At 54.9% G+C, this 230,686-nt stretch carries 180 protein-coding genes and 1 tRNA gene (2 of these 181 cut by a window edge); 70 read left to right on the top strand and 111 right to left on the bottom strand.

Annotated elements, in window-relative coordinates; all coding sequences use genetic code 11:
• On the bottom strand, positions 1-1,527 hold the start of the coding sequence (locus tag EJ361_RS09450; RefSeq protein WP_240646599.1) for a SusC/RagA family TonB-linked outer membrane protein. It extends 1,716 nt beyond the left edge of the window; 1,527 of the gene's 3,243 nt are visible here — the first part of the coding sequence; the start codon lies at positions 1,525-1,527; its stop codon lies beyond the left edge, outside the window.
• A 613-nt stretch (positions 1,528-2,140) separates the two neighbouring features.
• Between EJ361_RS09450 and EJ361_RS09445 the strand changes: the two genes are divergently transcribed.
• The 3 genes from EJ361_RS09445 (at position 2,141) to EJ361_RS09435 (ending at position 3,706) form a co-directional block, all read left to right on the top strand.
• Positions 2,141-2,704 (top strand): Crp/Fnr family transcriptional regulator, encoded by a 564-nt coding sequence (locus tag EJ361_RS09445; RefSeq protein WP_205686968.1) that lies wholly within the window; start codon positions 2,141-2,143, stop codon positions 2,702-2,704.
• Between the two features lie 82 nt (positions 2,705-2,786).
• On the top strand, positions 2,787-3,209 hold the full coding sequence (gene yiaA, locus EJ361_RS09440; RefSeq protein ID WP_126245233.1) for an inner membrane protein YiaA: 423 nt from the start codon (positions 2,787-2,789) through the stop codon (positions 3,207-3,209).
• A gap of 251 nt (positions 3,210-3,460) precedes the next feature.
• Complete coding sequence (locus tag EJ361_RS09435; RefSeq protein WP_164714151.1) at positions 3,461-3,706, top strand: glutamine amidotransferase-related protein; 246 nt, start codon at positions 3,461-3,463, stop codon at positions 3,704-3,706.
• Positions 3,707-3,762: 56 nt separating this feature from the next.
• Here the strand turns inward: EJ361_RS09435 and EJ361_RS09430 are convergent, their stop codons facing one another.
• The 13 genes from EJ361_RS09430 to EJ361_RS09370 all read right to left on the bottom strand — a co-directional run bounded on the left by EJ361_RS09430 (position 3,763) and on the right by EJ361_RS09370 (position 22,116).
• Positions 3,763-5,274 carry a redoxin domain-containing protein gene (locus EJ361_RS09430; protein WP_126245231.1) on the bottom strand — a complete coding sequence of 504 codons (1,512 nt, stop codon included), beginning with the start codon at positions 5,272-5,274 and terminating at the stop codon, positions 3,763-3,765.
• 37 nt (positions 5,275-5,311) lie between these two features.
• Positions 5,312-6,844 carry a RagB/SusD family nutrient uptake outer membrane protein gene (locus EJ361_RS09425; RefSeq protein WP_126245230.1) on the bottom strand — a complete coding sequence of 511 codons (1,533 nt, stop codon included), beginning with the start codon at positions 6,842-6,844 and terminating at the stop codon, positions 5,312-5,314.
• A gap of 32 nt (positions 6,845-6,876) precedes the next feature.
• Positions 6,877-10,329, bottom strand: coding sequence for a SusC/RagA family TonB-linked outer membrane protein (locus EJ361_RS09420; protein ID WP_164714150.1), 3,453 nt, complete (start codon positions 10,327-10,329; stop codon positions 6,877-6,879).
• A gap of 226 nt (positions 10,330-10,555) precedes the next feature.
• Entirely contained in the window at positions 10,556-11,674 is a 1,119-nt protein-coding gene (locus tag EJ361_RS09415) for a FecR family protein (RefSeq protein WP_126245228.1), read from the bottom strand.
• Between the two features lie 68 nt (positions 11,675-11,742).
• The gene (locus EJ361_RS09410; protein ID WP_126245227.1) at positions 11,743-12,360 is read right to left on the bottom strand and encodes an RNA polymerase sigma factor; all 618 of its coding nucleotides are present in this window, start codon (positions 12,358-12,360) and stop codon (positions 11,743-11,745) included.
• A gap of 162 nt (positions 12,361-12,522) precedes the next feature.
• On the bottom strand, positions 12,523-13,419 hold the full coding sequence (locus EJ361_RS09405) for an OmpA family protein (RefSeq protein WP_126245226.1): 897 nt from the start codon (positions 13,417-13,419) through the stop codon (positions 12,523-12,525).
• A 165-nt stretch (positions 13,420-13,584) separates the two neighbouring features.
• Positions 13,585-14,499, bottom strand: a complete 915-nt coding sequence (locus tag EJ361_RS09400; protein WP_126245225.1) for a hypothetical protein — start codon at positions 14,497-14,499, stop codon at positions 13,585-13,587.
• A gap of 92 nt (positions 14,500-14,591) precedes the next feature.
• On the bottom strand, positions 14,592-15,143 hold the full coding sequence (locus EJ361_RS09395; RefSeq protein ID WP_164714149.1) for a helix-turn-helix domain-containing protein: 552 nt from the start codon (positions 15,141-15,143) through the stop codon (positions 14,592-14,594).
• Between the two features lie 187 nt (positions 15,144-15,330).
• Entirely contained in the window at positions 15,331-16,131 is an 801-nt protein-coding gene (locus EJ361_RS09390) for a hypothetical protein (protein WP_126245223.1), read from the bottom strand.
• Between the two features lie 11 nt (positions 16,132-16,142).
• Entirely contained in the window at positions 16,143-16,922 is a 780-nt protein-coding gene (locus EJ361_RS09385) for a hypothetical protein (protein ID WP_126245222.1), read from the bottom strand.
• A gap of 26 nt (positions 16,923-16,948) precedes the next feature.
• Positions 16,949-20,395 (bottom strand): TonB-dependent receptor, encoded by a 3,447-nt coding sequence (locus tag EJ361_RS09380; protein WP_205686967.1) that lies wholly within the window; start codon positions 20,393-20,395, stop codon positions 16,949-16,951.
• 159 nt (positions 20,396-20,554) lie between these two features.
• Positions 20,555-21,487, bottom strand: coding sequence for a FecR family protein (locus EJ361_RS09375; RefSeq protein WP_126245221.1), 933 nt, complete (start codon positions 21,485-21,487; stop codon positions 20,555-20,557).
• 80 nt (positions 21,488-21,567) lie between these two features.
• Positions 21,568-22,116 (bottom strand): RNA polymerase sigma factor, encoded by a 549-nt coding sequence (locus EJ361_RS09370; protein WP_164714148.1) that lies wholly within the window; start codon positions 22,114-22,116, stop codon positions 21,568-21,570.
• A 209-nt stretch (positions 22,117-22,325) separates the two neighbouring features.
• On the opposite strand from EJ361_RS09370, the gene EJ361_RS09365 reads away from it, so the two are divergent.
• Genes EJ361_RS09365 through EJ361_RS09355 form a run of 3 tightly spaced genes read left to right on the top strand, consistent with a single transcriptional unit; the run spans position 22,326 to position 24,104 of the window.
• Complete coding sequence (locus EJ361_RS09365; RefSeq protein WP_126245219.1) at positions 22,326-22,814, top strand: MarR family winged helix-turn-helix transcriptional regulator; 489 nt, start codon at positions 22,326-22,328, stop codon at positions 22,812-22,814.
• Entirely contained in the window at positions 22,811-23,572 is a 762-nt protein-coding gene (locus EJ361_RS09360; protein WP_126245218.1) for a hypothetical protein, read from the top strand. Before EJ361_RS09365 ends, EJ361_RS09360 begins: the two co-directional genes overlap by 4 nt.
• A 28-nt stretch (positions 23,573-23,600) precedes the next feature.
• Positions 23,601-24,104 (top strand): CPCC family cysteine-rich protein, encoded by a 504-nt coding sequence (locus EJ361_RS09355; protein ID WP_205686966.1) that lies wholly within the window; start codon positions 23,601-23,603, stop codon positions 24,102-24,104.
• 110 nt (positions 24,105-24,214) lie between these two features.
• On the opposite strand, the gene EJ361_RS09350 is transcribed toward EJ361_RS09355, so the two are convergent.
• The 6 genes from EJ361_RS09350 to EJ361_RS09325 are packed head-to-tail and all read right to left on the bottom strand — an operon-like array spanning position 24,215 to position 33,979.
• Positions 24,215-25,063, bottom strand: coding sequence for an ROK family protein (locus tag EJ361_RS09350; RefSeq protein WP_126245217.1), 849 nt, complete (start codon positions 25,061-25,063; stop codon positions 24,215-24,217).
• 10 nt (positions 25,064-25,073) lie between these two features.
• Entirely contained in the window at positions 25,074-26,402 is a 1,329-nt protein-coding gene (locus EJ361_RS09345) for a glucosidase family protein (RefSeq protein ID WP_240646592.1), read from the bottom strand.
• Between the two features lie 48 nt (positions 26,403-26,450).
• On the bottom strand, positions 26,451-27,647 hold the full coding sequence (locus EJ361_RS09340) for a DUF4998 domain-containing protein (RefSeq protein WP_126245216.1): 1,197 nt from the start codon (positions 27,645-27,647) through the stop codon (positions 26,451-26,453).
• Positions 27,648-27,672: 25 nt separating this feature from the next.
• The gene (locus EJ361_RS09335; RefSeq protein WP_126245215.1) at positions 27,673-28,839 is read right to left on the bottom strand and encodes a DUF5000 domain-containing lipoprotein; all 1,167 of its coding nucleotides are present in this window, start codon (positions 28,837-28,839) and stop codon (positions 27,673-27,675) included.
• A 47-nt stretch (positions 28,840-28,886) separates the two neighbouring features.
• A complete protein-coding gene (locus tag EJ361_RS09330; protein ID WP_126245214.1) occupies positions 28,887-30,794 on the bottom strand; it encodes a RagB/SusD family nutrient uptake outer membrane protein in 1,908 nt (635 codons plus the stop codon).
• 44 nt (positions 30,795-30,838) lie between these two features.
• A complete protein-coding gene (locus tag EJ361_RS09325; RefSeq protein ID WP_126245213.1) occupies positions 30,839-33,979 on the bottom strand; it encodes a SusC/RagA family TonB-linked outer membrane protein in 3,141 nt (1,046 codons plus the stop codon).
• A 256-nt stretch (positions 33,980-34,235) separates the two neighbouring features.
• Here EJ361_RS09325 and EJ361_RS09320 point away from each other — a divergent pair, with 256 nt between their 5' ends.
• From EJ361_RS09320 to EJ361_RS09305, 4 genes are all read left to right on the top strand, one after another.
• Entirely contained in the window at positions 34,236-34,970 is a 735-nt protein-coding gene (locus tag EJ361_RS09320) for a GntR family transcriptional regulator (RefSeq protein WP_126245212.1), read from the top strand.
• Between the two features lie 74 nt (positions 34,971-35,044).
• A complete protein-coding gene (locus EJ361_RS09315; RefSeq protein WP_205686965.1) occupies positions 35,045-36,850 on the top strand; it encodes a class I mannose-6-phosphate isomerase in 1,806 nt (601 codons plus the stop codon).
• 16 nt (positions 36,851-36,866) lie between these two features.
• The gene (locus tag EJ361_RS09310; RefSeq protein WP_126245211.1) at positions 36,867-38,210 is read left to right on the top strand and encodes a sugar porter family MFS transporter; all 1,344 of its coding nucleotides are present in this window, start codon (positions 36,867-36,869) and stop codon (positions 38,208-38,210) included.
• Positions 38,211-38,622: 412 nt separating this feature from the next.
• Complete coding sequence (locus EJ361_RS09305; RefSeq protein ID WP_126245210.1) at positions 38,623-38,931, top strand: erythromycin esterase family protein; 309 nt, start codon at positions 38,623-38,625, stop codon at positions 38,929-38,931.
• An 84-nt stretch (positions 38,932-39,015) separates the two neighbouring features.
• Here the strand turns inward: EJ361_RS09305 and EJ361_RS25585 are convergent, their stop codons facing one another.
• A complete protein-coding gene (locus EJ361_RS25585) occupies positions 39,016-39,183 on the bottom strand; it encodes a hypothetical protein (protein WP_164714147.1) in 168 nt (55 codons plus the stop codon).
• 149 nt (positions 39,184-39,332) lie between these two features.
• On the opposite strand from EJ361_RS25585, the gene EJ361_RS09300 reads away from it, so the two are divergent.
• The 5 genes from EJ361_RS09300 (at position 39,333) to EJ361_RS09280 (ending at position 44,240) form a co-directional block, all read left to right on the top strand.
• A complete protein-coding gene (locus EJ361_RS09300) occupies positions 39,333-41,612 on the top strand; it encodes a hypothetical protein (RefSeq protein WP_205686964.1) in 2,280 nt (759 codons plus the stop codon).
• Positions 41,613-41,880: 268 nt separating this feature from the next.
• Complete coding sequence (locus EJ361_RS09295; protein WP_126245209.1) at positions 41,881-42,393, top strand: hypothetical protein; 513 nt, start codon at positions 41,881-41,883, stop codon at positions 42,391-42,393.
• A 359-nt stretch (positions 42,394-42,752) separates the two neighbouring features.
• A complete protein-coding gene (locus EJ361_RS09290) occupies positions 42,753-42,971 on the top strand; it encodes a hypothetical protein (RefSeq protein ID WP_126245208.1) in 219 nt (72 codons plus the stop codon).
• Positions 42,972-43,079: 108 nt separating this feature from the next.
• The gene (locus EJ361_RS09285; RefSeq protein WP_126245207.1) at positions 43,080-43,502 is read left to right on the top strand and encodes a DUF2971 domain-containing protein; all 423 of its coding nucleotides are present in this window, start codon (positions 43,080-43,082) and stop codon (positions 43,500-43,502) included.
• A gap of 51 nt (positions 43,503-43,553) precedes the next feature.
• Positions 43,554-44,240 (top strand): homing endonuclease associated repeat-containing protein, encoded by a 687-nt coding sequence (locus tag EJ361_RS09280; protein WP_126245206.1) that lies wholly within the window; start codon positions 43,554-43,556, stop codon positions 44,238-44,240.
• Between the two features lie 256 nt (positions 44,241-44,496).
• Here the strand turns inward: EJ361_RS09280 and EJ361_RS09275 are convergent.
• Positions 44,497-44,570 (bottom strand) — tRNA-Asp (locus EJ361_RS09275).
• Between the two features lie 139 nt (positions 44,571-44,709).
• Here EJ361_RS09275 and EJ361_RS09270 point away from each other — a divergent pair.
• From EJ361_RS09270 to EJ361_RS09255, 4 genes are all read left to right on the top strand, one after another.
• The gene (locus tag EJ361_RS09270) at positions 44,710-45,222 is read left to right on the top strand and encodes a hypothetical protein (protein WP_126245205.1); all 513 of its coding nucleotides are present in this window, start codon (positions 44,710-44,712) and stop codon (positions 45,220-45,222) included.
• 20 nt (positions 45,223-45,242) lie between these two features.
• Entirely contained in the window at positions 45,243-45,758 is a 516-nt protein-coding gene (locus EJ361_RS09265) for a class I SAM-dependent methyltransferase (protein WP_126245204.1), read from the top strand.
• 140 nt (positions 45,759-45,898) lie between these two features.
• Positions 45,899-46,885, top strand: coding sequence for a hypothetical protein (locus tag EJ361_RS09260; RefSeq protein ID WP_126245203.1), 987 nt, complete (start codon positions 45,899-45,901; stop codon positions 46,883-46,885).
• Positions 46,851-49,184 carry a hypothetical protein gene (locus tag EJ361_RS09255; RefSeq protein ID WP_126245202.1) on the top strand — a complete coding sequence of 778 codons (2,334 nt, stop codon included), beginning with the start codon at positions 46,851-46,853 and terminating at the stop codon, positions 49,182-49,184. Before EJ361_RS09260 ends, EJ361_RS09255 begins: the two co-directional genes overlap by 35 nt.
• 178 nt (positions 49,185-49,362) lie before the next feature.
• On the opposite strand, the gene EJ361_RS09250 is transcribed toward EJ361_RS09255, so the two are convergent.
• Together EJ361_RS09250 and EJ361_RS09245 are read right to left on the bottom strand one after the other, a co-directional pair.
• Positions 49,363-50,622 carry a DUF2264 domain-containing protein gene (locus EJ361_RS09250; protein ID WP_126245201.1) on the bottom strand — a complete coding sequence of 420 codons (1,260 nt, stop codon included), beginning with the start codon at positions 50,620-50,622 and terminating at the stop codon, positions 49,363-49,365.
• Complete coding sequence (locus tag EJ361_RS09245; RefSeq protein WP_126245200.1) at positions 50,623-51,726, bottom strand: glycoside hydrolase family 88 protein; 1,104 nt, start codon at positions 51,724-51,726, stop codon at positions 50,623-50,625.
• Between the two features lie 315 nt (positions 51,727-52,041).
• On the opposite strand from EJ361_RS09245, the gene EJ361_RS09240 reads away from it, so the two are divergent.
• Positions 52,042-52,407, top strand: a complete 366-nt coding sequence (locus EJ361_RS09240) for a thermonuclease family protein (protein ID WP_164714146.1) — start codon at positions 52,042-52,044, stop codon at positions 52,405-52,407.
• A gap of 3 nt (positions 52,408-52,410) precedes the next feature.
• Complete coding sequence (locus EJ361_RS09235; protein WP_126245198.1) at positions 52,411-52,887, top strand: acyl-CoA thioesterase; 477 nt, start codon at positions 52,411-52,413, stop codon at positions 52,885-52,887.
• Between the two features lie 3 nt (positions 52,888-52,890).
• On the opposite strand, the gene EJ361_RS09230 is transcribed toward EJ361_RS09235, so the two are convergent.
• On the bottom strand, positions 52,891-53,514 hold the full coding sequence (locus tag EJ361_RS09230; RefSeq protein ID WP_126245197.1) for a redoxin domain-containing protein: 624 nt from the start codon (positions 53,512-53,514) through the stop codon (positions 52,891-52,893).
• Between the two features lie 152 nt (positions 53,515-53,666).
• Positions 53,667-54,239 (bottom strand): YceI family protein, encoded by a 573-nt coding sequence (locus tag EJ361_RS09225; protein WP_126245196.1) that lies wholly within the window; start codon positions 54,237-54,239, stop codon positions 53,667-53,669.
• A gap of 142 nt (positions 54,240-54,381) precedes the next feature.
• On the opposite strand from EJ361_RS09225, the gene EJ361_RS09220 reads away from it, so the two are divergent.
• The gene (locus EJ361_RS09220; protein WP_109693981.1) at positions 54,382-54,753 is read left to right on the top strand and encodes a winged helix-turn-helix transcriptional regulator; all 372 of its coding nucleotides are present in this window, start codon (positions 54,382-54,384) and stop codon (positions 54,751-54,753) included.
• Here EJ361_RS09220 and EJ361_RS09215 read toward each other — a convergent pair.
• Positions 54,750-55,346: a hypothetical protein gene (locus EJ361_RS09215; protein WP_126245195.1), complete on the bottom strand. Its 597-nt coding sequence runs from the start codon at positions 55,344-55,346 to the stop codon at positions 54,750-54,752. The two genes, EJ361_RS09220 and EJ361_RS09215, sit on opposite strands and share 4 nt — an antisense overlap.
• A gap of 581 nt (positions 55,347-55,927) precedes the next feature.
• Here EJ361_RS09215 and EJ361_RS09210 point away from each other — a divergent pair.
• The 3 genes from EJ361_RS09210 to EJ361_RS09200 all read left to right on the top strand — a co-directional run bounded on the left by EJ361_RS09210 (position 55,928) and on the right by EJ361_RS09200 (position 58,043).
• Positions 55,928-56,869 carry a helix-turn-helix domain-containing protein gene (locus EJ361_RS09210; protein WP_164714145.1) on the top strand — a complete coding sequence of 314 codons (942 nt, stop codon included), beginning with the start codon at positions 55,928-55,930 and terminating at the stop codon, positions 56,867-56,869.
• A 194-nt stretch (positions 56,870-57,063) separates the two neighbouring features.
• Positions 57,064-57,510, top strand: a complete 447-nt coding sequence (locus tag EJ361_RS09205) for a MauE/DoxX family redox-associated membrane protein (protein ID WP_126245193.1) — start codon at positions 57,064-57,066, stop codon at positions 57,508-57,510.
• A gap of 263 nt (positions 57,511-57,773) precedes the next feature.
• Positions 57,774-58,043 carry a hypothetical protein gene (locus EJ361_RS09200; RefSeq protein WP_126245192.1) on the top strand — a complete coding sequence of 90 codons (270 nt, stop codon included), beginning with the start codon at positions 57,774-57,776 and terminating at the stop codon, positions 58,041-58,043.
• On the opposite strand, the gene EJ361_RS09195 is transcribed toward EJ361_RS09200, so the two are convergent.
• The 5 genes from EJ361_RS09195 to EJ361_RS09175 form a co-directional block, all read right to left on the bottom strand.
• A complete protein-coding gene (locus tag EJ361_RS09195; RefSeq protein ID WP_126245191.1) occupies positions 58,044-59,438 on the bottom strand; it encodes a RagB/SusD family nutrient uptake outer membrane protein in 1,395 nt (464 codons plus the stop codon).
• A gap of 2 nt (positions 59,439-59,440) precedes the next feature.
• The gene (locus EJ361_RS09190) at positions 59,441-63,031 is read right to left on the bottom strand and encodes a SusC/RagA family TonB-linked outer membrane protein (protein WP_164714144.1); all 3,591 of its coding nucleotides are present in this window, start codon (positions 63,029-63,031) and stop codon (positions 59,441-59,443) included.
• Between the two features lie 207 nt (positions 63,032-63,238).
• Entirely contained in the window at positions 63,239-63,733 is a 495-nt protein-coding gene (locus EJ361_RS09185) for an RNA polymerase sigma factor (protein WP_164714143.1), read from the bottom strand.
• Positions 63,734-64,036: 303 nt separating this feature from the next.
• Complete coding sequence (locus EJ361_RS09180; protein ID WP_126245188.1) at positions 64,037-64,240, bottom strand: hypothetical protein; 204 nt, start codon at positions 64,238-64,240, stop codon at positions 64,037-64,039.
• Between the two features lie 42 nt (positions 64,241-64,282).
• Positions 64,283-65,431 (bottom strand): FecR family protein, encoded by a 1,149-nt coding sequence (locus tag EJ361_RS09175; RefSeq protein ID WP_126245187.1) that lies wholly within the window; start codon positions 65,429-65,431, stop codon positions 64,283-64,285.
• 130 nt (positions 65,432-65,561) lie between these two features.
• Between EJ361_RS09175 and EJ361_RS09170 the strand changes: the two genes are divergently transcribed.
• Complete coding sequence (locus EJ361_RS09170) at positions 65,562-67,880, top strand: GH92 family glycosyl hydrolase (RefSeq protein WP_317126927.1); 2,319 nt, start codon at positions 65,562-65,564, stop codon at positions 67,878-67,880.
• Between the two features lie 87 nt (positions 67,881-67,967).
• Here EJ361_RS09170 and EJ361_RS09165 read toward each other — a convergent pair whose 3' ends face one another.
• The 13 genes from EJ361_RS09165 to kduI form a co-directional block, all read right to left on the bottom strand.
• Positions 67,968-70,259 (bottom strand): GH92 family glycosyl hydrolase, encoded by a 2,292-nt coding sequence (locus tag EJ361_RS09165; protein WP_126245185.1) that lies wholly within the window; start codon positions 70,257-70,259, stop codon positions 67,968-67,970.
• Between the two features lie 105 nt (positions 70,260-70,364).
• Complete coding sequence (locus tag EJ361_RS09160) at positions 70,365-71,999, bottom strand: RagB/SusD family nutrient uptake outer membrane protein (RefSeq protein ID WP_126245184.1); 1,635 nt, start codon at positions 71,997-71,999, stop codon at positions 70,365-70,367.
• A gap of 23 nt (positions 72,000-72,022) precedes the next feature.
• On the bottom strand, positions 72,023-74,953 hold the full coding sequence (locus EJ361_RS09155) for a SusC/RagA family TonB-linked outer membrane protein (RefSeq protein WP_205686963.1): 2,931 nt from the start codon (positions 74,951-74,953) through the stop codon (positions 72,023-72,025).
• Positions 74,954-75,906: 953 nt separating this feature from the next.
• Positions 75,907-76,947, bottom strand: a complete 1,041-nt coding sequence (locus tag EJ361_RS09150) for a LacI family DNA-binding transcriptional regulator (RefSeq protein WP_240646591.1) — start codon at positions 76,945-76,947, stop codon at positions 75,907-75,909.
• A gap of 151 nt (positions 76,948-77,098) precedes the next feature.
• Positions 77,099-77,344: a hypothetical protein gene (locus tag EJ361_RS09145; RefSeq protein WP_126245183.1), complete on the bottom strand. Its 246-nt coding sequence runs from the start codon at positions 77,342-77,344 to the stop codon at positions 77,099-77,101.
• A gap of 383 nt (positions 77,345-77,727) precedes the next feature.
• Entirely contained in the window at positions 77,728-77,937 is a 210-nt protein-coding gene (locus tag EJ361_RS09140; protein WP_126245182.1) for a heavy-metal-associated domain-containing protein, read from the bottom strand.
• Positions 77,938-77,961: 24 nt separating this feature from the next.
• On the bottom strand, positions 77,962-80,178 hold the full coding sequence (locus EJ361_RS09135) for a heavy metal translocating P-type ATPase (protein ID WP_126245181.1): 2,217 nt from the start codon (positions 80,176-80,178) through the stop codon (positions 77,962-77,964).
• An 84-nt stretch (positions 80,179-80,262) separates the two neighbouring features.
• Positions 80,263-82,497 carry a cation:proton antiporter domain-containing protein gene (locus tag EJ361_RS09130; protein ID WP_126245180.1) on the bottom strand — a complete coding sequence of 745 codons (2,235 nt, stop codon included), beginning with the start codon at positions 82,495-82,497 and terminating at the stop codon, positions 80,263-80,265.
• 146 nt (positions 82,498-82,643) lie between these two features.
• Entirely contained in the window at positions 82,644-83,831 is a 1,188-nt protein-coding gene (locus EJ361_RS09125; RefSeq protein ID WP_126245179.1) for a glycoside hydrolase family 88 protein, read from the bottom strand.
• 7 nt (positions 83,832-83,838) lie between these two features.
• Entirely contained in the window at positions 83,839-84,882 is a 1,044-nt protein-coding gene (locus EJ361_RS09120; protein WP_126245178.1) for a LacI family DNA-binding transcriptional regulator, read from the bottom strand.
• A gap of 13 nt (positions 84,883-84,895) precedes the next feature.
• Complete coding sequence (locus EJ361_RS09115; RefSeq protein ID WP_126245177.1) at positions 84,896-85,666, bottom strand: SDR family oxidoreductase; 771 nt, start codon at positions 85,664-85,666, stop codon at positions 84,896-84,898.
• A 17-nt stretch (positions 85,667-85,683) separates the two neighbouring features.
• On the bottom strand, positions 85,684-87,843 hold the full coding sequence (locus tag EJ361_RS25580) for a glycoside hydrolase family 88 protein (RefSeq protein ID WP_205686962.1): 2,160 nt from the start codon (positions 87,841-87,843) through the stop codon (positions 85,684-85,686).
• 19 nt (positions 87,844-87,862) lie between these two features.
• Positions 87,863-88,705, bottom strand: a complete 843-nt coding sequence (kduI, locus tag EJ361_RS09105) for a 5-dehydro-4-deoxy-D-glucuronate isomerase (RefSeq protein ID WP_126245176.1) — start codon at positions 88,703-88,705, stop codon at positions 87,863-87,865.
• Between the two features lie 234 nt (positions 88,706-88,939).
• Here kduI and EJ361_RS09100 point away from each other — a divergent pair, with 234 nt between their 5' ends.
• On the top strand, positions 88,940-90,586 hold the full coding sequence (locus tag EJ361_RS09100; protein ID WP_126245175.1) for a UxaA family hydrolase: 1,647 nt from the start codon (positions 88,940-88,942) through the stop codon (positions 90,584-90,586).
• A gap of 76 nt (positions 90,587-90,662) precedes the next feature.
• Here EJ361_RS09100 and EJ361_RS09095 read toward each other — a convergent pair whose 3' ends face one another.
• From EJ361_RS09095 to EJ361_RS09070, 6 genes are all read right to left on the bottom strand, one after another.
• Positions 90,663-95,543 (bottom strand): PKD domain-containing protein, encoded by a 4,881-nt coding sequence (locus EJ361_RS09095; RefSeq protein ID WP_126245174.1) that lies wholly within the window; start codon positions 95,541-95,543, stop codon positions 90,663-90,665.
• Positions 95,544-95,674: 131 nt separating this feature from the next.
• The gene (locus EJ361_RS09090) at positions 95,675-96,967 is read right to left on the bottom strand and encodes an MFS transporter (RefSeq protein ID WP_126245173.1); all 1,293 of its coding nucleotides are present in this window, start codon (positions 96,965-96,967) and stop codon (positions 95,675-95,677) included.
• A gap of 35 nt (positions 96,968-97,002) precedes the next feature.
• Positions 97,003-97,665 carry a bifunctional 4-hydroxy-2-oxoglutarate aldolase/2-dehydro-3-deoxy-phosphogluconate aldolase gene (eda, locus tag EJ361_RS09085; protein WP_126245172.1) on the bottom strand — a complete coding sequence of 221 codons (663 nt, stop codon included), beginning with the start codon at positions 97,663-97,665 and terminating at the stop codon, positions 97,003-97,005.
• A gap of 3 nt (positions 97,666-97,668) precedes the next feature.
• A complete protein-coding gene (locus EJ361_RS09080; RefSeq protein ID WP_126245171.1) occupies positions 97,669-98,667 on the bottom strand; it encodes a sugar kinase in 999 nt (332 codons plus the stop codon).
• The gene (gene uxaC, locus EJ361_RS09075) at positions 98,667-100,061 is read right to left on the bottom strand and encodes a glucuronate isomerase (RefSeq protein ID WP_126245170.1); all 1,395 of its coding nucleotides are present in this window, start codon (positions 100,059-100,061) and stop codon (positions 98,667-98,669) included. Before uxaC ends, EJ361_RS09080 begins: the two co-directional genes overlap by 1 nt.
• Positions 100,062-100,067: 6 nt before the next feature.
• Positions 100,068-101,537: a tagaturonate reductase gene (locus EJ361_RS09070; protein WP_240646590.1), complete on the bottom strand. Its 1,470-nt coding sequence runs from the start codon at positions 101,535-101,537 to the stop codon at positions 100,068-100,070.
• Between the two features lie 276 nt (positions 101,538-101,813).
• Here EJ361_RS09070 and mnmA point away from each other — a divergent pair, with 276 nt between their 5' ends.
• Positions 101,814-102,905: a tRNA 2-thiouridine(34) synthase MnmA gene (mnmA, locus tag EJ361_RS09065; RefSeq protein WP_126245168.1), complete on the top strand. Its 1,092-nt coding sequence runs from the start codon at positions 101,814-101,816 to the stop codon at positions 102,903-102,905.
• Between the two features lie 55 nt (positions 102,906-102,960).
• Here mnmA and EJ361_RS09060 read toward each other — a convergent pair whose 3' ends face one another.
• The 3 genes from EJ361_RS09060 to EJ361_RS09050 form a co-directional block, all read right to left on the bottom strand.
• The gene (locus EJ361_RS09060) at positions 102,961-104,124 is read right to left on the bottom strand and encodes an RsmB/NOP family class I SAM-dependent RNA methyltransferase (protein WP_164714141.1); all 1,164 of its coding nucleotides are present in this window, start codon (positions 104,122-104,124) and stop codon (positions 102,961-102,963) included.
• Positions 104,125-104,391: 267 nt separating this feature from the next.
• Positions 104,392-105,963 (bottom strand): 2-oxoglutarate dehydrogenase complex dihydrolipoyllysine-residue succinyltransferase, encoded by a 1,572-nt coding sequence (gene odhB / locus EJ361_RS09055; RefSeq protein WP_126245166.1) that lies wholly within the window; start codon positions 105,961-105,963, stop codon positions 104,392-104,394.
• 95 nt (positions 105,964-106,058) lie between these two features.
• Positions 106,059-108,806: a 2-oxoglutarate dehydrogenase E1 component gene (locus EJ361_RS09050; protein WP_126245165.1), complete on the bottom strand. Its 2,748-nt coding sequence runs from the start codon at positions 108,804-108,806 to the stop codon at positions 106,059-106,061.
• Positions 108,807-109,080: 274 nt separating this feature from the next.
• On the opposite strand from EJ361_RS09050, the gene rpsT reads away from it, so the two are divergent.
• Positions 109,081-109,335: a 30S ribosomal protein S20 gene (gene rpsT / locus EJ361_RS09045; RefSeq protein ID WP_126245164.1), complete on the top strand. Its 255-nt coding sequence runs from the start codon at positions 109,081-109,083 to the stop codon at positions 109,333-109,335.
• Positions 109,336-109,500: 165 nt separating this feature from the next.
• A complete protein-coding gene (locus EJ361_RS09040; protein WP_240646589.1) occupies positions 109,501-111,258 on the top strand; it encodes a M14 family metallopeptidase in 1,758 nt (585 codons plus the stop codon).
• A 12-nt stretch (positions 111,259-111,270) separates the two neighbouring features.
• Here EJ361_RS09040 and EJ361_RS09035 read toward each other — a convergent pair whose 3' ends face one another.
• From EJ361_RS09035 to EJ361_RS08990, 10 genes are all read right to left on the bottom strand, one after another.
• Positions 111,271-112,287: a beta-ketoacyl synthase chain length factor gene (locus EJ361_RS09035; protein ID WP_126245163.1), complete on the bottom strand. Its 1,017-nt coding sequence runs from the start codon at positions 112,285-112,287 to the stop codon at positions 111,271-111,273.
• Positions 112,277-113,491, bottom strand: coding sequence for a beta-ketoacyl-[acyl-carrier-protein] synthase family protein (locus EJ361_RS09030; RefSeq protein ID WP_126245162.1), 1,215 nt, complete (start codon positions 113,489-113,491; stop codon positions 112,277-112,279). Before EJ361_RS09030 ends, EJ361_RS09035 begins: the two co-directional genes overlap by 11 nt.
• Positions 113,492-113,506: 15 nt before the next feature.
• The gene (locus EJ361_RS09025; protein WP_262707067.1) at positions 113,507-113,794 is read right to left on the bottom strand and encodes a phosphopantetheine-binding protein; all 288 of its coding nucleotides are present in this window, start codon (positions 113,792-113,794) and stop codon (positions 113,507-113,509) included.
• Positions 113,795-113,842: 48 nt separating this feature from the next.
• Positions 113,843-115,135, bottom strand: coding sequence for an ABC transporter permease (locus EJ361_RS09020; RefSeq protein WP_126245160.1), 1,293 nt, complete (start codon positions 115,133-115,135; stop codon positions 113,843-113,845).
• A 12-nt stretch (positions 115,136-115,147) separates the two neighbouring features.
• On the bottom strand, positions 115,148-115,894 hold the full coding sequence (locus tag EJ361_RS09015) for an ABC transporter ATP-binding protein (RefSeq protein ID WP_240646587.1): 747 nt from the start codon (positions 115,892-115,894) through the stop codon (positions 115,148-115,150).
• 11 nt (positions 115,895-115,905) lie between these two features.
• Entirely contained in the window at positions 115,906-116,904 is a 999-nt protein-coding gene (locus EJ361_RS09010) for a BtrH N-terminal domain-containing protein (protein ID WP_126245159.1), read from the bottom strand.
• 9 nt (positions 116,905-116,913) lie between these two features.
• Positions 116,914-117,336 carry a hypothetical protein gene (locus EJ361_RS09005; protein ID WP_126245158.1) on the bottom strand — a complete coding sequence of 141 codons (423 nt, stop codon included), beginning with the start codon at positions 117,334-117,336 and terminating at the stop codon, positions 116,914-116,916.
• 121 nt (positions 117,337-117,457) lie between these two features.
• The gene (locus tag EJ361_RS09000; RefSeq protein ID WP_126245157.1) at positions 117,458-118,594 is read right to left on the bottom strand and encodes a beta-ketoacyl-ACP synthase III; all 1,137 of its coding nucleotides are present in this window, start codon (positions 118,592-118,594) and stop codon (positions 117,458-117,460) included.
• Between the two features lie 107 nt (positions 118,595-118,701).
• A complete protein-coding gene (locus tag EJ361_RS08995; protein WP_126245156.1) occupies positions 118,702-119,628 on the bottom strand; it encodes a dialkylrecorsinol condensing enzyme in 927 nt (308 codons plus the stop codon).
• A gap of 57 nt (positions 119,629-119,685) precedes the next feature.
• Entirely contained in the window at positions 119,686-120,399 is a 714-nt protein-coding gene (locus tag EJ361_RS08990) for a head GIN domain-containing protein (RefSeq protein WP_126245155.1), read from the bottom strand.
• A 135-nt stretch (positions 120,400-120,534) separates the two neighbouring features.
• Between EJ361_RS08990 and guaA the strand changes: the two genes are divergently transcribed.
• The 5 genes from guaA (at position 120,535) to EJ361_RS08965 (ending at position 127,280) form a co-directional block, all read left to right on the top strand.
• Entirely contained in the window at positions 120,535-122,073 is a 1,539-nt protein-coding gene (guaA, locus tag EJ361_RS08985; protein WP_126245154.1) for a glutamine-hydrolyzing GMP synthase, read from the top strand.
• A 105-nt stretch (positions 122,074-122,178) separates the two neighbouring features.
• On the top strand, positions 122,179-123,504 hold the full coding sequence (locus EJ361_RS08980) for an ABC transporter substrate-binding protein (protein ID WP_126245153.1): 1,326 nt from the start codon (positions 122,179-122,181) through the stop codon (positions 123,502-123,504).
• A 104-nt stretch (positions 123,505-123,608) separates the two neighbouring features.
• Entirely contained in the window at positions 123,609-124,616 is a 1,008-nt protein-coding gene (locus EJ361_RS08975) for a ligase-associated DNA damage response exonuclease (RefSeq protein WP_126245152.1), read from the top strand.
• Positions 124,616-126,214, top strand: a complete 1,599-nt coding sequence (locus EJ361_RS08970) for an ATP-dependent DNA ligase (RefSeq protein ID WP_126245151.1) — start codon at positions 124,616-124,618, stop codon at positions 126,212-126,214. Before EJ361_RS08975 ends, EJ361_RS08970 begins: the two co-directional genes overlap by 1 nt.
• Positions 126,215-126,464: 250 nt before the next feature.
• A complete protein-coding gene (locus EJ361_RS08965) occupies positions 126,465-127,280 on the top strand; it encodes a sulfite exporter TauE/SafE family protein (RefSeq protein ID WP_126245150.1) in 816 nt (271 codons plus the stop codon).
• A gap of 76 nt (positions 127,281-127,356) precedes the next feature.
• On the opposite strand, the gene EJ361_RS08960 is transcribed toward EJ361_RS08965, so the two are convergent.
• A complete protein-coding gene (locus tag EJ361_RS08960; protein ID WP_126245149.1) occupies positions 127,357-128,676 on the bottom strand; it encodes an NCS2 family permease in 1,320 nt (439 codons plus the stop codon).
• 47 nt (positions 128,677-128,723) lie between these two features.
• On the opposite strand from EJ361_RS08960, the gene EJ361_RS08955 reads away from it, so the two are divergent.
• Together EJ361_RS08955 and pdeM are read left to right on the top strand one after the other, a co-directional pair.
• Positions 128,724-131,168, top strand: a complete 2,445-nt coding sequence (locus EJ361_RS08955; RefSeq protein ID WP_126245148.1) for a ligase-associated DNA damage response DEXH box helicase — start codon at positions 128,724-128,726, stop codon at positions 131,166-131,168.
• A 58-nt stretch (positions 131,169-131,226) separates the two neighbouring features.
• Positions 131,227-131,877: a ligase-associated DNA damage response endonuclease PdeM gene (gene pdeM, locus EJ361_RS08950; protein WP_205686961.1), complete on the top strand. Its 651-nt coding sequence runs from the start codon at positions 131,227-131,229 to the stop codon at positions 131,875-131,877.
• Positions 131,878-131,884: 7 nt separating this feature from the next.
• Here pdeM and EJ361_RS08945 read toward each other — a convergent pair whose 3' ends face one another.
• Positions 131,885-132,250, bottom strand: a complete 366-nt coding sequence (locus tag EJ361_RS08945; RefSeq protein ID WP_126245146.1) for a VOC family protein — start codon at positions 132,248-132,250, stop codon at positions 131,885-131,887.
• Positions 132,251-132,962: 712 nt separating this feature from the next.
• A complete protein-coding gene (locus EJ361_RS08940) occupies positions 132,963-133,718 on the bottom strand; it encodes an XRE family transcriptional regulator (protein ID WP_126245145.1) in 756 nt (251 codons plus the stop codon).
• A 111-nt stretch (positions 133,719-133,829) separates the two neighbouring features.
• Between EJ361_RS08940 and EJ361_RS08935 the strand changes: the two genes are divergently transcribed.
• Positions 133,830-134,294: a hypothetical protein gene (locus tag EJ361_RS08935; RefSeq protein ID WP_126245144.1), complete on the top strand. Its 465-nt coding sequence runs from the start codon at positions 133,830-133,832 to the stop codon at positions 134,292-134,294.
• Positions 134,295-134,392: 98 nt separating this feature from the next.
• Here EJ361_RS08935 and EJ361_RS08930 read toward each other — a convergent pair whose 3' ends face one another.
• Positions 134,393-135,067: an SdpI family protein gene (locus tag EJ361_RS08930; RefSeq protein WP_126245143.1), complete on the bottom strand. Its 675-nt coding sequence runs from the start codon at positions 135,065-135,067 to the stop codon at positions 134,393-134,395.
• A gap of 128 nt (positions 135,068-135,195) precedes the next feature.
• Between EJ361_RS08930 and dinB the strand changes: the two genes are divergently transcribed.
• Together dinB and EJ361_RS08920 are read left to right on the top strand one after the other, a co-directional pair.
• Positions 135,196-136,422: a DNA polymerase IV gene (dinB, locus tag EJ361_RS08925; RefSeq protein ID WP_126245142.1), complete on the top strand. Its 1,227-nt coding sequence runs from the start codon at positions 135,196-135,198 to the stop codon at positions 136,420-136,422.
• Position 136,423: 1 nt separating this feature from the next.
• Positions 136,424-139,399, top strand: coding sequence for a DNA polymerase III subunit alpha (locus EJ361_RS08920; protein WP_126245141.1), 2,976 nt, complete (start codon positions 136,424-136,426; stop codon positions 139,397-139,399).
• Between the two features lie 93 nt (positions 139,400-139,492).
• Here the strand turns inward: EJ361_RS08920 and EJ361_RS08915 are convergent, their stop codons facing one another.
• The 10 genes from EJ361_RS08915 to trpS all read right to left on the bottom strand — a co-directional run bounded on the left by EJ361_RS08915 (position 139,493) and on the right by trpS (position 153,122).
• The gene (locus EJ361_RS08915; RefSeq protein WP_126245140.1) at positions 139,493-140,815 is read right to left on the bottom strand and encodes an aspartate kinase; all 1,323 of its coding nucleotides are present in this window, start codon (positions 140,813-140,815) and stop codon (positions 139,493-139,495) included.
• A gap of 20 nt (positions 140,816-140,835) precedes the next feature.
• Positions 140,836-141,912 carry an Ldh family oxidoreductase gene (locus tag EJ361_RS08910; RefSeq protein WP_126245139.1) on the bottom strand — a complete coding sequence of 359 codons (1,077 nt, stop codon included), beginning with the start codon at positions 141,910-141,912 and terminating at the stop codon, positions 140,836-140,838.
• A 13-nt stretch (positions 141,913-141,925) separates the two neighbouring features.
• A complete protein-coding gene (locus EJ361_RS08905) occupies positions 141,926-142,237 on the bottom strand; it encodes a DUF3467 domain-containing protein (RefSeq protein ID WP_205686960.1) in 312 nt (103 codons plus the stop codon).
• Between the two features lie 86 nt (positions 142,238-142,323).
• Positions 142,324-143,190: a BT_3044 domain-containing protein gene (locus tag EJ361_RS08900; protein WP_126245138.1), complete on the bottom strand. Its 867-nt coding sequence runs from the start codon at positions 143,188-143,190 to the stop codon at positions 142,324-142,326.
• Positions 143,191-143,216: 26 nt separating this feature from the next.
• Entirely contained in the window at positions 143,217-144,704 is a 1,488-nt protein-coding gene (locus tag EJ361_RS08895; RefSeq protein WP_126245137.1) for a SusD/RagB family nutrient-binding outer membrane lipoprotein, read from the bottom strand.
• 11 nt (positions 144,705-144,715) lie between these two features.
• Entirely contained in the window at positions 144,716-147,922 is a 3,207-nt protein-coding gene (locus tag EJ361_RS08890; protein ID WP_126245136.1) for a SusC/RagA family TonB-linked outer membrane protein, read from the bottom strand.
• A gap of 428 nt (positions 147,923-148,350) precedes the next feature.
• The gene (locus tag EJ361_RS08885; protein WP_126245135.1) at positions 148,351-150,453 is read right to left on the bottom strand and encodes a ComEA family DNA-binding protein; all 2,103 of its coding nucleotides are present in this window, start codon (positions 150,451-150,453) and stop codon (positions 148,351-148,353) included.
• Positions 150,454-150,617: 164 nt separating this feature from the next.
• Complete coding sequence (locus EJ361_RS08880; protein WP_126245134.1) at positions 150,618-151,328, bottom strand: hypothetical protein; 711 nt, start codon at positions 151,326-151,328, stop codon at positions 150,618-150,620.
• 124 nt (positions 151,329-151,452) lie between these two features.
• Entirely contained in the window at positions 151,453-152,085 is a 633-nt protein-coding gene (locus EJ361_RS08875; RefSeq protein WP_126245133.1) for a deoxynucleoside kinase, read from the bottom strand.
• A 32-nt stretch (positions 152,086-152,117) separates the two neighbouring features.
• Complete coding sequence (gene trpS, locus EJ361_RS08870; RefSeq protein ID WP_126245132.1) at positions 152,118-153,122, bottom strand: tryptophan--tRNA ligase; 1,005 nt, start codon at positions 153,120-153,122, stop codon at positions 152,118-152,120.
• Between the two features lie 148 nt (positions 153,123-153,270).
• Between trpS and gatC the strand changes: the two genes are divergently transcribed.
• The 4 genes from gatC (at position 153,271) to tyrS (ending at position 156,260) form a co-directional block, all read left to right on the top strand.
• The gene (gatC, locus tag EJ361_RS08865; RefSeq protein WP_126245131.1) at positions 153,271-153,561 is read left to right on the top strand and encodes an Asp-tRNA(Asn)/Glu-tRNA(Gln) amidotransferase subunit GatC; all 291 of its coding nucleotides are present in this window, start codon (positions 153,271-153,273) and stop codon (positions 153,559-153,561) included.
• Between the two features lies 1 nt (position 153,562).
• Entirely contained in the window at positions 153,563-154,273 is a 711-nt protein-coding gene (locus tag EJ361_RS08860) for an ABC transporter ATP-binding protein (protein WP_126245130.1), read from the top strand.
• 86 nt (positions 154,274-154,359) lie between these two features.
• Positions 154,360-154,920, top strand: a complete 561-nt coding sequence (locus tag EJ361_RS08855; protein WP_126245129.1) for a cob(I)yrinic acid a,c-diamide adenosyltransferase — start codon at positions 154,360-154,362, stop codon at positions 154,918-154,920.
• A gap of 59 nt (positions 154,921-154,979) precedes the next feature.
• The gene (gene tyrS / locus EJ361_RS08850; protein ID WP_126245128.1) at positions 154,980-156,260 is read left to right on the top strand and encodes a tyrosine--tRNA ligase; all 1,281 of its coding nucleotides are present in this window, start codon (positions 154,980-154,982) and stop codon (positions 156,258-156,260) included.
• Positions 156,261-156,466: 206 nt separating this feature from the next.
• On the opposite strand, the gene EJ361_RS08845 is transcribed toward tyrS, so the two are convergent.
• The 3 genes from EJ361_RS08845 to EJ361_RS08835 form a co-directional block, all read right to left on the bottom strand.
• Complete coding sequence (locus EJ361_RS08845) at positions 156,467-156,820, bottom strand: rhodanese-like domain-containing protein (protein ID WP_126245127.1); 354 nt, start codon at positions 156,818-156,820, stop codon at positions 156,467-156,469.
• A gap of 129 nt (positions 156,821-156,949) precedes the next feature.
• On the bottom strand, positions 156,950-158,254 hold the full coding sequence (locus EJ361_RS08840; protein ID WP_126245126.1) for an amidohydrolase family protein: 1,305 nt from the start codon (positions 158,252-158,254) through the stop codon (positions 156,950-156,952).
• Position 158,255: 1 nt separating this feature from the next.
• Positions 158,256-161,363, bottom strand: coding sequence for an amidohydrolase family protein (locus EJ361_RS08835; protein ID WP_240646586.1), 3,108 nt, complete (start codon positions 161,361-161,363; stop codon positions 158,256-158,258).
• 201 nt (positions 161,364-161,564) lie between these two features.
• Between EJ361_RS08835 and EJ361_RS08830 the strand changes: the two genes are divergently transcribed.
• The 3 genes from EJ361_RS08830 (at position 161,565) to uxuA (ending at position 164,495) form a co-directional block, all read left to right on the top strand.
• Complete coding sequence (locus EJ361_RS08830) at positions 161,565-161,990, top strand: hypothetical protein (RefSeq protein WP_126245125.1); 426 nt, start codon at positions 161,565-161,567, stop codon at positions 161,988-161,990.
• Entirely contained in the window at positions 161,987-163,258 is a 1,272-nt protein-coding gene (locus EJ361_RS08825; RefSeq protein WP_126245124.1) for a glycerate kinase type-2 family protein, read from the top strand. The genes EJ361_RS08830 and EJ361_RS08825 overlap by 4 nt, the downstream gene beginning before the upstream one ends.
• A 73-nt stretch (positions 163,259-163,331) precedes the next feature.
• Positions 163,332-164,495 (top strand): mannonate dehydratase, encoded by a 1,164-nt coding sequence (gene uxuA, locus EJ361_RS08820; protein WP_126245123.1) that lies wholly within the window; start codon positions 163,332-163,334, stop codon positions 164,493-164,495.
• 96 nt (positions 164,496-164,591) lie between these two features.
• On the opposite strand, the gene EJ361_RS08815 is transcribed toward uxuA, so the two are convergent.
• Genes EJ361_RS08815 through EJ361_RS08805 form a run of 3 tightly spaced genes read right to left on the bottom strand, consistent with a single transcriptional unit; the run spans position 164,592 to position 168,513 of the window.
• Positions 164,592-165,866 carry a TolC family protein gene (locus tag EJ361_RS08815; RefSeq protein ID WP_126245122.1) on the bottom strand — a complete coding sequence of 425 codons (1,275 nt, stop codon included), beginning with the start codon at positions 165,864-165,866 and terminating at the stop codon, positions 164,592-164,594.
• 18 nt (positions 165,867-165,884) lie between these two features.
• Positions 165,885-167,465, bottom strand: a complete 1,581-nt coding sequence (locus EJ361_RS08810; protein WP_126245121.1) for an MDR family MFS transporter — start codon at positions 167,463-167,465, stop codon at positions 165,885-165,887.
• Between the two features lie 4 nt (positions 167,466-167,469).
• The gene (locus EJ361_RS08805; RefSeq protein WP_126245120.1) at positions 167,470-168,513 is read right to left on the bottom strand and encodes an HlyD family secretion protein; all 1,044 of its coding nucleotides are present in this window, start codon (positions 168,511-168,513) and stop codon (positions 167,470-167,472) included.
• A 142-nt stretch (positions 168,514-168,655) separates the two neighbouring features.
• Between EJ361_RS08805 and EJ361_RS08800 the strand changes: the two genes are divergently transcribed.
• The 3 genes from EJ361_RS08800 (at position 168,656) to EJ361_RS08790 (ending at position 170,393) form a co-directional block, all read left to right on the top strand.
• Complete coding sequence (locus EJ361_RS08800) at positions 168,656-169,147, top strand: MarR family winged helix-turn-helix transcriptional regulator (protein ID WP_126245119.1); 492 nt, start codon at positions 168,656-168,658, stop codon at positions 169,145-169,147.
• 50 nt (positions 169,148-169,197) lie between these two features.
• On the top strand, positions 169,198-169,689 hold the full coding sequence (locus tag EJ361_RS08795) for a tetratricopeptide repeat protein (RefSeq protein WP_126245118.1): 492 nt from the start codon (positions 169,198-169,200) through the stop codon (positions 169,687-169,689).
• A gap of 263 nt (positions 169,690-169,952) precedes the next feature.
• Positions 169,953-170,393, top strand: a complete 441-nt coding sequence (locus EJ361_RS08790) for an Hsp20/alpha crystallin family protein (protein WP_126245117.1) — start codon at positions 169,953-169,955, stop codon at positions 170,391-170,393.
• 190 nt (positions 170,394-170,583) lie between these two features.
• Here the strand turns inward: EJ361_RS08790 and EJ361_RS08785 are convergent, their stop codons facing one another.
• From EJ361_RS08785 to EJ361_RS08765, 4 genes are all read right to left on the bottom strand, one after another.
• Positions 170,584-171,756, bottom strand: a complete 1,173-nt coding sequence (locus EJ361_RS08785) for an alginate lyase family protein (protein WP_126245116.1) — start codon at positions 171,754-171,756, stop codon at positions 170,584-170,586.
• Complete coding sequence (locus EJ361_RS08780) at positions 171,753-174,302, bottom strand: glycoside hydrolase family 95 protein (protein WP_126245115.1); 2,550 nt, start codon at positions 174,300-174,302, stop codon at positions 171,753-171,755. Before EJ361_RS08780 ends, EJ361_RS08785 begins: the two co-directional genes overlap by 4 nt.
• A gap of 597 nt (positions 174,303-174,899) precedes the next feature.
• Positions 174,900-176,366, bottom strand: coding sequence for a sulfatase family protein (locus EJ361_RS08770; protein WP_126245113.1), 1,467 nt, complete (start codon positions 176,364-176,366; stop codon positions 174,900-174,902).
• A gap of 85 nt (positions 176,367-176,451) precedes the next feature.
• A complete protein-coding gene (locus EJ361_RS08765; RefSeq protein ID WP_126245112.1) occupies positions 176,452-177,825 on the bottom strand; it encodes an alpha-L-fucosidase in 1,374 nt (457 codons plus the stop codon).
• A 288-nt stretch (positions 177,826-178,113) separates the two neighbouring features.
• Here EJ361_RS08765 and EJ361_RS08760 point away from each other — a divergent pair, with 288 nt between their 5' ends.
• Positions 178,114-178,326 (top strand): hypothetical protein, encoded by a 213-nt coding sequence (locus tag EJ361_RS08760; RefSeq protein ID WP_126245111.1) that lies wholly within the window; start codon positions 178,114-178,116, stop codon positions 178,324-178,326.
• 390 nt (positions 178,327-178,716) lie between these two features.
• Positions 178,717-179,004, top strand: a complete 288-nt coding sequence (locus EJ361_RS08755) for an HTH domain-containing protein (protein WP_240646585.1) — start codon at positions 178,717-178,719, stop codon at positions 179,002-179,004.
• Positions 179,005-179,354: 350 nt separating this feature from the next.
• Here EJ361_RS08755 and EJ361_RS08750 read toward each other — a convergent pair whose 3' ends face one another.
• Positions 179,355-179,915: a hypothetical protein gene (locus EJ361_RS08750; RefSeq protein ID WP_126245110.1), complete on the bottom strand. Its 561-nt coding sequence runs from the start codon at positions 179,913-179,915 to the stop codon at positions 179,355-179,357.
• An 81-nt stretch (positions 179,916-179,996) separates the two neighbouring features.
• Between EJ361_RS08750 and EJ361_RS08745 the strand changes: the two genes are divergently transcribed.
• From EJ361_RS08745 to EJ361_RS08710, 8 genes are all read left to right on the top strand, one after another.
• Positions 179,997-182,420: a glycoside hydrolase family 95 protein gene (locus tag EJ361_RS08745; RefSeq protein ID WP_205686959.1), complete on the top strand. Its 2,424-nt coding sequence runs from the start codon at positions 179,997-179,999 to the stop codon at positions 182,418-182,420.
• 142 nt (positions 182,421-182,562) lie between these two features.
• The gene (locus EJ361_RS08740) at positions 182,563-183,627 is read left to right on the top strand and encodes a sensor histidine kinase (protein ID WP_126245109.1); all 1,065 of its coding nucleotides are present in this window, start codon (positions 182,563-182,565) and stop codon (positions 183,625-183,627) included.
• Positions 183,624-184,334, top strand: coding sequence for a LytR/AlgR family response regulator transcription factor (locus tag EJ361_RS08735; protein ID WP_205686958.1), 711 nt, complete (start codon positions 183,624-183,626; stop codon positions 184,332-184,334). The genes EJ361_RS08740 and EJ361_RS08735 overlap by 4 nt, the downstream gene beginning before the upstream one ends.
• A 30-nt stretch (positions 184,335-184,364) precedes the next feature.
• Positions 184,365-185,564, top strand: a complete 1,200-nt coding sequence (locus EJ361_RS08730) for an erythromycin esterase family protein (protein WP_126245108.1) — start codon at positions 184,365-184,367, stop codon at positions 185,562-185,564.
• A gap of 41 nt (positions 185,565-185,605) precedes the next feature.
• The gene (locus tag EJ361_RS08725; RefSeq protein ID WP_126245107.1) at positions 185,606-187,156 is read left to right on the top strand and encodes a mechanosensitive ion channel family protein; all 1,551 of its coding nucleotides are present in this window, start codon (positions 185,606-185,608) and stop codon (positions 187,154-187,156) included.
• Between the two features lie 29 nt (positions 187,157-187,185).
• Positions 187,186-188,004, top strand: a complete 819-nt coding sequence (locus EJ361_RS08720; protein ID WP_126245106.1) for an alpha/beta hydrolase family protein — start codon at positions 187,186-187,188, stop codon at positions 188,002-188,004.
• A gap of 40 nt (positions 188,005-188,044) precedes the next feature.
• Positions 188,045-189,178 (top strand): sensor histidine kinase, encoded by a 1,134-nt coding sequence (locus tag EJ361_RS08715; RefSeq protein ID WP_164714140.1) that lies wholly within the window; start codon positions 188,045-188,047, stop codon positions 189,176-189,178.
• Positions 189,175-190,239, top strand: coding sequence for a response regulator (locus EJ361_RS08710; protein ID WP_240646584.1), 1,065 nt, complete (start codon positions 189,175-189,177; stop codon positions 190,237-190,239). Before EJ361_RS08715 ends, EJ361_RS08710 begins: the two co-directional genes overlap by 4 nt.
• Before the next feature lie 87 nt (positions 190,240-190,326).
• Here EJ361_RS08710 and EJ361_RS08705 read toward each other — a convergent pair whose 3' ends face one another.
• The 5 genes from EJ361_RS08705 to EJ361_RS08685 all read right to left on the bottom strand — a co-directional run bounded on the left by EJ361_RS08705 (position 190,327) and on the right by EJ361_RS08685 (position 198,429).
• Positions 190,327-191,718, bottom strand: coding sequence for a sialate O-acetylesterase (locus EJ361_RS08705; protein ID WP_126245104.1), 1,392 nt, complete (start codon positions 191,716-191,718; stop codon positions 190,327-190,329).
• Between the two features lie 149 nt (positions 191,719-191,867).
• The gene (locus EJ361_RS08700; RefSeq protein ID WP_126245103.1) at positions 191,868-192,779 is read right to left on the bottom strand and encodes a metallophosphoesterase family protein; all 912 of its coding nucleotides are present in this window, start codon (positions 192,777-192,779) and stop codon (positions 191,868-191,870) included.
• 127 nt (positions 192,780-192,906) lie between these two features.
• The gene (locus EJ361_RS08695) at positions 192,907-193,293 is read right to left on the bottom strand and encodes a hypothetical protein (protein ID WP_126245102.1); all 387 of its coding nucleotides are present in this window, start codon (positions 193,291-193,293) and stop codon (positions 192,907-192,909) included.
• A 33-nt stretch (positions 193,294-193,326) separates the two neighbouring features.
• Positions 193,327-195,120, bottom strand: coding sequence for a RagB/SusD family nutrient uptake outer membrane protein (locus EJ361_RS08690; RefSeq protein ID WP_126245101.1), 1,794 nt, complete (start codon positions 195,118-195,120; stop codon positions 193,327-193,329).
• 27 nt (positions 195,121-195,147) lie between these two features.
• A complete protein-coding gene (locus EJ361_RS08685; RefSeq protein ID WP_126245100.1) occupies positions 195,148-198,429 on the bottom strand; it encodes a SusC/RagA family TonB-linked outer membrane protein in 3,282 nt (1,093 codons plus the stop codon).
• Positions 198,430-199,049: 620 nt separating this feature from the next.
• Between EJ361_RS08685 and EJ361_RS08680 the strand changes: the two genes are divergently transcribed.
• On the top strand, positions 199,050-199,634 hold the full coding sequence (locus tag EJ361_RS08680; RefSeq protein ID WP_126245099.1) for a TetR family transcriptional regulator: 585 nt from the start codon (positions 199,050-199,052) through the stop codon (positions 199,632-199,634).
• On the opposite strand, the gene EJ361_RS25745 is transcribed toward EJ361_RS08680, so the two are convergent.
• The 4 genes from EJ361_RS25745 to EJ361_RS08660 all read right to left on the bottom strand — a co-directional run bounded on the left by EJ361_RS25745 (position 199,618) and on the right by EJ361_RS08660 (position 205,868).
• The gene (locus EJ361_RS25745) at positions 199,618-200,037 is read right to left on the bottom strand and encodes a CBU_0592 family membrane protein (protein WP_205686957.1); all 420 of its coding nucleotides are present in this window, start codon (positions 200,035-200,037) and stop codon (positions 199,618-199,620) included. The two genes, EJ361_RS08680 and EJ361_RS25745, sit on opposite strands and share 17 nt — an antisense overlap.
• Positions 200,038-200,140: 103 nt before the next feature.
• A complete protein-coding gene (locus EJ361_RS08670; protein WP_126245098.1) occupies positions 200,141-201,970 on the bottom strand; it encodes a BamA/TamA family outer membrane protein in 1,830 nt (609 codons plus the stop codon).
• A gap of 191 nt (positions 201,971-202,161) precedes the next feature.
• Entirely contained in the window at positions 202,162-204,684 is a 2,523-nt protein-coding gene (locus EJ361_RS08665) for a family 20 glycosylhydrolase (protein ID WP_126245097.1), read from the bottom strand.
• A 41-nt stretch (positions 204,685-204,725) separates the two neighbouring features.
• On the bottom strand, positions 204,726-205,868 hold the full coding sequence (locus EJ361_RS08660; protein ID WP_205686956.1) for a glycoside hydrolase family 18 protein: 1,143 nt from the start codon (positions 205,866-205,868) through the stop codon (positions 204,726-204,728).
• A 38-nt stretch (positions 205,869-205,906) separates the two neighbouring features.
• Here EJ361_RS08660 and EJ361_RS08655 point away from each other — a divergent pair, with 38 nt between their 5' ends.
• Positions 205,907-206,626, top strand: a complete 720-nt coding sequence (locus EJ361_RS08655; RefSeq protein ID WP_126245096.1) for a hypothetical protein — start codon at positions 205,907-205,909, stop codon at positions 206,624-206,626.
• On the top strand, positions 206,623-207,273 hold the full coding sequence (locus EJ361_RS08650) for a DUF2306 domain-containing protein (protein WP_126245095.1): 651 nt from the start codon (positions 206,623-206,625) through the stop codon (positions 207,271-207,273). Before EJ361_RS08655 ends, EJ361_RS08650 begins: the two co-directional genes overlap by 4 nt.
• Here the strand turns inward: EJ361_RS08650 and EJ361_RS08645 are convergent.
• Both EJ361_RS08645 and EJ361_RS08640 read right to left on the bottom strand, forming a co-directional pair.
• Positions 207,239-208,390, bottom strand: a complete 1,152-nt coding sequence (locus EJ361_RS08645) for a TPR end-of-group domain-containing protein (protein ID WP_126245094.1) — start codon at positions 208,388-208,390, stop codon at positions 207,239-207,241. The genes EJ361_RS08650 and EJ361_RS08645 overlap by 35 nt on opposite strands.
• A gap of 108 nt (positions 208,391-208,498) precedes the next feature.
• Positions 208,499-209,335, bottom strand: coding sequence for an energy transducer TonB (locus EJ361_RS08640; protein WP_164714139.1), 837 nt, complete (start codon positions 209,333-209,335; stop codon positions 208,499-208,501).
• A 177-nt stretch (positions 209,336-209,512) separates the two neighbouring features.
• Here EJ361_RS08640 and EJ361_RS08635 point away from each other — a divergent pair, with 177 nt between their 5' ends.
• The 3 genes from EJ361_RS08635 to EJ361_RS08625 are packed head-to-tail and all read left to right on the top strand — an operon-like array spanning position 209,513 to position 215,140.
• A complete protein-coding gene (locus EJ361_RS08635) occupies positions 209,513-210,841 on the top strand; it encodes a TolC family protein (RefSeq protein WP_164714138.1) in 1,329 nt (442 codons plus the stop codon).
• A 10-nt stretch (positions 210,842-210,851) separates the two neighbouring features.
• Positions 210,852-211,952: an efflux RND transporter periplasmic adaptor subunit gene (locus EJ361_RS08630; protein ID WP_126245091.1), complete on the top strand. Its 1,101-nt coding sequence runs from the start codon at positions 210,852-210,854 to the stop codon at positions 211,950-211,952.
• Between the two features lie 8 nt (positions 211,953-211,960).
• Positions 211,961-215,140: an efflux RND transporter permease subunit gene (locus EJ361_RS08625; protein ID WP_126245090.1), complete on the top strand. Its 3,180-nt coding sequence runs from the start codon at positions 211,961-211,963 to the stop codon at positions 215,138-215,140.
• On the opposite strand, the gene EJ361_RS08620 is transcribed toward EJ361_RS08625, so the two are convergent.
• From EJ361_RS08620 to EJ361_RS08590, 7 genes are all read right to left on the bottom strand, one after another.
• Positions 215,137-217,002, bottom strand: a complete 1,866-nt coding sequence (locus EJ361_RS08620; protein ID WP_126245089.1) for a monovalent cation:proton antiporter-2 (CPA2) family protein — start codon at positions 217,000-217,002, stop codon at positions 215,137-215,139. The genes EJ361_RS08625 and EJ361_RS08620 overlap by 4 nt on opposite strands.
• Before the next feature lie 18 nt (positions 217,003-217,020).
• Positions 217,021-217,635, bottom strand: coding sequence for a glutathione-regulated potassium-efflux system oxidoreductase KefF (gene kefF / locus EJ361_RS08615; RefSeq protein ID WP_126245088.1), 615 nt, complete (start codon positions 217,633-217,635; stop codon positions 217,021-217,023).
• A gap of 78 nt (positions 217,636-217,713) precedes the next feature.
• Complete coding sequence (pgl, locus tag EJ361_RS08610; protein WP_126245087.1) at positions 217,714-218,439, bottom strand: 6-phosphogluconolactonase; 726 nt, start codon at positions 218,437-218,439, stop codon at positions 217,714-217,716.
• A gap of 3 nt (positions 218,440-218,442) precedes the next feature.
• Positions 218,443-219,951, bottom strand: coding sequence for a glucose-6-phosphate dehydrogenase (gene zwf, locus EJ361_RS08605; RefSeq protein WP_126245086.1), 1,509 nt, complete (start codon positions 219,949-219,951; stop codon positions 218,443-218,445).
• A 15-nt stretch (positions 219,952-219,966) separates the two neighbouring features.
• Entirely contained in the window at positions 219,967-221,382 is a 1,416-nt protein-coding gene (gndA, locus tag EJ361_RS08600; protein WP_126245085.1) for an NADP-dependent phosphogluconate dehydrogenase, read from the bottom strand.
• 52 nt (positions 221,383-221,434) lie between these two features.
• Positions 221,435-221,992: an NADPH-dependent FMN reductase gene (locus EJ361_RS08595; protein WP_126245084.1), complete on the bottom strand. Its 558-nt coding sequence runs from the start codon at positions 221,990-221,992 to the stop codon at positions 221,435-221,437.
• A 335-nt stretch (positions 221,993-222,327) separates the two neighbouring features.
• On the bottom strand, positions 222,328-222,507 hold the full coding sequence (locus EJ361_RS08590; protein WP_126245083.1) for a hypothetical protein: 180 nt from the start codon (positions 222,505-222,507) through the stop codon (positions 222,328-222,330).
• A gap of 95 nt (positions 222,508-222,602) precedes the next feature.
• Here EJ361_RS08590 and EJ361_RS08585 point away from each other — a divergent pair, with 95 nt between their 5' ends.
• Positions 222,603-223,052, top strand: a complete 450-nt coding sequence (locus EJ361_RS08585; RefSeq protein ID WP_126245082.1) for a VOC family protein — start codon at positions 222,603-222,605, stop codon at positions 223,050-223,052.
• 9 nt (positions 223,053-223,061) lie between these two features.
• On the opposite strand, the gene EJ361_RS08580 is transcribed toward EJ361_RS08585, so the two are convergent.
• From EJ361_RS08580 to EJ361_RS08570, 3 genes are all read right to left on the bottom strand, one after another.
• Positions 223,062-224,387 carry an SGNH/GDSL hydrolase family protein gene (locus tag EJ361_RS08580; RefSeq protein ID WP_126245081.1) on the bottom strand — a complete coding sequence of 442 codons (1,326 nt, stop codon included), beginning with the start codon at positions 224,385-224,387 and terminating at the stop codon, positions 223,062-223,064.
• A gap of 50 nt (positions 224,388-224,437) precedes the next feature.
• The gene (locus EJ361_RS08575; protein WP_126245080.1) at positions 224,438-225,319 is read right to left on the bottom strand and encodes an alpha/beta fold hydrolase; all 882 of its coding nucleotides are present in this window, start codon (positions 225,317-225,319) and stop codon (positions 224,438-224,440) included.
• An 81-nt stretch (positions 225,320-225,400) separates the two neighbouring features.
• A complete protein-coding gene (locus EJ361_RS08570; protein WP_164714137.1) occupies positions 225,401-225,985 on the bottom strand; it encodes a TetR/AcrR family transcriptional regulator in 585 nt (194 codons plus the stop codon).
• Positions 225,986-226,262: 277 nt separating this feature from the next.
• On the opposite strand from EJ361_RS08570, the gene EJ361_RS08565 reads away from it, so the two are divergent.
• Positions 226,263-227,396: a glycoside hydrolase family 88/105 protein gene (locus EJ361_RS08565; RefSeq protein WP_126245078.1), complete on the top strand. Its 1,134-nt coding sequence runs from the start codon at positions 226,263-226,265 to the stop codon at positions 227,394-227,396.
• A gap of 135 nt (positions 227,397-227,531) precedes the next feature.
• Here EJ361_RS08565 and EJ361_RS08560 read toward each other — a convergent pair whose 3' ends face one another.
• Positions 227,532-228,248 (bottom strand): DUF4198 domain-containing protein, encoded by a 717-nt coding sequence (locus EJ361_RS08560; protein WP_126245077.1) that lies wholly within the window; start codon positions 228,246-228,248, stop codon positions 227,532-227,534.
• Between the two features lie 183 nt (positions 228,249-228,431).
• Between EJ361_RS08560 and EJ361_RS08555 the strand changes: the two genes are divergently transcribed.
• The gene (locus EJ361_RS08555) at positions 228,432-229,532 is read left to right on the top strand and encodes a hypothetical protein (RefSeq protein WP_126245076.1); all 1,101 of its coding nucleotides are present in this window, start codon (positions 228,432-228,434) and stop codon (positions 229,530-229,532) included.
• Between the two features lie 31 nt (positions 229,533-229,563).
• A protein-coding gene (locus tag EJ361_RS08550; protein WP_126245075.1) for a chloride channel protein crosses the window boundary here: on the top strand, positions 229,564-230,686 show its 5' portion. The gene runs 260 nt beyond the window's last position; 1,123 of the gene's 1,383 nt are visible here — the first part of the coding sequence; it begins with the start codon at positions 229,564-229,566; the stop codon falls past the right edge of the window.

Here is a 230,686-nt window from a genome sequence, read left to right as displayed (position 1 = left end):
GTTGGCCATATTCGAGTTTTCCTTGATCTGGTGCTCCATCGACGATTTCACGTACCGCAGCGCACCCACGAAGTCCAGTTTCAGATCGTTGGTGATCTTGAAGGAGAAATCTCCCTGCAGCCGGATATCGGCCACATTGATGTCGAGATAGTTGTTCTCCAGCTCGGAAAGGATGTTGAACGGCGCGTAGTTCCGCTGAAAGTATTCCCGTTCTCCGTTCTCGTCGTACGGGGTCATCGTACGGCTGGCGTTGAGGGCGAAGCTGAAGGGATTGATGTCGAAATCGCGGTCCATCTGCCCCTGCACGGGGTTCGGGTTGCGTTTGAGCGACCCCGGCGCGCGCTGCTGGCGAACGGAGGCCAGCGTGGAGAAGCCCACGGAAAAGCGGTCAGACAGTTTATAGTTGTTCCGGAAATTCAGGGTATACCGGTTTACGCGGTCGGCGATCGTCCAGCCGTTGTCTCCATAATAACTGGTGGAGAAATACGACTGCGAGCGGTCGGTACCGAAGGAGATGCTGAGGGAATGCTCCTGGAGGAAGTTGTTTTTGAACAGCTCATCGTACCAGTCGGTATTGGCGGCAGCGTATCTTTTCAGGAAATTCCGCCGGCCTTCGACGGTATTGGGCACCTTGAAATTCCCGTTGGCGTCGGCCTGCAGGCCCTGGTACATTTTCCCGTATACGCCCCAGTTGGCATCATTGAGGCGCCCCACGTTCAGGAAGCCCTTTCTCTCCAGCTCGGCGAGCACAGACATCTGGTCGCCGGAGTTCATGATACTGTATTCCCCGTAAGAAGGAACGAGCTGCGTGCTGAAGTTGCCGGTGTAATTCACGACGGGTTTGCCGATCTTGCCTTTTTTGGTGGTGATCACCACTACCCCGTTCATGGCGCGGGCACCGTACAGGGCGGTGGCCGCGGCATCTTTCAGGATGGCGTAGCTTTCGATATCGTTCGGGTTGAGCCCTGCCACGGCGGAGCCGAGGAGCGTTGTCGGGTCGCCGGAAGAAAGCTGGTCGTTGGAGATATTCACCACATCTTCGAGCACCACACCGTCTACCACCCAGAGCGGTTTGTTATCGCCGTTGATGGAAGTGGCCCCGCGCACGCGGATTTTGGGAGCGGAACCGAAGGTGCTGGACACGTTCTGGATCGTTACGCCAGCGGCGCGGCCTTCGAGCATACGGCTGAGGTCGGCCACACCATCGATCTTGACGTCATCTGCTTTCAGTGTGGTGGCGGCGCCGGCGAACTTGCGCTTTTCCAGGTCCTGGAAACCGGTTACCACCACTTCAGACAGCTGGCCTTCCTGTTTACGAAGACTGATGTTCAGCGCCTGTCCACGAAATATAGCCACCACCGGCCGTTTGCCGAGGAAGGTGAACCGGAGGCTGTCGCCGTTGCGGGCGGCGAGCGCATAATAACCGTTGACATCGGAAAGCGTGCCCCTCCGGCTGACAAGGTTTTCGACGGTGACGCCGGGGAGGGGAAAATTTTCTTCCGCGTCCATGACGCGGCCACGGGCCATGGGTATGGAGTCCTGGTAAAAGGACGACCGTGGCACGGCTTCAGCAAGTTTCGGTGCGACGGCCAGTAAAGGTAATAGAAGAACTGCCGGGGACTTTTTCAGCCAATCCCGGACAATTGTATAGGATTCCATCATATGCATGGGTGTACATGATTTAAAATATTTCGATCTGGTTGATATGTCAGTCGCTCAAATTTCTATCTGCCCGGGGTGCTTCGACACAATGAGTTTAACAGACAATCAGGGGCGGTACTACATCATTGCAGACATAAGTTACGCAAATATTGTCAGGAAACGGGAAAATGCGACGGCTTTTTTAGCCCCCGGAAACCGGGCATAACACGTTATTATATTTCAACATATAACTGGTAGCCAAAGATGGGCGAAAGCCTGGTGGCCCATCCGTGAAACGTGGTATCTGGGAGGTATCGGGCGGGTTGTACGAGGAACCGTGGACGGGATTTCTGTCATAGGGAATAATGGTTTAGGCGTGTAAGTTAGTGCCTAATGTCTGCCACACAAAGCATCTGTTGGAAAAATCGTTTTTGCATAAGCGGCACATCGCTGTAATTTTATCGGGCCTGACCGACGGCAGGTGTAAATTTGTATTTCGATGGAACAGTTATTCGCGCATCTTTCCCGATACCACCCTATCAGCGACGCGGCCCGCCAGGCAGTGGCGGCCTGCTTCCGGGAAGACGTTCACGCCAAAAATGACATGCTCATCACCCAGGGCCAGGTCTGCCGCCGGCTGTATTTCGTGGAAAAGGGCTGCCTGCGCGGGTATTACCACCTGGAAGACAAGGAAGTGACGCATTGGTTCGGCTTCGAGCGCGACTTCGTGACATCGTTCCACAGCTTCACGACCGGCCAGCCTTCGGTGGAGAACATCCAGCTGATGGAGGGGGCGGTGCTCTGGTCGGTTTCGCGGGAGGATCTTTTACGGCTGCTCGACACTTTCCATGAACTGGAGCGGCTGGTGCGCATTGCGTATGAAAAATACTACCTCCGGCTGGAGGAACGCTATGTGAATTCGCAGTTCCGTACTGCGGCGGAGCGTTACGAGCAGCTGCTGGAACAGGCGCCCCACATCCTGGAGCGCGCCCCGTTGGGGTACGTGGCCTCTTACCTTGGCATTTCGCAGGAAACGCTGAGCCGTGTGCGGGGTCGCATTTAACATTTCCCGTTTTGTTTTTTGACGGATGTCAAAAGTCTGCCGGAAAGGCCGCCATACCTTGGTACCATAAATCAACACCTTTATGGAAACTAAACAACAACAGCCCTCTTCCGCATTCGTAGCCGCATCCTGGATAGCCCTGCTCGCCGGCATGGCAGCCTACAACATCGGTTTGTGGAATGCTGCCACCATGCAACTCAACGAAAAAGGATATTACTTCACCGTGCTGATGTTCGGCCTGTTCGCCGCCGTTTCCGTGCAAAAATCCGTGCGCGACCAGATGGAAGGCGTCCCCGTTACTGCGATATATTATGGCCTGTCGTGGTTCAGCACCATACTTTGCATCGTACTGCTGACCGTCGGGCTGTGGAACGCCGATCTCACCAGAAGCGAAAAAGGCTTCTACGCCATGTCTTTCGTACTGGCCATCTTCGGCGCCATCGCCGTGCAGAAAAACACCCGCGACGCGAAGTTTTTCCGCAACGAAGAAGCACCCAAACAGTGATTGTTAACCCGATATACCCGAAAACCCGGCCGCTTGGCCGGGTTTTCTTTGCCGTAAACTTGCCCTTCAACTCCCCAATTTCAGCAATTTCAACATCGACAAACCATTTCAACCGACCCTATTCACCCCCGAAGACCCTGCAAATCGCTATCATCGGAGACTACAATGCGTCTTTCCGGCCACATCTGGCTACCAATGAAGCCATCTCCCACGCACTCCCTCATTTCACCCGCCCAATGGGCTGCAGCCGGATGTCTACCGAAAGGATCGATCGCGAGTTCGACGACATCTTTCAACGGCACCAGGGCTTCCGGATCGCACCGGGAAGCCCGTACAACAGCATGGCCGGCGCTTGGCGGATCATAAAACATGCCCGAAAAAACAATATCCCCACACCCGGCACCTGCGGCGGATCCCAGCATATGGTCATCGAGTTTGCACGGAACCTAGCGGGCATCGCCAGCAACAACTGCATCCGCTCGTGCTGGCGTTCCTGAAAAGGATTTCCGGGAAATTAAGAAGCCTCCCGGTCCGGGAGGCTTTTTTCAGCTTGTTATTTATCCAGCAATTCGTTGATCATCAGTTCCAGCGTCCGGTGGTTGTGCTCATCTGTCCGGAAGTTCGAGAAAACGATGTTCCCTTCCTTGTCGATGAGGTAATTGGTCGGAGCGCCGCGGGCCACGAGGTTTCCGCGTTTGGCCGGCTCGTCGCGCACGGGCGTGAACGAGTAGCCGCTTTGATTGATGAAAGGCACCACGTAAGGGTCCTGCTCATGGGCGATGTTGATCCCGATATACGCCAGCTGGTCTTTTCCGTATTTCCGCACCACCGCTTCGAAATGCGGGAATTCCCCGCGGCAGGGGCCGCATCCGGGGAACCAGTACGTTACCAGCACCACTTTCCCTTTCAGGTCGGCCAGCGAAGTTTTACCGCCGGTCAGGTAGTTGTCCAGCGAAAAAGACGTAGCGGGTTTGGCGGCGGCTTTGCGCACTTTCCAAACGTCTGCCTGGATGGCATCGTTGTTCTTGCCCAGTTTGCCTGCGTACTTTTTCATGAGACCATACACTTCGTCGGTGGGATCTACGGCGTAATATTTCAACAGGCTGTCGTACGATCCGGCGGGATTGCCCATTGCGTCGTTAACGAGGGCGATCTCTTTGAGCAGTACAACTTGCGAGCTACTGTAGCGGATTTTCGGTGCGGAATTCAGCATCGCGATGGCATCTGCATGATCCCCCCTGGCCGCCAGTATGCGGCCGGCGAGCACTTTTTCTGCGACCGACCTGTTCTGCAGCCATTGTTTGTTTTCGCGCAGGGAATCGTTCTGCAGCATTTCGTTCGCCAGTTGCTGCGCCTTTTGCGCGTCTTTGGGAAGCAGGTAACTAAAATAGCTGCTCATGGAGCTGGATGCCCAGGACGATTTTCCGGGATCGAATTGCCTTCTCGACTGTTCCCACACCTTCACCTTCACTGCGGCGTTGGTGGAGCGCTGGGCCAGCCAGTAGAGCGCCTGCGCGCCTCTTTCCGTGCCGGGGAAACGGTCGGGCATGGAAAGCATGAGGTCATGGTGTTTCGCCGAATCCACATCTTCATGCGAGCTGGCGTAGTAAAAAGCGAAGTTGGCGTTTTTGGGATCCGATTCGGTGGCTTTGCGCAGGTATTCGCGTCCGGCGGCGAAATCGCCCCACCTTTCGGCGTCTATCCAGAGCATTTCATACGTTTCGCCGTTTTTGGGATCAAGCTGGATCACTTTCTCGAGGTAGGGTTTGGCGGCGGGAAGTTCCGCGTCGTACAGCGCCAGGGCGAAGGCGAACGGGATTTCCACGGATTTCGGGTGCGCCTTGATCCATTTATCGTACTGCGCCTTCACTTCAGCGCTTTCCACGCCGGCGAGGTAAATGTAGTCTTCATGCGCTTTCGCGTTCTTGAAGTTTTTTTCCACTGCTTTCCGCGCGGCGGCGATCTCGGCGGGCGTACCTTTTTTCTTTTCGGGAACCGGCCCCTGTGCGTGGGCGTTTATGGTTTGCAGACCGGCGATGGCCAACAATATGATGAGTTTTTTCATGATGGGTCTGATAAATTATATGTTACGGAACGATGGATCAATACGTGTTTTGAATGATGGCGCCGTTGCTGGCGATGATTTCCGTTCTCGGCAGCGGCGCTGCGAACCGGCGGCTTCCTTTCGGCAGGGAGTACATGATCTTCGGCTGATCTTTCTGCACCGCGGCGGAATTGTAAGGATAGAACTCCCGTGTGAGCGACACATCATCATTCGGATAGTTGTTGTTATTATACCGGCGGATGTCGAACCAGCGCTGTGCGAAAGGCATTTCGCGGCGGCGTTCCTGCAACACTTTGGCGATGGCATCGTCATCCGAAGTGGCGGAAAGGTTCACCCATGCCCCGGGTTCCATGCGTTTGGCACGCAGCTGGTTAACGGCCGCCATGGCGTCTCCCGGCTTGCCGGTGCGGGCCAGGCACTCGGCCTTGATGAGGAGCATCTCGGCAACGGTCGGGCCATTGAGCATACGGTCTTTAAAAAAGCAGATATACCCCGGGTAATCGTATGCCGGCTTGATCATGCCGCGGTCGTAGGAATAGCCTTCCACGATATGGTAACGGTAACGGAGGTCGTGATCCTTGTCGTAAAGGTCCAGCAGCGCCTTGCTGGGGATGAACCACCAGCTGTCGATACCGAGCACACGGAGATAGAGGGTTTCCTTCCAGCCCATGAGATCGGTCTGATCGGATTGGTTATCGTGGGTGTAGGGATATTGCAGCGTAACTGTTTTTGCTTCCGGCGTACCGGCGTTGATGGTCAGGGTTTGCGCTCTGCCGTATCGCATGTCGGTATTGTAATCCATCATGGTGCTGTATTCGTCTAGCGCGCCCTGCGCAAATTTCAGGGCTTCTGCGTAATTGCCGCGGGTGAGGTGGTACCTGGCGGCGAAAGCTTTCGCGCCGGTTTTACTGGCGCGCCAATGCCGGGGGCGGCCGTTCTGCACGAGGACCACATTGGTCTTGAGGGCTTCCACGAGGTCGGATTCGATCTGCTGGTACACTTTCCCGATGGGCGCACGGGCCATGGGCTCGTCGAATGAAGTAGATAGTTTGATGGGCACGTCGGGCTCGTTCTTCGTGGCGTCGTTGTACGGGAGGGCGTAAGTGTTCACCAGCTGAAAGTAGCTATAGGCACGGATGAGGTGCGCATCGGCCGCCAGCGAGGCTTTCTGTTCCGGGGTTCCGGAAACGGTTTCCAGGAGGTTCAATACCATGTTGGCCGTAAAGATTTTCTTGTACTCGTTGGTCCAGAAAAGCTCCCGGTTATCGTCTGGCAGGTATTGCCAGTCCCAGGTCGCGAACTGGACAACCGCCATGTTGAAAGGCGTGGGCGTTACGGCGTACATCTCCGCCAAAATACCATAGTCATCGGTACTGATTGCCGCCGAACGATTGGTTTCGGTGATGAAGCTGTTGTGCGAATTCAGGAGCGACTCCAGTTGTGAAGCGGTTTTTACTTCCAGTGCGGAAGTCTTGCTGGGACGCTCTTCCAGGAATTTATCGCAGGCCGTCAGGCCAAGGGCGCCGCAAATCACGGCGGTTCGGAATATATGTTTGAATTGGATCGTCATTTGTGAGCGGATTTTACATCTGAAAAAACAGGTTAGAGACTGCACTTGATACCAAGGGTAACCGTGGGCTGCGGACGAAGGTTGCCCATCGGGTATTCGGGATCTTCCTTCGCCTTGTTCGCATACACGGTAAACAGGTTGTTCCCCTGTGCAAAAATCTGCACCTGCTGGAAGCCGATCTTAGCCAGCTTCGCCTTGTCGAGATTGTAGGTGAGGTTCATTTCCTGCATCCGGATATGCCCGGCGTTTTCTACCAGGTAGCTCATGTAGGGATAGAAGCGGTCCCAGAAATAATAGCGGTCTTCCACATCGTTCTGCGGCAACGGCACTACCTGCTGCATATTACCGTTCAGCACGCCGGAATACTTGTTATTCGGCAACACACGGCCCCAAACGGCGGGATAGTTGAAGCTCATCCGGTCGAACACGTGCCCGAATTTCCCGGTCACGATGAAAGACAGGTCGAAATCATACACCCGGAAAGTGTTCATCAAGCCCAGTGTATATGGCGCCACGGTGGTGCCCATGTTTTGCAGGTAATTGCGGCCGTCGCCCGGCGTGAATGCGAAGAAATTGTATAAAGTCCCCTTGTCGCCATATACCATCGGCTGGCCGTCGTGCACGCCGGCGTAGCGGTAGCGCCAGATGTCGTTGGCGTTGGCGCCCTGCACGTAGGAGGCCGATCCGCCGTTCACCAGCGTATAAGCGGAATAGTTGGCGATGAACAGTTTCTCGATGCGGTTTTTATTATACGCGAAGTTCACGTTCCCCTGCCAGCTGATCCGTTTGGCGATGCGCTGCTGCGTACCGATTTCCAGTTCGATACCGCGGTTGCTGATCTCCGCATTGTTCAGTTTCTGGGTAGTGGTACCGTTGATGGCGGGGATCGTCACCTGCGCCACCTGGTCTTTCCCGTACTTGCTATACACATCGATCTTGCCGAACAGTTTGTTCCCGAAAAGGCCATAATCCAGCCCGAGGTTCCAGGTAGCGGTTTTCTCCCAACGCAGGGAAGGGTTGCCGAAACTGGAAATGGTAGCCGTGTAATCGTTGGTAAACACGTTCGGAACCGCGCCAATGGCGATGAGCGGTTTGAAGGAGGTTGTCCGGTCTTCGTTACCGTTGTAACCATAGGTGGCGCGGACGTTCAGGCGGTTGACGAACTGCAGGTTTTCCATGAAACGCTCGCGGTGCGCCGCCCATCCCAAACCGGCCGACCAGAACGGAGAATACCGGTATTTCGGATCGTCGGCGATGATGTTGGACGCATCCGTACGGAAGCTTCCGGAAACGGTATACCGGCCCCGGTAAGTATAGGCGAGATTGGCGAAAGAAGAGAAATAACGGTTGGTGTTGTACGCGAAAGTATTGCCGTATGGGATGGTGAAATTATTCCCCTGCCAGTTCTGGATCGTTTTGAACGTTCCGCCCGGCCCGTTCGGGAAAATCCCCGAAGTCAGCGTTTCATCGTTATACCCGTACGTGATCGGGCTTCCGAAGAATTCCGTCACCTGGTTGGCGATTTCCACACCGGCGATGATATTCACTTCATGGTCCCGTTTAAAAATGTTGTTGTAGTTCACGGAGTTCCGCCAGTTGTAGGCCTGGGTCCGGTATCGGTTCTGCTCCAGGATGCTGCCTTTGGCGATATTGGGCGTCAGCGCGCCGGAGCTTTGGTTCCACGATGTGGCTTCGTTGATCCGCTTGCGCACGGCGAACGTGTTCTCGTTGTTGAGGTTGCGGACGAAGTTGTTGAAGATCTCGTACTGGAACTTGCTATCGAACGTAAGCCCCTTCATCAGTTTAAAAGTCAGCCCGGCCATGAAACGCGCGTTCAGCTGCGTGCGGGTCCGTTTGCGGTTATTGATCTCCTGCACGGGATTGTACGTCCAATCGGCATAGGGGAACCTTCCGGTGGGTACCGACCGCTCCAGGATGGGCATGTAATATTGTGCGATATTGGCGTACGACCCGTCGGGATTCAAGAGCATTTCGTACGGGGTGAACTCCTGGATGTCCGACAGCCGGATGCCGCTGGAGTCCTGTTTATTGTAATGTACCATCCCGCCGATGCTCAGGTCCAGCCATTTGGTCAGGTTGGCCATGGAGCGGAAGTTGAGGAGGTATTTTTGGTATCCGGTGTTCCGGAAGTTGGAGTTGTTGTTCTCGAACAGCAGCGAAACCATGTTGGTCATTCTCCCGGTGGAGCCCGACAGGCTGAGGTTATACTGCTGTGTGGCCGGGTTATCGAGCAGCAGGTCGCGGATCTGGCCTTTGTTGCTCTGGCGGCTCAGCTGGGCGAGGATTTCATCACGTTTTGTTTCTGAAATGATACCGAGGTAATGCTCGCTGAGGGCAACGAGGCCCGGCGACCATGCTAAATCGGCCTGGTCTACGGAACCGGAATTGATCTCGGCGCTCCATTTGTTGAAAGCGCGTTTTTCATAGTCGATCGTTTCGGCGGAAGTGGCCAGCGGGTTCACGTAGTCGAGGTCCATTTTGCCGCCCATTTTGGTGAAAGCGGAAAAATCGATCCGGAGCGGCGTGTTGCGCTGTCCCCTTTTCGTTACCACCACGATGACGCCGTTGGCGGAACGCGCGCCCCAGATAGATGCGGCAGCCGCGTCTTTGAGGACGGTAATGCTTTCCACATCGTTGGGGTTGATGGTATTGAAGTCGCCGTTGATGGGGAAACCGTCTACCACCACCAGCGGGGCCGCCGTGGCATAGAGGCTCGATTTGCCGCGGATTTCGAAAGTGGGGTTGCCGTCTACGTCCAGCTTGGCCTGCACGCCGGCCGTGGTGCCGATGATGCGGCTGCCGATATTGGTGGCCGGACGGGCCAGTTGTTCCTTGTCGATATACCCGAACGATCCCGTCGCACGTTCCTTGTTCAGCTGCTGGAAGCCGGTGTTCACCACGGTTACGGTGCCCAATGTCCGCGCGCCTTTCATCACCACGCTGATCGTGCTGCGGCCGTTTACCGGTACGATCTGCGTTTCCAGGCCCACGTAACTGAACACGAGGCTCGAATTGCGGCTGGGTACGCTGAGGGCGAACTCGCCGTTCCGGCCGCTGAAAGTTCCGCCGCTGGAGCCTTTTACGGAAATGCTCACACCTTCGAGCGGCTCCCCGGCAGCGTCCGTGACGCGTCCTTCCACGCGGACCATCTGGCTGATAGCGCGCCGGTCGGCCACCACGATCATATCGTTTTCCAGCATCCTGAAATCGAGCAGGGTGCGGCCCAGCGCATGGCTCAACACTTCAGACACGGCGGTGTTCTGCACATCTATGCTAACCCGGTAATTGCGGGGAATAACGTCGTTGGAAAAAACGAACCGGTAATCCGTTTTCTTCTCGATCGAATTGAACAGTTGCTGAACAGAAACATCATTCAGTCTCAAAGTCACTTTAGTGTCCTGCGAGTAGGTGCTCGCACTTACGTGAAGGCAAGCCATCACCATAAGGATAATGGTTAGTTTCATACACATCAACAATTTGACGGGGACCCATGGCGCCCCCTTTCCCCAGCCTGGAAGTTGGTTTTTTTGCATACTTTCGTACAGGTTTAAAGTGAATAAACAGGAAACAGGTTACCGCGTCAACAGTGTGCCTGTCTCCCAGCTTTTACCGGGGGGAATGCGTCACCATTCCCCCTTTTTTATGTCTTGATGCAGGGCAGCAGCGCGTCACCGCTCCTTCCCTTCCATCCTACTGTTGCAATACCACGGTATGGTCGCCTTCGAACCGGAACCGGAAGCCCCTCGATAACTGCAGTACTTCGAGCACCCGCTGCAGGGTTTCCTTGTTGAAATGCCCGGTGAAGCGGTACCCGCGCAGTTCTTCGGATTCGAACCGGATCTGCACGCCGTACCAGCGTTCCAGCTTCCGGGCGATGTCCCCGAAAGTGTCGTCGGCAAAAATCAGCCGGTTGTCGACCCATGATAGTTCAACAATTGCACTGTCGTGTGGAATGTGTGTGAGAGAGTCGATAAGATAGTGGCGCCCGGCCTTTTTCGTATCTGCCTGCCGGGGCGTTAATGGTTGAATGTCCTGTATTTCTTTGTTCCTGGCGATCACCAGTTTTTCTTTCGGCCGGAGGTACACCTGGTGGCCGGCGCGTGTGTCTATCCGCACCCGCCCCCTGATCAGCGATGTCTCCACCGTCTCGTCGTCTTTATATGCTTTTACGTTAAAAGCCGTGCCCAGCACGGTAATGTCCATGTCTTCGGTATGGATCACGAATGGCGAAGACGCGTCTTGCGCGATGTCGAAAAACGCTTCGCCTTCGAGTGTGAGCGTGCGCTTCCCTTGCTGGAAGCCATCGTCCAGCCGCAGGGTACTGGCGGCGTTGAGCACTACCTTCGTACCGTCCGGCAACTGGAAAGCCTTCCGCTCGCCGGGTTTACTGGCATACATGGCCGTTTCCCCGATTGCCGTTCCCGCCGGAGGCGCATCTTTTCCGGCCTGGATCCACATCATCGTCAGCACCAGCCCCGTGAGCGTGGCCGCCACGGCGAGCGCGTACCACTTCCAGCCGTTGCCCCGTGTCACCGGCCGCAGCTGCGGTGCCTGCATCCCCGGCCTGATCCCTTCCGCCAGCAATGCGTCTGTGAACCGGCGGTGATGACCGGCGAATGTTTCCGCATCCAGCCCACCGTTCAGCCGAAGATAAATTACCCTGGCGGCCTGCACCAGCTCCCGCTTCTCGGGATGCGCGGCCAGCCACTGCTCCCAAAACCGCACTGCCACCGGGTTTGTACCGGTACAGAACTGCTGGAAAGACTCATCCATCACCAGGTCCTCCGCTTTATGCCGCAAGTAATTCATTCCGCTCTTTATCCTATAGAGGAGCAGATCACATCGATTTACTATGAAAATGTTAAATTTTTTTTCCGCTATTGCAAAATCAGGAGCAACGCCGCGGAAATGAGGGCTTCAAGTGGCAGCCCCGATTGCTGCACATGCCCCTTCAGCTCGTTTTTCAGCTGCTTGAGGGCATCGTGTATAATATTATAGGCGGTCCGTTTGGTAATGCCGCAGGTGAGGGCGATGTGGTCGTAGTCGAGATCTTCGAAGAATTTCATCCGCAAAAGCTGCTGCTGGCGCTGCGTGAGCCGGCGGAAAGCCTGGGAAAACGCCTGGGTGAAAGCGTCGTTCCCTTCGATGGCCGTGAGGTAATCTTCATGCGACCATTCGGGACCCTGACCATCAGGAACGGCCAGGTGGCGCTCCTGGCGCTTCTTCCCGGAAGCGATCTCGTGCATGATCCGGCGGTGCTGGCAGGTGATGAGGTAGGCGCGCACATTGGCGACCTCGGGCAGCGTGTGGCGCTTTTCCCAGAGGTCGAGCAGCACGGCGGTAAAGCAATCGTTGGCAAGATCGCGGTCGCCTGTGAGTTTTACCCCGTAATTGATCAGTCCTATATAATGCAGCTGGTATAAAGCGGACAATGCATCCGTGTTCCCGTCCCGTAGCTGGTTCCAATACTCCTGCGTGTGCAAATTCCCGTTCATGCTCGTTAGTTGGTTGATAAGGGGCGGATGAATCGCTTCGAAAAATGATGTTACCAAGGTAAGGCATTATGCCGGAATTTGCAACCGGGGCCCGGCTTGCCTGCCGGAATTAAAAAAGCCCGCGCCATTGCGCGGGCCAGTAAAAATGTTCGTTTACCAGGATCAGGAACCCGTAACCGGTTGGCCGGCGGGCGATACCGAATCCGCTTTTTCCGGCGCCTTGTCGATCAGCTCCATGAACTGGTCGAGCTTCGGCGTGATAATGATCTGGGTGCGACGGTTGCGGGAACGTCCTTCTTCCGCGTCGTTGGACGCGATGGGGTTGTACTCGCCGCGGCCACCTGCGGTCAACCGTTTGGGGTCTACACCATAAGTGGTCTGGAGGGCCTGTACAACAGACGAAGCGCGCAGGGCGCTGAGGTCCCAGTTGTTACGGATGTTCTTCTGACTGATGGGCACATTGTCCGTATTACCCTCGATCAGCACTTCGTAATCGCGGTAGTCGGTGATGATTTTCGCGATTTTGCTGAGCGTTTCGCCGGCGGCGGGAGAAATTTCGTAGCTGCCGGAGCGGTAGAGCATTTTGTCGGACAGTGAAATGTACACAACGCCTTTCAGCACCTGCACGTCCACATCACGCATTTCTTCGCGACTGAGGGAGCGGGTGAGGTTGTTGGTGAGCACCATGTTGAGGGAGTCGCTCTTGTTCTTGGAGTTCACCAGCTGCTGGATGTAGCGGTTGGATGCGTTGATCTCGTCTACCAGTTTGGAGATATTCACGTTCCCCTGGCTGGAGGAGTTCAGACATTTGTTCAGCGCGTCCTGCAGGGAGCGCAAGCCGGCGCGCTGCTGCGCGATCTGCTCTTCCAGGCTGCGAACACGGGTGGTGGAGCCGGACATTTCGCGCTGGCAATCCTGGTACTTGTCGTTCAGCGCCTTGTAGTCGTTCTGTAATTCACCGTATGTACCCTGCAATGCGGCGAACTTCTTGTTGCTGACGCAACTGCTGCCGAAGATGGCGATCGCGACGACCGCCGTCGATATTCCTATAATTTTCATACAAAAGGATTAAGATTCATATTGTTACAAAGGTTGTACCATACTCTTGCGGATAGCACATTTTATTAACAATCAGTCAACAAGAAATGTTCGACGGGTATAATGTGTTAGAAAACCGCGATATGTAGCAGCGGTTCCCGGGGTTTCCCGGGGTGCAGCGAAGGGTTAGGGCGCCAGTCCGAATCGTTGATGTTTCGTATCCAGTACCAATATATTATGGAGGAAAAGTTTGTTCCCCGTCATCCCCCCGATCCCGAGTTGCGCCATGAAAGCCGCCTGCCGGGGGTCCGTCCCTTCCATGCAGGAAACCGCACGAATGGGGATCGACACGCCGGCCAGCCGCACGTTCCCTTTTGCTGGAAAAGTAAAGGCAGTGAGCGTTCTACCCCAGGAACCGACGGGGAAGCGGCGCGCTTCGGCGCCGGGGCTCGCCATCCGGCTGCACGTTTGCGGGTCTGTAAGCAGTTCGAACATACTGGAGCCGGTATCGAAAAAGAGAAGCGTTTCCCTGCCGTCGATGCTTGCGGGAAGCAGGATACGGTTGTGTGCGTATGTAAAATCAAATAGCCCGATGTTGGGCGGGACAGACGAACGCAGGGTGATGCGGCGTTTCGGGTAATCTATGACGGCGACGCGGTTTAACAGCAGATCGCCACCAATGGTGCCGATGATTTCCGGGCGGCGGGATCGCCAGTCGATGGAAGTGGAATCGAACTGTTTGACGGCGATAGCCGGGGCCGTGATGGTCGCTTTCCCGGATTGGAAAGTAAAGCGCCGAAGGGAATCGGTATCCGGCATTGCAGCCGGGTACCTGGCACGGATGGCGTCGATCTTGTTTTTGTACAGGATGGAAGCGGGGGCGCCGAGATCGAACTGCATGAAAAATTGCCGTGGACAGTGTTGTAATGTAACCGGGATGAGCATGGCGGCGTGGGGTTCCCATTCCCCGTGGATGGAATCTCCCTGCCATCGAAACCCGACGGCGGCACCATCCCGCACATCCATCGGAATGATGTTTTGGGCTACAAGGAAAGTCAGTGGCCATACGGCGAGGCAGGCGGTCCAAATCAATTTTCGCATGAATTATTTTTCGTGCAAACCTATCCCGCCGGCGGCGCCTTTCCACCGGCATTCCCCCGACATTTACCCGACATTTATTGATAATCAATTAATTATAACGTATCCACCCGGCGCACATCCCGCAGCACCAACACCGCATTCACCGCATACATGGCAAAGAGCGGCCAGAGATAATGGAGCTTGAACGGAGGCCCGAAGTTCCGCACAGCGATGAAATTATACAGGACGGTCAGCAGCATCACGCCGTTCGTGGCCACCACCCAATACATCTGCTGCCGGATCACTTGCCGCGCGAAGCGGGTGAACTTCGGCTCGGAGAAACGATATTTCCGGAGCAGCGCCACCGGCAACATGAAGTGGACGATCGGAACCAACAGGAAACTGAAGCACGACAGGCACAGCATCCGCAGGTTGAATCGCTCGGCATCGGTATCCGCCGTATCGGGCAGGGCGCCTCCGGAAAGCGATTCGAACGTTACGCCCAACGCCTCGGCCAGCGCCTTTACCGTAAAAGCCCTTGGCACACTGTCCCCGCTTTCGATCCGCTGGATGGTGCGCACGGTCACGTTGGCACGGTCTGCCAGCTCCTCCTGCGTGAGGCCTTTTTGCTTCCTGGTCTGGATGAGTTGTTGGGAGATGCTCATTGTGGCGAAGGTAACACCAATTCTTACTTTCAGGTGTAAAATCGATGCATGGATTTTGCCTGTTTCAATGCCAGTCATGCCCGCAAAACCGGCATTGCCTTGCCACCGGGCTGCGGGTGATCTTCCCGCACGACGGGCAAAAGAGCCGCCTCGCGGCGGCTCTTTTCAGGATATATAGGAAACAGTGTTACCGGGCCCTGTCCGGGACAAAGAACATCCGCGACACCTCAAGCCCCCAGGCGCCGGGGGTAACCAAATACTGCTGCACCAGGCCTTTTTCACCGGCCAGCGGCAGGAATAACCCTGTGGCGGACAAACGGCTCTGGCTTTCATCATTCTGGAAGGCCCACTGGTCCGTGGTCCCGGTTTTGGTGAAACATATGAATGCTTTGTCTTGCATGTTTTTGGTGGTGAATTGTTCCGCCGCCAGGTAATCGACGTACGTCCAGCCGTTGGGCCGCACGTTTTTGGCGAGGTAGGCGCGGTGTTCGTTCCCATTCTCTTCCGTCCGGTAGAGGAAGATGTCGATCGGCTCGTTGCTGTCCGGGTTGCGCGCAAAGAAACCCAGTTTGTTGGTGTTGGGATCAGCCGCAGGCGGTTGCGAAGGCACTTCCTTTCCATCGATATACACAAAATTGATATGGGCCCTGGAACCGGATTCGGGAAGCACCTGCCGGAAGATCACCGCTTTCGTCACGGTATCCGTAATCACGAGGGTTTTGTTCTTCCTGTTTTGCGGATAGTTGTACATCGCGTAGAAATGCAGTACGGAAACGGGTTTTACGATATAGTCGCCGTTTCTGACGCTTACGTCGAAAACCGTGGTGTCGATGGAAAACTGCAAGGCATGTTCAGAACCGTTGTACCCCGTTACCATGACCTGCATGGCCCTTTCCATGTTTATATCGTCTTTGTTGCAGGAAGTCATTGCAAAAGGCGCCAACGCCAGTAGCACGACGAAAATTCTATTCTTGATAAACGTTTGCATGATGTTCGGTTTTATATTTCCAGGTTCTTCACGAATGCCATGAGCGAGCCCGCCGGATTCTCCGAAAAAATGTACATCCTCGACGAAGCCACGTTGGCAGAGGGTTTCGGCGCGGTAGTGGTAATATTCCAATTATATTCGGTACCATTCGTATAAAACTCGTTGGTACCGGCTTTGTAGATGTAGATCACAAACAGCACGGGGGTTGGCTGACCGTTATAGGTTTGCCCAGCCGTCGGGAAGGGATCGATGGAGATCGTTTCGCTGAATTCACCGGGTTTTACGTTTTTCACACGGGCCAGTTCTTCGAACACTTTCGGTATGAAATACAATTTGCCCACGGCGATGTCTACCGGTCCGGTATAATTCGTTTGTATCGGCATCCACATGTACTTCAGTTTGATCTTTCCTTCCTCAAACGGAGGCGGCGTGGGCATGTCGCCTACTTTTCCGTTCAGATAAAAGAAATTGAGCTTGAAAGTCCCTTCTTCTTTTTTTACTTCCTTTTCCAGGATCACTTTTCCAGACTTCTCACTAACCGTCATTTTTACTGTATTTTTTCCTTCCGGAAAGGTATAAGCCGCATTGGCATTGAATTTCCCTTTGGAGAGATAAAACTTTTTCTGGAGGGTATCGATCTGAACTTCGAGGTCCTGACCGCTGCCGTTGTAGCCAGACAAGGCGAAAGACAACATTTCTTCCTTGTACAGGAAATCATCCCCTTTATCACAGGCCGCCGCAAAGAGCGCCATGGTCGCCAGCAGGATAAACCCGATATGTTTCGTTTTCATGATTTGCATTTTGATACGCGAAAAAATTAGAATGTATAGCCGACAGACAAGCTGAACGAAGTGCCCACTTTCCGGATGAACGTGTCCTGGTCGCCGATCCTCCGTTTCCGCTTGCCGTCTTCCGTCATTTCCAGGTATCCGGCTTCGTATTTCTGCGAGAAGCCGAATTTCCATTCGTAGATCTCGTTCCATTCGGTGGTGGTGATGGCGGAGTGGGCCATGCCTTTCCATTTGTCGAGGTATTTGTAGGTATCGTCGCTGTTGATATAGAAACGGTACGCGCTGTTGGTGAGGTTGCTCATATTGAGCCTTACCATCAGTTTTCTGTTTTTAAGGAAGGCGTAGCTCACTTGCGCGTCCAGCTGGTCGCGGGGGCGTTCGTACTCCACGATGTTCGGCGTCATGCCGGTGGTGAAGGTTTTGTATCCCATGTGGTTGAAGGCCAGGTTGGCGCCGAGGCGTTTGCCGGCATATTGCATGGCGATGTTGTAGAGGATGGGCACCTGGCCGTAAAGGGGCCGTTTCTCCTTCAGCTGCTGCTTGGTACGGTAGCGGTATTCGTAACCGTATTTGTTGGTAACGAGGGTTTGTCCGCCGAATTGCGCCGCCTGCACGGTGGAGTTTTGCAGCGTGAGGTTACCGCTCAGGTAAAAATCCTGGAGGAATTTCCATTGCGGATACACGAACCCGAGGCTCTTGCGGATATCGAATTCCCAGCCGTGCACTTTGGCCCATTCGGAGTTGTTGGTTTTGACATAAATCCGGCCGGTAGCATCGGGCTGATCGCGGTAGATTTCCACGGGCTTGTCGAAAAATTTATAGAAATAGCCGAATGAAATCACTTCGCCGGGCCTGGGGTACCATTCGAAGCGGAGGTCGTAATGGTCGATGAGGGTAGACAAAACGCCTTCGTTCATGCGATACGCCGCAACGGCGGGATCGTAGCGGACCATACGGGAATTCTCGATCAGCGAAGGGCGCACCACCGTTTGCGCATATGCGGCGCGGATATTGAAATCCTTCGCAGGAGAGATCGTCAGGCTGGCCGACGGCAAATAACGCCAGGCCTTTTCTTCGTTCACAGGATCGGCGAAGGCGCTTACGACCTTGCCGGTTTCGGGGTCGATGTACCGTACCCTTTCCCCTTCGAGGATGAGGTTGTTGATCTGCTGGTCGTTGGCGCCGTTCCTGATCCTTTCATAATTGTAATATTCGGCGCGCAGCCCCCATACCAGGCGCATCCAGTCCGTAAACCGGTTATCGAGCATGAGGTAACCGGCTTTATTGGTGTTCTTGCCTTCGTAGCCGCTGCGCGAGAATGCGGCGGGGTAATACAGCAGGTCGTTCAACGGATCTTTATATTCCAGGAACTTGTTCCATTCCTGTACCGGTTCATAGCCATACAGTCCGTTAGACGTCAGCAGCGCCCCGATCGGCAATACCATCCAGTCATAATAACCATGCCTGTCCATATACTGCACGCCGGCCTTCGCGATCTGTTTCCGGCCGAACAGTTGGGTTTGATAGCTGAGGGCGCCTTCGGCGATGCGGTTCGTTTCTTCGTAGAGGTACTGCGCCCTGTTGAACGTGCCGGTCCCCGGGTTGGTAATGGCCGTGGGCATTACGTTGTACATCATGCCGTTGAGGGTGTAGACGGGTTTGAGCCAGGCTTCCACCGCGTCTTTCTCGCGGTTGGTGACCTTATTGCGCGCCACGTTCCATTCGAACCGGAATTTCCCGAAAGTATGGTCGCCGTTGATGCGGTTCTGTACCATATCGAGGAACTTCGGGCGGTCGTACTCCCTGACAGCGGGCATATCGCCATACCCGATCTCGTTCCCCCAGCCCACGAGCCGGGAAAACTGGTTATTGAACACGCGCGAGTAGAAATTGCGCACCGTGATCTTGTGGTCCTTCGCGCTCCAACCGGCATTCAGCAACGCGCCCCAGGCCGTACTGAAATTGTAATAGTTCGCGTAAGTAGGCTCTTCTTCTTCACCGGTAACGGCATTGTACATCCGGTTGTTCAGCTTTTCCCAGTTCCCCCGCTCGAAATGGGAAACATCGTCGATCGACTGCTCATTCCGGTAGCTCACGGAGCCTACGAACCCGATGCGGCTGTTCTTCACGTTATAACTCCGCCCCAAACTGAACTGGTAATTCTGTCCCGGAGCGGCGGTGTATTTGCGGGTGCCCAGGCGCTCCAGGCCCCCGATCCTTCTGTTTTGCTCCGCCACCTGCGCCGGCGTAACGAGCGTGGTGCCGGGAGCGGGCGTTGCGTTGGGATTGGAAGGGTCGTAATTCCGGCCGTCGAACAGGATCATGTTGTCGGGGAAGTGCTCGCGGCTGCCGTCGTCGAAACCGAGAAAATCGTTTTTGCCACGGCCGTACCCGAGAAACTCCTTCCCGGTAACGCCGGAGATGTATTTGCTGCCGATGCTGACCGTCGTGAAATTTTCGTGGGGAATGGCGAATGTATTGATCTGTACCAATCCGCCGCCGAACCCGAAACTCATGTCTGGCGTAGCGGTTTTGGAAACGATGACGTTATCGATGAGGTTACTGGGAATGATGTCGAACTCGAAATCCCGGATCTGCACGTCTGTACTGGGAAGAACGGCGCCGTCCATCATCGCCAGGTTGTACCGCTCCGCGATGCCGCGGATCACCACCCGGCGGTTATCGTTGGTACTAACGCCGGAAATGCGTTTCAACGTTTCGCCGACGTTCTTGTCTGGCAGCGCAGAAATCTGCTCCCGGCTCATCCCGTTCGAAATACCGGCTTCGTTCTTCTGCCGCGCGTACAGCGACGCCACGGATTCCTTGCCTGCGGAAGACGTTACCACGACCCCGCTCAGTGTGCTTTTCTGGCGTTTCAGGGTGGCGTTCAGCTCGAAGGTTTGGCCATCCTTCACCTCGATCCCCGTCACGCGCTTGGTACCATACCCGATGGAGGAAATCTCCACTTCGTATTTCCCCGGAGGCAGGCTGAGCACGAAGGAACCGTCGATTTTGGTGGTAGTTCCCTTGCTGCCGATGCGCACCGTCACGAAAGGCAACGGTTCGCCGTTCGATTCGTCGATGATCTTGCCGGAAATGCGCCCGTCGGCCCTAACCGCTGCCGTGGCAACTGCCGGTGTTTCGGGGATCGCGCCGGGTTTGAGGATCACGGCGCCCATGTCGCTGGCGCTATGCGTGATGCCCAGCGTGGATTGCAGGGTTTCGAGGACTTCCTTCACCGAAGGGCTCGCACTCCGGAAATGGACCGGCTTCTCCAGCCGCCCGCTCACTTCCTTCCCGAATGTGAACTGGACGGATTCGGATTGCTCGATCAACGCGATCACTTCCTTCCCTTTCAATTCCTTCTTCGGAAGCGGGATCAGTTTGGTCATATCCTGGGCCCGGAGCCCGGAATTACCAGGAAATATCAAAGGGATAATAAATGCAGCGATACAAAGTATCCTGTTTTGCATAATTTTATGGATTAAATGTTGCAGACTCATGTTAGTACTGTGCGTTTAGCCGCTGCATGGGTGGTGAGATACCCTTGCGGCACGGACCGGACTGTTCGCGCAGGCCGGTTTTTTCTTTGGTAAATGTTAAGGCATGCGGTTGATCGTTGGTTTGAGCGGTTAGTAAATGATGATCCTGTCGTTTTCCCTTTTATACCGGAAGCCCAGTGTTTCCGACAGCAGGGCGATAGCTTCCGTGCAGGACTGGCGCCGGATGCGGATGGTCACGGTTTCCTGCTGCCAGCGGGTGTTACGGATTTCGACCGGAACGTTGTACCAGTCGGAAAGCGACTGCACCACTTCGGCGAGCGGCGCCTGGTCGAACACCATCCCCCGGCTCCACCATTCACACAGCAAAGCCGCGTCTACCGCATCCACCGTATAATCGCGCTGCTGCGCATTATACCGCAAACGCCTGCCCGGCGTAAGGTTGGCCAGGTGCTTCCCGTCGAACGCGACGCCCACTTTCCCCGTGCGTACGATCACGGAGGCGGAAAGACTGTCGGTCGATTTCACTTCGAAGGAAGTGCCCAGCACCTGCGTGGTCAGTTTCCCTACCCGCACGAAAAACGCCCGGGAAGGGTTTTCCTTCACGTCGAAGAAGCCCCTTCCGCTCAGCGCGATGCGGCGGTCTGTTACATTATAATTATCGGGGATGGTGAGCGTAGCGCCGGGAAAAAGGTGGACCACGCTGCTATCGGGCAGATACACGGTTTTGGGCGAACCGGGCTGGGTGACGATCGTTTGGACGAATGCGGCGGGAGGCGTTTGCCGGGACAGTAACATCCAGGCAGCGGTGGCCACCAGCAAAGCCGCGGCCGCAGCGTACGCCAGCCATTTCCGGTGATTGTTGACGGGGCGGAGATGGAGATTCGTTTTCCGGGAGACGGATTGCCAAATGGCAGAATGAACCGCCTGCCGGTGGCGGGGCTCCAGGGCATGGTGGTCTTCCGGCCGCTCCTGCAGCCACTTCCCGATCCATTCCTTTTCTGCTGCCGATGCCGTACCGGCGAGGTATCTTTCAAACGTTTCTCCGAGTTGTTCTACGTTCATATCGTTGCGGGAATTTTCCGTTCCCACCTATATGCGTATCCAACCATCGTTTTCAACTATCGCGGAATGTTACCAAATTATTACCAAAGGAAAATGGCGCTGAGGATGGCTTCCCGGAGCTGTTTGCGGAGTTTCTGGTAGCTGGTGTTCAGCTGGTTGCGAACGGTTTGTTCCGACACGCCCAGCATCCCTGCGATCTCTTTCACAGAAAAATGTTCTTCCTGCCGAAGGCGGTACACCTGCCGCATTTTCTCCGGCAGCCGGGCTATCTCCTGTTCCGCCAGGGCCTGGAGCTCCTTAAACCGCAATGGATCGGCAAAGGCGGTGATGTCCGGTAAAATGTTTTGTTCCAGCTCGCTATAGCGCCCCGCGTTTTTTGCCGCACGGGCCACCTGCGCGATGGTCTCGTATTGGACGGCCGCGTGGAGATAGGCCGCCAGTGTGGTTTCTATGGAAATGGAAGCCCGGCGCGTCCAGACGCGGATCATCACATCCTGCACCACGTCCTGCGCGTCGGCTTCAGACTTGATCCGGTTGTAGGCATACACGTAGAGGCGCTCCCAGTAACGGTCGAACAGCTGCCTGAACGCCGCACCATCGTCTTGCCTGACCCGGCCCCATAATTCCATATCCGTAAGTTCGCAAGTTTCCATTGAGCAAGGGCATGGCGCCCGGTGTAAAATTAAGCGGGTTTGCGGGATGCGGGGGTTATGGTTTCTTTAATTTTTGACGGCATGAAAACAGCGACGCGTTTTTCCGTCCAAAAATATTTATGTAGTAAACTATATATTTAACTATATAATCGTATATTCGCGGATAAACAGCCAAAGCCATACAGATGGATTTCATTAAAGAATTGGGCTACAAGGCGCTGGACAGCCGGCTGAAACGCATCAGCGACCGCATCGCGCACGACGTCCGGAAGTTCTACAAGGAACAGGGGCTAGATATCGAACCGAACTGGTACCTCGTTTTCATGTTGCTGCGCCACGGCGAAGCGGTCCCCATCGCTGCCATCGCCGAGCGGTTGGGATATGCGCACCCGTCGGTTGTGATGCTGGTGCGGAAAATGGCGGAAAAGAAATACCTGCTGGTGAAGCAGGACAGCAAAGACAGGCGCCAGCAGCTGGTTTCCCTGTCCCCCAAAGCCGCAAAACTGCTCCCGCAGCTGGAAAAAATATGGGACAGTTGCGAAAAAGCCATCCTGCAGGTGCTGGCAGGGGATCTCGGCATCCTCCAGCACCTCGACCGGATCGACATGGCATTGAAAACACGATCCTTTCACGACCGCTTCCAACAAGCTTACCTGGATTCCAACATATCATGAAGACACTCACACTATTTTTCGCACTGCTACTCCCCCTGGCAGCTTCCGCCATCGAAACCAAAGTAATGGTGCGGGCCAGGGCGCGCGACGCCAAATTCATCGGCAGCTCCCTCGGCGGCGCTTACGTTATTATCCGCAACAAGGCCAACCAGCGCATCCTCGCAGAAGGAAAAACCGCCGGTACGCCCGGGAACACGCAGCTCATCATGAAGAACCCCGTGGCTAGGGGCACCGCTATCAGCGACGATCAAACGGCGGGATTCCTGGCAACCATCGATATCGACGAGCCTACGTTCGTCAACATCGAAGTGATTGCACCGTTCAACCAGAAGCAGGCGCAAACGATCGTCAGCACGGAATGCTGGCTCCTTCCCGGTAAAAATGTGCTGGGCGACGGCATCATTCTCGAAATCCCGGGGTTCATCGTAGACATCCTCAAACCCCGCACGCATCAGTTCATATCGTTGAAAACCGTGAAAGACCAACCTTTCCAGTTCCAGGCGAACATCGTCATGATGTGCGGCTGCGTGATCGACAAGGGCGGGCTCTGGAATTCCGATGAAATGGAAGTGAAAGGTGTGTTGAAGAAAGACGGAAAAGCGATCCGGGAAGTGAAGTTTTCGCTGGTTTCGGCAAACCTTTTCGAAGGGGATTGCCCCATCACGCAAACCGGGAATTACGAACTGGTGCTGTATGCATGGCATGAGAAAACGGGGAATGCCGGGGTCGACAAGATGAATTTCGTGTTGTATGAATAAATATTTTTTATCATGGTATTTTTAAGGGATGGACGACGTTGAAATTCTTGCGGCTTTCCGCGCCCGCAGGGCGCATTACGACACCTGGCTGCAGGCGAACGATGTACCCATGTGCACCTGTCCGGGTTGTGGATTCCCCACGCTGGAAACACGCTGCGACTTTGAGATTTGTGAAATTTGTTATTGGGAGGATGATGGGCAGGACGACAATTCCGGCAGCATCCTGGACGAATTGCAGGCATCGGGGATCAAAGTTTCCGGTCCCAACGGCCCCCTAACACTCATGGAAAACCGGATCAACATCGGCCGGAAAATTGAAGTGCATGCGGATCTGATTCGGGGCGAAGTGGACACCGATACCGGGCGCGTGATGCAGAAAATCGCATTCTACCGGCAACGCAAATCCGATATCGCTGACCGGATGACGGGCGACGAACACATCCAGGACCATATCTGGATCGAATGGAAGGAAGTTTCGAAAGATTTGCTGATGGATTTGATGGTACCCAAGGAAACCGATGTCGGCGAATAAAAAGAGACCCGCTTCCAGTGCGGGTCTCCGTAAAATCACAGGCCCGGAAGAGCCCGTGCGTACCAAATCAAGATTTGCTTGAACTAACCAAGATCTTTATTGTCATATTCTTATCGTTCCGAATTCACCGGCTCCTGTTCCCGCAAAGCCGCCGCGCCCAGCAAAATGCCCTCTTCGCCGAGTGCGGACACCTGGAACCGGTATTCCCTTCCAGCAGCGGCCAGTCCCGCTTCCAGCGCATCCCCGAACAACGGGTATGCCTTCGCGATATTGCCGCCCAGCAGGATGGTATCCACTTCCGGCGCAGCTTCCGACAGAAAATCCGCCAGGTTCGCACCGAATTTCCGGAATACTTCGCCGCTGTTTTCCCGGGTTGCCAATTCCCGCACCGATGTCAGCCGCTCTCCGCCCTGCGTCGCAAATGCGTGCAGCAGCCAGCGGGAAGAAAAGTAGTCGTCGGCCAGGGAATCCCCGAAAGACCGGCACCAGTAATCCGGCGAAAAATATCCTTCACCAGACCGGATCACCGATCCAAAACCCGTTCCCAGCGTCAGTCCCAATACATTTTCGTTTTCCGGGAAACAACCCGCGAAGTAATGCCCGCGGAGGAAACAGGTGGCATCGTTATCGAAAAGGATGTTGCCGGCAGCGATCTGCAATCTTTCCGCCAGCGCGTCCTTTACATTCACGCCGTACAGCGCATCAAACTTCGCCTGGTCACGGATCCAGGAAACGCCGGCCGCATAATCGAACGGCCCCGGCATCGCCACCGCGACCTGCGCACCACCGTGCGTTTCCATGCACCGGGCGATGGCGGCGGCCCAGCAATCGAGGATCTCGCCTGCCGGGCTCCGGGAATCCACCTGCATCCGGGAACCTCCGTTGCATGTCCTGCTTTCCATATCAACGGCCGCTACGGTAATGTGCGAGCCGCCAATGTCCACCGCTGTGATCTTCATTTTCCTGTAATTATTGGTTTTTTACCGCCCATTTGCGCAGCAGCTGGATCGCATCATATAATACACCTGCTTCGCCGCGGAAGTCGCCGGAGCCGGAAGGTTTACCGGAACGCACTTCGTACCACTCGTGGAACCCGTACCGGATCACGCGGTCGAGCATGGGGCTCATTTCCGCGTACGCCTCATTGTTAAAACCGTTGAGGTGCAGTGCATGGATCATCCGGCCGCCGAACCAGGTCCAGTCGCCGGCGTTCTGGTAATGGTACGCCGCCATGTTGGGGAATACTTCCACCGGGTAGGGCGGGTACACCGTCATCCCGATCGTCGCGAATTTCTCTTTCTCCGCCGCGTTCAGGAACTGATCGTTAATGGCGCGGATCTCCGATTTGGAGTGCAGCCCGGCCAGGATGGCGCAGGCGGTACCGCCGGTATACAAAATCTCATTTTCGTCGAAATCCGCGGGGAAAGGGCTTCCGTCCAGGTAAATATGCGGGATGTACTTTTTCTTCTCCGCGTCCCAGAGGTGTTTGCGGACGTTCTTTTTAATATCGCCGGCCGTCTGTTTCCATTTTCTGTACATCTCCCCTTTCGGCAATAGGGTCATGAAATCGTTCAGGGCGATGATGAACATCGCGTTGTCGTAGATATCGATGGTCCATTTGGTTTTATCGTTAAGCGCAACGCCCCAGCCTTTTTCGGGCTGAACATCACCCCAGTCGATGGTAGTGGCGCCTTTGATGAGGCCGTAATCCGCGGCCCAGCGTTCTTTGAGGAGAAAGTCCATCGCGGCCTCCATGCGCTGAAGCACGGTTTGCCCGCCTACTTTTTCATCGAGGATGTCTGTATCGCCGGTGGCGTCGATGTATTTGCGGATGGCCTGGATGAGGGAGGTTTCCTGGTCGGTTTCCACGGTATTTTTGTGGCTCACCCATTCCGGAGCGAGGTCGGTGCTGGCGTATTTGTAAGCCAGCGCGGCATCTTTCCTGGCGGTGGCGCCATCGGGAATGTTACCGTCTGCCCCCTGGAGCTTGCAAAACAGGAGCAGCGCCTCTTTCACGTCCTTTTTATCGCGTACCCGGAGCGATCCGGTGATGAAGGTATTGAGGTCGCGGATCCAGATCTCACCGTATCCGTTACCGGCGTTGAACCCGTTGAGGATCCGCAGGGCGCGGGTTTCCACGGTATCCAGCCGGCTGTCGCCCAATATCTGCCTGGCCAATGCGCGCTTTCCGATGCTTTCTTCTATCCTTCCCGGATAAGACACCAGTTTCAAATCCCCCGTCTGCGCAAATGATGCCGCCGAAGCGAATAAAAAACTCAAAAAAATCAAACGTTTCATGCTACTTGTTTGTGGTTCCTGTTGATTGTTGGTATATCCAGACCGGCATTACCGGTCGTGCGTGAATAACGAAATTTCTCCCATGGTAAAAAATGCACTGTTCCCCCAGTTGGTGAGCAGTTTGAAACGGTAATACCGGAATTTGGCGGTGCCTGCGGCCACGGCGAAATCTTCTCCCGCCAGCGCATAATCCACGTCTTCCTGTGTATTCTCCCCAACGGGCCTGCCGGATGGCTTCACCGATGCGAAGGCGCCTATTTGGGTCCAGCTGTCCCAACTTCCGTCGCCCGCCGGACCGTTGCTCCCGTATACTTCGAACGTTTTCACGTTCTCGATTTTGTACAGCCTGTCTGTTGCCTGCCAGTATTTGATACGGCTCAGCGCGGCCGGTTGCCCCACGTCGATGGTAAACCATGCCGGCACCTGGTTGGCCGTGGCGAAGCCTGAATGTATGTTCCCGTCCCACAGGTAATGCATCAGCCAGCCGTGATTGCTTTTGATATCGGTCGGCAGTTCCAGCACACTGAACCCTGATTTCGCCAATTGCCGCTCAAAAACAGGCAGCGTGGCGGAAGACAGGGGCGGATAGAAAAACTCGAACGCCATGGTATCGGGCTTGTATTGCGAGCGGTACGTCAATTGCGACCTGCTTTCGTAGTCGGGTAATGTTGTCACTGATTCGGTGGAAGGTACGATGATCGTCCTTTCCACGCCGTCGGCGCCTTTATATTTCACTTCCGTGCCCAGCTCCCCGCCGGCCGGCTCTCCCCAGTTCAGGAGCACCTGGCTCCCGTCGGCCGACTGTTCCACCGAACGCAACGTACGGTTCACCAGCGAGCTGGTGTAATTCTGGCCGTATGCCACGCCAAAAGCGTTGACCACTACGGAAATATGGCCTTCATCATCGTATGTATACAAGGCGAAGTTATAATTCCCTTCTTTCAGGTCCGGCACCAGCACATCGATGGTATCAATACCGGACGTGCGTTTGACGGGTACGGTGACAGAATCGGCGTTATTGCTCCAGAACACGCGCAGCTGGCTCACCAGCGGATCGTTCCCCAATACGACGGACAATTTGATCCGGTTGAGGCCCGGCTTCACGAGCACGGTGTCTGCCCGGCCGGGATAGATGATTTCCCCGCCTTTCATAAAGTCTTTGTATGCGTCGCGATTGTCTTTGGAGCAGGATGCGGCGGCCAGAACGATCATCCCGATTAACAGTGAAATGCGTAAATCTTTCATGATTTTGATTGGTTAATGGGATGGATTAATGGGTATCGCCGAACATTTTGATCTCGTGGAAATTCACGTATGTACCGTTCGACCAGTTCTTCAGCGTTTTGAAGCGGATGTACCTCACTTTCGGCGAGTTTACCGGGAAGCTGACGGTGTGCCCGAGCAGTGCGGCTTCCTGGTCGGCCTGGGAAAGCTGGCCTTCGGGCAGGCCGGAAGGTTTGATCTGCGTGGACCGGGCCAACAGTACCCAGCTATCGTCGAAGCTGCCGTTGGGATTGGGGGCGTTGCTGCCCCAGATTTCCACTTCTTTCGGGTTGTGCAGGCTGAAGAAGAACCCCGGGCGCATGAACCACACCAGCCGGCTCAGTTTGGCGGTAACGCCCATATCGTAGGTAAACCATTGCGGCATGCGCGCATCGTCTGAAGAGTGATAGAAACCTGCCTGGGTATTGCCGTCGAACAGGCCGGCAATAGAGCCGAGGTGCCCGATGGGCGCGTCTCCGGGCAATACCACCCCGTTCATTTTGGTACGGTCGAGCTGCTCCTCGAAAAGCGGCGTGAGCTCGGTAAGGAGGGTGTCTGACAGGTTGCCCCAGCGGTCGCGCACGTACACGCCGAACCGGGTGGGTTTGTTAGGCATGTTCCGGGTGGAGAAATCGCCTTTCTTCAGTTTGGTGTATTGTGTGGCGCGGGGAGAAAACTGGCCCAGCGAATCGATCGACAATACCACGATGGCGAGATCTTTCTCTTCTTCGTTTTCGAAAGAAACGTTCACGCCGCCGAAGTCGGGTATAATGTCCAGTGTTCTGCGCACGATCCAGACAGGCGGCTCCAGGGGCTTGACGGTGATTTCCGTTGGGGCGGAAACGTTTTCGCTCCTGTCTACCGCAAACAGCGTGACGGTGTAGGAATTCGTATCGCCGAACCCTTCCATGACGAGGCTGCGGTTGAAACGGCTCACGCGGGTTTCGCGCACTGTGCCTCCCGGAGTGGTGTAGCGGGCTTTGATATACTGAAGGTCCTTATCCCCGGGCAATTCGAAACTGATCCTTGCCGCGCCGTGGAGGTTTTCCACGGTGAGGTTACGGACGGCGCCCGGAGGCGTTCCGTCCTTTTCCACAGGACCGGCCTCGTCCCTTTTACAAGCGCCCGCCGCCAGTAAAATGGCCAATGCGGCGAGGGTGATTTTGTTTGGCATACTGATATTTTTAAACTGCTTTCGCAAATGATATCATGAATTTTTCGTTACCATCCGGGGTTTTGCACCAGGTTGGGATTGATCTGCAGGTTACTTTCCGCGATGGGCCAGAAGTAATCGCGCGGGGCGATGAACTGCGGGCTGTACAGGAGCACGCGGCGGTTGTAGTCTTCGTAAGTGGCCTGAATGATATCCCAACCGTAAATCGCTTTACTCAGTTCCTGCGGCGCGGTTTTCCAGCGGCGGAGGTCCCAGAACCGGCTGCCTTCGAACGCCATTTCGATGGTGCGTTCCTGGCGTACGATCTCTCGCAGTCCGTCTTTGGTGGTGTATTTGGTGGGATTGGAGGAATAGGTGGACCAGGCGCTTTCCACCGATTTCAGCCCCGCTCTTTCGCGGACCATGTTCAGGTAGCGCAGCGCGCCGGCAGCATCGCCGGTTTCGTTCAGCGCTTCGGCATACAGCAGGTACAGATCGGTCAGGCGGATAACCGGCCAGGGATAAGACTCTACGGTAAGGCTTGTTTTGTCGAACACGAGGTTCCAGTTCACGATTTTTTTCGTGTAATAGCCGGTGATGGAATAAATGCGGCTTTGTTTTTTGCCCGCCCATTGTTCGGATTTGCTCTGGACCCTGAATTCCCCGTTGCGCATGAACCATTTGGAACCGTCGAAAGCGATGTCTGCATAGAAACGGGGCTCGCGGTCGAAATGAAGCCCTACCGACTTATACCCTTCCTGGATACCGGAATCGAGCGTGGTGGCCGTGCGCAGTTTGAAACGATTGGCATGGTCCCAGGTTTTGTCTTCGGTGATGGGCACGCCGTTCTTCGTGTAAAACAGCTCCGCGATCTTCAGGGGAGGGGCCAGTTTGGCTTTCAGGGCGATGTTAAAGTTGTTGGGATCGAGCTGGGGGCAGGCATAGGTTTGGAGCCAGTAGGTGGGAGTGCCGCCGGCCGTATTCCCCCAGATCAGCTCGCTGTTCCATTTCTCGCCCACAGCGTTGCGGATATTGAGCTCCGTACGGGTGAAATTATTGACTTCCACTACCGCCGAATTGAAATAATACAACTTCAGCCCCGCTGCCGCAGCCACGTCGATAGCCGCTTTACAAGCCTCACGCGCGCGCACCCATTTCTGATCGTCGGGCTGCGGGTTGAACAGCAGCTGCCCGTTATTGTTCCTGAAATTTGCAAAATCGTTATTGCCATTGAACAAAGGACTGGCGGCCGTTACGAGTACCCGCGCTTTTAAGGCCAGCGCCGCTGCTTTGGTAACGCGCCCCAGTTCGGTGGTAACGCTGGTAATTTTCAGGGGCAACGCTTCGCCGGCGGCGGCATCGTCGAGCATCTGCACGATGTAGTTCACAACGGAATCGGCCGGCTGTCGGTACACTTTCATATCTGCCGGCGGCGCATCGATCGGGAGGTTTTTATCCATGATGGGGATAGGTCCGTACATCCGGAAAAGGTACCAGTGCATGTAAGCCTTCAGGAACCTGGCTTCCGCGATCCAGCGGTCTCTTTCATAAGGCTGCAAGTCGTACACCTTACCCACGTTCTCCAGGAAAATGTTGCATATGCGGATACCTTGCCAGAGCGACTTCCCATCGAACCCGTCCCAATAATTCATATACGGCGAAGCCTTTTGCTGGTTGCCGCGGGCGATGTTGTATGGATCGAGGAAAAAGTAATCTTCCTGCATGGGCCAATACGTCCACGCCTCATCTCCGCCGCTGAAGGCGGGATTCTTGTCGGGATGGCCTTCCTGCGGGAGAAAGGAGTAGCAGGTGAAAAGATATTTTTCGGCTTCGAGGCGGCTCGCGAAAGCGTGATCCAGCGTGGGCACGTTGTCTGGCACCATATCGAGGAACCCTTTCATACAGGACCCCAACATCGCCGCAACTCCCAGCAGCACCATGGCCACCATCCGGCCCTTTAATATTCTAACTGACATGAAAATGTAATGTTTCAGGTGATTGAAATGTATGGCGCCAGGGATTACAGCTGTACGTTGATACCCATGTTGAACGTCCGCTGGACGGGGTATCCCAGCCCGTTGCCGCCCTGTTCAGGATCCCACAGCTTGAAGGCGCTGATCACGAAAAGATTGACGGCGTTCGCATAAATGCGCAGCCCGTTGATGCGGTATCTTTTCAAACCCTTGTCGCCGATGTTGTACCCGATCTCGGCGTTCTTCATCCGGAGGAAGGCGCCGTCGCGCATCCACCAGCTCGACATCTTGTTGTTGTTGGCGCTCTGCGTCATCCCCAGCCTTGGCCAGAAGGCGTAAATGTTGCGGTTGTCTTCAGACCAGTGGTCGTCTGCGATCGCTTTGAGCAATCCGTTTTCGTTGGGCCCGTTGGCCACGAAAGGCGAAATCCTGGCCGGGTCGATGTAGAAAGAAGAACGGGCCGATCCCTGGAAGAAAGTGCTGATGTCGAAATTTTTGTAGCCGAACGAGAAGCCGAACCCGTATATGATTTCCGGGGTAACGGGATAGCTCATCCCGTTGATCATGTCCAGGTCGGTGATCTGGCCGTCGCCGTTCAGGTCGCGGTATTTGATGTCGCCGCCGCGGGTTTCGCCGAAATGCTGCTTGGGAGCATTCTTCACGTCTTCATCGTCTACAAACAATCTTTCCGCCACCAAACCGTAAGCGAGGCCAACCGAGTGACCAACGCGGGAGAGGTACTTCATGCTGGCCGCATATTCCGGCTCTTCGTTCACCAGGATTTCGCTGGTGGCGTAGGTGAACGTACCGCGGGCCTGCAGCCAGGCTTTCCCGAAGGTTTTGTTGTAATCGGCCTGCAGCTCAAACCCGCGTCCTTCGGCCACGCCTACATTGGCAGACACCGGCGCCGTTAAGCCCATGGTGGTGGGAACGTAAGCCCGTTGCATGAGGATGCTGTTGCGGCGCTCCCTGTAAGCGTCTATGGTAAAGTTCACCGAGTTCCAAAGGCTGAGGTCCATGCCCACGTTCGTCTTGAGGGCACGTTCCCAGGTAATCAGCTCGTTGGGATATCGGGAGATCAGCACGCCCGGCCGGCCGTACCCGTAATGCTCGCCAAACGTTGCCCCGTACGGATTGTAGTTCAGGTTCACGTTGGAAAGATAGAAGAACCGGTCTTCCGCCCGCCCGATCTGGTCGTTGCCGGCCAGACCGTAAGTGGCGCGAAGTTTCAGGCGGGAAATGGTATTGGATAAACCGGAAAAGAAATCTTCGCTGCTCACGTTCCAGGCCACGCCCGCAGAGGGGAAGAAACCGAACCGGTTCCTTTTCGCGAAACGCTCGGAACCGTTATACCCGAAGTTGCCTTCAAACATGTAGCGGTCGTCGTACCCGTAAGTCACGCGTCCGGAAACGCCCTGGTTGCGGAAAGGGAGCGATTGCTGCAGGTCGGTGGAGTTGCCGTTCAGATAGTTCCGGCGGATACCGATCAGCAAACCGCCGACATTGTGCACTTTATTGAAGGTGCGGTTGTACATGATAGCAGCTTCCGCGTAGGTGGTGGTATTGACGATCTTGGCGCCGGGGTTGTAGCTGAGGTATTCCGTCCCGGTTTTCTCGTTCAGGAGCGACAGCGTATAACCGCCCGGTTCGTCGAGCGAGGGATTGGCGGAATAATAGAAGGGCGAGAACTGGCGCGAAAGGCTGAAGCTCGAATACCGTTTCGTATAGATCATCATGCGGGCCGTGAGGCCGGGCGTCACGAAGTTGAAGTCCTGCTTCAGTTCCAACTGCACGTTCAGCGTGGAGGTATTGTATTGCTGGAAGCCCGAAACCATGTCGGCGTATGGGTTCGTGAATACTGCGCCGTCTGTGCCGCGGGCGGCGTTGCCGAACAGCGGGTGCTTTACCTGCGGGCGGTCGCTGGCCGGGAATATGGCGGGAAAGCGGACGGGATTTGCGTTGAGTACGCTGCCGAAGATGGCGCTGCCGCCGCCGATCGGCCCGTTGTAGTCGTCGAAATTACCCGTGGTACGGAAAATGGCTTCTGTGGTTTTGGTGAGTTGGAGGTTCACGTTGGAGCGGACCTCGTAGCTGCGCAGCTTGATGTTGCTGTTGAAGCCGCTGCCGCTTTGGGACTTGAGGATGCCGTTGTCCTGGTTCACGGTGGCGCCCACATAATATTGCGCTTTGGGGCTGCCGCCGCTGAGATTGATGTTGAGCCGCTGGTTGTTCGTATTCTTTTTGATCATCTGATCTATCCAGTTGTTGTTCGGATAGAGATAAGGATTGTCTCCCGCCAGGGTGTGGTCGATTTTATTCTGCGAATACGGGAGCACGCCGAGCGGGTCGCGGGTGAGCATGGCTTCGTTGGCCAGGCGCATGTAGGTGATATTATCTGCCAGTTTGAAGTTGCGGGAGTTCGATGTTATGGAGTTCTCCAGCCGCACGTTCATTTTGGTAGCGCCGCTTTTCCCGGACTTGGTGTTGACGAGGATCACCCCGTTGGCGCCGCGGGCGCCGTAGAGCGAGGATGCGGCGGCGTCTTTCAGCACGGAAAACCCTGCGATATCGTCGGGCTGGATGCGCGCCAGTTCTGTGGCAGTGGATTCCATCCCGTCGATGAGGATGAGCGGGTCGATTTTACCGGAACCGAAAGAGGTGATGCCGCGGATAAAGAACTGGGCGTTGTCGGCCCCGGGCTCGCCGCTTCGCTGGTAGGAGATCATGCCGGAGATGCGGCCTGCGAGCATGGTGGTGAGGTTACTGGTGGGGCCTTTCAGCTCTTTGGGGTTGATGGTGGTGATGGAGCTCACCATGCTTTGTTTTTTCTGATGGCCATAAGCTACGATCACCACGTCGTCGAGATCGTTTTTATCTTCCAGCAGGGTTACATTGACGGTGCTCCGGCCGCCGGCCACGATTTGCTGGGATTGAAATCCGACGAAGGAGAACACGAGGGTGTCTGCGAGGGATTTCAGCTGGAGCGTAAATTTGCCGTCTGGTGTGGTGACGGTGCCGGACTGTGTGTTTTTGATGCGAATGTTTACGCCGGGAATGGCTTGTCCTTTCGTATCGGTCACACTGCCGGTTATTGTCAGTGCCTGTCCTAAGGCTGAGTTGGCGAGCAACAGGAGGAGCCATTGGAAGAGGTACCGCTTTCTACATAACAACGGGAAGTTCTTCTTCATAGTGAACGGGAATGTGAATATGTTTTAATTGTGTGTACATATTTACATATAAACCCGGGAAAGTACAAACATTTTGACCGGAAAAATTTTAATAATTTCATAATATATTGATAATATGATAATTACGCATGATTCGCTATTCTCCTGAGTGATGCTTTTTTTGCACCCTTCAGACATTCGGGAGGAATCTGCCGGCGGAATGGGTTGGCTACGGATTTTATTTTCTAATTTGCAGGTAAGTTATGTTTATACATGTATGCGATTAAAGATTGACCATCAAAGCGCCGTGCCGCTGCATATCCAGGCGGAGAACCTGTTACGGGAGCTCATCAAGCAGCCCGAATACCAGGCCGGGAAGTTGTTGCCTAACGAAGTAGAGCTGGCCAAACGGCTGGCCATATCCCGCACCACCCTGCGCCAGGCCATCAACAAGCTGGTGTATGAAGAACTGCTGGTGCGCAAGAAACGCCTCGGCACCAAAGTGGCCAACGCCAAGATGAGCTCCAAATCCATGAACTGGCTTAGCTTTTCGCAGGAAATGCAGGCCCGGGGGATCGCCATCAAAAACTACGAGCTCCACATCAGCTGGGTGTTCCCCGATGAAGCCGTGGCCGGCTTCTTCGATATCAAAACCGACCAGAAAGTCCTCAAGCTCGAACGCCTCAGAGGCAATACCCAGGAACCTTTCGTATACTTCATCTCCTACTTCCACCCAAGGGTGGGGCTCACCGGCGACGAAGACTTCAAAATGCCCCTCTACGAAATGCTGGAGCAGGAACACTTCGTCATCGCCACCCTGTCTAAAGAAGAGATCAGCGCCCGGCTGGCCGATAAACTGATCGCCCAAAAGCTGGAAGTAGATGTGGACAGCGCCATCCTCCTCCGGAAACGCTTCGTGTTCGACCAGGCAGACCGCCCCATCGAATACAACCTCGGCTACTACAAAGCCGAAAGCTTCATCTACACCGTCGAAAGCAGGCGCTCTACCTGATCCGCCGCTTCCCAATGGTTTGGAATTTAATTTGTTTTGGTATATGTTTGTACATTACTACATTTATATACCTTATGTCTACCATTAATCCAGCACAAACCCAAGAGAAACGCCGGTTCAGGGCCACGGAACAGTTCCTGGCGCCGCATATCAAGGAAAAACGGGACCCGGCAGGCTATGACATTTACCCCTGCTTCCCCGCAGCAGGGCCCATCCACGCTGGGTTCGACTCCCTCCTCACCTGGATCCTCCAACGCCGCGCCAACATCATCATCGACGGATACGTTGGCGTTCAATGGGACGATTTCATCTCCGCCCTCCAAACACGCCTCGCCGCCATTCAAACAGACGCCCGTTTCGTCAACGTCAACGCCGCCCTGCTCCCGCCTGCAGACCGCGAAGCGCTCGTTGCGCCCAGCCTCGGCAATGGCGATCCCCTCTTCGGGAAAGTATTCGGCGGCCAGCTGAGCGATTTCTTTTCCCCCGAAAAACTCCGCAACATCCAGCCCGAAAACGGCCAGCTGAATATCCTCTATGGCTGCGGCGCCTCGCTTTGCGGCTGGGAAGGCGCACTCCTCTATATCGATCTCCCCAAAAACGAGATCCAGTTCCGCTCCCGCGCCGGGCAGGTCTGCAACATCGGCCACCACAGCATTTCGGGCGACGCGCGCCAGCAATACAAATCATTCTATTTCGTAGACTGGCCCGTGCTCAACCGGCATAAAAAAACACTGCTCCCTTCCGTAGAACTGTTCATCGACGAGCAGCGCCTCAGCGAGATCACCTGGTGCGAAGGCGATACGCTCCGCAATACGCTGCACGAAATGTCGCGCAATATGTTCCGCGCCCGGCCCTGGTTCGAACCGGGCGTATGGGGCGGCCACTGGATCCGGGAAAACATCGCGGAGCTCAACCCCAACGTCGTGAATTATGCCTGGTCGTTCGAACTGATCGCCCCGGAAAACGGCATCCTCCTGGAACACGAAGGCCTGCTGCAGGAAATATCCCTGGATACGATGCTCATGCTCGATAACGCCGCCGTGCTCGGTAAAGCCGCGCCCCGCTTCGGCACCACCTTCCCCATCCGTTTCGATTTCCTCGATACCTTCGATGGCGGCAACCTCTCCATCCAGTGCCACCCCAGCGTTCCCTACACGCGCGACAATTTCGGCGAACCCTTCACGCAAGACGAAACCTATTACATCCTCGACGCCAAACCCGGCGCCAAAGTATATCTCGGCTTCCAGGACGATATCGATGCAACCGCTTTCAGAAGTGCGCTGGAAAACAGTGCGGAACAACACCAGGCGGTCGACATCGAAAAATACGTACAGGTATTCCCCTCCAACCGCCACGACCTTTTCCTCATCCCCAACGGCACCGTGCATAGTTCCGGGAAAGACAACCTGGTACTTGAGATCAGCGCCACGCCCTACATCTACACCTTCAAAATGTACGACTGGATGCGTACCGACCTCAACGGCCGGCCCCGCACGCTCAACATCGCGCGGGCGTTCGAGAATCTTGATTTTGACCGGAAAGGCGATGTGGTAAGGGAAACCCTGCTGTCGGCCCCGGTTACCATCCAGCAGGGGACCAACTGGCGCCTCCTGCACCTGCCCACCCATCCCCAGCATTTCTACCGCATCGAGCGGGTGGAATTCTCCACCGCCATACAGCTCGATACCAATAACCAATGCCACGTGCTGAGCCTCGTGGAAGGCGAGCGTATCCGCGTGGTGACGAACGGCCGGGAGCAGGTGGTACATTATGCGGAAACCTTCATCATCCCCGCTGCCGCCGGCGCTTACTCGCTCCTGAACGACAGCGGCGGGGAAGTGAAAGTTGTCAGGTCTTTCGTGAAAGAAGAATGTTGTTAACCTCTATACCGATAACATGAATCCATCCGCCAAGTACGTAGGTCTCGCCACATTTACCGCCGCCCTCGGCGGGCTCCTGTTCGGCTTCGACATGGCCGTTATTTCAGGGGCGCTGCTTTTCGTCAAAGACCAGTTCCGGCTAACGGACGCCGTTCAGGGCTGGTTCGTATCGTCGGCCCTTGTGGGTTGTATTGCCGGCGTCGCGTTTTCCGGCGTGCTGAGCGACCGTTTGGGAAGAAAAAAGATGCTCGCCGCCGCGGCGGTGCTGTTTCTGCTGTCGGCCGTCGGCAGCGCGCTTTCTCCGGGTTTTACCGTTTTGGTGCTGGCGCGCATTGCTGGCGGCGTGGGCGTGGGCATCGCGTCTATCGTTGCGCCGCTGTACATTTCCGAGATCGCGCCGGCGCATATCCGCGGGCGGCTGGTTACCCTGTACCAGCTGGCCATCACCGCGGGCATCCTCCTCGCCTACCTGACGAATGCGGCCGTTCTCCAATATGCGCAACTATTGCCTGGCGCCCATCTGCTCGTTGCCGAGCCCTGGCGCGCCATGATCGGCATCGGCGGCATTCCTTCGCTGCTGTTTATCATCTGCATCGCGTTTATCCCGGAAAGTCCGCGCTGGTTGCTGCAAACCGGGCGTACGGCCGAAGGGATGGCCATTTTACAGAAAATGAACGGTAGTATGGACGTTGGCGTTGCGCCTGCCGCGGCTTCCCGGAGTTCTTTCCGGGAACTGTTTTCGCCGGCCTTGCGTAAACCCATGCTGATCGGCATTTTACTGCCTTTGTTCTCCCAGTTCAGCGGCATCAATGCGGTGATCTATTACGGGCCGCGCATCCTGAACGAAGCCGGGATCAACATTTCGAACGCATTGCTGAGCCAGACGATTTTCGGGATCGCCAATTTCGTGTTCACGCTCATCGCCATCTGGAAGGTAGACAGTATGGGACGGCGGCCGCTGTATCTCGCGGGTTCGCTGGGTGCCGCCGCCAGCCTCATTTTCGCGGGATACTGCATGCATACCGGGGCCACGGGGAACCTGGCGCTGGTGGTGGCGATCATCCTGTTTCTCGCCTGCTTCGCGTTTTCGCTGGGACCGCTGAAGTTCGTCATCGCTTCCGAGATATACCCGACACATATCCGTGGACAGGCCATGGCCGTGAGCCTGATGACCATGTGGGTCGCCGATTCCATCGTGGGGCAGCTCACGCCGGTGCTGCTGGGCAAATTCGGGGGCGCCGCCACTTTCTGGTTCTTCGCCTGCTGCTGCCTCCTCGCCTTCTGGACCGTTCTGCGGATGGTCCCCGAAACGAAGGGGCGATCGCTGGAAACGATGGACGATGTTTTCAAGGCACACTGATCTGACGCTATTTATCCACTCCCGATGCCTTTCGGCACATATGCCAGATGAAAAGGCTTCCTCCCGGGGAAGCCTTTTTTCTTTCCCGGGTTACGGTCCAGGAGGCAACTTCAGCAATCAGTCGAAAATAATTTTATGGAAATCACATCGTTATGCATCCTCCTACCACAACCGTCTTCATATCTGATATAAAATCAAACCACCATGCATGTTATGAAAAGAGGAATTCCAGCCATTTGTTTTTCCCTGTTTACACAGGTGATGACGGGCTTTGCACAGGATGCGGGCGACAAATGGCTCCGGGAGAACGCGTGGGCGCTGCAGGCCGATACGGTTGCCTCCACGGCGGACCTTGATTTCCTGTCGCAGGAGCTGAAAAACAATACCGTCATCGGTTTGAGAGAAGCTACCCATGGCACGAAGGAACACCCGCCAGCCTGCATCCGGCAAAGTCAGGATCTTCGGGTTCGACCGGGAAGAATACGCCGCCGACCCGTTGACGCGGGATAAATTCATGGCGAAGCATATCGTCGCGGAACAGGCCGCCAGTAAAGCCAGGATCATGCTTTGGGCGCATAACGTTCATATAGCGAAAGACCTGGAAATGGGCGAATTCAAGACGGTGGGATATTATATGCAGCAGCAATACGGTGAAAAATATTATGCGTCGGGAACGGATACCTACAGCGGCTCCGTGCATGTAATACAACCCTCCCGATAGTTCCCGGCGTCGATTTCGACGCGATCCTGTTTATCAACAAAACCACGTCATCAAAATTATGGGAGCCCGCCAATTGATCTGCCGTTACGGATGCTGCATGCATGATTTCATGCCGACGGTGAAGTCTGCCCGCGGATAATTCAGGCGATCGTTGCTTTTCGCCGTATTGACGATGATGGCGTCCAGCCCGGCGACGGCAAATAAAGCATTATAAAAGATCAATTTACCGGTTGTACCCCACTGATATTTCATGAAAATTTACCCTGATGAAATTCCGGCGCCGGATGGCGTCCGGGAAGCCGGTTATAGCCATTCATGATCAATCCGGGGCAAATTCGTAAATTCAATCACGCGGCACCTGGCCGGGCGCTCAGCCGGCGGGCCCGCTTCGCATCATTCATATGAGAACGGTATTCAAAAAAGGTATTTTCCTGCTCCTGTCCACCGCATTGGCCGGCGGCGCTCGTGCGCAGCACGATTTCCAAACGGATTATTTCAGGATCCACATCAACAACAAAGGGTGGATCACCAGTATGAAAAACATCACCGTTCAGCCGAACCGTGAATTTAGTCCGAAAGACAAGCCATCGCCCCTGCTGAGCCTGTACGACAGTAAGAAGAAGCAGTATTACCAGCCCGTAAAGGCCAGCTACGCGAAAGGGAACAACACCCTTGCGCTGCAATACCCCAACGGTTCGGTAGCTACCATCAGCATCCAGCCACAGCGGCAATACTTCAGGCTCGTGTTGCGGTCCCTTTCCCCTCGCAAAGGGATAGACGCGGTACAATGGGGCACCATCCACACCAATATCACCAACCTCATGGGCGAGATCATCGGCGTGAGCCGCGATACGAGCGATGCGGTCAACTACGCGATCGGGCTGCTGGCGCTGAACGATAATACCCTCGGCGGAACGGCCGAAACCATCGGCGACGCCGCGCCCTTCCAATACATCATCCATACGCCAGACGCGAAGCGGTTCCCCTTACCGGATTCCCTTCACGAAGGACAGGTTTTCTCCCTCGGCGGCAACGGCATCAGCGATGTGGCGTTTTACGCACATAAAGAGCCCTGGTTCCGGATCATGTACGGAAATGCCGCGATGGTAGACCCCAAAGGCAGGATATCCATCGCCTACCAATCCCGCGACCGGACGTTCGAACGGGAAGTCTACTTTTCCCTCATCCCCAATATGGCCGCCAATACGCCCAACCATTTGCAGGTACAACCCTTGCCCGGCGTGGATTACATCGGTTCTTCCGTGGCGCTGTGGGGAAGCCCGGACAGTACCGCGCTGCTGGATGTCATCCAGAAAATCGTGCTGGCCGAAAAGCTGCCCTACCCCACCATCAACGGCAAATGGGTGAAAGACCCCTCGGCCTACGTTCCCGACGCCATTACCGCCGGCGGATTGTACGACAGCATCATTTCCTACACGGCGAGGCTCGGATTTAAAACGATCAGCCTGTACGACCAGGGGTTCCTGCGCCCGGACAGGGGAAATGCCGGTTACATCGACGGAAGGAATTTCGAGCAAAAGCGCATTAAGCTCACGAGCGGCAACCTGTCTCATAAAGAATTCGCCGATATCGCCGCCAAACACGGCATTACCATCGGCCGGACGCCCATCACGAACTCCCTCGCCCCGGGAACACTCGATGCCAGCCCGGTTCCCAGCGACAGCCTTTGCTACCAGCAAAAGCGCCTGCTGGCCAAAAGCATCAGCGCCACAGATACCATTATTATCGTGGACGATCCCAGATACCTCGACGAGATCGCCAGTTGGGAAGGGCATTGCGCCGATCTGAACATGATAAAAATCGGCAAAGAGCTCATTTACTACATGGGTGTTTCCAAAACGAAGCCCTACCGGCTCTTGCAGGTAAAACGCGGGTATTGGAAAACCAGTCCCGCCGCCCATACTGCCGGAGATACGATTTACAAACTGCAGGTAACGTTGAATTACGGGTACGACGGGCTGATCCCGAATATGGAGCTGCAAGACGAAATTGCTGCGCATTATGCGGATGTGTGCGCCATTAACGGCCTTCGCTATTACGATTTCGACGGACAGGAGTTCCTGTTCAACAACGGGCACGGCTATTATTCCGCCAAGCGTTTCTTCCGGAAAATGTTCGAGAAAGCCGAACGATCGGGCGTAGGCACGATCCGGTTTACGGGGGCTACCTTGTCTGAGGGCTCGTGGCATTACCAGAGCATCTGGAACGTAGGCGGCGGGAAAAACCTCTACGACACCGACACCCGGGAATGGGGAAGCGCCACCAGCCAGGGAAAAGACCTCCGCGACGTTACCTATGCCAATTTCTTCCCGGTGGGCATGGGCGGCAATTTCCCCATCAAGGCGAATTCGAAAGCCGCCGATTACGAGCATGTGCAGGCCATATCGGTGGGCGTGGGCACCACCTACAGCCTCACGCTGAATCAGAAGGATGTGGAAAGCTGTCCGGAGAAAGAAAAGATCTTCGCCGTCATCAGGACCTGGGAGAACGCGAGGGCAGCCAATGCTTTCCCGCGGTGGGTGAAGAAAGAATTATCGGATGCAACACAATCGTTCCACCTGGAAGAAATCGACGGCAACAACTGGAATCTGTACAAGACAAACCGCGATGGATCCTCGCCGCGGCTGTTTGTGAAACTACGCAGCGGCATGGGTAAGTGATGGCGATATGCTATAAGGAAACTCGGAAAAAGGGGATGATCAATCGCAAGATGATGTCCCCTTTTTAATTTCGGTTATGGAGGATGGGAGCGCCCGGTAAGATCCCCTTATATTTGATCCTAACGGGATTAGAATTTGCAAATTTTATAAGTGTTCAAGAAGTTATGATTCAGACGTATTCTAGGGGTGGAATAAAGCCGAGTGCCTGGTGGGCCTCGAAAAGTTAAATTCCTGCTGCCTTATAAACAATACCCTTAATTTAGTCATCATGAAATTAAAGTTCGTAATTATTGTTAGTGTAATAGTGATTGCTATATTGCTTTATTTATTCACTATGAAATGTTACAAAAAACTACCTGAAGTAACAAGCTATAGAATTGTTAGCAACACTGGTAAATCAATACCCGCAAAATTATATTTAAGAACTAAAAAAGATAATAAAGAGCAGGTGATTAACGAACTAATTTTAAGTTTTAATGATTCAATTGTTTCAAGTGAATTGAACATATCAGGTGAAGATGCAGTTTATAAATATCTCGTTATCGTTCCTGATTATAAGTTGATCGGATTGGTAGAACAGATGGGATCCCTCGAAGAAAAGGAGGGATATATATGTCAATCAAATGATGCTGCAAATAAATTCACTCCAATCAACAACAATTATGCTTTTTTTACTAATCCACCGATAAAGGATGCAAGTTTTACGCCTAATAGAATTGCATTTAACACATACGGCGTTTTGAAACAATTTGGAGATAGTGTAATTATTGAATTAAAGTAGGCAATACGTTTTTCAATGTGTACGTGACGTTTCAATACTAAGATAATATTGCGAATTGCGCAAATAAGCAGAAAAAGTAATTCTAATATTATACTTCAATTAATGAAATAATATATTTTGTAGTTCTACTTATATATATTCGACACTATAACAAAAATTGTGTAAACATATAAAATCGGAGTTCGTAAGAGCTCCGATTTTTTTACTTTTAAACTTTACACAGTTTTTGTTATAGTGTCGTAATTAACCGGCGGGTCAAAGATGAAAAAGGTCTTCAATCTCACTAATAAATCTTTCATATGTCAAGTCATTTTATACTAATTTACTTAATTATGTAAATAGTACAATCATCTATTTTTATGATCCTATATAAGTTTATCAACTTAGCGAATGCTAAACTTTTGTTGTCAAACGCAACCTTCAAATTCACACATCCTTCTAATTTCAATGATCCATTTGATTGTTGTGAAGATTTGCTGGAGTATAATATCGAACAAATCACCAGTAAAGAAGTAACTGAAGATTTAAAAACAATCGCTCAAAATTTGAACATTCCTTTGCAAACGCTAATAGACTAGGCTGAAAAAAATCCAAATCTAATACCAGATGCGTATAGATTTTCAAATAAAGGCAAATTCGAAAAAACTTCAGTTCTATGCCTTACAGAAACATATAATAATATTGTAATGTGGGCGCACTACGCTGATTGTCATCAAGGAGTTTGCTTCGGATTTGATGCTAGCATTCGACCTTTTCTTTCTGCCGACAAAGACAAGCTATTGGGCTTGAATAAAGTTTCATATACTGAATTTTCAACAATGAACTATTTGACTGATAAGGAGAAAGCTTTGATAAATATGTTTTCGACTAAAGCCCCTGATTGGCAGTATGAAAATGAGTATCGATTTTTACTTTCATTGAAAGAAGGATTATATAATTTTAATAAATCGATTCTTAAAGAAGTTATTTTTGGCTGTAAGTGCAGTGATGAAAGTATATCTGAAGTAATCAATTTATGCAATCAATTTGGGTATGAAAAGTTATCTTATAGAAAGGCTAAGCGTGTGAAGTTAGAATTAAAGTTTGATCCAATCGTTGAACACGATTGACGGATCCTTATTCTTGGTTGTTTGCATCTCAAATAAAGATATTTTATCGTTATGAAGTATCAACTAAAAGAATTTAATAGGAATATTCCAGATGAAGAACTGCTGGAAGATATTAAGCGTATCGCTGGAAAATTAGGAGCAAATTCACTTTCCTCAAGAGAGTATAACGACAATGGCGGTAGATATACGTCAGGGACAATTGGAATTAGATTTGGTAGTTGGAATAAAGCATTAAAAAAAGCCGGTTTACAGCTTATTCTTCAACGCGAGGTTTCAATAGAAGAGCTACATAAGAACCTTGAACATGTCTGGATTGACCTTGGCAGACAACCTGTATTTAGGGACATGCAGAAATCTTCCTCCAAATATTCGGTTCGTCACTACATGTCTAAATTTGGAACATGGAGAAATGCACTTAAAGCCTTTATTGAATATATTAATTCGGAAGACACAATAGATAATGACATTAAAACTTCAAAAGAAGCAACTTCGGAGCCTACCCCTGCTGCCGAGTTGCTTTTTAAGCATAAAACTAAAAGGTTCCCTAGCGAGCGATTAAAAGTTCAGGTATTAATGAGAGATGGAAACAGGTGCAGGCTTTGTGGAATTACTGTAACAGGAGAAAATATACACTTTGATCATGTAACCCCTTGGTCTAAAGGAGGGGAAACAACCCTTGAAAATCTTCAGGTATTATGTGATGTACATAATCTCGCCAAAAGCAACTTGGAATACTAATCTACGCGCGCTACGCGCAGGTCTTGTAAATTTCCAGTGATCCCGCTGGGATAATTTAAGAAGGTTTTCCCATTAAACTGAAGGAAGCATAAATTTCATGGAGTTCTTCCAAAAGCTCCATTAGAAGAATAATTCTTAAATTCAATGTGCATTTGTTAACCTCAGTAAAGATCATTGAAAACAAAAAGGGAACTCGACTAAATACTCGACTAAAAACAGAAAACCCGCGCCAAGCGCGGGTCTCTTCTAAATCGTGCGGACCGGACGGGACTCGAACCCGCGACCTCCGCCGTGACAGGGCGGCATTCTAACCGACTGAACTACCGATCCATTCCCTACAAAAAACCCGAAGGCTGTTCCGTTTTGGGATTGCAAAGATAAGGACAAAATTCCCATAAACGCAAATCTTTTACCCGAATTTTTTTTCGACCGGAATTGGCTAATTTCATTCATGCTCAATCCGTGATATATGAAAAACCTCCTCCCCATAACCCTCCTCGCCATTTTCGCATCCTGCAACCAGGCCGCAAAGCCCCCAGCTCAAGACTCCTCCATCGTCAATGACGTCAAAGACCTCGTACCCGTGGCGCCCCCTCCCGCCATTAACGTCACCACCACCCAAATCCTGACGCCCGACTCCGTGTTCGATGACGGATCCATCCCCACCAGCTGGGAAAACGCAGGGTTCGAAGACCCCGCAGATTTCAAACAATTCATCGCCCGGTTTAAATCCTGGGTCCGGCAAAACCAGGCAGACAGCATCGCCGCCGTCATCCGGTTCCCCCTTCGCCACTACCCCTCCGCCACCGACTTCACCTCCCAATATCAACAGGTATTCGACCCCTCCCTCAAAAAAGCCATAGACACCCTCCGGCTCGACCGCATCTTCCGCAACGCCCAGGGCGCCATGATCGCCGGCGGACGCATCTGGTTCGCGCAACTCCCCGAAGGCTACCGCATCATCGCCATCAATCCCGAATAACCGTTCCATCCTTCACCAATATGACCGCTGAAGAAGCCCTCCGCCTCATCCGGCTACCGCACCCCGCCTCCACCGAACCACAAACCTGGGCCGACCTCGGCGCCGGACAAGGCCTGTTTTCCCAAGCCCTCCTCCGCCAACTCCCCGCCAACAGCCAGGTCTACGCCGTAGACCGCGACACCACGCCGCCGAAATCGCCCGGCATCGTGCCGCAAATCATGAATTTCGTAACCGAAGAATGGCCGTTCCCGCCCCTCAATGGCATCCTCATGGCCAATTCACTGCATTTCGTACAGGACCAGCATGCGTTTCTTCGTCGCGCGGCGAAGCATCTGTTGCCGGGAGGCATTCTTCTCTTCGTGGAATACGATACCGACACACCCAATCCCTGGGTACCCTTCCCCCTCAGCTTTTCCACCTTGCAGGCGCTGCTGCGCGACCTGGGCTTGCATCCGCTGCAAAAAATCCACACCATGCCATCGAAATTCGGACGGGCGCAACTTTACTCGGCCTGGCATGAATACGCCCGCCAATAATCCCATACACCACAACACAACCGCCACTCGCTGAACGCACCTTTACAGAATATCCCTGATTCCACTGATTTTATTCTATGGCTGTTTTCCGATATTTGCAGCGGATGCCGATACACCGATATATATGGTTACCCCTTCTGATGGCGGCCTTCGCCTGCCACCAACCCCGCGAAACGCACCGGGCGTTCTACCACTGGAAACAGCGGTACGAGCCCGCCCCCGGCGAATCGCAGGCGTTGCAAAAACTCGGCGTTACAAAGCTCTACGTGAAGTGCTTCGACATCGACCGGCAAGCGGGCAACGCCGTACCGGTAGCCATCACAGACCTTCGCGCCCCGTTCCCGGACAGCGCGCGCATCATCCCCGTCGTGTTTATCATGAACGAAGTCTGGCAACGGCAAGACAGTAATTTTACCATTGAAATCGCGCGGCGGACCGCGGAGCTCCTCGAACAGGTTTGCCGCAATATCCCGCAGGAACGTATCCCGGAAATCCAGCTCGATTGCGATTGGACCCGCAGCACCCGCGAACCGTATTTCGATTTCCTCCGCGCCATCCGCCGGGAACCTTTCTTCCAAAACCGCCAGCTGTCTGCCACCATCCGCCTCCACCAGGTGAAATACTCCGCCGGCAGCGGGGTCCCGCCGGTTGATAAAGGTTTACTGATGTGCTACAATATGGGCGACCTCCGAAAACCCGGCGACCACAACTCCATCATCGATCTCAACACCTTACGCGCTTATACCGGCAAAGACCGCATCTCCACCTATCCGCTGCCGCTCGACTTCGCGTTGCCGCTCTTCGAATGGGACGTGCTTTTCCGGAAAGGGCGATACGCCGGCCTCACGCGCAACATGCCGCTGCAAAACGAACAGGTGTTCCGGCCCGCGGGCGAATTCAGCTACACCGTTGTGAAAGACACGGCCATCGGCGGCGTACGGCTGCATCCCGGAGATGTGATCCGGCACGAAGACAGCCCGCCGGATGTTTTGAAAAAGGCCGCCAGCCAGCTGTCTGACCAGCGCCAGCCCGGCGAGCCCACCATCATATTCTATCATCTCGAACCTGGAATTCTCAAAAAATATGACCTCCATGAACTGGAAACGATTTACCGTCTATTCGGGTAGCGCCCTGGCGATGACGCTGGCAGGCGCGGCCTATGTATGGTCGTGCGGCGGAGAAGCCGACCCCTACGATTATTACACCTCGATGTTCAACCCCAACCTCGCCGAAAAGCCGGGATTCGAACCCTTTTATTACACCGCGCTCACGGATTATTATGCCGCGGAAACACCGGAACAAACACTGAACCTGCAGGAATGGGGCGCGTTTTTCAACGGGAAAGTGACGAAAGATGACCTGACCGAATTCATCTACACTTACTCCCGGCCGCAAATGAGCACGCTGTACAATCATATCGAAAAAAATCAGCCGCTGCAACTGCCGGACAGTGTACAGAAAAACGGGCTGACGAAATATTTCCTGGAATCGAAAGACCGCGAAACGCTCGGCTACCTCATGTACGCCAAGCAATGTGAAGCCAATTCCGGTTCCGACAACGCTTGGGAGGAACCTAAGCGCGACTCCGCCGTCATGCTACGCCTGGCGAAAAACGGGATGCAATTGTACCGCGCCGCCCAAAACCCGCAGATCCGCGAGCGATATGCTTTCCAGTCGGTACGCATGGCCCACTTCGCGAAGAACTACAGCCAGGCGCTCCAATATTACGATTCCCTTGCAGCCCCGCTGAAAGGCGAATCGCTCATCCACTACCGCACCCTCGCCCTGAAAGCCGGCGCCCTCATGCGCACGGGCAAGAAAGCGCAGAGCGCCTACCTCTTCTCACAGATTTTCGATAAAGTGCCCAGCCAGCGCAGGCTGGCCTTCCTCAACATGAAATGGGCCGGCGTTTACGAAAACAGCGTGCTGCAACTTTGTAAAACCCCGTACGAAAAAGGCACCATCACCGCCATTTACGCCATGCGGCAAACGGATTATTATCCGCAGGGATTGGAACAAACCTACGCCCACGACCCGAAACACCCGCTGCTGGAAGTACTCCTCAGCCGGGAGATCGCGAAGCTGGAAGAAAATTACCTGACCGCCGCGCTCGGCAAGGAAAGCGGATTGTTCAAAAACTATTATGAATCTTCCGAATACGCCCCCGATAAAGTGGAAAACCTCCGCGACGTGGTGAACCGCATCGCGAAAGAAGGTAAAGTGAAGGAAACCTCACTGTATCATATTTCCAGCGCGTACCTGTCTTACATCATGCACGATTTCAAATCCGCCCGCGCCAGCCTCGCCACCGCACAAAGCCTCCCGGCGAGGCCGGCCGTGAAAGATCAGTTCGAAGTGGTGAAACTGTTGCTGACCATCGCGGAACAACCGAAGCTGGACGCGCCCTTCGAACAGGCCCTCCTCCCTTCCCTCCGCTGGCTCGATACCAAACTGCCCAAACAAACCGATCGCGAATACTGGTACGATCCCGCACCCGAATCGCTCGACGGCGATTTCTATTCCCGGCTGTACCGCAACCTGATGGACTTCATCATCGCCCCTCGCTACGCCAAACAGGGCGATCCCGTTCGCCAGGCCCTCGCCCTTTCCATCCGCGACCGCGTGAAACCGTATCAATATTACTGGACGTTCGTTTCCGCCAAAAACTATATTACCGACAGCCTCAGCACCAACGCCATGATCTCGCTGTACAACGGCCGGAAAGCCCGTAACCAGTCGCCCTACGAAGCGTATCTCTACCAAAGCCTGGAACTGTCGGAAAACGAGCTGGGCGAAGCCATCGCCATCAGCTACGTGCGCATCCACCAGTTCTCCGACGCCGTGGAATGGTTCAAACGCAGCGGCAGCAGCCGGAAAACGGAACTCGCGCTCCGCCCGCAATTGCAGGATTATGGCTACACAGATCCCGACTCATTGGCAACGCCTGTAACGGAATTGCAGTTCGCGGAAAAAATGGTGTCGCTGGAAAAGGAGATGAAGAAATCGAAAGTCAACCCGGAAACGTATTTCGAATACGCCAACGGACTTTTCAGTTTCTCCTATTACGGCGCAGCCTACCATCTTGCCGCGGATTACCGCCCCAGCACCGACTGGTGGCAGCCGGAGTACGACAGAACGCCCTGGCTGAAGGAATATTACGGTTGCTACCGCGCAGAAGAATATTATAAAAAAGCGGCCGACGCGTCCTCCGATCCGGAATTCAAGGCCAAAGCCCTGTTCCTGGCCGCCCGCTGCGCCCAAAAGCACCTGCCTTATTCCGAGCAACTGGAATGGCACATGCAGGCCATCCGTCAAAATCCGTATTTCCCCGCATTGCAGACAGGTTACAAAAACACGCGCTTCTACCAGGATATTATCAGGGAATGCGGGTACCTCCGCGATTTCGCGAAGGCCCAAAAGCCATGATCGACCTGATAATCAACGCATAAAAATGGGCTGGTATGAAAATACCAGCCCTAGTTTTTTTTCATCATTACTACTAAATAAACAATGCAGAACGGCGGCACGATGAGGCGCTCGCCATTCCACATCCAATATAATACATTTCGGCCATTAAAAGTTTCGATTAGGCGTAACCGTGACATTAAAAATTTATGGCGTGATCGATCCCGAACGATTCGCCTTTCCAGGCCTTGCGCATCGTCCAGTCTGCGAAAGGCGCCGCCCAGAACGGATGGCTGGCCGGCAAACCCAACGGCAGCAGCGCCACCGCCGCCAGGTACATGCTTCCGGCGTTGGAATAGGAATCCGCCACACCCGGCTGATGCCCTATCACACCCAGCGTGAGCCAACCTTTCCGGTCGAAGGTGCCGGGGTGGTTGAACTGGCGTTTCATCACCGCCGTCATACCGCAGCGTACCTGCGCGGGAGTTAGCTCGTCCGGCAGTTCGCCCGTGAGCGCCAGTTGCGCCAGCGGCTGAAAAACCGCCGCCCGGTAAGTGGCAGACCGGCCCACGATCGGGTATGTGCCTTCCGGGGAAATCTGCCGCTCCAGGATCACGGCATACCGCTGCATCCGGCGCAGCGCCAGATCGTACGCTTTACGGTAAGCCTCGTTTTTGCCGGCCATCACTTTCAAAATATCCACATACATCGGCTGGATCACGAATGCATTGTAATAGTCGAAGTGGAAAGACGGGCCGTCGCCGTACTGGCTGTCGCCCTTGTACCAAGATGCGGTTTTGTCGAGCGCCTCATCGATCCGGTCTTTCCTGTAATCTTCCCCGATTTGGCACAAAAACGCCTCCACGATCCCCGCGAATAAAGTCCAGTTGTTTTTGAACCCTCCCAAGCGGCGGAACTGCTGCAATTCTTTCACGAACCGCGCCTTGGTAGCAGCAGAAAGCGGCTCCCACAGGGCTTTTGGCGCGCGCAGGAAACCATGTACGAGGAACGCGGCGTCAACGAGCGGTTGCCCGCCCACAGACCAGTTCATGTAATCCGGGCTGGAGGGGTCCACGCAGTGGTCGAGGCTATGGAGCATTTGCGCGCGCAGGGTGCTGCGCAGTTTGCCTTCGGCCGATGCATCGTCCGGAAGGGCGAGCCATGGCGCGATGCCGGCCGTCAGCCGACCGAACGCCTCCAGCCAGGCGGACGTTTTTTCACGATTGCCCCATTGCGGCGCGTATTCCATCTCCCAGTTTTTGCGGAGCGTTCCTGCACTGAGGTTCCCCAGCACCGGCGCCGCCATCTTCCGCAACAGTTCCACCCAAAATGCACGATCGCCGGCGGGTGCCGGTAATGTTTCAGGCGAAAGCCCCAAAGCCGCAGCGGCCGGGCCCACCGGCACGGCGGCCGCCGCACCGAAAAGCGATGTCCACTTCAAAAAATTCCTTCTCTCCATTTACAAATACCATTTTTTATAGCGCAACAGGCCTTCCACAAAATAATAATCCGCATACGTCAGCGGCACATCCACTTCCCCGTTGGCAAGGAAATGCCCTACGCTGTTCTTCAAAATAAATCCGCCGTTTTCACCCAGCTTCGCGCGGTAGGCCGGCGATGCGAGCGACCGCAGCATCGTGGCCGCGGCAGACACGTATTCCTGCCGTTCTTTTTTATCGACATACTGGCCCAGTTCCAGCAGCGCGGATGCGGCGACGGCGCCGGCGGAAGCATCGCGGGAAGTGGGGATTTGCGGCGCGTTGTAGTCCCAGTACGGGATTTTATCGGCCGGCAGGTTGGGATGATGAAGGATGAACTTCGCTACGTGGCGCGCCTGATCGAGATATTTTCGATCCCGGGTGAAACGGTACATGATCGTCCAGCCATACAATCCCCAGGCCTGGCCGCGGCTCCAGGCCGACGTGTCGTGCGCGCCCTGGCCGTTCACTTTCTGGATCACGGTGCCTTTTTCCAGGTCGTAATCCACGATATGGAACGTGCTGTGGTCGGGGCGGTAGTGGTTTTGCAACGTGGTGTTGGCGTGGGTGACGGCGATGTCGGCAAAACGTTTGTCGCCACCCTGTTGCGATACCCAGAGCAATTGTTCGAGGTTCATCATGTTGTCGATGATCACCGGGCAGTTGAGGCGCTTGCTTTTGTTCCACGACTGGATGGAGTGGATGGAAGGGCGATAGCGGGTGATTTGATACACCGCTGCCGTGTCTACCACGTCTTTATATTTTTTATCGCCGGTGATGCGATAGGCGTTGCCGAAGGAGCAGAAGATCATGAAGCCGATGTCGTGATTGCCGGTATAGCGTTTTTCCTTTTCGAGGATGGCGAGGCGGCGTTCGGCTTCGGCTTTCACCATGGCGTCTTTGGAATATTCGTAGAGGTACCAGAGGGTTCCGGGATAAAAGCCGCTGCACCACCATTCGGTGTCGGAGGTGACGGAGCGGCCATGCTGGAAGGTGCGCGGCATGCGGTCCGCCGGCGTACTGTCTTGCAGCACCCGGTACTGCTGCACGGCGAAATCGAGATTGTCGGCAATAAGTCGGCGCATGTCGTTTTTCGACTGGGCCTGGACTGTGGCCGGCATCGCTAGGATTGCCAGCGTGGAGGCCCATTTTCCGAAGGTGGAAATCATGAATAACAATTTAAACTGTAAACGCGTAAATGGAACTAAAAACGTGCAAACGTTTGCATAAAAATAGGAAGCCATCCGGATTATCCAAGGATTTTTTTACATATTGCATCCATGCGTTTTGTTTTATTATTCTTTTTAATATTTACTGGCTGCGCAACCAGCGCACAAACAGGGAAAGTAGTTTCGGTAAAGGATGGCGATACGATTGAAATGCTGATAAGCGGTAAGTCTGTGCGCATCCGGCTTTTCGGGGTAGATGCGCCGGAGAAGGGGCAGCCCTTCGGGGAGAAATCCCGGCAATACACGGCCGATCTTTGTTTCGGAAAAACCGTCCGCATGGAGAAGAAAGACAGGGACCAGTACGGGAGGATCGTGGCGGAAATCTACCTGCCAGACGGGACCTCACTGAACCACCGGCTCGTGGCGGCGGGGTTTGCCTGGCATTATACCCAGTTCAGTAAAAACCCCGACCTGGCGCGCGCCCAGCAGCAAGCGCGGACCGAACGGAAAGGGCTCTGGGCACAACCCCAGCCCATGGCGCCCTGGAACTGGCGGAAGAAACACCGCCGCACGTCACAGTTTCACGCTCAATTATAATATATGGAAACATCATCCCCCCACACCGTAACCCTCCGCTTCCTCGCCGAACCCTCCGACGTTAATTTCGGTGGCAAAGTACACGGTGGCTCCGTGATGAAATGGATCGACCAGGCCGGGTTTACCTGCGCCGCCAACTGGAGCGGACAATACTGCGTGACCGTCTACGTGGGCGGCATCCGCTTCTACAAGCCCATCGCCATCGGCGACCTCGTAGAAATCGATGCTTCCATCATCTACACCGGCAATACCAGCATGCATATTTCCATTCATGTGTATGCCGGCAGCCCGCGTCAAAAGGAAAAAGTGAAAACGACCCACTGCATCATGGTATTCGCCGCGATCGACGAAAAGGGCCAGACCGTGCACGTCCCGAAATGGACGCCGCGCACGGAGCAGGAGAAAAGTATGGAGAAATACGCCCACCGGTTGATGGACCTCCGCAAGAACATTGAAGATGAAATGAAGCCCTACCTCTAGGCCTTACGCAATGGCCCGGCTGAGCGCCTGGGCCTGGCCGGCGGTATAAACGGCCGTGAGCAGCTCGCGGCGGGGAATGCGCTGGTCGAACAGGGGGTCGGTAAACGCCCAGGCGATGCGCTGGCTCTGGCCGAGCACGTAAGTTGCCGGCAAGGGCGCATTTTCCTCGAAACCGGACAGTCGCGCCCAAAGCGGGTCCGTTTCCGCATAAATCCCCGCGCTCTTCGCAATGCGGTAATCTTTGTCGTACGCCAGCGGGAACTTCGCGCCGAGGGCTTTCAGCGCTTCCACTTCATCGCCCGAAACTACCAGCAACTGCCCTCCCATCACCTGGATATCCGCATACAAATCTTCCAACTGCCGTACAAAACCAGGTGCATACCCGTTCCAATGGCGGGAATAAAAAGCCAGCACCAGTGGCTGGTTCAGCAGTTCGCTGCCCGGAACGTAAGCGCCTTCCGCGCCCAGGAACGAAAATGGTACGATGAAATCTTCCCGCTGCAAATGGGAAAGCGGTAAAGCCGATCCTTCAGTAACGGGCTGGATGGGGGTACGGTCTTTGGGACGGGTCGAAATGATTTCGTAACGGAAGGGGAGCAAATCTGCATAGCGGTTGGTAGTGAACATGATCGTAGGTTGGTTTTTGATGCTGATTTTCTGATGACGATACAAAGATAGGGAGAAAATCAATTAGTCCACCACATTTGTAGACTTTTATTTAAGAAAAAACAAAACCCGCCGTAGTGGCGGGTTTTTGAATATCGGGAAGGGGAAATTCCTTATTGTTTCACGAATTCGCCGTCGGCATAGATGGCGATATCGTCGCTCAGCATCTGTGCGGGGAATTTGGCGCCGATGCCGAAATCGCTGCGCTTGATGCTGCCGGTTACGCGGAAACCTGCGGTGGGCTTTTTGCTCATCGGGTTTTCGATGGTGCCGCGGTACCAGAGCTCGAGGGTCACGGGTTTGGTCACGCCATGGAGGGTGAGGTCGCCGGTGATGGTATATTTATTATTACCCGCGCTTTTGAGGGAAGTGCTCTTGAAAGTGAGGGTGGCGTTATTAGCTGCGTCGAAGAAGTCGGGGGATTTCAGGTGGTTATCGCGCTGTTCGATGCCGGTATTGATAGAACCCGTTTCTGCGGTGAGGGTGAATTGTCCATCGCTGAAATCCGCTTTGGATGCGGTTACTGCTGCTTCGAATTTGGTGAAGGAACCGGATACGGTGGAGAGGCCCAGGTGCTGCACATCGAATTTCAGTTGGGAGTGCGCTGCGTCGGATTTCCAGGAGGATTGTGCGAAGGCGCCAACAGATACGGTGACTGCCAGCAGGAGGCTCATTACTTTTTTCATATTGTGTGCTGTTTGGTTATTAACAGGATTGCAAACTTATGTACATTTGCTTTCAACTTGTTAGTAGTTACCTAAAGGTAAGCGGTTACTTTGAGGTAAGTTTGACAATGTTACTCGATTAGATATAAAGATCGACCCGGTTATGTTAAAGTTACAAACTATTTCGGCAGAATGGGAAACCTGTACGGCTTTATCGGCGGTGCAGGATGCGTTGTACGTGTTGCACGGAAAATGGAAGTTGCCGATCATCGTGGCCCTCAGTTCGGGCAACAAGCGTTTCAACGAGCTGCAGAAAACCGTGCCCGGCATCGCGGCGAAAGTCCTTTCCCACGAATTGAAAGAACTGGAACTGAACGGGTTCGTGACCCGGCGGGTCCACGACACCACGCCCGTGCTGGTTGAATATTGTATTACCGATTACAGCAATACCCTCGGCGAAGTGGTGGACGCGCTCCGCAAATGGGGCACCCAGCACAAGGAAAACATCCGCCGGCAGTTGAAGAAAGCCGATTAATCGAGCCGCTGGCGGAGGTAGTTCCCCAGCTCCTTCCCTGCTTTGGCATAGGCGGCGCCGATCCGGGGGCCGCCGGTACCGTTATCTTCCTGATTGCTTTCGCCCGTGGCTTCGTCGATCTGGATTTTCACGAGCGGTTTGGCCGGGTTTTGGGTATCGATGACGGTGATGATGCCTTTCAGTTTGGCGGATTTCCGGATGAGGCCGCCTTGGCCCGGCTCGATGTAGGTGGAGCTGAGCACCAGCTGATAGCGGGTGCCGGGATAGTCGCCGATCTCTATTTCCGAGAATTTCCGGATGGATTCCAGGAACTGGGGCTCGTAATATTTCGACCGGTCGCCGATCCACATTTCTTCCCAGGCGTATCCGCTGCCGGGGGCCCTATTTTCGGCGTCGGCCTTTTTCTTCCGGATATAATTCGATTCTCTTCCCAAATCCCCCACCATCAGTTTATCGTATTTATATATGATCTGAAAAGTATCGATGCCTTTGAGCGCATCGATCTTGCCGGAGGAAACGTCGATTTTCTGGGCGGCGGCCAGGGCGCTCAGCGCCAGGAGCGGGAACAGGAAAAATAAAGTACGGGATCTCATGGTTTTCGGTTATGCCGATAAATATAATTCATTTCGATCAGCTGCAGCATGAAAAAAGGGCACCCCCTAAGGATGCCCCATATGGCTGCTTTTTTGCGAATGTGCCGGTTGATTTTCGTTTACGTGAACGGGTGTTCCGCCCGTCCGAACAATATAGTGTAGCATCTTACGGCTTGGGGCCTTTAAGGGGTTTTCACTATAGATCGGATAGCTTCGCACAAGATACTCACCACCGGAAGCAACACGAACGGCTTCCGCAGAAATCTGAACAGCGGATGACATTGCGCAGGCGGCCGGAAGCGATCCATCCACCGGAAATGAACAAATCCACCTTTACAGCCTTCATCAGGCCAACTTTTTGAACACACCGCAGCGGAAAACAAGAGAACCCGGGCAGAAGGGCCCCGCTTCGGCTGACGAACCAATGACATACTAATTTGGGTCAGGGCACAACATTTCCCACTGCGGTATTGTTTCAGTAGAAGTTTCATCCATCGCTCCCAAAAACCGAACAGCTATCTGTCGCGCACAACCATATCACGACACCTATTTCATTACTAAAAAGTAGAATTTCCATGCCAATGAAAACAACCGCAGGCATCCTGCACGGGGCCAACTATGATTTTACCATGCAGATTCCGCCGAACTACCGTGAATGCCTCATCGAAGAAGCCATCGCCAATCACAACAGCAACGCCGGCGGCGAGATTCTCACCCAGTATTTTTCAGATCAGTACCTGCATGCCTGGGTATACGAAACAGCGCAGGCGGAAACCCAAATCCTGTCGGTCCTCCTTGCCACTACCGCCACTGTGGCCATGTACAATCTAAACGGTACTGCCTGGCTGCACACCCGTGGCCGGGGCGCGCTGGAACTGGAGCCCAACAGTTTCCAGATTTTCAACCTGCAGCCCAGCACGCACCGGCTGGAATTACCGGAAGGCAAACATCGTTTTCTATTCCTGTTCTTTTCCCCGTCGATGCAATCGCTGGTGCAAGAAGAATCCATCGCGTTCCCGCATGAGGAACCGGACCGCGTGCTCCTCGGCCCGTTAGACCTGGAGCAGCTCCAGGGCCTTTACCAGCGCGGGATGGAAGGCGATATCTGGCGGCTGAAGCGCCAGGTGTTGCTGCTCGGCCTGCTGTTCCGTTCACTCGGCCAGGCAGGTGTGAGTTTCCGTGCGGAAGACCTGGCGGTGTACCATCGCGATTACCAAACGCTTAACAATGTGAAGAGCTATATCGCCGAAAACATTGATAAGAAGTTGTCGATCCAGCACCTGGCAAAGCGTTTCGAGATACAGCCCACGCAGTTGCGGCGGGGATATTACAGGGTGTTCCACCAGCATTTGTGCGATTACATCCGTGATCTGCGGTTAGACAAGGCACGTAAATTGCTGACGCAGACGGGGCTTCCGGTGCAGGAGATCGCGTGGGAAGTGGGATATGAGTCGGCAGCGGGGTTTTCGCGGGTGTTCGCGCATTATTACCAGCAGCCGCCGATGAATGTTCGAAGGGAATAAAATTGTACGGATGAAAAAAATGCAAAGAAATCCGTCAATTTGGTGGTTGGAAAATAAAATTAGAAGAGTAGATTTACATACAGAAGCATGAACGACATGAGAATGCACAACAGACCAACACGATTCATGCTCCGCTGAAGAATGTCTACACGAGATAGGACTAGCATCTGATAACCGTCGTTAATTATGTATCTATGAAGCACAAGAGGCTGCTTGAGGGTATTATATTTTTCCTGTTTTTATTCTGGATATATGCCGCCGTGGTGAAGTTGGCGGACATCAGTTTATGGAGGTTCCGGTTACGGGAGCAACCGTTCGACGATATGTTCGCGGAGCCGTTGGCCTGGGGGTTGCCCTTACTGGAATTTGTTATTGCCGCGTTAATGATTTCCGGGAGAACGGTGAAGTGGGGATTGTGGATGGGGGCCGGGCTGCTGGGGGCTTTCAGCGTGTATATCGGGATGATCCAGCTGCACGTATTTTCGCATATTCCATGTAGTTGCGCCGGCATTGTGAAGCATTTCGGCTGGACGGAGCATCTCATCTTCAACATTGCAATCTTGACAGTTACTGTATATGCCATCTTTCAGGTTAACAAGCCGCAAAGTGATATAACTCCTTCGGAGGTACAGCTATCCTGAAGCTACACACAACGTTTTCTTCTTTCTGTTTTCGCCAACTTTCCCCTTCCCTTTAATATTTATTCGCAGCGTCTGAAGTAGATAGACTATGAAAATGGTCTGCGCTTGAAGTATCGCTTTTTTGTTACGTATTGATTCTTGTCTCTTGTTTAATCGCGTAATGTTTTTTTGTCTCGTTTCTTAATCACGTATTGTATTGTCTTATTTACTTGTCAGCATCTAAAATTTAAAAAATCGTATTGATCTCACAAAACCGTTTTATTATGAAAAAGCTTAAAATTGGCTTAATTGCAATCGCGTTATTAATTGGTGGTGTTCAGGCGTATGGGGGGAGGTATAGCCAAACTTATTATTGTGCACCCAATACCTCACAATCTGCCAGCTTCTATTATACAGCATCAAGTAGTCCTGCTATGTTTTGTACTGGAGGTCAAGATTACGACTATGTTTGTACATTCAGCACAGAAAATGGCCTTCCAGTTGGGCATCCTGTCGCGCCGTCACAAGCATTTATTCTTAGCACTTATTTCTAATCACCTGGGGTTTTGTACAATTCCTGCTTTGTCAATTTCAATTTGAGGGAAGGGGAATACATACTTAGGATCATTGGGCTTAAGCTCAATAACTTCTGAACTAACCTTTCGAAATATTGAAGTGGCAAGTCTAGGCTCCAAATTGGTACGTCTTAGATCTTGCCACCTTATCTGTCCTGTAAATGGCAACTCCTTCCTTCTTTCCAAAAGTACCTTATCAAGAGCGACCTCACTATCCGAGGTTTCGAAATCGACATAGGTTCCTTTTCTAAAGCGACGCGCTAACAAGCTGTTCAAGTCTACGAGCCCTTCTTCAATACGATTTAACCGAATCAAACATTCCGCTCGGATTAAAAGAATCTCATTCACAGCAATACCTGAAAAATTCCTGTCCTTACCGGTATAACCACCCAAAAACTTTACCAAGGATTGATCCAATTTCTTATAAAAATAGACCTTCCTTAGGTCGTTGTCATCATATGCTTTGTATAAAATTGTATCCACCCCACTGAATCCAGGAACCTCATTTGGAAAAACTAAGGCGTATCCATTGGCCTCTGCATACCAAATTATTTCACTATTTACCGATTTAAAATCCGGAAATCTATATGGTAAATTAAGTGAGGGTACAATATTGAAATCAATAATCTCTGCGTTATACTTCAAAACTGAATCTGCAAATGTGAGCGACTTCTCATAGTTTCCCATATTTAGATAAACTCGTGAAAGTAACCCCCAACACGCAATTTTTGTTGGTTGTGTCTTAAAAAGAGACTTAGACGATAGTAACCTTGATGACGCCAGAGCGTCAGAAATTATTTGATCATAGCTTGCTTGAACGGTTGATCGTTGCGCAATTTCATTTACATCCGCACTTAATTTAATACATATACCAAGGTCATTTGCCGCCGTAGCCATATCGTAGGGCTTACAAAATAAGTTTACTATTTCGCTATACATGTACGCCCGATAAAAGTATGCTTGTCCTTTAACCTCATCGAACTCAGATGGATTAGAAGCTTCACCTTTTAATCTATCTGCATACTCCAATACGATATTTGCATACAAAACCCCTTTGTAAGCAGTGAAATAATCATTAGAGGCCTGCCCCTCATATATATCACTTCTCCATAAATAGGAATTTTTTTCAACCGCTGGTACCTTAACTAATTCTGATTCCCTTACCCAGATATTATCAGTCCCAATTAGTCCGGACGCAGGTATTGATAGGTTAAAAACTGAAGTATTATTTAATAGTTCTTGTAAATCCCTAATGGACTTAATGACAACATCATCCTTCGTTCTAGGTTCTTCCAGCCATTCGTTTTGCTTCTTACAGCCAGCAAGGACCAACAAGATTAATACAAGCAGCAATAACGGATTATGTAGCTTCATAGCTAGAATTTTAGCATTGTTCCAATGGAAACTGATAATTTCAGCGGATAACTTTCTAGGACTGCTGAATACTGCACGTCTGGATCCAAACCTAGTTTATTTGCTCTCCAAAGAATTCCAATATTGTTTAAATAGGAATAGAATTCAACATGCTTAAAAATTGATTTACTATTGCCCATTTTACTAACAACATACGATACTCTAATATCTTGCAATCTAATATTATCAGCTTTTTCAACCCAGACTTCAGATTTCTGATAGAACTGGTAGCGTAAATCATCAATTGAAAAACTTAATGAAGGAACACTTGTAAATCGTTCATCACCTGGCTGCTTCCACCTTTTTACATAATCCTCATGAGGTACCTTCAAAAGATTTACATAGCTCGTTGGCATTCCTGGTCTCCGGAAATAGTACTTAAATTTGTAAGCCAAAGTAAATGACAGTGTCCAATGTTTGTATGATACGTCATTCATGAATGTCCCAAAAATTAATGGAACTCCCGACCCATGGTACACTAAGGAATCCGTATGAAAATTATTGAGAATTCCGCTATAGTTTTTGCTAACTTGGCCATCAAGATATCCTTGGGGATCGCCTGTCTTGGGATCAAGTCCAGCCCATTTATAACTGTACATACCTTTCGAGGATTTTCCCTCCACTCTTAACATATTGTTCCTGGCGTCCAATAAAATTATAGTTTGCCTGATAGGTTGTTGATCATACTCTAATAACTTATCCGAAAACCAAGATAAATTAAATCTTGGCCGCCATCTTGTCGTTTTACTAGGTTTCCAATTGCCTTCAATTGATACTTCTCCACCTCTTGTTTTGCTTTGTGCAGAATTTAGCTGTGCATTTGTAAACCCTGTTTGTGGCGCTAGATCAAATCGTTGCACCAAATCAGTGCTCCGTTTGCTAAAAAGGTCAAAACTTGCCTCAATATGATTATTGAATAATGCAATTTCTATCCCCACATTTTTCATTTTTGTTCTCTCCCATCTTAAATCCTCGTTAGGAGGATTCGAAATTACGCTAGTTGGTAGGCCAGTAAGCGGATCAAGATCTGGATTCTTTCGGACTGTAAGGTATGCAGCCCCATGATAAACGTTTCCACCTGTCCCAATTGAAGCCCGGACTTTCAACCTATTAACTGTCTCAACATTCCAAAATTCCTCCTTATCAATAGCCCAGCCTCCACCGACAGACCAAAACGGTGAAAACTTATGGTTAGTACGAGCACCAAAAAGATTCGCTCCGTCCCGTCTCGCCACTAAGTTAATTTCAATCTTCTGATCCAGATTATAGTCAGCCACAGAATAATAAGAAATGTACCGATTTAATAAACTCGATGCAAAGCCATCAAAATCCAGGTAATTATTAAATTTGCTTAACCCATTAGGAGTTATAGGGTACGAAACGTTAGGATTTATGTTTGTTACTGGAATTCCATTAATATCATTGTACCCAGCTTGCGCTCGTTCTGATCCATCTGCTTTTAGTTCCCTTAGCTCGCTCCCGACTAATAACCTAAACGCATGTCGCCTAATCTTGTGAGCAAATTCTAGCGACGTCCGAAGATTATTTGCTCTCCAATCAAAATCACCTAAAATCATAATACCTCCATTAGGTAACTGTTGTGTGACCTTTTTAGTAATTGGATTAAAAGTCGAGAAAGTATTTACTAGATCCCTTACAAAATATGATTCAGCGTCAAAGTAATAATTACTACTTATAATTTGGCGTTGATTTTGGTATGATAAATTCGCCTTAAATCGTTTCAAAAAATTATACGTAATGGATGCTCTCAATATAAGATTTTGCAAAGTGATCTTATTGCTCTTATTCCCAATTTCATCAAGTGGATAATAGTTCCAATCCAGAAAACCGAGTTTCTGCAGACTATCTGTATATTCGACATTAAAGTCTTTAACAATCGGAACCTTTTCATTTTGATTATTACTAAAACTTGCATAAGGATAAAGCTCGGTAAACTTCCCGTTTCGGCTTTGCAAACTTCTAAACATTACGACATTCCCATTCTGCAGATTGTTCTGGGTATAGTTTATGTAGGCGTTGATTTCTAGATTTTTAGTTGGCTTTATAAAATTGTTGTAGATAATACTGGTCCTATTTTGATAATTATTTACCAGTTTTGTCCGATTTCTATCATGACCCAGCGATAAGTAATAAGTAAAATCCTTTGTACCGCCTCTGATACCTATGGAATACTGTTCTCCTAGAGAATTACGATAGGAATACTTTGAAAAATCACGTCTAACATCATTCTTTTTCAACTCATTTAATTGAGTATCTAGCTCCCTCAATGATATATCACCATTCTTGTTCTTTTGCATTAGTGAAACAACCGGTGAAAGTGCTGGCCTATTAAAAGTGTTATTAATGTCCTGGTCATAAAATCCTTTTGTAAAAAGCGAACGTTCCATTTCAACATAATCCTTTGATTCAATAAAATGAATATCATCGTTCAAATTTGGCTTCAATCCTAAAGTCATGCTCATATTGAAGTCGATTTTCATCTTTTCCACATACTTTCCTCGTTTCGTCGTCAATACGATTACACCATTTGCACTTCTAGCTCCCCAAATACTTGTTGCTGCGGCATCCTTTAATATGGTAATAGAAGCAATGTCGTTTGGATTGATGTTCGTCAAATTTCCTTCATAGGGGAAGTTGTCCAAAATAATCAGCGGATTTGGATTTACCCTATTGGGAGAAATTGTATTGAATCCGCGAATGTAAAATCCGACATCAGCTCCATCTGGCATTTTTGGAAACCAATTAATCATCCCTGGTGTACGAAATGTTAACATCCCGCTTCCAAGTCCTTCTAAACGGTCAAGAATATTTGGACTGACTGGTCTATTAATTAGTAGGCTATCAATCACCGTATAAGTCCCCGGCGTCTCCTTCTTCTTCAGCACCTGGTACCCCGTGTTCGCCGTTACCTCCACAGGCTCTATCTGCGAAACCGCCGGCTCCAAAATGAAAGTCACCTTCCGCTCCCCGTCTAACCGGTACTGGCGGCTCAAAAACCCGATGGAATTGATCACCAAAGTCGATTTCGGTAGCACCTTCTCGATCCGGAACCGTCCTTCCCCGTTAGTGACCCCGCCCTTGGGCTCTCCTTTCACCATGATCGTGACGCCTGGCAACACCACCCCGTCATTATCCATCACCAATCCGGTGACGGTGATCGTCTCCTCCTTCAACCGCACCGGGTTGGCGCTAGGGAATAACACAATATCGAGCCCGGTGATCATCCAGTCGATCGGCAGATCGCCCAATACTTTATCCATTACCTCGCGGATAGGCGTACTGCGGAAATGCACCGTCAGCTTCCGGGTAAAATCGATGATCGAATGATTGCGATTGATGTAAATATTGGTCTGCCGGTGCAACTGGTCGAAGATCTCCCCGACGGTAAAGGTGCCCGACAAGGTGAAAGTCAGCGCTTTGGGAACGTCTTGCGGAGGCGGTGGCGGCTCCTGTTGGGCGCGTGAAGGACTGCCCACGCTCAAAAACATGGTAACCAATAAGGTGTGGACCAGAATCGCTGCAATTTTCCCCATGCGAATCATTTACAAATTTTGGTTGTTTGTACTTCGTTCGTTCTGGCAGCAGACTCCGGGGTACTTAACATGGAGATGGACCATGTGGGAAACCGGGGGTTGTCTCATAAAATGAACAAAAATCCTATTGTCAAAAATAGGATTTTTGTTTTTGTCCAAGCATGCTAACAAGTTTGTGTAGATGACAGGCCCAACCATAAGGGCAATTTATCGCAGGTGTTTGAGGCGATCGCGCAGGTTTTTCAGCGCAATCTTGATGTGGCTTTTCACGGTTTCCAATTTCAGCTCCATTTCCAGCGCCACTTGCCGGTGCGGTTTCCCTTCCAGGTACGTTTTCTCGAACGCTAACCGCCTTTGCTCCGGCAATGCTTTCACCGCATCGCGTAAACGCTGACGCGTATCCCAGGCCTCCAGCATCTCGCCGGGCTCGAACCTGGGCTCCGTTTCCTCGAAACGGTCTTTCTTACGCTTATCCGCCACCGCCTTCCGCTGTGTGCTCAAACAATTGTTGCGCACCGCACGGTACAGGTAAGCATGGTATTTATCCGGCTCCACCTTGCTCAGGTGGCCGCCTTTCAAAATCACTTCGAACGTATCCTGCACCACATCTTCCGCCTCCCAGATATTTTTCAGAATAAGCGTAGCTTCCACAATCAACGCCTTGCGATGTTGTGCGAACAAATCACGGACCAATGCCAGCATTGCTCCAGACGTGTGATCCTGATGTGATGAGAACGATTCTTCCGGCATATAAATTACGGTACAATGTTTTTAATCTGTTAAAAACCACCCGCTCATATCCCCGAACGTCTATTTTCCGGGAATCATAGCAGATGCTTCAATCATATGCTTATACGGAAAATTTCTTCACTGAAGTTAGTGAAAAAACAGCATGCAATAAAAAGCGAAAATGTTAATCTCGCGTTAATGGACATCGGTCATGTCTAACATGCACCCCCGTAAAACAAATATAATGGTTAACTCAGGGAATAACTAACAATCAGGTTAGAGAATATGCTCATTATTCTTGATGATCTCCAGGTGATAACCGATCCTGGACAATAACTCGCTGGACTCCTCCAGCAGATCCAGCAGCTCCTCCCGCAGGTTCGAACCATTCTCTCCCGCACGATGAACGAAATCGTCCCAACTCAGGTTATCCGTCAGGAATATGTACTGCAACCGGTTCGTCAGATATGAATTTTCCATAATGAAAAAATTAATATATGGTCGTGATTCGCATGAAAAACATTAGAAGATATGCAGCTCCTTCCCCTCGATCCGGTAATCCAGCCCGTTCATGACCTTCAAAATGTTCATGAACTCATCGATCGATTTGTTCTTATCCATCCTGACATCGAACTTCAGCGCCGACAGCTCCGGTTTATCCACCACCAGCTCCAGCGAATACCATCGCTCCACCATCTTGGCGATCTCCCGGAAATCAGCCGCCTTGAAATAATACACGCCCTGCATCCACGACAGCTTGTCCCGCTGCTCGAACTTCACCACTTCCAGGGCTTTATTCTCCGTCCACACCGCTTCCTGGCCCGGCTTCAAAACCGCCGTACCGCCGTGCCCCGCCGCGCGAACGCTTCCGCTCACCAGCGAAGTCACCACCTTACCGGGCTCATAGGTGTTCACATTGAAGCTCGTTCCCAATACCTGCACTTCCCCCTGCGGCGTAAGCACCACGAATGGTTTGCCGGCGTCGGGAGATACATTGAAATATGCCTCGCCCGTGACCTCCACTTCCCGCCTGTTGCCGGTAAACGTGAAAGGAAAACGGATCGAGCTCCGGGAATTCAGCCACACTTCAGTGCCGTCAGACAGCACCAGCCTGCAATCCAGCCGCTGTGGCACCTCCAGCTGGTTCCAGCCGTCGGCCTGCCCGGTCGGGTCTTCATATTTGATGGATTTGTCTCCCTCCATCCGCAATTTCACCCGCGACACCAGGCGCGACGAATTGGGGGAAAGGGGAATCCGGTCTCCGCCGGCCATTTTGATCGTCACCTCATCGGAAACGTATTCCGGGGAGAGGCGGGCCATTTCCCGGATTTCGGGCTGCGGATGATGGATGTACCGGGTATAAACGACCGCCCCGATCATCAGCACAACGGAAGCCGCGGCCACGTACCGGAAAATCCGGATCGTCCGCCCGGCACGCCCGGCGCTTTCCATCGCCTGCGTCGCCAGCTCGTCCCACCGCTTATTGGTGGGCCGCTCCCGTAACAGCTCCCTCATTTCGGGCGACTCATAGAGTTCGTCCAGCTCGTCGCACATTTTCCGGATCCGGGGATCGTTCAGTGCCGCAGCCAGTTCGGCATCCTCACTTTCGGTGGTAGCTCCTGCCAGTTTCTGGAGGTACAACTGCCTTATATGATCTAAATTTTCTGCCATAGACTCAGTGGTGTTACATTAATAGATGGAATTTGCATCCCCGCAGGGTGTATCGTCCAGAAAAAAAAATTCAACCGGTAATCTAACAAATCATCCGCAATCCGCCTGAATTATCGGTGCAAAAACGATTTTGTTATCTTTGGATACAATCATCAATTCTTCCTTACACATGCGTTTATTCATTACCAGCCTGGCGTTGCTGGCCCCCGCGCTCCTGTCTGCGCAGGACCCGGCCCGGTTCGTCAGACCCATTATCGGGACCGCCAAAATGGGGCACACTTACCCCGGCGCCACCGTTCCCTTCGGCATGGTGCAGCTCAGTCCGGACACAGACACGATCCCGTACGAAATGAACGGGAAATACAACCCGGACGTGTACCGGTACTGTGCAGGCTACCAGTACCAGGACCCCACCATCACCGGGTTTTCCCACACCCACTTCAGCGGTACCGGCCATTCCGACCTGGGCGATTTCCTGATCATGCCCGCCAACGGCCCCGTCCAGCTCAATCCCGGAACGGCCGGCCATCCCGAAAACGGCTACCGGTCCGGGTTTTCCCATCAAAACGAAACCGCCGAACCGGCCTATTACAAAGTGCTGCTCGACGAAAGCCGCATCACCGCCGAGCTCACCGCCACCAACCGCACCGGCATGCACCGGTACACCTTCGCCTCCGCCGATAACCCGCATATCGTGCTCGACCTCATGGCCAATATCTACAATTACACAAACAAGAATGTGTGGACGTTCGTACGGGTGGAAAACGACACCCTCGTGACCGGTTACCGCCAAACCAACGGCTGGGCCCGCACACGGACGCTCTATTTCGCCATGACCTTTTCCAGGCCCATCCGCCGATACGGCCATCAGAACCTGGCCACCGACGTTTACAAAGGGTTCTGGCGCAAATTCAACCAGACGGAAAACTTCCCCGAAATGGCCGGCCGCCAGATCCGCGCCTGGTTCGGGTTCGACGCGCAACCCGGCGAAGCCCTGACCGTGAAAATGGCCCTTTCGCCCGTGAGCACGGAAGGCGCCCTGAACAACCTCCGCGCGGAGAACCCCGGCTGGGACTTCGACGCCGTACGCCGCCAGGGCCGCGACGCCTGGAACCGGGAGCTCTCCAAAGTAAAGGCAGACATGCGCAAAGAAGAAGATCTCGTCAACTTTTACACCGCATTGTACCACACATATCTCGGCCCTACCACTTACGCCGACGTAGACGGCGCTTACCGCGGCATCGACCAGCACGTCCATCGCGCGGAGGGCTGGACGAACTACAGTACTTTCTCGCTGTGGGACACCTATCGCGCCCTTCATCCCCTTTTCAACATCCTTCAACCCGCCCGGAATGCCGACATGGTGAAATCGATGCTGGCACATTATAACCAAAGCGTGCACAAAATGTTGCCCGTCTGGAGCCACCAGGGCAACGAAAACTGGTGCATGATCGGTTACCACAGCGTTTCGGTGATCGCAGACGCCATCATGAAAGGCAATATCAAAGGGTACGACGCCATGCAGGCCCTCGAAGCCTGCGCCGCCACCGCCCGCTACAAACCTTACGACGGCATCGGTTATTATATGGAACTGGGCTATGTGCCGGAGGATAAGAACGGCTCTTCCGTTTCCAAAACCCTCGAATATGCGTACGACGACTGGTGCATCGCGCAGGTGGCGAAAAAACTCGGCCGCAACGATCTTTACGCCGAATTCTCCAAACGCGCCGAAAACTACCGTAACGTGTTCGACGGAACTACCGGCTTCATGCGCCCGCGCCTCAGCGATGGCACGTTCCGCAAGGATTTCGACGTACTGAGTACCCACGGCCAGGGCTATATCGAAGGGAACGCCTGGAACTACAGTCTTTATGTGCCGCATGCGCCTGCCACGATGATCGGTATGATGGGCGGGAAGCAACAGTTTACCCGCCACCTCGACTCACTGTTCACCATGCACCTGCCCGACGCGTTTTTCGCCGAAACGGAAGACATTACCCGCGAAGGCATCATCGGCAACTACGTTCACGGCAACGAGCCCGCCCATCACGCGGCCTATCTGTACAACTGGACGGACGCACCGTGGAAAACGCAGGAACGCGTGCGGATGATCATCGAAAAAATGTACAAACCCGCGCCAGACGGCCTTGGCGGTAACGACGACTGCGGACAGATGAGCGCCTGGTACCTTTTCACCGCGCTGGGCTTTTACCCTGTTTGCCCAGGCTCCACCGAATACGCATTGGGCAGCCCGGCCGTTGTTTCCGCGGAAATCAAACTGGAAAACGGCCGTACTTTCAGTATCAAAACCGTTAACCAGGGCGCGAAGAACGTGTACGTGAAGAAAGCCGAACTGAACGGCAAAGTGTTGAACCGGTTCATTTCGCACGAAGATATCATGAACGGCGGCACGCTGGTGTTCCACATGAGCGCGAAACCGGCGAAGTAGGCACAAAAAAAACATCCCGGAGAACCGGGATGCGAAATTTACAGTGAACAATGAAATAGCATAGATTCTACTATTCCAGGATCTTGATTATTTTCCAGTTGTTGTGAATGAATAAGGATAAGCAGACTCGTTTGTGCCCCGTTGTTTATTTGGGTTAGCCCCCATCGATACTTTCATCACACCGCCCTGCTGGATCGCCGAATGGCTGATCCAGTTCGTGTTGAGCGGTTTCCCGTTCAGTGTAACGTTTTGGGCGTATACGTTCGTTTTGCTATTGCCCGGTGCTTCGATCACGAATTTCTTGCCGTCCTGCAGCGTTACCGTCATTTTCGGGAAGAGGGGCGCGCCTAACACGTACTGGTCCGTTCCGGGGCATACGGGGTAGAAGCCCATCGCGGAGAACACGTACCAGGCGGAAGTTTGACCGTTGTCTTCATCGCCACAGTAGCCATCGGCGCCGGAATGGTAGAGGCGGTCCATCACCTGGCGCACCCAGTACTGGGTTTTCCAGGGCTGGCCGGCGTAGTTGTAGAGGTAGATCATGTGCTGGATGGGCTGGTTGCCGTGTGCGTACTGGCCCATATTGGCGATCTGCATTTCGCGGATTTCGTGGATCACGGAGCCGTAATAGCTTTCATCGTATACGGGCGCCATCACGAACACGGAGTCGAGCATCTGTGCGAATTGCGGGCGGCCGCCCATGAGGCGCGCGAGGCCTTCCACGTCGTGGAATACGGACCAGGTGTAGTGCCAGCTGTTGCCTTCGGTGAAGGCGTCGCCCCATTTGAAGGGATTGAAAGGCGCCTGGAACTTTCCGTCCTGGTTCTTGCCGCGCATGAGTTTGGTTTCGGGATCGAAGAGGTTGCGGTAGTACTGGCTGCGCTTTTTGAACCGTTCGATCTCTTCCTGCGGGCGTTTCAGTGCCACGGCGAGTTTATAGAGGGTGAAATCGTCGTACGCATATTCGAGCGTGCGGGCGGCGTTTTCGTTGACGTTCACGTCGTAGGGCACGTAGCCCAGGCTGTTATAATATTTCACGCCTTTGCGGCCTACGGAGCTGAGGGGGCCTTCGTTCTCGGAATTCTTCAGCAGCGCCTGGTACAGCGTTTCGATGTCGTATCCGCGGATGCCTTTGAGATAGCTGTCGGCGATGAGGGATGCCGAGTTGGAGCCGATCATGCAGTCGCGATGCCCGGGGCTGGCCCATTCCGGCAGCCATCCGCTTTCCTTGTAGGTGTTGGCGAGGCCTTCCATGATCTGGCCGTTCAGTTCCGGGTACATGAGGGTGAAGAAGGGGAATACGGCGCGGAAGGTATCCCAGAACCCGTTGTCGGTGAACATGTAGCCGGGGAGCACCTGGCCATTGTACGGGCTGTAGTGCACGATCTGGTTTTTTGCGTCGAATTCGTAGAATTTGCGGGGGAAGAGCAGGGTGCGGTAGAGGCAGGAGTAGAAGGTGCGCACCTGGTCGGAGGTCCCTCCTTCCGGAACGATGCGGCCCAGTTCCTTGTTCCATGCCTGTTTGGCTTTCTGCCTGGTGGCATCGAAGCTGTCTGCCCCTACTTCGCGCTGGAGGTTGCGGGCGGCCTGTTCGTGGCTGATGAAGGAGGAAGCGGCTTTAACGTGCACTTTTTCTCCTTTGGACGTGGCGAAGCCGATGATGGCGCCGGCGTTGCCGGCTTTCAGTTCGAGCGTGTCTTTGGCCAGGCGGCTGCCGTCCCAGGTATGGGCGAGGGCAAAGGGCTTGTCGAACACGAGCACGAAATAATTTTTGAAATTCTCGGGAACGCCGCCGCTGTTGCGGGTGGAGTAACCGATAATTTTCCTTTCGGAGGGGATGATTTTGATATAGCTGCCCCGGTCGAAGGCGTCTACCACGATGAATGCGCTATCGGTCTTGGGGAAGGTGAACCGGAATTGCGCGGCCCTTTCGGTGGGGGTGATCTCGGTGGTGACGTCGGCGTCGGCGAGATAAACGCTATAATAATAAGGTTTGGCGGTTTCCGCTTTGTGGGAGAACCAGCTGGCGCGTTCGTCTTGCGAGAACTTCATGCGGCCGGTGACGGGCATGAGGGAGAACTGGCCATAATCGTTGATCCAGGGGGAGGGCTGATGGGTTTGTTTGAACCCTCGGATTTTGTCGGCGCTGTATTGATAAGCCCATCCGTTCCCGTTCTGGTTGGTTTGCGGCATCCAAAAGTTCATGCCCCAGGGGGTGGCGATGGCGGGATAGGTGTTACCGTTAGACAGGCTGCCTTTCGAATCTGTGCCCATGAGGGGGTTTACCCACTCCACGGGATCTGTGATCTTTGTTACGGTCTGCGCGTTTGCGTGAAAGCCTGCACATAATGCGACAAGGCACCAGCGAAATGTATTCATGTTGCAAAATCGATTTTGTAAAAGAAAGGGGCCGGCCCAGGAATGGGCCAGCCGTTAGATGCTACTCTTTATTGTTTGTATGATAAGCACTTATTCATTCGACGCCTATTTATAGCCTTCATGTTGTTCCAGATTGGGGTTTAGCCTGATCTGGCGGCCCGGTATCGGAAATAATTCGGCTTTGGCGCTCGTCGCAGCATGGTCCCACCACGTTGCGGTCGTAAATTTACCAAACCTAATCAAATCTTGGCGTCTTTTCCCTTCAAAAATAAATTCCCTTCCGCGTTCTGCCAAAAGTTCGTCCAAAGTTAATGTCGCGGTTGTATAAGCCGCTGAAGGCCAATCAGTTGACTTAAAGGCTCTTTGACGTACCGAATTCACCAGCGCCACAGCCTCCGCATTTGCGGCCCCGCCGTTCTTCCGCATGATGGCTTCGGCCTTGTTCAAAATGATCTCCGCCAGGCGGTACAGCACGAAATCGTTATTCCAGTATTCGGCATCGTCTTTGGCGCCGGGCAGGTACTTCGAGAAGCGCGCACCGCTGTTCTCCTCCCCTCTCGTCATGCCACCAGCGCCGGTCTCGCCTTCCGAATTGCGGCGTATTTCCTTCACGAACACCAATGGCTTGTTTTTATACTCTTCCGTCGCCATCACTACCGAATCCGCTTCGCTGGCGCGCACAGACGGGTGTTTTTTCAGCGTGTCGATCAGCATCCACTGCTTTTTCCGGAGATCGTTATCCGCAAAAGCGTCAAACGCCGTAGGGATCACCACGATGCCGTTGTTCCCGCGCTCGGTGGCGTTGTATGCCTGCCGCTGCTCGTAATGCCAGAGGTCGCCGTTCCAACCGAAACGGAATTTGCCCAGTGTAAAGTTATAGGCAATCTGGAACAGGTTTTCGGGTGAATTGTGATTGACATTATTGAAAGGTTTCATGATATCGGTCTCCAGCGCAGGCGCCGCACCTTTCAGGCTCCCCCCTTCGCCATTGATGATTTTATTGCAGACGGCCACACATTCGTCCCACTTCGTTACCCCCGCCCATTTCTGTGCGTTCAGGTACAATTCCGACAGCATGGCGTATCCCGCTGCCTTGCTTACCCGTCCTGCCATCGACGGCCCCAGCGGCTGCAGTTGCTCCACATTCTCCCGGATCTCCTTTTCGATGAACTCCCAGACTTCCTTCCGCGGCGCTACTTTCGGCTGTGCCGGCACGCCCACTTCCGTTACGATGGGAATGTTCCCGTAAAGGTCCATAAGGCGGAGGTAATGCCATGCGCGCAGCACCTTCGTTTCCGCGATGATGGATACTTTATCCGCCTCCGTCATCCCGATCTTGGTGAAATCGACTTTCTGCAGGTCGCCGATGGTGCTGTTGCAGAACCCGAGCCCCCAATACATGAGCCGCCAGGGGTTCCAAACCACATCGTCGTCTACCGTCCAGGTATGATTATGGAGCCGGATCCACTGTCCGCCGTCGAACCCGTGGATGCCTTTCTGCGGCCAGGCCAGCTGGTCGCCGGAAAGTTCGCTCACGCGCCAGTACCCCACCTGCCCCGTGGGGGAAGCCCAGGCGTTGGCGTGGGTGAAAGGCCGCAGCACGGCCGTCATCACTTCGGTGCGGTTTTTATAATAATTGTCCGCAACCAGTTCGGAATAAACTTTTTCGTCGAGGTTGGTGCAGGAAGCTCCTCCGAAAAGCAGCGAGGTGAGCCCCAGCACGATATGTTTCTTTTGCATAAGATTTCTTCGGTTTCGGTGAATTAAAAGCCCAGGTTAATACCAACGGTGAACGAACGGGTGCGTGGATAGAAACCGCGGTTGTCGATACCGGTGGTCATCCCGTTGTCTTGCAGCTCGGGGTCGAGGCCGGAGTATTTGGTGATGGTAGCCAGGTTCCTGCCGGAAACATATGCCCTGAGTTGCCGGATCACGCCGGATTTCACGGGGAATTTGTAACCGATGGTCACGTTGTCGAGCTTCACGAACCCGCCGGGTTCCAGGTAATAATCGGAATACTGCGGGGGCACTTTCACCTGAGCATGTTTCGTCAGCGCCACCTTGAGCAGGTTGTTGGGCAGCCAGCTGCGGTTGCCGAAATACATGTCTTGCAGGTTCAGCAAATCCACGCCCAGCTTGCCGCGCCAGAACATGGTGAGGTCCCAGTTCTTGTATCGGAGGTTGTTGTTCCAGGAGATCATCATTTTCGGAACGCCGTTCCCGATCACGGAAAGGTCTTCTTCCTTGATATCGCCCGCCTTGCCGGTGGAGCCGTCTTTTTTGTAGAAGAGGAAATCGCCTTCGGCGGTGAACCCGGCGAAACGTTTTCCGTAGAAGTTGCCGAGGGCACTGCCTTCCACCACGCGGATCGCAGGACCGAGGTTGCCCGGAGACGGCAATCCCCCGAAAGTCAGCATTTCGATCCGGTAACCAGGGCCCGAAATTTTGGTCATGGTGTTGTTTTGCCGGTTGAACGTGATGTCTGTGCTGTAAGTGAAATTCCTTTTCTGCACCGGAACGGCGTTCAGCACGATCTCGAAACCCTTGTTCCGGATGCTGCCCAGGTTATACCACATTTTATCGTTCACGTTGGAGGGCAACGGCACATCGTAGTTGCCGAGGAGCGCGCCGGTCGTTCTCCTGTACACGTCGAACGAGCCGCCCAGCCTGTTGTTGAACAGCGAGAAATCGAGCCCGAAGTTCCATTCCGACTTCGTTTCCCAGCCCAGCCGCGGGTTGGGGTTGCGGGAAAGGCCCACCGTTTCGGGATAGCGCCCATCCAGCGGATAAGCGCCGCCGGTGCTCATCAGCGTCAGCGAGTTATAGTTGGCGAAGCCGGAATTCCCCGTTTCACCATATCCCACACGCAGTTTCAGCTGATCCACCCAGCCGGTCGATTTAATGAAATGTTCTTCATGCAGGTTCCAGCCAGCCGAAATGGAGGGAAACTTCGCCCACTTATTGTCTTTCCCGAAACGGGTAGACCCTTCATACCGGAAAATGGCCTGCGCGAAATACTTATCGTTGAAAGCGTAGTTTGCGCGGGCAAAAAACGCCACCAGCGAATGTTCGGCCTTATAACTGCCCATTCCGGCCTTGCCTTCGCGAAGGAAGAGGCCGTTGCCCATGTTCCAGTCCTGGAAACCGTCTGTCAGGAAACCGGAGTTGTTCATGTTGAACGTTTCGTAAGTGCTGTTGAAGTAGCTATATCCCGCTACGGCCGTCACCTGGTGCTTGTCGATCCGTTTGAAGTAATCGAGCGTGACGTCCAGGGTTTTGTCGAGCGACAGGTAATTGCCTTTGTAAGCGTACCCGCGGCCTTCGTAGGAGTCTACGGACGACTTCGAGTCTTTGGTGCGGAACTGCCGGTCGTTATAGGTGTTGCGTGTAATCCCGCCGAACACGCTGGCGCGGAGATCTTTGATCACTTCGAAGCTCAGTTTGGCATCGCCCTGGAGCGTTTGCTGGTCGCGGTAATACAGTTCCTGCTCCAGCCGCGCGATGGGGTTGTACACGTTGAAACCGTTCGGGTTTACGTATTTGCCGTCTTTCATGAGCGGAGAAGTGGGATTGCGCTGCACGGCCTGTTCGAAGTCGCCGTTATTGCCGCCGAGGAGGTCGGCTTTGTTGAAGTTCACGGAGAGGTTCGATTGCAGTACCAGCCTGCCGTTGACGCCCGTCTGGTTTACATTGATACGGCCGCCGTACTGGTCGCGGTAATTGCGTTTGGCGATGCCTTCGCCTTTGTTGTAATACACGGCCGCGCGGTAGTTCGACTTTTCATTGCCGCCAGTGGCGCTGAGCGTGTAATACTGGGAAAGGTTGTCTTTGTTGAGGAGCATATCGTACACGTCGGTGTTTCCGCCTTCGTCGGCATTCGGTGCGATTTTGCGGAATTCGTCGGCGGTGAGGAAGCGGGGCTTTTTGGCTACGTAGTCGCGTTGCACGAAGGTGGCCAGGTTGAACTGGGGAGCGCCGCCGCGGCCTTTTTTGGTGGTGATGAGGATCACGCCGCCATTGCCGCGGGTGCCGTAGATAGCGGCGGCGGAGCCGTCGCGGAGCACGTCTACGGAGGCGATGTCTTCCTGCTGGAGGAGGTCGAGGTTGCCGCCGGGGACGCCGTCGATAACGATGAGGGGCTCCTGGGAACCGTTGAGGGAGGTGATGCCGCGCATCTGGAAGGTGGCGCCGCCGTTGGGGTTGGTGCCGTTGGCGCGGGTGATGGAAAGCCCGGGCACTTTACCCTGGATGAGATCGAGCGGGCTACGGGCTACGCCGGCGTTAAAATTTTCGGGTCTGAGGGAAGTGACGGCGTTGGTGATTTCCTTTTTCTTGAGGGTGCCGTATCCGACTACCACTACGTCTTCCAGGTTTTTGGAAGACAGGGGGAGCCCTACGTCGAGGGTGCCGCTGGCGCCGGCGGGGAGGGTGAGTGTTTCGTAGCCGATGAAGCTGAATTCCAGCCGCGAGCTGGCGGAGGGAACGGAGATGGAATAGGCGCCATCTGCGCCGGTGACCGTTCCGGTGGTGGCGTTGACGATTTTCACGGTAACGCCGGGAAGCGGAGTGTTATCCCTGGCGTCTGTCACTTTCCCCCTGATGGTACGGGATTGGGAGAAAGCCACGGAGCAGAGGAGCGCGAGCAAGACGCTCATCCAGCCTACACGCCTGGAAAACGTGGATGCGGTGTTCATTGCAATTTATTGATTTGGTTAAGAAAATACAGGCATAGGAAGTCCTGGTCCCTGCGGACAGGAATTTATTTACTTTGCTAAACGATCCGTGTGTGCGGGTTTACGGCCCGGGCGTTCTGCGCATTTGCATTGCAGGATTGCAGACGCTGTAAACGCTACAATTCTTTACCGGTGGTACTTTCCATCGGAACAATGGGGCAATGAATCCCCATGTCCCGGCTTTGCGTTGAAGCAGTAAAGGCAATAGTTCCCCGTGTGCGGACATTCCGTCGAATCGGCAAGGGAAAAAGAACCCTGTGCGCAGACTTCCGGTCCGAACAAATCGGGCAGCAAACCGCAGAGCGCCTGGCGATCGCCAGGTACAAAATCGTTTTAGCTAAATGGTTTTAAAAGGCGTTTTGGTTTTGGGAAGGCATCCTGGATGCCGTTGGCTAGTTCGTCATCGATAAGTGAAATTGAGTTTTACAATGGGAGATTGCCTTGGATGTGTGTAGCAAATCTTCCTGTGTGTTACAAAAATCAAGCTGTTTTCGATAAATCTTTTCCTGGTCAGCAAATGTTTACGGACAGGCACCGCCCATCCTTTCATAACCGATCGTAGAATTTGGTGCGGGGACAAAGCGGTAAAACACTTCATCCCCCGACTGTTACATTCATTGTCAGGTCCCACCCCGCTATCTCCTCTCTTTTCAAACGCATTGCTAAACAGCAAAATCGATTTAGCAAAGGGTTTTAAAAAAAGCCTTGATGAGGAGGCATAACGTAAATGTAGAATTAATTTATTGATTCCAAAAATTTTTGGGCAGAATTATGACGAACGGGAACTGCTGACCGACGGCAGCGAAATGGGTATATCCGCCTGATCATTTTAATCCGTTTCATGCTACCGGAAAGATGTAATATCGGAAAGGGAGTTTCAAATAAATGCCGATTAAAATAGAAGGAGGCCACTATCAGGTAGATCCCCGCTTGATGAACTTGCCCGGCAGTTCCAGTTTCGTTTTGCGCAGCGCGCGCTGACTTTTGTCTAACTGGTTCATGAGCAACAGCATGGCCGTTTTCGCGATTTCCTCGATCGGCTGCTGCACCACCGTGATGCCGGGCGGGTACAACCGGAAAATATCGTGATCGTCGAAACACACCACCGCCATATCGTCGGGGATTTTGAGGTTCAGTCCTGCAAGGGCTTCCAGCCCGAGGATGCCCAGATAGTTCGTGGCAAAAAACAACGCATCGATCCCCTTGTTCGCCTGAATGAACTGGCGGATCTTGCGGACGGATTCGTCTTTATCCCCATTATAAGGCAATTCCAGCACGAGCTTGTTCTTCACGGGAATCCCATGACTGCGCAGCGTTTCGCGGTAGCCTTTGATGCGCTCTTCCATCTGCACCAGTTCCATATTTACCGTCACGAAACCGATTTGCTTCGCGCCACGGTCTATCAGGTGTTCGATACCTTGCTTCACGCCGGCGTAGTTATCTATCAACACATGCGGCGCCTGTACCTCGGGGAAGTAGCTGTCCATCAACACGAGCGGCCGTTTGTGGGCGATCAGCTGCTGGATGTCTTTCTCCATACCGGCGGCGGGGGTGATCAGGTAGCCGTCTACCTGCTGGCGGCTGAGCATTTTAATCAGTTCTCCACCTTTCTGGGCATTATTCTCCGTGCTGCAATACACGATATGGTAGCCGTAGCGGTCGGCTTCCGACTCGATGACCCGTGCCAGGGCGGCGAAGAAGCTTCCGGAGATGCTTTCCACCATGAGACCGAGGGTTTTGGACTGGCCCGTCCGCAGGTTGACGGCCACGGAATGGGGTTGATAACCGGTCTTTTTCACCACCGCCATCACTTTTTCGGCCAGTTCTTCGCTGATGCGCATCTGCCGGGCCTTTCCGTTGAGAACGAACGACACGGTAGAAGGAGCAACGCCCGCCATGCGCGCTACATCTTTCAGGGATAATCTTTTCATTTCCTGGCCTTTCTGTTCTTTCATTTGTTAGTGCGGTTTGACCGGGTATCCTTCCGGCAAGAGGTTGATAATATGCTTACATCCGGGAAATTAAGGTAAAATGCGGATTTCCGTATCAGAATCATGACAATTCCGTGCCGGCAGTGCCGGCGGCGCCAGGAAAGGAAGGGAAAGGTTACAGGCCAACCGAGTTATCGACCCGGCGATAGTTCATCCGCCACAGGATGTTGGCGAGCCTGCGGGCGGTATTGGTGATAAAAGTTTCGCTCTTTTCGGGGAAATACACGTGCAATGATTCATGAAGGCTCACTTCGAGATGTTTGCGCCCTTTCAGCCTGCTGTCTATTACAATCGTATTAGAGCCGTAGTCAGAAAGCCCGAAGGCCTTTTCGCGCCCCAGTTTTTTATAAATGACTTTCATACGCCTGTATTTTGATGCAATTAAAGGTACGAAGATGCCCGGCGCCCCTCCGGCACTGCGTGTATCCGTTGCCTGCGGCGGATTTCCCGTCAAAACGCCCCGAAAGGAACCACCAGCCCGCATTCCCCGCTGCAATTTCCGGAGAAGCGCCATGACGGAGATTCCCGGCGCGGAAACGCCGCCGTCCGCGAAAACAAATCCATCCATTTTATCATAGCGCAATTATTATGGTATTGCCTGCAAGATGCGGTTTCCGGCGAATTTCCATATTCCTGTCCGCATCATATATTTTTTTCCCCTGAACGGAATCCCCAAAACGAAAACCGGCTACGGCCAGAAGGCCGCAACCGGTTTGATGTCACACTATACATTATGCGTTTCCGTTAGATCTTCTCTGCTTTAAATCCTGCCTTTCTCACCGTTTCCTCCACTTCTTCCGCCGTCAGCGTACTGGTAGAAACGGTCAGTATCTTATCGGGATTGTTGGTATCTACTTCCCAGTGTGCGATTTCCTTTTCGCCGTTCAGCGCCGGGCTAACACCTTTAACACAGCCACTGCAATTGATATTCGTCTTGAATTTGAGCGTTTGCATGATTCGATAGATTTATGTGTTTGATTATATAGCTGATAATTTCAGCCGGAGACTGTTGCTCACCACCGATACGGAACTCAGTGCCATGGCCGCTCCGGCCAGCATGGGATCGAGCGAAAAGCCGATGACGGGGATGAGGACACCTGCTGCCACCGGGATGCCGATTATGTTGTAAATAAAGGCCCAGAAAAGGTTCTGGCGGATGGTGCGCACCGTTTTCCGCGAGAGGCGGATCGCTTTCGGGATATGCCGGAGGTCGGAGGAGATGAGCGTCATCATGGCCACATCCATCGCGATGTCTGTCCCCTTTCCCATGGCGATGCTCACATCGGCCTGCGCCAGGGCGTGACTGTCATTGATCCCGTCTCCCACCATCGCTACCACTTTGCCCTGCCGTTGCAGTTCCTGAACGAAGGCGGCTTTCCCGTCGGGCATAAGCCCGGCCTTCACGTTGCTGATCCCGGTCTGTGCAGCCACTGCGGCGGCGGTGCGGGCATTGTCGCCCGTAAGCATGTACACTTCGATGCCCATGTCCTGCAACTGCTGGATGGCTTCGGGGGACCCTTGTTTTATTTTATCGGCGATGGCGATCACGGCCAGTGCTTTCTGTGTATCGGCGAACCAGATCACGGTGTAAGCGGCGTTCAGCCATTCGTTGGATTTTTCTTTGAGGGATTCCGCGATACGGATGCCGTTTTCTTCCAGTAGCGGCAGGTTGCCGGCGAAGAACCCTTTGCCCAGGGCGTTTCCTTTCACGCCACGGCCGGTTATGCTTTCGAAATGTTGCAGCTTTTCGGGCGTGATGCCCTGCAACTGTTTCACCACGGCTTCGGCCAGCGGATGTTCGGATTCGCGCTCCAGCGCCAGGAATGCGCCGGAATATATGAGGCGGTCTTCTTCCGACAGCCAGGCCTCGCCGGTTACCGCGGGCTTCCCTTCGGTGATGGTGCCGGTCTTATCGAGGACCAGCGCTTGTATGCGATATGCTTTTTCGAGGCTTTCCGCGTCTTTGATAAGAATGCCGTTTTCAGCGCCTTTGCCCATGCCCACCATGATGGCGGTGGGTGTGGCGAGCCCCAGCGCACAGGGGCATGCGATCACCAGCACGGTCACCAGCGCCAGGAGGCCCTGGGTCAGCCCGTTGGCCCCGCCCCAGATGAGCCACGATGCGAAGGCCAGCAGTGCGATACCGATCACCACCGGTACGAAGATCCCGGCAACTTTGTCGACGAGCTTCTGCACGGGGGCTTTCGATCCCTGCGCTTCCTGCACCTTGCGGATGATCTGCGCCAGCAACGTGGCGCCGCCTACCTGTGCGGCTTCCAGCCGGAAGCTGCCTTTCTGGTTCAGTGTTCCGGCAAACACTTCGGAACCGGGCGTTTTCGCTACTGCTACTGGCTCGCCGGTGATCATGCTTTCGTCTACATATGATTTTCCGCCTACCAGTTTCCCATCCACCGGCACCTGCTCACCGGGCTTCACGAGCAGCACATCGCCCACCTGCACGTCGGCGAGGGAGACTACGGTTTCCTGTCCGTCGGCCGCGATACGGACTACCGTATTGGGTTGCAGGCCCATGAGTTTTTTGATGGCGGACGAAGTGGAGGCTTTGGCCCTTTCTTCGAGGAGCTTGCCGAGGAGGATGAATGCGATCACCACCGCGGCGGCTTCGAAATACACGTGGGGGTGCAGCCCGCGGCTATGCCAGAATTCGGGGTTTAGGGTGTTGAAGACGCTGAAAGCGTAAGCGATCCCCGTGCTGAGGGCCACGAGGGTATCCATGTTGGCCTTGCCGTTTCGGGCCTGCTTCCAGGCGTTGATGAAGAAATGACGGCCGAGCACGAGCACCACGGGCGTGGAAAGGGCCCACATGATCCGGTTGGCGTAGGGTATGTTCATGAAGAACATCCCGATCATCACCAGGGGTAAGGAAAACAGCACGGCCCAGATGGTGCGCTTTTTCAGCTGTGCGTAATGGGCGCGCTGGTGGTCTTCCAGCCCGGTTTCCATGTTTTCGGTGAGGAGATCGTATCCTACTGACCGGATCGCTTTTTTCCATTCGGCCGGATTGGCCTTTCCGGGAGCGTATTCCACCAGTACGGAACTGCTGGCGAAGTTGACGGCAGCGGAGATAATGTCTGGCTGGGCCTGCAGCATGCTTTCCACGGAACCGGCGCAAGCTGCGCAGCTCATGCCGGTTACCGGGAAGTTCGTTTTTACCGTTTGTTCCAATGATTCCATCTTGTGTTTCCTTTGAGGATACAAAGATCAGCAGGAACGGCCGGCGGGGCATTATAGAATTCAGGGAAAGATTTACATCATTTGCTAGGCCTTCGGTTTTTCGCCTTTTACGCGGAAAAGTGCGCTGGTCCGGCGGGGGTCTCCCACGATCCAGACTACGTCCCCGGTTTCCAGCCGCATATCGGAAATGGGGTTGAGGATGCGTTCTTCCCCTCTTTCCACCCCAACTACCATGCTATGCGCCATTTCGCGGATACCGGATTCGCGGATGGATTTTCCGTTGATGCCCGATCCGTCCAGCACTTCGTAACGCCGGAGCTGGACCTGCGACCGCGAAAACTGGGGATGCGGTTCGTGGTGCTCGATAAAATGGCGGAACGCTTCGATCTGCTGGTCCGTCCCGATCACCTGGAGCCGGTCTCCCGGGAACAGGCGCTCGCTTTTCGGCGGGATGGGGATCAGCCGTTCGCCCCTTTCGATCACCGCGATGTTGACCCCGTATTTTTCCCGGAGGCCCAGCTGTTCGAGGGTTTTGCCCACGCCATCCCAATCGGCATGTACATGGAACGCGGCCAGGTGGGCATCCCAGGGCGCCAGTACGGGCCGGCGGGCGGCTTCCGCGGTTTCGCGGGCGTTGTAGTTAGACAGGAAACGCGCTTCCAGGCGGTCGTAAAACGTCTGTATTTTTTGGTTCAGCAGCAACAGGATGCCGGAGATCAGCACCGTAGCCGTGAGCGCCACGGCGATGGAGAAGAAACGGTCGAGCATAAAACCCACCAGGAACACGGCGAGCGCGATACGGGCGGTCCGGAACAGCGTCAGCGGCCCCTTATACCGGTTCTGCGTCCAGAGATTGGCAAAGGCTTTCGGCTGGATTTGCCGTACGGCCAAAGCCCAGAGGAAAGGAAGCATGAAGAGGAAAGTGAGCGCCGCGGTCACGATCTTGCCCCATTTGTCGCCGATGAGATCGTCGATGAAAGGCAATACGTAGATGTTCGACAGTGATCCCAACGCAATGACGATCACACTGAAGACCACGGCGTTTAGCACATATCCCTTGAACAGCACCTGCCAGTCGGACGCCTGCGAGATCGTCTGCGCGCCGCTGCTGTAGCGGTCGAGCGAGCTTTTCCATTGCTGGGGGATGTATTTATCGAGCCAGTTGTAAAACGGATCGGCTACTTTGATCATGTACGGCGTGGTGAAAGTGGTGACTGCCGATACCGCCACGGCGATGGGGTACAGGAAATCGCTCGTCACTTTCAGATCGCGGCCGAGAATAGCGATGATGAAAGAGAACTCCCCGATCTGCGCCAGGCTCATCCCCGCTTTCACGGAAGTTTTCAGGGGCTGGCCGGAGATCACCGCGCCCAGGGTGGTACTGAACGTTTTCCCGAACACCGTCAACAACGTGATGATCACTACCGGAACGATATACACCTGGAGCATTTCCGGATCGATCAGCATGCCGATCGAAACGAAGAAAATAGCGCCGAACAGGTCTTTCACGGATTTCACGAGATGCTCGATCTTTTCCGCCTGGGTTGTTTCCGCGAGGATCGACCCCATGATGAAAGCGCCCAAAGCCGGGGAGAACCCCACTTTCACGGCCAACACCACCATGAGCAGGCATAGCGCGATCGAGGTCACGAGGAGCGTCTCATCCCCCATGAGCTTCTTCGTTTTTTTCAGTAACGTCGGGATGAAAAAGATACCGCCTATGAACCACAGTACGAGGAAGAATACGAGCTTCACTACGGCCATCAGCATTTCCGTGCCGGCGAACTGCTGGCTCACCGCGAGGGTAGACAGCAATACCAGCAACACGATGGCGATCAAATCCTCTACCACCAGAATCCCGAAAACCAGTCCCGCGAATTGCTGTCCCTTCACGCCCAGTTCCTCGAAAGCGCGGATGATGATGGTGGTCGACGAAACGGACAATACGCCGCCGAGGAAGATGGAATCCATCGTGCTCCAGCCCAAAAACTGGCCGGCCACGTACCCGAAACCGAGCATGACGGCCACTTCTACCACTGCCGTGATCCCTGCGCTGCCGCCCACTTTCATAAGTTTCTTGAAACTGAATTCAAGCCCCAGGCTGAACAGGAGGAAGATCACCCCGATTTCCGACCAAACCTTGATGTTGCCTTCTTCCCGCACCGTGGGGAACAGGTGGAAGTACGGCCCCACGAGAATCCCTGCGATGAGATACCCCAACACCAGTGGCTGCTTCAATGCTTTGAAAATTAATGTCGTTACCGCCGCAGCGCCCAATATCAAGGCCAGGTCTACAATCAGGTTCGGAAAATGCCCCATACGTTCCTTCTTATGTTAGTTTCTTTTGTTATTCGAATATGGCTAAAATAAGTAAAAGACGGCAGTTCGGGGCGAAATGAAACGGGGAACGCGCCGCTATGGCCACATTCCCCGTCCGGAAAAGGATTTCGTCAACAACATCCGTATTAGCGGCCGCTCCACTTTTTATACCGGAGCAACGCTTCGAGATAATAATAATCGGCGTACGACAGCGGCACATCGATCTCCGAATTACCCGGCATCGAGCCGGTGCTGTGCATGAGGATGAAATGATTATTGGCGCCTTCCCTTGCGCGGTACGCATCGCCGCTCAGGCTGGCGAGCGCGTCGGCACCGGCGTTCCAGTATTTCTTCGCTTCGGTTTTATCCACATACCGGCTCAGTTCCAGCAGCGCGGAAGCCATCACCGCCCCTGCCGATGCATCACGGATGGCGCCCGGGATTTCCGGCGCGTCGTAATCGTAATATGGTATGAGATCGGCCGGCATGTTGGGATGGTCGAGCATGAACCCGGCGATGTGGCGCGCCTGGTCGAGATACGTGCGGTCTTTCGTTTCACGGTACATCATCGTGTAACCGTATAATCCCCACGCCTGTCCGCGGCTCCATGCCGAAGCGTCGGAATGGCCCTGGTGGGTCTTTTTGGCGAGTACCTGCCCGGTTGCGGTATCGTAATCGACCACATGGTAAGAGCTGTAATCGTCGCGGAAATGATTTTTGATGGTGGTATTGGCGTGGTTGACGGCGATCTTGGCGAAATTGGGGTCTTTGCTTTCCCTGGCCGCCCACATGAGCATTTCGAGGTTCATCATGTTGTCGATGATGACGGGGCACTTCCAGCCGGCGTGGTCCCAGGAGCGGATGGCGCCGATGGTGGGTTTATACCGTTTGATGAGCGATGCCGAACTGGTGAGCAGGATGCGGCGGGCGGCGGTGTCGCCGGTCAGGCGAAGGTCGTTGCCGAAGCTGCAGTACATGAGGAACCCGAGGTCGTGCGTGTTGGTGCGGAATTGATTGGGCAGCAGGTTCCCCTGGCGTTTTTCGGCTTCCGTGCGGAAGGCGGGGTCTCCCGTGGCTTCGAAGAGGTACCAGCAGGAGCCGGGGTAAAAGCCGGCGGTCCACCAGTTAGACCGGGCGGTCATGAGGCTGCCGTCTTTGTTGGTGGAACGGGGGAAAAGGGAGTCGGGCACTGCGGTCATCATCCCTTTGTATTGCCGCGCGGAGAAAGCGAGGCTTTCGGCCACGAGGGCCTTCATGTCCTTTTTGCTCAGTTTCGTTTGTGCGAAAGCGGCCGTGGAAGCGGACAGGAGTAATGCTAAGACAAGTCGTTTCATAAGTGGATCATTTTTTCTTTTTCGGCGATCCCGCGCTGGAATCCCGTACCACGAGCTGTGTTGGCACAATTTCCTGCGGATGCCGGTAACCGGCGGGATGCCGTGTCTGGATAAGGTCCATCAGGGCGGAAACCACCCTTTCCCCCATGGTGGCGGGAAACTGGTCTACCGACGTGATGGAAGGCGTCACGATTTCGGTGCGCGGATCGTTGGAATAGCCGACGATCTTTACGTCTTCCGGCACGCGGATCCCGTGTTCGCGGCAATATTGCAGGAGCGTGATGGCCGTGGTGTCGTTGGTGGCGAAAATCCCGTCGGGGTACGGCTGCTGGGCGAAAATCTTCCCGGCCGTGGCCAGCGCGTTCTCGCGCGTGAGTTCATGGAAAAAGACGCGTTGTTTTTTAAACGGGACCTTATGTTGCTGGAGGGCGCTTTTGTATCCGGCGAGCCTTTCCACATACAGGTTACAGGTCAGCGGACCGGAAATATGCACGATATCCCGGCAGCCCTGTTCGATGAGGTGTTCCGTAGCGGTGAGCCCGCCCACGAAATCGTCTCCCTTGATCACTTTGGCCTGGTAATCCTTTGGCGTACGGTCGAAGAAAACGACGGGGATATTGTGCTGTTTGAAGATATCGAAATGGGAGAAGTCCGTCGTGGAAAGTGTGGCGGAAACGGCCAGTCCGTCTACCCGTGCGGAGTACAGCGTGTTGACCAGCTGTTGTTCCTGCTCGAGGGAGTCGTTGCTTTGGCAGATGATGAGGTGGTACCCGTATTCCTGGAGTTTATTCTGGACCACGGTGGTGATGGCGGCGGGGAAGAACATGGAAATCCTCGGGATGATGAGCCCGATGGTCCTGCTTTTGTTGTTCCGCAAACCGGCGGCCATGGCGTTGGGCCGGTAGCCGAGTTTCCGGGCCATTTTCCTCACTTTTTCCTTCGTCTTGGCGCTGATGTTGGGATGATCGTTGAGCGCGCGGGAAACGGTGGACACGGAGAGCCCCAGCTCCTCGGCGATATCCACGATTGTTTTTTCAGAACGTACGGACATAATTTGTATTGGTTTATCGGCCCATCCAGCCCCCGTCTACCGTCATCACCGTTCCGTGCATATACGCGGAAGCGGCGGATGCCAGGAAAACGACTGGCCCCTTGAAATCTTCCGGTTCGCCCCAGCGGCCGGCGGGGATACGTTCCAGGATGCCCTGGCTGCGCTTCCCGTCTGCCCGCAAAGCGGCGGTATTATCGGTGGAAATATACCCCGGCGCAATGGCGTTCACATTCACGCCACGGCCGGCCCACTCGTTGGCGAACGCCTTCGTCAGTTGTCCCACCGCGCCCTTGCTGGCCGCATATCCCGGCACGTTGATGCCGCCCTGGAATGTGAGGAGCGATGCGGTGAAGATCACCTTTCCGCTGCCCCGCTCCAGCATATGCTTGCCGATCTCCCGCGTGAGGACGAATTGCGCCGTCTGGTTGATGGCGATCACTTCGTCCCAGAATTCGTCGGGATGTTCGGCTGCCGGCTTGCGCATGATGGTGCCTGCGTTGTTCACGAGTATGTCGATAACCGGGAAATCCTGCAGGACTGCCGCAATAAATGTATACAAAGCCGCCCGGTTCCCAAAATCGCATTGGTAAGCTTTGAATTTCCGGCCGGTGGCGGTCACCGCTTTTTCCACCTCACTGCCCGAAAGTTCCAGCGAAGCGGAAACGCCGATCACGTCTGCGCCCGCTTCCGCCAGCGCTTCGGCCATCGCCTTCCCGATCCCGCGCTTGCAGCCCGTTACGAGGGCCGTTTTGCCTTTGAGGCTGAATTTGTCGAATATGGACATACATCTGAATTTCGAAATTAGTAAATCCTTACCTGGACCGGCTTCCGCAGCTTCTGCGCTTCCTGCCGGAGGTACCTGAACCACTCGCCGGAATGGGTGATCAGGCCGGCTTTGTCCCAGGCGCCACCTGTATAATACACCACTTTATTGCCTTCGGCAGTGGGGACAATAGACAGGAGATGCCCCTTTTCCATAGCCATTTCCTTCACGGGCGTTACCATTACCACGCCGATGCCGGTGGTGCCGTCTTTAGCCGAAGCGGGCTCCCAGTATCCCATCACCCCGTCCTGCTCCCCGAAATATTCCGTGCCGGGCGCCGTACGTTTCACGATCCCCACGGCGGCCGTGAGCGGCGCGGTGTAGGTGATCTCCATCCGGGAGAGCTGGCTGTGCGCGTCGATCGACACGCGTTTTACCACATTCACCTGTTTGCCGTTTACGTTCCAGGGCTCGTACTGCAGCTCGAATGTGGTGCGGAGCGCGCCGCTGTCGAGCATGCGATGGCCGGTGTAGTTGCGGGAGTACCAAATGCTGTCTTTCGTGTACGGCGCAATGCCGCCCGCGCCCAGCGTGAGCCCTACGCTGTAACCGTCCAGCCCCTCACCTTCGTCTTTATGATAATTGGTGCGTTTGTACCAACTGTTGACGATCATTTTTTCGGTCCGTTTATTCCAGAAATCCACACCATACGCATTATGCTTTGGCTGCGATTCCAGCGCGCGGCCGTACATGCGGAACGCCACGCGGTCGTTTTCCCAGGCGTAATCGTCGAGCCGCTCGGCGATGTACCGGCCGTAGGTTTTCGGCGCTACGGGTGCGGAAACGCCTTCCGCGAAAGTGAGGATCGCGCGGCCGCCGGGTGCCAGGGGCGCGCCGACCAATATTTTTACCGGTTGTTTGCCGCCTTCGGTGATCAGCTGGTAAGCCACTTCCCTGCCGGTAACCGCGTTGATGATTTTGAAGGGCCCCTTGCGCAGGGGTTTCCATTTGGCGGCCACCGCGCCGTAATCCAGCTCGGAAAGCGGGGCTGCGGCGCCAGCGGGATTATATATCTCTACGGTTACCGGGAATTTCTGTTCGGCCAGCGCCATTTTCAACAATTCCGTGCCGGCGAGGAGGAAGGCTCCCACGCCATATACTTCCGTATCGTCGAACGTTGTTTTGCCGGGCGAATCGGCGATCTTCTGCACAAATCCCAGCTTGCCGTCTGCATGCACGCTCTGCCGGAGCGCGTTCCAGCCTTTGACGAGCACCCGCCGGAAGTCTTTCTTCGGCAACAGGCCGTTGTTCACGCCCCAGGCCATGGCGTAGAGGAAAAAGCCCGTGCCGCTGGTTTCCCTGGAAGGGTAGCTGTCCATATCCAGCAATGCCGCGTGCCAGGTGCCGTCTGCATACTGCAAACCCGCCAGCCGCGTGGCCATGTCTTTAAATTGTTTTTCGAAAGCGGGGCGCGACGGGTGATTGGCCGGCAAATTGGCGAGCATTCTCACCAATCCGCCCATTACCCAGCCATTTCCTCGGCTCCAGAACACGCTGGCGCCGTTGCTTTCCTTTTTGTCGAAATAACGGGCGTCGCGGTAATAGAGGCGTTCGGATTTGTTGTAGAGGAAATCGGAGGTTTTCCACCAGCGTTTCACGGCCGTTTCCAGGTAGGATGGGTCGTTCGTGGCGGTGGACAGGTACGCCAGCGCAGGCGGGCCCATGAACAGGGCGTCGCACCAGGCCCATTCGCGCAGGTGGATGCCGTTCTTCCAGTCGAGCGGCTCATCGTGCGGCAGCTTGCAGATACTGTCAGCCAGCGAGCGCCAGCGGCGGATCATGGGCTCTTCTCCGTATACGCGGTACAGTTGGGAATAGAGCTGGCCCACGCAGTAATCGTCCGCAAAAAGCCTCCGTGGCCCTGTATTCCAGCCATTATCTTCCGAAATCCGCAGCAGCCGTTCGAAGTTCGCCGGATCATTGGCGATCTCGGCATATGCGTAGGCGCCGGCGTAGAGGGCACCGTTCGTCCAGTCCCATTTCTGCCAGGTCCATCCTTTGCGTTCCAGGTTACTGAATTGCCAGTCGTTCACCTTTTTCATATAGGTGAAAATCGTGTCGGCTTGCAGCCGTTCCTGCGCCGCGGCGGGCAAGGCCAGCGAAGCGGCGGCGATGCCTGCGAGGCACCATTTTTTCAATGAATAGCACATATGCAGACTATCTTAAATCGGTGATGGCGCAATGGTCCATGTCGCCGTAATCGAGGTTTTCGCCGGCCATGCCCCAGATGAAGGTGTAGTTGCTGGTGCCGGAGCCGGAGTGGATAGACCAGGGCGGGGAAATGACGGCCTGGTTGTTTTGCATCCAGATGTGCCGGGTTTCCTGCGGCTGGCCCCAGAAGTGGCAAACCGACTGGCCCTGGGGCACTTCGAAATAGAAATATACCTCCATGCGGCGGTCGTGCGTATGCGCGGGCATGGTGTTCCAGGTGTTGCCGGGCTTGAGTTCCGTCATGCCCATCTGGAGTTGGCAGGTGGGGATAACGGAGTTGACGAGCAGTTTGTTGATCGTCCGGTGATTGGCGGTTTCCTGGGCGCCGAGGGTTACCACTTCCGCTTCGGCTCTGGTGACGCGGCGGGTGGGATAGGTCATGTGCGCGGGGGTGGAATTGAGGTAGAACATCGCAGGAGCGGATGCGCTGGTGGATGCGAAAGTTATGCTGCGCTTGCCTTTGCCGATGTAGAGCGCTTCCTTGTGCCCCAGTTCGAACGCTTCGCCGTCTACGGTAACGGTGCCGGGGGCGCCTACGTTGATGATGCCCAGTTCGCGGCGCTCCAGGAAGAATTCCGCTTTGAGGGCGCCGGGAGCTTCGAGGGTGAGGGGGCCGGCAACGGGCATGGCGCCGCCGGTGATGAATCTGTCGTAATGACTGTATACGAGGCGAACGGCGTCTGCCTCGAAGAGCGAAGGTATCAGCAGGGCTTCACGGGCCTGGGCGGTGTCCCAGGATTTGGCTTCGGCCGGACTGCTGGCGTACCTGGTTTCGATATGCGTGCTCATCAATTAGGATGTTTTTTTAGATGTATGCGAAATCGTAATGAAATAATACCGTGGAACGGGAGCAGGAAGGTATAAATAATCAATGAAATCTGCAAACGTTTGCATAAAGATTAACAGGCCATTGGCGCGCCATGGCGGGAGGAATCGGTAACTTTGTGGGTGCGTTAATATTAAATCATGAATACAGTGGATAGTATTAACGCAACTTCGGCAAATGGTCTATTTTAGCATATCATGAACACCTTTCTTCAGATTCACCCGAAAGACAATGTGCTGGTGGCTTTACAGGATCTTCCGGCAGGCCGGCAGATCGAGTTCAACGGCACTTCGATCCAATTGACGCACAACGTTCCCGCCAAACATAAATTTCCGTTCGCGCCCCTCCATTCCGGCGATCCCGTGTTGATGTACGGCGTTCTGGTAGGGAAAGCCGTGACAGACATCGCCCCCGGCGAGCCCATCACTGTAAAGAACCTCCAGCACGACGCTGACGCTTTCCATGAAAAAGACGCCTCCATCCAGTGGCAGGCGCCCGACGTCAGCAAATGGAAGAACAAGACTTTCAATGGTTTCCATCGGTCAGACGGGCAGGTAGGCACCCGCAATTACTGGCTCGTGATACCGATGGTATTTTGCGAGAACAGGAACGTGGGCGTGATCAAAACCGCCTTCGAAAAAGGGCTCGGTTTCGCGCCGCCCGAAGTATACAACCAGCAGGTAAACGATCTCGTCAGCCTCTACAAATCCGGGGACCTCGACGCCATTAGGGATTACAAAGCAGCGGAAGCCGATCAGGCGAGTACCCGCAGCACCATCTTCCCGAATATCGACGGCGTAAAATTCCTCATCCACGAAGGCGGATGCGGCGGCACCCGGCAAGATTCCGACACGCTCTGCGCCCTCCTCGCCGGTTACATCCACCATCCCAACGTGGCCGGCGCCACCGTGCTCAGCCTCGGCTGCCAGCACGCGCAAGTATCCATCCTCCAGGAATCGCTCAAAAAACTGAATCCCGATTTCAGCAAACCCGTCCTCGTTTACGAACAGCAAACCAGCGGCTCGGAATTCAATATGCTGAGCAACGCCATCCGCGACACCTTCCTCGCACTCGTGGAAGCCAACAAACAGGAACGCAAACCCGCGCCGCTGTCCAAAATCACGATCGGCCTGGAATGCGGCGGCTCCGACGGGTTCAGCGGCATTTCCGCCAACCCGGCCATCGGCCACACGTCCGACCTCCTGGTAGCACTCGGCGGCACCACCATCCTTTCCGAATTCCCCGAGCTTTGCGGTGTGGAACAGGAACTGATCAACCGTTGCGAAGAAAAAGCCACCGCAGATAAATTCATCACCATCATGCGCGCGTACGAGAACCAGGCGCAATCCGTAGGTTCCGGGTTTTACATGAACCCTTCGCCGGGCAATATCAAAGACGGCCTCATCACCGACGCCATCAAATCGGCCGGCGCAGCCAAAAAAGGCGGCACCTCCCCCGTCCGCGATGTACTGGATTACACGGAATACGTAACCAAACCGGGCCTCAACCTGCTTTGCACACCGGGCAACGACGTAGAATCTACTTCCGCGGAAGTGGGCTCCGGCGCGAACGTGGTCCTCTTCACCACCGGCCTCGGCACGCCTACCGGCAACCCCATCGCGCCTGTCGTGAAACTGGCTACCAACAGCCGCCTCGCACAACGCATGCCCGACATTATCGACATCGATACCGGCAGCATCATCAGTGGACAAAAAACCATCGAACAGATGGGTGAAGATATCCTCGATTACGTGATCAGAGTGGCCAGCGGCGAAGAGACCACCAAAGCGGAACGCCTCCACCAGGACGATTTCATTCCCTGGAAACGCGGCGTGAGCCTTTAATTACAGACAATGTAGCTGAAAAATAGAAAAGCGGCGGAGCAAGTGCTTCGCCGCTTTCGTTTTACGTCAAAAGATCTTACCGGATCACGGTCACCGTTCCGCGGAAAATGAAAGTGGTGCCATCTTCGCACACGGTTTCGATGGCATAGACATACGTACCATATGGCGAAGGCCTGTTTTTCCAGCTGCCGTTCCAGCCCGCCGTTGGGTTGTTCAGCTGAAAATGCGCGTTCTCGAATACCAGTCCACCCCATCTGTCGTAAATCCGCATCCAGTTTACTTCCTTGATGCCGCGCCCTTTGGGATAGAACCATTCGTTGATGCCGTCTTTATTGGGGGTGATGGCGTTAGGCATGAAAACGCTGCCCTGGTCGCAGCCCACCGTCACCAGTACATCGTCGGTCGCTTTGCAGCCGAAGCGGTTTTCCACTTCCAGTGTATAACGGGTGGTAAGGTCGGGGAGCGCGCTCGGAGCCGGACAGGTAGGGCAATCCAGGAATCTCGGCGGCGTCCAGGTCCATTTAACGATGTCGGAACTACCCTGTCCGCCGAGCAATACCGGAGTCCCCGACATCACCATGCGATCCGGCCCTGCGCTGCTTGTGGGCGCGGGATGCACGTTCACCGTTACGGTGGCATCGTCCGTGAAACATCCGTCCGCATCGTAGCCGGTTACCTCATATGTGTAATTGCCGGTGGATTTGATGGTGGCGTGCGGAAGGGGAATATCCGTCTCGTCCAGCCCCTCCCCTTTCCACAGATAACGATCGGCGCCGGAAACCCGCAACGGAAGCACGTGCCCCAGGCACAAAGCAGTATCGGGCATGGTTTGGATCTGGAACGGTTGCGCTACGCGAATGCTGACTTCGTCCGAATTGGTGCATCCATTGGCATCGGTCACCGTAACCTTATAGTCTGTGTTTACGTCGGGAGCCGCCACCGGCGTGGGAGACGAAGGATCGTCCAGCCCTTCCGCGGGCGCCCACCGGTAACTGATGCCACCGCCGGCGCTGAGCGAAGTGCTGTTGCCGAGACAAACGAAGGAAGCGGCAGATGCGGCATTCACCACGGGCGTAGGCGTGATATTGATCTGATGGATGGCGGTATCGTTACACCCGTCTTTACTGGAAACGACGAGCTGCACGTCCGTGAGGCCAGGTTTGGCAAACGCCTGGTTGCCGGGTTGCTGCGCGGTGCTTGTGTTTCCATTCGCGAAATCCCATTTCCAGGTAACGTCGTTCACCACGCTTACCGCGCCGCTGAACGTTACCTGCGCATCCTGACAAGCCTGCAGCGGCGCTGTGATGGCCGAAACCGGCCGGGGGAACACGTGTATGGTTTTATTCACCGTTTGGGAACATCCGTACGCGGTGGTGGTGGTAAGCGTGAACGTGAAATCTTTTTGCTGATCGAGATAGAATCGGGGCTGGGCGGTGGTTTCGTCCTGAACGGTAAGCCCTGCGTCGAACGTCCATTTGTAATCTGCCGCCTCTTTTAACTCGTCGATGGAATAGCTGTTGAATTCGGGTTTGAAATCGATCCAGCCTTTATCACAAAGGAACGCCGGGGTAGTATTCAGTTTTACGTCCAGTTTGTCGATCACGATCGGGTCTTTGAGGAAAGCGGTGCCTTTACAACCGGCCTGGTCAGACAGGATAAGGCGCGGTTTATACACACCCGGCACTTTAAAGGTATGTTTGATGGAGGCCGCCGTAGTTTCCGTTACTTCCCCATCTGTAAAATCCCAGGCAAAATTCACGGCGTTCACCGCGGCTACGGTAAACTCGATCTCTTTCGTGAGGCAACCGCCGGTCGCGGATGTAGTGATCGTAGCATACGGGCCTTTCACTTCCACTTCCTGCTCAAACTCGTCTTCCGTTCCCGCATCGCCCACCACTTTCAGTTTCACTTTGTATTTGCCGGCGTAGGTGTAGGTATGGGAAGGATTATCCAGCGTGGAGAAGCTGCCATCGCCAAAATCCCAATACGAGCTGCTGTAATTGAGCGACACATTCGTGAATTTGGCGATCACCGGCGGGCAGCCGCTATTGTTGACGAACGTGGTGGTAAACGTAAAATCCGCGCTTACGCTCGACACCTTGATCTGTTTTTTAATACTGTCGGTACATCCGTTATTATCCCTCACCAGCAGCTTCACGGTATACAAGCCTTTGTCGGGATACGTTTTGTTCGGACTGAAATCGGTGGAAGTGGTCCCGTCCCCGAAATCCCACTCATACGTAGCATAGCCGCCCGTTTCGCTGGTGTTGTTATAGAACCATACATCGCCGCCCGGCCGGATCAGGGTGGCGCTGGGCGTAAAATCGGCGTTGGGGCCATTAACCTGGAGGTAGTCTGCGGATGCCGTGCTGGAGCAACCTTCTTCGTCGGTAACGGTCAGTTTCGGATAGAAGTACCCGGATTTATGGTAGGTATATTTGAACGGGGGCGCCGAGAACACTTTGGGAGCGGTACCGTCGCCGAAGTCCCAGGACCAGGTCTTGATGGGTTTGCCGTAAGTGATATCGGTCTGATCGGTAAACGTCAGCTCCGTTCCGCGGCATTCGAGCACCGGCGGAGACAGGAATTTGGCAATGGGGCCGCGGATGTCTACCGGCACCTTGTTACTTGAATCGATACATCCCTGGTAGTTCACCGCGAAAAAGCGGACGGTATCTTTCCCCGGCTTCAGGCCGTGGAGGATCACACGGTCGTTCGTGTGGCCATCCCACTGCGCCCAGGCGCCGTTGGAGGATGTCCAGTAATAATCGTAATACGACCTGTACAGTGTGCGATCTATGCTGAGCAGGGTGGATTTGAGGACTTCATTGGCGCAAAGGGTTGATTTATCGGTGTTGATGACCGGGTCCCCCGGCGCGTAAACGTCGATGATGGTGGAATCGGTGCTGGTGCAGGTGCCGTCGGACACGGTGAGTTTCACGAGGTATTTGCCTGTTTTATCGTATTTATGGGAAGGATGGGTTGTCGTGGTGAAGGCATCTTCCTTTCCATCGCCCCAGCTCCACTTCCAGCTGGTGATCGATCCGATGGATTGATCTTCGAAGCTGATGGTTGTCCGGTTGTTGCAGTCGATATCTTTCCTGACGAACCGGGGGAACGGGTTGACGGCTTTGATGAAAGCGGTTTTGGTGATGGTGTTCGTACATCCGTTGTTGGACACCGTCAACGACACGTCGTACGTGCCGGGCTCGCGGTAGCTGTGTTGCGTATTTTGGTTGGAGCCGCTGTAATAATCCCCGAAGTTCCAGCTGAAGGAATCACCTACATCCGTTGTGGCGTTGAATATCACCCAATTGTTCCCGCAAACCTGCGGTGCCTGTGGTGATGTAAAATCGGGCGCCGGTTTTTTATATACGCTGATCTGGTAAAAAGAATACGAGCCTGCGGTGCCTTTACAACCGTTAGCCGTGGTGTAATTCAGTTTTACGACATAGTTGCCGGCTTTGTTGTACGTATGCGTGGGCGCGGCTTCGGTGGATTTGGGGCTTCCATCCCCGAAATCCCATTCATAACTTACGATATCATCGCCGGTGGTGCTGTTGGCGCCGAATGTGGGGGCAATCCCTTCACATCCCGAGGTAATGCTGGAGTAGACGTAGATTTCCGGTTTCTGGACATGGATATACCGTTCCGCGAAGCTGGAGCAGCCGGATGCATTGGTGGCGGTTTGTTTGATCCAGTAATATCCAAGGCTGGTGTAGGTGACGGTGGGGTTCCGCTGCGTGGAGGATTGGCCGTCCCCGAAAGTCCAGCTCCAACTCGAAGCGCCGGTCGAATTATCGGTCAGTTTTACGGTGGCGGGCACATCGCAGATGGCGGCCTGATCGATGGAAAAACCGGCCTGTGGCGCGGGTTTCACGACAAAATCCTTTGTAACGGTTTCGCGACAGGTGCCGTAATCGGCCGTCATGGTCACCTTCACGGTACCGGCGCCGGCGGGCGAATAATATGCGGAACCGCCCCAGTAACTGACATATCCCTTATCTACGCTCCAGGTCACGTTGTCGGCCTGCGGCGAATTGCTGGCGGTGAAATTGGCATTGCTATTTTCACAAATGCTGGCGGGTAAGTCGAAGTTCGTTTTGTAATTGGCGACGTTGATCTCTTCGGATGTTTTGGAAGCCACGCATCCCCTGTCGTTGGAAACGGTGAGCGTGATTTTATACACGCCTCTTGCGGTGTAGGTATGCGATCCCGGGTTGGCGCCGGTTGCGGTTTTCCCGTCACCGAAGTCCCATTTGTATGTGAGGGTTCCCGGGCCGGAGGAGGCATTGGTGATCGTCACCGTTCCCGGCGCCGAACAGATAAACCGGTCAGACACGCTGAAATTGGCCGTAAGCGTGGCGCCGGCATCCACGATGTTGGAGATCACCCTGGAGGCGGTACATCCGTTGCTGTTGGTGACGGTTAGGGTCACGGCGGCTTTCAGGACGTTGTTGTACGTGTGGACCGGGCTGCTGCCGGAGCCGGTGGTGCCATCGCCGAAGTCCCAGCTTTGGGTGGTGATGGTGCCGTTGACGGGGTTGGATTTGTCGGTAAAGGTAACGTCGAACGGGATGCAGCCTTTCACCGGGCTGGCTGAGAAATCGGGTTTGGGGTTCGCCCAAACGGTGACGGTTTTTTCGGTGGAATTGGAATTGCCGGCGGCATCTTTCACCGTGAGCGTCACTTTGTAGGTGCCGGGTGAAGTGTAGGATGCGCTGGGGCTTTGGGCCGTTGAAACAGACCCGTTCCCGAGGTTCCATTGCCAGGAAACGGGGTTCCCGGTAGAATTATCGTTGAATTTGGTGATGAGACTTTCGCAATCACTGGATTTACTGGGCGTGAAATCCGCTCTCAGCTGCGCTTTGGCGGAAATGCCAGCCCAACTGAGCAGGATAAACAAAATGGTAGCGGTTACTGCAAGTTTCGGGATAACCTTGGAGACTAGGGACATATAATGCGGTTGGCCCGAAAATTACGTAAAATTACTTATATCGGTAGGCAAGCGCCAGAACAGGCAGGGAATCAAAAAGAAACGGCACAACCGGTAAAGGTTGCGCCGTACACTATGATACATCGTAAAATCTATGATTCTGCAATTTCCACCTGCTCCATTTTGGGAGCGAAGATGTGCATCATGATCCAGGCGAGCAGGTACATCACGCCGCAGATCAGGAATAGGATATTGTAACCCGCGTTGATATTACCCAGCGCTTTGTAGTGGTCCAGCAAGGCACCGACTACGATAGGGAACAACATCCCGCCCAGCGAACCGGCCATACCGCCGATCCCTACCACAGAGCTCAACGCGAACCGCGGGAACATGTCTGACGCGGTGGTGAAGATATTGGCAGACCAGGCCTGGTGCGCAGCCGCAGCCAAACTGATGAGCGCCACTGCTACCCACATATTATCGGTATACCTTGCCGTCATGATCGGCAATACACAGATCGCGAAGATGAACATGGCGGTTTTACGCGCTTTGAAAACCGGCATACCGCGCTTGATGAACCAGCTCGACAGGAATCCGCCGCCAATGCTGCCAACGGTTGTAGCGGTGTACACGATGATCAGCGGCAAGCCGAGGTTTTTCATATCGAGATTGAAAGTGGTCGAGAAGTAAGACGGCAGCCAGAAGAGGAAAAACCACCAGATAGGGTCTGTCAGCAGTTTACCGAACACGAAAGCCCAGGTTTGGCGGATGCCGAACAGTTTCAGCCAGGGCACTTTCTTTTTGGTGCCGGAATCGTCTACCTGGTCGCTGTGAATGTATTCATACTCTGCCTTGGAGATCTTCTTGTGGCGGGCGGGGATTTCGTACATCACGATCCAGAAAATCAGCCAGATGAAGCCTACAACGCCCGTCCAGATAAAGGCTTCCTGCCAGCCGTACGCGTTGGCGAGCCAGGGCACTACCGCCGGCGCCAGTACGGCACCGATGTTTGCGCCGGAGTTAAAAATCCCCGTTGCGAAAGCGCGCTCCTTCTTGGGGAACCATTCCGCAACGGATTTGATCGCCACGGGAAAATTCCCCGCTTCGCCCAATCCCAATACCGCACGGGCAGCACCGAAACCGAGGGTGGATTTCGCCAGTGCATGTGCCATGGCGGCTATGCTCCAGATAATGATCGACACGCTGTAACCTACTTTGGTGCCCACCTTATCCACAAACCGTCCGAAGATAAGCAGGCCGAATGCATAACAGGCGGAAAAGACCATCACGATCTCGCCATATTGGCTCTCCGTCCAGTTAAACTCTTTCTCGAGCACGGGTTTTAAAATACCGATGACCTGCCGGTCAATGTAGTTGATAGTGGTAGCAAAAAACAACAAGGCGCATATTCGCCAGCGGTACCGGCCAATTACAGTGGAATTCATGTCAGTTGAGTTGTTTAAGGTATGATCACTACAAATTACTGTAATGACCGCAATAATGCAAACGTTTGCTTAATTTTCTCTCCAAGGCTTTTCCAATCACGGTCTGCAAGAATATCTTTCGGTATAAGATTGGAACCCATTCCCACGCATACCACACCGGCGCCGAACCATGCTTTCAGGTTGGCGGCTTCCGGTTCCACGCCGCCGGTGGGCATGAACTTCAGTCCGGGAAACAGCGGCTTGATGGCTTTTACGAATTCGGGGCCGAGGGCGCTTCCGGGAAAGAGCTTCACCAAAGCCGCACCGTTCTTCTCCGCCACGGAAATCTCCGTAGGTGTCATACATCCCGGGATCCAGAGGATGCCGGCCCTTTGGCAATACGTCGCCGTTTCGGGGTCCACCACGGGGCAAACGATGAAATCGGCCCCCATATCGGTGAAGGTCCGCGCGTCGACAACGTTCTTGATGGTACCGATACCCAACTGCATATCGGGCATGGATGCGGCTTTCAGATCGCGCAGGTGCGCAAAGTTCTGGCGGGCCTGCTCTCCGCGGTTGGTAAATTCGAAAACCCGGATGCCGCCTGTATAACAGGCTTTCATCACTTCGGCGCAGACTTCCGGATCTTCATGATAAAAAACCGGGATCACTTTCGTGCTTTCGAATGCTTGTAAGATTATCGTTGGTTGCGTTGTCATTTGCTACATCATTTGCGTGATCGTTTCGCGTGGCGTGAGGTTGAAATCTCCCGTCCTGAAAAGCTTCGTATAAGCCGATGCGGCGGCATAACCGATGGTCTGCTGCGGATCGAGCCCATGCAGGTTCGCATGTATCAATCCCGCCATAAAACTATCGCCGCTGCCTACACGGTCTTTCACATCGTTCGTTTCATATTGCCGGCTCACATACAGCTGGCCCTGGGTATAATACACGGCATAATACAAATTGTGCGTGGGCCCGTCCGAAAACCGGAACGTAAACGCCACCCGGTCGCATTTCGGGAATTGCCCGATGATCGCCGCCGCAGATTCGCGCGCTGCCTGCAAATACCCGTCTTTCGTATTCCCCGCAATGGCCTCCTGGTTGACGGGCACGCCCAGCATCATTTCCGCCGCCCAGATATTGCCCATGATCACATGGCAGTATTGCGCGAGCGCCGGCATCACGTCCAGCGGCGATTTGCCGTATTGCCACAATTTACTGCGGTAATTGAGGTCGGTGGAAATGGTCATCCCTTTCCGGGCAGCCGCTTCCAGCACTTCCCGGCAAATCTCCGCCGCGTTGGCGTTGAGCGCGGGCGAAATGGCGCTCCAGTGGAACCAGTTGGCCCCGTCCAGCAGCGCATCCCAATCCACCGTTCCCGGCTGTATCTCACTGAAACTGGAATATTTGCGATCATACACCACTTCGGCGTTTTTCAGATCGGCGCCCTGCGACAGGTAATACGCCCCGATGCGGTCGCCCCCCCAAAGCATCCTGTCTGTCCGGATGTTCGCGGCTTCCAGCTGTGCCATGGCCTGGCGGCTGAGCCCGTTGTCCGGCGCTTTGCTGATATACGCCACGCTATCGCCCCAGGTGCCCAGGGCCGCGGCTACATTGGCTTCTGCGCCGCCCACGTACATGGCCGCGCAATGGTTGGCCCATTCGGGCGAAAGCCGGAATAAAATCTCTCCGAAAGTGATGACTGATACTGGTTGCATTAAAAATTAAAATACGCCTTGGCGTTGTTATAGCATATGTCCTGCACCATTTTGCCCATCCAGGGGATGTCGGCGGGCAATTCTCCGTTCGCTGCGTCGTTGCCGAACAAATTACACAATATTCTCCTGAAATACTCATGGCGGCTATACGACAAAAAGCTCCGCGAATCGGTCAGCATGCCCACGAACCTGCTGATGAGGCCCATATTGCTGAGGGCGTTCATCTGTTTTTCCATGCCGTCTTTCTGATCGAGGAACCACCATCCGGAACCGAACTGCATTTTGCCGGCCACGCTTCCGTCCTGGAAATTGCCCACCATGGTGGCGAAAACTTCGTTGTAGGAAGGGTTCAGGTTATACACGATCGTTTTGGCCAGCTGATCGTTCGCGTCCAGCCGGTCGAAGAATCGGCTCATCGCCTCCGCCATGGCCCAATCGCCGATGGAATCCACACCTGCGTCCGCCCCCAGTTTTTTCAGCAGCCGGCTGTTGTTGTTCCGGATCGCTCCTACGTGGAATTGCTGCGCCCAGCCTTTCCCGTGGTTCCACTGGCAGATGAAATGCAGCGTCGCGGATTTGAACATCGCGGTAGCGGCGGCGTCTAGCTGGCGGCCGGCGAATACTTGCTGGAAAGCGTTTTCCAGCGCAGCTTCCGTAAAATCGCTGTATATGAAGTAATTCAGGCCGTGGTCGGACAGGCGGCCACCCGCGGCATGAAAATAATCGTGGCGTTTTTTCAGCGCCTCGATGAGCGTATGATAGCTGTGTATCTCGATCCCGGCAGCGGCGCCCAGTTTGTCCAGGTAGGCTTTGAATGCCGGAGGGTCTTCCACCGCCATCGCCTTGTCTGGCCGGAAAGTGGGCAGCACCTTGACGCCGAAACCCTCGGCCGCCAAAGCCTTGTGATGCTCCAGCGAATCCGCCGGATCGTCGGTGGTGCAGAGCGCCTTCACGTTGAAGTGCTGCAGCAGGCTGCGGGTGGAATATTGCGGGAGTTGTGCGTTGCAAGTTTCGTAAATCCTGGCGGCATTGCTGCCGTTGAGGGTTTCACGGATGCCGAACGGGTTCAACAGTTCCATGGCGCTCCAGTGGTAGAGCGGGTTCCGGGCGGTGAAGGGCACGGTTTCCGCCCACATGCGGAATTTCGTGAAATCGTCTGCCCCGCCGGTAATGAGGTCTTCGGAAACACCGTTGGCCCGCATGGCGCGCCATTTATAGTGGTCGCCCTTCAGCCAGATCTCCGTCATGTTCGCGAACGTCTTGTTCTGCGCGATCTCGTCGGGCGGCAGGTGGTTATGATAGTCGATCACCGGCATGTCTTTCGCATAATCGAAATACAGGCGCCGGGCGGTTTCGGTTTGCAACAGGAAGTTTTCGGACAGGAATTGTTTCATATGCGATTATAAAACCTTGGAATGGTGGATGATATATTCCTTTACGCCGTTCTGCATCATGCCAAGCAAATGATCGGTAACGGTATCGGCGAAACCGGGCAGTTGGTTGAGATCGGTTTGCCAAAGTCGGTCGTCCCCGCAAATATCACGTACCATGGCGGATATTTCGGGGTAGCCCATTTTCACAACCGATTTCCAGTAGGCAGCGAATATCGCGGCGTTTTCGTCGGTGATGTCATAAAACTGATCGCCACGCCGGCCCTGGAATTTACCGTCATGTTCGCGCGCTGGCTTCAGGAAAAGCAGGGTGCAGGCGAACCCGAGCAGCAGCATTTCCGGCAGCAGTCCTTTGCTTTCGCGGTACCGGAGCATGGTCTGCACGTTCCGCGCGTTCATTTTGCTGCTTTGCTGGAAGGTGATGGAAATGAGTTTGTGCTCGATGGACGGGTTATCGAACCGGTCGAGCACGTCGGCGGCGAAGGTGGCCACCTGCGGACCGAGGTTTTCGAGCGTGGGGAGGATTTCGGCCTTCACCACGGTTTCGAAGAACCGGCGCAAATAAGGGTCTTGCATGCACTCGTAGACGGTGTTCAGCCCGGAAAGGTAGCCGAGGGTCACCGCGGCGGTGTGACTGCCGTTGAGGATGCGGAGTTTTTGTTCGCGGTATGGGGTAATGCTGGGGGCGATGAGCATCCGGTCGTCTGCCTGGTGAAAAGACAGTTTCTGCGCCACGCCGGCGTCTCCTTCGATGGCCCAGAGGAGGAAGGGTTCCGAATCGATCCAGAGTTCATCTTCATATCCTGCTTCTTTCCAGCAATCCGGGAGGTTTTTCGGGCGGCCGGGCACGATGCGGTCTACCAGCGAACTGCAAAAGCGGTTGCCCTGGCTGATCCATTGGATGAATTGTTCCGGCATTTGATTGAATGCCGCCAGTTTGATGACGATCGAGTGGAGCAGTTTCCCGTTATCCACCACCAGTTCGGTAGGGATGACGACGAAGCCGGGGAGCTTCCTGCGGTAGCGTTCGTACAGGATGGCGAGCAGTTTGCCGGGGAAAGACACGGGCACCCCGGCGCCCACGTTCTCTTCCACATATTGTATCCCCACTTCCGTCGTATTCGAAACGATGATTTCCATGGAAGGCTGACATGCCGCTTCCAACACCGCCTCCCAATCTGCATTCGATTGCAATACACGGCTAACAGAAGCGTTGATGAGGTATTGATCGACGGGCTTCCCCTGCGATACGCCTTTGATGTGGGTGGTAAACAGTCCGTCCTGCGCGTGGAACGCTCCCGCATCTCCACCATCGGTGCTTTTCACGATGGCGATGCGCCCGTTAAACACGCCCTGCTTATTGGCGTTATCCACGAGGTAGTCGACCAACCCGCGCAACAGCACGCCGGTCCCGAACTGCAAAATTTTTTCCGGTAACTGAAAATGATCCGATGTAACGCCCCACTCGGGGTGATTCATAACGTGTGGCCTATTCAAACGAGGTAGCATGCATTCAAATTTTATAATATGTCAGGCTAATTTCCGATAAATATAAAATTAGCCGGCGACTTTTTTGACGAATTATTAAAGAATTTAGACAAAAATGGGATATCAATCGTTGTAAATCCCTCGATATTGAATTTTTTTCATCCGACGGCATCTGGGTTCCGCCTATGGGCTATCAGCGATATCTATAGGCCCGGCCCCCTCGTTCCGGGGATTTTCAGTAATTTTGCACGCTAAACCGTTAGGAAAATGAGCAAGCATGGAAAAGTGCTGGTAGCCATGAGCGGTGGGATCGACAGTACCGTGACCGCCCTTATGCTCCATGAGCAGGGATACGAAGTAGTGGGCATCACCATGAAAACCTGGGATTACGCTTCCGCCGGGACCTCCAAAAAGGAAACTGGCTGCTGCAACCTGGATTCTTTCAACGATGCCCGCGCCGCCGCCGTTCACCATGGCTTCCCGCACTTCATACTCGATATACGCGACGAATTCGGCGATTTCGTCATCAATAATTTCGTGGACGAATACCTCGCAGGCCGCACCCCCAACCCGTGCGTGCTTTGCAATACCCACATCAAATGGCGCGCCCTCATGAAACGGGCAGACGCCATGGACTGCGCTTTCATCGCCACCGGCCACTACGGCCGCATCCGCGAGGAAAACGGCCGCGGCGTCATCAGCAAGGGGGTAGACGAAACCAAAGACCAAAGCTACGTGCTCTGGGGCCTGGAGCAAGACGTCATCAAACGCACCCTCCTCCCCCTGGGCGGCTACCGCAAAACGGAGATCCGCCAGATGGCTTTCGATTTCGGGTACCCTGAACTGGCCAAAAAAGCGGAAAGCTATGAAATCTGCTTCGTGCCCGACAACGATTACCGCGGGTTCCTCAAACGCAAGGTGGAAGGGCTCGAAGAACGGGTAGACGGCGGCAATTTTGTGCTGGCAGACGGCACCATCGTCGGCAAGCACAAAGGCTATCCCTTCTACACCATCGGCCAGCGCAAAGGGCTCGACATCGCCCTGGGCCGCCCCATCTTCGTCACCGAAATCATCCCCGAAACCAATACCGTGGTGCTGGGCGACGAAGTGGAGCTGAATCGATCGGAAATGAATGTGGGCGGCATCAACCTCGTGAAATACGACCAGCTTTCCGAAGGCATGGAAGCTGTCGTGAAGGTGCGCTACAAAGATAAAGGCACCCTCGCCAACCTCTATCAGGGCGGCGAAGGCCTCACCAAAGTACATTTCTACGAACAGGTAAAAGGCATCGCGCCCGGGCAAAGCGCCGTTTTCTATGAAGGAGACGATGTGCTGGGAGGCGGCATCATCCGCAGATAAGGAAAAAACTTACGAACAATATGAGACCCCTCCGATCGGAGGGGTCTTTTTATTATCATTTATCCCGTTGCGCTACGGTCACGAACATGGAATCCGCGAACCGCCGGAACCCTTCCACCACCGTACTTTCCACGATCCGAAGCCCGCAATCCCGCTCCAGGAAAGCGGCCGCGTCTTCGTTCTCTTCCCGGAACACAGAACAGGTAATATACACAAGCGTTCCCCCAGGCGCCAGGAACTTCGACACGTTCTTCGCGATCTTCTTTTGCAGCGCAGCATACTCCGCGATCTTCGCCGCTTCGAAGTAATACAGATTCTCCGGAGACCGGCCCCAGGTGCCGGAACCGGTACACGGCGCGTCGAGGATGATGCCGTTGAACGAAGTATGCGGTAAATGGCCGCCCAGCCGGGGATCGGTGAGATCGAGCGTACGCGACGCATAATCCCGTATACCCGCTTCGGCAAAGCGTTTGCGGAGATTATCGAGGATGGAAGAACGGACGTCGCTCACCAACAGGCGGATATCCGGCTGATGATCGTGCAGGAGAATGGATTTGCCCCCGCTGGCAGCACAGCAGTCCCACCAGTATTCCTTCGCTTTGGGATGGAACCGCAGCCCGGTTTCCTGGGAAGAGAGGTCCTGTATCTCGTACCAGCTTTTCTCCGGCAGGATGGCTTCGGTTTTGGTGCCGTTGGGAAGGGCGATGGCGTCTGTCCCGACAGTCGCGTACACTACGCCGGCCTGTTCCAGTTGCCTGACGATCGCTTTCCTTTTACCGGGGCGCGCGCGGATGAAAAGGCGGGGCTGCTGGAGGAAGGACCGTGTAAATTCACCGGCCTCGATGGAAGGCGACAGATGCGCCTGGAAGGGGAATACGGCAGCGGGATCCCAGTCCAGTTGCGCGATGGCCAGTTTTTCGGCCAATGATGACGAAATGTGTTTGGCGAATTCCGGCCGCAGGGATGCCAGCATGGCGTCCGGAGCGTTTTCGCAGAGGAAGGTGGCCAGCAGGAGGCGGTCTTCCACCGGCATATCTGTTTGCCAGCGGCCCAGCCGGTAATAGCGGTAGACCAGCTGCTGGACGGTTTTACGGTCGCGGCTGCCCATTTGGGGTCTCGATTTGAAGAATTGCTTCAGAAAATGGTGCAGCGGCACGCTGCCATCGTATTCTTCCAGCACGGCTGCGGCCGACCGGAGGTAATTTTCCCATCGCGTCATGGGCGCAAAGATAAACCTATCCCGCGAAAGCCGCATTTCGAAACCCACCTTATCAAGGCCCCCACAATGCGGCCGGTCGTGTAATGTGTTTCACCGGGCCGGAATCGTTCGGCATCACCGAAGATCCGGCAACGTATACATTTCCCGGGGATACGCTGAAATTATGGACGGGCAGGCCGCCGGCGGTCTATTTCCTCCGGAAGAAATGATCCAAATGAGAAGGGCGACCACAGCGGTCGCCCTTCTTTCGATATACAATTACGGTAATTATACTTTCAGCAGCGCTTTCACGGGATCCTTTCCGAACAGGAGCTGCTCGGGATTTTCCAGCATGTCTTTCACACGAACGAGGAAGCTTACGGATTCGCGGCCGTCGATGATGCGGTGGTCGTAGCTGAGGGCTACGTACATCATGGGGCGGATCACGACCTGGCCGTTAACGGCCATGGGGCGTTCCTGGATTTTGTGCATGCCGAGGATGGCGGATTGCGGGATGTTGATGATGGGCGTGCTCATGAGGGAGCCGAACACACCACCGTTGGTGATGGTGAAGGTACCGCCGGTCATCTCGTCCATGGTGAGTTTGCTGTCGCGCGCTTTGGTAGCGAGTTCTACCACTTTCTTCTCGATGTCTGCCATGCCGAGGCTTTCGGCGTTGCGGATCACCGGTACCACGAGCCCTTTGGGCGCGGATACGGCGATGGAAACATCGCAATAATCGTGGTAAATGATCTCGTCACCATCGATGTAAGCGTTCACTGCGGGGAATTCCTGCAGGGCGAAGCAAACGGCTTTGGTGAAGAAGCTCATGAAACCGAGGTTCACGCCATGGGCGGTTTTGAAGGTTTCCTTGTATTTGGAGCGGATGGCCATGATGTTGGTCATGTCTACCTCGTTGAACGTGGTGAGCATGGCCGTGGTGTTTTTGGCTTCCACGAGGCGGCGCGAAACGGTTTTGCGGAGGTTGCTCATTTTCTCGCGGCGGTCTGCGCGGGAGAACAGCTCCTGGCCGATGGCCACGCCGGGGTTCTGCAGGGCGGCGAACACGTCGTCTTTCATGATCTTGCCATGGGCGCCGGACCCTTTGATGCTGGCGGGGTCCACTTTTTTGTCGGCGAGCACGGCGGCGGCAACGGGGCTGGCTTTCACATCGTTGGGGATGGAGGTAACCGGGGCCTGTTGCGCGGCGGGAGCGGCTTTCGGCGCTGCAGGAGCGGCCTGGGGCGCGGGGGCCTTGCCGGCCGGGCGTGCGGCGGATGTATCGATCTGGCAGGCTACGTCGCCGATGAGCAGCGTATCGCCTTCTTTCGCGATGGTTTTGAGGATACCGGCTTCTTCGGCATTCAGCTCGAAGGTGGCTTTCTCGGATTCCAGCTCGCAGAGCACTTCATCCCTTTCCACATATTCGCCGGTTTGTTTGATCCATTTGATGAGGGTTACTTCACTGATGGACTCCCCAACGGTAGGGACCTTGATATCGATCGTGCCTTTGTTGGACGCGGGCGCGGCCGGGGCGGCGGCTTCGGGAGCCGGGGCCGGGGCGGTGGCGGCGGGCGCTGCTGCTGCTGCCGGAGCGGCTGGTTGCGGTGTTACGCCTTCCGTAGCGTCTGTGTCGATAGTGGCGGCTACGTCACCGATGTTGATGGTGGCACCTTCTTCGGCCACGATCTTCAACACGCCGGCTTTCTCGGCGGTCAGTTCCAGTGTGGCTTTTTCGGACTCCATCTCGCAGAGCACGTCGTCCTGGTGCACGAATTCGCCGTTCTTCTTCAGCCATTTAGCGATGGTAACTTCGCTGATCGATTCTCCTACCTGAGGTATTTTAACTTCGATAATCATGTGTATAACCCTCCCGTAAAATGTAACGTTAAAAATTCATGGGTAAAATTAAGGGGATTCCGGTTAGCGCGGCTTCCTTTTCTTTTACTTTATGCTTAAATGTTGAATGCTGTGTCGATGATTTCCTGTTGCTCCTGGGCGTGGACCTTGCTGTAACCCGTTGCCGTGGCGGCGCTGGGGTTGCGGGAGATTACACCGTAGTTGAACTGTTTGAGGTTCATCTGCAGGAATCCGGCGGCGCCCATGTTCAGGGGCTCTTCCTGCACCCAGAACCACGTTGCGCCCTTGTACTTCTGCTGGATGGCCTCCAGTTGCGCGACCGGCAGCGGATACAGCTGCTCCAGGCGAACTACCGCCACATCCTTCCGGTCTTCCTTCATCTGCTTTTCGCTCAGGTCGAAATACATTTTGCCGGTGCAAAGCAGCACTTTCTTCACCCTTGCCGGTTCGGTGATGAACGGATCGTCCAGCACTTCCCTGAACCCGCCCTGCGTGAAATCGGTAACGGGGCTGTAGCTCCGTACATGGCGCAGGTTGGCTTTGGGCGAGAAGTTGATCATCGGCTTGCGGAACGGCAGCGCGAGCTGGCGGCGCAGGGCATGGAAGAAGCTGGCCGATGTGGTACAGTTGGTAATGAAAATATTGTATTCGGCGCATTGCTGCAGGAAACGCTCCAGGCGGGCGCTCGAGTGCTCGGGGCCCTGCCCTTCGTAACCATGCGGCAGCAACATCACCAGCCCGCTCTGCTTCTGCCATTTGGTTTCGGCGGAAGTGATGAACTGGTCGATGAGCGTTTGCGCACCGTTCATGAAATCGCCGAACTGTGCTTCCCAAATGGTCAGCGCATTAGGGGTGGCGATGGAATATCCGTATTCAAAGCCCAGCACGGCAAACTCGCTCAGCAGGGAATTATAGATGCGGAACTTGCCCTGGCCGTCGCCGATACGGCTCAGGCGGCTGTATTCCTCGTCGTTTTCCTCGCTGCGGAGCACGGCATGGCGGTGCGAAAAAGTACCGCGCTTCACGTCCTGCCCGCTGAGGCGCACGTCCTTACCGGATTGCAGGATGCTCGCGTAAGCCAGCAATTCGCCCGAAGCCCAGTCCAGCAGCCCCTGTTCAGCGAACAGTTTCTGTTTGTCCTTGAGCAGTTTATCCACCTTGCGAAGCGTTTTGAAACCTTCGGGGATGGCCATGATGTCTGCGAACAGTTTGTCGAGCTCGGCTTTGGAAATGGCGGTGTCGGGGGATTTGACGAAATCTTCCGGCGTGGATTTCCGCAGTTCCTGCCACCAAACTTCCGGGGCCTGGTACTTATAGGGAAGCGGGTGTTGCTTTACATTATCGAGCCGCTCCTGGAGATCTTTCCAGAAAGCTTTTTCCATTTCCTGCGCAATGGCCGCGTCTACGTCGCCATTGGCGATGAGCTCGCGGGAATAGATTTCCCGGGGATTGGGATGTTTTTCGATGGCTTCGTACAGCTTGGGCTGGGTGAACTTGGGATCGTCTCCCTCGTTGTGCCCGTGCTTGCGGTAGCACACCATATCAATATAAATGTCGGAATTGAATTCCTGGCGGTAGCGCGTGGCGATCTCGGCTACTCTCACGGTGGCTTCCACATCGTCGCCGTTCACATGGAAAACGGGCGCCTGCACGATGGAAGCTACGCTGGTGCAGTAGTCAGACGAGCGGGCGTCTTCGAAATCGGTGGTGAAACCGATCTGGTTGTTGATGACGAAGTGCATGGTGCCGCCGGTGTAATACCCGCGGAGCTTGCTCATCTGCGCCACTTCGTATACCACGCCCTGCCCTGCGATGGCCGCGTCTCCGTGGAGGAGGATGGGGAGGATCTGGTCGTAGTCGCTGTTATAGATGACATCGGCTTTGGAGCGGGCGAAGCCGACAACCACGGGGTCTACCACTTCGAGGTGAGACGGGTTGGGCGTCAGCTGCACGTTCACTTCCTTACCGGCCGGCGTCTGGATGCTGGCGCGGAAGCCGAGGTGGTATTTTACGTCGCCCGAGCCCATGGTGGTGTCGGGGATGGCGGTACCTTCGAATTCGGAAAATATCTGTTCGTAAGTTTTGCCGAGGATGTTGGCGAGCACGTTGAGGCGGCCGCGGTGGGCCATGCCGATCACGGCTTCTTTCACTCCGTATTCTGCGGCGGTGTTGATCATGGCGTCGAGCGCGGGGATGGTGGTTTCACCGCCTTCGAGGGAGAAGCGTTTCTGGCCGATGTATTTGGTGTGCAGGAACTGCTCGAACATCACGCCCTGGTTCAGTTTGGTGAGCACGCGCTTCTTCTGTTCGGCCGCGAGGGGTTTGCGGAGCGTGGTCTCCATTTCCTTCTGCAGCCATTCGATCCTTTTCAGATCGTTGATATAGGTGAACTCGATGCCGACTTTCCCGGCATAGATTTCTTTTACATGCTGAACGATTTTTTCGAGGGGAGCTTTACCGAGGCCAATGATCTGGCCGGCGAAGAATTCCGTTTTGAGGTCGGCGTCGGTGAGGCCGAAATGGGCGAGGTCAAGATTGGCGTGCCTGTCTTTCCTTTCGCGGATGGGATTGGTTTTGGCGATGAGGTGGCCTTTTTTGCGATAGGCCTGGATAAGGCGGTAAACGCCCAGTTCCTTCGTCAGCTGTTCGTTCGATACTCCCAGGGCAGTGGTACCGGTTGCTGCCGCACCCGCTTTCCCGTTCGCGTTGCTTACCGCAAAGTCGAATCCTTCAAAAAATTTGATCCATTCCGGGTCTACCGAGGCCGGATCCTCGCGGTACGCATTGTACAGCGATTCTATGTACGCCGGGTGCGAGTTGGTGACAAACGAAAAGTCCTTCATTTACAACGAATTTAAGCTTGGTCTTTAATTCTGCTTTAACCTATAACAGCAAAAAAGTGTTACGGGATTGCAAATATCGCTAAAGATTTGGGATTTTACGGGCTTTTTACCGGATTTACAGGGCGGAAAAGGTGGCCCGGATTTCACTTTTTTTTAACATCTTTGCAGCACAAAGGAAGTGGGAATACCGGCCAAATCCCGAATTCCCGGTTTTTATTTTTGTTTATCCAAAGATAAAACATACCTTTGCCGTCCGAAACTTGAAATTTATACAATGGCAAACCATAAAGCAACGAAAAAAGACGTACGTCAGAGCAGAGCGCGTAATGAACGTAACCGTTACTACGGGAAAACTACCCGTAATGCCATGCGGGATCTGAAGAAGCTGACCGACAAGGCAGCCGCTACCGAGAACCTCCCGGAAGTGCTGTCAATGATTGACAAGCTGGCTAAACGCAACGTTATCCACAAGAACAAAGCAGCTAACCTGAAAAGCAAGCTTACCCTGAAGGTAAACGCGCTCGCTTAATCATCAGGCTGTTAAACTCATAAATCAGCTCTTCCCTGCAATACGGGAAGGGCTTTTTTCATTTCCCGTACCCACTCCCCTATTCAAATATCGACCCCGCCCCTGAAGGAATCCCCCTATTGCCGTATATTTACACCAACTTCCTAACAATCAAATTATTAACCATTGATTTTCAACAGTCTAAACCGCAAATGGCGCACCCTCGCCCTGGCAGCCCTTTTAGCCACACCGCTCCAAACCACTCAGGCTCAAGACCTTACCACAAAATACGAACGCTCCGGTGCCCGGGAAACCGTCACCTATGCCGAATGCATCGATTACTGGAAGATGCTCGTCCGCCGCTTCCCGCAGCTTCATATCCGCGAAATCGGTCCCACAGACGCCGGGTCCCCCCTGCACCTGGTCACCCTCTCCCCCGACCGCGACTTCGATTATGCCAGCCTGCACCGCAAAAACCGGCGCATCATCCTCATCAACAACGGCATCCATCCCGGCGAGCCCGATGGCATAGACGCCACCATGATGCTCGCGCGCGACATCTGCCTGGGCAAAAAAAAGCTCCCCGCCAATGTGACCCTTGCCATCATCCCGCTCTATAACATCGGCGGATCGCTCAACCGTTCGGAATTTTACCGGGTAGACCAGAACGGCCCGGCCGCCTTCGGCTCCCGCGGAAACGCCCAGAACCTCGACCTCAACCGGGATTTCATCAAAGCGGATTCCCGCAACGCCAGAACGTTCCACCAAATCTACCACCTCACCGACCCCGATGTGTTCGTAGATAACCATGTCAGCAATGGAGCTGACTATCAGCATATTATGACATTACTGTCTACCCAACACGGAAAACTCGGCGGGCCCATGGGCGCCTGGCTCCACGATACTTTCGAACCCGCACTGTACAAAATGATGCAGGATAAAGGGTACGACCTGCTGCCTTACGTGAACCATTTCGGGCCAACGCCCGACAGCGGGTGGACCGCCTTCGCCGACGGGCCCCGCTATTCCAGCGGCTACACCACCCTGTTCCACACTTTCGGGTTTGTGCCCGAAACGCACATGCTGAAGCCTTACAAGCAGCGTGTAGAGGCCACCTACGCCCTGATGGAGTGCTTCATCCGGTTCACATCGGAGAACAGCGCAAAGATCAAAGCCCTCCGCGACGCCACGAAGACAGCGGTCAAAACGCAGGAAAAATTCCCCCTGAGCTGGGAGCCCGATACGAGTAAACCGCAGTGGTACACTTTCAAAGGGTTCGAGGCGGGTTACAGACCGAGCGATGTGTCCGGGTTGCCGCGCCTGTTTTACGACCGATCGAAGCCTTATGAAAAGCAGATCCGCATTTTCAATCACTTTGAGCCGGGCAATTTCGTGACGCGGCCGGATGCTTACGTGATCCCGCAGGGATGGTGGGCCGTGATCGAGTTGCTGCAAGGGAACCATGTGAAGATGCGCCGCTTGCAGCGAGACACCACGATCGAAGTGGAGACGTATACTATCAAGGATTTCAAGACGGTGACCTCGCCGTACGAGAAACATTATTTGCATTTCGGGGTGAAGACGGAAACGTCCAAACTGCGGATCACGTTCAGGAAGGGGGATTGGTATATTCCCATGGACCAGGCGGCCAACCGGTATTTGGTGGAGACGCTGGAACCGGGGGGCGCGGATTCTTTCCTGGCCTGGAATTTCTTTGACGCCATATTGGGCCAGAAGGAAGGATATTCGTCTTATGTGTTTGAAGACACGGCGGGAGAATTTTTGCGGTCGCACCCGGAGGTGCGGAAGGCATTGGAAGCGCGCCGCGCCGGGGATTCCACGTTCGCAAAAAGCGGTTCCGCGCAGCTGAATTTCGTGTATCGCCAATCGCCGTGGAACGAGCCGGGATTCATGCGGTACCCGGTGTTCAGGGTGGTGAAATGATGGTTGGAAGGGTCAATGTTTCTGCAACAGGATGAACGTGTGCTGTTCTCCGTAAAAATGATTGTAGACCAGCGCGGTCTTGTGACGGCCCGAAAGCAGCTCCTGCTGGGCGGTCCACATGCCGAAAGCGCCTGCGGTATCGTATTCGCCGCAATATTGCTTGAAGGGAATGTTGGTGGCTGTAGATGGAAGGGCTTTTTCCACCACTGCATAAAAATGATCGAAACGCGTGTCGCCATTGCGGCCGATGACGAGTAAATCCACATCTTCCGCTTTCACGCCCTGCTTTTGCAGGAATTGCGCGAGCTGGGACGCCACCTGATCAGGCGCAGGCCTGTAAAGCATCTGTATGCCCCTTACTTCGACCGGCGCGGGTTGCGTGCCGACGAGGAAAAACACGGCGCCTTCTCCGGCAATGGTTCCCGGCGTACCGGACGCCAGCATATCCGCCGGCTGGGTGAGTGCGGATTTCCAGTAGCCGATGCGGCTTTTAATGAAGAAATGCTCCACCGTCATTTCGTCGAAACCACCTACCAGCACACTTTCCGCATTTCCCTCCTGGATCTGCAGCAGGCTGTCGAGCAGCGCGTGCTCGAAAGAGAAACCCCTATGCACAAACGTATTGTTATAATCCGTGCACTGCTGTTGCAGGGCGATGAGGCCGTTGACGGAGTTATAGGTGGATTGAATGAACGGCGTGGGATTGAGCGCCGTTTCTTCATAAGTGCGGATATCGTGTAGAAACTTTTCCGTGTCCTGCAGGCTGCCGCGACCCGTACCTGTAATAATGGCGCCGGGCACGGTGGCGTTGGCGTTCCGCAGACATTGCAATGCCGCCGTGAGCCCCATTTTAAGCAACCGGCTCATACGGCGCAGGCTGTTGGGCGGAATGAACCCCGCGTACCCCGGCTCCTGCGCGCGCAGGAGGTTCCGCTCTTCGAGCGGGAGGAACTGCGGTGCATACTCCCCCGAAAAGCTCTGTTGCGGGGAAATCGCTGCACTGGCCTGTATGTAGCACTTAATTTCCATATTTACTGATCACGAGTGATGCATTGTTGCCGCCGAACCCGAAAGAGTTGGACACTACGTTCTTCACGGGCGATTCTTCCAGCAGGCGCGTTTCCGGCGAGATGCGCAGCTCTTCCATGCGCGTCGTAAAGTTGAGGTTCGGCCAGATCATCTGCCGGTTGATCGCCAGCACGGAATAGATCGCCTCGATGGCCCCGGCCGCCGCGAGGGTATGGCCGGTAAAGGGCTTGGTGGAGCTGAACGCCGGCACCTCGTTCCCGAAGAGCCTTTCCAGCGCCCGGCCTTCCGACACGTCGTTATTCAGCGTAGCCGTGCCATGCACATTCACGTACTGCACGTCTGCCGGCGAAAGCCCGCCCATTTCCAGGGCCTTCCGCATGGCTTCGAAAGCTCCGTCGCCCTCGGGGGAGGGAGACGTGGGATGGAAGGCTTCATTGGTATTGCACCATCCACTCAGTTCAGCCATGGGCCTCGCTTTGCGGCGCTGCGCGAAACTTTCCGATTCCAGCACGAGATACGCCGCGCCTTCGCCCAGGTTGAGGCCGTTACGATCATTGTCGAACGGCATGCAATGCCTTTTATCGATGTTCTTGAGGGAATTGAAACCATTGATGGTAAACCGTGTGAGCGCTTCGGTGCCGCCGCACACCGCCCTGTCTACGAGCCCTGCGCGAATGAGCCGCGCGCCGTACATGAGCGCGTTGGCCGACGAGGAGCAGGCAGTACTGATGGTGGTGACATAAGCCGTAAGGCCGGTTTCGTCGGCGATGCGCTGGGTACAATCCGCACAATCGAGGGTATCGATGAGCTGGAGGAAGGTACCTTCCTTTTGGGGGTCGAGGATATCGAAATAGATTTTCTCGGTGTCGCACATGCCGCCAACAGTAGATGCATTGATGAAGGCGGTCGGGGTTTCGGCGGCATCATTGATACCGGCGGAGCGCAGGGCTTCCTGCATGGCCACGAGCCCCAGGAGCGTGGTGCGGGTGAAGCCGGTGGTATCCGGGAGCCCGGCCAATTTCGCCAGTTCTTCCGACGAACATTTCACTTCTCCGACCGGGAGCACGTTCCGGTGAATGGTATCCACGAACCGTGAATAGCCGATGCCGCTCCGTTGCGCCCGGAGGCTGCGGAAATTCTCCTCCACGTTATTCCCGATGGCGGAGATCATACCCATACCTGTTATCAACACACGTTCTGCCATACGGTCCATGCGGGATCAGGCCGCCTGTTTGCTCATAATGAATTCTGCCATGGATTGAACGCTCTGAAGGATTTTACGGCCTTCGCGAGGGTCTTCCACTTTGATCTTATAGTTTCTTTCCAGCAACACCATCAGTTCCAGCGAATCAATGCTGTCGAGCCCGAGGCCTTCGCCAAACAGGGGGGCATTGTCGTCAATGTCTTCCGGTTTGGTATCCTGCAGGTTCAGGGCTTCGATGATCTGCTGTTTGAGTTTCAGTTTTAATGCTTCCATGTTGTTGTAGGTTTTACGCCCACGGCGTATTCCAGGGGGGTAAAATTAGTTGTTTTACCGTTGTTAAGAAAATGTTCTTTATCCGATCCTGCGCTGCTCCACTACGGCCGCTGCTACCAGCATGGCCCCGCCGCATATGAGCAGCTTGGCGATATCGGGCAGCACGTACGGGATATGGCCGTTGCGCAGGTAAATATCGTTAATGGCGTCCAGCCCCCAGCTCAGGGGCGATAACCGTCCTATCATCTGCATCGATTCCGGCATGATCTCCAGCGGTATCCAGATGCCGCCGATGGCACTGAGGATCACGATGCTCACCGCCCCGAAATTCAACGCCTGGTTGGGTGTTTTGAAGATCGTCCCGATGAGGATGCCGTACGCCGTGGCCGTTACGCCGATGCTCGCCGCCACGAGGAACCCCGCCACATGGTTTACCCCCAGCTGCAGTTCCGGAAGGCCCAGCATCGGGAGCAAATACAATCCCACCATGATCATCAAATAGAACTGTACAATGCATATGCCGACGAAAAACAGCAGTTTCCCCGTGAGCACAGACAGGTAATTCCCGGGAATGAGCTTCATCCGCACCAGGCTCCCGTCTTCCCGCTCGCGGATCATATTCCCGGCGATGGGGATCACGATGAAGAACATGGCGAAAATGCTCCAGGCGGGCACATTATGTTGTACGGAGTTGGAGATGACGTCGATCTGCTTCCCCTCTCCCAGGCTCGTTTCCCGGAGCGCCACGGCTTTGAGGCGGATGGCGGGGAAAGTGTCCTGGCTGAGGCTGTCGCGGCTGCGGAGTTGCAGCTGGATGCGCTCCAGCAACAGATCGGTTTCCACCTGGGTGAGAAAATTGTCCAACGCCTGGTGGATGGCGCTTTTAAAGGCTTTCTTGGCCGCGGGGTCGAAATACAGCTGTACGGCGAGGGAGTCGTTGGAAAGGGCTTTCACCGGCAATTGCGACGGCAGGCCCATCCGCTTCGAAATATCGTTTACGATCTTGTTGGCATTACTGACGATTTCCGCCGTAGCGCCTTTGGGAACGGTAATGCTGATCTTGTATTTACCTTTGGCCACCATGCTTTTCGCCGCTGCCTCCGACAACGGCTGGCCGTTGATGGAATCGACGACATTGAATTGCCCGCTTTCCTGCAGCCCTTCGCGGATGTACCGTCCGAGCCGGCCATGGTCGTTATCCACCGCGAGAATATCGAACTTCACTTCCTGGTAATCGCGGAAAGGCGCGTCCTGGATGAGGGCCATTACGGTGATCAGCACCAGCGGCATGGCAAACAGCAGCGCCAGCCCGGCTTTGTCGCGCCGCAGCAATAACCATTCTTTCCGTATCGTGGCGATGATCCTTAACATGTTTGCTTTTGTTTAATCCCGCACGGCATGGCCGGTATAATGGAGGAACACGTCTTCCAGGTTGCGGCAATGACCGTGACGGCCAACGAGTTCTTTCGGCGTGCCCTGCACCACCAGCGTACCTTCGTCGATGATCGCCACCTCATTGCAGATCTGCTCGGCTTCGTCGAGCAGGTGCGAGGTGTAGATGACGCTGTTGCCTTTCGCGTTGTAATCCCGCAGGAATTGCAGGATCATGCTGCGCGATTGAACATCCACGCCGGCGGTAGGCTCGTCGAGCACGAGGAGCCTGGGCTCGTGAAGGATGGACGCGATGATATTGGCGCGCCTTTTCATCCCGCCCGAAAATTTCCCGGTTTCTTTATGTGCGGCCTTTTCCAGCCCGAAAGCTTCGAGGTGCTGCATGATTTTTTCGCGGAGGGGTTTGCCGCTGAATCCGTAGAGGTTCCCGAAATACCGGAGGTTCTCGAAAGCCGTCAGTTGCGGAAAGAGGGCGATGCGCTGGGGCACCACGCCGATAGCCCTTTTGATGGCTTCGCGATTGGCAGGCACCTGCGGCATGCCGAAGATTTCCGCGCTGCCGCCGGTAGCTTCCACCAGTCCGCAGAGGATGGAGATCGTCGTGGTTTTCCCGGCGCCGTTAGGCCCGAGGAGCCCGGCGATCGTTCCTTCGGCGAAGGTGCACGAAAGTCCGCGGAGACTGGGTGTCAGTGCTCCGGCGTACGTTTTCTCCAGGTCTTTCACGGCAATGCTGTTCATGTCGCTTTTCCTCAGAGTTTAACGGTAGACAGGCGGCGGAATACTTTTTCTTCCATATCGGCGATCTGCAGGAGCATTTTGCCCAGTTCGCCGTAGGAAACGTTGTCGGCCGAACGCGCTTTGCAGACGCGCCCTGCATGGGCGGCAAAGTTACGCCAGGCGTCGCCCACCTGCGTCAGTTCGCGGCCTGCGTCTATCAGCCCGGGCTTGTCCAGCAGCGAACCGGCTTCCTGGAGGAAGGCGGCGTACATGAACCGGAACCCGGCGCCGCCGGTCCCGATCTCTTCCTGCATGCGGATCACGTTACCGAGGTAAAGCGCGGCTTTGCGGTCTCCCGCTTTGGCGGGATAATCTTTCATCCTTTTAGCGAGGAACCGGATGCCTTTCACGCCGAACATGGGAACGGGGATCTTGAGCATGTAATGGCAGGCCTGGTCGATGCCGGCTTTCACCGGGCCGCGGAAATCCACTTCCTTCGGCACGCTCACGGGGTAATACATTTTGCCTTTCGGCGCGGGGAACCCTTTGGCGAAGCGGGCGCGGACGAGATTTTCGGTATCGATGCGGGTTACGGTGTCCATGATGGGATCGGAAACGAGGTAATCGTCTCCGTCCTTACCGTATACCACGAGGTTATGCGCGTTGAAATGGAAGCGGTACGATTCCGGGAAATATGGAAGATAGTACACGCTGGATTGCAATCCGACCGGCACGCCGTCCCCGACCAGTTCGTCGAGGGTTTTCATGGCGCTGTCCACACTGCTGAACTTGCGCGATTCCATCGTAACGCCGAGCCTTTTGCAAGCGCGGGAAAAGATGGCGCCGGGCCAGATGCGGTAGGTGGTGCCGGGCACGCCGTTCACTTTCACGAAAGGCAGGTGGCCGAAAAAGATGCCGGCCCCGATCCCGAAGGCCATGGGCTCGCTGATCTGGAGACCATGATGGCCGAAGAGGTTGGATATTACGCCGCTTTCACAGTGGGCGGTTTGCGTGTGGCTGAATTGTGTCATGTCTGTTCGTTATGCTGGGCGCTTGAATGGAAGCAGTTCGCCGCTGCGGAGGGCCTGGGCGGGGATGCCGAAAATTTCCGCATAGCGGTCGATCATCTTGTCTGACAGGCCTTTGAATACCTGGGGTTTCATATGCCGTTTTACCTGCCACTGGAATTTGCCGGCTTTGAGGGCCAGTAGCGGAAGGTCGAGCAAGGTACGTTCCATGTAATAGGCGACAGGGCTTAGTGCTCCCGCTTCCACTTTGGATTTCGTATCGGCCACACGCTGTTCCACTTCATCCCAGGCCTGGCTGAGCGCCACGTTTTCCGGTTCCCAGCCGATGCTGGTGGCCGTAGTGTAATCGCCCTGCTGGTCCACTGCGTAGAAAAGTTGCTTGAACGTACCGTGATGCAGGTTGTCGCCGTCCTGCGGAACTTCATCTTTTTTCATGTTGTGCAGTTTTTTCGTTGATGAGGGATCAGCTCCCTGATATTATTTGAAATGCAGCAGGCACCGGATTTTCCGGCGGCTGCTGCATGGTAGTTCGTTTATTTTCGGCCGGTAAAAAGGCTTAGACAACGGTGATGCCGGCGTAAGCATACGAGAAGCGTGCGCTTTCGGGCACCATCATCACGATCGTATCGCCTTTCTTCAGCATGCCCTGGTTCAGCAGTTCTTCCAGCATGAAATACGGGGAAGCCGTGCCCACGTTGCCGACGCGGGTCAGGTTGGTAAACCATTTTTCCTGCGGGATATGCACGCCCAGCCGCGCGATCTCTTCATCGATCTTGAAACGGAAGAATTCGGAAGAGAGGTGCGGCAGGAACCAGGTGAGCTTATCGATATCGATGTTATATTTTTCGACGAGGTCTTTCCACATCTGTGCTCCGGAAGGCACGATGTTCTTGCCGAGCAGGCGGGTGTCCTGCTTGAAGGAGAAGACGCTGTTGGCGGCCCATTCTTCGGGCGTCATGTCGGTCCAGCCTTTGGTGGAGCCGTCTTCGTTCTTCACGGCGCCGGCGTACATGCAGGTTTCGAGCTCATGCGCGTACGAGGCAATTTCCACCCAGTCTACCCGCAGGCTGAGCCCTTCATCGTTGGGCTTGTCCTGGAACAGGGCGGCGCTGGCGCCGTCAGACAGCATCCAGCGGAGAAAATCTTTTTCGAAAGCGATGATGGGATTTTCGGTGAGTGTTTTCAGGTTATCCGTTTCCGGTTCGAAGTTGCGGGACAGCAGCCAGGCGGAGAATTTTTCGGAACCGGTGCTCACGGCGTTGGCGGTGTTGCCGCACTTAACAGACATCCAGGCGTATTTGAAAGCCTGCATACCGGCCGCGCAGGCGCCGGTGGCGGCGATCAGTTCCACGGGCTGGCATTTGAGGATGCCGTGCACCATGGCTGCGTGGTTGGGCAGCAGCTGGTCGGGGCTGGTAGTGCCACAGGCCAGAAGTTGCATTTGGGTGATGGGGAATTTATCGTCGAACAGGCTGGCCACTGCGTTTGCGGTCATTTCCGCGTTGGTGTGCGTGCTTTGCCCGTTCTTGTTCTGCGCATAATAACGCGTTTTGATCTTGTTGTTTCCCAGGATGATGTTCCTCGCCCGGGAAGGTTTTCCATCCACCATACCGAGGATGCTTTCCATTTCTTCATTCGCTACCGGCTCGTTCGGCAAAAATTTGGAGAGCCTCGTAATATATACTTCTTTCATCGCAGTGAATTGTCCGTTTTTTACTCGTTCTGAATAGTCGGCACCGGGGCGCCGGAATCATTTCAGGGTTGTTAAATTGATTAAGCGGCCGTAAATATAGAATTAATTCAGTTTTCGCGGAGTTGTATTCCTTTGTAATACGTAACGTCCTCATTAAGTTTCTTCCTGCCGATCGTGAGTTGCAGCCAACTGGCGACGGTGGTGAAAGGGGTGAGGATGGGAATGGCGGCGAGGAGGATGACGCGGTACATGGTAACACGGCCCTGGCGGGCGGGGCTCCCCGGTTCACCGGCTTTGCTGATGTAATTGGCCCAGAACCGGAACGGCTTTACGCCGCGCATTTCGAGGACGATGAGCCCCGGGTCTACTTCCACGCTGTTCAGCGCCAGAAGGTTTTGGTGCAGGTCGCCGAATTCCTTTTTGGCCAGCGCGTTGCCGATGGGCGCGGCAAAGCGGGAAGATTCCACGATCTCCTTTTCCTGGACGCCTGCGGGCGGGAAAACGAAGAACGCGTCTTTCTTGCCTTTGGTGGCCCAGCGGAGGATGGTGATGAGGGACACGAGGTTCGGGTGCTTGTCTACCAGCGCGATGTTCCCGGCCAGTTGGGCGCCGGCGGCGTGCAGGTAGCGTTTCACCTTCTCCTGTGCATTGATCCACATGTTGCGGCAGCCGAGCAGGGTCACCACGGGTTTCCCTTTCAGGAGGCGCTTCCCTTCTTCGCTTTGCAGGAAAGCGGCGATGGGCTGCGAGGGAGAAAGGAACCAGGGCTGGTACGCCAGCAACACCAGGTCGAAATGCTCGTCCGGGTTAATTTTCAGGGGTTGGATGGGCTGGGGTTTGCCCAACACGGTTTCCGGCATGGTATCGAAAAAACGCTGTTTGGGCCAGGGGAATGGGAAATCCTTCACCGGCACGATCTCCTCGAACTGTATCTCGGCCTTGCCTTGCAATGGCGCTAACACATGATCAATGATTCTCTTCAGCTGGCCCGTTTGGGTGTAATACACCACTAATATCTTCGGAAGTTGACTCATATACGGCGGTCGTATGTTCCTAAAAAAACAGCAAACATACAAAAGTTTTTCAATTTGTTATTGCTTGTGGACGCCCCCGGAGCCCATTTTGTCCACGTTAATGGAAGGCTCTCCTTTATAATATATATCGCCCGAGCCCAGGATGGAAGCCTTGAGGGTCCGGCTGGCGTGCAGTTTGATATTTCCGCTGCCGGCGATTTTCACTTCGGCCGTTTCAGCCATGAGGTCGAACGCATTACAGTTGCCGCTGCCGGCGATGTCTACGCTCATGTCGCGGGTTTCGCCCTTCAGGTCGATGTCTCCCGCGCCGGCGATGCTCAGCCTGATCTCGGGTGCGCTGAAAGCCGCTTCCATATCGCCGCTGCCGGCGATGCTCAGGCGAACGGGGCGGTCGGCCGTGAAATGGCTGCCGATCTTAATATCCCCCGAACCGGCCAGTTCCACGTCGGTCAGCTGGTCGGTGGCAAGTTCAACTTTCACATCTTTATGTGTACGGATATTTACATTATTCCTGAATTTGATCCGGAGTTTGTCACCGTCTTCTATTAATTCGATAAGCGGGAGAATATTGTCTTCTGCTTCGAGCGTGGCGGAACCGCCAGACCCTTTGGTGACGTAAACGTCCATACTTCCTTGTACTTCGAGGCGGGAAAAGGGCTTGACGTTGCGGGTTTCAGTGGCTACGCGGCCGCTGCCGCTGACCTGGTCGCAGGCCGAAAGGAACGGCAGGGCAACGAGGAGGAGCGCCATCAGGGTGAATTGCGTTTTCATACAGCAGTTGATTTAGAATCAGGGTATTGGGCGAAAAATACGATAAAATATCCAGATACGGGACGATGGCAATTTCGGGCGAATCTGCGGGAAAGCAAAATCCGAAGTCCGAAATTCCTTTATCTTTGCACCACCATGACAGAAAAGATCCTGATCCTCGATTTCGGGTCCCAGTATACGCAGCTGATTGCACGTTGCATCCGGGAACTGAATACTTATTGTGAAATACAGCCATGTAACAAGCCCATTGAATGGGAAGACAGTATTAAAGGCATTATTCTTTCCGGTTCTCCTTTTTCCGTAAACGACCCGCAGGCGCCTGTGGTAGACATTGCCGCCATGGCGGCGCGTGTACCCGTGCTGGGGGTTTGCTACGGCGCCCAGCTGATGGCCAAGGTTTTCGGCGGCGAGGTGGCCAAGAGCAGCACCCGTGAATACGGCCGTGCGTTCCTGGAACATTCCAACAAGGAAGAGCCCCTTTTCTACGACGTAAACCTGAAAAGCCAGGTGTGGATGAGCCATGCAGACACGATCGTTCGCCTGCCCGAAGTGTTCACCCCCATCGCGCATACAGACAACATCCCGGTGGCGGCCTTCAAAAGCCTCACCCTCGCCAAATACCCCGTTCATGCCGTGCAGTTCCACCCCGAAGTGACGCACTCCATCGAAGGGAAACAAATCATCCGCAACTTCCTCGTCCATATCTGCGGAATGCACCAGGACTGGACGCCCGCGGCTTTCGTTCAGGAAACCGTAGCCCGTATCAAGGCACAGGTGGGAGACAGCAAAGTGGTAATGGCGCTGAGCGGCGGGGTAGACTCTACCGTGGCTGCCGAGCTGATCCACAAAGCTATCGGACAGAACCTGTATTGCGTGTTCGTAGACAACGGGCTGCTGCGCAAAGACGAGTTCGAGACCGTGCTGGATTCCTATAAACACATGGGCCTCAACGTAAAAGGCGTAAACGCGAAAGAGCTGTTCTATGGCGAACTGAAAGGTGTTTCCGATCCCGAAACCAAGCGCAAGATCATCGGCCGCCTCTTCATCGAGGTGTTCCAGCAGGAATCTAAAGCGTTGACAGACATTAAGTTCCTCGGCCAGGGCACCATTTACCCGGATGTGATCGAATCCGTTTCCGTGAACGGCCCGTCGGCCACCATCAAATCCCACCACAACGTGGGCGGCCTGCCGGAAAAGATGAATATGGGACTGGTGGAACCGCTCCGCTTCCTCTTTAAAGACGAAGTCCGCCGCGTTGGCAAGGAAATCGGCATCAGCGACATCTTCCTCGCCCGCCATCCCTTCCCCGGCCCGGGCCTGGCCATCCGCATCCTCGGAGAAATCACCCCCGAAAAGGTGCACATGCTCCAGGAAGCAGACGCCATCTACATCGAACTGCTCCGCGAAATGGGACTCTATAACCAGGTTTGGCAGGCAGGCACCATCCTCCTCCCCGTACAAAGCGTTGGCGTAATGGGCGATGAACGGACTTACGAGTTCACCGTTGCCCTCCGTGCCGTTACATCGACCGACGGGATGACGGCAGACTGGGCGCACCTCCCTTACGAGTTCCTCGCCAAAGTATCGAACGACATTATTAATAAGGTAAAAGGTATCAACCGCGTGGTGTACGACATCAGCTCCAAACCGCCGGCTACTATCGAATGGGAATAATTCCCTTCAACGAATGAGCAGTTACGAATTACGGATGAACGTTTTTTTTCATTTGTAATTCGTAACTGTTTTTATCCATGGAATGATTTTTGCAAATTTGGCCTCATGAACCGAACGAACAACCCGGGCAAGCTGGCACTCAATATGTCTTTCGCCCTCCTGCTTTCCGCCTGTAGCATCTTCCGCCAGGCGCCTCAGAAAACGGATGGCCCGCCTCCCGAACTGAGCAAGCCGGAAAAGGAAGAGCCCAAAAAACCGGTTGAAGAGAAACCCGCTGCCAGGGCTCCCTTCAATGTTCCCGCATTCGCAAAGGAAGTGAAGAAAGACGCCTATAACGTCGCCATCTTCGCACCCCTGTATCTCGATTCCGTTTTTGCCAACGGCCTCGAAATCCCCGGCCGCACCATGCCCCGCTACGTGCTCGCCGGCCTCGAATTCTACGAAGGCGCCCAACTCGCCCTCGATTCCCTTTCCCGCCTCGGCGTGAAACTCAATGTGCAGATATTCGACAGCAAATCCCGGACGAACGACGCGGCCAGCCTCATCCGCAGCCGCCGGCTCGACAATACCGACCTTATCATCGGTTCTGTTTCCTTGCCCGAGATCAAAGTCATCAGCGATTTCGCGAAACGGAATGAAATCAACTTCGTTTCCGCCACCTATCCCAACGATGGCGGTATCTCCAACAACCCTTTCTTCCTCATCACCAACAGCACCCTCCGCTCCAACGTGGAAGCCGTGCATGATTACGTGCAGCGCGGGTTCGCCAACAAAAACATCGTGGTGGTTCGCCGCAATACGCCCTTCGAAGCCGGCATTTATGCCAATATCAAGGCTGCGTACGACAGGATGAACTACGGCAATAAGTCCCGCGTGCGCGAACTGATCTGGAGCGATGCCACCACGGAATCGCAAATCTCGCAGTTACTGCTGGCCGACCGGCCGAACGCGCTTATCGTGACCGCGCTCGACGAAGCCGGCGCCAAAAACATCCTCCGCAAGCTGTCGACCCAACGCGCCACTTACCCCTTGCATGTTTTCGGCATGCCGACCTGGGACGTGATGAAGTTCAAGGAGCCCGAGTTCGAGGGGATGACGATGTATTATACCTCACCTTATTACAACGATAAGACAGATGTTTTTTCTAAATACCTGGCAGACGCGTTCCGCCACAAGTATAAATCCCGCCCGTCAGACATGGCGTTTAAAGGATTCGAGGCTACCTGGTATTTCGTGAAGGCGCTCGCGCAGGATGGGGTGTATTTCAACAAAGACCTCAACAAACCGGGCAACCGCCTCTTCACAACGTTCAATTATCAACCTGTTTACCTCCAGGAAGACGCAGAAACGCCGGATTATTTCGAAAACAAGAACATCTATATCATCCAGAAAGGCGATAGCGCAGACTTTAAGATGAATGCTATCAACTGATTGATAAATAAATGATTACAGAAAAAGACCGGTTTCCCCGGTCTTTTTTTATTCCCCGATCTCCCAACCAGGCGGACCGGTTTTTGTTGTAGATTCAGGTATCCATGCAACCCGTTCTCACATTCACCGAAGGCGGCATTTACTGTCCTGCGGGCGATTTTTACATCGACCCCTGGAAGCCCGCAGACCGCGCCGTGATCACGCACGCGCATTCCGACCACGCCCGTTTGGGCAGCCGGCATTACCTCTGTACGAACGATTCCGTGCCCTTGCTGCGATTGCGGCTGGGGAAGGATATTTCCGTGCAGGGCGCGGGTTGGGGAGAGACGGTGAGGATAGGCGGCGCGGAAGTATCGTTGTATCCGGCCGGCCACATGATCGGTTCTGCGCAGGTGAAAGTGACGGTGGGCGGGCAGTCCTGGGTGGCCAGCGGCGATTATAAAACGGAGAACGACGGTATCTCCGGTGCGTTCGAACCCGTGAAATGCCATACGTTCATTACTGAAAGCACTTTCGGGCTGCCGATCTACCGCTGGCGGCCGCAGACGGCGATTTTCAGCGATATCGAAGGCTGGATGCGGGAAAACGAGGCCGCGGGGAAACAAAGTATCCTGGTGGCGTACAGTCTCGGCAAGGCGCAGCGGCTTTTATACAATTTAGCGCATACGGGGAAGCGCTTCTTCGTGCATGGAGCGATCTACAACGCCCATCAGTCGCTACTTTCAGCAGGATGGCCCCTTCCGGCGGTGGAGCTTATCACCCCGGAAACGAACAAAAGCGAAATGAAAAACCAGCTCATCATCGCACCGCCTTCCGCGGCGGATTCTGCGTGGATGAAGAAATTCTCGCCCTATTCGCTCGGTGTTTGCAGCGGGTGGATGCAGGTACGCGGGAACACCCGGAGAATGAACGCCGATGCAGGCTTCGCGATTTCCGACCATGCAGATTGGCCGGGATTGCTGCAAACGATCAGACAAACCGGCGCGGAAAAAGTATTCGTTACCCATGGGTTCAGCAGCGTACTGGCGCGCTTTCTACAGGAAAACGACCTACCCGCGGAAGCCGTGCGCACGGCGTTCGGCGGCGAAGAAGAAACCGAAACCTCCGCCTGATGCACCAGTTCTCGCAACTCATATCAGCCCTTTCGCACAGCACCAAGACGAACGAAAAACTGGAGCTGCTCAGCCATTATTTTTCCACGGCCGACGAGCGTGACGCCGCCTGGGTGCTGGCCCTGTTCACCGGACGGAAACCCAGGCGCACCGTAAATTCCGCGCAATTGCGCCTTTGGTGCCGCGAGGCCGCGGGCCTTCCCGAATGGTTGTTCGACGAATGCTACCATACCGTCGGCGACCTGGCCGAAACCATCGCACTGCTGTTGCCGCCGCCGGAAAAGGGGGACCGTTCCATGCCGCTGCATTTCTGGATGGAGGCGTTGATCTCGCTGGAAAAGGCACCCGAAGCGGAGAAATCCGCATTCATCCGCAGCGCCTGGGAGCAACTGCAGCCGGGCGAAAGATTCGTTTTCAACAAGCTGATCACAGGCGGGTTCAGGATCGGGGTGTCTCAGGGAACGATCGTCAATGCCATTGCGAAAGCTTTCGGGATGGAGGGCGCGGTGGTCAGCCATATGATCGGTGGAAATTGGGATCCCCGCGCAACCACGCTGCCGCAACTGTTGCACGATCACCACAGCAATCCGGACGATTCGCGGCCTTATCCATTCTTTCTGGCGCATGCGCTGGAAGGAAGCCCCTCGGGCCTGGGGGCGCCGGCCAACTGGCAGGCCGAATGGAAATGGGACGGCATCTGCGGGCAGCTGATCCGCCGGAACGGACAGGTATTCTTGTGGTCGAGGGGCGAGGAACTGATTACCGACAAATTCCCCGAAATCGCCGGTCTGCTGGAATATTTGCCGGACGGGACGGTCGTTGACGGCGAAATACTCGCCTGGGATGAAGTGCTGCATCGCCCGTTGCCGTTTCAGAACCTGCAAACCCGCATCGGCCGTAAAAACCTCACGAAAAAGCAACTGCAGGAGGCGCCGGTGGTACTTTTGGCGTATGATATGATGGAATGGAACGGGCAGGATATCCGGCCGCTGCCGCTCCGCGAGCGCCGGGAGCTGCTGGAAACGCTGGTGAAAACCGCGGACCGGCCGGCGTTGAAGATGTCCCCACTGATCGAATACGGGGATTGGGACGAACTGGCGGTACTTCGCGAACAAAGCCGGGGCAACAATAGCGAGGGCGTTATGCTGAAAAACGCGGGATCCGCGTACCAGGTGGGCCGGCGGCGCGGTGATTGGTGGAAATGGAAGATCGATCCGTTTACCGTGGATGCGGTGATGATTTACGCCCAGAAAGGCCATGGCCGCCGCTCGAACCTGTATACCGACTACACGTTCGCCGTGCGTAACGGCGATCAGCTCGTGCCTTTCGCGAAGGCCTATTCGGGGTTGACGGATGCGGAAATCGCGGAAGTAGACGCCTGGGTGAAGCGGCATGCGGTGGAGAAATTCGGGCCCGTGCGCACCGTGAAGCCCGAACTCGTTTTCGAGATCGCTTTCGAAGGCATCGCGGCGAGCAACCGGCACAAATCCGGTATCGCACTGCGTTTCCCCCGGATACACCGCTGGCGGAAGGATAAACCCGTCTCCGAGATCAATACGCTGGACGATCTCAAACAACTCCTGGCGGCGCAGATGTAACCTCATCAAGATTACCCTTTTAGTCTACAGAATATGTGTTGAAGTGATGTACTACCTTTGATTTGCGGGGGTTGACACCCTGCCGCCAAAACATCCCTGGACCGTAATAGACGGAAGGAAAAAAAGGACCAATCATTCGACGACCAACATTAAAAAAACGCAATTGAACCTACCATTGCCGGACCATTGGCTTTTCTACCGTTATACGAAAAGGATGCAATATTCACACGTGAAAATCATTTAACGCCAGATGGACTTGCAGGCCGCATTGTTGCTAGTATTGATAGGATTTGGGATCGGAACCTTCGGGACCCTGATCGGGGCCGGGGGAGGCTTTATCCTCATGCCTTTATTGCTGTTGATGTACCCGGACATGGCGCCCGACGTACTGACGAGCATTTCGCTGGCGGTGGTTTGCCTGAACGCGACCTCCGGATCGGTGGCGTATGCCCGGAAAAAACGGATCGATTACCGTTCCGCGGCCATTTTCGCGGTCGCTACATTGCCGGGCGCCATTCTCGGCGCCATGGCCACGAGTGTCATTTCGCGGCATGTTTTTAACCTGATCCTGGGGGGATTGCTGATCGTGATCGCGCTCTTCCTGATCGCCAGGCCCAACCGGGGCGCGTATGCCCAGGGTTCGCTCAAGGGGAAATGTGTGGACCGCGACCTCACGGAGCGCAGCGGCGAGCACCATCAATATCGTTTTAATATCTGGTACGGCATTCTGATCAGTTTCGCCGTGGGCTTCATCAGCAGCCTGCTGGGCATCGGTGGTGGTATTATCCACGTTCCGGCGCTGATCAGCGTACTGAATTTCCCCATCCACATCGCAACGGCAACGAGCCATTTCATCCTGGCCATTATGTCTTTGGCAGGCACGATCGTTCATATGATCCAGGGCAGTTTCTGGGAAGGCTGGCAGACCGCGCTTTCCATCGGTATCGGCGTGGTAATTGGTGCGCAACTGGGCGCGGGGCTTTCTAGCAAAGTGAAGCCCAAAGGCATCATGATCGCCCTCGCCGGCGCACTGCTCATCGTAGGCGTCCGGCTCCTGTTCACCTGATTTTTCCATATGCATACAATAGTAATTGCCGGTTGAACGATCAGCCGGCATTTTTTTTCGCCGGACTTTTTGATAATCATTGCAGCATAAAGCTCAGTACGAAAAGTACCGAAAGCACATACATCACAGGGCTGATCTCACGGTATTTTCCGGTGAAGACTTTCAGCAAAACATAAGACAGCATCCCGAAAACGATGCCTTCCGCTATGCTGTACGTGTATGGCATCATGACAATTGCCAGGAACGCGGAGATCGCTTCCGTCACATCATCGAAATTGATTTTTACAACAGCTCCCATCATCAGCATCCCTACGATGATGAGCGCGGGCGCCGTGGCCGCGGCGGGGATCATGGCGAAAAGTGGGGCGAAGAACAATGCCAGGAGGAACATCCCCGCTACTGTCACGGCCGTTAAACCGGTTCTTCCGCCCGAAGCAATACCGCTGGCGCTTTCCACATATGCCGTGACCACGCTGGTCCCCAATAATGCGCCCGCTGTGGTACCCACCGCGTCGGCGAACAGGGCCTGTTTCGCCCGGGGGATGCGGCCCCGGCTGTCGAGCAAACCGGCTTTGCTGCAAAGACCGATGAGCGTGCCTACCGTATCGAACAGATTGACCATCAACAAAGTAAATAGAATCACGACCATATCCATCGAAAATACCCTGTCGAATTCCAGCTGGAAAGCGATCGGCGAAATACCCGGCGGCAAGCTCATGATACCGTGTTCCGGCCAGATGGTCAAACCCAGCGGGATGCCAGCCAGCGTGGCAACGAGGATACCCAGCAACAGCGCGGCATTGACTTTCCTGTACATCAATACAGCGCTGACGATCAGTCCCAGCAAGGCGATGAGCGGCCCGGCGCTCGTGATGTGCCCCATTTTCAGGATGACCCCGTCCAGCTTACCGTCTCCCACATGCCGCATACCCGTTTCGATAATACCGGCATTGGCCATCCCGATCAGTGCGATCAAAAGCCCAATCCCCACAGATATCGCGTGTTTCAGGTTCTCGGGGATGGTGTTGATGATCGCTTCCCGGATGTGAAAGAGCGACAGGAAAATGAAAATGATGCCTTCCAGGAAGACGGCCGTTAGCGCAAATTGCCAACTGTAGCCCATTCCCAGCACGATGGTGTATGCGAAGAAAGCATTGAGGCCCATCCCTGGCGCCAGCCCCACCGGCAAACGCGCATATAATCCCATTACCAGTGTGCCGATGGCGGCAGCGAGAGCCGTGGCGGTGATCAATGCGTTGAAATCCATCCCGGTTTTGGACAGGATCATGGGGTTGACGGCCAGGATGTACGCCATGGTCGAAAAGGTAGTCAAACCCGCCAGCAGTTCCTGCCTGACCGTTGTACCGTGTTCGTGTAAACGAAAGAAATCGCGCATAGGGCAAAGGTAGGCCATGCGGGAATTTTTCCTAATTTCATTGTCTGATGAAACACACACCCGGCTGGCAAGCGATCGAACAGTGGCTGGGAGCGAAAGGACTGGCCCCTTTCGCCTTCCAGGAAGAAGCATGGGAACATTACCTCCAGGGCCGCTCCGGCCTGGTGAATGCCCCCACGGGCTTCGGCAAGACTTTTTCCTTATTCCTCGGCTCGGTTATCCGCTGGATCAATGAGCACCCGAAAGACTACCGGTCTCGCACCGGCAATGGCCTCCGCCTCATGTGGATCACTCCGTTGCGGGCGCTGGCCAAAGACATCGGCCGTGCCATGGAAGAAGCCCTGGGGGAGCTTCACGTACCCTGGGCCGTAGGAATCCGAAGTGGCGATACGCCCCTCAGCGTACGGGAAAAACAAAAGCGCAACATGCCCGAGGTGCTCATCATTACCCCGGAATCCCTCCACATCCTCATCGCCCAGAAAGAATATCCCAGGCGGTTCGAACATCTCGAAACCATCGTGGCCGACGAATGGCACGAGCTCCTGGGCAGTAAGCGCGGTGTGATGACCGAGCTCGGCATCAGCCGGCTCCGCGGCCTCCGCACCGATCTCCGCATCTGGGGCATTTCCGCGACCATCGGCAACCTCGACGAGGCGCTGGACGTACTGCTCGGCAACCTCCCCGGCGAACGGGTCATCGTTCGGGCAGATGTCCGCAAGGCCATCGAAGTGGAATCCATATTGCCCGACGAGATCGAAAAATACCCATGGGCGGGGCATATGGGGCTGCGACTCCTCCACAAAGTGATCCCCGTCATCATGGAAAGCAATACCACCTTGCTTTTCACCAACACCCGCGGACAATCGGAAATATGGTACCACCAAATCCTCAGGGAATGTCCAGAGCTGGCAGGCGCCATCGCGCTGCACCACGGCTCCATCGACGCTGCGCTCCGCATCTGGGTGGAAGAAGCCCTGCACACGGGGATCCTCAAACTGGTGGTATGCACCTCCAGTCTCGACCTGGGCGTCGACTTCCGGCCGGTGGACACCGTTATCCAGGTGGGCAGCCCGAAAGGCGTGGCGCGTTTCCTGCAACGCGCCGGCCGAAGCGGGCACCGTCCCGACGCCGTCAGCCGGATCTGGTTCCTCCCCACCCACTCCCTCGAGCTGGTAGAGGCCGCCGCGCTGAAAGACGCCATGGCCGAAAATCTCATCGAAAGCCGGATGCCGGTGGTACTGGCGTACGATGTACTGCTGCAATACCTCATGACGCTCGGTGTGTCGGAGGGATTCAACGCGGAAGAGATCAAAAACGAAGTACTATCCACTTTTTGCTTCCGGGAAATGACGGAAGAGGAATGGAACTGGAGCCTGTCGTTTCTCGTATCTGGCGGCGAAGCCCTGCAGGTTTACGACGAATACCATAAACTCCACCTCGTTGGCGACCGCTACTACTGCACGAGCAAGCAACAGGCCATGCGGCATCGCCTGCACATCGGCACTATCGTAAGCGATGCCATGTTGAAAGTCAGGTACCTCGCGGGCGGTTATGTCGGCGTCATCGAAGAATATTTCATTTCGCGGCTCACGCCTGGCGATAGTTTCCGGTTGAGCGGCCATAACCTGGAGTTCGTCATGATCAAAGACATGACGGTACTGGTGCGCAAATCGAAGTCGAAAAAAAGCATTGTTCCCAGTTGGAATGGAGGCAGGATGCCGCTTTCGGCCAACTTGGGCAAAATGCTCCGCCGGAAATTCCACGAAGCCATGTCGGGCCAGGCGAACGAACCCGAGATCACGATACTTCAACCGCTGTTCGAGCTCCAGCAGTTACTTTCGCACATTCCACGCGAAAATGAGCTGCTGATGGAACAAATCCAGACGGAAGACGGATACCATCTATTCGTATATCCGTTCGAAGGGCGGCTCGTCCATGAAGTGATGGCCATGTTGCTGGCCTGGCGCATCAGCCAGCGGCATCCCATCACATTTTCCATTGCCATGAACGACTATGGTTTCGAACTGCTGAGCGATCAGCCGATACCTGTAGACGACAGCAATGCGGACGAGCTTTTCTCCCCCGACAACCTCACGGTAGACTTACAAAGCAGCGTGAATGCCACGGAAATGGCGCGCCGCAAGTTCCGCGACATTGCTGTGATTGCGGGGCTCGTATTCCAGGGATATCCCGGAAAATCGAAAGCCAACCGGCATTTGCAATCATCCGCCTCTTTACTGTTCAAGGTTTTCGAAGATTACGATGCGCAGAATATCCTCGTGCGCCAGGCCTACAACGAAGCGTTTTTCTACCAGATGGAAGAAGCCCGCTTGCGGGAGACGCTGGAACGGATCCGGAACGGCAACATCGTGATCACTTTTCCCCAACGTTTGACGCCTTTCTGTTTCCCCATCAAGGTAGATAGCCTTCGGGAGGAACTGACAAGCGAAAAACTGGAAGACCGCATCAAAAAAATGACGCTCTGGCAATAGGACTTGCCGCATGGAAAATAAAAATCCTGGCAACAGACCAAATAAAATACAACGAACATTGGAAGACATTCGGTACGAGATCAAGGGTGGACACTGGCGGCTTTCCGCCGGGAAGGCAGTGTATTGGGAAGAAGAGCGGGCGCTGATCGTAGCAGACCTGCATGTGGGCAAGGCGGCGCATTTCCGGAAAGCGGGAATTGGTGTGCCGGCCAACATCGTGCAGGAAGATCTTTACCGTTTGCAGCAACTGATCACGAAGTACAACCCCGATCGCTTGATCGTGGTGGGCGATATGTTCCACAGCTCGGCAAATAATGAAGTGCAGTATTTCCAGATTTGGCGGAACCAGTTTCCGCACATCCGTTTCGAACTGGTAACAGGAAACCATGATATTATGGACCCGGAGGTCTATGCTTCTTTAGGGATCGATTTGATGGAATCTTTACAAGTGGGCGGAATGTATTTCGTGCATGATCCGAAAGATAAACTTTTGGATAACGGGGAGACGTATGCGGTTTCGGGGCATATTCACCCGGGGGTTTGGATGGTGGGATATGGCAAGCAGCGGTTGCGACTGCCCTGTTTTTATTTCGGGCCGGAAGGCGCGATTCTGCCGGCGTTCAGTGTGTTTACGGGTTTATATTCCCTGGAGCCCGCGGCGGACGCAGCGGTTTTCGTGATCGGAGGGAATGGTATTTTTAAGGTTTGACGGGCGGTCAGTTTTCGGGAGCGATACTTTTTCCGAAAGCGAGGATATTTCCGTCCGGATCCCTGACGGCAAAGTCACGAACACCGTAGGGCCTGTCTGCCGGCGGAATGAATGCATCCGCTCCTTTCGCCGCGATCTCTGCGAAATAATCGTCCACTTCGTCACAAAAAATGTACATATGTCCCTCCCCTATCGCCTTTTTGTTTCCCTGCGATGCAGGGCCGGAGAGGTGAATGAATACATTCCCGTGATGCAGCCCCACTACGCTTCCGAATTCAAAATCCAGGTTAAATCCCAGCGTTTCGGTGTAAAACACGGTAGCGGCCGCGAGATCGCTGACCTGGAATATGGTAGCTGCGCATTCGGTTGTCATGGTTTTGATTTTTGGCAGGTAAGTAAATTTACAGTATTTCTCTTTTGTGGGTAATCCCCGTCTTACTACACTTGAAAACAATTCCCATTTCAATTTTTCATCCCCTTTCAGTTGTAAGACATACTGAAAAGTTCCATTCCAACGCACAAGTTTGTTAATAGGACGCGGCAATTTCCATGACGAACAGAATCTGTCACCTGGTTTTTAATCCAGGAAGATTTCCTACATTGACGCAAACAACCATACTCCTTTTCCATTCCACCCATCAAAAAATGCCGGAGGAACCTCCGGCATTATCAATGGTTAACATGGGGTTATTACAAAGATGAGTTCCCTTGCATATGACATAAGGCATTCTTCTATGTCACTTATTTTGCGGAATCAGCTGTAACCCTGATTCCGGGGAATAAAATTATTACTGGGCCCTGCGATGACAGCGTACGACATGGTTTAACATTGTTTCTTCGCACGGGCCAATGCCAACGCAAACATATTAATCCAGGCACGACACCACTTTCCCGGAATAAAATTATTACTGGGCCCTGCGATGACAGCGTACGACATGGTTTAACATTGTTTCTTCGCACGGGCCAATGCCAACGCAAACATATTAATCCAGGCACGACATTACTTTCCCTGAACGGGCATAACCCTATTGCCGATCCATTTCTGAAAGGGTGAAAAGCCGCACCATCCCGCGATCAAAGGCGAATCAATTCTTCATCTGCTTTTTCAGCATGCTCACCTGTTCCTGCAACTGGTTTACCATTCCGGCCAGGTGGTTCACGCTCATTTTGTGCTGCTGACCCATTTTCTGGATCACCGCATCCGCCGCCCAGATCTCCAGCACTTCGTCCATATTCACGGAATACGGATCGTACATGGGGTTGTCCGACGCCAGGGTCACCTTCGCTTTCGAACGGTTGCTCTTCAATACCCGCTTGTAAACGATGCCCTCGCGGTTCGTCACCACGATATACGCCTCGTTATTACGGATATCTTCCCAACCATCCACTTTGTGGCAAACCACCACTGAGCCCGAAGGCGTCGGCAACATCGAATCGCCCGCGATCTCGAACGCACGGTACTGGCCCGCGCCCAACATGGGTAACGTAAACGTATTCAACTCCTCGATGAACTCATCATCGTTAAAGCCGGCCAGGTAACCCGCGGCCGCTTTTACCGGAACGAACACCACATTCTGACGGCTGGTACCGCCCAACTTCTGCTGACGCCTGCGCTCCAGGAAAGTTTCCTTCTGGGAACTCAGATCGCGCCGTAACAGATCGTCGATCGATACACGAAACATATCGCTCACCTGCTCCAACACTTCCGTCCGCGGCTCCGCCCGCTCTTCCTCATATGCCCCCAATAACGAACGCTTGATGTTGAGACGGTCCGCGAATTCCTGCTGCGTCCAGCCCTTTTGCTTGCGCAGGTATTTAAGATTTCGGCAAACAGTAGACATCCCTAAATTATTTAGTACAACAATGCTAACAAAATTAGCAAATATTTTTTGTAATAAAAAAATTTATCTGTGACTCAACGCTTATTTTTGCCCCGGACAAACTCAAACAATATGAACGCTTTGTTAGACATTCACTCGTACGTGCGCTGGCTCATCGTGATTTTCGGCGCCCTCGCCGTTATTCGCGCCATCGCCGGTGTCGCCGGTAATAAGCCCTACGGCGCAGGCGATGCCAAGGCAGGCCTCTTCTTCATGATTTTCCTGGACATCCAGCTGCTCATTGGCCTCGTGCTCATGTTCACCAGCTCCCTTACAAAAACCGCTTTCGGCAATATGGGCGCCGCTATGGGCGATAAAGTGCTCCGCTTCTTCACCGTAGAGCACACCCTCCTCGCCATCGTGGCCATCGCTATGGTCCATATCGGCCGCTCCAAGATCAAGAAAGCAGATTCCGATGCCAAAAAACAGAAGACCGCCCTCATCTTCTTCAGCATTGCCCTCGTGCTCCTCCTCGCCCTCATTCCCTGGCCAGGCCGCGAACTGATCGGCAGAGCACTGCTTCCTTCCCTCCGCTAATGGTATATACACCATAAAAAAAGTAAGAACAGGTTTACCCGTTCTTACTTTTTTTATGCCCGGAGGCCGCTTGCCATGATCTCCGTGCTTTCGACGATTCAGCCCTGTGTTTTATAAAACAGCCGGTAAGAATATATGTAAGGCAGCGCCGCCAGCGCCATTGCCGCGAAGATAAACAGGAACACCCCGCTGATCACCGGCAGGAACATGCCCGCCACCATGATCACGATCCCCGCGTACAGCCACAAGCGCCCCGCCATATGGTGCGTTTCCGTCCAGATCGCATCGCTCGCCAGCGTCCAGGGCGTGCGCACCCCCACGAAATAATTCGGTTTCAGGTGCCGCAGAAAGACGCCCAGCGCCGCAATCAGCAATCCTACCCCCACAAACACCCATTTTTCCAGGAAAATCTCCTTGCTGCGCGAAATAAGGAAGATCACGACCGCCGTAAACACCGCCAGATATATATGTATCCGGAAACGGATGCGGTAATATTCGCCCATATACGCCTTGAACTCGTCAGGCGTCTCGTCCCACGTCTCCCGCTTCGGAATATAGCGGAACAGCGCGTACAACAGCGCGTTCGTAAAAAAGAGGAAAATCATCAGGAGCAAAAATTCGCTTTTTCTCACCACGCCATCGGCCTCGCCGTTCATATTGAAATTGGTGGGTATGCTGGCGGGAAGCTGGTTCCAGATCAGTGCCAGGTACACCATCGGCCCTAACAACAGTGCCAGCAGCAGGAACTCTTTGACATAATCCGTGTGTTTCATAACGAAATGGATTAGTACATCTATTTAAACAAACGCCGGAGGCCTTTGGTTTATTTTTCTTTTTTATTTGCCAATAACATTAGCAATACTAATATTTTTAGTATTTTTGGATACAAAGACACGATTTTATGTTGTTAGACGGCCAACGAACGATCGCGCATTTCGACCTGGACTGCTTTTTCGTATCGGTCGAATGCCTGAAAGACCATAGCCTGAAAGGCAAGCCCCTGCTGGTGGGCGGCAAGAGCGACCGCGCCGTGGTGGCCGCTTGCAGCTATGAAGCCCGTACTTTCGGCATCCACTCCGCCATGCCCATGAAAATGGCCCTGCGGCTTTGTCCGCACGCGATCGTCCGCAGCGGGGATTTTGAAGAATACAGCCATTTTTCGCGGGAAGTGACCGACATCATCGCCGGATCCGCTCCATTGTACGAAAAATCGTCGATCGATGAATTTTACCTGGACCTGACAGGGATGGACAAATACTTCGGCTCCCTCAAATGGACGACCGAGCTCCGCCGGCAGATCATGCATAAAACGCAATTGCCCATTTCCCTGGGCCTGGCGTCGAATAAAATGGTGTCGAAAGTGGCGACCAACGAAGCGAAGCCCAACGGACAGCTTTCCATTCCTTTCGGACAGGAAAAAGGTTTCCTGGCGCCCATGCCGGTCGAAAAAATCCCCATGGTGGGCAAGGAAACGGCGGCGCAATTGCGGCGGCGCGGAGTGGAAACGGTGAAAACCCTCAGCGAGATCCCGGTGGGATTGCTGGAGGCGTGGTTGGGAAAAAACGGCATTTCGTTGTGGAACAAGGCCAATGGGATCGATGAATCACCTGTTGTGCCGTTCCATGAACAGAAATCCATCTCCACGGAATCGACTTTTCCGCAAGACACGATCGACCTGGGGTTTATGCACAGCGAACTGGTGCGGATGACGGAGAAGATCGGGTTCGAGCTCCGGCAGCAAAACCGGCTCACAGGCTGTGTTACGGTCAAAATCCGGTATTCGGACTTCGAAACGGTGACCAAACAACTGAGCGTCCCGTATTCGTCCAGCGATCATGTGCTGCTGGGCCACGTCAAACAACTGTTCACCAAACTGTACGACCGCAGGCTGTTGGTACGGCTCATCGGGATACGGTTCAGCAATCTCGTATCGGGGAATTACCAGATCAGTCTTTTCGACGATACGGCGGATATGATATCGCTGTACCAGGCGATCGACAGTATCAAATCGCAATTCGGATGGCAATACCTGATGCGCGGCAGCAGCAGTAGCGGCAATTTCGAGCAGCAGTTGCAGCCGTTCCAGAAAGAAACATTTATTATGAAACGCCGTTATCCCGGACATTGACATGTACTTGAATTGCAAATCCTGGTTCAGCCTGCGGTACGGCACGATCCGGACGGACGAGCTGGTATCCGTGGCCAAAGCGCACGGCATCACATCGCTGGCGCTCACGAATATCAATGCCACCACCGACGCGTGGATGTTCGTGCAGGAATGCATGCAGCAGGACATCAAGCCCGTCCTGGGGCTGGAATGCCGCAACGGCACGGCGTTCCGGTATATTTTGCTGGCGAAGGACATGGAAGGATGGCTGGCCATCAACCGGTTTTTATCGCGCCATTTGCAGACCGGCGAACCCTATCCGGACCGCGCGCCATATCTGCCAAATACCTTCGTCATCTACGCCTGGGGATCGTTCCCGATCGCGTCCCTGGCGGAATATGAACTGATGGGGGTCCGGCCGCGGGAGCTGAACCGGCTCTTCCGGACCGACACCCGTCAGCTTGCAGACAAACTCGTTATTCTCCAACCCTTTAGCTTTCAAAATGAAGAATCCCAGCGATTGCACCGCGTGCTCCGGGCGGTAGACAACAACTTGCTGATCAGCCAGTTGCCGCCGGAAGAAGTAGCTGGAACGGACGAATGTTTCATTCCGCCGTTCCAGCTGCTGGAGCATTTCAAAGAGTTTCCGCACATCGTCCGCAATACCCTCCGGGTGATGGAGGAATGCCAGCTGCATTTCACATTCGGCCGGCATTTGAACAAGAAACGGTTCACGCATAGCCGTGACGGCGACCGCCAACTGCTTCGCGATCTGGCTTACGAAGGCATGGAATACCGGTACGGGACAGAGAATGCGGAGGCGAAGCAGCGGATCGACAAAGAGCTCCTGATCGTCGACCAACAGGATTTCAACGCGTATTTTCTTATCACCTGGGACATCGTGCGATATGCGCGGCACCGGGATTTTTTCCATGTAGGCCGGGGAAGCGGCGCCAATTCCATCATTGCTTATTGCCTGGGGATCACGAATGTAGACCCCATCGCGCTGGACCTATATTTCGAACGGTTCCTCAATCCGCACCGTTCATCGCCACCGGATTTCGACATCGATTTTTCGTGGCGCGACCGCGACGAGATCTTCGAATACATCTTTAAGAAATATACTTCGGAACATGCGGCGCTTTTGGGCACGGTGGCTACTTTCCAAACGAATGCCATTGTGCGGGAATTGGGAAAAGTCTACGGATTGCCGAAAGGCGAAATCGACAAAATCCTCGAGAACCCTTACCAGGTGAAGCTTGGGGAAGACAGCGTTCACCAGCGCATTATCCGGTACGGCCGGATGCTCGACCGTTTCCCGAACCACCTGAGCATCCATGCAGGCGGGGTCCTGATCAGCGAAGCGCCCATCCATCAATATTGCGCCACGCATATGCCCCCGAAAGGCCTGAACACCGCGCAGCTGGACATGCATCTGGCTGAGGCGATCGGTTTGCATAAGTTCGACATACTCAGTCAACGCGGCCTCGGCCATATCCGCGATACATTGGATATTATTAAAGAAAACCGGGGTGTGGAGATCGATATCCACGACGTTAAGTCCTTCATGGAAGATACGCGCGTCCGGGATGCGTTGCGGAACGTGCGGACGATCGGGTGTTTCTACATCGAATCGCCCGCCATGCGACAGCTTTTGCGCAAGTTGCGTTGTGACGATTACATCACGCTGGTGGCTGCCAGTTCCATTATCCGGCCAGGCGTGGCGCAGGCTGGCATGATGCGGCAATATGTGCAGAATTTCCACCGGCCGGAGGAAGTGGAATATCTTCATCCGATCATGAAAACCTTGCTGGGAGAGACGTACGGCGTAATGGTCTACCAGGAAGACGTGATCAAGGTAGCGCATCACTACGCCAATCTCGACCTGGCAGACGCAGACACCTTGCGGCGCGCCATGGCAGGAAAATACCGTGGCCAGCAGCATTTCGAGAAGATCAGGAACCTGTTTTTCGATAATTGTGAAAAACTGGGACGGCCGAGGATCGTCAGTGAAGAAGTCTGGCGGCAGATCGCGAGCTTTGCGAACTTTTCGTTTTCCAAAGCGCATTCGGCCAGTTTCGCGGTGGAAAGTTACCAGAGCTTATATCTCAAAACTTACTTCCCGGCAGAGTTCATGGTGGCCGTGATCAACAATTTCGGCGGTTTCTACGACCGCGAACTGTATTTCCGGGAGCTCCGGAAAACGGGTGCCCGCATCCATCCGCCCTGCGTTAATCATAGTGATTACCTGACCAATATCAAGGGGAACGATGTGCATGTCGGGTTCATCCATGTGGAGAAGCTGGAACACAACTGGATAGCATCGGTGCTGGAGGAGCGGCGGATGAACGGGCGGTTCGCGGGGATAGAGGATTTCGTGGGCCGGACGCAGCCGGGCGCCGCGCAACTGGAAATCCTCGTTCGTATCGGGGCGTTTCAATTCACGAAAGAAACGAAGAAAAACCTATTATGGAAAATTGCCGCGTTGCTACGCAAGGAGCCCCCCGATCCCGCGCGGCCAGGGCTTTTCCACGAACCATCGCGTAACTGGGCGCTGCCGGCGCTTTCGTACCACGAGCACGAAGATGCGTTCGACGAGATCGAATTGCTGGGGTTCCCGCTCTCCTCGCCTTTCGACGTACTGCAGCACGATCAGCGTACGTACATGCCCGTGGCCGGACTGGAAAATCACCTCGGTCAAAATGTAACCATGCTCGGCTACCTCGTAACACTGAAGCATGTGTACACATCCAAACAGGAACCCATGTGCTTCGGCACTTTCCTCGACCGCGCCGGCGATTTCCTTGACACGGTGCATTTCCCCGACAGCCTGCGGCGGTACCCGTTCCAGAAAAGCGGGTTCTACATCCTGGAAGGAAAGGTGATCGAGGAATTCGGCGTGTATTCGCTGGACGTTTTCCGGATGCGGAAGATCGGTTACTTCGAAGGTAAAGCGAAGGAAACCGGGACGGTCAGTGTGCAATTGCGTTCCGCTTAAAGTACTGTCCCTGTCTCCTTCCGCCTGTCATCCAAATAAAAAAGGCTGAAGCAACATCTGCTTCAGCCTGTATTGTCGATCAACATCCATCAACTATTCCAGCCCGAACAGGCCCTTGTTCAGCAGCTGGAGCGTTTTCTCCTTGTGCTGACCGCCTACGAGGATGGAAATGTTATGCCTGCTACCGCCGTAAGAAATCATGCGGAGGGGCACTTCGTTGAGGGAGTCGAACAGTTTCTTGAGGATGGACGGTGTGGCCGCCACTTCATTGCCCACGATGGAAACGATGGCCTGGTGATGGTCCAGTTCAACCGTACCGAAGGGTTGTAATTCCTTGAGGATCTGATCGAGGTGACGCTGATCGTCGATCGTAATGGAAACCGCCACTTCGGAAGTGGTGATCATATCGATCGGGGTGCGGTATTTTTCGAAGATCTCGAAGATTTTGCGGAGGAAGCCGTAAGCAAGGAGCATGCGGCTGGATTTGATTTTGATGGCGATGATGCCGTCTTTCGCCGCGATGGCTTTCACGCCGTTGCCGTTGGGCAATTCGGTGATGATGGTGCCTTTCGCTTCGGGCTGCATGGTGTTCAGCAGTTTCACGGGAATGTTGAAATGCTGAGCGGGCCAGATAGACGCGGGATGGAGGATTTTTGCGCCGAAGTAGGCCAGCTCGGCCGCTTCGTCGAACGACAGCTGCTCGATGGGGAAGGTTTTTTTCACAACGCGGGGATCGTTGTTGTGCATCCCGTCGATGTCTGTCCAGATTTGCACTTCCTTCGCCTGGATGGCGGCGCCGATGAGGGAAGCGGAATAATCGCTTCCACCGCGTTTCAGGTTGTCCACTTCTCCGCGCGCGTTGCGGCAGATATAGCCTTGCGTGATGAAGGTGGTTTCGCCTTTATGCTGTTCGAGGAGCTGGTTGAGTTTTACTTTGATGCGGGGGATTTCGGGTTCTTCGAACTCGTCGATGCTCATGAACTCGAGTGCGGGCAGCAATACGGATTTCACACCCGCTTCCGCCAGGTAGGCGCCGAACAGTTTGGTAGACAGCAGTTCGCCCTGGGCGAGGATGTCTTTGTTCAGTGCTTCGTTGAAGGAAATGCGGAGGATGATATTGAGAAACTCGAAATGTTCGTCTACGATGGCTTTGGCGGCGTCCCGTCCGGCATCGGTCTTCACCAGTTCCAGGCAGAAGGAACGATAGTGGCTTTCCAGTTTGTCGATCAGCTGTTTCGCTTCGGCCTTTTTGCCTTCGGCGAGCGAATTACCGATTTCGACAAGTGCATTGGTAGTTCCGGAGAGAGCGGACAGTACCACGATTTTGGCATCAGCGTCTGCTGTGATCAACTGCGCCACGGAATGCATACGTTCCGGTTTGCCAACCGAGGTTCCGCCAAATTTTAAGACTTTCATTTGCTTGTGATATATATTACTTAAAAATTGATTTTAAATTTCGATGCTACTTCGCCGAGGTCTTTCACGACGGGGGCGAGTATTGGGATGCCGGCTTCGAGCCGGTGGGCCTGCATTTCGCGTTCTGGATCGCCGGGGATGAGGACTTTTTCCTCGCCGGGAACGGTTTGCGCGCTGCGGAAGCGGTTGATCCATGTGTCCATATGCGCCTTGAATTCATCTGCCGGCCGGAAGGCATCGGTGCGCATGGCGCCGAAGAAATGCCCGAGCCCTTTGCCCACGGGGTCCGGGGGAAGGGGGAGGAAGCTGACGAACGGAGGTGCCCATGGCCCGTAGTTGGCCCCGGAAAGCACGGCCGAAAATATATCAACGATCGCACCCAGGCAATAGCCTTTATGGCTTCCGTGTTCGCGGTCGCCACCAAGAGGCAGCAGGGCGCCGCCGCTTTTGAGCTCGTTCGGGTTGGTACTGGGATTGCCGTTTTTGTCCTGCACCCAGCCTTCGGGGGCTTCCTGCTCCTTGCGCTGGAGGATCTCCAGCTTGCCGTTCGCCGCCGTGGTGGTGGCGAAATCGGCGACGAAAGGCGGCTGCTCTCCCGCCGGGATCGCCACGGCGATTGGATTGGTGCCCAACATCCGTTCGGTAGCGAAGGTAGGCGCCACCAACGGGCTTGCGTTCGTCATCGCCATTCCGATCATGTCCTGTTCCAGCGCCATCATGGCATGGTAACCGGCTATCCCGAAGTGGTTGGAATGCCGTACACTGACCCATCCCGTGCCCGCGACCTTCGCTTTGTCGATCGCTACCTGCATGGCAAAAGGCGCTACCACCAGCCCGAGACCACCATCACCGTCCACTACTGCCGTAGAAGGCGTTTCATGAACGATCCGGATATCGGGCGTAGGGTTGATGCGGCCAGCTTCCCAAAGGCGAACATACCCGCTCAAACGCGCAACTCCATGAGAATCAATCCCTCTAAGGTCGGCCGACAATAAAACGGTGGCTGCGAGATCGGCATGTCCGGCAGAACAGCCCATTTTCAGGAAAACATCACGGGTGAAATCCCGCAAATGCCCGTACGAAAAAATTTGCTCCATTCTGGTGATTCGGTTATGCCTGGGCGGTGGGGCCGCCGAAGTTCATCGGTAAGGAAACCGGCTCCTGGTCCTGGATCGTACCATGGGCGGATTCATATTTCTTTACGTTATCTGCCAATGCTTTCATGAGGCGCTTGGCATGCTGCGGCGTCAAAATGATCCTTGACTTTACCTTAGCCTTGGGCAAGCCGGGCATTACGTTGATAAAATCCACTACAAACTCTGACGGAGAATGCGTGATAATCGCCAGGTTGGCATACGTTCCGTCTGCTATTTCCTCGCTCAGTTCAATATTCAGCTGTTGCTGCTCGTCTTGATTTTCCATTATTATGTGGATTAGAAAGCACAAAAATAAAAAACAGCCTCCGCATTTGGAGGCTGTTTTTAAAATAGCACTAACAAAGCAAAGACTTATTTGCGGGTAATCGTTTCCCGGACGATGCGGGGAGCCGCCGTATTATAGGCATAATTCAGCGTAAACGCCTTAGTGGCAGGGTCATACTTATTGACACCATAGTTCATATCCACGTTGGGCGTAGCTCCGGCAGGCGCGATGGTAACCGTATTATCCGTTTGTATCGTCAATATCATTTGGTAACCGCTCGCACCCAGGTCGCCGAGGTTGCAAATGACGGAATTGGGCCCCGCCGTTACGAGGTCTTTATCCTCTTCGATCGCCCGCGGACCGTTCACCGGGTGATAAAAAGTGCCGGCGGCAGCGTACTTCCCGTCCCACTGATTTTTAATGATCACCTGCACCAGCGCGGTGTTCGGGCCCTTGGACACTACGCCGTTCACGGCTTCCGCCAGCACGAAAGGCATCGCGTACGACTTGGTGAGATCGAGCAGGCTGGTATTTAAATTTATCTTGATATACTGTGCAATTTCCCCGGGCCCGAAACGCACTTCATAAAACCCGTTCACCAGTTTCACGGAAGCGTCGAGGCTCCAGGCGTTGGCCGGAAGCGCCTCGAAATCCTTGTCGCGGCTATCGTTGATTTTGGTGATCAGACTGGCGTCTGGCCTGATCTTCACGATCGTTTCCCCGTTAATTACGCCTTCATTGTGCGGAGAACGGTTAATTTCCAGGATATTGACCGATTGGGAAGTGGCTTTGTAATCCACCCCAAAAACTATCAGGGTATCTTGCGAACCTGGCAGGCGGACCAGCGTCTGGCCCGCGCCTCCCAGTCCATCGCTATCTTTCTGGCATCCCGTCGCGAGCAGCATAGCGCCGCTGCAGAGCAGTATATTTCTGAAAAGCTGTATAGTGAACATGCTAATTCGTTTATATATTAAATAAGTTATTGTTTATCCCACCAAACGCGGCCGTCGTGCGTATCGCCGCCCTGCATGCGCGACACGGCTTCGCTGTAGTTCGCCTTGTTCAGGGTGATTTCGTTGGTGGGGTAGCCATACCGGCGGGGGATCTGTTTGCTCACGTTCACCGCATGCGGCGTGGGCTTGATAAAGGGCCAGCCCATCCTGCGCCATTCCGCCCATCCTTGCCAGGAATTGGGATAGAGCGCAATCCATTTCTGCGTGCCGATCTTCCGCAGCACTTCGCCGCCGGCAAATGAAATTTTCGCGTCGGCGATATAGCCGTCGTAAGCGGTTTGATCGAAAACACCCCATTGCTCCCACGATGCTTTGATGGCATCGTTGTACAGCTGCCCGGCATTTTCGGCGGTCCAGCCGAGTTGTGCGGCTTCCGCGCGCGACAGCAGGATTTGCGCTGCGGTGATGATATAGTCGGGCGCTTTTTCGTCTGTTATGTCCGGCCCGATCCTGGATGCGTCCGGGTTGTTGGCAGACCAGGTGATGAGCAGTTCACGGGTGAGGCCGTAGGGCACGCCTTTCACCACGCCACTGTGTGGCTCTCCATACACAGACACGCGGGGATCGCCGTATTTTTTCAGGGTATCGGCCAGGGTTGCGCTGATGGCGTAGTCGGTACGGCCATCGTACATCTGGTACCAGGGGTTTTTATAGGAACCGCCGGGCCAGGGCATGAACGCATTCTCGCTGTTCTGGTCGATGAGTCCGGCCGGGCTGGCGAGCGCCTCGGCGAAAGCGGTTTTCCCGAGATTGCCGATTTCACCGTCGCGCCTGGAAAGGCGCAATGCCAGGATCATCCGCAACGAGTTCGCAAAGCGTTTCCATTTCACGGGATCGCCGCTGAAGAGAATATCCCCCTTCACGGCAGCGCCGCCGTCAAACTGACCGATCGCTTCCTTCAATTCCTTCAACAGATCGGTATAAATGTCTTTCTGCGTATCGTATTTGGGCGTAACCATTCCTGCGAGCGCCTCCTTGTAAGGCACATCCCCCCACATATCGGTCAGTTGCGCGAAAAAATAGGCTTTGAGGATGCGGGCCACCGCCAGCTGGTTCGCATTGGAACCGCCGGAAGTAACGGTAGGCTGGTTTTTCTTCGTTTCGTCGGTATTGTATTCGATGATCTTGTGCAGATCTTCCAGCGGACCGGCGAAATATTGCGCCCATCCCCTGGCCGTCACGGAATACTGGGATTCGTCCGGGTACTGGGTTTGGGAAGTATATTGCACGTACATGGCGCCTTCGTTGAGGAAACGCACGTCGAACGCATAATTTACCGTCATGGAATTGCCGCTGCCGAGATATACTTCCGCACCCGTCAGCAATGCAGACGTTACGGGCGATGCGCTTGCATTGGGCGATTCGTTCAAATCACCGAAATCCTTGCAGCTTTCCGCAGTAAAAAATACCGAAAGCAACAGGCAGATGGATATTTTATTGAAATGTCTTTTCATGATCTGATTTTTTAGAAACCAAGTTTCAGGTTAACACCGAAAGACCGTACCCCGGGCATTTGCCCGTTTTCACCGAAACGGCCCGACAGCTCGGAGGGATCGAATCCCTTTTCGTCCGCATAAATCAGCCACACGTTCCTGGCAACCAGTGAAATGTTGGCTTGCGTGAATACTTTGGGCGCCCATTTCTTCACCGGCAGATTGTAGCCGAGGCTCACTTCGCGCAGTTTCACGAACGAGGCGTCGAAGATGGACATATCCGCGATGTTGCTGTTGGTACGGAACTGGTGCCAATATGTTTGTGCCTCTACATATTTCTTCACGGCTTTGCCGTCTGCGTCCACCCCTTCCACCATTACACCGCCACCATCGGCAACGGGATCGCGGACGGGAATGCCTTTATCGTTGAGGACGGCGGTTTTGGCATACAACCCGGAGAATGATCCCCAGAAATCAGACAGCGAAAAATATTTGCCGCCTTTCTGGAAATCGAGGGCTGCGGTCAGCGTGATGTCTTTATAAGTGAACTGGTTAAACCATCCCCCCATAAAATCCGGAAGCACCGAACCGAAGTAGAGATTTTGTTCCATGGCAAATGTACCATCGGCATTCAAAACGGGTTGGCCGTTGATGCGTTTGATACCGTTCCCCCGCAACTGGCCCCAGTCTTCCCCTTCCGCATGCACCACGGTGGCCACGCCGAAAGAAACCGCCGCGCCGCCACGGTCGGTGTTGGGCAGGGTATAGGTTTTCACGTCGTCGGTCAGTTTTTTCACGACAGATTTGCTCCTTGCGAAGTTGATCGTGGTTTCCCAGTTAAAATCCAGCGTTTTCACCGGTGTTGCGTCCAGTTGCAGTTCGATGCCGTTACGGACCAGGCTGCCCGCGTTGATCACTTTGGAAAGGAAGCCGCTGGCGTTAGACACGTTTACGGTGAGGATTTCGTTGCGCTTGTCTTCTCGGTAGTACGTAAAACTCACGCCCAGTCTATTTTGCAGGAATTTCAAATCCGTCCCCAATTCCATCGAAGAAGAAAGGGAAGGCATGATGCCGTCGTTTGGCAGGGTGTTGCGGGTGAACATCGGCGAGCTCTTGTCGAACTGGGTCGGCTCCAGTGAATAGATGAGCTCGAGTTGATACGGATCGAGGTCGGAACCGATTTGCGCCCATCCCGCGCGGAGTTTACCGAACGACAGGAAGGGAATCGATTTTTTCAGGTATTCGCTGAACATGATGCTGGCGCCAACGGAAGGGTACCAGTAGGAATTGTTGTTTTTGGGAAGCGCGGAACTGATGTCGTTGCGGATAGACGCGTCGAGGAAGTAAATGTCTTTCCAGCCGAGCGTGGTCCTTGCATAGGCGCTGCGAACGGTTTTATTAAAGCGGTCGTTGGAATAGGTGATCGGGTCTTTCGAATTCGACAGCGTAAACAGGTCGGGAACGGTCAAACCGTTGACAGTGGATGCACTGATGAACGATGAACTGTTTTTCCGAACGTTGCCGCCGAGGTTGAAATCGACGCTTAGCGCGCGGTCGAAGAACTGGTTATTGTATGATGCGAGCCCTTCATAGTTATCTTCGCGCACCCAATCCTGTCGGGTGAAATATCTCTGTTTCACGCCGGTTTGCGTGGCGCTGCTTTCGAGGATGTAGGGTGTTTTTTCTTCGCGGTTGACGCTCAGTTCGTTTCTCCTGAAAAATGCGGCGATCTTGAAATGATCGTTCAGTTTGTAGGTGAGGTTGATATCACCGAAAACGCGATTGCGTTTCGAGAAGTTATCGATCTCATCGAAGTAGGAGAAGAAGTTGTACCAGAAGTTGGCGCCATAGAATTTGAGCGGATTGGAGCCGCTGTAGCTGTCGGGGTTGTTGTGGTTCCAGCTGCCGAGGGCGCCCTGCGGGGATTTCAGTCCACGAAGTTCCTTGAGTTTGCCGAGGTCGAGATCGCGGTGGAACCATTGGTTGAACGAACCGGACGAGTTGTTGGAATAGCCGTCGTTGAATTCACCTTTCAGGTTTTCGGTGACGTAGTACACATTGGCGCCGACGGTGAAATGGCGGCCCATGTCGAAGTTGGCCTGGGTGGAGAATGAGTTTTTATCGAGGCTGGAGTTGGGGATAACGCCGGTCCGTTGCAGGTTGGTGAAAGATACACGAACATTGTATCCTTCGCCGGCTTTCATGAAGTTAACGTTGTTGTTGTAGGAAATACCGGTGCGGTAGAAGTCGCGCACATTATCCGGTTGGGCAACGAGCTTCGCGGTTTTTCCGAAGTTGGCGCCCGGGTACCAGGCGTACCAGGGGATGTATTCCTGGCCTACCATGCGGGGGCCCCAGCTGGCGTCGTCGGAGTAGTCGTGATAGAATTTCCCGTCCATCGTTTTCCATTCATCGGGCATGCCGGCTTGCCATTTGAAGCGCATGAGGTTGCTTACGCCGCCGCCGGCATATTCGTTTTGATAGTCGGGGAGGATGTAAACTTTGTCGAAGGTGGTGGTTTGGTTGAGTTGGAGCCCGATGCCGGGGTTGAGGCGGCCTTTCTTGGAGGTGACCACTACCACGCCGGCGTCTGCGCGCTGGCCGTATAATGCGGTGGCGTTGGGACCTTTGAGGACGGAGATGTTTTCCACATCGTCCATGTTGATATCGTCCGGGCTGACGGGTGTTCCGTCGAGGACGAAGAGGGGGTTCTTATCGGAGAGGGACCCTGCGCCGCGGAGGCGGACAACTGCGCCCTGGCCGATTTTGGCGCCCGACTGTCCCTGGATCTGGACGCCGGCTACTTTACCGGCGAGCGTGGAGCTGATGTTGGTTTCCCTGGTTTGGGTGAGCCTGGCGGCATCCACTTGTTGAACGGCGTAGGGGACGGATTTCTGGGAGCGTTTGATGTTGAGGGCGGTTACCACTACTTCATCGAGGTTCGTGTTGTCGGTTTGAAGTACGACATCGAGGGTGGCGCTGTTACCGGCGGGGACTTCCCTGTTGAGGTATCCCAGGCTTCGGATGATGAGGACCGTTTTGTTGCCGGGAATGTTGAGCTGGAAGTTGCCGGACTGGTCGGTGGTGGTGCCGGTGGTAGTTCCTTTTATCTGGATTGTGGCGAAGGGGATGGGAGCTCCATCGTCTCCTCTGACCTTCCCCGTAATCTGGCGCTGCTGAGCATAAGCCAGACTACTGCTCACCACGGCAGTGGTGAGAAAAAGTAGAGCCTTTTTCATAGATGATTTAGATTTTGGTTGACACCCGCAAAATAGGCATTTTTTGAATCCACAAAATTTTTAGTTAAAATTTTGTTAAGGCTTATTAACAGGCCACTGCAGCGGATATGCGGCAATAACTAGATAAGTTATTGACTTACAAATCACCGTCAACTTTTCATGATCCCTTCAAATTTGTTTGAAAAAGAGCAAAGTTTTTTTGGGATTGGGCATAAAAATGCCGGTTTCCGAAGAAACCGGCGGATTGATGATCAGTTGGTGTCAATCAAAATCTAAATCATCAATGAGTTAAAGGCTTTACTTGTTCAACAAGTCCTGTAAGATACTATGTAAAACTGCAATCGCATAGTGTTTTTTGGAGGAAAGTATGGAATTATAACGCGGAAAAGACCATTTCGTTTACTCAATTCCCGGGAAACGGCCTGGAATCATTCCTGCTTTCCCCATTCGTACTGCACCTGCAATAGGACGGTGCTCCTCCCCTCTAACAACGCCCCTTTCCGCCATTCCGCGAGCGTCTGGACGGGGGCCCGGCTTCGTGCGAATTGCCAACTGCACCATGCGCTCCATCGATCGCCGATTGTACGTTGCGCCTGGCATCGCAGATACCAGCCAGAGCCGCTGAAACGCGCAACCGTCCCGTCTCCCGGAAACCCAAGCCCCGACAGGTACATGCCTAAGCCCGCGCCTCCGTCGTACCAGGCATAACTGCAATTCCCCTTCCATTTCCCCGACCGCCAGTTCCACTGCTGTATGGCTATCCATGTTCCGGACGATCCCAGCAGCTGGCATTGCGTCCTTGCCCGCCAGGTCAACACCGGCGATATCGGAAATTCGCAACGCAACTGCAACTGGTGCGCGCGCTGCTGCATGGGGGCTTTTTCCATGGCACCTTCCTGCTGCATATCCTGCATTTTCTCCGTGTAACGGTAACTGCCCTGCACCATTGCGTGCCGCGACGGATTCCACTGCAGGGACATCAGGGCATCCGTTCCTTTGGAAGGAGCACTTACTCGGTAGCGTAACCACGGAAATCCAAACACATCCACAAAACCGGCGGCCACTAATGCAGGACATACCCGCCATTGCAAGGCGCCATAGCAGCCCCGTTCGTTCCCCGCCAAACCAGATGCTCCGAACGGCGCTCCGTACATCCCCACGAACCCCGGAGCCCCGGTGCGCCAGACCATGCCGGCATCCACCGCGGATGATAATACAGCCAGCCATCCCTGCATCATCGCCAAATGACCTGTACTGCTTCGCGCCGCTTCACCGAAAAAATGAACATTCCTCCAGTTAAATGCATGATCGACACTGGTTTCCAGCAAGCGATCTCCCTGAAAAAGGAACTGCCGGTACCATTCATCGCCCCTTTGCAGCGGAACGGAAAAATGTTGGCCCTGTGCATTGAACGCTACGTGTCCCGCCCGCCAGCGCCGCTTCCAGATTGCGCCAGCCGTGTACTGTTTAATATTCCCCCGGGCCTCCAGTTCCGAAATGCTTCGATGGTAACCGGCAGACAGGATCGAACCAAAAGTCTCAGCAGTGTCCGCTTCCGCCGGTTTCAATCTACCGTCAAGGGTGCGGGCAGATAACCAGGCGGTGATTTCAGACTTGCGCAAAGCCAAAGTTGACGCGACTCCGCGGTAAAAATAAAACTCCCCCGCTCCTGCATACGGCCGCAACGATTCTCCTTCCCTTTTGAAATAAAGGACGGAAGCACCTTTACCAGGCGCCATCCCGTGCCATTGTACGAGCCCTTGCCCGATATTGATGGTATAATCACCCAACACCAGCGTCTTCAACAGGCCGGGGCGCCTGACCACCCAATGAAATCCGATATGGTCCGGCAATGGAACGGCACTCTTCCGCAACCAGGATTCACCTGCATCTTTTTCCAGCACGAGCCCCCAGCCCATGTGGCGGCCCATTGCATAACGGTACCGCAAGGTCAGTTTATCAGGGCTCCCCATATATGCCGGCGGTTTTTCCGCGGCTGGGAACAGCGATCTGCCGGGCCCGTCCCAGGTTCTCGCATAGCGCAGTTGCAGGGAATGTTTGCCTTCGGTCCAGTAGTTACGGAAGGGAATCTGCTCAACAAAAGCGTTCCCCGCCGAAACGTAGGGTAGCAATCTCCGGATCGTTGGCATATCGAATCCCTTTATCGCCTGCAATTCATAAATCGCGATAAGGGGGCCGAGTGCATTCCGGTGTTCCAACAACCGGAAGACCTGCTCCGGCAGCAAAACCCCTAACTCCTGCAACTCTTCTGCCGTGGCTGTGTTCAGGTTGAGCGGGCGGCGGAGATATCGTTGCAGCAACGTCCATTGCTCATCGTTCTCACGCATTTCTTCAGGTGCCGATCCCGCTTGTTGCTCCTGCCACTCTTCGACATGCTGAGGCTCCTCCTGGCAGGCGTACCCACGCATTGCGCTACAAAAGATGCAGTACACGAAGAATGTCCATAGCAAGAATATTCGCCCTTCCCATCTGGATATTCCAAATGGGAAACATCTATTATTCAAACTCATGATTCATTATTCTGAGGTCAACAAACTACTTTCAGATTGCCAAGCTCATGTATCCTTCCATCACGTGACTAAATACGCAGCGTGTAATGAATGGACGCCGCACAATAACCTGCCCCTTCCAACTGGCTAAAGCAAATTGAAAACATCAATTACTCAAACGCACGTCAATCCCTGCCTTTACCATTCCACCCGATCATAATGCCCGGCGAAATCCCCAGATAAGGATGCCATCTCCCTACGACTCCCATCTTCCACCAACCGGCCGTCCAACCCACGCCCATGTAGGGAAATAATGGCCCTGCAGCATATCCGCCCACGATCAATAACCGGTCAACCGGCCTGTACAGCACCTGCGCCCGCCCGGAAACCGGATGCCCCGCGGCCTTCGCCGCAGCCAGCTCAAATTCAACCGGGCCCGCCGATCCGAAAGTCACCGAAACACCGCCGTGGTCCGCACCGGATGCCGACATGCTGCATTGCATCCCAATCCGGCATCGCTGCCCCGTTTCCCACACCGTCCCCAATTCCGCAACTGCCTTACCGCCACCCAACCCGAATCCCGCAGCGGCCGTCACCGACTTTCCCAAACGCAGTCCATACATCAGGCTGGCCTGCGTTTCCGCATACGGCCGTATGCCTGCATGCAGCACCTTTACGCCCGCCACGCCTCCTCCCGCAGGAATAGCAAGCGCCAGCGCATGTACGTTCCAGCCTTCGATCATGAATCTTTTCTCGGAATACACGCCCGCGGAAGCCCGCCGCAACGCAGCCAGCCGCCCCGGTTCATTCCAGGTGCCAAAAACCTCCAGCAACGGAGGGATAGGAAATAATTGCAACAACACCCAATGCAGGGTCAATGAACAAACAATGATCATAATTAAAACGGGTTCATCAAACAATACCCCAAAACTAATGGCACGCTGCATCCGTACCAAAAAAAAAATCTCCGAAAAACGGAGATTACCGTTTAACGGAGATAGATCTTACCCCTTCAAAAACTTAGAAAAGCCCGTACAGCTGTGAATCTACGCGCGAAATAATTTCACCGAGATCTTCCTCGTTTTCCGGGAACTTATTTTTGTCGACGTCGATGATCAGCAACGGACCGTCTTTATATTTTTCGATCCAGCTGTTGTAATATTCGTTGAGGCGTTTCAGATAGTCGAGCCGGATATTTTCCTCATACTCACGGCCGCGCTTCTGGATCTGTGCCACCAGCGTAGGCACGGATGCCTGCAAATAAATCAGCAAATCCGGCGGTTTCACCATCGATTTCAACGTCTCGAAGAAATTGAAATAGTTGTCGAAATCGCGCTTCGTCATCAAGCCCATCTCGTACAGGTTGGGCGCAAAAATGTGCGCATCCTCGTAGATGGTGCGGTCCTGGATCACGGTATCTTTACCATGCTGGATATCAACCAGTTGCTTGAGGCGACCATGTAGAAAATATACCTGCAGGTTGAACGACCAGCGCGGCATATCGTCATAAAAATCGGTCAGATATGGATTATGCTCTACGTCCTCGAACTGCGGCACCCATTTGTAATGCTTCGACAACATTTCCGTGAGGGTGGTTTTTCCTGCGCCGATATTGCCGGCTACCGCGATATGCTTGATTTTATTTTTTGCCATGCATTGGGGGTATGATTCAAATAGAAAAATGATCAATAGAAATTGAGGCCCATGAGCTTGCGCGCCTCGGCCAGCGTGGCGGCGGCGGACTCGCGGGATTTCTCGGCCCCCTGGCGCATGATGCGGTGCAGGTAGGCATGGTCTTGCTGGATCGCTTCGGCCTTCTCGCGGATCGGGCGGATGAAGTTCACCATATCCTCGCCCAGCTGCTTTTTCATATCGCCGTAGCGGATGCTGCAACCGTTGAAGGCATCTTCGAAAAACTGCACGGTGTCGGGTGTCGACACCAGCTTCATCAGCGTGAAAAGGTTCTCGATATAATCTGGCTTCGCGGAATTCGGCGCCTGGGGGCCGCTGTCCGTTTTGGCCTTTTTGATCTTGGCACGAATGGAATCGTCGCTGTCGTTGAGGTACAGCGTGGAATTCTCGTTTTCGCTTTTGCTCATTTTACCGTTGCCGTCGAGGCTCATGATGCGCACGAGATCGTCGCCGTAATTGAACGGATACGGCTCGGGGAAGAGTTCTCCATAACGGTTATTGAAACGCTGCGCGAAATTGCGGCTCATTTCAAGATGCTGCTCCTGATCCTTACCCACGGGCACTTTCACGGCTTTATGAATGAGAATGTCGGCAGACATGAGGACGGGGTAAGTCAGCAATCCGGCGTTCACGTTGTCGGGGTTCTGGCGTACCTTGTCCTTGAATGTCGGCACTTTTTCCAGCTCCCCTTTATAAGCGAGCATATTCAGCAACAGGTAAAGCTCTGCGATCTCGGGAATATCGCTTTGTACGTACAAGGTAACTTTCTCGGGATCGAGGCCGGAAGCGATGTTCTCGGCGAGCACCCGGTACACGTTGCCGCGCAGGCTGGTAGGGTCAGGATGCGTGGTGAGGGCGTGCCAGTCGGCCACGAAAAAATAACAGTTGAATTCTTCCTGCATCCGGATGTAATTACGGATGGCCCCAAAATAATTTCCGAGGTGCAAAATGCCTGTAGAGCGGATGCCGCTCACTACGATTTCTTTTTCCTTAGCCATATCGGGCCGCAAAATAAGAAATTTTAACAAGGCTTTTGGGAAAGGATACATCCACTTCCCGCCCAATAATCCCTATTTTTGTACGACCGATCACATTTATCGGTTATATGAATACATTTTATTAGCTTTAAATCGTTAATTTAAACACATGGAAGTGAATGACGCCCTGATCCGGCAGCTGGCTACGCTGGCAAGACTGGAAATCGGCCAGGAAGAAGGGGAAACCATCCGGCAGGACCTCCAGCGGATGATCACCTTTGTGGAGAAACTGAACGAACTGGACACGACAGATGTGAAACCACTGCTGCACATGACCCGCGACGCCAACGTTTTCCGCGAAGACGCGGTGCTGCCGGCCATCACCCGGGAAGAAGGGCTTCGCAACGCACCCGTCCACACCGCCGAATATTTCAGCGTTCCCAAAGTAATCAAGAAATAATATGACCCAATCCGTTATCCACCTGGAAGGTATCCGGAAAAGCTATTTCATCGGCAAAAACGAGCTGCCCGTCCTCAAAGGCGTGAGCCTGGACATTGGCCGCAACGAATATGTAGCCCTCATGGGCCCTTCCGGCTCCGGCAAATCCACCCTGATGAACATCCTCGGCGCGCTGGACACTCCCACCGCCGGCAGCTACATCCTCAGCGGGCACGATGTGAGCAGGATGGAGGATAACGAACTGGCCCGTATCCGCAACCAGGAGATCGGGTTCGTATTCCAGCAGTTCAATCTCATGCCCCGCCTCACCGCACTCGAAAACGTGGCCGTTCCCCTCATCTACGCCGGCATCAGCAAGCGGGAACGGGAAGACAAAGCCCGCGCCATGCTCGAAAAAGTTGGTTTGGGGGATAGATATAAACACAAGCCCAACGAGCTTTCCGGCGGCCAATGCCAACGCGTGGCCATCGCCCGGGCGCTGGTGAACGACCCCTCGCTCATCCTGGCCGACGAGCCCACGGGCAACCTGGATACCAAAACGTCCATAGAAATCATGGACATTTTCGGGAAAATCCACGCCGGCGGCAACACCGTGGTGCTGGTTACGCACGAGGAAGACATCGCCGAACACGCCCGCCGCATCATCCGCCTGCGCGACGGCCTCGTGGAGTCCGACAAAATGAACCCCGTACGGGAAGCGGTAGCCAGATAACCCGGCTTTTTTGCAAGATATCGAAAGCGGCCCCGGTCAACCACCGGGGCCGCTTTTTTCAGTACATTCGCCCAAAACCCTGCATTATGGCTTTCAGAATATATACCAAAACGGGCGACAAGGGCAAGACTTCCCTCATCGGGGGCACCAAAGTCTCCAAAGGGCATCTCCGCATCGAAACTTACGGGACCGTAGACGAACTGAACTCCTGGATCGGCCTCGTCAACGATCATATGACCGACCCAGGCGTTCGCGCCATGCTCCGCGAATCGCAGGACAGACTGTTCACCATCGGCGCCTCGCTGGCCACCGATCCGGAGAAGGAATCCAAAATGAAGCGGCCCGATCTCCACGAAGAAGACGTGAAAATGCTGGAAGACGCCATGGACAAGATGGATGCCGTATTGCCGGAAATGAAACACTTCATCCTCCCCGGTGGCCACGTGGCCGTGTCTCATTGCCACATCGCCCGGTGCGTTTGCCGGCGGGCAGAGCGGTTATGCGTGGCGCTGATGGACGAAGGGCAACCGGTAGAGCCGCTCGTTCTGCAATACATCAACCGGCTGAGCGATTACCTGTTCATGCTGGCGCGGTATGTGGGGCATCAGTTGCAGGTGGAAGAACTCCCCTGGCGGCCGCGGATGTGATAAAAAGGGCGATTATTCGTCGATATAAACGTAACTTTGCAAAAATTTTTCACCATTTCATGAATCTAATATCGGAATTGCGCTGGCGCGGTATGATACAGGATATCAAGCCAGGCACGGAAGAACAGCTGGAAAAGGAAATGACGACCGCCTACGTGGGATTTGACCCGACGGCGGACTCGCTGCATGTGGGCAACCTCGTTCCCATCATGCTGCTCAAACACCTGCAGCGCGCCGGCCACAAGCCGCTCGCACTCGTAGGTGGCGCCACCGGCATGGTGGGCGACCCTTCCTTTAAAGCCGAAGAACGCAAAATGCTCGACCTGGACACATTGCAGCACAACCTGAGCTGCATCAAAGCCCAGCTGGAGAAGTACCTGGACTTCGACACCTCGAAATCCAACTATGCGGAAATGGTGAACAACTACGACTGGTTCAAAAACATCTCGTTCCTCGATTTTATCCGCGACGTGGGCAAACACATCACCGTCAATTACATGATGGCGAAAGATTCGGTGAAGAAACGCCTGGAAGGCGACAGCGGGATGTCGTTCACGGAATTTTCTTACCAGATGATCCAGGGGTACGACTTCTACCATTTATACAAGACGAAGAACTGCAAGATGCAGATGGGCGGCTCCGACCAGTGGGGCAATATCGTAACCGGAACGGAACTCGTTCGCCGTATGGGCGGTGGCGAAGGATATGCCTTTACCTGTCCGCTGATCAAGAAGAAAGACGGCACCAAATTCGGTAAATCCGAAAGCGGGAACATCTGGCTCGATGCGTCGAAGACCAGTCCGTATGAATTCTACCAGTTCTGGCTGCGTTCCGACGACGACGATGCGGAAAACTACATCCGTATTTTCACGTTCCTCGAAGAAGCCACGATCAACAACCTGATCGCCGGGCACCGGCAGGATCCAGGGAAACGCCTGCTGCAAAAGCAGCTCGCGCAGGAAGTAACGACCTTCATCCATGGGGAAGAAGAATATCAGAACGCGGTCAAAACCACTGAAAAGCTTTTCAATACTTCCATCGATACCCTTCGCGAACTTTCCGAAGAAGATCTGCTGAAAGTCCTAACTGGCGTGGTACAGTTCGAAATGCCCGCAACCGTGCTGCAGGAAGGGAAAGACGTTGTAACGTTCCTCGCGGAAGCGGGTGTATTCCCCAGCAAGGGCGAAGCACGTAAAACGATCCAGGGGGGTGGCGTGAGCATGAACGGCGCCAAACTGACGGCGATCGATGTGAAAATCGATGAGTCGTCGTTACTGAATGGCAAGAGCATTCTTTTCCAGAAGGGGAAGAAGAATTATTACCTGGTGAAGATGATTTAGTTTTTCCCTCGAAATAAGGATCGATATTGACCCCGGAGGCTTTTGGGCTCCGGGGTTTTATTTTTAATGCCCTGCACCAGCGCGCCATTCAGTTGATCCAGCCCCATCATTTCGCTTCTGCTAATTCATCTTCATGTAAATAATGTTTTTCCATAAAATACGTTTTACGCTCAAAGTAATTTTTAATCGAACGCAAGACTTTTTTTTCAAACATTTTTTATCGGGAAGCCTTTTTTCAACCAAACGGAAAGCCCCTGGGTCATGACGTACACATGCTGAAAACCCATGTTGCGCGCGCGTTTCGCGGCATATGGCGCCGCTCCGCACAAGGCATCCGAACAATAAAAAACGATCGTATCCTCCTTACCGCACTCCAGGTCTCCCGCCCCGTAATCCCCCGGGTCCAAATGCCGCGCACCGGGAATATGGTGCCGCTTGTAAGACGCACACGGATTATTGTCCACCATCCGGAAACCCGGTTCCCCCAGGCGCCGGAGCACCTCCTCCGGCGAAATGTCTTCCAGCCCGAAAAGACGGGCCGTTGTAATCTGCTGTCTCATCTTTTTTCCACAAATCTCCACCCGCCATATGACAAGGGTATGTCAGCAGCACCCTGCGATTTTTCCGTACCATAAAAAAAAGCCGCCCGCTGGCGCGGACGGCTCTCATCTTTTCCATTGCAAATCAATCTATTGCAACTGATACTTATGCTTATACCTTTCATACAACTGCTTATGCTTGTCTGTCAGGTCGATTTCCCGCCCCTGGATGTACGCCCGCGTGATCACGCTCGACTTCATATCCAGGATATCGCCCGTGCTCACCACGATATTGGCGTCCTTTCCCACTTCCAGCGAACCGGTTTTATCCGCGATCCCGAGGATCCTGGCCGCATTGAGGGTGATGGCGCTGAGGGCTTCTTCCCTGCTCAAACCATACGCACCGGCCGTTCCGGCGTTGAAAGGAAGGTTCCGCTGCTGCCAGAAACCCTCGTTCGAAATGCTGAACAGCACACCGGCCTTTTGCAGGAGCGCAGGGGTTTTATACGGCTGGTCCACATCATCGTCCTGCATCACCGGCAAGCTGTGCGGCTGCGACAGGATCACCGGGATGCCGTTCTTCTTCAGCATACCGGCGATCATCCAGCTGTCGGTCCCGCCGACGATCACCACGTCGAGCCCGAATTCCAGCTTCATATCTGCCGCGATCATCATTTCCTTCATGAGATCGCAGTGGATGAAGAACTTCTGGCTGCCGTCGAACAGGCCTTTCACCGCTTCGTATTTCAGGTTGGTGCCATTCTTTTTGGAACCGCCATCCAGGTAAGCTTTCGCGCTGCGCAGGAAATCCTTCACCTGGCCGATCTTTTCCATCGCCGCTTTCACCGCGTCGCCACCCGGCCCGCGGGCGTCCGCGCCAAAGGGATTGGCGCGCGGCATGAGGCGTGGCATGTAAAAATGGATGCCGTTATCGGTTTTGTAGGCCGCATCTTCCCAGTTCCAGGCGTCGAGCTGCACTACCGACGAGCTGCCGGTCAGCAGCCCGCCTTCCGGCACTACCTGCGCCAGGAGAATCCCGTTGGTCCGCAGGGTATTGATGATCTTGGAATCGGTATTATAAGACACGATGGAACGGATGGACGGATTGATCTCCCCCACTTCGCTGTAATCGTTGGTGGCGCGCACGCTTTCCACTTCAGTGAGGCCGAGGTTGCTGTCTGTCACGATCAGGCCGGGATAGATGTGCTGGCCCTGTACGTCGAACACGCGTACGTCATCCGCCGGGATGGCCACGTTAGCGCCGACAACAATGATTTTTCCGTTGCTGAACCCGATGGTCCCGCGTTCTATGACCTGGCCGGCGCCGGTATGGATGGTGGCGTTTTTGAGGAACACCTGTCCTTTCTGCGGCCCTGCCGGATATACCGTTTCCTGCGCGCGCAGTGTGGCCAGGGAGGCGGTGAGCCCTATGATGGAGAGGAATACTTTTTTCATGTTAGTGGTTGTTTGCGTGGTCGTGATCTTCCACATCGTTCAGAATATGATGCTGATGGCCGGCCTGCAGGTCTTCGCAATGATAGATCTCCTCGCGCGAAGGCACCGCTTTCTGGGTGGGGCCTCCTTTCTTTTTCTCGCCTATCATTTTCGCGATCAGCCGGTTACGCTCACCTGCTATCCGGGCGCGCAGCTCGAGGTCGCGGGAACGGTCGAAGTAAACGATACCGTCTACGATCGTTTGTTCGGCTTTCGCGTAGATACTGAGCGGATGATCGCTCCAAAGCACCACATCGGCGTCTTTTCCGGCTTTGATGCTGCCGATGCGATCGGAAACGTGGAGGAGTTGCGCGGGATGCAGCGTCACCATTTTCAGGGCGAGCTCTTCTTCCATCCCACCATATTTCACGCTTTTGGCGGCTTCCTGGTTGAGGCGGCGGGCCATTTCGGCGTCGTCGGAATTGATCGCCGTGGTAACGCCCACACGTTGCATAATGGTGGCATTCTGCGGAATGGCGTCTATCACCTCCATTTTATAAGTCCACCAGTCGGCGAAAGTAGAACCACCGGCCCCATGCGCCTTCATCTTGTCGGCCACTTTATAACCTTCCAGGATGTGCGTGAAGGTATTGATGTTGAAATTGAAGCGATCGGCCACTTTCATCAACATGTTGATTTCACTCTGAACGTAAGAGTGGCAGGTCACGAAACGTTTCTTATTGAGGATTTCCACGAGCGCGTCCAACTCGAGGTCGCGGCGCTTGTCTGGACCGGCTTTCTCGTAATCCCTTGCGCGGGTGAACGCATCCACCAGCACCTGTTCCACCCCCATACGCGTCTGCGGGAAACGCACGCGGGCGGGGAGGTTCCAGTTCGACTGCTTCACGTTCTCGCCCAGTGCGAATTTGATAAAACCGTCGGTCCCCGCGAATTTGAGGTCTTCCGCGTTCGCGCCCCAGCGCAGCTTGATCAGCTGGCTTTGGCCGCCGATGGTATTGGCGGAACCGTGCAGCAGGTGCGACGCCGTTACGCCGCCGGACAACTGACGGTAGATATTCACATCGTCCGGGTTCACCACGTCTGCGATGCGCACTTCCGCGGTAACGGATTGCGTTCCTTCGTTTACGCCGCGGCTGATCGCGATATGCGAATGCTCGTCGAGAATACCCGGGGTAAGATGTTTGCCGGTACCGTCGATCACGCGGGCGCTCCCGGCGGCGAGGCCTTTGCCGATCTGCGCGATCTTGCCGTTGCGGATCAGCACATCCGTCCCTTCGATCTTCCCTTCTTTCTCGTTCGTCCAAACCGTGGCGTTGCGGATAAGTATGTCCTGCTGCTTCGGCATTTCCTCGAATCCATATCCCACGAACGGATAATAGATTTTACCCGGCGCTTCCGGTGTTTTCTTTTTGGCCGTATCTGCCTTTGCTACATGGGTGGCGGTTTGAACGGCCTCCCAGTTCACGGGCACGCCTTTATCATCCACACCCGAGCCACGCATGGTGGCCATTGCGCCCTGCATGAAGCGGATAGCGCCACTGAGGCGGATTTGGCGGGTATTATCTTTCGTGATGTTAAGAACGATCGTCACGAGCGGGCCTGCTACTTCGATCTTGCCGGGAATGGTGTCTTTGTTGACGATAGACGGCGATGCCGGCGATCCCTTGATTTCAGCAGGATATGTTGCGGAACTGTTGGGATACGTCAGCACGATGTTGTATTTCCCGCGAATGTCGCTCCAGCCTTCGTCTTTCAGCTGGTATTTATTCCCCTGCACCCAGTTTTGGTACAGGATGGTGCTTTCGTCGAAAATCGGACCCGAGGCGATGAGGAAGTTGGCCAGTTTGCCGGCGTCGAGCGAGCCGAGTTTGTCGGACGCTTTGAGGATGGCGGCGGGCGTTTGCGTGAGGGCTTCCAGTGCTTTTTGTTCGGACAGGCCGTTGTCGATCGCTTTGCGGAGATTGGTGAAGAAGGATTTCGCGTCTTTCAGATCGGCGGCCGTCAATGCGAAAGGAATGCCTGCCTTTTCGAATGCCGCGGGGTTGGTGGATGCCAGTTCCCAGTGCTTCATATCTGCCAGCGCCACGAAGCGCGCGTCTGCCGGATCTTCCACGTCCATGGCGGCGGGGAAGTTCAGGGGCAGGATGAACTGCGCCTTTGATGCGAGCATTTCCGGCATGCGTTGATATTCATTGCCGCCGGCCCTGATCACGTATTGCACGCCGAATTCGTCGCCGATCCTGTCTGCCCGGAGCGCGTTCCATTTATCGCCGGCATCGAAAATCTGGACGAGTTGCTGCTGGTCGTTCCAGGCCTGGAGGCTGAGATTGACGCCTTCTGCGGCGGGGTTGCCCTTGTACCATTGCGCGTCGAGGTACTGCTGGCGCAGCAGCGCGATGGCGCCCATGAGGGAGCTGGGGTAATCCTGCGTGGAGGAGCCTTTATCGAAGGAGTAATGCGAGGACACTTTTTCGCGGAGGATGGTTTTGTTTTCGCGGTCGGATGCGAGGCTTACCAGTGCGCCGGTCCCGCGGGCGATACCGTCTTTCTGATGGGTAAGAACGGCGCCGAACCCTTGTCCACGGAGTGTTTCGGCTTTGCCGGCATCCGCCCCGAAAAGCTGTGCGGCGTTCACTTCCGGTTTGATGGACTGGTTCCAGTTATAGGCGCCTTTGGTGGCGGAGATGAATTGCTGCGATCCGCGGCCGGATCCGCCCCGCTGGTTGGAGGGCATCCCGTAATCGCTGTAGATGTCGATGAACGAGGGGTAGATGAACTTCCCCTGGCAATCGACCACCACGGCGTCTTTCGGCACCGCGGCACCGGGGCCTGCGGCAACGATCTTTCCGTCGCGGATAACGAGGGTTGCGTCTTTCAAAGTCGTTTTCGCGTCTTTAACGATGGTGGCATGGGTAAAGGCGTAACAGCCTTCCCGGGGCTCGGCCACGCCGTTGACGGGGAAGGTCTGCTGGCCCAGTGCGCCCGCGGCCGGCAATAAAGCCGACAGGCCGCATACTGCGCCGATGGCCCACCGCGTTAAAATGTGGCGGCGATGCGGCATCCCCGGCTCCGGCATGGGTGCGCCGGCAGGAAATTTACTTGCTTTCATGGCAGGTTGATTAAGATACGTTTAGATGTTGGCTGAATACGACACGCACCGGCACAGGATAGATCTGGAAAAAGCACGGCGACCAGGTAACTATACAGCTACAAGTGTTAAATTTAATAAATGATTGACCGCGGAACCTACTATTTTGGAATAAATTTTTACGAGCGGTATCTTTCAGGTATCAACACACGGCATCAATATATGAAAAACAAGATTTGGCTCATGACGGTACTGTTTGCGGCGCTCACGTTCGCCGCACAGGCCCAGGATTCGACGCACGCCCGCGGCCACCGCTGGGATGCTGCAGGCAAGGCAGACAAGATGAGCGACAAGCTCTACCGCGAACTGGCCCTCACCAAAGACCAGCGGAAGGCTATTTACGACATCAACGAAGACATTGCCCGGAAACGGGATGCCGCGAAGAAAAACACCACGCTCAGCGCCCGCCAGCGCATGCAGCGGTACGAGGAGCTCGACAGCGACCGTAACCGCCGTTTCCGGGAAGTGCTCAGTCCAGCGCAATACAAAAAATGGAACGATTGGGAATTGAAGAAGAAAGCGGATATGGAAAAGAAGATGGACCGTAAGCAAGACAAGAAAGAAGCGCGCAAAACCGCCGCCGGATGAGTGCCGCCGCAAGACGCGACGCGGAAACCATTTTTCTCCATGCCGTATCGGCCGTTCAGCCGCGGCACTTCGTTCCTCTTCACCTGCCTTCCCCTCCACCGGGCGATGGCCGCATTTTCCTGCTGGCTGCCGGTAAAGCCGCCGCAGCCATGGCATTTGAGGCCGAGCGCATCCTGGGAGAGCGGCTGAACCGGGGTTTCGCCGTATCCAGCCATTTGCCGGACGTTCCCCTGCAAAAAACCGGGCTCATCGTTGCGGGGCACCCCGTCCCCGATATCAACAGCCTCATCGCCGGCACTACCATGCTGCAACTCGCAGCGGGCCTTAATCCGGAAGACCATGTGGTTTTCCTGCTATCCGGCGGCGCTTCCGCCCTGCTGGCCGACGTGCCGCCCGGCGCTTCCATGGAAGAGCTGCAACATGCATTCCAGCTCCTGCTGAACAGCGGGGCCGATATCGCGGAGATGAACACCGTGCGCAAACACCTTTCCGCCATCAAGGGCGGCCAGCTGGCGAGGGCCATCCATCCTGCCAGCGTGCATTCCATCATATTATCCGACGTGCCGGGCAACGACCCCGCGGTGATCGGTTCCGGGCCTACCGTGGCCGACCACACTACGTTTGCCGATGCACTGGCCATCATCGATAAATATCAACTCCGCGACCGCGTGGCTGCCGGCATCCTGGCACACCTCGAACAGGGAGAAGCCGGCCTTATCCCCGAAACCGCGCGCCCCGGCGAATTGCCGAACGCCACGCACGTACTGGCCGCCAGCAACCGCATTGCGCTCGAAGCAGCGGCCCAGCAAGCGGATGAACTGGGCTATCATGCCCACATCCTAACCGACCACGCCACCGGTAAAGCCCGCGACCTGGCGGCCGAACTGGTGAAAGCCGCGTTATCGTACAAAGGCCCTTTCCCCGCGTGCCTCCTGGCCGGCGGGGAATCCACCGTGCAGGTGACCGGGAACGGGCTCGGCGGCCGCAACCAGGAACTGGCGCTGGCGGCAGGCCTGCTGATCAAAGACCATCCGCGGATCACGTTCCTTTCAGCCGGCACCGACGGGATCGACGGGCCTACAGACGCCGCAGGCGCCGTCATCGACGCGGAAACGCTCGCGCAAGGGCCCGACCCTTTGCCTTTCCTGGAGAACAACGACAGCTGGCATTATTTCCATCAAACCCATACACACATCCGGACCGGCCCCACCAATACCAATGTGATGGACCTCGCCGTCATACTCGTACAAGGCATTGCAAACGATTGACATTTTCCTCGCCGGAAATTTGCTTATCTGGTTCGTAATGCTAATTTTGGGAAACTAAAAAAATCGAAAGTTTATGCTGAGAATGGAACAGACCTGGCGGTGGTTCGGACCCAAAGATCCCGTGAGCCTTTCAGACATCCGGCAAGCCGGCGCCACCGGTATCGTTACGGCCCTTCATCACATACCTAACGGCACCGTATGGTCTAAAGAAGAGATCATGCAGCGCAAACAGGAAATCGAAGCCGCTGGCCTCACCTGGTCTGTAGTGGAAAGCGTACCCGTGCATGAAGACATCAAAACACAAACCGGGCGCTTCAAGGACTATATCAAAAACTACCAGCAATCCATCCGCAACCTCGCGGCATGCGGTATTTACACCGTTACATATAATTTCATGCCCGTGCTGGACTGGACCCGCACCGACCTGGCCTATACCCTCGAAGACGGTTCCAAAGCCCTCCGGTTCGATAAAGCCCAGTTCATGGCATTCGACCTCTTCATGCTGCAACGCCCCGGCGCCGAAAACGATTATCCCGAAGAGGAAATCTCCCGCGCCAAAGAGCAGTTCGACAGCATGACGGAAGACGAAAAAGCCCTCCTGCAGCGAAACATCATCGCCGGGCTCCCCGGTTCCGAAGAAAGCTTCACCCTCGAACTGTTCCAGCAGGCGCTGGACAAATACAAAGACATCGACGCCATCAAGCTCAAACTGCACCTGTTCTACTTCCTCCAGCAGATCGTGCCGGTAGCCGAAGAAGCAGGCGTGAAACTGGCCATCCATCCAGACGATCCTCCCTACCCCATCCTCGGCCTGCCCCGCGTAGTGAGCACCGAACAGGATGCGCGCGAACTACTGGCTACCATCGTGTCTCCTTCCAACGGACTTTGCTTCTGTACCGGTTCTTACGGCGTGCGGCCGGATAACGACCTGCCCGGCATGATCGACCGCCTCGGAGAGCACATCCACTTCCTCCACCTCCGCTCCACCAAGCGCGACGCGCTCGGCAATTTCTACGAAGCCAATCACCTCGAAGGCGATGTAGACATGTACAGCGTCGTGAAAAGCATTCTCGGCGTGATGAAGCGCAGGGGCGTTTCCATTCCCATGAGGCCGGACCATGGCCACCAGATGCTGGACGACCTCAACAAGAAAACCAATCCCGGATACAGCGCCATCGGCCGCCTTCGCGGGCTCGCGGAACTGCGCGGCCTCGAAATGGGCATCGCGGGAAAGTAATCCGATATCCGTTTTTCGAATAAAAAATAGCCCGGTCTTCGAAAGACCGGGCCTTTTTATTTAAACACGCACTACGAAAACAAAACCAGTCAATGGTTATTGTTTCCAAAATTCTTGTCCGCTGAGGTGCATCAGCTCCAGGCCCGCCAGCGACAACTGGTACTGGTACTGGATTTTGGAGAGTTGCGCTTCGAGGAGCGAAGTTTGTGCGTTTTGCAGATCGAGGTAAGTGATGACGCCGTTGCGATAGCGGCTTTTCGCCAGCGTAAGGGCTTTGTTCGCCTGTTCCAGCAGCACTTCGGCCGTCTGGAGCCTGTCGCGCCCCGCAACAACATCCGCATGCTGCTGGGCGGCTTCTTTTTGCAGGACTTCTTTCACATCCTGCGTGTTCAGTTTCGCGATTGCCGCTTCGGTGGCGGCGATATGTTCCTGCGTGCGGAGTTTTTTTCCGTTATAGATCGGCACCGAAAGGCTCACGCCCGCATAGTAATTGAATTTGGGCGTGGTGATCTCGGGCAGGTAACCGTTTTTGAAACCCGTTCCCGCGTTGAGGAACAGGCTCGGTTTGTATTGCGCCTTCGCCAGTTCTATTCCTGTTTCCGCTACTTTTTCCTTTTCCAGCGACGTGCGCATGGTAGCATTGTGCTCGAAATCGCCGGCAGCGGGCGGAACGGCCCAGGCGAAATCGGAATGCACCGAATCCCGGAGATGTTCACCGGTCAGGTATTCGAGCGCGGCGATCTGTTTCCGGAGGGAATTGGTGAAATCGACCTTCTTATTGCGGTAGGATTCGAGTTTCACGCGGGTATTGATAAGGTCGAGATCGATGGCGTCTCCGTGCTTCAGCTTGTTTTCCACCATGGCCCCGGTTTCTTCGAGCAGGCGGATGTTGGCGTCCTGCACGGCGATATTGTCTTGCAGGAAGGCGATGTTCATGTAGACGTTTGCCACCTGGTACGCCAGCTCTTCGCGGGCTTCGGCGGTTTGCACGCCGAGGAGCCCGGCCTGTGCGGCGGATTTTTTGATCTGGCTGCCGGATTTTCCGAAATCGAGCAGCAATTGCCGCGCTTCCACGCCGGCGTTGATGTTTTCGGACGGCACGGGCTGGAATTTGAAATCGCTGCCGGGCAGTTGTACTTTGGGAACGGGGTACACATGGCTGTAGCTGGCGCTGCCGCTTACTTCGGGCAGGCGGCTGGCTTTGGCCAGCGTGGTTTGGTCGGCCGCGATGCGCTGCTGCGTTTCCATCGCCCTGATTTGCGTGAAATGGCTGAACGACTGCTGAACGAGCGACTTCAGCCCGGCGGGCGCCGACTGTGCGAAAGCCCCCGTGGCCGTGCAACTCAATATGATGATCAGTGCTTTTTTCATGACTTGTGTGTTTTTATATCAATGCGCATGTTCCGCCGCTTCCTTCATGGCGTCTGCGCTGAGGTTCCTTTTCTTCACGAACAGCATCAGCGGGAGCACGCATACGAAGAAGATGCCCACGATGCGGAAGGCGTCGAGGTATGTTAAGATGTAAGCCTGTTTGGTCACAACGGCGTCGAGCAGGGAAAGACTGGCGTGCCTGGCCTGGTCGAGCGTCATGCCTTTGGCCACCATGGCGTTGCTCAATTGCTGGATGCGTTCCGTGGCAGTGGCGCTTTCCGGCCCCACATACGGCAACAGCTGCGTGCGGTGCTCCATGTACTGGCGCGCCACGTAGGTATTCATGAACGCGATGCCGAAAGAGCCGCCCAGCTGGCGAAGCATGTTGTTGATGGCGATGCCCTGCGGCATTTCTTTGGGCGACAGCCCCGAAACGGCCTGGTTCGTCAGCGGTACGCTCAGCATCGCGGAGCCGATGCCCCGGAGCAACAGCGGCACGAAAAAGAACATTTCGCCCGCGTCCGGACTGGCGGTCGACATCCAGAAGCAGAAAATCGCGAAGATCAGGAAGCCGCCCGTGATGAGATATTTCGGCGGAACGCCGCGCTGGATCGCCCTTCCGACCATCGGCATCATAATAGCTGCCATGATGGCCCCAGGGAAGAGGCTTTCACCGGTTAGCGTAGGCGTATAGCCGTTTACACGTTGCATCCAGACCGGGTACACGAACATCGAACAGTAAATACCCATCCCCATGATGAATGTCAATAGCGTGGTGATGGCCAACGTCCGGTTTTTAAGCACATGCAGGTTGACGGCCGGCGCATCCGTCCGCAGCTCCCACCAGATAAACAGCACGAAAGCCACAGCCGCAGCCACGGTCAGCACAACGATGTGCGTGGCCGCAAACCAGTCTTCCGACTGCCCCTTTTCCAGGATGTATTGCAAACTGCCGACCCAGACGCATAGCAGGAAAATGCCGGGATAATCGATCTTGATGGCTTTCCGGTTGATGTTGTATTCGTTGGGCTGCTTGTCGATGAACGAGAATACGAGGAAGGCGGCGATGATGCCGATGGGAACGTTGAGGTCGAAGATGAGCGACCAGTGGAAATTATCCACGATGATCCCACCGAGCGTAGGCCCCACCGTGGGCCCGATGATCACGCCCATACCGAAGATGGCGGATGCCGTGGGCCGTTCGTAAACCTCGAAGGTGTCGAAGAGGATGGACTGCGAAGTGCTCAGCAGCGCACCGCCCCCCACGCCCTGGACGAAGCGCCAGGCCACGAGCTCCCACAAACTGCCCGACTGTCCGCACATATAGGATGCGAACGTAAATATGAGGATGGAAGTGAGATAATAGTTTTTTCGCCCGAAATAGGAAGCAAGGAACCCGGTCATGGGGATCACGATCACGTTGGCGATGGCGTACGCGGTGATCACCCAGGAGGCGTCTTCGATCGTGGCGCCGAGGTTGCCGCTGATTTGCGACAGCGCCACGTTCACGATCGTGGTATCTATCAGCTCCAGCATGGTAGCGGAGATGACCGTGGCCACAATGATCCATTTGGCGAGCCCTTTTGGTTTCGCTGTCATTGCCTTAGTATTTTAAAGCCACTTCCACGCTCAGGCCGGCGCGCAGGCGGTCGAGGTATTGGTCGGCGTTGTCAATGGATATTTTAACGGGAACGCGTTGAACGATCTTCACGAAGTTGCCGGTGGCATTATCGGGCGGCAACAGGGAGAATTTAGCGCCTGTTGCGCGGGAAATGGCGACCACATGTCCTTTGAGGTGGAGATCGCTGAAACCGTCTACCTCAATTTCGGCTTCCTGGCCCACCGCGATGTGCGCCAGCTGCGTTTCCTTGAAGTTGGCCACGATGTAAAAACCGTTTTCGTCGACGATAGTGAAGAGGCTCTGCCCGGCCTGCACGAACTGGCCCGGCTCTACGTTCTTTTTACCGATGCGGCCCGCGATGTTGGCGGTTACGTTCGTATAGCCGAGTTTCAGCTTCGCCTGTTCAACCGCCGCCTGTTTACCGGCCAGCAATGCCTCGGCCTGCTGTACCTTGGCGGCAGCTACCTGGACGGACGAGCGCGCCAGGGTAATATTGTCCTGCGCGGCCTGGAACTGTTTGTCGTTGGTGAGGCTGATGGCCCTGGTATCGTCGAGCTGGCGGTTGGTGATGGCGTGGTCGTCGAACAGGGCCTGGTCGCGGCGGAGGTCGGCGGAAGATTTGTCTTTCCGTACCAGCGCCACCTGTGCGTTGGATTGCGCCACGGTGATGCCGGCGCTGGCGTTAGCGAGATTGGCGCGTGCGGTGGCCAGGTCGGCCGCGGCCTGCTGTGCGTCTGCCTCCGACTGTTGCAGTGCGATGCGGTATTCTTCGTCGTCGATCGTAACGAGCGTATCGCGCAGCTTCACGTTACCGTAATCCTGGACGTTCAGTCCTTTCACGTACCCGGCCACCCGGGCGATCACGGGGGCGGAGTGCCCTTCTACCTGGGCGTTGTCGGTGGTTTCGTGATGCCGGGCATACAACCATTGTTTAATGCCGAAGAGGGCGCCGAGAATGAGGATGGCGATGAAGATGATCCTCGCCACGAGTTTGCCCCTGCGGGGACTTGCCTGTGCAGTTTCCATGGTGTGTGTTTTTCGAAATCGGCAACAAAGGTAAACCAAGCTTACTAATTAGACAAACAAGTTGACGTTTTTAAATTTTTATTATCTTTGTATGACAAAAGGGATATTTTAGCCCCTTCATCCAAAACTGGCCGCACCGATTATGACTACAACTGATAAGGACCAACAATTAGCGGATATTATTTCCCAACGGCCGAAGCTGCTCATCCGGCTGTTAAGCATCGTGAAGAAGGATTTCGACGCGCGGCTCACGGAGCATTTGCAGCGGAACGGCTACGCCGATTTCAAGATCGGCGACATGGTGCTGATGGCGAACATTTCAACGGAAGGGACGATCAACAATGAGCTAGCCAAGAAGGCCCGCATTACCAAACAGGCCATGAGCAAGGTGGTGAAAAACCTCGAGGCCATGGGCTACATCATCACGCGCAAGCACGAAACCGACAATCGCGCCACGGTCATTTTCCTGAGTGAAAAGGGGAAAGAGCTGATGATCGATATGTTCAGTGCCGTGAAGGGTATCCAGGAGTATTACACCGGCATCATAGGGGAAAAAGACGCGGACCTGCTGCGCGACATCCTGTTCAGGCTCGCGTCAGAGCTGCATCCCACGCTCGTGGACCCCAGCCGGTAAGCGAACATTTTCCCGCGGAGTTTTGTAACGTAATAGGTAAACATGTCTCCATGCGTTCCTTCAGCACATTTCTCATTACCATAGCGGCCATTGCGCTGCTGATCTCGGCGCTGCTCTACCTGAGCCCCTGGCGCAAGGAGCTGTATGAGGAGTTTGCCGTGCGCGAAATGGTGCCGCCCAACCGGCGGGAAACCGTGGCGGATTCCTTGCTGGCCGTTGCCACCCGGCATTTCAATCACCATAAGTACGAAAAGGCCGCTGCGGAGCTGGATAAAGTGCTGGCGCTGGAGCCCGATATGGAATTTGCCCGGTACTACCGCGGCCTGGCGCAGCTGGAAAACAACCGGCTGGCGGAAGCGCGGGCCGACCTGGAGGCTTTGTGGAACGAGGGGTCGCATTACAAACACAGCTGCGCGTTCTTCATCGCCCTGTCTTACCTCAAAGGGAAAAACGCCGCCGAAGCGGGCGTGTGGCTCAACCGCATCCCGGAAGGCACGCCGGAATACCCGAAAGCCCAACGTTTGTTAGAGGAAATGAAATGAGGCCGTCAACCTGCTCTCCTTACTTCAACCGCCGTTGCGTCGCACACTTCAGCGGCAACGCCACAATGAAATTTTGTCAATGCCTGTCAGCCGTTCCAACTGAAAAAATTTCCGTCCCCAGGCAAAAATGACAGCCACCCGCACCTGTAAATTACCGGACCCTGTTTGGCACGCACGTTGATAGAAAAATTTCAAAGGCAATATACCTTTCAGCCTGATGATTACGCAAAACTTATTGTTTAACTGTCAAAACGGAGGTCATTATGTCTGTCATCAAAAGAAACCGGGATGCATTCCCAACATTCACCAACCTGTTCGACGATTTATTCAACCGCGAACTCTACAATTGGGGCCACAGCAATTTCTCTTCAAGCGGCACTACCATTCCCGCTGTCAATATCAGGGAAACGCCCGATAATTTCGAAGTCGAAGTGGCGGCCCCGGGTATGGACAAGAACGATTTCAAAATCCAGCTGGATGGCAACACTTTGTCCATTTCATCCGAAAAAGTCAATCGCAACAATGAAGACTACAGCCGCAAAGAATTCAGCTACCAGGCGTTCCAGCGCACGCTGATGCTGCCGAAGGACGTAGTGGATGAAAGCGGGATCACCGCCCGGTACGATAACGGATTGTTACGGTTGACCATTCCCAAACGCGAGGAAGTCAAACAAAAGCCCCCGCGTATGATCAACATCGACTGATGCGCTCCTGCGCCGCGGTCCATTTTTTCCCCTTCAAGGTCCATCATAAAAAAATCCGGCGGGAAGCAGTGCCTGTTGGGGGCCTGCTTCTCCGACCGGTCAAAAAAAGAGCCGGCTCTGACGAGACCGGCGTTATCATATTCCACGTCTACAGTAAAAATCTTAATCTCTTTGCATTATCAATTACTATTTACAGTTTAACTAACCAGATTTCAGGATTGCGCACGGGCATGTTGCGCAGCACTTCTTCCACTTCCGAGCCATGCGGCAAACGCTCCCACAGCCGGAAATATGTTTCATTTCCATACGCCGCAGCCGCAAACAGGAGAAACGGGTGCGCCATTGGCCATTCGTCCCAATACATCACATCTTTCGCATACGGCCATAAATTTTTCTGCTGAACAAAAGGGAACATAAAGGATATGCCTTTGCCGATCGATTTCTTCGCAGGGTCTTCGTATTGCCACAAATCCGCGCCGGGTTTGCTGAGGATCTGGCAAATAGTGGTCATGGCATCCAGGTTGAATAACGCATAACCGTAAGGTTTTGTTCGTCTCAGCTCCAGCGGGAAACTGCCGTCGGCGGCCATCTGCCCGGGCAGCAATATCTCTTTATACCGGCGTTCGCAGAAGTTCGTCCACGTGGTGTCTTTCAAAAACGAGGAAAACGCCGCTACCTGCATCACCCAGCATGTTCCGTGGTTGTTTTTGGCGTTCATTTCGTCTTTGCCGTAAGGATGTTCCGTCATCCATTGCAGGTATTCCCTGAACCAGCGGCGCACCGCTTCCAGTTCCACACCTTTCAACACGCCGGCTTTTTCCATGATCCGCAATGCCTGCGCCACTTCCAGCAGATGGATGGTGTCGATGATGCCGATCCCCCGGCCGGTGGCTCTCCCTTTGATCGCTTGCGCATACAGCAGATGCGGATGCATGCGGGTGGCGGTATCGGCGAACCAGGCGAGGATGTGCTTTTTCGCATGTTCCAGCCGGCCCTTCTTCCCGTCGGCCACGTACGCCGCCGCCAACGCGCCCACTACCCTGCTGAAGCGCACCATGGCCTGGCGGTGCGCCACGAAGTTGCCGGGGTTGGTTTGGCCGTCGCGCTGCACATACGGGCTATCCGGATGCTTGGGGTTTGGCCACCAGTAATCTCCCTCGGAGTAAAAATCGTGCCTGCCGCCGGCACTCCGTTCGCAGGAAGCCGCCGTTACGGTTACCGGCTGCTGTTGCATGGCCCACGCGGCTTCCGTCCGGATCTGATCCCGTCGCACCGCCAGGGCGCGTTTCAGCCAGCCACCGTCCATTGCGGCGGTGGTTTGCAGCCAAAGCAGGCCCAGTATTATACATGCCGTTTTTTTCATTGCGCGATGATCGTTGTTTTACCTTTCCTGATTTGTACCGCCTGGTCCGTAACCGCTGGTAGATGCAGTTCCGGGAGTTTACCCGGTGCGGCGATGCGCTTGTTGACGGGGAATCCGTAGTCCTTCAGGCCGCCGCTGGCTTCTTTGGCGGCCACCGGCGCGGCGATCTGCACGGGAACGTTCGTGCGGATGATTCGTCCGCCTGCATCTTTATCTGCCCGGATCTGCGCGCTGGCCAGTTTCCCGTTCTTCCATTCGATATCCACTTCCATCCCGCCTTTCAGTTTCAATCCCTTCACACTGCCCGTCGGCCATGCGGAAGGCAATGCAGGTAACAGGTGGATCACGCCGTCATGGCTTTGCACGAGCATTTCCGTGATACCGGATACCACCCCGAAATTCCCGTCGATCTGGAACGGCGGATGTGCATCGAACAGGTTGGCGTAAGAGCCGCCGCTGTTATCCGCCACGCTGATGGAATCTGTTTCGGCGAGGAACAATTGTTTATTAAGCATCGTGTAGGCATGGTCGCCATCTTCCAGGCGCGCCCACCAGTTGATCTTCCAGGCTTTCGACCAGCCCGTTCCGCCGTCGCCGCGCAACTCCAGGCTGCGTTTGGCCGCAGCGGCGAGATCGGGTTCCCGGCGCGGCGTGATGGCATTTCCCGGGAAAAGGCCGTACAGGTGCGACAGGTGGCGGTGCTTGTCTTTGGGATCGTCCCAATCGAGGTACCATTCCTGCAACTGGCCGTACTGTCCGGCCTGGAAAGGATATAAATTCTTCAGTTTCTGTTTGATGCCCGACACCAGTTCCTTATCGCGCTTCAGCAACGTGGCGGCCTGGGCGGTGCGGTTGAGCAGATCGTGGATAATGGACATGTCCATCGTGGAAGCGATGCTCACGGAACCTTTGCGGGCGCCGGCGATGAGAAAATTATTTTCGGGAGAGGTCGACGGATTGGTCACCCAATTCCCCGCGGTGTCTTTCACGAGCCATCCGAGCATGAATTCGGTGGCGCCTTTCATGAGCGGATAGGCTGTTTTTTCGAGGAAAACGCTATCGCCCGTGTAGGCGTAATGTTCCCAAAGGTGCCGGCAGAGCCACGCACCGGCCATGGGCCAGATACCCCAGCGCGGGTCTCCGCGCGGATCGCGCCAGTCGAAGCCGCCAGAAGGCGCGGTGATGGCCCAGATGTCGGCGTTATGGTGGACGGTCCATCCACCGAGCCCGTAATTCACTTTCGCGGTCTCTTTTCCGTTTTCGGCGAGCTGCCCGATGAAATCGAACAGGGGCGCCGTGCATTCGGACAGGTTGGCCGTTTCCGCCGGCCAGTAATTCATTTCGGTGTTGATGTTCGTCGTGTAGTTGGAGCCCCATGGCGGCTGCACTTTATCGTTCCAGATGCCCTGCAGGTTCATGGCCGGGCCGCCCTTCCTTGAGCCGGCGATCATGAGGTAGCGTCCGAACTGGTAAAGCAGCGTGGTGAGCTGCGGATCGCGGTTCCCGCCTGCCCGGGTGTATTCCACGAGCCGCGTATCTGTAGGCTTGCGGGCCGAAGCATCCACGCCCAGGTGAAGCTGAACGCGGCGGAACAGCGGTTGGTAGTCGGCCAGGTGCCTTTGCAACAGTGCCCCGTAGGCCAGGCCTTCCACTTTCTTCAGGGGCGCCAGCGCGGCGGAGTCCGCACGCTTGCCGTGCTTCACCGGGTCCACGTTCGGCCCGTTGAAACCCGTGCCCATAGACACGAGCAATGTCACTTCCGTGGCACCTTCGATGCGCAACCGGTCGCCATCGGCAACGGAACGGCCGTCTGTGAGCCGGGCTTTTACGTGTACTTCATAAGGAATCCCGATGGCAGGATCGTATTCGATGGTGCGTTTTTCATACGGCCGGTGCGGCACGTACGAGGGGCATTGCCCTTTCATGACGAGATCACCGGCGGCGGATGCGGCAACCGTTGCTTTCAGGGGGTTCCTGAACCCGGCCGTAAAATTGAGCGCGCCTTTCCGGCTGCTTTTCCAGCGGATGACGAGCAACTGGTCTGGCCAGGAAACGAACATTTCCCGCGTAAATACGACGCCGTTAATGGTATAGGAAACTTTCGCCTGCGCCGAATTGAGGTCGAGCGAACGTTCATAGTTAGTTGCGGGTGCGGTGTGGCCGGACCTGAGGAACAGGCCGCCGAGCGTGAGGTACCTGGCGGAATAAGGCCCGAGCATGAGCCGGCTGAGCGAGTCGGCTTTGAGGTATTCCCCGTTCCAGAGGGCCTGGCGAACGAGCGGGAGGGTGTTGTATGCGCCGGGATTGTTGCCTACGCCCGGCCCGCCGCTCCATAGGAACGCTTCGTTCAGTTGCAGTTGTTCTTCTTCCACCCCGCCGAACACCATGGCGCCAATGCGCCCGTTGCCGATGGGCAGCGCCTGGTTCCAGTTGGCCGCGGGCTGGCGGTACCAAAGCTTCAGCAATGGGTCTTGCTGCTGCGCCGAAGCCGCCATTGCGGCGAGGCACAGCATGCCTGTCATCCAGCCTTTCATTCCTATTATCATATCGTTGTTACACACATTTTTATCGCCGGGAAAAAACCGCGAGCCACAGGCGTACGGCCAAAAAATACGTACAGCCCGTGAACTCACGGATTACTTGAATGGATTGGAAAAGTACATGATACTACTCTTCATAACGCGGTGCCTTGCAGGGCATATAATAAAACTCTTCTTGTACCTGTTTGCGCGACGTGTCACAATATTTAAGCAAACGTTTGCAGGCATACAGGGAACATACATCAAAGCGCTTCACTGCAAACGTAGTCCGAAATTATGCAATCGGTTGCATTTGACAAAGCATTTTTTTAACGGATACTGATACTGGATTCACATTAACGACGAAGGACTACTGAACCCCAGTCGCTTCAACCCTGTCCTCACTTCCGGACAGCTCATGAAAAGCCGCCACAGCAGCCCCGCTCCGGTCCCGACCAGGATCGCCATCACCCCGAACCCCGATCCGCCGATGGCCACGGTATCCGGTGAAGTGGTGCGCTCCGGCGCGAGACCGGGTAAGGGATGCGCGAATTTCCGGAAGGCAACAAAAAGCCCTCCCGGTACCACAGTCCGGGAGGGCTACACAAAGTTGATCGAATATCGTTACGGTTGTACGCGTCCTGCCGGCCGGCGTTCCGTTCCGGGCATTTTGCGGAGCTCGTCGCCGAGGGTTTGGCGGTAATTATCGGCAATGGATGCGAGGTCTTTCACGACGTCGGGGAAAACCTTGCTCACGTCGGTCGTTTCACCGGGATCGATGCTCAGGTCGTACAATCCGCCGGCGATGTCCACATCCGGCTGTGCGCCGGGGAAGCCGTCGTACCCGGGGGTGTTGAGGCGGTAAGTGCGGCCCCTGTGCGGGAACACGAGCTTGTAATTGCCTTTGCGGACGGCTTCCAGGTGATTGACGTTGTAGTAATACACGAAATATTCACGCGGATTGGCGCCCGGTTCGTTTTTCAGCAGCGGGAGGATGCTGAGGCCGTCGATCTTCTTTTTCGGCAGGCCGGCGCCGCAAACGGCGGCTACGGTGGGGAGGATGTCGATCGCCGCGGCTACTTTGTTGCACACTGTTCCCGCGGGAATTTTACCGGGCCATTGCATGATGCAGGGCACGCGCTGGCCGCCTTCCCAACTGGTGCCTTTGCCTTCGCGGAGGCCGGCGGTGTTGCCGGCGTGGTTGCCGTAGTTCAGCCATGGGCCATTGTCGCTGGTGAAGATGACGAGCGTATTCTTATCGAGGCCGTTTTCTTCCAGTGTTCGTAAAACTTTGCCGATGGATGCGTCGAGCTCGGTCATGAGATCGCCGAAGAGGCCGGCGCCGCTTTTGCCGCGAAAGGCTTTGGAGACGGCGATGGGCACATGCGGCATGCTGTGGGCCATGTAGAGGAAGAAGGGTTCTTTTTTGTGTTTGCGGATGAATTCGCACGCGCGATCGGTGTAGATACCGGTCAATTCTGCCTGGTCTTCCAGGTTGCGGATGATGCGGCGGGTTTCATTCCCTTCGATGAGGGGCAGCGGCGGGTACCGGGCGCGCCAGGTTTTGACGGTGTCGGGATACGGTTTCCCGTCGTAATGAACGGGCCACATATCGTTGGAGTACGGCAGGCCGAGGTATTCGTTAAAGCCGTGCTGGAGGGGCAGGAAGGGCACTTTGGCGCCGAGGTGCCATTTGCCGACCATGCCGGTGGCATAGCCTTCGTTTTTCAGTATTTCGGCGATGGTTTCCTCTTCTCCGTTCAGGGCAATTTTTGCGTCGGGGTTCAGGGCGCTGTGGATACCGATGCGGTTGGGATAGCAGCCCGTGAGCAGGCCCGCCCGCGATGCGGAGCACACGGCCTGCGCGGCGTAGAAATGAGTGAAGCGCATGCCCCTGGCGGCCATCCGGTCGAGGTTGGGCGTGGTGTACGGGCCGCCGCCGTAGCACGAGGGGTCCCCATATCCCATATCATCCATGAAAATGATGACAACATTCGGTTGGGCGGGTGGTTCGGGCGCTGCCGGTACGAAGCTCGCGATCCCGAGCCCTGCCGCGGCCAGCAAAAGGCCACTGGCAATTTTCTTCAACATAAGTGATGATTTTGATATTTCGGAAAAAGAACGCCGCGCGGGAGAACCAGCGCGGCGTTCCGGCTTATTGGCAAAATACGATTTATCAGTCGGCCAGTATCAGTTCGATCACCGGAATTTCCACACCGGGTTTAATGACGGGCAAACTAAGGTTCAGATCATCCGCCCCCACTTCATTCCTGATCCAGTGGCCGGACGGTGCACTGAAACGGATCTCGGAGCCATCGTGCAGGAATTGCGCGTATTTAATCTTCCCCTTGTAACCGGGCAGCGTGAAGTTTTGCAGCGGGTAATCGAGCAGGTGAACGTAGAGGCGTTTGGTGGTTGGATTGTACGTCAGCAGCGTATTATCCGGTTTTTTGAAGTTATCGGGCGCCTGGGTGCAGCCGTAAATCGACCGGCTGTTCAGTTCCATCCACTGCCCCATTCCATCCAGCGCCTTGTCTGCACGCGCATCGAACTTGCCGCGGGCGGTGGGGCCTACGTTCAGGAGGAGGTTGCCGCCTTTGCTCACGGATTCGATGAGCAGGCCGAGGAGTTGTTTATTGTCTTTCCAGGTGTTTTCATCGCGGTAATACCCCCAGGATCCCGAGAAGGTCTGGCAGGTTTCCCAGGGCACGCGCTGGCCGTTGTGCGTGGGCCATGCGGCTACCTTGAACTGTTCCGGCGTCACGAAGTCGCCGCCGTCAGCATATTCTTTCAGATCGAGGCGGTCGTTGACGATGATGCCCGGCTGGAGTTTGCGCACCAGTTTGATGAGATCTTCCGAGCCCCAGTCTTCACGGCCTTTCCCGCGTTTGCCGGGATAGGAGAAATCGAGCCAGAGGATGTCGACCTTCCCGTAATTCGAGAGCAGTTCGCGCACCTGGTTCTGCAGGTAGGTGCGGTATTTGGACATATCGCGGTTTTTGTTGAGGGCTTCGTAACCGGCATCGTTTTGCGGGCGGTCGGGGTGCGTGCCGTCGATGGTGAAATCGGGATGGTGCCAGTCGATGAGGGAATAATAGAACCCGATCTTGAGGCCTTCGGCGCGGAAAGCGTCTACCCATTCGCGGAGGAGGTCGCGTTTGGCGGGAGATTTAACCGCGGTGTAATCGGTGTATTTGGAATCGAAGAGGCAGAACCCTTCGTGGTGTTTGGTGGTGATGACGGCGTATTTCATGCCGGCGGCTTTGGCTTTGCGGGCCCATTCGCGGGGTTTGTAAAGGTCCGGGTTGAAGAGGTCGAAGTATTTCCGGTAGTCGGATCCGGTGATCTGTTCCCGGTTCTGCACCCATTCGTGGCGGGCCGGGAGGGCGTAAAGGCCCCAGTGGATGAACATGCCGAAGCGGTCGTTGGTCCACCAGGCGAGTCGTTTCTCCTTTTGCGCCGGTGTTTCGGTGAAGAGGCGTTTTTCCTGGGCAGACGCGCAGAGGTGCAGGGCGGCGCAGAGGAGGGTGAGGAGCAAGGATCGTGTCATGGTAACAGCTGATTTTGAATGAATTGGCAAGATAGTTTGTGTGGGTTGCGGGGGATGGTAGTTTTTTGTCATTGATTGGGAGGATTTGAAGTTGGCGGGAAAAAGGGTGGTTGGGGGGATGGAACACTTTGCCGGTTTGACTCGGGGTTCAACCCGGGCAGTGTTGGGTTAAAGCCCATCATTTTGTTAAACAATCTATTATTAACATCTGATTAACAAATAAACATCCTGATCGACAGTAACATTGCTGAAAATATTCACTTCCCGACCGATAAAACTTTACGATTTGTGCCTTCGGGCCTCTGGTTTACCTTAAGCAAAACAGCCGTCAGCTTCGTCATCGCTGGCGGTTTTTCTTTTATGGAAGGTGCAGCTGCGGCGGGTTTCCAGGAAACGGGGAGGATGGAAGGGCGGGCGGTGAAGCAGGGCAATCATGGCGCCGGGAGGCTACCGGCCGTTGGCCCGGATGCGGGCCCGGAGCAGCAGGCGGGGCTACCCTGAAGCTACCCATTTTATTTGTTAATAAAAATCAAAATATGACATTTTTATAACATGGCGTTAACATGCCTGAAAAAGGCTGTAACGTAATATTGATGCATGATTCACGCTCCAAGTTAACCAAACTGAAGGCAACCTCACGAAAGAGGTTGCCTTTTCAAATAGTTTAGCTGGTGCGGTAATAATGCAGGCCTGCGGCGTAATTTCGGATTGAATCCTATCAAAGCAAAGCAGTACTGTATTCGTTAACCTTTAAAACAAATTTCCCGCGAATGATGTAAATTTTTAAAAAAGACAAAAAGACACAGACACAGACACAGTGAAGCTCCATTCCGTCCAGGACACATTCGTTAACAACATTTACAATTTAGCTATTAAACCCCCTGTTGATCCATGCCAAAGCGTTATTTCGAAAGACTACAGACCATCGATTACCTGATCCGCATCAAAGGCACCGGAAAGCCCGCCCAGTTGGCCAAACGCCTGCGGATCTCGGAAAGGACCTTGTACGAGTTCCTCAAGCTCATGAAAGACCTTGGAGCCCCTATCGAGTACGATAGATACAAGGAGAGCTATTATTACGGGGAAAAAGGTGGATTCAATATCAAATTCACCAAATTGCTCGCGGGGCTTACCTCCGCCGTCCCCATCCTGCTGCTCTGTTTAACGCAAACGAGTTAGCATTATTTTTTTATTCCGAAGGCGCCGGTTAACAAAATATTAACAGGCGCAAGCCCGGCTTAAAGCTATTTTGTTGTCGTAATCACAAATCGGCATCGGAATAGCTTTTGCCGTTTTGACTACTTCCGTCTGACATCCGAAATTTTTACATCCAGCAAGTGCGAGCCCCATTACTAATTGCAAGAGCGGGTTTCTGTCCAGTTACCGGCCTGCAATTTTTAAAAGCGGTCGCGCCGGCCATGCGATACATCGATTTATTTATAACGCGGTTAAGATCGAAACGATCTATTTTAGATGCTAAGACGATGCAGGTTTCTTTTCAGTCACCTGCCCCTTAACCCAATCCGCCGTCATTTTCCCCATACCTGTCCGCTTTCATGCCACTCCGAACCCGGTTTCCAGGCAGGCCCTTTCGCATAGGAGAACCGCCCGTTGCTCCCGCTGAGCCGCAACACGGCTTTCCTGTCGGCCGCAAAGTGCCAGAGGTATTGGTCCTTCGCGCCACCACCAACTTTCTTCGCAGGCCGCAGCTTCAATTCCAGCATATCTTCCGATTCCGATAACGCCAGCTCCATCGCCCATTCCGGCATATCCTTCATCTCCACCGCCAACACAAAATCTTTCCCGTACCGCATGGGGAAACCCTCCGTCCGCGGCCGGTGCGCCGGCGCCAGGCAATTGTTCACCTCCGCACTGTCTTGCAGCACGTACACAGTGAACTCCCCGCCGCCCAGCGTATCCGAATAAGCCGGGCTGCCGCAGGGCGGGAAATAGCGGTAATCGTCGATCGGAACGTAAGACGTAGACAGGGGCTGCTCCGGGCCGGAGAACGCTCCGCATCCGGCCAGCGCCCACAACAATGGAAAATACACGCGCATCCGGTAATTTACGAAGAAGCCGGCATTCTCCACATTGATGTCATTTTATCTTTTCCCAACGCTCGTTTCGCACGTACTCGTTTTTTATGCCGATTCCGGCTATTTTTAATCATTATGCATCACCACGTTCTACTCTCAGCCATGATGGCCGTTGCTACCGTTGCAGCATCCGCACAACAGCGGCCCGATCACACGCTCTATTTTGATAAGCCCGCCTCCCATTACGAAGAAGCCCTGCCCATCGGCAACGGCACCCTCGGCGCCCTCGTTTACGGCAACCCCGTGCACGACCGGTTCGTGCTCAACGAAATCAGCCTCTGGTCGGGCGGCCCGCAAAACGCCGACAACGACACGGCCTATCGCGTGCTCCCGCGCATCCGCGAAGCGCTCCTCGCCGGCCGCAACAGGGAAGCGCAAAACATCCTTCAGCAATATTTCATCTGCACCGGCCAGGGCTCCGGCCACGGCAACGGCGCAAACGTCCCTTTCGGATGCTTCCAGGTTTTCGGCGATCTTACGCTCGACTGGAAAGATACGCTGGCACCCTACCAAAATTACCGCCGTACACTCGACTTCACCACCGCTACCGCCCGCACCACCTGGAGCCGTAACGGTATCGAATACACGCAGGAAGCCTGGGTAAGCCAGCCCGCCAATCTCCTGGCCATCCGCATCTCCGCCAACAGAAAAGGCTCCATTTCCTTCTCCGCCGCCCTTTCCCGCCGCGAAAGGGCCAATACCCGCGCGGAAAACGGGAACCTCATCATGGAAGGCACCATGAACAACGCCGGCCAGCCCGGCATGAAATTCGCCGGCATGCTGGCTCCGCAATTATCCGGCGGTAAATCCATCGCCACGGCGAACGGTATCGTTGTGGAAAATGCGGACGCGGTGGTTCTTTACTTTACCGCTGCTACCGATTATAACGATAAGGATTTCCGGCAAAAGGGCCCCGATCCCCTGCCGGTAGTGAAAAGCAGGCTGGCCGCGGCCCAAAAGCCGTACGCCGCGCTGCAGAAAGCCCAGCAACTGGCACATCAAACCTATTACAACCGCAACGCCTTTACCCTGGCCGCCAATTCCGCGACCGGCCAGCTCACCACGCCGGAAAGGCTCAAGCGCTATTACGAAGGCCAGCCGGACCCGCAGCTGCCCGTTCTCTACTACAACTACGGCCGCTACCTGCTGATTGGCTCCTCGCGCCCGGGGCACCTCCCCGCCAACCTGCAGGGCCTCTGGGCACCGGAGTACCAAACTCCCTGGAACGGCGACTACCACATCGATATCAACCTCCAGATGAACTACTGGCTCGCGCCGGTTACGGGGCTCGACGACCTCGCAGAACCGCTCCACCGCTACATCCGCCTCCTTTCCAAAGAAGGCGGGCGCACGGCCAAGGCTTATTATAACGCACCGGGATGGGTGGCCCACGTGATCGCCAACCCCTGGGGCTTTACATCGCCCGGGGAAGGCGCAGGATGGGGCTCCACGCTCACCGGTGGCGCATGGCTCGCAGAACATATCTGGGAACATTTCCGCTTCACGCGCGACACGGCCTTCCTCCGCGAATATTACCCCGTACTGAAAGGCGCCTCCGACTTCCTGCGCGCCATTCTTATCCGCGAACCGCAGCACGGATGGCTGGTCACTGCACCTTCCAACTCGCCGGAACACAGCTACATCATGCCCGACGGCACCAGGGGCAACACGGTCATGGGCCCCGCTATCGACATGCAGATCTGCCGCGAGATTTTCGGCGCCACCATCGAATCCGGGCGTATCCTGGGAATTGATGCCGCATGGAGGAAAGAAATGGACAGCGTTCGCGCACAGCTCGCGCCCAACCAGATCGGAAAAGACGGCGATATCAACGAATGGCTGCACGACTGGAAAGACGGCGAGCCCCATCACCGCCACGTTTCGCACGCATATGCGCTGCATCCCTACGACGAAATCACACCCTGGCAAACACCCGAACTGGCCGCCGCGATGCGCGAAACCCTCCGCCAGCGCGGCGACGATGGCACGGGATGGTCTTTGGCATGGAAGATCAACTTCTGGGCCCGCCTGCAAGACGGCGACCATGCCCTGCAACTGATCAAGAAGCTCCTCCGTCCCGTAGACCCCGCCAAGCCCCGCGGTGGCGGCGTTTATCCCAACCTGTTTTGCGCCCACCCGCCCTTCCAGATCGACGGTAACTTCGGCGGCACGGCGGGTATCGCGGAAATGCTGCTGCAAAGCCATGGCGAAGGCACCTTCATCCGCCTGCTGCCTGCATTGCCCACGGAAGCCGGATGGCAACAGGGCAGCGTGAAAGGCATGCGCGCCCGGGGAGGTTTTTCGGTAGACATGAACTGGCAAAACGGCGCCATCACCACCGCAAAAGTGCGCTCCCTGAAAGGCGGGCCCTGCGCCATCGTGGTACCGGCCGGCAAATCGGTATACGACGCCAAAGGGAAAGCAATCTTCCAATCCGGCGCCGCGGCGAAGCAGGCTTCGTTCCCGACGGTGAAAGGTGGTGTATATACCATTAGATAAATTACCGGGGAACTGATGATAGTGAACGAGCGCCCCGGGGCGCTCGTTTTTTTTACGGGCAACCTCCCGCCACTCGCCGCCATTTTCAGCCGTCTGCCGGATTGGATTTCCACACCTGCTCCGCAACAGCTAGATTTGACCCATGAAGATTCGTTACCTGTACTGGATCGCGCAAATACTCGGCTGGGGACTGTTCACCTACCTGTGGAACAACATCCGCATAGACGGGTTCGGGCTCCGGGGCGATGTATTCACCGATTACGATTTCTATTTCCACATCGCCAACGGCGTGGTTTGCACACATTTGCTGGACGTGTTCATCCGCTGGCAGAAGCTGGAGCGCATGCGGTTTGGGGCAGTATTCACCAAACTCTGGCTGGCGGTGCTCGGCGTGTCCATATTGATGGTAGTGAACCTCGCCATCATGGCCATATGGGAATCCGGCGGATGGAATGCATTTATCAGTCCGGTCACGAAACAGCATGATTTATCGCCCACCACGATGATGGTCATCATTTTCATCATCGCCGTGTTTCTATGGCATTTGCTGTTGTGGGGATGGGTGGCGATATACTTCGCCCTCTCGCAGGGCCGTGTGAAACGGCAGGAGCTCGAAAGCCAGAACCGGTTGAAGCAGGCCGAGCTGGACAACCTGAAAACGCGCCTCAATCCGCATTTCCTCTTCAATTCCCTCAGCAGCATCCGCAGCCTGATCGCCGAAAACCCGGAAAGGGCGCAGCAGGCGGTGGGCGAGCTCGCGGAAGTGCTTCGCAGCGCTATGTTGTCCGAGCATCAGCAACTGATCCGGTTCGGCCGGGAACTGGAAGTGGTGAAACATTACCTTGCCATCGAAAAAATCCGTTTCGAAGAGCGCCTGCAGGTGGAATTCAATATCGGCGACGGATCAGACGAACAGACCATTCCGCCCATGCTGCTGCAGACCCTCGTGGAAAACGCCATCAAGCACGGTATCTCCAAACGTAGTGCCGGCGGAGATATCCGGATATCGGCGGTGCGTTCGGGCAAGCATTTCATCATCCAGGTCGATAATTCGGGCAGGATGGAAAATACGGCTTCGGAGGAGGGTTTCGGCATCAACGGCACCATCCGCCGGTTGGCGCTCCTGTATGGCGGCGAAGCGAAATTCCACATCTGCAATCTTGAAAACGACACCGTGCGCGCCACGGTCAAAATACCCGCAGCATGATCCAGGCATTGATCATAGACGACGAAAGGCTCGCCCGCAGCGATCTCCGCGGCGTACTCAAATCCTTTCCGCAAGTGGAGATCACGGGAGAGGCTGCCAACATCCGGGAGGCGGAAAGGCTTATCGCGGAGCTTCGCCCGCAGTTACTTTTCCTCGACATCGAAATGCCGGAAGGCACCGGTTTCCAACTGCTGGAAAACCTGGACGTGGCGCCGCACGTCATCTTCACCACGGCCTACGACGCCCATGCCATCCGCGCTTTCGAGATCAATGCACTCGATTACCTGCTGAAGCCCGTCACCGAAAAGCGGCTACAGGAAGCCCTCGCGCGCATACCGCCTGCTTCGCCCGCAGCGCCCGCAACCACTTACCTTCCCATCCACGAAAAAATATTCGTGAAAGACGGCGACCGCTGCTGGTTCATCCCCCTGGCAGATATCCGGCTGCTGGAAGCGGCAGACGACTATGTACGCCTACGTTTCGGGAAACACACGGCCCTGCTGGCCCGCAGCCTGCAATCGTTCGAACCGAAGCTCGACCCGCAGCATTTCTTCCGCGCCAGCCGCCGCCACATCGTGAACCTGCAGCATGTGCAGTCGGTTTCCCTGCTGCCGTCGCAATTGCTGCAGCTGGAAATGAGCGATGGCTCCCTCGTTCCGCTGAGCCGCAGGCAGACCGTCCTTTTCCGGGATCTGCGCGGTATATAAACCAGAACATCCCATCTTAAACATTATCACATGAAACGCATCTACCTGCCGTTACTGGCACTGTTATGCCTGTGCGCGAACGTTTCCGCACAAAAGCCCATCGCCCTTTCCTCGACCGATCCGGCGGCGGATTACACCGACCTCCTTCCGCTGAAAAATCAATTGTCGCACGCCACTGTGATCGGTGCGGGGGAAGGGACGCACGGCTCCCGGGAGTTTTTCCGGATGAAACACCGGCTGTTCCGGTTCCTCGCCGAAGAAATGGGGTTCACGGTGTTCGCCATGGAAGACAGTCCGGTGGGTGCTGCCCTTATCCAAAAATTCGTCGACACCGGCGAAGGCAATCCCGCCGCCATTATCCGCGAGCATTTCCACAAAGTGTACCAGGTGCAGGAACTATCGGATTTCGTATACTGGATGCGGGATTACAACCTGCATCACGACAAAAAACTCCGCTTCGCTGGATTCGACTGTCAGCAAATGCATTATTTCCATCAGCAACTGACCGAACTTTCCACGCGATACGACCTGCCATGTTTCGCCCCTTTGCTGAATTACACGGCTGATACAGGCGTCACGTTCAGCAAGGCCATGGAACCTGTCATCCGGATCTGCGACAGCCTCATCCGCGTGCTGCCGGCGGAAATGAAAGGCGTGAGCGATGAAGATTGGCGGCTGGCGCGCTTTTGGCTGAACAACATCCTCGCCGCCGCGCACGAATTCCAAATGCAGGAAGGCGATTGGGAACAATCTTTCAACACCCGCGATTCGATGATGGCCAACAACATTTTCTGGATCGCGGAAAAATACAAGGGGGAAAAGATGATGCTCTGGGCACATAATTCCCATCTGGGCAACGTGTATTCCGATTCGGGGTTCGTTTTCCGGCCGATGGGCGGACATTTGCGCAAGGCGTACGGCCAGCGATACCAGAACATCGCCATGCTGACGGGAACCGGTACTTATCGCGCACAGCCAGACCATCATGTGGCACCCGATACCGGCCATGCCATCGTACCGCCCATTGCGGGATCGGCGGAAGCGCAGCTCCAGGCTTACAAAATCCCCATGTTCATACTTCCCCTGAAATATTCCGGTATACGCGGCCGGATGCGGACCATCGGCTCGATTGCGTCGGAATACCAGTTCACTTTGTGGCCCGTGGCTTTGCTCGAGCGGTTCGACTGGGTGGTGTACATGGAAAAAACATCGTCTGCCGCAACGCTCTGATTTACCGGCAATTCGTTAAATTACGTACAAACGCAGTTTGTATGCACCGATGGAAATTTTTTGGGCTCGTCCTCTGCCTCCTGACCACAATGGCTGCCGGGGCGCAGGACAGCCTTCTTTCCGCACCTGTTCTTTTCCGGGGCGACACGCTCTTCCTCCTGCAAACCGCCCCGCACAACATCAGCGTCGGTGAAAGGGCGGCGCTGATCGAGGGTAGGATTTCCTCGATTTATGCCCAGCACGACTTCCGGCCGGATTCGCTGGTGTTGACGGAAGACTCCGCGGCATCGCGCATTTTGTACAAAGGGCAGGTGGTGATGACCATTACATCGGCCGATGCGGCGGCTTCCGATCTCGACAGGCCAACGCTGGCGCGGAATTACCTGACGGTGATCCGGGAAAAGACGGGCGACCTGCAATCCTTTTCCAGCATGAAGCAGGTGCTGCTTTTCGCCGCGGAGGCGCTCGCTGTCATTGCGGGGCTCGTGCTGCTGATCTGGCTGCTGAACAAATTGTACCGGCGCGTGAAGCTCCGGTATGCCCGCCGCAGTTATAAACCGTTCGTCGTAGGCTCCTACACTTTCCTGACGGGAGAACGCGTGCGGGGGCTCTGGCTCAAAACACTGGCGATCATCCGTTTGGCGGTATTTTTGATCATCATTTACCTGGCCCTCCCGGTGTTGTTCAGCATTTTTCCATGGACGGAGAAGCTGGCCGACCGGCTCCTGACTTACGTGCTCGATCCGTTGAAGGATATTTTCCGCAATATCGCCGCGTACATCCCGAACCTGCTGACGATCCTCGTAATCTGGCTGTTTACCCGGTATATCGTGAAACTCGTCCGATTCATGGCGGGCGAGATCGAAAGAGGGGTATTGAAGATACAGGGGTTTTACTCGGATTGGGCGCAGCCGACTTACAACATCGTGAAAGTCTTGCTGTACGCTTTTATGTTCGTGGCGATCTATCCATATCTGCCGGGTTCGGGGTCTGGCGTGTTCCAGGGGGTGACGGTTTTTCTGGGATTGCTGATCTCGATCGGCTCCTCATCCGCCATCGCCAATATGGTGGCCGGTATCGTGATCACCTACATGCGGCCGTTCCGGATCGGTGAAAGGATCAAGGTGGGCGAAGTGACGGGCGATGTCATCGAAAAAAACATGCTCGTCACCCGCATCCGCACCATCAAAAATGAAGACGTGACGATCCCCAATGCCCTGATCCTCGGCGGGCAAACGATCAATTACTCTTCCTGCGCGCAGCAACAGGGGCTGATCCTGCATGTGGAAGTGACGATCGGGTACGATTCCCCCTGGCCGCACATCCACAAGCTGCTGCTGGCATCCGCCGCCAAAACGGAAGGCCTGCTCCCAGCGCCCCAACCCTTCGTACTGCAGACGGCCCTGAGCGACTATTACGTCAATTACCAGCTGAATGCCTACACCCACGAGCCGGAGCGTATGGCAGTCATTTATTCGGAACTCTATAAAAACATCCTCGATACGTTCCACGAAGCGGGGCAGGAGATCATGTCGCCCGCCTACCAGGCTTACCGCGACGGTAACTCGCCGGCCATTCCGAAAAAAGAATAATGCCGCAGGATTTCGTATTTTAACAGGGTATGAAAAAGCTGTTTATTTTACTACTCTTAGCCTTAGGGCTACGCGCGTCTGCGCAGAACGAACTGGCCCGGCCACTACCTTTCCTTGACAAGATCACTGATTTCTGCGGATTCACCTGCTATGAAGGCCGGTTCGAAGGGCGCGCCGCGAAGATCGTGGTGCCGAACGGGGAACCTGCTCCGGGGAAACCCTGGGTATGGCGCGCCCGTTTTTGGGGGCACGAGCCGCAGGCAGATAGTGTTTTGCTGACCCGCGGGTTCCATGTCGTGTATTGCGATGTGGCGGAAATGTTCGCCAACGAGAAGTGCCTGGGCATTTGGGACCGATTCTATAAAGCCCTCCGGTCCGCCGGTTTCGCGCAGAAAGCCGCTATGTTCGGGTTCAGTCGGGGCGGGTTTTACGTGTACCGCTGGGCTGCGCGCTATCCAGAACGGGTAGCCTGTATCTATGCAGACGCGCCCGTGCTCAACATCCGCTCCTGGCCGCTCGGGGAAGGCGCCGGGCCGGGAGACGCCAAAACCTGGCAGACGTTCCTCAACGATTTCGGTTATACGTCCGAAAAGGCCGCCAAACGCTTCCGCGGCAACCCGGTAGACCTGGTTGCGGAGATCGTCCGCGGGAAATACCCCATGCTGCACGTTTGCGGTGAGGCAGACGTAGTAGTGCCCATGGCCGAAAACACCGATATCTTCGAGCAGAAAGTAAAGGCGATAGGCGGAAACATCCGCGTGATCCGCAAGCCTGGCGTGGGCCATCACCCCCACAGCCTGAAAGACCCCGCGGAAATAGTGACTTTCGTCATGTCGGCCTGCCAATAGGGCCGCATTGGCTATATTTGCAGTTAACGAAATGCAGAATATGTTCCACTTCGGCCAACGGCAAACACTCGTCATCTCCATCTTCATCATGCTGGTGACCGCGTGCCTGCTGGTATGGCGGCCAGACTACAACTTCTTCGACGGTGGGCTCATCACGGCGATCCTCCTCACGATCTTCATCAAGAAAGACGCGCCCACCCGGTTCATGGGCATCGCGTGCACGGTGCTGGTTGTGGTGATCGCCTGCCTGCCGCACAGGAATCCCAACCTGGCGGAAGTCTTCATCGAGCACTTCTTCTCCCTCATCCTCGTCATCAGCTCCACCCTGCTCGTACTCTTCCTCAAACGGCTGTACCGCACCATGCAGGAGCTGAACCAGGCGCTGGAAAAGGAAGTGGAAAAAAGAACGGCCAACCTCGAGCTGGCCCTTTCCCACCTCGCCTCTTCGCAGGCAGAACTGAAAGAAGCGCTGGAGAAGGAAAAAGAACTGAACGAGATCAAATCCCGGTTCGTGTCCATGGCCTCCCACGAATTCCGGACGCCGCTCAGCGCCATCCTTTCCTCCGCCGCACTGATCGCCAAGTATCCCAATACGGACGACCAGCCCCGCCGGGAAAAACATGTAGGCAAGATCCGCGAGTCTGTCATCCACCTCAACGAATTGCTGGAAGACACCCTCTCCCTGGGCCGCATCGAAGAAGGTAAAGTGCACGTCCATCCCGAAAAAATTTCCCTGCCCGCCTTTGCGCTGGAAACCGCCGACGAAGTGCAGGGCCTCCTCAAACCCGGGCAAATGCTGCAACCAGACGTGCAGGCCAACCTGGAAGTGATATCCGACAAGCGATTGCTCAAACATATTTTCGTGAACCTCCTCACCAACGCCATCAAGTTCTCGCCGGCCGGCACCGCCATCGGGTGGAAGCTCCGGGAAGAGAACGGGCGGATTCTCGCCGAAGTGGCAGACCAGGGCATGGGGATTCCCGAAGAAGACAAAGCCTATCTTTTCAGCAGCTTCTTCCGCGCCCGGAACGTTACCAACATCCAGGGCACCGGCCTCGGCCTGCATATCGTGAAACGATACGTAGACATGCTCCAGGGCGAAATCACCGTAGAAAGCGAACTGAACAGGGGCACCACCATTTCCATCAATTTCCCAAACCTTCCATCAACATGATAGCGACGATCCTGGTAGTAGACGATCATCCCGGCATCCGGGAAAACGTAGCCGAAATCCTCACGCTCGCAGGGTACAAAGCCCTCGAAGCCGAAAACGGCAAACAGGCCGTCGAAATGGCCCGTGAACACCGGCCCGACCTCATCATCTGCGATATTATGATGCCCGAGCTCGACGGATACGGCGTATTGCACATGCTCCGCAAATACCCGGAAACCGAGCACATCCCGTTCATCTTCGTGACAGCGAAAACCGACCGGAGCGACTGGCGGAAAGGAATGGAAATGGGGGCAGACGATTACATCACCAAACCGTTCGAAGATGTGGAACTGCTGACGGCCATCGAAACTCGCCTCAAAAAACAACAGTTCCTCCAGGAGAAATTCGCCGCGGCAAGAACACAGTCCATCGGTACGATGCTCCAGGACTGGCAGGCTTCCGGCCTCCTCCAGCTCGAACTGGACAGCTTCGACGCGGTACCCTACGCCAAGAAACAACCCGTTTACCGCGAAGGCAAACATCCGCAGTTCCTTTACTACGTGAAAAGCGGCAAAGTGAAAGCCTTCCGCCTCAACGACGACGGGAAAGAATACATCACCAACCTTTTCGGGCAGGGCGATTATTTCGGCTATGTACCGCTGCTCGAAGACCATGTGTACGAAGAAAACGCCGAAGCCCTCGACCAGACGGAGCTCGTGCAAATCCCGAAAGAAGTGTTCCTCGAACAGTTGCTCAATGATATCAGCGTGGCGCGCACGTTCATCAAGCGCATCGCGCAGGAAGTAAAGGAAAAGGAAGACCGCCTGCTGCAACTCGCCTACGATTCGCTGCGCAAACGCGTGGCCAACGGCTTGCTGGCCATTCACGACAAACTCCACCTGGAACAGCAGCCCGACGCGCTCATCGAGCTTTCGCGCGACGATATCGCGCGGTTCGTGGGCACGGCAACGGAATCGCTCATCCGCACGCTCAGCGATTTCAAATCCGAAAAACTCATCGAAATGCAGGGCACGCGCATCCGCATCGTACAACCCGACTTGTTGCGCAAACTACTGTATTGACATAAAAAAGCGGCGTTGATAAGTTCGATCAACGCCGCGCTTCCTGCTTCGTTCGGTGCGAAGCAGGTGCCGCCATCATATCGCTGATCATTGTTCGGGCCAGCTGTCTGTCCGGAACGGCCCCACCGGCAAGCCTTCTTTACTGAAGATGTTGCCGATCGCGGCATTATTGAAGGAAAAGCGGACCGCTTCCGGTTGCGCAATCCCTTTACCAGACACAATTACCGTATTTCCTTTGATCTTCACGTCTGCCGGAACGAATTTTTTATCGGCCCCGGCGATGTACCATTCCTTCGCTGCGCCTTTCAGAACCAGCCCGTTGTCCGCATGCTTGAAATGGATGACGATCTGGTTGTTTTTCGTCTCCATCCGATCGTAAATCGGGCTTTTGAATGCCATCACTTTTTGACCGTAATGGTCTCCCAGCGCCAGGTTCGCCAGCCGGAAGCCTACGTCGTGTTTGTTAATGGGATGGATATTGTTGGTATCTGCCACCAAATCCGTGATAACGGCCATGGCGGTTTTGGGGTACGACAGCGTTTGGGTTTGCGCTTCCCGCAGCAACGACCCTCTCAGCGTGCCGGGCCCGTGTTTGAACGGCGCGATCTGCACGTAATAGAAAGGAAAATCGATCCCCCAGGCTTTGCGCCACGCGCCGATGAGGGTTTCCATGAGTGGTTTGTAGGTGGATGCGGTGCCCGCGTTGCTTTCGCCCTGGTACCAGATGGCGCCGGCGATGCGGAAGTTCGTGAGCGGGGCGATCATGGCGTTGAAGGTTTTTCCGGGAACCACGGGCCACCAGGGGTTGGGGTTCAGTTTCGCTGCAGCGGCCGCGAGTTCGGGAACACCGGTCACCAATTCGGCGGGCGTCCAGACTTCGGCGGGCGTGCCGCCCCAGCTGGAGTTGATGAGGGCAACGGGGACACCCAGTTTTTTGCGCAGTTCCTTTCCGAAGAAATAACCGACCGCGCTGAAAGGCTTGAGGGTATTGGAATCGCAGGAAGTCCAGCGGCCGGGGAGGTAATCCTGCGGATGGTCTGAAGTGGTTTTGCGCACCTGGAAGAAGCGCAACTGATCGTCGGCACAAACGGGCAGTTCGGCCTTGATGTCGGGCAGGCCGTGGTTGCCGCTCCATTCCATGTTGGATTGGCCGCTGCACAGCCAGACTTCCCCGATGAGGATGTTTTTCAGTTCTATCGTATTGCTTCCGCGCAACGTGATGGTGTAGGGGCCGCCGGCCTCGGGGGTTTTGATCTTCACGCTCCAGACGGCGTTGGCCGAAGCCACAGCGGAATCCGGCGTGGATTTCCACCCGGTGGTGATGCGGATTTTCTCACCCGGGGAGGCCCATCCCCAGAAAACGGCCGAATCGTTGCGCTGGAGCACCATGTTATCGGAAAGCACGTCCGGCAGGCGGATCTGTGCGCTGGCGGCAACGTGGACAACGGCCAGAGATACGAAAAGAAAATATCGAAGCATTGTAATTCAAGGGTTTTATCCCATTAAAATATACAATCGCTTCGATACTTTTCTTATTTCTGTAACAATGAACAGTCAAACAATAATACGAATTGTCGTCGCGGCTTAAAAAGACATTCGCTTTTGGAAAACTATCAAATTGAAACGTGTTACGCTTCGTGCGGGATATACTTGCTTTCCACTGTACCGTCCTTATACAATTTCAGGATGGCGTAGCCCGGCGGCGTTTCCTGGTAGAAGTACGGACCAGCGGATTTCTCGTCCCCTTTTCCCCACCAGAAACCACTCATCGCACCATTGCAGGCGTAAGTGATACCGTTGTACATCGTATTGTCCGACAAATGGTTATGGCCGCTGAGCGCCAGCCGCACACGGTCGGTTTTAAAGAAAAGGTCTTTCAGCTGTTTGAAATCGGAATGGCCGCCGCCTTCGAGCAGCTGCGTGGTGCCGAGGATGGGATAGTGAGACATCACCACCGCAAAATCCCCTTTCGGCAGCGCCTCCAGCTTGGCTTTCAGCCAGTCGAACTGCTCGGGGTCGAGGGAAATGCCTTTGTTGTTGCCGTCGAGCATAAAGAAATGCCAGTTGCCTTTCTGGACGGTGTAGTAGCGGTGAGGCGTTCCCAAACGCTTTACCACGTATGCTTTGCCGTACATCTCATCTTCTTTCGAAGGCGCTTTCCACCACATGTCATGATTACCGAGGCAGGAATGCATTTCGTATTTGCCGATGGCTTTCACACATTCGTCCCACAGCGCCCACTGGCTCGTCACCTGTTCGCGCACTACGTTGTCGTAAGACGCGTCGTGGATGGAATCGCCCGTGTTGAGGAAGAAATCGGGTTTATGCTGGTCGATGATATTGCGGAGCACTTTTTTGAACCGTGCGGGCGCATCGTCGCCTTCTCGGATGTGCACGTCGGTAATATGGGCCACGGTGAAGAGGGGCTTTTCCTTTTTGGCCGCCGTTTCACGATCCTGTCCGTCGCCCGAAAGGAGGTTCCCGGTAAGGGAGCCGCCGGCCAGCAATCCGATGCTGGATAAAAAGTCTTGTCTGTTCATATGCCGGGTTTGAATTCCAAATATACACTTGTTTAGTAATAATAAACAACCTGCAAACGTTACCAATTTTTAAACAAATTGGCGGCGACGGTTAAAATACCATCGCCGCCAGGGTGCAATTCCATCTCTACAGATTCACTTCGAAACGGCGGTAATCGATCCAGGTGCCGTTATCGTTGTAATAAACGTCTACATAGCGGGTAGTGCCGCAATCTCCTTTGAACATCACGCCGAGTACGTTCTCGTGCACGGTCCCGGCGGTGCCGGAATACGTGTAGATGGTACATCCGTCTGCGCTTTCCACTTTGAATTTGGCGCCCACGAAAGACCCGTTGTACTTGAACTGAACGGATTTCACGTAGGGCGACGGCGGAGCGGGCGCGTCGAGCATGGTGATGGTGCCGCCGCCGAGGGCGATTTCTTTCGCTACGGGTGCCTTTGAGGTCCCGGGCTGTGAGCCGTTCATTCCGAAAAGGCCCATGATGGCGGCTAACGCTGCGATTTTAATGATCATAATGAGAGGGTTTTATGGTGTTTTAGATAGTAATCAATCCCATCCGAACAGCTGTTTCAGGTTCGGGTTCATGCTCGTTTCCGCGTAAGGCACGGGATAGTAGTAATATTTGGGTTCCACGAAAGTCCGGGTAGATTTTCCGGTCAGGATCCTGCCGCCTGCTTCTCCGTTTTCGAGATAGATATCCACGCCGGCATCTCCGTAGTTGCCTACTTTGTTATAGATAAGCGTAACGCCGAGGGAGTTTTTGATCCGCTGGTCATCCGGCGGAATGGTGGTGGATTTGGAAACCAGGATCACATCGGCTACGCCGTCTCCGGTCAGGTCGTACTGACCCAATCCGGGGAAATACATACCGAAGGCATGCTTCTCCAGGCTTTTGCCGGCATACCAGCGCATCACGTCGTCATACCGTACGCCTTCCATCGCCATTTCCACCCTTCTTTCCCGGCGTATTTCCAGGATCAGGCCTTTGCTGGCGCCTTGCACCGTAGGGTATTTTGCGGCCAGCAGCGCGTCTGGCGCGGCATTGGCGGCGGCCATATTCAGCGGCGGCATTCCCACACGGTTGCGCAGCAGCCCGATCGTGTTGTCGATGTCCGTCTGCGTGGCGGTCCCCATTTCGGCAACGGCTTCCGCATAAGTCAGGAGGATTTCCGCATAGCGGATGGATGGCACGTCTGTGCTGCCTGTTACCTGTGCATCGGTGCTGAAATTGAAATATCCCTTCAGCTGATGATATCCGGTGAAGTTATTGGCGAACTGTTGCACGTAAGGCAGTGTAGCCGGCATTCTCACCCATCCCGGAGGCACGATGGTCATCGCCAGGCGCGGATCGCGGTCGGTGAATTCCTGCACGAACTGGAACTGGTCGTAGCCGGGCTTGTCCGTATACCGGGAACCGTCTTTCATGAGGTAGGTCTGGACCAGGTCGCGGGAGGGCGATTGCTCGTAATCCCCGAATATGTAACCGTTGTTGTTGGAGCTGGAACCGCCTCTTTTGGTGACGTCGTAAGGGCAGTTCAGGATCACTTCCTTGTTGCCGGACAGGTCGGCGCTGTTGAAGAGCTCTGTGTAACTGTTCGCCAGCTTGAATTTCCCGGAGTTCATGATGTCCTGCGCCTGTTTCCGGGCGGAGTCCAGGAACCTGTTGGCGGTGGCGGCGAGGTTCAGTTCGGGATGATATTTCCTGAAAGTGCCTTCGTACAGTGCGATGCGTGCGTAGGCGGCTTTCACAGCCCAACGACCGGGAGTACCGTCTGGCACGCTTTCCTTCACGTTTGCGGCGGCAAAAACCAGGTCGGCGATCACGCTGTCCATCACCTGCGCGCGCGGCGTGCGGGCGGAATACAGCAAAGCGGTGTCTGACGGGTTGAGGGTGCGGCCGTACCAGGGCACGTCGGAGAAAGTACGGATCTTATCCATGTAGAACATGGCGCGGTAATATCGGGCGATCCCGGCGTAGTGCGCCTTCACTGCTTCCGTTACATTGGCCTGTTGGTAATTTTCCAGGAAGTAGTTGATGCTGCGCAGCCGGCTCCATCCCCATGCGTTGGGCATGTTCCGGGAATTGGGGCTGCCGGTCATCATGGTGATGATGGTTTGGCCGCCGGTAGTGGCGCAGTTGTCTGTCGACTGTTCGGCGGAGTAGATACCGGCACCGGGGTGGTTCAGCAATCCGTAAACGTACATGCTCAGATCGCTTTCCGATTTGAAGAACAGTTGCGGCGAAATCTCGGTGGTAGGATAACGGTCGAGGAAGCCCTTCTTGCAGGCACTCCCTGCAAAGGCTCCTGCGGCGAGTATGGCGATGATGATTTTTTTCATTGGAAGATTTTTTCGGATTGGAATGGATTAAAGCGTCACGTTGATACCCATGGAATATTTCCGTTGGAAGGGATAGTTCCAGCCGTTGCCCGAAGTGATCGCTTCCGGATCGATGTATTGTTTGATGGATGAAAATTCGTACAGGTTTTCGCCGGTGAAGAAGATCCTCGCGCGGGTGAGCCCTGTTCTTCCTATCACCGATTGCGGAAGGCTATAACCGATGGTGAGGTTCTTCAGGCGGAGGTACGCAGCGCTCTGCAGGTAATTGGTCTGCGGAATGGCGAGCCCCTGTCCGGTACGCTGATCCGCCAGCCAGGCCTGCAACGCAGGATAGCGCGGGTTCAGGTTGGCATCGGCCAGCCCGGCGTCGATATAGGCTTTGGGATACGTAGCCCGCTCTGCGTCGGTGGCCGCGGCGCCACGGTAGAAATCCAGGTTCCAGGAATAAATATTGGCGTAGGGCTGCTGGTAGGGGCCCCAGAAAAGATAGTTCTGCGGATAGTAATCCATCTTGCCGATTCCCTGGAAGAACACGGAGAAATCGATGTTGTTCCATCCGAGATCGATATTGAAACCGTACTGGTAGCGGGGACTGGTGTTACCGATCACGCTGAGGTCTTTCGGGTCGGTTTTGCTGTTGCCGGTCTCGATTTTCCCGTTGCCGTCGCGGTCAACATATTTCGGCCATCCCGGTACGATTTTCAGGGAATTCCAGGGGATGATCGCGGATTGGTCCAGCTTGTCGATCTCACCCTGGTTTTTAAACAATCCGTCGCTGGTGAGGCCCCAGATCTCGCCGACTTCCTGTCCTTCGCGGTAACCGGAGAAAAAGCCCTGGGGATTTTTATACTTCGTGATGGTACTGCGGCTGTCCCACACACGGCCGCGCACGGCAAAGTTGAAGGGCTTCCGTCCAAGGTTGACACTGTTCTCATAGCCCATTGCCAGCTCCCAGCCTTTCGTCTGCATATCGGCCGCGTTCTGCTGCGGCGCGGAAGTACCGAGCACGCCGGGCAGCACGGTTTCCGGCGCCAGCATACCTTTGGTATTGCGGATGTAATAGTCGAAGCTGACGGTGAGGCGGTTTTTCAGGAATCCCAGGTCAGCACCGAAGTTGGGGCCTGATACGTTTTCCCAGGTATAATTCGTGGGGTCCACGTTCAATCGGGGCGCACCAGAGATCACCAGCGGGAAATTGCCGTTCACAAGATAGCCGCTCTGCGACGTCCGAAGGGTCTGGATGTAACCATAATAGTCGACGGATTGGTTGCCGAGCGTACTGTATGCCGCTCTCAGCTTGAATGTGGGCAACACCGGCTCCATCGCTTTCCAGAAATTCTCGCGGCTCACGATCCATGCGCCGGAAAACGAGGGGTACGACGACCAGCGGTCGCTTGGCGGGAAGCGCGACGAACCGTCTGCACGCTGTGTATATTTCAGGATATATTTCCCTCTGAAGGTATAATCCACACGGCCGAAATAACTCCGGATCGCGTAATCGTAATAGCCGTTGTTGTCTACGGTCATGTCGCCCGAAGCCAGGCTGATATGCGGCAGGGACGCCGAAATGAGGCTGCCGCGGCTGGCCGTTACAGGCGCCCATTGGTAATATTCCTCGTTGTAACCCAACGTCACGTTGAATTCGTGCACGCCCAGTTTTTTGTGATAGTTGGCAAAAAGGTCGTAGATATTCTGGTTTACCGTACCGTTGGTTTCCGTCACGGAACCCGGGCCGTTGATCTCGCGTACGTCGCCGGGGCCGTAACCGATCCGCACGGGCAGCCTTTCGGTATGGTATTTCCACAGTTCCCGCTTGATGCTCGCCGAGCCCGTGATGGTAAGGTCGCCGTTGAGGGCCGTGGCGATGCCGCGCACGAGGTTCTGGAACCCGAAACGCGTCTGGTTGTTCCGCCCGCCGTCTTTCAGCTGCGCCGCCAGTACGCCCGCGGTGGTGTTGGCCCAGGTGCCGTCGGGGTTCTTGTCTACGTTGATGGGCTGCGTGTAATATACATCGAGGATGTTGTACGTAGGCTGGTCCTGCACGAGCTGGTAAACGTTGAAATTATTCTCCACAGACAGCCATTTCAGCGGTTTGATGCCGATGTTGGCGCGCATGCCGTAACGGTTCCAGTCGTCTTTGGCGAGTTTGTTCAGGCCGTTTTCCTTGGTATAATCTGCGGAAAGCAGGTAGTTGACAGGGGTTTTCCCGGCGGAGGAGCCGCTGATCGACAGGTTATGATATTGGGAGAAGTTGGCTTTCGCGAAAAAGTAATCGTTCCAGTCGGTGTTTCCCATGTACGCCCATTTGGAGGGGTCGTTGGGGTTGGTTTTGACTGCGGGAACGGAGGGGTCTTCCGACCGCTGTTTTCCCCAATCGTATTGCCAGGAAGCGAAAGTGGCGTAGTGCCAGGGCGTATTGTCGGCCGACAATTGCATCACTTTCATGAAAATGAACGGATCGGTGATGGGATCTGGCGTGAGGGTGCGGCGCGATTTGGCGAAATAGTTGTTGTAGGAGATCGTCTGTTTGCCTTCTCTCCCTTTCTTCGTGTTGATGAGCAGCACGCCGAACGCCGCGCGGGCGCCGTAGATGGCGGCGGAGCTACCATCGCGGAGGGTGGTGATGGACTCGATGTCAGACGGGTTGATGCGCAGGAGGTCGTCGTTGGTAGACGCGATCCCGTCGATGAGGATGAGGGGTGCGCTGCCGCTGGAGCTGATCGTGCCCATCCCGCGGATATTGAGATTGGGGAGTGCCCCGGGGCGGCCGCCGCTGTAGGTGATGTTCAGGCCGGGAGAAGCGCCCTGCAATCCCTGGAAAACGTTGGCGATGGGGCGCTCGGCGAGTTTGGCGCCGCTGATCTGGTCTACCGCGCCGGTTACGTCGATTTTCTTTTGCGTACCATAACCCACCACTACCACTTCGTTCATGCTGGAGCTGGAAGGTTGCAGGGTGATGGCGGCCAGCGTGTTATCGCCGGCTTTGAGGGAAAGGGCCTGCGTCACGGGGTCGAAGCCGATGGAGGAGATCCGCAGGGTGTAGTTCCCGCCGGGCTCGAGGTTGGCGAAGGAGAAAGTGCCGTCTGAATTGGTGACGACGCCTGCTTTGAATGCCGGTTTATCGGCGGAGATGACGATGGTGACGCCAGGGATGGAGGCGCCTTTATTGTCCTGCACAACGCCTTTTAGCGCGGCTTTCCTGTTTTGGGCCTGGGCGGAGGCGGCCCAGGCGATGGCGAGGCACCACAGCAGCAGGAGGCTGCCGTAATGTTTGGCCGAGGCGCGTAAACGGCGCACTGTCTGTTTCATAATAAGTGTTTTACAGTAAAGGAGATAACGTGATGGCAAGGCATGGCCTGGGCAGGGCGCGTGTTCGCACACCCGCTTCGGCCACCTGTATCGTGATGCATGTAAAGCTGTTGATCAGTTAAACTGTAGTGTTTTCATTTTCCGGCATACCTTCCCCATTCCGGCTGCATGAGCGGCCCGGCTGGCGGTTAGTTCCGGCAACAGTTCCCCTCGCCGCATGCTGCAGCAAAACGTGGCGAAAAACTGCCGTCTGGCTTGTTTTAAAAAGTTGACCTAATTATTCTTTCGTAAAGCTTATCGTCACAACCCGCTGTAGTGCCGGCGGGCTCATCGTTCCTGTCTAATAATTTCCCGGGGACAAATATAGATTGAATGTTCATTCAATAAAATATCCATTCTGATTGATAACGGTTACGTAACATACGCATCGTTCCTACAAATATAAAATTGAAATCGAAATAAAAAAATATATTGAATGACCATTCAATTAATTTATTTTCCTTCATGGCGGAAACTTGCACAGAAACGTTAAATCTTCAGGGATTTTGGGAGAATTGTCGGTAATATCCCGGCTAACCGCTAGTTTTACATCCAACCTAATCACCAGTTTTTGCGAACAAATGGGAAGAAAGAGTTTAAAAGAGCCCCGGCAGAAAGAGATCATCAAGGCGTTCTATAAGATTGTCAAGAAAGACGGGCTGGAAAACGCATCCATTCAAAAAATAGCGGAAAGCATACAGATCAATCCGAGCCTTATCATGCACTACTTCCGCTCGCGCGAGCACCTCGTCTACGGCCTCGTGGAATTCATCCTCGACCGCTGGCTTCTTATCTTCGACGTCAAAGACGCCGAAGATCCCCGCGATGCACTCGACAAAGTGCTGGACAACATCTTTTCCAAGAAATGGAATTCCCTGTTCGACGACGGCACTTCCTACTCCCTCTATTCCCTCGCGTTCCGTAACAAAACCATCCGGCAGCGGTACAAGCACCTGCTCGATTCCCTCCGCCAGCGCCTCTCGGAAATGATCGAAGCCTGCAACGAATCGAAAACCCTGGCCGTAAAAGACCCCGTGGCCACTGCCGATATCATTTTCGTATTGGTAGACGGCGCCTATTATTACCTGTCGCTGGTAGACGATAAGGCGGAATACGACCGGAGGCTGGCCGTATATAAAAAACACGCGCTCAACGTGCTTTGCTGACCTTGCGCCGCCTGCGCACAAGGAGCCAAACAATTGCGCCCACGGCTATCACCAGCCATATGAGATTGACGACGAAACTGGGATAATCGCTCAGGTAAAGCGCATTGGCGATAAGGCCCAACGCACCGAGCGCGTTCAGCCAGTGATATATTTTCTGGTCGGATTTGATCTTACCCATCGTCAGCAGCACATATCCCAGTACGTAAAAAAACGTACCCGCCCATCCCGGAATGTCCATCCACGAAATCCCCCCTTCCTTTACGCGTTCCACGCTCCGCACCACTTCCTGCTGGCCATGCCCCGCTGAAGCCGCCGCCAGCGCCTGCTGACGGCCACGGCCGCCGATCTGAAAGGCTCCGCACAAGATAAGCAGGGCCAGGCTCAACATTACGAATTTTCCCATGGATGGTTTTGTAAGGGTGTATGAAATGATTTCCGGGCCGCACCGGGCGGCAGCGTATTTGTTCGCACTAACATACAAAAAATTTCTACCGGTGGGTGTTATCCTATTGAAACCTCAAAAAGGCAGGCGCCCTCAGGCCGTAAATGTCGAACCGGAAATCGACGATGGTCGTAATTTCGAAAAAGAGGTTATTGATGCCCGGCGTTTTCCTGGGATAGTACGCCGCGCTCATCTGCAGCGTATTGAGCGAAAGGTTTTCGTTCTTGACCCGCACTGCCAGCCCGAACCCCGGGTACACGGGGTTCTTCAGCAAATAATTGTTTTTCCAGGAAACCTGTCCCGCTTCCACCGTTCCCACGAAATTGAATTTGAACCCATACACTTTCCACGGGCTGTACAATATACTTTCCGACCGCAGCAATAACCGGTGGTAACCGTTTATCTTCGAGCGCCGCCATCCCCAGAATCCCGTACCGAAATCACGGTTCAGGCTCAGCGGGCGATAAAAAAAATTATTGGGCGTGCCGAGATAATCGAGATACACGAATTCCCGGAAATTCCATTTCTTCCCCAGCTGCATCAGCCGGCTGAAATAACTCACGTTGGTATGGATCACCAGGTCTTCCGACGTACTGCCCTGCCAGAAGCCCCCCACGCCCAGGTTCACGCTCAGCAACCCGTTATGCAGCGTGGGCCAGTATTTCTGCCCCTCGATGGCCGTGTACAACCGCCGCCGGTCCATCCAGTTCTCCCGGCCAACGGACAAGGCCGCCGAATACCCGTACGGAATATCCTCCGTTCTCCCGAACCCGAAAAACCGCTGGCTCTTGAAGAAGTCCTGCTTGAATACGGCGATCTGGCCGAGGTAATAATGGCGGTCGTTGTAAAGCGGGTCTTCCCCGTACTTTTTCTGCACCGGCTTTTTGTCGAACGCCACGTTCGAGTACCGGAAAAGCAACGCCACATTGGGCTTATCGTCGAAATGCCCGTCGGACCCGAACCGGTTCCGGAAGTTCCAACCCGACCAGACGTCGACCAGTTTATAGGAATAATTCCGCCAGAGGGAATCGGGCTCGCCCCACACGCGGATGCTGTAATTCTTCGCCAGCGAAATGCCGCCGGTGATTTTGGCGGAAGACCGGTACAGCGGCCGTTCCAGCCGGATGTAATACGATCCCTCGTAAACGCCGGTATCGAGTTGGGAATTGGTGTTGAGATGGGTATACCCCACGGATACGTCGATAAAACTGCCGAGCAGGTTGTATTTCGTGTAGCGGGCTTCGGTACCCCAGGGCCGGGAGTAGCTGCTTTTCCACCGGAACCCGAACTGCACGCCCTGCGCGGCGCCGAAAAGATTGTCGTTGGAGATTTTGGCCCCCACGCCGCTGGGTGCCAGCTCGCGCAGGTCGAAGCCGTATTCGAACACGTCTTTGGTGATCACGAGCACGTCTACCGTATCCTGGCTGGCGGTTTCGAGCGTGATGATGCGGGCATCCTGGAGGAAGGGGCGGTTACGGAGATACCGTTCGTTGTCGGCGAACGCATAGGCGTTCACGGTATCGCCCGGCCGGAAAAAGAGCATTTGCCGGATCGCCCATTCCTGCGAATCGAAATGCAGTTTGTTGGCGAGATGGATGAGCTTCATGCTGGTAGTAAAAGCGGTATCGTTGATGCTCCGCGGACCGAACACTTTTACCTTCCGGAAATGGACACGGCGGACCGTTCTGCCGGTATGCGGCAAAAATCCCTGCTCAGACCTGGTCATCCGGCCGTCGTCCTCGATAGGGGGAGGATCGTTGTGCCGGGAAATGTCTTTCAGTACGGAATCCCGGAAACGCCGGCTTTTCAATGAATCCACGTAATTGTTGAACTTCGTGAACCAGCGTTTCTTGTATACGGCCGGGATCGTATCCGATTGCGCGTTGGCGTTCACCGGACAACAGCATATGAACAGGTAACAGCTAAGGATAGCTAACAGGCTTATTTTACCCAACCGCTTCAATAATTCCAATTGATCTGTAACAACAATACAAATTTTTAACCAATATGCATGGCCGCGCAAAAAAAAGGAAGGGCACCGATCCGTTCAGTACCCTTCCTTATGGAAAGTTTAATGATTGAATATCAATATTGTACCGTCACGGTCCTGCCGCCTCTTCCGGTTTGATCGAACACCCGGAACCGGATGGTCCCTTTCGCATCTATCGGGCCGCTCCAGGCGGGACTTTTAACGGAAGGTTCCCTTCCGTCGGTAGTATAACGAACGATCAGTCCGGGAAGTTGTACGTTGGTAAAAACTTTTCCGTTCTCGTTTTTCACGCCGGCCGTGGGGATACGGTAGTTGTAACCGCCGTTGAGCGTGGCGAGGCGCGGGATTTCGCGCTGCCCCACCACATTGGCGAATTTATTCCACGCTTCGTTGTACTGGCCAAGGTCCTGCGTCCAGGAAGGGTCGGGCGCCCAGGCGCGTTCCGCCATGCCGAGGAGCTTGGGCAGCACCATGTATTCCAACCGCTGGGGAGATTTCACCGTTTCGCTCCACAATGCGGATTGAATGCCCACGATGTTCGACGCGCCGTATTCCGTCAACCGGTCTTTCCCCACGAATGTGGACGCGGGCAGCGGATTGCCGGCATCGTCTTCTTTCGCGTTCCTGTACACATCGAGGGGAATGAAGTAGAAGGGTTTATCGATGTCCACATATCCGCCCCAATAAAATCCGGGCTCGTCGTAATCGCGCGCATAGGCCATGTCGAAATAATAATTCGCCACGCCAGACAGTACCACTTTATACCCGCCGTTCGCCAGCCGGTAGCTCAGGTCTTCCATCCCGCCGCCCATTACGTTATTCCAGACATCCACCTGGAAGTTGCGGTTGCCGAATACGGGGTTCACGATCATGATACCCTTTCCGTCGCGCTTCGTACGGCGCATCCCGGCTTCTTCCCAACCGTATAGCTGCATTCCCTGTTTATTCACGATCCGGGCTACTTTATCGTAGAAATAAATCCAGAGATCGTCTACATGGTCCAGTTCCGCGCTTTCGGCCAGCAGTTGCTGGCAGGCGGGGGATTTTTCCCACACGCCGCCGGGCGTTTCGTCGCCGCCCATGTGGATAATATCGAGGGGAACGCCAGCTTCGCGATGCATCGCTGCCAGTTCGGCCGTAACTTTTTCGATGAATTTGTAAGTGGAAGGAAGGGCGGGATTCATCACGTTATCTTTCCATTCCTGCACCGAGCGGTACCGGCTTTTATCTTCCGGATCGCTGAGGCGGTATTCGTTGGCGTTGGGATCGCCGGCTTTGGCGAGCTTCGCCGAACGGGCGTCCATGGCTTTGATGGCGGCGCGGCCGTGGCCGGGCATTTCGATTTCAGGGATCACTTTGATATGACGGGCGTTCGCGTAACGGAGGATCTCGATGTAATCCGCACGGCTATACCAGCCGGTGCCGGTGGCGTTGTTCACATCGGGGCCGGAACCGTACGACGGCTGTATGCATTCCATCTCGTCGAGCGTATGGCCGCGGCGGCCGCCCACCTGCGTCAGTTCGGGCAGTCCGGCTATTTCCACGCGCCATCCTTCATCGTCGCTCATGTGCAAATGCAGCGTGTTCACTTTATATACCGACATCACGTCCAGCATCCGGAGCACCTGGGCTTTGGAGTGGAAGTTGCGCGCCACGTCGAGACTGAAGGAGCGGAAAGCGAAGCGGGGCTCGTCTTTCACGAGGACCGCCGGTAGCGTGGCCGTTCCTTTGGCCGTCAGCGGCAGCAGCTGGCGGAGGGATTGTATCCCGTAAAAAATCCCGGTGCCGGTGCCGGCGAAGATGCGCACGCCCTGTTGATCGGTTTCGAGGCGATAGGCTTCTTTCCCTTTGATGGATGCGTCTTTCAAGAGGCGGACCGCCGCCTTCCCGGAGGTGCCCTGTGCCGTGAGCACCGGTTTCCCGAAAACATTGCCCATCAGCAGCGCCAGGTAATCGGCCTCGGCGCGGAATTCCGGCTCATACAGGATGCCCTCTTTCGGATCAAGCACCACGGTTGCCCCGGATTCCACGACAGATGCAGGCGTAGGCAGAATCTTCGGCAGTTCGGCGGCAGGCAGCAAACGGAGCACCTCGTTGCGGCGGTACACGTCTTCCGGAGAAGTCCGCACTTTCGTTTCACCGGCCGTACGGCGCAATTGTTTATCGCTGGAAGAAGGTATCACGGCGAAGTCGGCAATGGAATGCCCTTTCGCGGGGTCGGTATCCCAAACGATGTACGGCCCCGTCGGCGCATCGGTGAAATGCGTCACCCAGGCGGAAGAAACGATGTTCAGCTTCACGGAATCCCCCGGCTTCAGTCCCCCGAATCCCGCCGAAGGCGTAAACCGGAACAGGTCCCCGTTCACATGCCCCGCCACGATCCCCGGCGCTACTTCGCCGGGCGTCACGAAACGGATGAAGTTGAAATAGATCGTCCACCCGCCGGCCGGGAACGCCTGTTTGGTGCGGTTCACCAGCGTGAAGGTGGACAAGGTCTGCGCCTTCCCCTGGTAACCGTTTTCCACTACTTCCCAGCGGAGCTGCAAGCCCTTTGCCGGGAACTGCGCCATGGCGGCGCAGGATAATACAAGGAATAAAATTGTAAGTCTGTATCGCATATAGTTGAGATTTCCCCGCTGTGGCGCGGTAGTCTTGCCGTTTAAAAAGCTTTGTTGATCGCGTCCAGCAAATACCCTTTCGGATCGCTGGAATATTCCCAGAACATTACGCCGGCGAGGTCATTTTTTTTCACGTAACGGCATTTCTCCTTCACCGAACGCTCATCGTCGAACGAAATGAACACCTGCTGCCCGGGGTGCCAAAGATAAGGCGCTTTAGCCCGTTTATCCCAATGCCGCTCGAATCCTTTGGCCGGCAGGCTGTCTTTGATAAAGGAATACCCGCCGCCCCGGTAACCGCCGGTAGCCATACGGTTCAGTCCGCGGGCGGTATCGCCCCCCACTTTCCATCCGCGGCCATAAAAAGCGATGCCCATAACGATCTTTTCCGCCGGAACGCCCGCGTCGAGGAAAAGCCCGACGGACCGGTGGGCCGACGATTCCTCCGGATTATCCGTAGACCCGTACAGGTTGGTATGGTGGCCGGCAATGCCGTTGGGATCGGTTTTGTAGTCGTAAGACATGATGTTCACGAAATCCAGGTACTTCGCGGCTTCGGCCATTTCGGTATGTTCCACGAAATATTTGCCGCCGCCCACCGCTGTGGTGAGCAGTTTTTTGACGCCGGTTTCCTTTTCCAGGGTATCGAGCGAGGCGCGGATGGCCTGGAACATCAAGGTATAATTTCGCTTGTCTTCGGGCCGGAACACGTTCCCTTCTTCCCCGGCAACACCGGGATATTCCCAGTCGATATCCACCCCGTCCAACCCGTATTTGCGGATAATATCCACAGCCGTGTGGGCGAACAGTTTCCGGCCGGCGTCTGTGAGCACGGCGTCGGAGAAGTTCTCGCTCCACGACCAGCCGCCGATGGAGATGAGGATCTTCAGATCGGGATTGCGGGATTTGAGGGCGTTGAGTTGCCGGAAATTGATCGTGTCCGTGGCGATGTTGGTGAGCCACGCTTCGCCGCGCTGCACATCCACGAACGCGTAGTTGATGTGCGTTAGCTTTTCCACCGCGATGGACGCCGGGTCGGGGATGAGGCCGCGGAAACCGCCGACATAAGCGATAACAACGGGTTTGGGACGGAACGGGCGCGCGGCGGTCAATGCTGCGGCTGCGCCGGTGAGGAGGAAGAGCGCCGCAGCTGCGGCGCGCATGGGTTTGGAGAATAGACGCATGTTTAAAAATAGTATATTTACAACCTAAATTCAACCTTTTGAAATACATCTGCTCCCTGCTCGCCCTGAGCATCGCGGCAGCCGCCTGTAACAGTGGCGGCACAACATCCGGCTCCGATTCCGGTGTAGTAAAAACCGATTCCGCCCCTCCCCCGAGCTTTAGCCCCACGGGCATATATACCGGCGATTTCGGCGGAAGCCCCATTTACATCTGCATCAACTTCGCCCGTGGCAACAACATCGCGGGATATAACACCCACAAAGGCCTTCGCCGCAACCTCCACGGCCAGATGTCGGAAGACGCCGACGGCTGGAAGATCCGGCTCGAAGAACCGGGAGACCATGCGTACGACGGGGCGTTCGAAATACACCTGTCCAAAGACCGTCAAACCATGGAAGGCACCTGGAGCCCCCTGAACAAGGATTCCGCTTCCGCCAAAAAATTCACCCTCAAACAGATCAACAGCGACCATCACGAAGTCTACATGGCTAACGAAAACGCCAATATCCAGTTTCTTGAAGACGGTTCATGCAAGCTGGAGTACTATCCGGCCGACAGTATTTCTACCGGCCAGGTGGAAATCGTGCGCGGCACCTGGTCGCGGAACAAGGATACTTTCAATGTAAGCTGGAAAAACAACGCCCATTTCGGTAAAAATGGCAGCCAGTTCGTGATGTACATGTCGGCAGACGCGGAGGGCGGCAGCTATCCGGACAGCCTTTCCGGCGAAGGCTTCACTTTCTTCCAGCTCCCATGAGGCTGATTCTCCGGATCGCGGCCGTGGTGGCCATTCTGTACGCGTCGTGGCTCATGATATTGCTGAGTTTGCCTTATATTTCCTTCGAGCCGTATGTGGATTTCCTTTTCACCAAACAGCTGGTGTATAAGATACATCATTGGCGCTGGAGTTTCTACATACATGTGTTCGTGAGTACGGCGGTGCTCGTGGCGGGGCTATTCCAGTTCAGCCGCTACCTGTTGCAACGTTTCCCGAAAGTGCACAGGGCCGCGGGGTACGTGTATGCGGTAACGGTGATCGCGCTGAGCGGGCCGAGCGGACTGGTAATGGGGTATTATGCGAACGGGGGCATTTGGGCGAAGGTCAGTTTTATGCTGTTGGCCTTGTTGTGGATCGGGTTTACCATGGCTGCGATGTACGCCATCTTCAAAAAAGACTGGAAAAAACATGCGGATATGATGACGCGCAGCTACGCGCTCACGCTTTCGGCGGTCTCGTTGCGGTTTTACGCCTATATGATCGATGTGCTGGATATTTCCGTATCTCCCCGCGCGGCCTACATCTGGATCGCGTGGCTGAGCTGGACGCTGAACCTCCTGCTGGCGGAGTATCTCATCCGCAGGCGGGTGTTTACTTCATGGCGAGCGGAGCGGATTTCGGCGTGATGTGGCCGTCTGCCGAGATGGCGAAATAATCCACCCCCACTTCATTCATTTCTTCCATTTCATTTTCCGCATAGCCGCTGGTGGCCGGGTCTTTCGCATACCGCACCGCAAATTTCTTCACTTCCACATCGCCGTTCGCCGTGATTTTCCCTACACGGAAAGGTTCGTCCAAAATGCGATGGCCGCCTACGATCAGTTTATCGAGCAGTTTGCCGTTGGGGTCGAAGCTGGCGAGGTAATAGCATAAAGGCGCGGCTTCGTCCAGCATCACATCTTTCACGGCGTAGGTCACTACGGTGTAAAGCGGGGTGGTTTGAACGCTGCCGATATAGTAGAATTCGCTGCCTACGTCGCGCGAGAATTTGCCGTCGCGCATTTCGGGAATGAATTTCTCGAAATCGTAAGTGACGTCGTCGAAGTTTTTGTTTTCTCCATACTTCAGATCGAATACCACGGGCAGTTCCAGCGGCTGAAATTCGCGGGAGAACAGCTTCCAGAGGAGGCGGTCGGGATCGCTGGCGCCGGAAAGTGCCGTCGTGACCTCGTTATCGAAACGCCAACGCGCTTCGCGGAGCTTGGCGAGGTCTTTATCCTTGTAAATCTGGTCGGTATTCGTATATCCGAACTCGATGGCCGACACGAGATAATGGAAGGCGCTGTCTTCCTGTTCCATTTTCGCGTAAATACAGGCGGTGTTGTACAGCAGTTTGGACAAAGGCTTGTAGCCCAGCAAATCCGCGATATGATACGCCTGGAGGGCTTGTTTGGTGCTCATGTCAGACTGGAGCGACTTATCCCCGTTGCCCATGTCGGACAGGGCGTTGCCATACTCGAAGAAGGCCGCTGCGCGGGGGGCTTTGAGGATGGACTGGCGGAAGAGCGGCAAAGCGCCGGCGGGGTCTTTTTTATTGCGGTATTTATCGATGGCCTGGCGGAAAAGGCGATCGGCTTCCGCTACCGGAAGGTCTGTCCGGGCAGCGAAGCGAAACACGCTGTCGGCATCGAGGTGATATTGTTCGGTAAGCGTGTATGCGCCGGCGTTGTTGGCGGATTTACCGCCGCCCTGATTGCAGGCGGCAGCGGCGAAGAACATGGCGATAAGCGGGATATAACGCATAGGGGATGAATTTGCCGGCCAAATATACGGTTATTCCCCAGAAAAAGGGTTTCCCCCGGGTAGCGGCAGGGAGCCACTGTGCGGGGGAACCGGGTTAACGAAAATGGATTACTGGTTGATCTTGAAACGGACGGGCAGGTTGAACCAAACGGGAACGCTTTGTCCGTTTTGGCGGCCGGGCTTCCATTTCGGCATCTTCCTGATCACACGAATGGCTTCGTCTTCACAACCGCCGCCTACTCTATTCGCTCCGGCGATTTCCACATTCGTGATCGAACCATCTACACCTACCACGAATTTCACGAACACCGTTCCTTCGATGCCGTTTTCTTCCGCTGCATGTGGATAACGGATGTTGTTGCTGAGCCATTTGTTCATGGCATCTGCTCCGCCCTGGAATTCGGGCATGATTTCCACGAAGCTCAGGGGGCCTTGTTCCTTCTCTACTTTGGGCGGTTCCACTACCGTACCTGTTCCGCCAGCGCCTTCGAATGGGTTTTCGAATTCTCCGGGCTCGCCGGCCTGGGTTTTGGAGCCGATCGCTACGTCTTTTTTCAGTTCGTCCATATCCTTCAATTCGTCTTCCGGTTTCACCTTGTCGTTTTCCACGATCCTGGGCGTTACGTATTTCTCAGTAGCCACAGCGGCCGGGGGCGGCGTTTTCACGGTAGGCGGGGGCGTGACGGGCTTTTCTTCAGGAGGCATTTCCACCGTTTTCAATTCAATGGGCGCAACGATCGGTTTAATATTCGATTCCCCTGCTTTTGATTGTGTAGCCCAGAGATAGCTGCCTACTGAAACGAGCACCAATCCCGCCATACTGGCTACAGCGTTGCGGACGCGGCGGTCGTACCGGCGGCGGAGATCGTAGGCACCGTAATCCTTGTTGCGGGAATTGAAGAGGATGTCGAGGAAGTCGGGTTTAGGCATTTGGGAGGTATTCATGGCGATTGTGTTTAACAGGAAGATGTGGGACCTGGATTTTTCCATAAACTTTTTCCCGATGCGGTCTTAACATATTGAACCTTTTCACGTTACGATTGTTCTTCTACCATGTACCCGCTACTGTTAAACGGATACGAACCCTGTATGAGTAGCTGTTTCCCGAACATAATAAGGCGGATGGTCTGTGCGACCGCTGTGCTGACAACCGTTGCCGGGAGCGCCCCTGCCCAGCAGGGCGCCGCGGCCGGGGGGCCTGCGTTCTCGCTGGAACAATGCGTACAGTACGCCCTCCGCAACCAGACCAATGTCGTAAACGCCCGGCTGTCGCGCCAGCTGTCTACCGAAAAAATCCGCGAGACCCGCGGCAAACTGCTCCCCCACGCCGACGTAACGGGCAACTTCACCGACAACCTCAAACTCCAGACGTCCCTCATCCCCGACTTCACCGGCGATCCCAACAATAAAATCCCCGTGCAGTTCGGCACCAAATACTCCTCCGGCGTAACGGGGGAGGTCACCCAAACCCTCATCAACAGCGATTACTTCCTCGGCCTCAAAGCCGCCAAAGTATATGACGAACTGGCCGTCCGCGATTACCAGCGCACCGCGATAGACACCCGCGTGCAGGTGAGCGTCGCCTATTTCAACGTGCTCGTTTCCCAGGAAAGCATCCGCCTCGTAGACGCCAACCTCGCCCAATTCGGCAAAACGCTGAAAGACACACGGGCACGGTACGACGAAGGCGTCGGCGAAAGGATCGATGTAGACAGGATCCAGACTTCTTTCAACAATGTCGAAACCCAGCGCGCCAACCTCCAGCGGCAACTGGATTACACCTACGACGTCCTCAAATTCCAGATGGGCATGCCCGTAGATTCGGCCATCACCCTCACGGAAGACATCCGCTCGTTTACCGGCGATATGCCCGACAGCATGAACTATACATTCATGGACCGCCCCGAATACGCCATGCAGCGCGTGCAGGTGGAACTGGACCGGCTAAATCTCAAAAGCAAAAAACTGGAGATCATCCCCACCCTCAACGCTTTCGTCAATTATGGATTCAACTGGTTCGCCGAAGATTTCGGGGACCTGTATAAAAAAGGATTCGGCACCTCCGCCCTCGGCGTCCGCCTCACCTGGCCGATCTTCTCCGGAACGGAAAGGATTTACGCCGCAAGGCAGCGCGAAATCACGCTGCAGCAAAGCCAGAATTCGCTGAACTACCTGGCGCAGCAGATCCAGCTGGAAGTGCGCAACAACTGGACGCAATACCGCAACAACCTCGCTTCGCTCAACACCCAGCAAAAGAACATGGAACTCACGCAGGGCGTCTACGACCGCGTGGTGCTGAAGTACGAGGAAGGCGTGGCCACGAGCCTCGACGTGCTTTCGGCCGACAGCGAGCTGAAAACGGCGCAAAACGATTACATCAATGCATTGATCAATACCCTCATCAGTAAAGTGCAACTGGATCAGGCGATGGGTAAAATAAAAGCGGAATAAACTCCTTGTTATGCAACCTTACCGGAACCTTTATATCTTGCTGATCCCTGTGCTGGCGGCGGCCTGCAAGGGCAAACAGGCCCAGCATCAAATGGCGGGCGGCATGCCCAAAGTACCCGTCACCGTTTTCGAAGTCAAAGCCGCCAGCTATACCGTCACCGAAAGCTTCCCCGCCGTGCTCACCGGCAACAACACCATCGATATCCGGTCTGACGTGACAGGGTTCCTCCAGAAAATACACGCAAAAGACGGCAGCACCGTTTCGAAGGGTCAGGCGCTGTACGAAGTCGATAAAAGCCGCAGCCAGGCGGCCTACGACCAGGCCAACGCCGCCGTCATACAGGCGGAGGCAGACCTGGCGCTGAAAAAGCGCGACCTGGAACGTTATACCAACCTGCTCAAAAAAGACGCGATCTCCAAACAGACCGTAGACCAGGCCACTACGGCCGTCCAAACTTCAGAAGCCTTGCTGGCACAGGCCCGCGCCACGCGCGCCCGCTCGGGAACCGATATCAGCCACGCCGTCTTGCGCGCGCCCATCGCCGGGAAGATCGGCATCGCGCAGCTGCGCATCGGCGACCTGGTGACCGCCGGCTCCACCGTCGTGAATACGCTCGTCAACGAAGATCCCATCTTCGCCGATATCGACATCCCGCAAACACGCTACAACGAATTCCGTAAAGACGCCGGCGATAAAGGAAGCGATCATCAATACTACCTCACTTTCCCAGGCGGCGAGCCTTATCCCGAACCGGGAAAGATACTGCTGGTAAATAACGTAGTAGATGCCCAAACCGGTACGATCCGCGTCAGGCTTACGTTCCCCAACAAAAACGGCCAGTTGAAATCGGGTATGACGGCTTCGCTGCAAATGCATTTCAAGACCGGTGAAAACCAGGTGGCCATTCCCGCCAAATCCATCATCGAACTGTTGAGCGAAGTGAAAGTCTATACGCTCGGGCCCGGGAATGTGGTGGAAGCGAAACCCGTACAGAAAGGTTCTCTCCTCGATAGCCTGCAGATCATCGACAGCGGCTTACAGCCCGGCGACAAGGTGATCACGGACGGCCTGCAGAAGATACGCCCCGGCGATACCGTCATTGTTAAATAAAAGGCACCATGATTGCGAAAACGTTCATAGAAAGGAAGAATACAACGATCGTGATCGCCATCATTATGGTGATCGTCGGCCTCATCTGCATGGTCAACCTACCGGTAGCCCAGTTGCCCGACATCGCGCCGCCCACCGTTTCCGTGAGCGCCAGCTACATCGGCGCCAACTCCACCACCGTGGAAGAAACCGTGACCACGCCCATCGAGAACCAGGTGAACGGTACCCCCGGCGCCATGTACCTGCAGTCGGCCAGCGCCAACGACGGCTCCATGAGCATCACCGTTACGTTCGAGATCGGCACCGATCCCGACATTTCCACCCTCGATGTGCAGAACCGTGTGAGCATCGCTTCTCCCAGTGTGCCGGACGATGTCCGCCGCGTAGGCATCACCACCAAGAAGCGTTCCAACGACATGCTCATGGTGGTGGCGCTCCTTTCGCCCAATGGCACCCACTCCAAAGCGTTCCTCGACAACTACCTCAATATCTACCTCAAACCGGAAATTTCTCGCGTGAATGGTGTGGGCGACGTACAGGCCTTCTCCAACGACTACTCCATGCGCATCTGGCTCGATCCGCAGAAGATGGCCAATCTCGGCCTCACGCCGGCCATCGTAGCTGCGGCGATCCGGGAACAGAACACCCAGGCGCCTGCGGGCATCATCGGCGCACCGCCCGCCAATCGCGACCAGGCTTTCGAATACACGGTGAAAGTGCGCGGCCGCCTGCTCACCTCCGAAGAATTCGGCGACATCATCGTATCCTCCAACCCGAACACCGGATCGCTGGTAAGGTTGAAAGATATTTCGCGGCAGGAACTGGGTTCGTTCAGTTATGCGATCGATGTAAAAGCCGACGGCAAAACCGGTACCGGGATGGGGATTTACCTCACGCCCGGCGCCAACGCGCTCGATGTGGCCGAACGCGTGGAAGCGCGCATGAAGGAACTGGAAAAAACGTTCCCGACAGACATCGGCTGGATGGTCCCGTTCGAGACCGTTTCATTCGTTCGCATATCCATCAGCGAAGTGATCCAGACTTTCCTGGAAGCCCTGGCGCTCGTGGTGATCGTGGTATACATCTTCCTCCAAAGCTGGCGCGCCACGCTTATCCCCATCCTCGTTATCCCCGTATCGCTGATCGGCACCTTCATATTCTTCCAGCTGCTGGGCTTCTCCATCAATACGCTGACGCTGTTCGGTTTCGTTCTGGCGATCGGGATCGTGGTGGATGATGCGATCGTGGTGGTGGAAGCGGTCCAGCATCACATCGATGCCAATGGCATGTCTCCCCGCGACGCAACATTCAAGGCGATGGAGGAAGTGTCTGCCCCGGTGATCGCCATCGGGCTGATCCTCGCAGCGGTATTCGTTCCCGTGGCGTTCATCCCTGGTGTGAGCGGCAAGCTGTACCAGCAGTTCGCGCTGACGATCGCGTTTTCGGTGATCCTTTCCGCATTCCTTGCGCTGAGCCTTACCCCGGCTTTGTGCGCGGTGATGATGCGCCCGTCCGGGCTCGATGACAAAGCGAAAGGGCTGAGTAAACTGCATTATAAATTCAACGTCTGGTTCGAGAAATTCACGCACCGGTATACCAACGGCGTTCGCCGGGCCATCAAGCAAACGGCTTTCGTGCTGATCCTGATGGGCATCCTGTTCGGCGCGGCCTTCCTGCTGTTCAAGAAAGTGCCTTCCACGTTCGTGCCGCAGGAAGACATGGGCGCGATGTTCCTGGCGCTCGATCTGCCCGACGCGTCGTCGTCCATGCGCACACGGGAGCTGGCGTTAAAAGTGAATAAAATGCTGTCCGACGACCCGGCGGTGCAGCATTACATGGGCGTAACGGGTATCAACTTCATCGGCGGCGGTGCGGTGAAGCCCAGTTCGGCCACGTGGTTCGTGAACCTCAAGCCCTGGGACGATCGCTACGCCAAAGGGGAAAATATGAACGTGGTATCCGCCAGGATACAGGGCAAGCTGGCGAAGATCACGGAAGCCACGGCGCTGGCCATCCCGGCGCCTACGCTGCGGGGGCTCGGCACCTCATCCGGCTTCTCGTATGTGCTGGAACAGCGGTCGGGAGACGATATCACCGAATTTGCGCGGGTGCTGCAAAACGTGCTCATCGCCGCTAACAAGCGGCCCGAAATCCAGATGGCGTACGCTTTCTTCAGTGCCTCCACTCCTGAATACGACGTGGAGGTAGACCGGGAACGGTGCAAGCAGATGGGCGTGGCCATCAACGACGTATTCACCGCACTGCAAACGTTCCTCGGCGGCATGTACGTGAACGATTTCACGCGGTTCGGCAGAAGCTTCCGCGTGGTGTTGCAGGCAGATACTACCTATCGCAAAAACATCAGTCAGTTACAATATTATTACGTCCGCAATGCGGCGGGCACCATGGTGCCGCTGAGCACGCTCATCAAATATAAAATGGGTGCGGGCGCACCTGTCATCAACCACTTCAACCTCTACCGTTCCGCCGAAATCAGCGGCACGAGCAAGGCAGGCTATTCTTCGGGAGACGCCATCAAGGCCATGGAAGAGGTTTCCAAAGAAGTACTGCCCGCCAATTTCGGGTACGATTGGTCGAACATATCCCGGCAGGAGATCGAAGCCGGCAACAAGAGTTTTCTCATCTTCATGTTGTCTATCCTTTTCGTATTTCTCCTGTTGACTGCCTTATATGAAAGTTGGTCTGTCCCATTTTCGGTACTCCTCGCCGTCCCTGTAGCCTTATTTGGAAGCATTCTTGCACTTTGGCTCACCGGGCAAGCCAACAGCGTGTATTCCCAGATCGGGTTGATCACGTTGATTGGTTTGTCCGCCAAGAATGCCATCCTGATCGTGGAATTCTGTAAAGAGCGTGTAGACAGGGGGATGCCCTTGTTGCAGGCAACACTGGAAGCGGTGAGCCTTCGTTTCCGGCCCATTCTCATGACTTCCTTCGCGTTCATTCTCGGGGTGATGCCGCTCGTGTTCTCACAGGGCGCGGGCGCGGCTTCGCGCGTGAACATCGGCTTTACGGTGGTTGGCGGGATGCTGGCGGCCACCTTGCTGGGGATCTTCACCGTTCCGGTGCTGTACGTGCTCATCACACGGATGGCGTACGGCAAAAAGAAACTGGCGCAGCTCGAACAGGAAGGCAAGGATAATGCGGAATCCGGCAACGGCGGGCATTAATTCCGTTCTTCCGCATTGTCGCGCTCCCATCCGGTATCGCGGATCATCATGTTGGTATAGGCGTCTGCCTGTATCATTTTCTGTAATTCTTCAATTCGTTCCTTCGCGGCGTTGACGTATTGCTTGTCGTCGCGGAAGGCGGAAAGGCCTTTGAGCGATTTTTCGTCGAACCGGCGGAACATCCTGGCGGCGCGCTGCGACTGGTAAGCCCTTCGGCCCAGTAACTTCAGTACGTCCGTTCCCAGGCGCAGCGAGGTATCGATGGTTTCGCGGTAGATATTGAGCACGCCGGCGTTCATCAGTTCGAACGCGTCGGCATTGTCGACCGCGCGTACGAGCATGCGCAGGTGTGGAAAATGTTTCTTGACGGCTTCCACTACCTCCAGGTTCTTTTCCGGCGTGGCCATGGCGATCACTATGATGGCGGCCTGTTCCGCCCCGGCGGATTTCAGCAGTTCGGACCTGGACGCATCTCCGTAATGAACTTTCAGCCCCATCCGGCGCAGGAGGTCTACGCGGTCGGAATCGAGGTCGAGCACCGTTGCCGGTACGCCGCTGGCGCGCAGGAAGCGCCCTATCACCGTTCCGAAATGATCGAACCCGGCGATGATCACGGCGTGGCGCTCGTCGATACTGTCGGCTTCGCGTTCTTCTTCATCCGAAATATTGCTGAACCGCGGCTGGATGAATTTCTCGAAAGCCAGCATCACCAGCGGCGTGAGCGCCATGGAAATCGCCACCACGGCCATCATCATATCCACCAATTGCTGCGGCAGCAGCTTCGCGCCGGCAGAAAAGGAAAACAGTACGAAAGCGAATTCACCCACCTGCGGCAGCGCGAAAGCGAAAAGCAAATTCTGGTCGCGGCTGAGGCGGAAGAGTTTGCCGAGGGCCGCCAGCACGAGGAATTTCACGATCATGATGCCTGCTACCAACCCGGCAACGATCCACGGCGACTGCCCGATCAACCCGAAGTTGATCGTAGCCCCGACACCGATGAAAAACAGTCCCAGCAGCAATCCCTTGAACGGTTCGATATCGCTTTCCAGCTCGTGGCGGTATTCGCTGTTGGCGAGCAGTACCCCGCCGAGAAATGCGCCCAGTGCGGGGCTCAATCCTACCAATGTCATCAGTACGGTGATCGCCACCACGAGCAGGAGCGCGGAGGCCGTAAAAAGTTCGCGCAGTCGGGTGCGCGCCACGATGTGGAGTACCGGCTTCACGACATACCGTCCACCGATCACCAGTCCGACCACCGCGCCCAGTGTCACGATAGTTTTTACCCAGGCCGGCTGGTTGGCGATCAGCGATCCGCTTTCATCCGCCGAAACCGTGGTACCGGCAGGCGCCAGCAGCGGGAAGATCGCCAGCATGGGGATCACGGCGATGTCCTGGAACAGCAGTACGGAAAAGGCGCTCTGCCCTGCGGCGGAGCCCATCTGTCCCTTTTCGGTCAATATTTGCAGTACGATAGCCGTGGAGGAAAGGGAAAGGATCATCCCGATGACGAGCGCTTCGTTCCAGGGAAGGCCGCACAACATGGCGAGCCCCCCGATCACGAACGCCGTTACCAGCACCTGCAACCCTCCCAATCCGAGAATGGGGGCGCGCAGCTTCCAGAGCAGCGACGGCTCCAGCTCCATCCCGATGAGGAACAGCATCATCACCACCCCGAACTCCGCGAAATGCATAAGGTCTTGCCCGCTCTGCCCGATAAGCCCCAGCAGGGCCGGGCCAATAATGATCCCTCCGAGCAGGTATCCCAACACGGAACCGAGGTTCAGCTTCTTGGCCAGCGGTACAAACACCACCATGGTCGCCAAATACACAAGTGCCTGGTAGAAAAAAGATTCGTTCGACATATTCCGGATTTACAGGGTTCAGGAGAAATGCGCCGGGAGCTGCCCCGGCATGCCGCCGGGAGCATTGGTTTCAGCCCCGCGCATGAGGGCTTTCAGATCGGCGGTGCCGGCGGAAAGACTTTGCAGCAACTGTACGTAGCCGTCTGCATACCGGCCCAGTTCCGCATCGTTGATATGCGCGGAGCCGGGCACAACGTATGGCGGCAGGTATTCCATGTGGCAAAGTGCGGCCGTTTGCCGGAAAGGCAGCAGGAAATCGTAGACCGCGTGGCCGTGATGGCCTTCGGGAGAATAGGCATGCGCATTGCCGCCGGTGGAGATCACCTGCATGAGGTATTTCCCTTTCAGGGCCGTGCCGTCTTTGCCGTACGCCCAGCCATGTTCCAGCACGAGGTCCATCCACTGTTTCAGCAGCGCCGGGCCGCTATACCAGTAAAAGGGATGCTGGAGGATGACGAGATCGAATTGTTCGAGCAGCGGTTGTTCCAGTTTGGGCTGCACATCAAAGTCAGGATATTCTTCGTAAAGATCGCGCAGGGTGATACCCGGCAGCGTACGCACTGCCTTGATGAGCCGCGCATGCACGCGCGACCGCTCGAATGCCGGATGGGCGAACAGGATCAGAATTTTCAATCGGGTAAAAATTACAAATGTGCACTGAAGTTAAGATTTTAATCAACTCCAATGCACATTCGCAACTGTAAGGTATCCTTATATCTGCAGGGCCCCTGCCGCAGCCTCGTCCACAAACCAGTGCAGCTGGCCGTTTTCGGGGCGGATGAGCTGGGAAGGATATTTGTCGGGATCGGGTTCACCGTCGATCACGCTCTTGAGCGTCAGCGCTTTTCCTTCGCCCGTGGCCATGAACACAACGCAGGAGGCGAGGTTGGTAACGGGTGCGGTGAGGGTGATGCGGTACATGTCCTGCGCTTCGAGCCAGAAGGCTTTCACCCAGGCTTTCTTTTCGTGGACGATGGGCAGGCCGGGGAAGAGCGAGAGGGTATGCCCGTCGTCGCCCATGCCGAGGAGCACCAGGTCGAAGGTATTTTCCTTTCCGTCGAAATATTCGTGCAGTGTTTTTTCGTATTCCTTTGCGGAAGCTTCGGGCTCGATGTCTGTCCGCATCACGTGGATGTTTTCGGGCAGGGCGCCTACTTTTTCGAGGAGCACGTCGTACGCCATGCGGGCGTTGTTACGGGCGTCTTCGAAAGGAACGGCGCGCTCGTCGCCCCAGAAGAAATGTACCCGCCGCCATTCGATCATATTGTTATACGGTTCTTTGGCGAGCAGGGCGTAGAGGGCTTTCGGCGTGTTGCCGCCGGAAAGCGCGAAGGTATAAATCTCCTGATTCAGCAACGTTTCCTGGATATGCTGCGTGATGAACGCGGCCAGGTTTTCGCTCAGTTGCTGCGGGCTATTGGCGATGTGTAATTCCATGCTTTACTTTTTTTCCGGTGGCAGATTGATCCAGGCGTGGCCGTCGCGGGCGATGAGGGCGTCGGCATCTTCGGGGCCCCAGGAATCCGGAACGTAGTTCGGGAAATCGACCGGGTGGCGGTTTTCCCAGGTTTCCAGGATGGGCATGATCACTTTCCAGGCGGATTCTACCTGGTCTGCGCGCATGAAGAGCGTGGCGTCTCCTTCCATTACGTCGAGCAGCAGGGTTTCATAAGCCTCGGGCGTATGGTCGTCGCTGTTGTCGTATGTAAAGGTCATGTTTACCGGGTCGAGGCTCATCGTCTGCCCCGGGCGTTTGGCCTGGAAGCGGATGCGGATGTCCATTTCGGGTTGAATGCTGATCGTCAGCCTGTTGCTGCGCCAGGATTCGGCCGCTTCAGACGGGAACGCGAAGGTGGGCGCGTCTTTGAACTGGATGGTGATGTGGGTCGATTTCTGGTGCATGAGCTTGCCGGTGCGCACATAGAACGGCACGCCCTGCCAGCGCCAGTTGTCGATGAAGAACTTCACCGCCGCATAGGTTTCGGTGGGCGATTGCGGGTTCACGCCTTTCTCTTCGCGGTAACCCGTTACCTGCTTGCCTTTCATCCATCCTGCACCGTATTGGCCGCGAACGGCGTATTCGTGCACGTCTTCCTTCTTAATGGGGCGGATGGCATTGAGCACGTCCACTTTTTTATTGCGGATCTCGTTGGCGTCGAACGAAACGGGGGCTTCCATGGCCACCATGCACATGAGTTGCAGGATGTGGTTCTGGACCATGTCGCGCAGGGCGCCGGAATGTTCGTAATATCCACCGCGGCCTTCCAGGCCTACGCTTTCGGCGGCGGTGATCTGGACGTGGTCGATATAATGGCGGTTCCAAACCGGTTCGAAGAGCGCGTTGGCGAATCGGAGCGCCAGGATGTTCTGCACGGTTTCCTTACCGAGATAGTGGTCGATACGGAAGATTTGCTCTTCGGCGAAGAGGCCCGTCAGCAGGTCGTTCAGTTCATGTGCGCTTTCGAGGTCGTGGCCGAAGGGTTTTTCGATCACGATGCGGGTGGTATTTTTCTCCTTGCAGAGGTTCAGCGTGCCCAGTTCCTGCGCGATAGACGGCACCAGCTGGGGCGCTACGGCGAGGTAGAAGATCACGTTGGGATGAACGCCCCATTCTTCTTCTTTTTTGCACACGTAGTCCGCGATGCGCTGGTACGAGGCAATATCGCCCGCGTCGAGCTGCAGGTAATTCACGTGTTGGAAGAATTCCTGGTAATGGCTGTCAGTTTCCGCTTTGCGGCGGGAAAACTTGTCGAGCCCTTCCTGGAGGTGGCCACGGTATTTCTCGTCGGAGTACTCCGTACGGCCGATGCCTACGATGGCGAACTGGTCCGGCATCCACTCGTCGAGGAAGAGGTTGTAGAGCGCGGGGGTCAGTTTCCGGTAGTTCAGGTCGCCGCTGCCGCCGAAAATGAAAAGGATGGAAGCAGGTGGGCGCTTATGTTGTTGCATAAAAAAAGTAAAATATTAATGGTGTTGCCAGTTGGTGTGAAAACTGCCTGGCATGTCTATACGCTGGTAAGTATGTGCGCCGAAGTAATCGCGTTGTGCCTGCACCAGGTTGGTGGGCATGGTTTCACAACGGTACGCGTCGAAATACGACAGGGCCGCCATGAATCCCGCGGCAGGCAGTCCCGCCTGCGTGGCCTGCACGATCACTGCGCGCATGTTATGTTCTTTCGATTTGACAATTTCGGCGACAGCCTTGTTCAATAACAGGTTGGGAACTTCCGGGGCTGATTTGAGCGCCTCGTAGAAAGTGCCCAGCAGCAGGGAGCGGATGATGCATCCGCCGCGCCAAACCTTTACGGCCTCGGCCAGCGGGATGTCCATGTTGTGGGCCGAAGATGCAGTGTGCAGCATGGCCATGCCCTGTGCGTAACACATCACGGTGGCGAACTGGAGCGCGTCTTTGACCTGTTCGATGAACAGTTTGGTTTCTGCGGAAACGGGTAGTTTCGGCTCGGCATACACCTTCGAAGCGTCTACCCTTTCATCTTTGTATGCGGAAATACTGCGCATGGAAACGGCCGTATCGATGATGGTTACCGGCACGGCGAGGTCCATCGCTTCCTGGGACGTCCATTTGCCGGTGCCTTTGGAGCCGGCTTTGTCGAGGATGACGTCGATGAGGCGTTTGCCCGACTTGTCATCGTCCTGCAGGAAAATATCCGCGGTGATTTCGATGAGGAAGGATTGGAGCTCCCCTTCGTTCCAGGATTTATATACCTGGTGAAGCTGGTTGTTATTGAGACCGGCGGCCTGGAGCATCCGGTAGCTTTCGCTGATGAGCTGCATGATGGCGTATTCGATGCCGTTGTGGACCATTTTCACGTAATGGCCGGCGGCGCCCTTGCCCAGGTAAGCCACGCAGGGCTCCCCGTTCACTTTGGCGGCGATGGCTTCCAGCATGGGTTTCACATGGCTGTAGGCTTCCTGGTCGCCACCGGGCATGATGCTCGGGCCGGTGCGTGCGCCCTGTTCTCCGCCGGAAACGCCTACGCCCATGAAATGAAATCCTGCCGCCTTCATCCCGTCTACCCGGCGAAGGGTGTCTGTGAAGTGGGAGTTGCCGCCGTCGATCACGATGTCTCCCGGTTCCAGCAGCGGGCGCAGCGATTCGAGCACATCGTCTACCGGCTTGCCGGCGGGCACGAGCATCATGATCCTACGGGGGCGCTGAAGCTGGCCCACCATTTCTTCCAGAGATACCACCCCTTTCACGCGGGTGCCGGCGGTGGCGGAGGTTTCGAGGGCTTTGGCCTTTTCCGTGTCCTTGTCGAAGCCGATCACGGCAAATCCATGGTCTGCCATGTTCAGTAACAGGTTACGCCCCATTACGCCCAGGCCGATCATGCCGAATTCATACAAGCTGTTTGACATATATTCAGTTATCTGTATTGAAGGGGCGAATTTAGCCAATTGCCCCCATTAATTATTTGCGGAGTTGCAACGTGAGATCGCGGAGGGCTTCCAGCGCACGGTGCGCCAGTTCCTTCACCTTCTCGTCTGTCAGGTTGCCGTTTTCGTCGAATTTGGAAGGCGCCTGCGCCACCAAAACTTCCGGTTTGGCGATCTGCTTCATGTCCAAAAACTGGAACACGGGCTTGAAAGCCAACTGCATCCGCACGGTCCCCCACATGCCCGGCGTGGCGCCCATGAGGGCCACGGGTTTGTGCATGAGCGGCGCATCCGTGCCACGGCTGGCCCAGTCGATCGCGTTCTTCAATCCACCGGGAATGGAATAGTTATACTCGGGAGATACGATCAGATAAGCATCCGCCCGCGCCAAAGCCTCGCGCATCGCCACCACCGAAGGCGGCCGCTCGCCCGTGTCCAGGTCGGAATTATATAACGGAACTTCATCAAATGTAACGATCTCGGAAGTCATCCCCGACGGGAGATTAGCCAGGGCGGCGCGTAATAGCGCCGTGTTGTAAGAGCCTTTCCGGAGGCTGCCGGAAAGACCCGCAATATGTACGTTGGTACTCATGAGATTTGCAGTTCGAACATCAACGCCGCAAAAATAGGTACAAAAAAGCAGGAGGCGAAGGAAAAAACGGCCACCGGGAGGTTACATACAACGAAAACCGGCCACCAGACAAGCCGGCAGCCGGTATTGGGGGGCGATGGACCAAAAATCTACCGGTTGGTCGCCACCTTCAGGGTAACGGGGCGGGTGGGCACATCGCCGGAAATGAACGTTGTATAAGTCTTTCCCTCCGCCGGCTGCACGTTGGCCCGGTCAACTGCAGGGTTTCGCCCGTTCCGGTCCACGCGGAACATCCGGTTACCGGGAATGGCGTCAAAATACCCGACGGTGGTGCCTTATAGCATCGTTAAATCGTTCAATTTATTGATTTTCAGGTACATATCAGCGGATGTAGTGCGGGCTGATGGCTGGTTCACCATCGCAGCGGCCACGGGGAGCGGGTTATCGTCGTCATCGCTCCGGCTACAGGAAGCAAACAGGAAGAAGACGGCGCACAGTGTCAGCAGGTTTCTCATCGCCCATATTTTTGGGTGGAAAGTAGGATATGGGAAATGGACAGCAGTAGTATTACAACTCCCGTGCCGCAGAATTCTTTATCTTGTCTTCCGATATGAAAAAAGCGATCCTGACCTGCCTGCTGGCGGCTTCCGCTACGGCTGTTTCCGCCCAGCAAAGAACGAAGGCCACCCTCAATCACCTGGCCCTGTATGTCCAGGACCTGGAAAAGGCGACGGTTTTCTACCGCGACCTCGTTGGCCTCGACACCATCCCCGAACCGTTCCACGACGGTAAGCACACCTGGTTCTCGGTTGGCCCGAAAAGCCATTTGCACCTCATTGCCGGGGCAACCGGGCCGCATACGGGCGACCGCAACTCGCACATCTGCTTCAGCGTGCCTTCGGTAGCAAGCTTCATCGAAAAACTGGCGAAAGCCGGCATCCCGTTCATCAACTGGGCCGGCGAAAAAGGGAAAGTGACCAAACGGGTAGACGGCGTGCAGCAGATCTACCTCCAGGACCCCGACGGGTACTGGGTGGAAGTGAACGACGCGAAGGAGTAAGGGAATCCCCTACTGCTTCACGAGTTTGAACCGGTGCGCCACCGGTGTGCGCAATGCCGCCGGGATCAAGGATGCCCGCTCGAATGCCGCGCGGATGTCGGACTCCCGGGGTTTGTTTTGCTGATAGGCGATCGAACGTTTGATATTGGCGGAATCCAGTCCGGATGCGGCGGGGTTCGCGGTATACGCTTCCAGCTCCCTCATAAAACGGTGTTCCACGAGCCGGATGTCTCGCAGCTGCTTTTCGAGCTTCCAGGCTTCGGCCATGTGCTTTTGAACGGCCCGCGCCTGCTTGTATTGCGGCGTGTTCTCGTACAGCCCGAGGTTCAATCCCCTTTCCAGTTCCCCCGAAAACCAGGTCCCGATTTTTTCATCATCGATATATAAGGTGTAATCGCCCGGTTCCAGGTAATGGACGAACAGCATTTCCCGGCTGATCCGGTAGTGCACGTCGGTGATCATTTGGGCGGGCTTCTGGTCTTCGCGGAGCGGGAACGGCAGGGCATTTTCCAGCATGGTGAACGAAATTTCGCTTTCACTTCGCTTCAATCCGCTGATCTTGCAGAATTTGCTTTTCGCCTGGCTTTTCTCCGTGGTTTGATCGATGACCATGTACGAAACGAAGGGTTCCGCCTTCATCTCCTTCAGCCACTCCAGCCCCATGAGCAGATGCCCCGGCCCGGCGGGATGCACGCGGTCCCTGCTCACGATCGTGGCGGTGGAATCCGTTGCCTGCGCGAGTTTGTTCGACTCCACCATCATCGTCCAGTAATCGACAACGGGTATATTGTGTTTTTTACCAAGCAATTGGATGAATTCGCCACATTCCTTCAGCGCGTCGTTCACGCCGAAAAGATTATTGCCGGCCATTTTCGAGGTTTGATCGTAGATGGAAGGCGTTTGAAGGATGACTTTCACTTTCGCGGCGAGGAGCAGCGTCACGAGGCTGTCTACATTTCTCTTATAGGCGCTGATGGCGTCGAGCTGCTTCTGGCGGATGCCGGGCTCGTCTTTTCTGCGGGCGTCGTATAGCGGACGGTTCACATCGTTCATCCCGATCATCACTACCACATGCGTGGGTTTGTGGACGAGGATATCGTCGTTCAACCGGCGGATCATGCCCGAAGCCACGTCGCCGCTGATCCCTCCGTTAAAAAACCGGACCTGCGCAGAAGGGGACCGGGTGGCGTGGTACAGCGCCACGTTGTGCCAGTAATCGCCGTTGTGGGTGATGCTGTTGCCGGAAAAGACCACCCGGTCCCCGGACCTGAATATTTGTGCGGTAGCTGCCTGGCATGCAAGCAGCAGGAAGAGGATCAAATAACGTGTGCGCATGGTAGATCGATAAGGTTTGCCGATAAATATACGCACCCGTTCTTCAATTTTCAGGCCCGATTGTATTTCGGCGCCACTTCCCGCGCCATGAATTGGTCGATGAGCGTGGCGATCTGCGGAAGGTGGGTTTCCAGGGCAAAGTGTCCCGTATCCAGCAGGTGGAAATCAACGTTTTGCAGGTCGCGCTTGTAGGGATGAGCGCCGGCTTCCACGAAAATCTGGTCGTTTTTCCCCCAAACCACCAGCGCGGGCGGCTGCCAGGTCCGGAAATACGCCTGCCATCCGGGGTACAGGGGCGGGTTGTTCCGGTAATCGAAGAACAGCGCCAGCTGGATGTCGCCGTTGCCGGGGCGGTCGAGCAGCGCCTGGTCGTGCGTCCAGGTGTCGGGGCTCACGAGCGAAAGGTCTTTCACGCCATCTTCGTACTGCCAGCGGGTAGATGCGGGCGCCGTCATCCCCGAGGCCCCTGCGATGGAGGCGGGGTCTTCGGGGCTCGCCCAAAACTTTTTGACCGGCGCCCAGAAGCCGTCTTCCATCCCTTCCACATACGCATTCCCGTTCTGTACGATCAGCCCTTCCACTTTTTCGGGATGCCGCGCCGCAACGCGGAAACCGACCGGCGCACCGTAATCCATCACGTACAGCGAATATTTTTCCAGTCCGACGGCGCCGAGGAACGCGTCTATGGTATGCGAAAGATTATCGAACGTGTAGGCGTATTCGTGAACGGACGGCATGCTGCTCTGCCCGAACCCGGGGAAGTCGGGCGCCACGAGGTAATATTTGTCTTCCAGCGCGGGAATGAGGTTGCGGAACATGAAGGAAGACGTGGGAAACCCGTGTAGCAGCACGATGGCGGGATTGCGGCGATCGCCGGCTTCACGGTAAAAGATGTCCTGTCCGTCGATGTGAACGGTGCGGTGATGTGTCATAAAATACGGATTTTTAATTTTATACTAAATGGTCAAATATTGATGATAAAAAGACGGCATTCAAGCCGTGCATTATTTTTTTCAGGGTGTGATGAGCGAAAGCTGCATGTCTACCAGGTCTTCCAGCGATTTCCGGTTGTACATCCTGCGGGAGATGCTCATGCCGTTCCACATGTTGGTGAGGAACCGGGCCATCAGTTCGGGCGAAACGTCTTTGCGTACCTGCCCGTTCTTCACGCCTTTGCGGAGGTATTTGAGATAGATAGCTTCCAGCTCGAGGAGTTTGTTGCGGGCCATGGTGGCCAGTTCTTCGTCCATCCCGCACATTTCGCCGAGGGTGTTGACGAGGAAGCACCCTTTGGCATGGTCTTGCTGGTCTGCCGGGCGGGTTACCATGCGGAAAATATCGCGGATGCCTTCGATGGGATTGTCGTGCGCTTCGAACTTCTGCGTCATATCCTTCACCGCGTATTGGAAGAACCGGTCGAGCACGCGGACGAACAACCCGCGTTTATTCCCGAAGGTATTGTACATGCTGCCCTTGTTGATGTCCATCGCGGTGAGGAGATCTTCCATCGAGGCGGATTCGTAGCCTTGCGACCAGAATACTTCCGTGGCTGCGCTCAGCGCTGTTTCCTCATCGAATTCCTTGTGCCTTCCTGCCATGTGGTCCATTTGCTTTACAGGACAAAGATACTATTTTGTACCATACGGTCAAATTTAATTTAAAAAGAAAGCACATCCGGGGGAGATGCGCTTTCGCAGAGGGGATTAGGGGAAAACAAACAGTAGTTATCAGACTAGCGAGTACAAAAGTAGGCCCCGCCGGCAAGAAAAACACGCGTGAAACTGCTGATTCGGGAAAAAGCGTAGTTCTACGCATGACACGCTTGCCATTTTGCAAACGTTTGCATAAATTAGCGGTATTCAAATTCCGCATGTTATGAAAACTGGATTCCTGCAGGCCTGCGCGGCATTGCTCCTGCTGCCCGCCGCCCTTTCCGCGCAGACGGGCAAAAACGCGCTGCGCAACTTCCCACCCGGCGCCACGCCGGAAGAAATCGGCCGTAAAGTGGCGGCGCGCTTCGTGGCTTCACCGCATACCAACTTCGGCCGGCCCGTTCCGCCCCGGGTTATCACCTATCCGGAAACCTGCACCTGGTACGGCGCGCTCACATTTGCACAGGTTACGGCCGACAGCCCGCTCCGCCAGCAGCTGAAAGACCGCTTCGAACCGCTTTTCGGTGCGCGGGACACGCTCATTCCCATCCCCGACCACGTAGATTACACTGTTTTCGGCTGTGTGCCCCTCGAGCTGTACCTCCAAACGAAAGAAGACCGCTACCTCCGGCTCGGGAAAGGCATTGCAGACAAACAATGGGGCCCGCCCGAAGGTAAACGCGTAGTCCCCGCCAGCCACCGATTCTATAACCAGGGCTACACCTGGCAAACGCGCCTCTGGATAGACGATATGTTCATGATCACCGCGGTGCAATCGCAAGCCACCCGCGCTACGGGCGACCGTAACTACATCGACCGGGCAGCCAACGAAATGATCCTGTACCTCGATTCGCTCCAGCAGCCCAACGGCCTGTTCTACCACGCCCCTTCCGCGCCCTTCTTCTGGGGCCGCGGCAACGGCTGGATGGCGGCAGGCATGTCCGAACTGCTGCGCTCCGTCCCGAAAGACAATCCCAATCGCCCCCGCATCCTGAAAGCTTATCAGACCATGATGGCTTCGCTGCTGAAATACCAGGCGGATGATGGCATGTGGCATCAATTGATAGACGATCCGGCTTCGTGGAAAGAAACTTCCTGCACGGGGATGTTCGCTTTCGCCATGATCTCCGGTGTCAAAAACGGCTGGCTCGACGCCAAGACCTATGGCCCCGCCGCCAGGAAGGCCTGGCTGGCGCTCATCACGTACCTCGACGAAAATTCCGACATCCGTAACGTTTGCGAAGGCACGAACATGAAAAACGATCATCAATATTATCTCGACCGCAAGCGACTCACCGGCGATCTCCACGGGCAGGCTCCCCTGCTATGGTGCGCCACCGCGCTGCTGCGGCCCTGATCCATATCCAGCATATCAACGCTCAACGCCGGGACCGCTCAGTTCCGGCGTTTCCTTTTCCACATAAAAAAACCTCCCGGACGTGGGTCCGGGAGGTTTGGGGCACAAACATGGAATCAGTACGACGAACTTCAGTTATTTAGTGACTTCGATGCAATAGGTGGCGCAACGCCAGATCTTTTCGTAAGGCTTGCCGTTGTGGTCGCCTTTTTCTTCCGCCGTACCGGCCACTTCTACCATATAACGGCCGGGCCAGAGCGGAGTGAAGGAAGATTTGCCGGTGCTGTCTGCCCAGAATTTCTTGCCCCAGCCGTTCGGCGCGAATACTTCCACTTCCTGTCCACCGGCGGGCTTGAGATTCTTAAGCGTATAAAAATCAATGCTTTGACCCACTTTAAGCGAAGCATCGGGCGCGGTATACACGCTCAACACGTTCTGATTGGCGGCGGGGTCGATGACTGCGGCGGCGCCAACGCGTACCACGGCGCTGGAATGATAATCCAGGCGGCTGCCGTGATAGAGATCTTTCACGATGTGTTTCATCACAACGGTATATACACCGTCTTTCTCAGGCGTGAAGAAAGCTTTGTAGTGATCTTTGCCGGGCGCGCTTTGCAGCGGCACCACTTTACCATCGGGCAGGATCACGGAAAGGGAATAGGATTTGGTGTCGGAGAACCATTTGTCCAGCGGCGAGATGTCTTTATCGGCGAATTCGCCCCAAAACACCCTCACTTCCTGGGCCTGGCCTTTTTTACCGACCGGGCTGGTCTCTATCCAAAGCGCGTGGCCGAAAGCATTGATGGCGGTCATAATGGCCAGGGCCAGCGTACAAGTAAAACGGAGTAACATGGGCTTCTTGTTTTGAAGGCATAAAATTAGGGGCGGGAAGGTTGGGGGGATGATCGGATCGGAAAATTGATTTACGCATCCGGGAAAAATCGCGGGCATGTATTTTGTGCGGGGATAGGGATATTTCCATAATTTAGTGACAATGATATGCGTTATACACGCACAGCCCATAAACTTACCTGCATGAAACGGTTTTTCATACTGATCGTACTCGCCCTCCCACTTGCCGCCTCCGCCCAGAAGCTGACGGAATCCGCCATAGACGATATTTCGACCAAAATGGCCGCTACTTTCCTGAAACTCAACGATCCCGCGCTGGTGTTTGTGACGGAACAGATGAGCCGGTCGGGCGCGGGCGGGCTGGAAGTGGACAAAACCATGCAGGACCTGAAGAAAGACCCCGCCACGGTGGACGCCGCGCTGAAATTCCTGTACCAGTACAGCGATTGCAACCGGCAAACGTTCATCGCCAACCTCAAAGCGATGAACATCAACAGCAGCAACATTTTCCCCATAGCTACCTACACTGTCAATAAATATAAGAACGAAGCCAGGGAACTGACCGACGAGAAAGCCGCGCTATACAAAGCCAACGCGATCCCCAAGGCCATCACCCTCATGGTGGCGCCGCCGGCCAATACCAACCAGGCTTCCACCGCCGCGCTGGACGGGCCCGCGCCTGCCAATGCCACATCCGGCCAGCGACCCGCAACACCTTCCGCCCCTGCCACCATCAATACCACGGCCGCCGGCATCGAGTCGGCGGATACGCGGAACTGGGACGTCCGCCTCGTTTTCGGCATGACCAAGCCCGACCAGCTGTTGGACCTTTACGGCAAAGGGAACGTTGAGCTCCGCGACGCCACCGATTTCGACGGGAACGATGCCGGCAAGGCATGGGTGGTATATCCTGACACTGAAAACGAAATGGCGGTAGTATTCTACAAAGACTCCACCAAGACCATCACGCTCGCAGGTGAAAACGCGAAATGGCGTGCGCCCTTCGGCATCAAGCCGGGCGACCCGATCGAGAAAGTACAGAAAGTGAACGGCAGAGGGTTCAAGATCAATGGTTTTGAGTGGACGAACGGGGGAACGGTGGTCAGCTTCGAAGGCGGACAGCTCGATAAAAAGGGCGTAAACCTCCTGTTCAAGGCGCTCAATACCGGCGACCCCAAACTCTACGACCAGTTTACCGGCGAGAAAACTTTCCGGTCGGATGCAGGAGGCGTGAAAAAACTCGGTGTGATCGTCGAAAAAGTCGAATTCCGGATCTCAAAATGACCATTTTTCCCGGTTTCCTTAATTTAGCCGCATGGAAGGAACCGGAAACAAGTACTACAGGCTATTGGTCAAACTGGGAAATTTAAGAACGAAATACACTTCGCATCGCAATTTTCTTATCCTTATCAGCTTTATCGTTGGCGTGATCGCGGCGTTGGCCGCCGTGGCGCTGAAGGTGTCCGTAGCGTTTTTCGAGCACCGTGCCGAAGCCATGAACGACTGGATGGGGAGCAACTGGCTTTCCGCGATTTTCCCGTTGATCGGAACGGGGCTTTCCCTGCTGGTGCTCACCCGGTTTTTCCAGGGGCGCCTCAGCCGGGGGATCGGGTTCATCATCCAGAACATCGTAGGTAACAAGGGCCGCATCGACAAAAGACATACCTACGGCCACATCCTCACAGCCGCGCTCACAACGGGCTTCGGGGGCAGCGTGGGGCTGGAAGCGCCCATCGTGGCCACCGGCGCCGCTATCGGCTCCAATACCGGCCGCGATCTGCGGCTTTCCTCCAAAGATACCATCCTCCTCCTCGCCTGCGGCACGGCCAGCGGCATCGCGGCGGTGTTCAACAGTCCATTCGCAGGTATCATCTTCGTCCTGGAAATCTTCCTGCTCGATTTCACCATCCCGTTTTTCATCCCCCTGCTGATTTCCACTGCCACGGCCACCGTGGTTTCACAACTGCTCTATCCCGGAAAATTCATATTCACCGCCAGCGAAAGCTGGAATATCCAGGCCATACCGTTTTATATATGCCTCGGCATCGCCTGCGGCATGGTGTCTGTATATGTTACGCATACCGTGGAATGGATCGAAGGCTGGTTCCATAAGCGCCGGATGACCTGGAAAACCTGGCTGCTGGCGGGCATCCCGCTTTGCGTCATCATCTTTTTCCTGCCCCCGCTATATGGCGAGGGCTATTCCACCATCACGCAATTGCTGGCCGGCAACAGCGCCGCCGTAACTTCACATTCGCTGCTGCAGGGCTATAGTTCCGAAGTCTGGGCCATCATCCTCATGGCGGTATTGCTCATCACCTTTAAAATCGTTTGCGCTGCGCTGACGATGTCTGCAGGCGGCAACGGCGGGGTTTTCGCGCCATCGATGATCACCGGCGGTATCACGGGATTTCTGTTCGCGTACCTCGTCAATGTAT

The organism is Chitinophaga rhizosphaerae (genome assembly GCF_003958645.1).
Taxonomy (GTDB): domain Bacteria; phylum Bacteroidota; class Bacteroidia; order Chitinophagales; family Chitinophagaceae; genus Chitinophaga; species Chitinophaga rhizosphaerae.
This window is presented reverse-complemented; position numbering and strand designations above follow the sequence as displayed.

Excerpts from the sequence above, each read along its gene's own strand:
- EJ361_RS09350 (WP_126245217.1), bottom strand. The coding sequence starts at position 25,063 with ATGAAGATCACAGCGGTGGACATTGGCGGCTCGCACATTACCGTAGCG.
- EJ361_RS09235 (WP_126245198.1), top strand. The coding sequence starts at position 52,411 with ATGGAAACATCATCCCCCCACACCGTAACCCTCCGCTTCCTCGCCGAA.
- EJ361_RS08970 (WP_126245151.1), top strand. The coding sequence starts at position 124,616 with ATGCACCAGTTCTCGCAACTCATATCAGCCCTTTCGCACAGCACCAAG.
- pgl (WP_126245087.1), bottom strand. The coding sequence starts at position 218,439 with ATGGAATTACACATCGCCAATAGCCCGCAGCAACTGAGCGAAAACCTG.
- EJ361_RS08680 (WP_126245099.1), top strand. The coding sequence starts at position 199,050 with ATGGGAAGAAAGAGTTTAAAAGAGCCCCGGCAGAAAGAGATCATCAAG.
- EJ361_RS09300 (WP_205686964.1), top strand. The coding sequence starts at position 39,333 with ATGAGAACGGTATTCAAAAAAGGTATTTTCCTGCTCCTGTCCACCGCA.
- gndA (WP_126245085.1), bottom strand. The coding sequence starts at position 221,382 with ATGTCAAACAGCTTGTATGAATTCGGCATGATCGGCCTGGGCGTAATG.
- EJ361_RS09190 (WP_164714144.1), bottom strand. The coding sequence starts at position 63,031 with ATGGGGAAAATTGCAGCGATTCTGGTCCACACCTTATTGGTTACCATG.
- EJ361_RS09435 (WP_164714151.1), top strand. The coding sequence starts at position 3,461 with ATGTCTACCGAAAGGATCGATCGCGAGTTCGACGACATCTTTCAACGG.
- EJ361_RS08595 (WP_126245084.1), bottom strand. The coding sequence starts at position 221,992 with ATGAGTACCAACGTACATATTGCGGGTCTTTCCGGCAGCCTCCGGAAA.
- EJ361_RS09365 (WP_126245219.1), top strand. The coding sequence starts at position 22,326 with ATGGATTTCATTAAAGAATTGGGCTACAAGGCGCTGGACAGCCGGCTG.
- EJ361_RS09220 (WP_109693981.1), top strand. The coding sequence starts at position 54,382 with ATGTTAAAGTTACAAACTATTTCGGCAGAATGGGAAACCTGTACGGCT.
- EJ361_RS09195 (WP_126245191.1), bottom strand. The coding sequence starts at position 59,438 with ATGAAGCTACATAATCCGTTATTGCTGCTTGTATTAATCTTGTTGGTC.
- EJ361_RS08940 (WP_126245145.1), bottom strand. The coding sequence starts at position 133,718 with ATGTCTACTGTTTGCCGAAATCTTAAATACCTGCGCAAGCAAAAGGGC.
- EJ361_RS09400 (WP_126245225.1), bottom strand. The coding sequence starts at position 14,499 with ATGCGAAAATTGATTTGGACCGCCTGCCTCGCCGTATGGCCACTGACT.
- EJ361_RS08960 (WP_126245149.1), bottom strand. The coding sequence starts at position 128,676 with ATGCGCGATTTCTTTCGTTTACACGAACACGGTACAACGGTCAGGCAG.
- EJ361_RS09375 (WP_126245221.1), bottom strand. The coding sequence starts at position 21,487 with ATGAACGTAGAACAACTCGGAGAAACGTTTGAAAGATACCTCGCCGGT.
- EJ361_RS09340 (WP_126245216.1), bottom strand. The coding sequence starts at position 27,647 with ATGAAAGATTTACGCATTTCACTGTTAATCGGGATGATCGTTCTGGCC.
- EJ361_RS09380 (WP_205686967.1), bottom strand. The coding sequence starts at position 20,395 with ATGCAAAACAGGATACTTTGTATCGCTGCATTTATTATCCCTTTGATA.
- EJ361_RS08705 (WP_126245104.1), bottom strand. The coding sequence starts at position 191,718 with ATGCTTCGATATTTTCTTTTCGTATCTCTGGCCGTTGTCCACGTTGCC.
- EJ361_RS09310 (WP_126245211.1), top strand. The coding sequence starts at position 36,867 with ATGAATCCATCCGCCAAGTACGTAGGTCTCGCCACATTTACCGCCGCC.
- EJ361_RS08810 (WP_126245121.1), bottom strand. The coding sequence starts at position 167,465 with ATGACAGCGAAACCAAAAGGGCTCGCCAAATGGATCATTGTGGCCACG.
- EJ361_RS09030 (WP_126245162.1), bottom strand. The coding sequence starts at position 113,491 with ATGGCAGAACGTGTGTTGATAACAGGTATGGGTATGATCTCCGCCATC.
- EJ361_RS08920 (WP_126245141.1), top strand. The coding sequence starts at position 136,424 with ATGTACTTGAATTGCAAATCCTGGTTCAGCCTGCGGTACGGCACGATC.
- EJ361_RS09200 (WP_126245192.1), top strand. The coding sequence starts at position 57,774 with ATGAAAAAGCTTAAAATTGGCTTAATTGCAATCGCGTTATTAATTGGT.
- EJ361_RS08990 (WP_126245155.1), bottom strand. The coding sequence starts at position 120,399 with ATGAAAACGCAATTCACCCTGATGGCGCTCCTCCTCGTTGCCCTGCCG.
- EJ361_RS09060 (WP_164714141.1), bottom strand. The coding sequence starts at position 104,124 with ATGACGCGATGGGAAAATTACCTCCGGTCGGCCGCAGCCGTGCTGGAA.
- EJ361_RS09385 (WP_126245222.1), bottom strand. The coding sequence starts at position 16,922 with ATGAAAACGAAACATATCGGGTTTATCCTGCTGGCGACCATGGCGCTC.
- EJ361_RS09215 (WP_126245195.1), bottom strand. The coding sequence starts at position 55,346 with ATGAGATCCCGTACTTTATTTTTCCTGTTCCCGCTCCTGGCGCTGAGC.
- EJ361_RS08900 (WP_126245138.1), bottom strand. The coding sequence starts at position 143,190 with ATGTTCACTATACAGCTTTTCAGAAATATACTGCTCTGCAGCGGCGCT.
- EJ361_RS08650 (WP_126245095.1), top strand. The coding sequence starts at position 206,623 with ATGAGGCTGATTCTCCGGATCGCGGCCGTGGTGGCCATTCTGTACGCG.
- EJ361_RS09010 (WP_126245159.1), bottom strand. The coding sequence starts at position 116,904 with ATGACACAATTCAGCCACACGCAAACCGCCCACTGTGAAAGCGGCGTA.
- EJ361_RS08935 (WP_126245144.1), top strand. The coding sequence starts at position 133,830 with ATGAACGCTTTGTTAGACATTCACTCGTACGTGCGCTGGCTCATCGTG.
- EJ361_RS08815 (WP_126245122.1), bottom strand. The coding sequence starts at position 165,866 with ATGAAAAAAGCACTGATCATCATATTGAGTTGCACGGCCACGGGGGCT.
- EJ361_RS08825 (WP_126245124.1), top strand. The coding sequence starts at position 161,987 with ATGAGTGCCGCCGCAAGACGCGACGCGGAAACCATTTTTCTCCATGCC.
- EJ361_RS09250 (WP_126245201.1), bottom strand. The coding sequence starts at position 50,622 with ATGGAGAGAAGGAATTTTTTGAAGTGGACATCGCTTTTCGGTGCGGCG.
- EJ361_RS09280 (WP_126245206.1), top strand. The coding sequence starts at position 43,554 with ATGAAGTATCAACTAAAAGAATTTAATAGGAATATTCCAGATGAAGAA.
- EJ361_RS08700 (WP_126245103.1), bottom strand. The coding sequence starts at position 192,779 with ATGAACAGACAAGACTTTTTATCCAGCATCGGATTGCTGGCCGGCGGC.
- tyrS (WP_126245128.1), top strand. The coding sequence starts at position 154,980 with ATGAATCTAATATCGGAATTGCGCTGGCGCGGTATGATACAGGATATC.
- EJ361_RS08980 (WP_126245153.1), top strand. The coding sequence starts at position 122,179 with ATGAACCGAACGAACAACCCGGGCAAGCTGGCACTCAATATGTCTTTC.
- EJ361_RS08730 (WP_126245108.1), top strand. The coding sequence starts at position 184,365 with ATGAAACGCATCTACCTGCCGTTACTGGCACTGTTATGCCTGTGCGCG.
- EJ361_RS08740 (WP_126245109.1), top strand. The coding sequence starts at position 182,563 with ATGAAGATTCGTTACCTGTACTGGATCGCGCAAATACTCGGCTGGGGA.
- EJ361_RS09430 (WP_126245231.1), bottom strand. The coding sequence starts at position 5,274 with ATGAAAAAACTCATCATATTGTTGGCCATCGCCGGTCTGCAAACCATA.
- EJ361_RS09290 (WP_126245208.1), top strand. The coding sequence starts at position 42,753 with ATGATCCTATATAAGTTTATCAACTTAGCGAATGCTAAACTTTTGTTG.
- EJ361_RS08725 (WP_126245107.1), top strand. The coding sequence starts at position 185,606 with ATGCACCGATGGAAATTTTTTGGGCTCGTCCTCTGCCTCCTGACCACA.
- EJ361_RS08715 (WP_164714140.1), top strand. The coding sequence starts at position 188,045 with ATGTTCCACTTCGGCCAACGGCAAACACTCGTCATCTCCATCTTCATC.
- EJ361_RS08745 (WP_205686959.1), top strand. The coding sequence starts at position 179,997 with ATGCATCACCACGTTCTACTCTCAGCCATGATGGCCGTTGCTACCGTT.
- EJ361_RS08795 (WP_126245118.1), top strand. The coding sequence starts at position 169,198 with ATGCGTTCCTTCAGCACATTTCTCATTACCATAGCGGCCATTGCGCTG.
- EJ361_RS09050 (WP_126245165.1), bottom strand. The coding sequence starts at position 108,806 with ATGAAGGACTTTTCGTTTGTCACCAACTCGCACCCGGCGTACATAGAA.
- EJ361_RS09005 (WP_126245158.1), bottom strand. The coding sequence starts at position 117,336 with ATGAAAAAAGATGAAGTTCCGCAGGACGGCGACAACCTGCATCACGGT.
- EJ361_RS09245 (WP_126245200.1), bottom strand. The coding sequence starts at position 51,726 with ATGCGCCGACTTATTGCCGACAATCTCGATTTCGCCGTGCAGCAGTAC.
- EJ361_RS08860 (WP_126245130.1), top strand. The coding sequence starts at position 153,563 with ATGACCCAATCCGTTATCCACCTGGAAGGTATCCGGAAAAGCTATTTC.
- EJ361_RS09165 (WP_126245185.1), bottom strand. The coding sequence starts at position 70,259 with ATGAATACATTTCGCTGGTGCCTTGTCGCATTATGTGCAGGCTTTCAC.
- EJ361_RS08720 (WP_126245106.1), top strand. The coding sequence starts at position 187,186 with ATGAAAAAGCTGTTTATTTTACTACTCTTAGCCTTAGGGCTACGCGCG.
- gatC (WP_126245131.1), top strand. The coding sequence starts at position 153,271 with ATGGAAGTGAATGACGCCCTGATCCGGCAGCTGGCTACGCTGGCAAGA.
- EJ361_RS09080 (WP_126245171.1), bottom strand. The coding sequence starts at position 98,667 with ATGCAACCAGTATCAGTCATCACTTTCGGAGAGATTTTATTCCGGCTT.
- EJ361_RS09095 (WP_126245174.1), bottom strand. The coding sequence starts at position 95,543 with ATGTCCCTAGTCTCCAAGGTTATCCCGAAACTTGCAGTAACCGCTACC.
- EJ361_RS08890 (WP_126245136.1), bottom strand. The coding sequence starts at position 147,922 with ATGAAAAAGGCTCTACTTTTTCTCACCACTGCCGTGGTGAGCAGTAGT.
- EJ361_RS09265 (WP_126245204.1), top strand. The coding sequence starts at position 45,243 with ATGACCGCTGAAGAAGCCCTCCGCCTCATCCGGCTACCGCACCCCGCC.
- EJ361_RS08625 (WP_126245090.1), top strand. The coding sequence starts at position 211,961 with ATGATTGCGAAAACGTTCATAGAAAGGAAGAATACAACGATCGTGATC.
- EJ361_RS08840 (WP_126245126.1), bottom strand. The coding sequence starts at position 158,254 with ATGAAAAAAGTATTCCTCTCCATCATAGGGCTCACCGCCTCCCTGGCC.
- odhB (WP_126245166.1), bottom strand. The coding sequence starts at position 105,963 with ATGATTATCGAAGTTAAAATACCTCAGGTAGGAGAATCGATCAGCGAA.
- EJ361_RS09185 (WP_164714143.1), bottom strand. The coding sequence starts at position 63,733 with ATGCTGGCATTGGTCCGTGATTTGTTCGCACAACATCGCAAGGCGTTG.
- EJ361_RS08560 (WP_126245077.1), bottom strand. The coding sequence starts at position 228,248 with ATGTTACTCCGTTTTACTTGTACGCTGGCCCTGGCCATTATGACCGCC.
- EJ361_RS08770 (WP_126245113.1), bottom strand. The coding sequence starts at position 176,366 with ATGTTGAAGAAAATTGCCAGTGGCCTTTTGCTGGCCGCGGCAGGGCTC.
- EJ361_RS08585 (WP_126245082.1), top strand. The coding sequence starts at position 222,603 with ATGAAAAAAGCGATCCTGACCTGCCTGCTGGCGGCTTCCGCTACGGCT.
- rpsT (WP_126245164.1), top strand. The coding sequence starts at position 109,081 with ATGGCAAACCATAAAGCAACGAAAAAAGACGTACGTCAGAGCAGAGCG.
- EJ361_RS08835 (WP_240646586.1), bottom strand. The coding sequence starts at position 161,363 with ATGAAAGCAAGTAAATTTCCTGCCGGCGCACCCATGCCGGAGCCGGGG.
- EJ361_RS08630 (WP_126245091.1), top strand. The coding sequence starts at position 210,852 with ATGCAACCTTACCGGAACCTTTATATCTTGCTGATCCCTGTGCTGGCG.
- EJ361_RS09035 (WP_126245163.1), bottom strand. The coding sequence starts at position 112,287 with ATGGAAATTAAGTGCTACATACAGGCCAGTGCAGCGATTTCCCCGCAA.
- EJ361_RS09000 (WP_126245157.1), bottom strand. The coding sequence starts at position 118,594 with ATGAAAGAAGTATATATTACGAGGCTCTCCAAATTTTTGCCGAACGAG.
- EJ361_RS09155 (WP_205686963.1), bottom strand. The coding sequence starts at position 74,953 with ATGAACACCGCATCCACGTTTTCCAGGCGTGTAGGCTGGATGAGCGTC.
- EJ361_RS09405 (WP_126245226.1), bottom strand. The coding sequence starts at position 13,419 with ATGAAAATTATAGGAATATCGACGGCGGTCGTCGCGATCGCCATCTTC.
- EJ361_RS09325 (WP_126245213.1), bottom strand. The coding sequence starts at position 33,979 with ATGAAGAAGAACTTCCCGTTGTTATGTAGAAAGCGGTACCTCTTCCAA.
- EJ361_RS09370 (WP_164714148.1), bottom strand. The coding sequence starts at position 22,116 with ATGGAATTATGGGGCCGGGTCAGGCAAGACGATGGTGCGGCGTTCAGG.
- trpS (WP_126245132.1), bottom strand. The coding sequence starts at position 153,122 with ATGGCTAAGGAAAAAGAAATCGTAGTGAGCGGCATCCGCTCTACAGGC.
- kduI (WP_126245176.1), bottom strand. The coding sequence starts at position 88,705 with ATGAGCACGCATATCGAAACCAGGTACGCCAGCAGTCCGGCCGAAGCC.
- EJ361_RS09140 (WP_126245182.1), bottom strand. The coding sequence starts at position 77,937 with ATGCAAACGCTCAAATTCAAGACGAATATCAATTGCAGTGGCTGTGTT.
- EJ361_RS09360 (WP_126245218.1), top strand. The coding sequence starts at position 22,811 with ATGAAGACACTCACACTATTTTTCGCACTGCTACTCCCCCTGGCAGCT.
- EJ361_RS09305 (WP_126245210.1), top strand. The coding sequence starts at position 38,623 with ATGGCACGAAGGAACACCCGCCAGCCTGCATCCGGCAAAGTCAGGATC.
- EJ361_RS09270 (WP_126245205.1), top strand. The coding sequence starts at position 44,710 with ATGAAAAACCTCCTCCCCATAACCCTCCTCGCCATTTTCGCATCCTGC.
- EJ361_RS08800 (WP_126245119.1), top strand. The coding sequence starts at position 168,656 with ATGACTACAACTGATAAGGACCAACAATTAGCGGATATTATTTCCCAA.
- EJ361_RS08910 (WP_126245139.1), bottom strand. The coding sequence starts at position 141,912 with ATGGAGCAAATTTTTTCGTACGGGCATTTGCGGGATTTCACCCGTGAT.
- EJ361_RS08755 (WP_240646585.1), top strand. The coding sequence starts at position 178,717 with ATGCCAAAGCGTTATTTCGAAAGACTACAGACCATCGATTACCTGATC.
- EJ361_RS08665 (WP_126245097.1), bottom strand. The coding sequence starts at position 204,684 with ATGCGATACAGACTTACAATTTTATTCCTTGTATTATCCTGCGCCGCC.
- EJ361_RS09130 (WP_126245180.1), bottom strand. The coding sequence starts at position 82,497 with ATGGGGCATTTTCCGAACCTGATTGTAGACCTGGCCTTGATATTGGGC.
- EJ361_RS09395 (WP_164714149.1), bottom strand. The coding sequence starts at position 15,143 with ATGAGCATCTCCCAACAACTCATCCAGACCAGGAAGCAAAAAGGCCTC.
- EJ361_RS08995 (WP_126245156.1), bottom strand. The coding sequence starts at position 119,628 with ATGAGTCAACTTCCGAAGATATTAGTGGTGTATTACACCCAAACGGGC.
- EJ361_RS09295 (WP_126245209.1), top strand. The coding sequence starts at position 41,881 with ATGAAATTAAAGTTCGTAATTATTGTTAGTGTAATAGTGATTGCTATA.
- EJ361_RS08735 (WP_205686958.1), top strand. The coding sequence starts at position 183,624 with ATGATCCAGGCATTGATCATAGACGACGAAAGGCTCGCCCGCAGCGAT.
- EJ361_RS08695 (WP_126245102.1), bottom strand. The coding sequence starts at position 193,293 with ATGATCATTAAAATCGCAGCGTTAGCCGCCATCATGGGCCTTTTCGGA.
- EJ361_RS09225 (WP_126245196.1), bottom strand. The coding sequence starts at position 54,239 with ATGAAAAAAGTAATGAGCCTCCTGCTGGCAGTCACCGTATCTGTTGGC.
- EJ361_RS08710 (WP_240646584.1), top strand. The coding sequence starts at position 189,175 with ATGATAGCGACGATCCTGGTAGTAGACGATCATCCCGGCATCCGGGAA.
- EJ361_RS09260 (WP_126245203.1), top strand. The coding sequence starts at position 45,899 with ATGGCGGCCTTCGCCTGCCACCAACCCCGCGAAACGCACCGGGCGTTC.
- EJ361_RS08765 (WP_126245112.1), bottom strand. The coding sequence starts at position 177,825 with ATGACACGATCCTTGCTCCTCACCCTCCTCTGCGCCGCCCTGCACCTC.
- EJ361_RS08785 (WP_126245116.1), bottom strand. The coding sequence starts at position 171,756 with ATGAAAAAAACGGCATGTATAATACTGGGCCTGCTTTGGCTGCAAACC.
- EJ361_RS09330 (WP_126245214.1), bottom strand. The coding sequence starts at position 30,794 with ATGTCAGTTAGAATATTAAAGGGCCGGATGGTGGCCATGGTGCTGCTG.
- EJ361_RS08895 (WP_126245137.1), bottom strand. The coding sequence starts at position 144,704 with ATGAAAAGACATTTCAATAAAATATCCATCTGCCTGTTGCTTTCGGTA.
- EJ361_RS09125 (WP_126245179.1), bottom strand. The coding sequence starts at position 83,831 with ATGAAACGACTTGTCTTAGCATTACTCCTGTCCGCTTCCACGGCCGCT.
- zwf (WP_126245086.1), bottom strand. The coding sequence starts at position 219,951 with ATGCAACAACATAAGCGCCCACCTGCTTCCATCCTTTTCATTTTCGGC.
- EJ361_RS08790 (WP_126245117.1), top strand. The coding sequence starts at position 169,953 with ATGTCTGTCATCAAAAGAAACCGGGATGCATTCCCAACATTCACCAAC.
- EJ361_RS09320 (WP_126245212.1), top strand. The coding sequence starts at position 34,236 with ATGCGATTAAAGATTGACCATCAAAGCGCCGTGCCGCTGCATATCCAG.
- EJ361_RS09415 (WP_126245228.1), bottom strand. The coding sequence starts at position 11,674 with ATGAATTACTTGCGGCATAAAGCGGAGGACCTGGTGATGGATGAGTCT.
- EJ361_RS09210 (WP_164714145.1), top strand. The coding sequence starts at position 55,928 with ATGAAAACAACCGCAGGCATCCTGCACGGGGCCAACTATGATTTTACC.
- EJ361_RS09100 (WP_126245175.1), top strand. The coding sequence starts at position 88,940 with ATGAACACCTTTCTTCAGATTCACCCGAAAGACAATGTGCTGGTGGCT.
- EJ361_RS08885 (WP_126245135.1), bottom strand. The coding sequence starts at position 150,453 with ATGAGTTTGAATAATAGATGTTTCCCATTTGGAATATCCAGATGGGAA.
- EJ361_RS09120 (WP_126245178.1), bottom strand. The coding sequence starts at position 84,882 with ATGTCCGTACGTTCTGAAAAAACAATCGTGGATATCGCCGAGGAGCTG.
- EJ361_RS08955 (WP_126245148.1), top strand. The coding sequence starts at position 128,724 with ATGAAACACACACCCGGCTGGCAAGCGATCGAACAGTGGCTGGGAGCG.
- EJ361_RS25745 (WP_205686957.1), bottom strand. The coding sequence starts at position 200,037 with ATGGGAAAATTCGTAATGTTGAGCCTGGCCCTGCTTATCTTGTGCGGA.
- EJ361_RS08945 (WP_126245146.1), bottom strand. The coding sequence starts at position 132,250 with ATGACAACCGAATGCGCAGCTACCATATTCCAGGTCAGCGATCTCGCG.
- EJ361_RS09425 (WP_126245230.1), bottom strand. The coding sequence starts at position 6,844 with ATGACGATCCAATTCAAACATATATTCCGAACCGCCGTGATTTGCGGC.
- EJ361_RS08635 (WP_164714138.1), top strand. The coding sequence starts at position 209,513 with ATGGTCTGTGCGACCGCTGTGCTGACAACCGTTGCCGGGAGCGCCCCT.
- EJ361_RS09015 (WP_240646587.1), bottom strand. The coding sequence starts at position 115,894 with ATGAACAGCATTGCCGTGAAAGACCTGGAGAAAACGTACGCCGGAGCA.
- eda (WP_126245172.1), bottom strand. The coding sequence starts at position 97,665 with ATGACAACGCAACCAACGATAATCTTACAAGCATTCGAAAGCACGAAA.
- EJ361_RS08930 (WP_126245143.1), bottom strand. The coding sequence starts at position 135,067 with ATGAAACACACGGATTATGTCAAAGAGTTCCTGCTGCTGGCACTGTTG.
- EJ361_RS08660 (WP_205686956.1), bottom strand. The coding sequence starts at position 205,868 with ATGCGTCTATTCTCCAAACCCATGCGCGCCGCAGCTGCGGCGCTCTTC.
- EJ361_RS09070 (WP_240646590.1), bottom strand. The coding sequence starts at position 101,537 with ATGAATCACCCCGAGTGGGGCGTTACATCGGATCATTTTCAGTTACCG.
- guaA (WP_126245154.1), top strand. The coding sequence starts at position 120,535 with ATGACAGAAAAGATCCTGATCCTCGATTTCGGGTCCCAGTATACGCAG.
- EJ361_RS09145 (WP_126245183.1), bottom strand. The coding sequence starts at position 77,344 with ATGAAAGTCATTTATAAAAAACTGGGGCGCGAAAAGGCCTTCGGGCTT.
- EJ361_RS08855 (WP_126245129.1), top strand. The coding sequence starts at position 154,360 with ATGGCTTTCAGAATATATACCAAAACGGGCGACAAGGGCAAGACTTCC.
- EJ361_RS09180 (WP_126245188.1), bottom strand. The coding sequence starts at position 64,240 with ATGGAAAATTCATATCTGACGAACCGGTTGCAGTACATATTCCTGACG.
- EJ361_RS09115 (WP_126245177.1), bottom strand. The coding sequence starts at position 85,666 with ATGTCCATATTCGACAAATTCAGCCTCAAAGGCAAAACGGCCCTCGTA.
- EJ361_RS09230 (WP_126245197.1), bottom strand. The coding sequence starts at position 53,514 with ATGTTCACTACCAACCGCTATGCAGATTTGCTCCCCTTCCGTTACGAA.
- EJ361_RS08975 (WP_126245152.1), top strand. The coding sequence starts at position 123,609 with ATGCAACCCGTTCTCACATTCACCGAAGGCGGCATTTACTGTCCTGCG.
- EJ361_RS08590 (WP_126245083.1), bottom strand. The coding sequence starts at position 222,507 with ATGAGAAACCTGCTGACACTGTGCGCCGTCTTCTTCCTGTTTGCTTCC.
- EJ361_RS09175 (WP_126245187.1), bottom strand. The coding sequence starts at position 65,431 with ATGGCAGAAAATTTAGATCATATAAGGCAGTTGTACCTCCAGAAACTG.
- EJ361_RS09255 (WP_126245202.1), top strand. The coding sequence starts at position 46,851 with ATGAACTGGAAACGATTTACCGTCTATTCGGGTAGCGCCCTGGCGATG.
- EJ361_RS08805 (WP_126245120.1), bottom strand. The coding sequence starts at position 168,513 with ATGGAAACTGCACAGGCAAGTCCCCGCAGGGGCAAACTCGTGGCGAGG.
- EJ361_RS08965 (WP_126245150.1), top strand. The coding sequence starts at position 126,465 with ATGGACTTGCAGGCCGCATTGTTGCTAGTATTGATAGGATTTGGGATC.
- EJ361_RS09390 (WP_126245223.1), bottom strand. The coding sequence starts at position 16,131 with ATGCAAACGTTTATCAAGAATAGAATTTTCGTCGTGCTACTGGCGTTG.
- EJ361_RS08640 (WP_164714139.1), bottom strand. The coding sequence starts at position 209,335 with ATGAATACCTCCCAAATGCCTAAACCCGACTTCCTCGACATCCTCTTC.
- EJ361_RS09150 (WP_240646591.1), bottom strand. The coding sequence starts at position 76,947 with ATGAAAGAACAGAAAGGCCAGGAAATGAAAAGATTATCCCTGAAAGAT.
- EJ361_RS09335 (WP_126245215.1), bottom strand. The coding sequence starts at position 28,839 with ATGCCAAACAAAATCACCCTCGCCGCATTGGCCATTTTACTGGCGGCG.
- EJ361_RS08645 (WP_126245094.1), bottom strand. The coding sequence starts at position 208,390 with ATGCGTTATATCCCGCTTATCGCCATGTTCTTCGCCGCTGCCGCCTGC.
- EJ361_RS08690 (WP_126245101.1), bottom strand. The coding sequence starts at position 195,120 with ATGAAAAAAATCATCATCGCCATACTCGCCGCAGGAGCCTTTGCAGGG.
- EJ361_RS08580 (WP_126245081.1), bottom strand. The coding sequence starts at position 224,387 with ATGCGCACACGTTATTTGATCCTCTTCCTGCTGCTTGCATGCCAGGCA.
- EJ361_RS08780 (WP_126245115.1), bottom strand. The coding sequence starts at position 174,302 with ATGATAATAGGAATGAAAGGCTGGATGACAGGCATGCTGTGCCTCGCC.
- EJ361_RS08575 (WP_126245080.1), bottom strand. The coding sequence starts at position 225,319 with ATGACACATCACCGCACCGTTCACATCGACGGACAGGACATCTTTTAC.
- dinB (WP_126245142.1), top strand. The coding sequence starts at position 135,196 with ATGTTGTTAGACGGCCAACGAACGATCGCGCATTTCGACCTGGACTGC.
- EJ361_RS08620 (WP_126245089.1), bottom strand. The coding sequence starts at position 217,002 with ATGTCGAACGAATCTTTTTTCTACCAGGCACTTGTGTATTTGGCGACC.
- EJ361_RS08555 (WP_126245076.1), top strand. The coding sequence starts at position 228,432 with ATGAAACGGTTTTTCATACTGATCGTACTCGCCCTCCCACTTGCCGCC.
- EJ361_RS09205 (WP_126245193.1), top strand. The coding sequence starts at position 57,064 with ATGAAGCACAAGAGGCTGCTTGAGGGTATTATATTTTTCCTGTTTTTA.
- uxaC (WP_126245170.1), bottom strand. The coding sequence starts at position 100,061 with ATGAAACAATTCCTGTCCGAAAACTTCCTGTTGCAAACCGAAACCGCC.
- EJ361_RS25585 (WP_164714147.1), bottom strand. The coding sequence starts at position 39,183 with ATGAAATATCAGTGGGGTACAACCGGTAAATTGATCTTTTATAATGCT.
- yiaA (WP_126245233.1), top strand. The coding sequence starts at position 2,787 with ATGGAAACTAAACAACAACAGCCCTCTTCCGCATTCGTAGCCGCATCC.
- EJ361_RS09285 (WP_126245207.1), top strand. The coding sequence starts at position 43,080 with ATGTGGGCGCACTACGCTGATTGTCATCAAGGAGTTTGCTTCGGATTT.
- EJ361_RS09135 (WP_126245181.1), bottom strand. The coding sequence starts at position 80,178 with ATGGAATCATTGGAACAAACGGTAAAAACGAACTTCCCGGTAACCGGC.
- mnmA (WP_126245168.1), top strand. The coding sequence starts at position 101,814 with ATGAGCAAGCATGGAAAAGTGCTGGTAGCCATGAGCGGTGGGATCGAC.
- EJ361_RS08570 (WP_164714137.1), bottom strand. The coding sequence starts at position 225,985 with ATGGCAGGAAGGCACAAGGAATTCGATGAGGAAACAGCGCTGAGCGCA.
- EJ361_RS08880 (WP_126245134.1), bottom strand. The coding sequence starts at position 151,328 with ATGATCATTGTTTGTTCATTGACCCTGCATTGGGTGTTGTTGCAATTA.
- EJ361_RS08845 (WP_126245127.1), bottom strand. The coding sequence starts at position 156,820 with ATGAGACAGCAGATTACAACGGCCCGTCTTTTCGGGCTGGAAGACATT.
- EJ361_RS08565 (WP_126245078.1), top strand. The coding sequence starts at position 226,263 with ATGAAAACTGGATTCCTGCAGGCCTGCGCGGCATTGCTCCTGCTGCCC.
- EJ361_RS09410 (WP_126245227.1), bottom strand. The coding sequence starts at position 12,360 with ATGAACGGGAATTTGCACACGCAGGAGTATTGGAACCAGCTACGGGAC.
- EJ361_RS09315 (WP_205686965.1), top strand. The coding sequence starts at position 35,045 with ATGTCTACCATTAATCCAGCACAAACCCAAGAGAAACGCCGGTTCAGG.
- EJ361_RS09020 (WP_126245160.1), bottom strand. The coding sequence starts at position 115,135 with ATGTTAAGGATCATCGCCACGATACGGAAAGAATGGTTATTGCTGCGG.
- EJ361_RS09345 (WP_240646592.1), bottom strand. The coding sequence starts at position 26,402 with ATGAAACGTTTGATTTTTTTGAGTTTTTTATTCGCTTCGGCGGCATCA.
- EJ361_RS09420 (WP_164714150.1), bottom strand. The coding sequence starts at position 10,329 with ATGAAACTAACCATTATCCTTATGGTGATGGCTTGCCTTCACGTAAGT.
- EJ361_RS08830 (WP_126245125.1), top strand. The coding sequence starts at position 161,565 with ATGAAAAACAAGATTTGGCTCATGACGGTACTGTTTGCGGCGCTCACG.
- EJ361_RS08875 (WP_126245133.1), bottom strand. The coding sequence starts at position 152,085 with ATGGCAAAAAATAAAATCAAGCATATCGCGGTAGCCGGCAATATCGGC.
- EJ361_RS08905 (WP_205686960.1), bottom strand. The coding sequence starts at position 142,237 with ATGGAAAATCAAGACGAGCAGCAACAGCTGAATATTGAACTGAGCGAG.
- EJ361_RS08915 (WP_126245140.1), bottom strand. The coding sequence starts at position 140,815 with ATGAAAGTCTTAAAATTTGGCGGAACCTCGGTTGGCAAACCGGAACGT.
- EJ361_RS09445 (WP_205686968.1), top strand. The coding sequence starts at position 2,141 with ATGGAACAGTTATTCGCGCATCTTTCCCGATACCACCCTATCAGCGAC.
- EJ361_RS08685 (WP_126245100.1), bottom strand. The coding sequence starts at position 198,429 with ATGAAACAGACAGTGCGCCGTTTACGCGCCTCGGCCAAACATTACGGC.
- EJ361_RS09160 (WP_126245184.1), bottom strand. The coding sequence starts at position 71,999 with ATGCAAAAGAAACATATCGTGCTGGGGCTCACCTCGCTGCTTTTCGGA.
- uxuA (WP_126245123.1), top strand. The coding sequence starts at position 163,332 with ATGCTGAGAATGGAACAGACCTGGCGGTGGTTCGGACCCAAAGATCCC.
- EJ361_RS09355 (WP_205686966.1), top strand. The coding sequence starts at position 23,601 with ATGGACGACGTTGAAATTCTTGCGGCTTTCCGCGCCCGCAGGGCGCAT.
- EJ361_RS09090 (WP_126245173.1), bottom strand. The coding sequence starts at position 96,967 with ATGAATTCCACTGTAATTGGCCGGTACCGCTGGCGAATATGCGCCTTG.